A 226,717-nucleotide genomic window follows, 5' to 3' on the forward strand; every position below is an offset into this window, starting at 1 on the left:
CAGCACGCGGGCGATGGCAATGCGTTGACGCTGCCCGCCGGAGAGTTTTACCCCGCGCTCGCCCACGTGTGCGTCCATCCCGGTACGGCCTTCGGCGTCCGACAGCAGCGGAATGAACTCATCGGCGCGCGCCTTGTGCACCGCCGCCCAGAGCTCTTCCTCGGTTGCATCCGGCTTGCCGTACAGCAAGTTGTCGCGGATCGAACGGTGCAGCAGCGAGGTGTCCTGGGTGATCATGCCGATTTGCTCGCGCAGTGTTTCCTGGGCGACCTCTGCAATGTTCTGGCCGTCGATCAGGATGCGCCCGCCTTGCAGGTCATAGAGACGCAGCAGCAGGTTGACCAGGGTCGACTTGCCCGCACCGGACGGGCCGATCAGGCCGATTTTTTCACCGGCCTTGATCTCAAGGTTGAGGCCGCCAATGATCCCGCTCTTCTTGCCGTAGTGGAAATCCACCTGCTCAAAGCGCACTTCGCCATGGGGGACGCTCAGGCGCGGGGCGTTGTCGCGGTCGATCACGGCCAGCGGCTGGGCGATGGTTTTCAGACCGTCCTGCACGATGCCGATGTTTTCGAAAATGCCGTTGACCACCCACATGATCCAACCGGACATGTTGACGATGCGAATCACCAACCCTGTGGCCAGGGCGATGGCGCCCACGGTAATCAGCGACTGGGTCCACAGCCACAACGCAAGGCCGGTGGTGGTGACGATCAGCAGGCCGTTCAGGACCGTGATCACCGCATCCATGCTGGTGAGCACGCGTGCGGCCAATTGGGTCTTTTCGGTCTGCTCGATGATCGCTTCCTTGGCGTACTCCTGCTCATTCTGCGTATGGGCGAACAGTTTCAAGGTGGTGATGTTGGTGTAGCCGTCGACGATACGCCCCATGAGTTTGGAGCGTGCTTCGGAGGAGATCACCGAACGTTCCTTGACCCGCGGCACGAAGTAACGCAAGGCCAGGCAGTAACCAACGATCCACGTGATCAACGGAATCATCAGCCGCCAGTCGGCTTCTGCAAACAACACCAGGGAGGTGATCGCGTAGATCGACACGTGCCAGATGGCTTCCGCCGTCGCTACCGCCGAGTCACGCAACGAGTTACCGGTTTGCATGATGCGTTGGGCAATACGTCCGGCGAAATCGTTCTGGAAGAAGTTCAGGCTCTGCTTGAGCACGTAGCTGTGGTTCTGCCAGCGGATCAGGCTGGTCATGCCAGGGTTGATGGTCTGGTGCACCAGCAAGTCATGCAGGCCGTTGAAAATCGGACGCAGTAGCAGGGCGACCACGGCCATCCAGATCAGCTCAGTGCTGTGGATCTGGAAGAAGTTCGCCGGTGGCGTGCCCTGGGCCAGGTCGATGATGCGGCTGAGGTAGCTGAACAGCGCCACTTCGATCAGGGCGCCGACCAGGCCCACCACCAGCAACGCGGCGAAGCACGGCCACACTTGGCGCAGGTAGAAGAGATAGAAGGGCAGGACTTTATCGGGAGGAGCGGCGCCAGGGGCATCGCGGAAAATATCGATCAGTTGTTCAAAACGACGATAGAGCATTAGGGTTGACGCCCGCCGCGCGGGCTCTCCTGTTCAAATGCGCGCGCGGCCTTGTGGGCTGCGCGCGGAACTACCTGCTATCTCAGTCGATGCGCTTGGCCGACTTGATGTACACAGGATCGATTGGCACGTTCTGCATGCCCTGCTTGGTGGTGGTCTGCGAGTTGACGATCACATCAACGACGTCCATGCCCTTGACCACTTTGGCGAATACCGCGTAACCGCGATCACGGCCTGGGTCGAGGAAGGCATTGTCGGCCACGTTGATGAAGAACTGGCTGGTGGCCGAATCCGGGTCACTGGTACGCGCCATGGACAGGGTGCCACGTACGTTATGCAGGCCGTTGTTGGCTTCGTTCTTGATCGGTGCATCAGTGGGTTTTTGTGTCATTGCCTGGGTGAAACCGCCGCCCTGGACCATGAAGCCTGGGATCACGCGGTGGAAAATCGTGTTGGTGTAGAAGCCTTTATCGACATAGGCCAGGAAGTTCTTGGTGCTGATCGGCGCCTTGACCGGGTCCAGTTCGATCTCGATGTCACCGTTGGTGGTAGTGATCAATACGTGGGGCGCCTTGGCCGGCTGGGCCGCCATCAGGTTAGCAGCGAACAAAACAGAACCGGCAAAGAAGGCGATTTTTTTCAGCATGGGTCAGTGATCCTGGGTAGTGGTTTCGACTGTCTTTAGAAAATCGAGCAGGGTTGCGTTAAAGACTTCGGGTTGATCCAAGGGCGTGGCATGGCGGGAATCTTCGATCACCACCAGTCGCGCATCGGGCAGCAGTTTTACATAGTTTTCTTTCTGCGCCACGGGGGTGTAGTCGTGGTCGGCGCTGATGACCAGGGTTGGACAGGTTATCCTCGAAAGTCGTTCCTGCACGCCCCAGCCCACAATCGCATCGAAGCTGGCGAGATAAGCACGTTTGTCGTTTTTTGCCCAGCGCTCGGCCATCTTGCGGCGCAGGTCGGCCTGGTGCGGTTTGGGGAATAGCCGTTCACCCAGCGCATTGCCGATGGTGGCCAGGCTGAGCACCCGCGCGAGGGTCCAGCGCTTGGCCCACTGCCAATAGTCGTCGGCACTGCGCACCTTGACCTCGGGCGCGCTATTGACGATGCACAGGCTTCTAACGAGCGCAGGCTCGTCCACGGCCAATTGGAAGGCGATCATGCCGCCCATCGACAGGCCCACCACATGCGCCGGCGGCAGGTGCAGGTGCTCGATAAGGGCGAGCACGTCGTGGGTGAACCCTTGGATGCTGTAGCGTTCGCGCGGTTTATCCGAGCGCCCGTGGCCACGCACATCCACCACGATCAGGCGGTAATGCCTGGCCAGTACCGGAACCTGCAACTCCCAATCCTGGCTGCTGGAACCCAGGCCGTGGATCAGGATCAGCGGCGTGCCGTGGCCGTATTCCTCGTAGTGCAGGCTGCAGCCTTCGTGGTCGAACCAGGCCATCGGTGAACTCCGTTTCAGGCCTGCCGGGGCGCGGCGAAAGGCGCGTCCAGCGGGGCGGTGTCAAAGGTGCGCAGCAGTTCCACGAGGATCTGCGTCGCCGGCCCCAAGGGTTTGTCCTTGTTGGAATACAGGTAGAACGTGGGGTGGCGGCTGCCGCCCTGTTCCAAGGGTAGCTGCTTGAGCACCCCCTCGGCGAGTTCGCGTTCGATCATGTGCCGAGGCAACCAGGCGAAGCCCAGGCCGCTGCCCACAAAGGCGGCGGCGGTGGCCAGGCTGCCGACTGTCCAGCGCTGTTCGGCACCGAGCCAGCCGACGTCGCGCGGTTGCTGGCGGCCGGAGTCGCGGATCACCACCTGCATCTGGCTTTCCAGGTCCTGGAAGCTCAGTTCGCGGTGCATGCGGTGCAAGGCATGTTCGGGATGGGCCACGGCGACAAACTCTACGTCGCTCATTTCCGTGCCCAGGTAACCGGGGATGCTGAAGCCGCAGATCGCCAGGTCGGCGACGCCCTCAATCAACAACTCCTCAACGCCCGACAACACCTCTTCACGCAGGCGCACCCGGCAACCACGGCTTTGCGGCATGAACGCGGTGAGCGCGCGCACCAGGCGTGCGTTCGGATACGCCGCGTCCACCACCAAGCGTACTTCGGCTTCCCAGCCCTGCTCCATATGGTGGGCGAGGTCTTCCAGTTGGCTGGCGTTTTTTACCAATTGCCGGGAGCGGCGCAGCAGCACTTCACCGGCGTCGGTGAGGACCGCCTTGCGCCCATCGATGCGCAGCAGCGGCACGCCGAGCTGGTCTTGCATGCGGGCCACGGTGTAGCTCACCGAGGATTGCGAACGGTGCAGCGCTTCGGCCGCCTGGGCGAAGCCGCCATGGTCGACCACGGCTTGCAGCGTGCGCCATTGATCGAGGGTAACGCGGGGCGCTTTCAAGATGGGTTCCTCTTGTCCTAAGCTGGCGGTCCTTATTGGAGACTGCCGAATGAGAAAATTCTGTTGTGTGTTGCTGGCGCTGCTGCCGATGAGCGCGTTTGCCTACCCGATCGACGTGACTAAAAAGATCGACGGCGTGAGCATCGATTACACCGCCTCCGATGTGGACGGCGATATCAGTTCGATCCAACTCAATAACTACGGCACCCAGGACGCCGTCTGCTCGGTAATCTTCACCAACGGCCCGGAAGCGCCGCGTCGTAGAACGGTCACGGTGCCGGCAGGCAAAAGCACCAACACCACGGTCAAGTTCAACCGCGCCATTATCAAGATGCGCATTGCACTGACCTGCGCACCCAAGTAACGCTGCAGCGGAGCATGCCCACGGCGCACTCCGCCTATAAACAAATTTATAGATGGGTTATAGCAGTTTTTTGCGCTTTTTAATCGAATTGGCTCTGTTTAATCTTCACTCCATCGACTTACAGCAATTACAGATGGAGCCTACAACGCCATGTCCAATGTTCTGATCATCGAAAGCAGTGCCCGCCAGCAGGATTCGATCTCTCGCCAACTGACCCAGCAGTTCATCAGCCAATGGCAGGCCGCCCACCCGGCGGATCAGATCACCGTGCGTGACGTGGCCCTCAACCCGGTGCCGCACTTGGACGCCAACCTGCTCGGCGGCTGGATGAAGTCGGCGGATCAGCGCAATGGCCACGAACAGGCGTCCCTGGATCGCTCCAACGAATTGACCGACGAACTGTTGGCCGCCGACGTGCTGGTAATGGCCGCGCCGATGTACAACTTCGCCATCCCCAGCACCCTCAAGGCCTGGCTGGACCATGTGTTGCGAGCCGGCGTGACCTTCAAGTACACCGCCACCGGCCCTCAGGGTCTGCTCACCGGCAAGCGTGCCGTCGTGCTCACCGCTCGCGGCGGCATCCATACCGGTGCCAGCTCTGATCACCAGGAACCCTACCTGCGTCAGGTCATGGCGTTTATCGGGATTCACGATGTCACGTTCATTCACGCCGAAGGGGTGAATTTGAGCGGGGACTTCCAGGAGAAGGGCATCAACCACGCCAAGGCGCTGCTGGCACAGGTCGCTTGATCCTTTAATCGCCACATAATCGCGCAGTGTTTATATCGCTCCACGCAAACCCTTCAAGTACGCGTAACGAACCTCCCTTTGCACTTTTGCTCCTGAGTGCTACCGCCCGACTGACGCTTTAGCGAGGTCGGGTTTTTTTTACCCCGAGTTTCTTCACTCGCCGAAAACCTTTAATGTCCCGCCCATTCGAAATGAGGCGCGCATGGGCTACTTACTGGTTGTCACCCTGATTCAGGCATTTTCCTTCAGCTTGATCGGCGAATACCTCGCCGGTCACGTCGACAGTTACTTCGCGGTGCTGGTGCGTGTGTTGCTGGCCGGTCTGGTGTTTATCCCACTGACCCGCTGGCGCTCGGTAGAACCGGCGTTCATGCGGGGCATGCTGGTGATCGGCGCGCTGCAGTTTGGCGTGACCTACGTGTGCCTGTACCTGAGCTTTCGCGTGCTCACGGTGCCGGAGGTGTTGCTGTTCACCATCCTCACGCCGTTGCACGTGACCCTGATCGAAGACGCCCTGAACCGGCGCTTCAACCCTTGGGCGCTGATCGCCGCGCTGGTCGCGGTGGCGGGCGCGGCGGTGATCCGTTTCGACCAGATCACCCCGCACTTCCTCGGAGGCTTCCTGCTGTTGCAACTGGCCAACTTCACCTATGCCGCCGGGCAAGTGATGTACAAACATTTGGTGGCGCGTTACCCGAGCGACCTGCCGCACTACCGACGCTTCGGTTATTTCTACCTGGGCGCGTTGCTGGTGGTATTGCCGGCATTCCTGCTGTTCGGCAAAGCCAACTTCCTGCCTGAAGCGCCGCTGCAATGGGGTGTGTTGGTGTTCCTCGGGTTGGTCAGCACTGCGCTGGGCATGTACTGGTGGAACAAGGGGGCTTGCCTGGTGCAGGGCGGCACCCTGGCGGTGATGAACAACCTGCATGTGCCGGTGGGGTTGCTGCTGAACCTGCTGATCTGGAACCAGCACGAGCCGTTGGGGCGACTGGCATTGGGTGGGTTGGTGATTCTGGCGGCGGTGTGGATCAGTCGGTTGGGCGTGAAGGCGCCCAACCGCTCCGTGGTTTAGCCAGCGCGACTTTCAGGGGCCGGCAAATGACTGGCCCCCAACACCGCCGGCAACACCCCCGCGCGCAAGTCATTCCCACTCGGCTGCTGATACAAACTCAAGCCAAATTCCGGCAACACCGCGAGCAGGTAATCAAAAATGTCCCCCTGGATCCGCTCGTAATCCGCCCACGCCGTGGTGCGGGTAAAGCAGTAGATCTCCAGCGGCACGCCCTGGGCGGTGGTCTGCATCTGGCGCACCATGCAGGTCATGTTCGGCTGGATGTCCGGATGGCTTTTCAGGTAGGCCAGGGCATAGGCGCGAAAGGTGCCGAGGTTGGTCATGCGGCGGCGGTTGGCCGACAGCTGTGCGCTGTGGCCCTGGGCTTCGTTCCAGGCCTTGAGCTCAGCCTGCTTGCGCCCGATGTAGTCGGTGAGCAGGTGCACCTGGGTCATGCGCAGTTCTTCGTCGTCGCGCAGGAAGCGCACGCCGCTGGCGTCGATAAACAGGCTGCGCTTGATGCGCCGTCCGCCGGAGGCCTGCATGCCGCGCCAGTTCTTGAACGACTCGGACATCAGGCGCCAGGTAGGGATGGAGACGATGGTCTTGTCGAAGATCGACACCCGTGAGAGGGCCTTAAAATGGACATTCGAAAATATTTAAAAACAATCACTTACAGACAATCGCATCTGTCCATCTTTTTCCAGAAAAATGGACAGGGCAGGCAAGATCTCAACATTGATAGGGGAGAGCTGTGGTGTCTGGAAAACCACGTCTCTGGAGTAAATCCTGACCTTGCTTGCCCTTTCAGATCTACCTCGCTCCTGCCGCCTGAAAGCGTGAATTTTGGCACCAGCCTGGTGGGGCTGCTGATTCCCAATGCAAGATTCTCAGTTAGCTAATTGCCCAGTTGATGCATACGCCGCACCAGCCTTAATCTTTAAGCGTCTGATGCCACAACCGACGCAACGTAGATTCAGGCACCCCTAGATGTTTCGCTGCCTCACTCTGACTGAGCCCTTTCGCCTTCAGCTCTTGCACGGCCAACCATTTTCTCTTGGCTTCCAACACTCTAGACGGATCCATAACTTGTGGTTCGGTTGGCAGAAGAGTGTCCGCTAGCCCTAGGGATTCAGCCTCAGCCAGCGCAGCCAGGAGAGCTTCCCGCACTGTGCACTTCTCATGGGAGGCAGCAGCGAGTGCCAGCAAAGTAATTGGCTCTACTTTCAGCGCTGAGGCAAGTCGGGCACTCATTTCGATGGTCGCTGAGCTTCTACCGAGCTCTAGCTCGCTCACGTGGGCTTGTGTTAACGAGCCCGCGAGTTTTGCTTGAGACAAGCCTTTCCGAGTGCGAAGCAGTTGAACTACTGCTGCATAAGATTTCCGCAGCGACATTTCACTATCCCAATAAAAAGAGACGGTATGTCGTATTTGCCTACCGCCACACAAACAGATATATTTGTCGTCGTGGCGGTATTACGCCTCAGCCGCTAATTATTGAATATTGACAGAGAGGGGTTGGGCCGTGGATGGGATCATCGAAGACGGTCTGTTGGGCGATCCCGGTGTCAGCCTGATGGGTTCTGAGCACGGTCTTGAGGCAGCGATGCATGCAGCCAGAAAGCGCTACAAATGGATGCCACTCTGCGCCGTTGAGGAATGGATCATCCTGGACGCCGTCGTCACCGACGCGGAGCGAGCGAAAGTTACCGCTGCAGGCTGCCAGCCAATGTTTATGTTTGCCCACAAAGTTGTGGACGACGAGCAGAGGCGTTTCGAGCCAGGCCATTGGGTGCGCTCAAGCATGGGCACAGCTTTCAAGGAAGGCTATCTATTCGAAACACGCAACACGGTCTACGTCTTGCTCGGGCCAGGCCATCGTAAGTCTGCTTCTATCGAAGCGATTTTTTCCCTTTTCTGATAACCACCGGTTCTGCTGGGCAACTGACGGGCGCCAGCAGCTTGAGGCGACACATGTTCAGAACATTAGACAACGACCTGATAGGCGTCCCAGGAATGTTCGGGGAAGGCGTGTCTCATTGGCGTGGAGTCTCAAGGCTGCTCCGAACGCCTTGGTATCACTTAACCGTGAGCGTCGAAAACGAGGGGCGGCTCAGTGAGTGCGCGGTGATGATTGACGACACCCACCAGCTGCAAAAAATGTTGGTAAGCCAAGCTGCGGATTTAGCTATCACCGAGATTATGGCTGTGACGCCATCTTGGATGAATAAGTCCGGAGGCTGGCAGATGGAGCGGTTAATCAGAGTAACTGTAGGTGAGGACAGGTCTGGTTCTGAAATTTGCTTGCTGGAAGTGGCTAAGGGAGCGGTGTACCACACCTCACACCAGCGAGACTTCCAGATTGAAGCGCTGGAAAACCTGAGGCCTGTTTTTCTCTCGAGCATGATTCAGGGGCATTGAGATTACCGAAAATCCTGCAGGGTACCAACGCGTCTGGTTCCGTGCGGAACTCCTGATAACCCTTTGCGGAATAGCACCGGAGCGCAGTGATGCTCGACACGATAGACGTAAATTTCCACGGAAAACGCCACACGGATTTCGATCTCAAGCGAATCATTAAAGCCCAGGAGCAAGGCTTTGATGTGCCAGTGACCGCTTACCTCTGCGGTGTTTCCATCAGGTCACGAGCAGGTATCGGTGTGGTGTTTGGCCACAAACGTAAAGACCAGTATGGGCGGTTTGGTGATGGCCACCTAATCAGGACTTCTGACGTGTTGAAAGTCGAACGCGAGGGGAGGTTTTGGGTGATGACGACGGAGAACTCGCGGTACGTACTAGCGACGTTTCAGAGGGGTAATGGGCGTGCCAGTCTTCGTGACTTCCTGCGTCTCTCACAAGGGCAGCATCACATAACCCCGCGAGTGCTGCAGTGATTTTAGAGTGGAGGGAAAGCGCTAATTGCGGAGTTTAGAGCGTAGATGGCTTCGCCGGACGTTCACCGACATGTTTCCGAGGTATGCGTTGGGATGAGCTACTGAGCCTGCAGCATCGGGATACTTGCTATTGGGGACACTGCCAGAATTGATGTTTTCTGGTTGGTATTTTGAGAGGCAGACTTCGTTTGCTGACTCAAGCTCACCCCATCGGGTTCTCGAGGGGTTACCTTGGCCCCTTTGCCCGCCAGAATCATCGCAAGAATTAGAACGGTAAAGCCCACTAAAATTGGAAATGAGCCCAGCCAAAATTGGAAACGTCGGCGGCGCTGGTATGCGTCCATCTTTACTAGACCCTTTCAGCGATGGTGAGTATGTCTCGCTTCCTTGTACTTCCGTAGCCCAATGTAAATTCTACAGTCAATGATATCTAGCCCTTAAAAAGGGAGTGAGGCAGCAGTTCACATTGCTTCTGCTTTGGGCTTGACCCCTCCGGGGTACGGCTGGCGTGAACCAAACCCTGACTGCGCCAGGTTTTGGCCCTCCGGGCTTACATCCTCAAGCCTTTGGCCCGTCTGGCCGGAGCGCTCTGCTCGCACCTTTGGCCACAACGTGCGGCGTTATCTCGATGATTGTAGAAGCAAGCCTCACCTGCGTATTACTGCGCTAGAGGCTTTGTATTTTGACGCCGCATCAATCGGGGGCAGAGTACCGTGTTTTATATTAGGCCCGAGGAGACTTCACGCAGAACGCTTCTGGATGAGATCCAGCAGCAACTTGCCATCGGGCATGGGGGACATGGTGCGCAAGAATACGACGTTTTTCTGCACCGTTTTCTTGATCTCAGCGGCTGAAATTGGCTTGTCCAGGATGGTGAAATCCATCAGTCGTTGAAAGTGGCACTCTTCGAGATAGCCGTGATGCTCACGCTTTTCAGTTTCACCAGTGCCTTGGCCGAATGCGACGATTCCTTTGCCATTCTCGTACAAGAAGACCACATCACCTTTCTGTATACGGTCAATGTTGTGCTTCCAGGGGCTATAAAAGGCTGCTGCGCTACCCTCGCTGAGCATGCGGTCATGGTCTTCCAATGAGTGACGCTTGTTCGTATTTAGAAGGTGGAAGCTCGATGGTTCGAGTGACTCGATGTCTACCGCCGCTTGCTCTTCGTCATCAAGCTTAAGAGCAACCTTAGCGGCTTCAACCCCCTTCTCAAGCAGTTTAAGCATTGTCTCCTGGCGACTCAGATCAAGCTGATCAGCTAAACCTTCGATGAAGGAGTAAAGCTCCTTGGGCATGCGGATAGATGCGGACGCTAGGTCGTTCTTCGTCTTCGCGGCGTTTTCGATGAGCGAAATAATGTCGTTCATGGGATGGATCTCCTGGCAGATGCGGTAGAGCATCCCATGGTATAAAAATAAAATCAAATGATGCTTTTTTAAAAAAGCAAAAAAAAGAAGCGAAAAAAAGTAAGCCAGGCGCTCCGATTTCATGCCCGCTTGAACACGCTGACCAGAGATCCTTCCATCGGACAGGTGATCCTGGATGGGGCATACGGAAGCCAATCGCTCCTTATAGGTGTATATTCATACAGTGATCATGTTATGCCCAGCGGAGGGCGCTGGCATAACGCTGGAAAGGTGCTTAGATCAATGCTTAATGTCATGTCGCCACCAGCAAGGAAGAGGATTTAACTTGGCCACTCTTACCGATAAAGAAATAGAAGCCCTGAAAATCGAGAACTTCATTTTTCACGTGGTGCATCATCGAGCTGATGATCCGATACTTTTTGACGATACTCCCTTGAGCACCTTCGAGCCGTTCTTCATTGACCGCATCAAAGAAACCCTCAAGGGCAATAAATTTTCTTTCGCTGAAATATCTCAAGTAAAGGCCAAATTGAATAGCTGGGAGAAGGGTGAGTCGAATTTTGTCGATATCTCCAAGAGCTTGGCGCGACAATTTCATCGCCTTGGCGATAAACGGATGAAGTCAGGCGTGTTGATTGTAATTGGCTTGGTTACAGGCGCTAAAAAGTTTTATTCTTTAATCAAGTATGACTCTGAAAAAGTTGTCACATTTGAAACCAAGGGCGCCCAGGCAATTCTTCAGGCAGTTACTAACAACTTTACTGAATCACCAAAAGCGTTGCAGAAATCAGCCCTTATTGATTTGGATTCCAAAGACTCAGAAGTAGTGATCATTGATAAAATGAGCCGCTCAGGAATCAGTGACTTCTTCAAGAAATTCCTGGGTGTAGAGCGTCTCCGGAACTCAAAGGAAATGACGGTAGATTTGGTTAAGGCAATCAAAAAAACTGTAAGGACACACCTGGGTGATCTACCGCCTGCTATCACATCAAAAGTCGCTGAGAAAGTCGTTGAGATTGCGAAAAAGCGTAAAGACTTTGAAGTCGACGAATTCTTCACAGATTTTTTTGGCATCAATGGCCAAGATGAAATTCGGGCGACCTTCGACAAAGAATTGGAAAGCCTAAATTTGACTGGTGAGGTGTTCTCCTATGATGAGGAAGAGTTACCTACCAATGAGGCAAAGAAATACGTAACAAGCGAAGGCATCACCATCAATATGCCTGCACGGGCAAAGGGAAGCTTAACTATCGAAAACGGAAAGGATGAAACTGTCATTACTATTCGTACAAGTCGCTTGCGTGAATCATGAAACAGCTAGCGCTGGAACTTCGCAGCTTCTTTGAGCGACTTGCGGCGTCGGGCGGTTCTGCGCAGATTGAGACTGCGCATATTGTTCGAATTGATGAAATAAGCATTATATCTTCTGAGTTTGTTCGAGAGTTGAAAGATCTTGCCCAGCGTGTTTGTTCTGATGGCATCGGAACGATAGAGCTTTTTGGAGAGGTTTCCGACAGCATCGAGATCAAGGATTTAGATTTGGAGGATGTAGAAAATGACAGACTAACACTAATCTTGGAGAAGCCAGCGGATGATGGTTGGTGTTATTTCCTCACTTTAAGAGGTTTCGAAAACTGGCTGAGAACAAATCAATTCTCAGCACAGACCTCACAGAAAAAAATGTGTGTATGGGTTGCAGGTGAAACCTTTGAGTTTTCCACTCATCAGTTTCTAGTTAAAGAAATGGGTGGAGATAAAAGTTTACCTGCCGCCACTCAACATCCTGAAAAGCCTTGGAAAATGGTACGGGATCTTACCCACTCCCTTACCCCACCGTCGCTTGAGCCATGGCTGCTAACCGCTGAGCCAATTACTGAAAGCGAACCTTTTACAGCCTGGAAACGCGTGGCGGTGGAAAAGCTTTCCTTTTGCTTGCCAGCCGAGATTCGCAAGGAAGATGATGAGACTCATGTAATATTTCGAGGCGGGCGCTCACTCCCTATAGCTATAGACCAGCCTATTAACTGGGCTGATATCAATTTTAAAACAATTCACGACACCTGCCAGTGGATTTACTCCACCCCTAGGGAGTCTGAAACGAAATTCCAACTTTTCAATAACCACATTGCTATCAACTGGAACATTGGGACGACGTGGCCCTCTGGCTCAATGCCACTCTTGAAAAATAGCCTCTCGGGGGCCAAGGAAGCGTTCGCCTTTCATCTCCAGGATCAGAGCAAGGAGGCTGTCAAAAGCCTGGGGGATCTGCGCAAGGGTTTGCAGGACGAGGTTAATAAGACACAAACCGCGACAAGGGATTTAATATCAGCTCTATGGCGTGATTTCGCGGTGGCGGGTGTTGTCTTAGCTCTCAAGACTCAGATAGCGACTACAGGCGTAGCGGATACAGCTACCACGATTCTGTATCTAGGCGTTTCTGTACTTCTCATATTGAGCATGGTTATCAACACTCTATCAACCTTGCGTTTTAACAGTCTTGCTGACAGCAGTAGAGAAGGATGGCGGAAGAAGATCTACAACTTTATGTCTGCCGACGACTGGAAGCGCTTGGTTGAAAAACCTATATCGTCCGGACGCACTGTTTACTGGCTTGCTTGGGCTGTGTGCTTCTGTCTATACGCAGCCATTGTCCACTACTTCCTATCGCTTGCGGCGCCTAGCTTTGTAGCGAATCACATCGATTATTATTTTTTCTACGCGTGGAACTACATCACTGCCTTTTTTTAATAAAACTATAAATACAACTACGATTAACTCTTTGTGGCAGCAGTGTTGCTGCACAGATATTTAGAAGCTATGCCAGGAACCGTCAGGGGCTTGCTTACGCATCAGAAGATAGTCTGGCTGAGGCAGAGGCTATAGCCATCACTGTCCGCATTCCGTTGCTCGCCCGTAATGTGCCCAAATAGGGTCATTAAGCCTAAAAATGATGGTTAATGTGACTGATTTGGGACATTAAATATGTATCCCAGAGCAACGTACCACTGGCGTTCGATTCTAGGAGGGTAGTTGTCTCTCGGATTCGCTCGCCTCCTGGCGAGCCCAGCGCAACACCGCTATCGACATGAATTGCCTAATCGCCAGCGCTCCCCGTTCATTTCTGGCTTTCGAGCCAGGCAAGGTCAGTGCTAGCTCTACCTTGGCACGACTCGCTTCGTACATCGCAAATGCGTTGAACTCAGAATCAAGCAGTACCAAGAGCACAGTATCGAAGGGTTGTCGTAGATCAATTGCACCCATACGGCCCGTAATCTTTTGCGGGTTCAGGATACATCGCCCCTTGATCTGGATTCTCACGACGCCATCTTCCAGCGTCTCTGTAGCGTCGTAACCTGCCTGCCTTGCAAGATGTAGCAACAAGCCGAGTCTATTAGCAGCTTCGTACTCTGCGACCTCGCCTGTCACGCCCAGGGGCTTGCCGGTCAGGCGATAGAATCTACGCGCGAGCACCTTGGCCTCTTTCAAGATCTCTAGGATTTCATCCTGGATCAATGCAGCCTGCTGAGGTTCGTTGCCATGACTGAGTTCAGTCATCTGCAAACGCCTCGAGCGCGGTGAGCAGCTTGGCAAGCTCAGTCAGGTTGGCTGCAGTCACGATGTCATATTCTCCTCGACTACTCAGCCGATACACCTCTCGAGCCTTTTTGACACGCTCCAGCAGAGGGACGACTATGCCTGACGCCCTTTCCAGAAACTCGTTGATGTCAGCCCGTGTCTGAGGAATTTTGTAGCCTTTGGCCGCGCTTGTGATGATCACGTCCGAATCGCGAAGCTTGGCGATGCCGCTGGAGCGGATCCTCTGGTCGTTGATATCCCCGAAGCCGCTATCTTTTAGGTGGCCGACTATTTCTGCGGTTGGCACGTAGTCTTTGGTGACGAATTCGCTTTGGAATCTCAAGAACCGCAAGATGCTCAGCTGCAGGCGCTCATCCTCATTAGGATGCTCACCAGCCCGTTCGCTAAAAAGGTCAGCCTGACGGAGAGCTTCTTGGTGTACCTGGTAGTCAGCGTACCCAAATTCATCCGTCGGCGGCGGCAGAAGAGACTGGTACTTGGATGGCCACTCAAGCATTCCAAGGGTCAGGCTTCGTAGAATCTTTTTGTAGGCAAGAACTGCTGCTTCCGAAGCTTTCTCTTCGTAGATCTGAGCGACTGAGCCAGCGAAGAAATCTGCAACCTGAACCAAAACGTTGTCCTTACTGGCCATCGTCTGGAAGGCATCCTTATCGCCAAATAGGTCGTCCACGAATCGTTCTGCAACGTAGCTTTTGAGGCTCTCCTGAAATTCCTGGCCACCATGCTCGTCAACGATCAATTGGAGGTCAGGGTATGCGCGGAACAAGCGTTCATAGAGCAACCCGTTCACGTATTTTATGAACGAGGTCTTGATACGGAGGCCGCCGTCTTTGTGAATTCGGGACTTATCAACGACGGAGAAATAGAGCTTGAATGGCAGCTCGGCTAGCTCGTTTAGGATCCGGGCGCGACGATCTGAGTCCTTGGGCTTCAGATTACTGGATTTGATCTCGCCCGTTTGAAAATGGCGCATGCGGAGTGCTTCAGCTTGTGCATAAGCAGCTTCCAAGTCTTTCTCTGCCACCAGAATGGAGCACACGATGAAGAAGCCCGAGCTTCCTCCCTTTGACGTATCAAGGTCGGGATTCCCGGACTCATCCACGAAGGCATATGTTCTGTCCATGAGCTTGCTCCATCAACAACGTACTGAGCGCGGTGGGTCGCCCAATGGCAAGGTGGCGAACTCAGTTCGTCGCAGTGGTAGTGCCTGGAGCGGGGCCTTCGCTGAACGTGTAGTTGATGACCACGTCATTGCGGATCAGGACATCAAGCGTTTTCTGTGTGCCAGTAGTCGTCACCTTCATGGTGACCACGTAGCTTTGGGCATGGGCTGAGCCATTGGTGTAGGTGTAGATCCACTTCTCGTCAGTTTCGCTGACGGCGCTCTTGGCGTAGGGCTCGCCAAATAGCGACTTCAGTTCTGAAGTGGTGGTTTTGCCTTTGGTGATGCTCGCTACACTGGCTGACGGAAAGTCTCGTCCAGCGGTGTAGTGGGACGTAGCGCAACCGCCAAGTATCAAACACACTCCCAACATCGCAATTAGCTTTTTCATTTCTGTCCTTGATTGTAAAGAGATCCAAATCTAGCTGGCATCGAGGCCAAAAGCCATCAGCATGTTGATCACCTGCCCTTGTGCTCGCCGGCAGGTCATAGCACACCTTGGAACCCAAAGTGACCTGAAAAAAGATTCAGGCTTTCCAAGCCTACATTGCGGGACTAAATCAGCTTTCAAGCAAGTGGAAGTCTTTGCCACTCGTGGACGGCCGAGCGAACACCAGCCCATTAGCTACTCTGTTCACAAATTACGGTTCTGACAGCGATGCAAGGGAATAAAAATGCGCTTTAAGGATGATCTTCTCTATTCGGTAGTGCTAGCCGCTCTCGTACTCGTTTACGCATCCACTGTCGGCAATACACTTCATTTAGGCTATTGGTATCTGGTAGGTGTGCCAGCGCTGATGTTGCTTCCGGGCATGACGCTACGTGCTCAGGCTATGTTTTTATCCGGAACCACAGCCGCCGTTTCCGTCACTCTTCTGGCCTACATGTCGGTCGTATCTAGCTTAGGGCGTGATGGAGGCCTCATGGGGCTAGGGCATTTGTTTTCCGTTCCGGGCATGTTCATAGGCACAAGTATTTCGGCTTGGTTGTTGAGATTTCGTTTGAATGCGAGCCTTGTGTGGATCATTGCAGGCGTAGCGTTTGTCGGCGCCGGGCTCGGTTTCATGATTGCTCAAGTTATCGTATGCAACACCGTCTTGTTCTGTGACGAATTGTCGTATCGGTTTTACAGATAGCGGGCGTAATCTTGGGGTTCATGGGCAAATCAGTTCGGCTGGAGCTAGGGAAGAGGTATAGGCGCTTCGCGAAGGAGCGATGTGCTTCGCCGATGCTGAGGCTCTAAGTCTAGGTTCAGCCCAATTGGTTGCATTCGGCGAAAGAACGAATGGTCGTACCTCAGCGAGGTAAGATCGAATTGGAAAGAAAGAGCAGATCGCTGGACTATCATCTAAACCTCTAAACAGTTCGTGTCCCGTTGAAACACTCACCCAATTTGGCCATTCCTTCCAATAAACGCCTTGCGGTGTCGGAGTTGCAGCACCCCAGCGCCAGGAGGCACCAAGATAAAAATGGATTTCATCATTGATATCTTGCTCAATACTTTGGCTTATCGAATTGGCGTCTTCGTGCTACGACTGCTGAGCGGCGGTCGTTTCAAAGGCGATAGCGGTTTTGCTTGGGGCTGGGCGCTCGCCGTAGGTTCCTTGGTGATGTTCGCACCGTTCGCGGCTTTCATTGCCTTGCTCTTCCTCACCAGTGGATGGTGAGGTGCTGATCACTTTGGGTTCCGCCAGGGAAACTGAGATTGATCCCTTCTGGTCGTGGGTAGTCGTTGATGACGCACCGCTCGCGATAGATTCAGCGAGTCCCACCGCCCGGCTACCTAGCCTTTACCGTCCACAACTGATCTACCTTCGTCGTGTAGCTCTGACTCATCAACTCCCGGCGCATCGCCCATCCAGGCGCCGCAGGCACACTAGCCAACCGGACGACTCCCTTTCCCCAGCGGCCATTGATCTCATCCAGGACGGTCATCACCTTGTCCGCCGTAACAGGCTGGGAATGTGCAAACAGGTCATCAGTGAATTCACCGGGCTGTCGCAAATCCATCAGCAGAACTTCCGCTTTGCTGTATTTGAAGCCTGGTCGAAAGAGGCGATTGACGGCTTCGGTCGCAGCCTTGGTCATGAGTCGAACGTCGTTTGTGGGATAGGGGAGTTCGACGAGTGCGCCGTTCGCATACTTCGCTTCTTCGGGATTGAACATGCCTGTCCTAATGCTCACGCGGATCTTTTTGCACAGCGAGTTTTGCGCTCTGAGCTTTTCCGCCGCGCGTTGGGTGTAGGTGGCGACGGCCTCCTTGATCGGCTCGATCTGCGTCAGCCTGGTGCCGAACATCCTGCTACAGCAAATCTCCTGCTTGGGTGGGTCAGCTTCACCTAGTTCCAGACATGAGGTGCCTGCAAGCTCGCGAGCAGTCTTCTCGATCACCACACTGAATTTCTGGCGAAGCATCGTCGGATCAGCTTTCGCTAACTCCATGGCGGTCTTGATCCCCATCGCTTCCAAATGCGCCTTCATCCGCCTGCCGATGCCCCATACCTCGCCGACATCGGTGTTACGCAGCGTCCAGTCGCGTTTGAACGGATCGCACAGATCCACCACGCCACCGGTAATATCTAGCAGACGTTTGGCTGTGTGGTTAGCGAGCTTGGCGAGTGTCTTCGTGCGCGCGATCCCCACTCCGACAGGAATGCCTGTGCGCTTGAGAAGCGTGGAGCGCATGTGCCTGCCAAACGCGGACAGATCTCCAGGCATGCCAGTCAAATCGGCGAATGCCTCATCAATGCTGTAGACCTCAAGTGCCGGCACCATCGACTCGATGATCGTCATGACGCGTTCGCTCATGTCGCCATACAGAGCGTAATTACTGCTGAAGGCCACGACTCCATGCCGGCGTAGATGGTCTTTGATCTGGAAGTACGGCTGGCCCATTTTCACGAAAGGCTTGGCGTCGTAGCTGCGCGCAATCACACAGCCGTCGTTGTTGGACAGCACCACGATAGGGGTCTTTGCCAGGTCGGGCCTGAACACTCGCTCGCAGCTCGCATAGAAGCTGTTGCAGTCAATCAGGGCAAAAACTGGCTCAAGTGTTTTCATGATTGCGCACGCTGTATTTCACCACACCCCAGATCACGAGCTCATCGCCCTCCATGACATGTCTCGCCGGATATTTCGGATTCTCCGACAGGAGGAGTACGGCGTTCTCACGCAGAAGCAGGCGCTTGCAGAAAGGCTCCGAGTTCAGCGCGGCGATGACGATATCGCCACTGACCGCATCGATGCTTCGATCAACGACCACCAGATCACCCGAATAGATTCCGGCGCCCTGCATGCTGTCTCCATCAATCCTCACCAGGTACACGTGCGGCGCGCGGATATCGAACAGCTCATCGAGGGAAATGTGCTTTTCGATGTGATCAGCCGCAGGGGAGGGGAAGCCCGCCGGCACCCTGGATGAATATAAGGGCAGCCTCCTGCCGCCAGACGCGAGAGGGCCGAGGATGGTGATGCTCATGATGCAAGCCTTTTTGAGGTTAACTGTACATGCATACAGTTAACGATTTGGTTCGCTTGCGGTCAATCTCATAGGTACGACAATTCGACGGGTGACACCATGTGCGGACGCTACTCGATCTACGAATCGATGGATCACTACCTCAAGGAGCTTGCGCCAAAGCAACTGGTGATCAATGGCTACGACCTTTGGCCCATCGAGCGGTACAACGTTGCGCCGTCGACGCGAGTGGAAATCTTCCGGCCAGCGGGAGAGGGCTTGAGTGTCGATAAGGTTAAATGGGGATGGGCGCCGTTCTGGGCGAAGGGAAAGCGGCCTGACCCGATAAACGCGAGAGTCGAGACCGTCATGACCGGGAAATTTTTCAATCAGCTCTGGCCAAATTGTCGCGTGCTCGCGCCGGCGAACGGCTGGTTCGAATGGGTCAAAGACGAAGATGATCCAAAGAAAAAGCAGCCCTATTTCATCACGTTGAAGGAGCAGATTCCAATGTTCTTTGCGGGTTTGGCTGAGGTGCACGAAGGCCTCGAGCCGGATGATCGAGACGGCTTTGTGATCATCACCGCCGCGAGTGATCAAGGTATGGTCGATATCCATGACCGCAAGCCCTTGGTCTTGGCACCTGAGCATGCTCGCGAATGGATAGATCCCGACACCTCACCGGGCCGAGCTCGAGAAATAGCAATGGAGCACTGCCGGCCTGTTACGGATTTTCACTGGTACAAGGTTGGCAAGGATGTAGGTAACGTTCGTAACCAAGGCACGCATTTAATTCAGCCCTTCTCACCTGTCGAAGACGTCGATGACTGATTTCAGCCGCAGTCTGAGAGCCGGCGTATCGGCAGCTGCACGCCAGCGAACTGAAGTATTGGCATGAGGAGGGGAGTAAGGTTTTTCCATGCGCGACCATCTGATGTAAAAGAAGCCGTATTAGTCATGGAATTCCCACCGTCTATTCGTACTTTCCGGCTTCAATCGTTGATTGTCTGACCTCAATCCGGAACGTATTTCGCCACCACCTAGCTGGGTAACCTGCCGGAAGTTGGAACGACGCCCTGTGCCGGGAAGTCTACCTGTTACTGCTTACTGGTAAGGTACAGAGCAATGGATAAGACAATCACCGTCGATCAACTGGCTACCACCGACCTAAGATCAATCAACGAGATATGGCTCGGTGAAACTCATACCCAGCTATGCCTTTGGCGTAGCGATCAAGTCTTCACCCACGAGATGATGAGCGAGGGCACCCACGATCAGAATGTCCGACGGTTGTGCTTGCAATTGGTTAGCCCTGAAGACCAAGCCGCAGTTGCCAGCGTTGAGTTGATCGTGCGCGAGCAGCTAAAAAGGATGGGGAAGGAGGGGGAGTTTTATCCTGCCGAGGAGACGGATACTCATCAATAAGAAAAGGAGTATCGGCCATTCACAAGGAATTAGGCCAAGACCTACTGTCGCTTGGAAACAAATATTAATAGCGGCTGGCCGGGTATAAGGCCTCAGACGCCACTCCTTGTAAGTGCGCTCCGTGATTTATGGTGTAACCTCTAGGTACTACTCACATCGAGAATTTCCATGTCCAAACTTGCCGAATTCCGCCAGCTTGAAAAACACCTCGCCGAACAGCTCCAGGCTCTCGAAGCCCTCAAGGGCGATGCTGGCCTCAAGAAAGAAATCGAGTTCGAAACGAAGCTGCGTGATTTGCTCGCAAAATATAGCTACAGCCTTAAGGACGTGATTAACCTTCTTGATCCGCAAGCCGGTCGTCGCGCTCCAGCCGCCGAGTCCAAAACCGGTAGTCGCAAGCCTCGCCAGTTGAAGGTTTATAAAAATCCTCACACTGGTGAAGTCGTCGAAACCAAGGGCGGCAACCACAAGACGTTGAAAGATTGGAAAGCTGAACACGGCTCTGCGACCGTCGAGTCCTGGCTGGCCAAGTGATTTTGGTGTGAACAAAAGGGCCTAATAGGGCCCTTTTTTGTTATCGTTTTTGATCCACTTGAGGTGACTCTATAACTCTATTCAGGTTATACGAGCGGCGAGTTCTTCCCGACTCTTTGCCAAGATATGTGAACTTTAGACACCTGCAAATTTCCATTGCTTGAAAGTAAAGCCACCTAGCTACTAGCCGGGAATGCGCTGTTGAACCCTCAAGCCAGGAAGTTGAACGTGAAGACCTCGCCGCCAAAGACCTCGTTGCGCCGCGCCGTTACCGGCCCGATGCTTTTTCTATTTATTCTCGGCGATGTCCTCGGTGCGGGCGTTTATGCGCTCGCCGGGACAATTGCGGGGGAGGTAGGTGGCGCAATATGGGTGCCTCTGCTCATCGCTCTGTTTTTTGCGATGCTTACTGCAGGTTCCTACGCAGAGTTGGTGACAAAATATCCTCACGCGGGCGCCGCATCGGTTTTCGCAGAGAAGGCGTTCCGGTCTCCGCTCATTTCGTTTCTCGTGGGCTTTTGCATGCTATCGGCAGCTGTTACGAGCGCGGCGGGTTTATCGCTGGCGTTTGCGGGTGATTACCTAGCGGCGTTCATCAGTGTACCGCCTCACATCGCAGCCTTACTTTTCCTTCTCGTTATCGCGCTACTAAATGCGAGGGGAATTAAAGAGTCTTTGGGAGCCAACCTGGTAATGACAGTCATTGAGCTGACAGGTCTTCTTTTGGTCGTTGTTGCCGCTGCTTGGTATTTCCGTACAGGCGAAGCAGATTTGGGTCGCAGCCTCGAGTTCAAGCCGGGGGTCAGCCCGGTGTTAGCCGTTTTGGGTGCGGCATTGATCGCGTTCTATTCCTTTGTAGGATTCGAAACATCCGCCAATCTCGCGGAAGAAATTCGAGACGTTCGAAAAGTTTACCCCCGCGCATTATTTGCCGCATTGCTAACCGCCGGAATCGTCTACATGGCTGTCGGCGTCGCGGCATCTTCCGTACTGCCCATGGAAAAACTTGTGGCAACCTCCGCCCCTCTTCTTGAAGTGGTTCGGGCGTCAGGTTTAAACATTCCGCCTCGCGTCTTCGCCTTCATTGCACTGATCGCGGTAGCCAACGGCGCACTATTAACCATGATAATGGCGAGTCGCCTTACCTATGGCATGGCCTGCCTTGGGCTTTTGCCGGTCGCCTTGAGCAAGGTGCTTCCTAGGCGACGCACCCCCTGGATCGCGGTCATCGCCACCACCCTCGTAGCAATCGCACTCACGCTGACGGGAACGCTAGCTACATTGGCCGAAACCGTCGTCCTGCTCCTGCTGTTTGTATTTCTCAGCACTAATTTGTCCGTGTTAATCCTGCGCCGTGACGAGGTTGCGGAAAATCACTTTCGGGTGCCGACGTGGGTTCCGGTACTTGCTATCGTCTCGTGCCTGGTGCTGCTCAGTCAGCAAAGTCTGGAGACATGGATGCGGGGAGGGGTCTTGATCCTGATCGGCATGCTGCTTTTCGTCTGTTCAAGAGTGGCAATGCCGGCGCCGGTGGAGCCTAGCTAGTCTTGTAAGCGCTTTCGCTGTCTTTCGCAGCGTGAAACTTGTCGCAGTTAAAGGAGTGCCGGCTGGGCGCAGTTGTATCGGGTGAATGCAATGCCTCGGATCGTCGATTCTAAGGACACTGGAACACCACCCGATCAATCGTCTGGCATGGCTGCATGCGTGAACGTCGCCGCCGACAGGGGGAAGCATACTAATTCAAGGCGCGTGCCTATCGATGGCTCACGGACGGGAAGCTATCTCGTCAAGGTGCTTCAGCAGTGCAAGAGGATCCTCATAGACTCGGAGTGCACCTGCACGTTCAAGCTCTCCTGTGTCGTAACCACCAGAAAGCAGCCCTATACCGGTGGCCTTGCAGCGTCGTGCGGCAAGCATGTCCCAGATGGCGTCGCCAATCACTAGGCAATCTTCGACGGGTACATCGAGTTTGCTTGCAGCGGCAAGGAAAAGGTCTGGATCGGGCTTGCCATACTTCACGTCATCACGAGTGATGAGATTGACTTCCGCGATATCCAGTCCTAATGCCTTCAGGTTTATCGCCGCAGTGTCCATGCCACCGCTGGTCGCAATGCACCACTTGAGCTGATCGCGGTTTAGAGTATCGAGAAGCTCTACGGCGCCAGGGAGAGCGGTAATCTGGCCCTGCAGATCTTTGTAGGCTTTATCATGTTTATCGCTCAACCTTTTTGCCTGGTCGGGTTTGATTTCCAGGCCGGTCTCACGGGCTAACATCTTGAGCATCAGCCCACCGCTCATACCTATCTTTCTGTGAATTCGCCACATGGCTAACGGTATGTCTTCTGAATCGAGCGCAGTTTTCCACGCGAAAACATTCTGGTAAACGCTATCAGTCAACGTGCCATCTAGATCAAAAATGAATGAGGTTTGCGGGCGCATACATGACACCTCCATTAAGCAAATTTCAGGTAGTAGATGTCGCGTATTGGAAATATTGGTCGCATCGAATACCAAGGGAGCTGAAGTTAATCCTTAAGTCTTTCCAAGTCGGCTGGGCCGGGTTCCGCACGTGGTTCGTCGCCAAGAAACTCATCTTCCCTAACGACGCGTTCGTCATCTGTTAAGCCTGTTTCTGACACCTCTGAGACGAGAGCAGAATCCTCCAGTGCTTTGCTTTTTTTTGATGAATCGGAGCTTTTTTCAGTCATGAGATTTCTCCTCGACCCTCTAAATTTGAAGCGCTCAATTTTTCGAAAGCACATGGTCTGAGTCGTTCCGTCTTTCGCAAATTTCGAAACGCAGCAGCCGCAGAGCATGAATGGCACTGAGGTTCCTTTGCCTTGCTTCCGCTTTTCCGACGAGGTTTTAGCGCGAGCAGATTTTGGTTTAAGTACAAAAAGGGCACTTGAACGTCTTTTTATTACCCGGCAGAGCTTAGTGAATATTCACCTGGCGCCGAAGGTTAATCGGACTCATGGAGCGAGCTGAACCATTCAGCATAAGGGGAGTTAGTGACCCGGAATCTATTGAAATCAGGACTGCCATCAGCCCACCAAACAGGGCCCCGCTCACCAAGCGCTACTTTGGCCACTTGTACCTTTTCCCGAGCGCGCTTCATCTGCGATTCGTCTTCCGAATCCTTTGCTCTCTTCACCTCGCGTCGAGCTGCCATGAGCTCATCGACAAGACGCTGGCGCACGTTCTCTTCCAATGACGGGTTTGAACAGCGCCACAGCTGCCCTTTGACAACGAAGTAACGACCGTCAGGGGTCACAGGATGCATTTTCTCACCGCCGATCTTTCCAAGGGCGCTTCTCTAGGGAATTCACGGAGGACGACTACCTCAGCTTTCGAATAGGAAGGCGTTTGGCTTGTTTGACCCCAAACAGTATTCCCAGTAATAGCGCAGCGCCCGCCGCTAGGAGTATTGGATAGGGATGTTTACCTGACATCCGGACGCCCTCAACTACGAGTTGATCGCTTGTTGAAGTAGGGCGATGTCCCGATGACGATGGATTACGACTGATCGGAATGTCAGAGGGTTCGATCTCTGCTTCGTAAGGCATTTCGTTTAAAGGTAAACGCGCACCGTCTGCGAGAATGAGGGTGAGGTCTTCGACCGTGCCGGCAAGTCGATTGGGAAAAACCGGCTCACCCGTGGGGTCAAGCTCATCGTAATAAAACTGCTGACCTTCCAGCCAACCTATGGCCGTCATCAATTCGGGGCCAAGATAATATTTCCCGTCAAGGAAGAAGCCTGGGAAATGTCGTGTGCGTTCAAGACTTTCTACGATGTAGCGCTCGCCCGCCTTCATACCGGTTGCTGGGTCTATCATGATGAAGCCCTCAGATTCGCTGGTGTTGCGATAGAGGATGCGACTTGGCGCAATGTTCCATCGAGATGACTGAATGGCAGGATGTCGATAACTGGTAAGCCGATAAATCGAACACTCGATTCAAATCCTCAAGCGGACGTAGAGCGACGTAGAGCATGGACTGAAGCGCCGCGAAATCCCCGTCACGATAAGTGCCGGCGTCTCTCGCGAACTACGGACTTCCTAACGAGCGTCAAACGGAAGGCCTACCGCAAGGCCTCCTTTCGTTTTGATCAGTTTTGTAAAACACTTCTTTCTGAAAATTTTTGAACCTAAATCGAGATCGGTTGCTCAACCGGGAAAGCATCGGGGGTGAGTGAAATGAATGCTTTCAAGAACCAACTGACGCCTGAGCAGGATTTGAGATTACAAGCCTTGGATGGTTGGCATTGTGCGTTGGAAAATAGAGAACTTCGCATGGACTGCCCAGACGCTTATCACGACGAGCTATTGCGCCTCTCTGATGAGATGGATCGCTTGGGTATGTTAACTCTGGCCGAATGGCGCGATTTACGAAGGGCTGCGGACGTGGCGTATCTGCGTGCGGTCGCTGGTGAGGACTATCACTGAGGTCATTCAGATTATGTCTATCGCCGCCGACACTGTTCAATACCTTCGCGACAATGATTTGGTGCTGACCACGGCGGAGTCGTGTACCGCCGGTAAAATTGTGACGCTGTTATCCGAGGTCGAAGGCAGCGGTAATTTCATCGAGTGTGGGTACGTGGTGTATTCGCCTCAGGCGAAACAGCGCCTATTACATGTCAACCCGCAGACCATTGAAACATTCAACCTAACCAGCGTGGAGGTTGCTCGGGAAATGGCGACAGGGGCATTGCGAGACAGCACCGCCCATGCAGCTATTGCTACGACCGGGATTCTGGGCCCGGACGACGTAGACGGTATCCCTGCTGGCACAATCTGCTTTGCCTGGGCCTTTCAAACGACTGATGAGTGTCACGTGTTCAGTCACCAGCACCGATTTTCAGGCGGACGCTGTGAAGTGCAGAAACAGGCCACCGAGTATGCTTTGCAGTGGTTGGCGCATTTCCATGAGCGTGTCCTGCAGGGTGAGAAAGGTGAACTCTGATGAGCGATGATCTCGACCATCCGGAATTGCGCAACCGGAGTTATCCCGTAAGCGAAGACATGGCCTATCAGTTGAAGGTTTGGCGATTCGAGCGAGTTGGCTGGTACGTGTTGGTGTTAGTCGTGGTGCTTGGACTGATGGGGGTGTTCTCCAGAGGGTTGATCAGTTCAAGAGATGTGCGCAGTGACGATGGCAAGATCGAGGTGGAATATGAAATGTTCCATCGCAATGGATCTACCAACCCCATGAAAATCAGTGTGAACGCAACGCCCAACACGGCAGTGGAACTGGAGTTGGCAGGTCAGTTGCTGGAGGCATTCAGTATCGAGACCCTGCAACCTGAACCTCTGCGTTCAAGAAGCTCTTCACAGGGCATTAAGCTCTGGCTTCAGACCGACCTCGATGGTCAAGCGACGCTGTACATCACCTTGCGCGGGGATGGCCTTGGCTTCTTTCGAAGTCGAATTGCTTCACCGGGCACCAACGGCGTAAACCTTGAACAGTTCATTTTCCCTTAGGTGATTTATGGATTCGGTACTACGTGCGAGTGCCATGTATCTGGCGCTCATGGTGCTCTTCAAAATCGCTGGCCGGCGCTCATTGGCAGAGTTGACCACATTCGATTTCGTACTGTTGTTGATGATCGGTGAGGCAACTCAACAAGCCCTGCTGGGCGATGATTTTTCGCTCACCAATTCATTGATTGTCATCGTCAGCCTAGTCGCCATCGATGTTGGCTTATCTCTGCTCAAGCAGCGCTCGAGGTGGCTCTCACGGCTGATTGATGGCGAGCCGACAATCATCGTTGAGAACGGAAAACTTCTACACGAGCGTCTTCGCCGTGCGCGATTGTTAGAAGCGGATGTAATGGAGGCTGCGCGTTCCAGTCAAGGCATCGAGAAGCTGGAGGAGATCAAGTTCGCTATCCTTGAGCGCAACGGCAAAATCTCCGTTATTGCTCAGGAAGACTGACGCGCTGGATTCGATATGTGTTGGCGAAATTTACTTGAACATCCCTAAATGCGAGGGGCCTAAGCATTATCAGTCTGAGGAGGACGTAGTCATGTCGGAAGCTACCAGCTATTTCGCGATTGCCGTCGCGGTGATGATTTTGCTCGTTGATCTCTGGGCAATTGTCAGCGTGTTTCGCAGCGACAAAACGGTGGGAGTCAAAGCAGGTTGGGCTATCGGCCTCATAGTCTTCCCCGTGATTGGGTTGATCGTGTGGGGTGTTGCAGGGCCTCGTGGGATCAAAGAAGGGCCTTCGTCGCCTGAACACAGTAAAGGGTAACCAGCGTCCGTTGGTCGATAGCGCGAAAGTTTTTTGAAATTATCTTCAGCGCATTTACTTCAGATAAATGTGGGTCATTCGGTCTCTCACCGAGTGGACTGTAGATCTGATTTGTCTGAGGAGAATGTCATGTTCCTACATAACAAACGACTTCAATACACCGTGCGCGTTGCTCAGCCCAATCCTGGGTTGGCCAATCTTCTACTGGAGCAATTCGGGGGAGCCCAAGGGGAACTTGCGGCAGCGTCACGCTACTTCACGCAAGCATTGGCAGAAGATGATCCTGGCAGGAAGGATCTCCTGATGGATATCGCCACCGAGGAGCTCAGTCACCTTGAGATCGTCGGCTCGATCATCGTGATGTTGAATAAGGGAGCCAAGGGACGTATGGCTGAAGGTGTCGAGGAAGAAGGTGAGCTGTATCGCGCCATTAATGGCGCTGGCAACGATTCCCATATCACAAGTCTGTTGTACGGCGCCGGCGCTCCCTTGACTAACTCCGCAGGCGTTCCCTGGTCGGCGGCTTACGTCGATACCATCGGCGAACCCACTGCAGACATGCGCTCCAATATTGCCGCCGAGGCCAGAGCAAAGATCGTCTACGAACGTTTGATGAATGTCACTGACGATCCGGGTGTGAAGGAGGCCCTGGGATTTCTGATGACGCGTGAAATCGCCCACCAATTATCTTTCGAAAAAGCATTGCACGCCATCCAGCCAAATTTCCCCCAGGGCAAACTGCCGGGTATGCCGGAGTTCACCAACGTCTACTTCAATATGTCACAGGGCGAAGGCAGCACTCGCGGCCCTTGGAACGAAGGGGACGATTGGGACTTCGTGGAAGAGCCGGCACCCGCTGTGGATGGTGGGGACGGCACCGCTTCTGTGCAATTGAGCGCTGAGGACGAGAAACTGCTCATGGATATGAAAGCCAGGACGATGTCTGACCCAGACAGCAACCCAATCACGGGTGCGGATTTGGGGGCTGGGGTACAAGGTGAACCACAACCTTGAGTAGTGACCGCACGCCATCTGGCGTGCGGTTTTTAATCTGATTCAAGGGGACTTAAACCATGGTTATCAAAAAATCGGCGCATCAAGATCTAACTCTTCCTGAGATGTTCTACTTCACCAGCGTCGCTTTTGAACGTGACGCCCAGCGTGTATCCAGGCAGTTCTTACGGTCGCTATCCGGATTCGCTGAGAAGACGAAGTCAAGAAAATAGGAGGTTGCCATGCCCGAGCCATTGACCTCATCAGGCGCGCCACTTCGCTCCTTATTTGCCCGGTTCTCGGACTCCGGGTGGGGTGGGCGAGCCTTTTGGTCAATTCTGATTGGCGTTACAGTCTTTCTGTTGATAAGCGGCTATGGCGCATTCGTCGGCACCAACAAGGCAAATCTCAACTTTGCTTTTTTGGGTGGCCTTTCGGGCTTTGCCGCCACAGCTTTTGGAGCTGTCGCGGCAATCGCGTTACGGAATATCACCGCTCGTACACTAGACATCATGCTTGGCTTCGCCGCCGGCATGATGCTGGCCGCCAGTTCCTTCTCACTCATTCTTCCTGGTATCGAAGCAGCTCAGGCGCTTTGCGGCAACCAGTTACTTGCAGCATGCGTAGTTGTTGCGGGATTGGGATTGGGCGTAGCGCTGATGGTCGGTCTTGATCGTTTCGTCCCACACGAACATGAGAAAAGCGGACGCAGGGGGCCGGACGCGCAGCGCATCAATCGTGTTTGGTTATTCGTCCTGGCAATCACACTGCATAACTTGCCGGAAGGCATGGCCATTGGTGTGAGCTTCGCAAACGGCGACATGAAGGTTGGGCTCCCGCTAACTACAGCTATCGCTATTCAAGATATTCCCGAAGGCTTAGCTGTCGCACTGGCGTTACGTGTGACAGGCATCTCAGCGCTTCGTGCAGCGCTTATCGCGGTGGGTTCAGGATTGATGGAACCCATTGGCGCCGTTGTTGGATTAGGCATTTCAAGCAGCTTTGCATTGGGCTATCCCATTGCGCTCGGCTTGGCAGCAGGAGCCATGATTTTCGTGGTGTCTCATGAGGTCATTCCGGAGACTCATCGCAACGGTCATGAGACCCCGGCGACTTTAGGACTGATGCTCGGTTTTGGGGTGATGATGTTCCTGGATACCGCTTTGGGTTAGCGATGAGCCTTTTATCCGTCACCCTGAAAATTTTCGGAACACCTTTTAAATCAGGCTGGTCATTCTTCATGTACGGCAAATTTTGCATGCATGTCGATCCCATGCGGACGCTCACCAGGCGACGCCAATACTGACCAGAAGGAAGTTTAGAAATGGCTAGAAAAACTGTCGAAGACTTGTTTATCCATGAACTCTCTGATGTTTACAGTGCGGAAAAACAAATCACCAAAGCGTTGCCGCGCTTGGCGAAAGCAGCGACCAATCCACTGTTGGCAGAAGCGTTTACGGCGCACCTAGAGGAGACGCATGGGCAGATTGAGCGCATTGATCAACTGGTCGAGCTGACCGGTATCAAACTGAAGCGCATGAAGTGCGTGGCCATGGAAGGACTTGTCGAAGAATCGAAAGAGCTGCTGGAAGAGATCGATAAGGGAGCTGTCCTCGACGCAGCATTGATTGGTGCGGCGCAAAAGGTGGAGCACTACGAAATTGCTGCCTACGGCACCCTGATAGCAATGGCCAAGCATCTAAAGCTCGACGACCCGGCAGCCTTATTAGCAGCAACGCTTGCTGAAGAAAAAGGTGCGGACGAGAAACTGACCAAGATTGCGGAGCAAGGTGGTAATCAAGCATCGACCATGGATTCTAAATAAACGGTATCAGCAAAAGTGCTGGTCGACAAAGGCGAGATTTCGTCGACCAGCCTCGATAGAAATCATGATCAATTCAAGCTCGATTCAGTTCTGGCGAGCTTGATGCGCTGATCCATGGTGCCGAATTTTCCTAACTAGCTCCAGGATAGCCAAGCAGGAGAAAACGATGATTGATGAATCGGTAATTCGCGAAAGAGCGTATGCACTCTGGGTAAAGGATGCTTGCCCAGGGGACGCTGACCTTTTTTATTGGTTTCTTGCTCGAGAGCAGCTTGAAACAGCGCTCAAGCGAACTTCCGTCGAGAGTGACGTGTGCGATGGAAACGATAATTTTTTTAATAAAATCGGCAAGAAAAAAAATGAAGTGAATTTACGTTCCAGGAAGCGAGAATCGGCGTGAGAACGATTTTCCCTACTTTTTGACCGCCAATTAGTCAGGAAGAGTCAACGGGCAATATTTTCGGACAAGTGCTACGCCTGTATCGACGCATCCATTTGGCTCTTCGCGCAGCTAAGCTACGAGCTTGCATTGCGAAAATTTCCGCAAATGCAGGCCAATCATTAGAGGGCTGTATGGATGCGATTGATTCGGCGCTTATGGCAGCGCGTGCCCAGTTCGCGATTGCCATAAGCTTTCACATCGTGCTGGCGGCTTTCACCATTGGTTTGGCGAATTTTCTCATGGTGCTGGAGGCACTGTGGCTGTGGCGCAGGCGAAGGATCTACTTGGATGTTTACCTTTACTGGCTAAAGGTATTTGCGCTCAACGTTGCGGTAGGCACAGCGTCGGGTCTGATTTTGGAGTACCAATTCGGATTGAATTGGGCACGCCTCTCGACCCAGGCGGGAGACATTCTTGGGCCGTTGATGTTCTACGAGGTACTGGCGGCATTTTTCTTGGAAGCGGGTTTTCTCGGCATCATGTTGTTCGGGTTGAAGAAGGTGGGCCCTAGGCTGCATTTCTTCGCCACCTGCGCTGTCGCACTTGGATCTTTGATCAGCGCGTTTTGGATCCTGTCAGCCAACTCCTGGATGCAAACACCAGCCGGCTATTCAATTGGAGCCGGTGGACGTTTTATTGCCGAAAACTGGTGGGCGATCATCTTCAATCCTTCGTTCCCTTACCGGCTTGTGCATATGACATTGGCCGCGATTATAGGCAGCGCCTCGCTGGTAGCCGGTGTTAGCGCTTGGCAGTTGTTGCGTGTGCCACAGAACCCGCGAGCCCGGCTTGCCTATTCCATGGCGTTGTGGGTGTTTGCGTTGCTGACGCCTGTGCAACTACTGGTGGGCGATCTGCATGGTGAGCACAGCCTTAAAGTTCAGCCGCAAAAGGTTGCCGCCATCGAAGCTTCCTGGGCACGACCGGCGGAAGAAGAGGGTGAACCATTACGTTTATTCGCCATTCCAGATATGGCTGAGCGACGCAACCATTGGGAAGTAGCGATTCCGCGCGTAGCGTCGTTGTACTTGCGGCACGACCTGCGCGGCACTATTAAAGCGCTTGATGAATTCCCGCCTGAGGACATACCACCTGTGCCACCCGTGTTCTTCGCTTTCCGTGTCATGGTCGGATTGGGGCTGTTGATGCTGGGGCAGGGGTTAACCAGTCTGGTATTACGCTGGCGGCATCGCTTGTACTCTGCGCGTTGGATGCTCCGAGGGAGTGTGCTGATGGCGCCTGCTGGATTTCTGGCAATGCTAAGTGGTTGGGTTGTGACAGAGGTTGGCCGTCAGCCCTTTACTGTCTATGGATTGATGCGAACTGCTGACAGTCTGTCTTCGGTGTCTCGTCAGCAGGTGGTAGGAGCAACGTGGACAATTTTGGTGTTTTATCTGGTGATCTTCGGCGTGGGTTTCTGGGTACTGCTGCGACTTTTGCGGGAGCCACCTCACGAAGACGAGCCTGGGCCTCAACCCTCTTTGGCCGACGAGACGGGTGATCCTGAGGGCGAACATCGATGATGGACAATGACTGGATAACACTACTGTCAGCTGCGGCGCTGGGGTTTTCGGTATTGAACTACGTGCTGTTGGATGGCACTGATCTTGGTGTGGGGGTGCTGCTGGGCCTTACTCGTTGCAGCAAGCACCGACGTGCCATGGCGGTGACTATCCTTCCGATTTGGGACGCTAACGAAACGTGGCTAGTGCTCGGTGGTGGCGGTCTGCTGGCGTTGTTTCCGCTGGCTTATGCCGTCCTGCTGCCGGCGCTTTATTGGCCGTTTATCACTATGTTTCTGGCGTTGATTCTTCGCGCGGTCGCGCTGGAATTTCGCGATTACTCGAAAAGCTATCGTATGAAGCGCATGGTCGATGGGTTGCTGCTGATCGGTTCACTGCTAGCTGGGGCAACTCAGGGAATTGTGTTGGGAACGCTAGTTCAAGGCGTACCTAATCAAGACGGGCAGTACAGCGGTAACGGCTGGGAATGGTTGGGCTTGTTTCCGTTGTATTGTGGCGCGGTGCTTGTCGTGGGCTATATATGGTTAGGCGCGTGCTGGCTGTATTGGCGCACTGTGGAGGATCTGCAATATCGGTCAGGTCGGCAGGCAAAGGCGTTGGCCATCGTGACCATGATACTTTTGGCCGTGTTGGTGATCTGGACAGCGACGCTGGATGCTCAATATGTGCATCGGTTTTCAAATAGGCTTGTCTGGTCGCCAGCGGCAATATTGCTCGCTGCATTGCTGATCAGCTTCACCTTGAGCTTTCGAAGCCGCCGGCAATATCTGCCGCTATTCGCCGCGCTGGGGATTTTCATCTTTGCATTCGCATTGATGATCGCAGCACTCTTTCCATTGATTGTCCCGCCTAACCTGACCTTGCAAGAAGCAGCCTCAAGTCCCACCAGTCAGTTTTTTATGCTGGTCGGGTTCGCCGTGCTGATCCCGGTGACGCTCCTCTACAACACCTACGGCTTCAGAGTGTTCAGCGGAAAGGTTCGCGCCATTCGTGATTGACTGGAATATCTCAACCTTGGCCAGCCCAATACCGGTGTAGGGCGCCTTGCGAGCCTTGCACTGGATCCTGGTCGGGAAACAACAGCGTGTCGATGTTCGCCAGTTGTGCCTTAGTAGGGGGTTCGCGGCAGATATCTGCACGCTGGCCCGGCGGATAGGCACCGACGACTAGAAAATCTTCACTTGAATCTAAATTGCAATGGCCGGTGCCGGCAGGCAGTAGCAACACATCGCCTGCTGTGACTTCAAGTACATGACCACCCGGGCCGCCCAGCATCAGTCGAGCTCGACCGCTGGCGATGCCAAGCACTTCATGACCTTCGGTATGGTAGTGGTGGTAGCTGTAAATCCCATATCGCCATTGTGATGGCCAGCCATTGGCGATGAAGGTTTGCTCGAACAGCGCAGCCGGGTCATCGCCCTGAATTGCAATCGCGTTGGGGTAAATGAGTACCGGCAGGCGCGGGTTGTTGGGAACCCATTGGTTGCGTTCAAACATCAGGGTTTGCACGGTAGCTGTCTCAGCTCGCAGTTTGTTCATTCAAGGATCTCCGAAACCCTGATGTGGCAATGGAATTTCATACATCGATCTGCAACTCCAAATCAGCATTATCCAATGTGCGGGCGTGGGCCACCGTACCGTTCAAGCGTTCTCCCGAAGAGAGAGTCATGGTCAAGGAGTGAGCCTTGTGTAGATCATCAGGTACTGGGGATAGCACCTGCACCTGGAAGGCACCTGGCGTGATGGGAGTGATGAGTACGTCGCAATCAATAGTTTTGGCGATGGGGCCGAAAAGGGTGTCGTTTAAGTAATTCAAACGTGCGCGCTTGGTCATGGATATGTCCTCTGACGCCAAGTATTTCAAGCATCATTTTTGTGCTTCATTTGTGTGCTAGACGACACCCACGACAGATGAGTTCAACGCCATGGAGTGATGGTTCCTTGCTTGATGCCGTCTCTAAGGATGCGATTGCTGTCACGCAGGGGCCATTGAACCAGCGGAGTAGGGTTCAATCGATGGCGTTAGATTGGTAGAAATTCGTCAGGCGTCATGAAACAACATGAGACGGACTGATCGCGTGGAGGCGATGACTTTCACTTTAAACTAACCACAAACGCCAAGACGAGACCCCCGATAAAGTCCCGGAGAGTCTCATCCTTGATGCTCTATGAGCTCTAGTTAGTCATGGCGGTCGTGCTTGCATCGATCTCCGGTTCAACTACATGATTTGTTCCGGGAGTCAGAATCACCTTTCGGCAATCCTCCTCTTTTTTATCGAAAATCTTATATCCCTCGGCGGCCTGTTCCAGTGACATGCGATGGCTGATGATGACTTCCGGTGAGAGACGACCTGTCTCGATGTGATCGAGGAGCTCAGGTAGGAAGCGATGCACATGGGTTTGACCCATTTTGAAGGTCAGCCCCTTGTCGAAAGCGTCACCGAAAAGGAAGCCATGAATGAACCCAGAATAGACGCCTGGTACGCTTACAACGCCCCCGCGTCTGACTGCAGCGATACACTGGCGTAAAGCTTTACCGCTACTTCCCTCAAGCTTGAGTGTCGCGAGAACGGTTTCCGTCGTACTACCTTTTGCTTCAAACCCAACCGCATCCACTACGCCATCAACTCCCCGCATTCCTTTGGTTTGCCGAATGATCGTATCTGCAGGATCGTCGTCCTCATCGAAGTTGATCGGAATTACACCATATGTTTTCTGCGCGTAAGCCAAGCGGTAAGGATGGTGATCGACCATAAAAATTTGGTCGGCACCGAGCATCCTTGCACACGCCGCGCTCAACAATCCGACGGGGCCTGCACCGTAGATGGCGATGCTTGAACCGTTACCAATCCCTGCGTTCGTTACAGCCTGATAAGCAGTTGGAAGGATGTCTGAAAGGAAAAGAACCTTTTCATCCGACAGCGTCCCCGGCACTTTGAACGGCCCGGTGTTGGCTTTCGGTACGCGCACGTATTCGGCTTGCCCGCCAGGCACACCGCCGTACATATGACTGAAGCCGAACAGCGCGGCTCCTGGTGGTATCGCCTTTTTATTTATGATCGCTCCGCGCCCCGTATTTGTTGTTTCGCAGGCCGCAAACAGATCCATCGCGCAGAAGAAACAGCTGCCGCAGGCGATTACAAATGGAATTACCACGCGGTCGCCTGGTTGTACGGCGGTGACCGCAGATCCCGCCTCTTCGACGATCCCCATGAACTCATGCCCGAAGATATCGCCATGCTCGACAGTTGGAATCTTTCCTCGATAGAGATGGAGGTCGGATCCGCATATCGCCGTCGCGGTAACTCGAAGAATAATGTCATCACTTTCTTCGATAACCGGATCGGGAACCGTGTCGACTTTGACGCTGTGCGCGCCGTGATAGGTGAGTGCTCTCATAACGTCTTACCTACTTCAGCTGGATGGTAAGTGGGAGAGGAGGATCGAAGAAAGTAAGTTCAGAGTGAAATCGACGAAAATGACTAGCGGTCGCTTGTGTAGGCGAGCTCGTAATTTTTTAAACCTAATGGAGCGCAAGTAGGTCGACTGCAGGAGCCAGTAACTCAGGTAGTCGGAGGTGACGTTAATGATCGGTGTTGTAATACCTGCCCACAATGAAGAGCACCACATCACTGCGTGCCTAACATCTGTTCTGTTCGCCGCTGAGCATCCTGCATTGACGGGCCAGCCAGTCTCCGTAGTCGTCGTTTTAGATGATTGCTCTGATCAGACCGAACAGATCGTTTCAGCACACAGTGTAGGACGGATCACGGTTTCTTTTCAGAACGTGGGTAAGGCGAGAGCAACCGGTGCAGAGCATCTCTTGGCCGCAGGCGCGAAGTGGCTTGCCTTCACCGATGCAGACACTGTCGTGCCCTACGATTGGTTGGCACGGCAGGTTGAGTTCAAGGCTGATGCAGTTTGTGGGACAGTCGAGGTGGATAGCTGGAGTAACCATGGGGATCTGGTTCGCTCAAAGTACATGGAGTGTTACCAGTTCATCGAGAATCACCGGCACATTCACGGCGCCAATCTTGGCCTGAGTGCCGAGGCCTACCGGAACGCTGGTGGGTTCCAGCATCTCACTGCGCATGAAGACGTCCATTTGGTTGCTGATCTGAAGAGGGTGGGTGCTCATATCGTTTGGACAGCAACGAATCCGGTCATCACCAGCGCCCGCAAGGATTACAAATGTCGTGGAGGATTTGGGGAGTATCTGGCGAGTCTGGGTGCGTCATTGGGATTGCCTGCGCTCGATCCACAGGCAAGCGCCGGCCTGTCTCTTTAAAAAGCGCTGTGGGCAGGAGGTAGCCAGTTGGAGTACATCGATTACCTACAATGGCCAGCCATGGTGGTGACGGTAGCCTCAGCCTGGTTCATCGGTTCGCAACGAGCGTATAGGCGCATGATCGCCTTTTGGGGATTTATCACCAGTAATGCGCTTTGGGTGATTTGGGGGCTTCACGCTGATGCCTACGCTCTGATCCTCCTTGAGTGCATCCTTTTGGGGATGAATGCGCGTGGCTTCAAGAAGAATTTCGATGGTCAACGTCAGTCCTGAGAATGCTCGTTTTCTTTACCCTTCGAATTTTTCTTGAGCCCTCGAAGGTTCATCAGGAAAAGACAAACCTGTAATACGATCAATGCATACGCGCCTGCGTAGAATCCCCAAATCACCCACAACACGTTGCTCACACTGAAGCATATAAACCCGATCATCCGCCGTCCTGGCCGCTGCGATCCGATTAGCCATGCGGCGAGGACGGTAACAACCATCGCTGGCCATTGAATCCAATCCAGATAATCCAAATTATCCCCCCGGTACAGTTTGCGAAGTGAATCGCAAGGTCGATGCCACCCTAGTCATTCAGGCTTCTGATGGTTGGATGAGGTTTTCGATTTGCCGAGAATGTAGCAAGGATGAAGCTGACCATTTGGGTGAGTTGTGACGACCACAGATATCAATGACCAGCCTTCGCGAAGCTTTAGGTTTGCATCGTGGGCTGATAGCGATTCCATGACTTGAACTGTCTCGGATATGTGCATTTCGTCTATCTCAAATCCTAGGGGTCAAACATTAGGCGTCGCACAAGAGGAAGGGTTCCTTTATTGGTGCCTCGCCCAGTTGGATCATTCGCGCTAGCGCCGGGTCTACATTGAGAAATTGCTTGAAGGGTGATCAAGTGAGCAAAATCATCAGCGCACATGACTTACAAATTGACCTTCAAAGTGCGAACGAACCCGGTTTGTTCAAATGGCTGATCGCCAGTTTCCTGATGGGCAAAAGAATCCAGGGGCCGATTGCCGCCAAGGCGTACCAGGTGATCGTCGTGAAACACCATCGGGATACGCCGCACAAATTGGCGAATTGCACTCACCGCCAGTTGGTCATGATGCTTGGTGAGGCTCACTACGTCCGTTACGACGAGACCACCGCGTCGCGGTTATTGGCATTGGCTAACAAGATGAATGCTGAATATCACGGCAAGGTCAGCAACATCGTCGCGGCAAGCGCAGATCGTAACGCCTTCGAAAAGCGGCTATCGGAATTTGAAGGGATTGGGCCGAAAACCATTGAGATTTTTATGAGGGAAGCAGCTGCATTACTCTTCAGACCCTCCTGCTAACTCTCACCTACAATGACTCCCGGTTGCGTGCAGCATGGAGAAATCATGACAAACCACAGGCTAACCACGCTGGGCTTGCAGTTGAACGTTTCGATCTGCGGTCAAGGCTCGCCGCTGCTTTTGCTCAATGGTCTGGGTGGCTTGATTCGTACCTTCGATCCGCTGCGCGATGAACTGGACGACTTCATGACCATCACGCTGGACGTGCCTGGGGTCGGCAAGTCGCAAATGCCCCGTTGGCCCATTCGCCTGCCACGCCATGCCGACGTGATTGCAGAGATGCTCCAGCAATTGGGAATCGACCAGGTCGATGTGTTCGGGGTGAGTTGGGGAGGTGCATTGGCTCAAGAATTCGCTCTTCGTTACCCGAGCATGGTACGCAGGCTGATCCTCGCGGCAACCTCTCCCGGCCCAGTGCTGTTGATGAAGCCTGCCGACGTTATGGATTTTTTCCGTACGAGTAAAAACGCCAAAATGCGCGATCAAGATAGCTCCCGCAATTCAATTCACACGCTGCTGCGGTTCGGTGTGATGAAAGGCATGCTCTCTGTTAATCCGCGAACCTACTATTTCCAGCTCGCAGCCTTGATCGGATGGACAAGCCTGCTTCGGTTGTCCCAGCTGCCTCAACGCACGCTGGTTCTAACCGGCGACCGCGATCCGTTAATACAGGCATACAACGCCCATATCCTGCGCCGCACAATTCGACGTTCAGAACTTCGCATTCTGAAGGGCGAGGGGCACTTCTTTGTGGTGACCAGCGCTAGACGAACTGCCGTCTTGATCCGCGAATTTCTTTGCCGCCATTACGACGATGAAGAGAAGGCACCAAGGATCGCAAACCGAAACGCTAAGGCTAGCCTGGAGCGCACCTAGGTCAGCTAATCCGCTCGTTGGCGTCCTTGTGGAGGAGGGCCGCACACGCAGTCGAGGGCAGTATTAGTTTCTTCGCCAATCCTTTCAAACTCTCCAGATCGACAATGGTCAACCTTCTAGCTGTTGTTGATTAATCATGTCGAGGTGATCCATGGATAACTACCACATCACAAAAAAAGAAAACACCTGGGAGCTTGTCAAAGAGGGCGCACAACGTGCTTCCAAAACGGCCTCTACGAAAGCGGAAATCACTGAAATAGCCAGCGAATTTCTGCAAGGCAAAACAGCCTCTCTGAAAATCCACAAAGAGGATGGGACGATTCAAGAGGAACGTACCTTTCCTCGTGCCGCCGACCCTAGGAAAACAAAAGGCTGAGTCGAATCCAAAATAATGGGCGGCTGCGAAGAAGACTTTCGATCCTTATCAAGGAAGTCAGTTTTATCAGGAGTTCGCTTTCCGCTCCCGCCTGCGCATGTCTAACCACAGGAAATCTTCAATGGTAATTGCATGTCTAGGATGGGGATCCCTGATTTGGAAACCTGGAACATTATCGCTTACCAGCAAATGGTTTTCGGATGGGCCCAGTTTGCCCATCGAATTTGCGCGAGTCGGTGATGGTGGAGAGCTCGCGACGGCGATCTGCGCGAATGCGCATCCATGCCCCGTTCTCTGGGCAGTGTTGAATGTAAAAAACCTTGAAGAGGCATGCGAGGCCTTACGTGTCCGAGAGCAAATACCGGAGGACAGGGAGGATGGAATCGGTGTATTTACCACCAGCAGCTCCCCCGTGGGAGTAATCGCCGAATGGGCACTCCTTCACCAATTGGACGCAGTCATCTGGACTGCACTGCCGCCCAGATTCGAAGGCATTGAAGGTTTGATCCCAACAGTTGATGACGCTGTTTCATATCTAGCTGGATTGAGTGCAGATGCGCAGGAGCACGCGCGGGACTACGTCAGGCAGGTGCCCGCTCAAATCGATACGTCGTATCGAAGAGAGATCAGTTCAAGGCTTGGGTGGCATCAATGAGTGCGCAGAGCCAAGCTCAAATTGGCGCCATCTTTGATCAGCTGCTGTCTCTGCGAGAGAGCGTTAACCGTCTCCAGCAGATGGAGGATGAAAGGGTAGGTACGCTTCGTGGCCACCAGACCGTGGATGTGGACGGCGCTTTCCTATTGGTTTTCCAGAAGCTTCAGGACAACATCGCCAACATGGAGGAGGCTTTGGCCACCATTGCGGAAGCGACAGGCGATGCACCAAAGTTCTAGCGGATCGTCATTGAAGCAAAATTACATGCCATAACGATCTTCCCTGACCAACCTAGCTTCATAAACCTATTGCGAGCTTAGCCAAATCTCCATTTTCTGCGGCCTACCTAACCCTGGAATGTTGGGTCTCCCAGATTAAGGATCGCGAGCAATCTCTATCTTTGTTCCAAGGGTGGCAACCACTCAGCTAGCTATAAATCCCGTAAGCGCGTGGCAGTGGTCGCCATGGCCATCTCGTTGAACGTACACGGACGCAGTGCCAGAGCTGCCCCATCTATCACCCTAGACGGAACCTGTGACTGGTTTTTCCGGCAGTGCTGACTCGCGAAAAGTCCAAAGGCTAGCCAGTCAGCTTGATGATTCAGTGCAGATGCTCATTGCCAGTCGGATCTTCGATTTGAAAGCCCTTTCCATTGCGCCAAGCATCAGCACCTGGATCTATAGGTGGGATAGGGATGGCGGCACGGGCGTTCTTTTTCCGAGAGCTATCGACGCCAAATCTTTTGTCCCGGTCGGTTACCAGTTGCTGGTTGATCTGGCCATCAGCTGTGAATCCCATCATCAGTTGCGGTACGCCTAGCGGTAACTCTTTGTTGAGGTCGGTGTGCCACGTATGCCAAGTCTTGCCATAGGTATGGATGAGCTTTTCCATAAGCGCATGTTCTGCAACGTCCGGAATGCCAGGAGCAATCAGTTGGCCCGACTTCACTTCATGAACATGGCTGTGCCAAAGCGCTTTTTCAGCGTTCGGCAATTTAGCAAATAGCTGCTCATCGATGATGTATTCCACCCCCATGAGCTTCGCATCCTTGCGATTTCCATCATAGATCACGCACTGGATCACCTGCTCATTGAGAATGGAGCAATAGTGATGAGCCTCCATTTGAGCCTCGGGATGGCCACTGTAAAAATGGAAACCATCCAGGTAGGCATTGAGTTCATCGATGGGCGGGCGCGATTGAAGTAGAGCGGCACCGGTATCCAGTGCGCGCGTAGTGGCTGTCTTTTCCTCACCCGGTGCAACGACATAGGACGGCGTAGTGTTAACGGCGCACGCAGTCAGCAAGCCGAGGCCGGTCAGAATCAAGGATGGTCTGAGGGCGGTGAAAAATTTTCGCTGGTTATTACCTCTAATCATTGCGCAGATCTTCCGTCCCTTTAGCTTCCAGGCGTCGATAACAAACGACCATTGCCTTGGTTACCGATGCCCATGTACCTAGATAGAAAGCGCTTAAGGGCTGGCGTTCAAATCAATTGTCACTGCGGCCTCTTTTGGCGTGAGCCTCGCCCTGCCTGATCCTAAAGAGAAGGGGTTGGTGTAGGTCTAGCTTCGACACCATGAGTCCTCAAGGGAAGCAATATGGAGAGATCGACTACCGCACGTCGTGTAAGGGGAAACCCTCAATGCGTACGGGCATCCATTGTTCATATCACTGTGGAGATTTGATCATGAACGACGACCCGAAGGTGGAGGCCTTTTCCACTTGGCATGAGTTGCTTGTGAATCCGGAAGCCCGAATGGGTGCGCAGGATCAATACGACGAATTACTGCGCTTAGCTGACAATTTTCGAGAGAAGGGAATCATCGGTACGGAAGAGAGGAAAATTTTAATACAGGTGGCCACGTTGGCTTATACGCGCTCTGTGGAAGATCTGAGTCGTGGAAATTTGTCGCCGGCTTCGAGACAACCTTCGAAACGAATTTAGATTTATAAGTTTTATCCTCATCTCAAATCGCTATGAGCGTAAGGATTAATGTAGAGGGATTTCACATGCTTTCACACTTAGAACTAAGACACATTATTGAGACAGCATTCCTGCCTGCCAAATGCATTTGCTCCATATTCGCGGACAATCGCATGACTGTTCAGTTACTCGACGCCAGTACGGAAAGGGAACAGCTTACGGTCGTCGGTTTAGATTCGACCAAGCTGGTCAACAGCCATGCAATCGCAACCTTGGTGGCCGAGTTGAAAGAAGAGGCCAGAATCAGGCGCACGGCCCACTGCAAAACGTACACGCGAGTCTAATTCAGGTTGTAAAGTAGCAGCGGTGTGTCGCGCAGGATTCAACTCGCAGCGCTGATCTGCGCGTTCACGGCATCCTATGATTCCGCAGTTATGCACTGGCGCGATGGTGTACCGCCCTTGGAGGCTACTGAATGACGTTCAAGGCTCGCATTTACGGCGCTTTCTTTGCTCAAAATATCCAGCGGTTGGACTCCACTGAAGAGTCCGTGATGGCGGATGTAGATCCGTTTGCCCATCGCTTCGATCAACGGTTTCGTTGTCCCCAGTACCAATGGAATTCACGTATCAGAAAATATTTCTCCTCTCATCTAGGGTCTGAAAGTGAGATGGCTCCCACGTGAAAATGGAGTTAGCATTCACGTATTCGGCTTCAACAGCCTGTTTCAGATCAGGGTCGCAATGTGGAAACGCTAAATCGCCTTCAAAGCGGAATCGAAGGACTGGATGCTCTGCTCAAGGGAGGTCTGGTCTCAGGCTCTTCCTATATTATTCAGGGTCGTCCGGGGTCTGGTAAAACCATCTTGGCCAATCAATTGGGGTTCCATCATGCCCGAAATGGTGGCCGAGTTTTGGTCGCTACATTGCTTGCCGAGTCCCATGATCGCCTTTTCCAATTTCTTTCGACATTGAGCTTTTTCGATGCGTCCATGGTGGGGGCTGAAATCCAGTTTGTCAGCGCCTTTGACACCCTGGAGAATGAGGGGCTCGATGAAGTTGTAAAGTTGCTGCGACGCGAGATCAGCCGCCAGAAAGCTACTGTGATGGTGGTGGATGGATTGCTCAATGCGCGCTCCAAAGCCGACTCCCCCATCGACACCAAGAAATTTATCTCCGAGCTTCAAGGCCATGCCGCTTTCGCCGGCTGTACTGTGTTGTTCCTGACCAGTTCCCGGCTAGATGACGGCAGCCCTGAGCACACAATGGTCGACGGCGTCATTGAAATGGGCGAAGAGCTGTATGGCACTCGCTCCGTGCGCCGCATCCAACTTCGCAAGACTCGCGGTAGCGGGGCCCTGACCGGGCTTCATGAGTGTGAGATCAACGACCACGGCTTGGTGGTCTATCCACGCTTGGAGACCCTTTACAGTCGCCCTTCGTCAAATGACAGCGCCGATATGACGCGCATCGCCAGTGGTGTTGCCTCATTGGACATCATTCTCGGCGGCGGATTGTACAGTTCCAGCGTTACGCTACTCATGGGGCCCTCCGGAATCGGTAAAACAACCTTGGGCCTTAAGTTTCTAAGCGAGTCGACCGTTGATGCCCCTGGACTTCATTTTGGCTTCTATGAAAGCCCAGAGCGTTTGCGCCTAAAGGGTCAATCGCTTGGGATCGACATCAAAGGAATGGAACGAAGCGGTGCGCTGAGTATTGCTTGGCAACCCACCACCGAAGGCCTGCTGGATGGCTTGGGCGCACGGCTGTTAAGTTTGGTTGAGGAAAAAGGCATCAAGCGTTTGTTCATCGATAGCCTAAGCGGGATGACGCGGGTTTCGACGAACCCTGCGCGAATCACCGACTTCTACAGTGCTTTGATGAACGAGTTGCGATCCAGGGGGGTAACTGTGTTGGCTTCATGGGAGATGCGAGATTTATTCGGCTCCGAGGTCAGCGCTCCGAACTCCGATCTGTCCAGCATCGTTGACAACCTCATACTCATGCGCTTCTTCGAGAATTACTCTGAACTAAGCAGAACAATTTCAATTCTTAAAGTACGAGATAGCTCTTATGACCCCTCGCGATTCGAGGTCGTCATCCGTGACCAAGACGTTGACCTGAAAAAGGCTTCAAGAAATGAACCGCCAGTTTCTAATCACTCAGCGCTGCCTGGTTCTACGTCCTAAGTCTTGGATTCGGGTTGAATTGACATGACCACCATCTTGGTCGTCGACGACGAGTATTTGATCGCAGATATTCTTGGCTATGCGCTGGAGGACGAGGGCTTCATGGTCGTGAAAGCCAGCAATGGGCAGAAAGGGCTTGAGGTACTGGAGCGCGAGCGACCATCACTGATCATTACGGACTTCATGATGCCCGTCATGGATGGTCTCGAGTTCGCCACAGCCGTGCGTGCCTTACCTTCCGTAAGTCACTTGCCGATTATCTTGATGAGCGGCGCACAAGCACATATCGGCATGCAGAGGTCTGACTTGTTCAATGCCGTACTGGCCAAGCCATTCAAGATTGATTTGATGATCGCTGAAGTCAGGAGCCTTTTGGCCCCTGCTTAATTATCAACTCTTAACGGTGTTGATAATCCGGGTTTTGACCAAAGCTATCGATAGACAGCAAAGCAAATAATATAGATTTCTCGTCGGGCATAATTCTGAGCGTTGGTCATCAGCCAACGGGCAATACGACGCGGAAAAGCGTTCCTTTCTCCAACGTCGATTCGACCTCGATGGTTCCTCCATGGCCTTCTACAATCTGAGCCGCGATGAACAGCCCCAAGCCGAGCCCTGAAGATACTCCTTTATCATTATTGGAATGTCGGGAATAGCGACCCTCCGGATCGAAAAGAGTGGATAGCACACTGGAGGGAATCGGTTCACCATAATTTTGCACGCTAAAAAACGTACTGGTGCTTTCAACGCCCAATGAGACATTGATAGGCTGCTGAGAATCGCCATGGCGCACGGCGTTACCAATGAGATTTGAGAAGGCTTGAGCAATGCGCTGGGGGTCGTAATGGCCCTTTAGTGGGCCTGGCTTGTTGAAAAGGATTTTCGCGTTGGGATGGGCAATTGAGAGTTCATCGACGACAGATTTACAAATGGACGCGAGATCAGCGTTTTCCGGTCGTACCGGGATGCCGGTGCCAAGGTTGCAGCGTGCTAGGTCGAGCAGGTCGTTCACCATCTGGTTGGCGTTTTGGGCACTGAGGGAAATCTGGGAAATTAATCTTTTCCCATGGCTACCCAATTCTTCACTCTGCCTCAGCAGATCGGCGCCCAGAGTCACAGCGCCTAATGGAGTGCGCAGGTCGTGGCCCAATACACCTAGAACTGTCTTTCGCGTTTTCTCTGCCGCTATACCATAAGCGGTGACTGCCTCTACAAGCGCTTGATCTACAGCCTCGTTGAATTGAATCATGTCCTCAACTTGATGGTCTTCACCCGCGTACCCTTGAGCCAGCCAAAGTCTAAGTACACTCGAACGGAGGGCGCGATATTCGGAGACCATCTGATCAAGCGTGAAACCCGCCATAAGGCGAGTCTGCGCGTGAACTTGGGCTGCGGTGACATCTTCTGGAGTGGCCTCCAGCTTTTGGGGTTCGACACCCTGTGGCAGCGGAGAATGCGTCCTCCGCATATCACTCGCTACATTCCTCAAAATGTACTCTGCATGATCCCTCAATCCACGCGAGTCCATCGGCGGCATCGGTGTATCTACGGATCTGGCAAATTGCTCCCAGGCTTGCAGAATAAGCTCAAGATTTTTGAGGATAAAATCTGAAAGTCGCATAGTCATCCTATGAGCAGCTTTTGTAATCCAAGGTAGCAGCTCGATAATATTGGCACACTGAATCAGATCAGCGGGTCTTCTTAGACGCGACTACGCCGATTAGGGGAGCAGCTCTTTCCTAGCTTGTAAGCTGGACGGCACTAACCAGCTCTCCTCGTCATTCCATTTAGGAAGAATACCCAGCGGGAATGCAGGGGGAAATAATGGCAAAAAGCCGTAACGGCTTTGCTACGTTGTTTATAACGAATGACTTGCCATTTGAGTGTACAGGGTTGAGCGTCTCGTAATGGTTTCTCAGGTAATACCAATCCCGCCAGGAATTTTTTTGTTCAGCTTTTGCTGCGCCGGCAGCGCTCCGAGCAGTAACGAACCTCTTCCCAGCAGCGTGCCCATTTCTTTCTCCACGTAAAGGGAAGGCCGCAGGTAAGGCAGATTTTCACGGGAAGTTCACTCTTTTTCACAGCAGCCCCAAGCTGATCTGCCCCGCTGGGTTAGCCGATACGTTGCCTGGCCGAGAAGTAACCGGCGGTACGTAATTGAAGGCTGTATACCCATGTGTGCCGTCATAGACATGGAATCAAACGCCGTAGCGTTTGTTTCCTCCAGAAGTGATGCAGTACCTACCCCCCCTCGGCCCAATACAGACGTTTCCAGAAGAGCAAGGGCAAGATGATCCATAACTTGAAGCCGGCCTAGGGATCTGCTGAGGAGTCGGTCGCGCTGTACGGACTGGTTCCGGCTTGGAAGTTGCGTAGCAGCTCGCTCCGTCACAAAGGCTTTTGGACGATAGCCATTTGGCTGGCTGGCCGTCCATGCTGATGCGAACCCAGTCATTTTTCTTTTCGAATACTTGTACCCTGTCGCCGCGCTTCAGGGTCGAGATAACCTTCCCTCCCGGCTGGTTCCGCAGGTTCAGCTTCTCCGCGTTTACGAACTGATCGACTGGAGGGATTTGTGCTGGCGGGGCCGCTGGTAATGGAGCAGAAGCTAACGTGTTCGGCGTGGTCTGTTGGCTAAGCGGTGCTGTAGCCGGGGGCGTATCTTTATTCCCCATGGCCCAGAGGGCTGCGAACAGAATGAGGAGCGGGATAAACCATGACTGAGATTTTTTACGCATATCCGTTGCCCTCGTTCAGCTCGCCCCAGGGCGTCTGTTTTCCATAGTGCGGTAGTGTCTCTACTGCGAGCTTAGCCAAACCTTCAATTTGTGCAGCCTGCCAACCTTGAAGAGCTTGGGCTTTGCCGCGTCCAGTATCTCGAGTAGTCGTAGTTTCTCTGATGTGGATGGGAACCACTCATTAATCACAACATTGCAGTGCTCGAATTCGCTCAGTGTCCACTTCGCGATCATGTCGGCGGTGGCTCGATAGTGATCCGCCATGTAAAGCTGCCGGCCTTCTACAGACCAGCCAAGCCTCGCCATATGCTCAGTGACGTCAACGATGCCTTCGTCGCTGAAAAAACTGGTGGTGTCAGGATAGTGGATGCCCGCCAGCGACACCTTGGCAACCCCAGCCTCTCGATCAAAGTACGACAGGAAATGCCACCCACCTGTAGTGCTTCTAGCGTGCGGAAAGTTGATCGCAGCCTTGCCAGTGATGTAGTGCGTGCGGGAAACGCGTTTGAGATCAAAATCAAAGAGCGGCGGAGTCATGGGAGCTTTTTGAGGCGGGCCAAGCCCTGTTTTATGTGGCCCGCGTTCTCGCCGATTGTGTAAAGCGCGCCACGAACGTTGTCACCGACATCCGCATGTCCCTGGGCTTCGATCTGGAGGGTCAGCTCCATGAGTGCAGCTTCGAGAGCGAGCTGATTTTGGTACATTCTTTCCAGAACGTCTGATAACGAATATTCGCTTGCCATTTTCCCTCTCCTCTCCTTGGAATCATCTGAGCATATCCGTTGTGGCACGACCTAGGGTATCAAGCGCATCTCGCGTAGTTTGTCGAACACATCGAAAAATGCTTGATCGCTCGCTTGGTAGGCAGTGAAGCCCATGGCACGGCTTTTCGACATATCCGTTACTACTTCGATCGGTCGACCGAGGTCTGCATCGGTATGCCATGGGGATATCAGGCGACCAATATCGGGTTCTTTCAAGCCGTTCTCCGCGACTATTTGCGTCCATACGGCTTGATCGTCAGCCATCTGCTTCTCAAGAGGGGAGAGTGAAGCGGGATAATCGGCGGCAGGCAAGTCGAAGTAGTCGGCAATTCGGCTCCACATCCATTTCCAACGAAATACATCGCCATTAGTGACGTTGAATGCTTGATTGGCCGCAGCCGGTGTGGTGGCCGCCCACAGTTGTTGTTTCGCCAACTGCCGGGCGTCCGTCATATCGGTGAGGCTGTCCCACTGCACCCTTGATCCGGGAAACACAAAAGGGCGATTGGTCTGTTTGCAAATCGAGGCATAGACGGCGAGGGTAGTTGCCATGTTCATAGCATTACCTACAGCAACCCCGGTGACGGTATGCGGGCGATGAACGCTCCATGTGAAGCCGTCCTTTTCAGCAGCAACGAAGAGTTCGTCTTCTTGGGCGTAATAGAAATTTTCGACGTCCAAACGACCCAGCTCTTCGCGGAACGGTGTCTGCGGAAGGCTGCCTTTACCATAGGCTTCGAAAGGGCCGAGGTAGTGTTTCAGGCCAGTAACCAGTGCTACGTGCTCAACACTCTTGGCTGGTCGAACGGCGGCAAGCACATTGCGAACCATGGCTGCATTAACACGAATGTTCTCGGCCTCCGTGGCTTGCCGTGACCACGTGGTAATGAAGACATGAGTAGGTTTCAGATCCGCAAGCGCATGTTCCAGCGAAGCTGGATCTTGGAGGTCTGCCGCGACGGGGATCACGCCTTGCGATTGCGACGGTTGCCTCGATAGCGCGGCAACCTGCCACTTGTTTTCGATGAGTAACTGAGTGATGGCGCTGCCGACGATGCCGCTGGCGCCTACAACCAAAGCTGTCTGGGTCATACGTTTCTCCTGGATTTAGATTTGGGAGTCCACCTAAGTAACAGAGGTTCAACCTAAACCGGATCCGTATTGGGGGGCCGTCGTAAGAGGATGTCGAACACACCTACCGAACTCCAGTATTTGGAGCGATGGTGTCTCCCGTTTTTAAGCGGACTCTAATGGAGCCCACCTCGCCATCAATATCTCGCCCAAGCAGGGCTTTTGTGGCTACAGTCTTGAGTGTCGCTCACTGCAAGGAATACAAATGAACGCGTTGCCTTCAACCTCTGTGCCAAAGCACGTAAGCATGCTGGGTTATGGCGGTCTGTTGCCGTTTATTTTTCTGGCGCTGCTGATCCCGTTCTCTCTCGACTATCGGCCATTGTTTGAAATTGCGCTTGTTAACTATGGCGCAGTCATCCTGAGCTTCGTCGGAGCCTTGCACTGGGGCTTCGCCATGAGCGTGCAAGACATAAGCGCCGAGCAGCGCACCGACCGGTTTATCTGGAGTGTCATTCCTGCGCTTATTGCTTGGATTGCCACGTTATTGCCAATGCCATTGGGTTGCTTGCTGTTGGTCATCGGCTTTGTTGTCCACCTCCGGCAGGACAGGCAGCTGTTGCGGGTTATGAGCTTGCCCGCCTGGTACCTGCCGATGCGATTACGGCTTACCTTCGTGGCGAGCGTCTGCTTGCTGCTTGCCGCGCTCGTTGAGGCGCTTCATTCGTGAAGTCTCGTGTGCCCGACTCATTTCCATCCAAGCACCGCGTCTGAATTAAGACGAGGCTGTTGGGCCTCTTGGCTCGTGGAAAGGTGAGATGGGGTCAGTAGCAAGCGGAGCGCGCAGGCGGGAGGATGGAAGCCCACAGGGCCAAGACTCGGCAACGGCGAGGCTTGGTTCACGACAGCCGTCCTCGCAGAGGCCCGCTCGACATTGGCTCCCTAGAGCGCCTTCAGGAGACGCTCAAGCGTCTGATGTTCCCATGTGCTGAGCAACGCAATGGGATCTGTTCCAAATCTACCCCCCGCGTCAAACGACCATTGCCGTCCATCCGGACTGACGCATTCTTCGCAGTAGTCGAGCGTGTCACAGTCGTTGTAGATCGATATCCGCCAACCCTCGACGCTCACCACGAAATGGCCCGCATAAATCTCATCCCAAGACGTTTTGCCTACCCTGGTCATCGACCGTCGCTCGAAGATGACCTCTCGCAATAATTGGCATACCTCTCTCGCTGAGATCTCCGCCGTAGTGTTTCCGCTAACGCTACCTACCTGGGATGACCGAGCTGCCGTTCTGGCCTCTTTCAGCCTTTGCTCAGCGTACATAGCCGGATCATCAACTGGCAGCGGATAGCCTGCAGCTGAGAGAGCTTCGGCGCGCTCTTCAATGAGCAAACGCTCGGGATCGCGAACTGCTTGGTAGGCTCTGCCTAACACGCGCTGAGTTACGTCAATTAGCGGCTCCCCAGGACTCACTTTCCAGCCAGCGTCGTCTGGGTATTTGGTTAGCTTGTAGGCACAGCAGTTAGGCACGTGGTTGGTGATCTCATACTCGCGCCACTCGGTCATTGCCTGGCCATCGATTGTCAGCGGGTTGCGCTCGATCAGCCACGCTACGGCATTGATAAGTTGCCCATGCGAAAACACTACGATGTCATGAGCAGGATGCTCTGCAAGTCGATCCAAGAAAGACTGAGCCCGAGATATAAAGTCCAGGAAAGACTCGGCACCTTCACCATCCGTGAATTCGGGGTCTGCTTTGGCCCAATATGCTTCCACCCAATCTCGCCTCTGAGCAACGGTCGTGTTGGTACACCGTGCGGGCTCAAGGTAGGTTAACTCTTGGATAGGCCATATTTCAAACGGCACTGAAGGGAAAGCAGCCACTGTCTGCATCGCAGTTGCTTGAGCTCTGGAAAATGGAGACGCAACAATCAGATCTGGGGCCTGGGCGAATGACCCTGCCACTAGGCTCGCTTGTCCCACGCCCTTTGGCGTAAGAGGGATGGTCGCGTGATCCAGGCTTGCTTCGCCGGCGTTAGCCGCACTTTCCCCGTGTCGGATTAACCTGACATGCTTCATCGAATTCTCTCACGGCCTGGTACGCATAGCGTTCTATCCATTGCTGATCTTCAGGACTGAAATAGAGCCAAGGATTATTGCTGCAACGATATCAGAACGCTCTGATCAGTAATGCTGCACGGGTAAATCAGGATGGGGTGATGCGCAAAGCCGCTGCGGATCTTACTCCGCTTTAGTGAGGAAATTATTCTTTGTGCCAGTACCTTTGCACGGTGGAAGCAGGTAAACCGAGCTTCACGACTGTCTCACGCTGAGTCATGCCCGCAACCTTGCACTCTCGTACAGCAGCCAATTTTTCCTGGGAAACCTGAGCTCCCGAGGGTCTGCGCACCAGCTCGCCATTTTCTATTTGGCTTTCGAAATCGGCCAAAAATCGTGGCGAAGAAAACTCGCGTACTTCCGTTTTTACTTCGGCCAGTAACTCATAAGGCGATATTTTTTCGCGAAGACTTGTTGCGAGCACCAGCAACGAGATGGTTCGGAGGTCAAGGATCTTTGCTACGGACTCTAGCGTTTCAAGCGATACGCTGACTTTACCGTTTTCAAGGTTGTTCACGTGAGTGGGGTCGATGCCAGTCGAAAAATCCTCTGCTTTCAGATCACGTGCACGTCTGAGGACGCGTAGGACAGCGGCAAGTGAATCCCTAGCAAGCATTGGAATCTCCAAATGCGAGGATAAGGCCACATTGCTAAAACCCATTCCATCTAATATATTCAGCTTCGGGCATGGCTGGTTGATATCACCTGCGTATCGCCTACCAGCAGGGAAACGCCAGAGCTCCTCGCAGCAGGGGCTTACGCGCGCACCTCCCTGCTACCGGAACATGGTTACATTTGGGGAAGCTGTAGATTTCAACTGCTCCAGAACTCTATTACGTGAATAAAAGGTAAATGTTGTAATGAAGTTTGATTGCGTAAAAGTTTCCGGAACGCTCGACTATGTCCGATCTGTGATGCCCATGAATGGTGGGTATAAAGCCAAGATCAGTATTGATGGATTCATCATTCCTAATTTAACATTGACCAATAAAATTTACGAAGAATTAGAAGTTGGCCAAAGTGTGACACTTTATGGGATGTTCAAGAATAGTAGTAAAAAAGAAAAAAATATTGGTGTGATTTATGGTGTTCAAAAAGAAAGTGGCGAGAAAATATTCGCTACTTCCTTTAGACTCATGGTGCCAATGATTTTGGCGGGCGCCGCCGCTCTCGCATTCTGCATGGTATTTCTCATCGGCTGGTTTCCTTCTTTATTCGCATTGATCTTCTTATTCGGACAAGATCAAAGCTATATGTATAACGCTACAGTGGTTACGATAGTTGAAGCAGGGTTGGTTGCGCTGTTTTTCCTTTGGCGTGCCTGGGTAATTTTCAGTGCCACCTCGAGGCCGGAATCGTGGGAAATTATCGCCCCTTCCACGCTGTCGAGTCGCTTCAGCAAGTTTCATAAGGAGTAATGTTCGCGGCTGGCGGTTAAAGCGAAATGTTTGGCCCACAAGTTCGCTAGGAACTGAACTCAGGCAAATCCAGGCGCGCTACGCATTATGCAAGCGGAGCGCGCAGGCGTGCTGGATGAAAGCCCGGAGGGCCGAGACGTGGCTTGCCACGGCTCGGTTCACGCCAGCCACCCGCCGAAGGCGGCACGCCATAACCACCGCCGAGCTTTGTGAAAAGGAGGCTGAAATGACCTGCGATTTACTCCGCGAGCGTGAGAGAACTAGGCGAAAGGTTCTGTGGGCGCTTGCAAGCCGCCGTCCTGGTGATCCCAATGCATCCGACCTCCTTGCCATCCTCGATGATCTCGATGACCAAGAGCGAAACGACACCCCCTGTAGCGATAAGCCACTCGAACTCATTGAAGTTCGTAATTCTGTCTCGGTGAGGCGTCATCACTCCGGTATGGATATCATTTTGGAGCGCGATATCCCGCAGCCCTGGAGAGAGCGTTTCCACCAAGCAAGCGTCGGGTCAACCAGGTTGGTCGATGGGCCATACGCCTCAGGCTGGGATAAATTCCTGGCGAGTTGGGAAGCAGAGATGCGACACCTGGAGCAGCATCGGGCCGCAAGAAATAAATCTAAAAAAGACTGAGCGGGTGAGGGCATGGGACAAGACGATGACACGGTGTACTGCGATATCCAGATGCCGCTAGCCCAGGGCCGAGAGCTTTTGGAGTTGGTAAATACACTGCGAAACTCGAAAGCTCATCCGCGTCTCGACAAAGTCTTCGAGCACATGCAGGACGAGCTCAGTACGTCCATCGATATCGTGGACAACCCGCCAACGTGGGGGCCTTGGTGCGAGTAAGGCTCCGCATGGCGGTAAGATTTCCGTTTCTCATCAATCCCTGCTCGGTACTCCCGGCACATCCATGTTGATCTTGCGCCAAAAAGCTTCTGAGAAACTGTAAACCGAGAAAGAAATCAGCCCTAAAGCCATGACCATCAAAAGCAACCATCCAGCAGGTAGATTTTGGAGAGCATCCAGTGATTCCTTCATACCAGGTGGATCCATGGCTTGATAAGTGGAACCACTGATTGCGAGCAGCAACGCAATCTCTATAAAAACAACCCCTCGGGCTATTAGGCCGAACCGCGACACCGGACGGACATACCGCATGACGTCTTCGTCAGCTTCAAAATATTTCTCGAACGACGCCTTCCATCCCTTGATGATGTGAGCAACACCCACACCAAGGGGAACGAGAGCGATCAGGTACACCAACAAATTCGAGTGATCCCAGGATAGGAAATTCGCTAGCCAGTCTTTGGTTTGCCCTCCGGAATCGCCCGAGCTTTTAATACCGCTAATGAGTAGGCCCAACGCAAAAAACGCTAGAGCGCCGTTGACCATACCTCCCGCGAACAGGCCTGCGCGAATTACCAAACCTTTGAATTTTTTGCCATGATGATCGACATCACGCGTTGCCTGAAGCACGCGCCACGCCGCAAACGCGAGCAGACCCGCCACCACAAGCCCAACCAAAAAATAGCCGAATGGTTGGCTCAGCAATGCTTCCAGGCTCTTGTGACTGTCCTTCGGTTTTGTCGAGTCTTGTGCTGCGAGCAACGCGAAAATACCGATGATCAAATACAGCAATCCTCGAGAGGCGTAGCCTCCACGAGCGAGTATTACTAGGCTGTGTTGCGCGGACATTCGATGTATTCCCGAGATCTGATACAAGAGCAGACCCCTCTCGCTGGGCAGGGTTCTATATCAAGCCGGTGACTGCGGCGAATTCGTTACCCAAGACGGCTGCCGACATAAAACATGAGTGCGATACGTCCATCGATTTCATGGAGAACCCACTAACGTGGAGGTTTATAGGTACCTAGGCTGTAGAGTTAGGTTTAGTCACCAAACATCTCGTTGAGCTCTGTATCAGCACGCCCCAAGGATTTTATCGTGATGTTGCCGGCGTCATTTTCACCGACGTGCCAAAGCGCAAATTTCGGAAGGTTGAGCCAAGTCGGTGGCTTCGCCGCAACCGGATACGCCGAGCGAGTTTCGTAGGTAGCTACACCGTCGATTATCGAGACCAGGGCTATACCATGTGCCGTAGCGTACTTTATCGCTCCAGATTGAAACCCTGTTGTGGTGAACAGCATTCCTTTATGAGCGCCCACAGATCTCACCTTGTCGTGCAGTACCTGAACCAGCTCCCGCTCGACTGCGTTACGGTATTTTTTGCACTCAATCAGCACGATGAATTCGGCACCTGCGACGGCCTGGAATTTAGCCAGCACGTCGATCTGGTAGGTTGAGTCGTAGGCCTCGACTTTTGCGTCGTGCGTAACCTCCAGCGATGTCAGTTCACCTCCCTGTTTGAGGATCCAGTCCCTGACTAACCGCTCGAATTCGGTGGCTGTGATTTCAAGATCCGGGTTCGCCATCGGTGGGAACATTTGCTGTCCTTAAACTAAGAGATTGCCCGTCCAGCTTTGGGCGGGTGGGCGGTTATCCTGCACAAACTACTGCGGCGAAGCGCAACTAATCTCTGGAGGCAGCTCATAACACGAATAAAGAGGACTGGCTCTAAATCTGCAGAGCCAGGCCAATCCCCCATTACGCGACGGCGTGATCCATCGGTTTCGAGCGAGCCGACGATATCTAGCTGTAATTTGCGAGTTGTCGGGCCGCTCGCATTGTTGCTGTCCCAAGGAACGACGACCAACAGGTAGCGTTATCTCAGCCATTCATTGGTGATTTGGTCGAAGCTCAGATCCTTCCACTCTTCTTTCCACAGCTCCCAGTACGGGATGTCGGCGGACGAGGGAGCCGGATCGCATACGTCGATTTTCACAAGCGACGGCATCACCAGTGAGTCGCCGATTAAGAGTGCCTCACCAGCGCCCAGATTTGGCATCTTCTCAATCAGCTTACCCAGCGTATCTGGGAGCAACCTGCGTACATAATTTTGATCGCTAGGGTTGGTAAGTCGCATCGCAACGAAGTTGTTGCATTGAGAGAAAATGGTTTCGGAAATTTCTGATGGGCGTTGGCTGGAGAGAAGCAAGGTGACGCCGTATTTTCGACCTTCCTTAGCTATCCGCTCAATCGACTGTTTGGCCGCCCGATATTTTGCGAGTTCACTTGTAGGTACATATTTGTGAGCCTCTTCGTAGACAAGCAAAATAGGGGCATCATTATTGATCGACTCACCTTGCTTGGTTCTAAGCACTTTATAGTGGTAACCATGCTCAAATATTAGGCGAGAAATTAGAGATACAGTGATGCTCAAAACCTCGAACGGAATGCCGCTAAGATCAAGGACTGTAACGTTGGAACCCTCGTTTGGTAGATAGCCTATGAGATTTCGGAGAGTGTTCTCAAGGGAACTTTCTTTGGCGCGGGAGCCGAAGAGAAAGCCCAATCTCTCCTGAGAGACCTTAGACTCGAATCGGGTATAAAACTTATCTAAAGAACCATCGCCATACCCGCCGTTGGTGATGCTTTCACGCTTTGTGGGATGAAATTCCAGCTTTTGTTCAAAGTATTTTATTACTCGCTCTTGGTCGTTTAGTAATAATCCAGTAGTAGGGTCTGTTTTACCCTCTTTTAATAGCTCGTAGGTTCCGTCGTTAATCATGTAGACATTTGAGTTTTTTGAATTTACTGTTTCGTTTTTTATGTTGTAGAGGGCGTTCAGTACCTCGTGGATGTCGAAGAAGACTGGGCTGTCGTAAAATATTTTGGTGTAAGCTTTGTTATGTTTCTTTTTGTTTTCCGTGACTAGGTACCGAAAGACTGAAGACTGGTTGTAGTTGTCGCGCTCTCCAGTATCCAATAACACTTCTTCTAGTTCATCACTGTTTAGTAGCCAGTAGGGGAGGTTCAAGGTGTTGATATCGATATGGTTGGCTTCAGGGAAGGCCGCTCTGTATTCAGAGTGAATATCGAAAATTATAGCGTGCGAGTTGTTTTGAGTTCCCGAAAGAGTTTTAGTTGTAGAGGTCTGAATGATTCTGGCTACTGTGTTGGATTTGCCCGCTCCTGTTGATCCGACTACTGCAATGTGCTTGTTGAAGAATTTGTTTCCGTCGACTGGAACTCTAATTTCTGGATCGGCTAGTAATGATGAGAATTCAAATTTCTTTTTTTCAGGTACGGAGTCCTCGAAGATCTTTTTAATGTCTTGGAGGGTAGCAGGTTCAACGCCAGTGGGAGGAATGGTTAACGCATCACCTCCTCGAATAAATTTCCCATCTTTAATGACACCGAGCGGGAGCGCCTCGATCACATGTCGGCGATTTTTTCTATCGTCAACTTCGATCAAAAAGCTTTCAATGATCGCAATAAGAACGCAATCTTCATGGTCTGTTACCCTGAGGTAGGAGCCGACACGCAATAAAGGATGACCCTCTGTGAAGCTGCCTAGGTCATCTACGCAGATCCGAACTTTGTTTGGGTATACTGCTATGACCTCTGCTTGCGGTTTATCGGTCATTTAATCATCTCCTTGATGTCTTCTAGAGTATCAACCTTGATTGCAGCGTAAGTTGCAGCCGTCGGAATATTTAAGCCGGTGGTGGGCGTATCGTAATAGAACTCGAATACCTGAATAGGGCGGCGATGCGAAGAATTTAAAGTGCTGTCCAAGTCACATAATTCGTCGATCAGCTTCAATCGCGTCTCCATATATGAGGTTGGGCCTTTAAGGATGGAGTCGATATGAAAACCAGATCCTTTAAAATCATTCCCATCTATAAAGGGAATCGTGGCAGCCCGTAGAGAAAATTTTAGGTTTCTGAGTGCGAGTTCATCCGCGTTAATTAAATGAATGTAGGGGCAGAATCGTTCAGTATCTGAAATTCTCGAACTTGGGCGGTTTGAGAATTTTTTGCTAAATTTTAACACCAGGTCAAGTACATTTGCCGTATCTAAATGGCCGGCGGGAAGATTTATAATGAAAAACCTGGCTTTGTTCTCTATAGACGTAGCAGTGCTTTGCTTAAAGTATTTTTCGCGCACCAAATTGGCATATTTTTTGGCCCCTTGATAGTGCCTGAGCCAGCTGTTGAATAGCTGACTCTTGTTGTTTATTTCATGGATGAAGCGGTTTTTTGTGGTCTGACGATCAATCAAGTTTTTCTCGATTGCGAGAGTTCTTATATTATTTATTGATGCCGGATAGAAAAGGTTTTCGACGTCCTCCCTTGTGGCGCCTGGTATGGTTGATAGCAATAGTTTTGCGATGCTTTCAAATTGCTCTTCATAACTTGCAGCATACACGTCTATTTCCAATAGTGTTACGAACTGGAGTATTTCCGCGTCGGTGATGTTGTACTTGCTGTGGATCAGTTCGGAGGGGGCATCTTTCTTCTGGGTTGTTAGAAAATGCGTTTTAATAAAGTCTACTGTTATTTTGCTTTTTTCAGGGAGTTTTTCTTGGCCTTCGTTATAGTGGCCATAAAGTTTGTACTTTGGTAGTGGGGTTTTATTAGAGCCCACTTCTTTGAAATGAATAATCATCGCTGCGATGGCAGGTTTGATTACGGAGTGGTTGTAATCCGTGGCCGCGTAGTATTTGCACTGAATATATTGTTCATTAGAAACATCATCAATGTCGACGTCCTCAATACCCTCAACTGTTACAATAGCATGCTCATTGGCTGCTAATAATAACTGAAGTATTGCAAAGTCGAACTGGTAAAAATAACCTTTGATTGTGGCGTTGGCTGCTCGGTTGACCATTAATATTCCCTATTAAGAATGGTATCGAGATAGGTGTCGCAAATCTGTTTCACCTATCAGATCAGACGTCACAAGAGCTTCGCGACCCTTTGGCATCGTCCTTCTTATAGCTCGTTCCGAGAGATGAGTATCTATCACTAAAGTGGCATGGTGATAGCTCATTTGGCGTGCGTGTCTTGTTTTGAATCAAATTTTCAAAACGTTGGTCGCCAATTCGCAACGTCGTCCTCTCTTAATCGAGGATATGGGGGCGACAGAAGAATAACGACACAGTGTATTGCGACATTCAGATGGTCTCGGCCAAGGGAAGGGGGTGCCGCAGTTGTTGAGCACAATCAGGGAGTCAAATCTCCCTCCGACTCTCAACAGGATCTTTGAGTGCATTCACTATGAGCTCAGCACATAAATCGATATCATTGGGAACCCACCGACATGGAGCCCGTGGTGCCAATAAGTCGAACTCCTGTGGACACCTTCGTTTTTTAGTGCTGAAACCATGCTAAAGGGCTGTGGCTGCAAACAGGTTGCTTGCTCACTAGCGCTATTTTTGAACCAAGTCTTTGTACAACTCTCGGGCCTCAAGGATCTGATCCCTGAGCTCCTCTGGATCAATGCGCATGCCACCGCGAGGCGTGACGTGAAGCGTCTTTAAGCAGTTTGCAGCTTTAATGAATTCCCGTTCTTCCGCCTGAATCCACGCGGGGCGCTTGTCTTTCCAAAATAGCCAACCCATTTGCCCAGCCTCATCTTTGATCGGATGCTCAGCAGTATGTGGGAGCGGTAGCCAATGTCCAAGCAAGAAGGTGAGTCGGATCACTCTGCAAGCGGAGCGCGCAGACCAGGAGGGTCGAAGAGCATGAGGATGGAAGCCCGAAGGGCCAAGACCAGTCCACGACTGGGCTTGGTTAACGACAGCCGTCCCTGAAAGGGCATGCCACGACAACCGCAGCGTCGATGACTACTGAAAGGTGCGCTGATCAAATGATCGGGACACAACTCCCTGTGCGCAAAGATCATACATTTTGCGCAACGCTACTTCTTCGCCAGAAGACACCCTCGCATGAGCGAAAATAGTCGACAAAAAACGCCTCCGCTCGCCATTGCCGAGCTCAGACCAGATCCTCGGCTGCCCTTGTGCATCAGGGATCGCCAGCCGGTCGAGGAGATACTCTTCCAGGCTGTGAAGCCGTTGCTGGCCATCTACCAGAATCTCGCTGTTTTCGGCCAATGCCCTGCTACCGATCAATGGCTCGTACCAGTCATTCGTGAGGTAGCTCCCCAGGTCTGCCCCTGACCAAACAGCGGAAATAAAACGAGCCTTCTGCCCTAGGTTCCACTCCAGCCCGCGCGCCCACGATGGAACGGGCATACCCATAACGAATCGCGCCGCCCACGGAAACTGCTCACGAACGGAGGAGGGATCTACCAGATACTTTTCCCAATGGCCGACTAAGACCTCGAGGGGACAATGACTGACGGTCGTGGGCATAGGACGCTGCGGCATATGGATGTGCCGGTCTGATGTTCCGCCGTCGGCGTAGCGCTTAAAAAAGGAAGTCATAGTTTTCCTGGGTAGCTCAGGTTGGTCGAAGCATTCGGGTAAGTACGGGCGCATCGCCAGGCGTCGACCGTTTCGATGATCAACAGATCTCGTGCGATGGAAATCTCGATCTGGCCGCTATCGGCCAATGCATGTGCATAGCCCTCGGCATAGGCTGCCGCTCTGTTGAATTCGGATGCGCAGGTTGAGGATTCGATGTAGCTGATCAGCCGCTCCCATGTGCGCCGTTGGCGGTTGCCGAGAATCGTGGAGGGGAACGATAAGGCGCCGCTCAGGCGCTGTGCGAAGTCATGTGTAGAGAGGGGCAAAACCATCGCTCAAAAAAAGGTACTTATCCATCACAAACGGTTGGTTTCGGAAAACCTTGAGCCTGAAGCGATTTTTTTTGAAGAGATATAGGTTTGCTCAAGCGCAGCTGCTGGGACTGATTTGTTGGAGGACTGTTACCTAGCTACAGTGTTTGAAAACCGATTTTTTACCCGGTGTATCTGGCTTGAAGTGCTTCGGCGATTTCTTTAAAACCGGCGCTTGCTGGGCCGTTGTCCCAGAACCACTGCTTCCTATCCTGATAGATCTGAAGGTGGACACTGTCGAACCCGCCGCGATGTTCACCGATGTCGAAAGTGTACCTACAAGGATCGAGCTGACAGAGGACGAACTCTTGCAACCGATTGGCTGTTCCATACATCCCGTTGAGAAGGATTTCGCGATGAATTACGTATGGTGATTGGTGCATCACAGCGTTCTCCCTTAGCAGGTCTCCCAGTTTGGAGAGAACTCTTGTTTTTCCGGCCTGCGGCTACGGCTTATCTTTGAGGCAAGCTTGAGGATGGAAGCCCGGCCGGGGCAGGACAGCGGCAAATACCGCCGTGCCTGTTTCACGACAGCCGGCTCGTCAGCGCTCGGCCTAAATAAAACGCGCCCCCTGTGAAATCATCACTTCTGAGAGCTTGATTTCGGAATGCGCGCATACTTCATCGTTATCCCGGTACCGCGATGCCCGATTTGCTCTGCTACCCACTCGAGAATAAGTTTTACAGAAACGTTGTGCATGGATTGGCGAATAGAGGATGCACGTCGCTGAGATGGACTAGCTATGGCCTCTCTTAGATAGCCTTCAATAGTCCGATGCATCTGTTCGAGGGACATTGGGACGTTGGAGTCCTTCTGAGAAGGGAAGAGGTAACCCATTGGAGGAATCTTCGCTTGGCGCACGTACTCGTCAATGAGGGTACCGAAGACGAGCGGCATGAAGAGCTGATCACTACGACTGCGCGCTTTAAAATTCTTGATTCGTAAGAGAGAGTGCTCGTCAGTAGCGTAAACGTCGTGAGCTTTCACGTTTAACAGTTCAAGCGGGCGAATACCTTGCAGCAAACCAAGGCACAAACATTGGTCATGGAGACTACCCTTGCGCTCTACAACCTTCCAAAAGCTTTTCAGTTCTTCTTGGCTGATGGGATCTGCTGGTGGCTCCAGAAGCTCTACACTCAGGCCGTCGCGTAAGTGTGCGGGACGCTTCGACAGCCCCTGATTGGCAGCCCCAGCCAGGTCATTGGCTGGCCCTGTGATTAACTCAAAGACGGACTGAGAAGCGAGATTACCTGCCTGTTGTGAACGTGAAGTCTGGAACACGGTAAGCTCGTGTAAGGGCAGCAACCTTACTAACTGGTTGACGTCGCGCTCACCAATGTCAGTAACTTTTTTGGACTGACAGAAAGCGGTAATGGCGTTACTGATCCCGACCCTGACTTCATCTTGAGTAGGCCCGGCGACGTTCTTGGCGTGCTCGCTAGCCGATTTTTGCAGATCATGAAGATCCTGATAGCCAAGACCTTTCGAGATGATTTCTTGCGAAGAGGCGAGGGATAGAGAAAAAACGCTCAGCCAATTGCGCTGGAGCTTTTTGACGATACGGTTGAAGCCGTACTTGATACGTAGGTCGGCGAGATAGATTGGTACGCGCATAGCATCCTCCAATTCGCCAGCGGTGTCGGCTGCCCTCTGACTGTTGTCGGAATGCATATGAAGCGAAAGAGATGAAGCACCCTGTGGCTATACCGCCTTGGCGAACCGACCGCCCGATCTCGACTAGGGATCCGAGCGGTCAAGTTAGCATATCGAGTGATTGACATTCTAGTCGCCATCCCGATTAGCGCTCCTGCAGGGCGTCCATCGAGTAATCCTTCTGAATACGCGCTGCGCCACATGGCCGCTTCGATTAGTACCATAGATGTGCTTTACCAAGTGATCAATGGCTCCAAGCCTAGCGGCGAAAATTAGTGCAATCGCTTCGTCTCATCAGCCCGTTCGATGGGCATCCATCATCATGAGGTATCAACATCAGCCTCGCCTGTTTATGTACTCTTCAGTATTGTTCTGTTATCAGACTGATATCAAAAAGCAACGCAACAAAAAATAATCAATCCGGCAAAAAGCATATCAGGCTGTCAATATGTGCAAATAAGATTAAGTGTATATTGACAGCTCGCGACTTGTTGTGCTTGCCAGATTGTTTTTTTTGATTATGATTGCCAAAAGCAACTGATCTAAGAGCATTCCCTACCGTGAACTACACAGTCTATCCGCCGCAAGAAGTTGACAGCGTGCTTAGTGCTAGAGCTGCAATTACACACCTGGGTGAACATTTCCAAGCATTCCTGAACGCGAACAATATTTCAGGTTGGGCGCCACTGGACGATTACACTCTTAGAGAGGATAGAGTGGCGGATGTGCTAGTATATCTTGGCACCTCGAAGGGGATGACTGTTGCTCAGATTAAATATCGAGCGCGGAAGCTTATGAGAATTGTGAGTTCCTCCGGGGGTACGATGAAGCTGAGTTTTGCCTACAACGTAGTTGCGAACTGCCTAGGGTATGCGGAATATAGGTTTGCTTATATGTGCCGTTCAGTTGACCATTATGTTGAAAACCTATGGCCGCTGGGGATGGTAAATAATGGCTGTTTGTTTGAAGATATGGAGCGGGCAAGCTGGCCATCTTCAGCAGTTTCGTTAAGGATGCGCGAAAATCTTCAGTTCAATAGGAATCGCGATGGGGTTTTCAAAGAAATAAAGCGAAAGAAAAAAAAGGAACGTAGCCAAAAAGAAAATGAGTTTTTGATGATTAGGAATAATGCCTTGACGCGAAGGGCGACTGTGCCAATCGAGACGCGAGATTAGTTGCTTGATACCCTGTTTAAGTTTGCAGCCGGTGACGTGTTCCAAAAGGTGCTGGTTCTGAATTAGGGCTGTTCAAATAGTCTACGAATAGCTTTCGTCGCGGTGTGAGTTACGGGCTCAGAGCGAATGGCAGGCCATTGCACTGGCTACTACAGAAAGCCGATAGGCATCATTGTCTGACCAAGAATTTCAGCCGTTCCCGACCAGCGATACTCTGATCCCGGAGTTCTTCGGGATCATTCCGCATTCCTCCGTCAAGCGCAACCTGCAACGTAGTAAGAGGACTATGTTGGAGCCGCGAGTAACGTTCAAACCCAGAAGTGATCTAGGTACGAATGGTCGCCTCAGTAGTGTCATAAGCCGGAGCCACTTCCTCGCCAATCATTACTTCTCGGTTTAATTCTCCAATTCGTTGAAAGCGGCTCTGGAAAGGCATTCCGGCACCTCTCCAGTGACTCCATTAATCCGCTACGCAAAATTGAGAGTCTTGTTCCGGGTGCTCATTTCTTGGCAGCCTTGCTGTTTTTTTCCTTATGAGTGGCGATGTTGGTAACGTTACTCAATGCAGAGAGGTCTTTATTCAACTCATCGATCTGCGAGATAAGCATCAGCTCTCTGGCCAAGCTCTCGTGATAGAGGTCTTTGAAATGCTTCTCAGCCCCCTTGTTGGGTTTCGCACTATTTTCTTTTTTTTGTTTGGCTGCGGCTGCCTTGGTCTTTTCGCGAAGCTCATCAAAGCACTCGCGATCTTTTCTGATGGAGCCTTTACCGCGCCCAGCTTCCAAGGCCACGTTGTTGATGGTGATCTTGCTGCCCAGCGGCAGGATGTTTGGCCTGTTTTCAACCAGTCGTTGAAGTGCTGTTTCATATTGAAGAATGACATCGGAAGTCATGAGTTCGCATCATCCTTAACAATCTCAACACGTTGTGCTTTATTCTTTGGAGCGCGTACTTTGGGGCGAGGATGTTTACCGCTAGGCGAGCACTTTTGCAGTGATGCTTTAGCCACGGTATCGCGGCTGATTTTCACTCCTGATGAAGCAGATTGATTGTTGATCAGTCGTTGAGGAGCAGCTTCGTATTGCTGGATAACATCTGAGGTCATGCGATCACCTGTGAGATTTTGTCTTTGAAAAATTGCAGCATGCTAAGCTTGGTTTGTTCTGTGTTGTAGGCAAATGTTCCTTCGGGAATGCTTTCGATGATTTTTGATTGAATTAGGATTGTTTGGTCTAGCTTTTTTTCCTTGATGCAGGCGCTGCTGCAGTCTACGCAGCTCACGTAATTAAGGTGCGCTCGCTCCTTGCACTCCCCAATCTTGAAGCAGCCACCAAGGATCGTCTCTTTATATGAAAGAAATCCCTGTTTCATTTTGCCCAAGGTTTCCTTGAAGTTTGTAACAATGTTGGTGACGTATTCCCTTTTAACGTTGCGCTCATACCAGGTTCCAGCAGCGCCGTGCAGATTCGCTTTTTCCATAATTACATCCTTGAGAAAGAGGCTAGCTTCAGCATTCACTGCCTGCGCTTTGAAGAACTCCGCCATATCAGGATTCTGCTCGGAGAAAAGAAACTTGGCAGATGCAAATCCCCGGGTGTAATAGATGGACATCTGTAGCAGTGTGTGATGAAGCATTCTTTTCAAAGAGGGTAGGGACACCAAGCCGCTCTGAGCTGCATAAACGGCCATTGACCGCCGGAATTGGTGCGTGGTTAGATTCCAGTTTTGACCTACTTGAAACTTTGGATTGGCGGCCCAGTTACGAAGTGGGTCAAGCATCACCAGTTCCTGGTAGTCCTCATCTGTAATTGTTGTTTGCGGAAAAGTCTCTTCCCAGCGGGTTGGGTGTAGGGCACTCTGGTACAGTTCGGTATCTTTTTGTTTTTTTTCGTATTCGTTGGCTACCGGAAGGTATGATACTGAAAGAAAAAGGCGATTTTCAGTATCTATGCAAGCTGGCATATATGTTTTGATCAGTCGAGTGATGCTGCAAGCACAATCGTAAGGAAGTAGAATTGACTCGGAGGTGACCCACTTGGCTGGTCGAGGCTGTTTGGTGAGCTTTACCGTAAGTCCTTCCACAATGTATGTCTTAGGCCCTGTTTTTTTAACGCAACCATCCTTTAAAAGGTAGGCTTCCCGATCCCGCATGGCGGTAAAGACGTGAATAAGCATTTTTGCAGCGTAGTTACATCTGCTGATAAAGTTGCCAATATTCGAGAGTTGCCTCATCTTATATTTGTCACGAATTGCTGAGAGACCACATTCTTCCATGGCGACGTCGAACTCAACGTTGGGTTTGTGCGGATCCTTGGACTTTCTTTTGAATCGGCCATAGAATCGATTCGACGCTACTCGTCGGTTCAATTCAGAAAGCTTTTCTTCGTTTTCTTGATATTCCTGGAGTAGGGACGTGTAATGAGAAATCTTTTCGAACAAAATTCGCCCTGGAATAACGGGGTGCTGCTCTGACTCATCCTCTGATTCTCGAATTGCCCGGTCGAGTATCTTGGTGATAGTTTTAGACACAGGAAGTATGTGCTCTTCAATCACCTTGTTGATAATCATCTGTAGAGTTCTGAGGGTCGTATACGACTTTATTTTGTCGACGTGCGTCTTAAAATGGACAGGATGTTCGAGAAGTTCCGCCAATGTGATGCCCTTATTCGTGGCTTGATTGGCGAGTCTGCGGAGATCAGTTAAGAAGGATCGTACTGTGTCAATACTCGGGTAGGAGCCAGTTCTCTGTGAGGGCCGATAAATCCAGACTGCAACAATTTTTTGTGTTTGTTCAAGGTTCTTAATCTCAAGTTCGGTACTTGTCCTGAACTTGCTGAAACTGATGTAAGCCTTTCTGTTTTGGTGGTTTCTCAATAATGGCGTCTGCCATTCAATATCTCTCACAACGCTTAGAATATTACCGTGTATGTCCCTGCTAATTACGGTCGCAGGAGTGACCAGGTAGGCGGGGATGCCCATGTAGGCATCGATACCATGCTGGAGCGATACAGTGGATGATGATTTCATTTAATTGCCCCAACGTGAACTAATTGGTTAAGTAGGGCTGCCCAGTATCCAGAAAGTTCTTCATGGTCAAATACAGAGGCCCGGATGGTCGAAACTCTTTCGGCGAGCTCCGGTGAGATTTTGCTAATACTTATTAAGATTGATTCAATTCGTCCCACTGTTGGGCCGTTCAACTTATTGAATTCTTCAGTCGAAGTAGACTGGTGGCGAATTTCGTTGAGAAAATACTTTAGGCTGAAAAGCTTTTTGATGTCATTATCTGTAGCATGCACAACAAAATTTGTGCAAAACAAGCATGTGATAAAGTTCTCACAAGCTGGTTGGCTAACTTCCGGCTCGATCTCCATCACAGCTATAGCATTTCCGGGTTCAATGCAGTGTCCGGCAGGTATGTTCTGCTGGCGCTTTTGGGCTGAGGCTTTAATAGCATCTGATAGCAGATTGTAAAATGCGCTGATTTCTTTAGTGGCTACATCATCTTCAGCTGATGAATAGGCCTTGGCTATAGTGCCGATCCTACTTTGTAGAAGCTGGCTTGCTACGACAAGTCCGTACTCTTTGAGCAGGTAGTTTGACTTATATAGGCGCAGTTGACGGTAGCCCACCTTGGGGAAATCCTTGTCTACTAATGAGCGCATCGCAGATATAAGTTTTAATAAGCAGCCTTTTTGTAGAGGTCTAACCCTATCTTCTGGCATAACAGGTACATGCAGAAAAAGATACTTCGAAGCATAGTTGCTGGTGATAAGTTTTCTTAATTCAAGATACTCTTCAAATCTTTTGACGAATTTCGCAGCTATGGTAAAGCTCTGACGCTTGTTACCTGCTCGCCACTTCACAGTACGGAAACCTTGGTGAGCCGGCACTACGTCGTAGGTACCAGTGTGCCACTCTAGGACAGAGATCTGTTTTTCGTTAATTGCAGTGTTTGCCGCGAATAAAAGAAGAAAGCAGTCATGCGCCCATTTGGCGAGCCGATGCCTATGTTGAGTTAAAATAGCGGGATTGGCATTTTCGCTCTCGAGCGACAGGAGGCCGTTCCTATACCGCTTCCTGCGATTTCTGGGTTGGTTGGCAATCAACGAACCCGTGTTGTAGTCCCAGACCTCACTTGCACCTTGGAGAGGAACAAAATTTCTTGGATGGCAGAAATATTCATGAGGAACGATCCACTGCATCTTGCCGAATAAGAAAATTTGAAATGGATACTTGTCGAGGTTAATTAGCGATTTTGTTAGTCCGCTGAAAATGTCGGACGAGATCGCGAGAGCATGCGACAACTCATCTTCCTTGGGAACTTTTGTCTCGTTTTTAGGCGGAGCCTTAGTGTTAACATGTACTCTCGGTAAAGCCTGTTTGAAGTGTGTTTCTGAATCGGGAAATAGAGACTTGATAATACTGAATGCATAGGTTTGTTTTCCGGAAGCCGTTGAGTCTGCGTTTTTTCCGGCTACCCACTGATTGTAAACAGCGTTAGAGTATGATGAATAGCACTCATAATAATTCTGATCGCTTTTCAAGAGGTCGGAATAACCATTCTTATAGGCCCACTCGAACTGCTGATTCAATAACCGGCATCGCCCCATGAATGTTGTAGGCCTAATTTCGCCGGTTTTAAGGTTGTCGATAAGCGCTCTGGCCCATCCATCAATTGCCTTGGCTTTATCGCGACAGTAATCGTACTGGTTGAACTTGTAAAGAGAACTCCCTGATATCCGGCGCCTCTGAGTAAAGCAGTGTGACCCGACATGAAAAAGGTCTTCGTCAACTACCAGGAAGGCAAGATTTTGAATCCCATTGTTATCAATTATTTTATGAATTTCGATCATGGAGGTCTTGTCGACGTCAATGACTGTAATGCCTGGATTGTTACGCAGTATTGAGCGAACTTTAGGCGTAAACATAGTTTTCCACCAAGGTCTGAAGGTGAAGTTCGAAGTCACTCTGAGCCTGCAGGCCGATATTTCTCGTTTCCCGGAAACGGGAGTATCGCTGCGTTGTTGAAATGTCGCTGTGGCCCATTCTTCGCTGCGCTTCAGTTAGCACGGCATAAATACGATTCTCATCCGAGCTAGGTATGCCTTTCAATTTTTGATCAATTAGATTCATGCAGAAGCAAGCCCTAAGATTATGAAATCTAAATTTGAACGGTGTGTCAGACTGGTTTAATAGAGGTTGGAGTTTTTTAGAGGCGAACTGACGAACTGAGTAGCCTTCTTGAATCGGTTTGTCTTGACCCCTTTCAATATCATTTTTTGATATGTAGTAGGGGTTGCCGTGTTGAGTTAGAAATACATATTGCTCCCCGCCGTTTTTTGCTGAGGCCTTGGTGACTCGCTTAGTATGACGATCTGAATTTATGTAAGCGTAAAGCAAGGCATTTAACCAAGCAGGAATGTATATGAGCATGGATTTGTTAAATTTATTATCGATCAGTGTCCCGCGACCTATTTTCACTGCTATTTCGTTTGTTTTAACGAGTTCTGGATTTACAATGTTGCACTCGCGGATGGTAAAAGTTGTGCTGATCCTTGATCCTGTAAATATGGACAGAAGGAAAGCCAAAAACATTTCGGTATTGCCGCTTGCAACCAAAGTTTGCACTAGAACGGTCTGTTCCTCTTGGCTGTACGGATAGAGCTTGCCTTCATCGATAATGTAATCGTCTGTAAAGTCTTCACCTGTTGCCACGATTCTTAGGTTGGTCGTTATTACTGTTTTGTTTCGATAGAAGCCTCTCCTGTCATGAAATGGAATTCTGCAAACTTTTTCTGTCCATAGGGCTTCGGTGGGATGATAGTCGTAACGACCCTGCATCCAGCGATAAAAGTTCACGACTGCCGAAATTCGCCCGTTTGCAGTGCTAGGTGCAATTTCATTCAGATTAACCCTTAGGCTTAACTCGGCCTTATAATGAAATGTCGGGCGTGCGCCTTCTCGTTTGGGTGTTGCCAGGTAATCAACGCCGTCTTGTGCTAGCGTATTCATGTAGTCCACAAGACCCTTGGCGAATCCTTTCAATGTCTGATCTGACGGCGCGTCAAAATCCATGGCTCTCGCTAGGATGTAAAGCGAACCATGCCTCCATATGGAACCATCTGGCCTAAGGATTACCGGTACGTTACGGACTTCCTTATTTCCGCCATTGCTATCGAACGGTCTGATGGAATAGTTAGCCGCCAAAGTAGCTTCTTGATCAAAGCCATCCTCGTCATCAGTGTGAGTCGACTTTCTAAATAAAGACACAAGCGGCAACGTCACGTACCGGTATTTTCTAACAGGTACTTTTCGAGGCGTTTTATTTGCGAGTGCTGGCATGCTCGAAGGCGCGATTAGGGATTAGGGGTAACGATTGAAGTTCCCCTTCAGTGGTTCTGTCAAGAGCCATTTAGAGTATGCAGAGAGTAGACTCTTATTTGCGCATTATTTATATTTCGTTATTTATTAATGAATTGTCAGGTTTGGTTGTTTGACAAATTTTGGCTCTACTAATGTTGCGCTATTCGCAGCGCCTTGAGCTCCGTGGCTCACGGACGCAAGGTCAGTATTGATGGAAAAAATAGTAGTGCAAAGTTTCGATATCTAGGGACTATTAAGCCAACGTTATTTATTGTTTATTCGCGCCAAATATTTACCGACACCAATTGACCAACGGTCGCTGTGTCACCTAGCTGTGGACGTTAGTACCTTTGGTACCCGGAGGTTTTTCAGAACGGCTCAACGCCTGCTTCAAGGTACTGTTCGACTTGTGACTGAAGCTGCTAGCCGGCTAATTGCGGCTCCCTCTGTGTGTACGGCTCTTTAGGACAGCATCGCTACACGTCTGGCTGATTGGAGGTTTTCCTTCGCTTGCTACAGCTGCGTTTACGAGTGCGGGTCTCCTCCCTGCAGAAGAGTCGTGTATCCGGTTGGCGAGCTCGGCGTTTCACCAGTCAGCACGCATCATGCTGCCTGAATTGAATGATGCAGCGTCAATAGATGTTGCTCACTTCCACCTCCGGGAGCAGGAGCTATTTTTCCAAGCGCGGTACGGCAGCGCACCTATTCCTGAGGAAGACAGCCCCATCTAATCAGATGCTGGAGAGATGGTTAGGGTTGGCGATGGATGATTTGGAGAGACGTACACATGGAATACGAGTCCTCTCCAGCACTATTGCTCCTGCCCAATCCAAATTACCACTAGGTGATTGACTGATGCCATCAAGACGCTGGAGCTGCTTCGCTACCGTCTCTTTGGCTAACCGATTCACCTATTCGGGTTACCTCCTAAATGCCGAAGGAAGTGCTGAGTAGGCGTTAGCCACACCGAAGCCGTTGCTGACAGTCTGGGTGGAGGGATGAGAGCTTGGTACGGGGAGGAGGAAATCAGGATGAAATGGGGTTGTCCATTTTTGAGATTATCTACGGGTCAGAGTCAGTTTTTCATAACTCACGGGTGATTCTGCACCTTGACCGTGTGCAGGGTGATGTCCACGACATCGCCGTCGGCGCCGACCTGGGGCATCTCGATCCAATCGCCGACCCGCAGCATGTCGTTGCTGGTCAACTGCACGCTGGCGACGAACGACAGCAGCGTGTCCTTGTACACCAACAGGATCACCGCTGACATGGCGCCAAGACCCGACAGCAGCAACAGCGGCGAACGGTCGATCAGGGTGGCGACGATGATGATTGCGCCAAACACGAACAGCACCATCTTCGCCAACTGCACATAGCCCTTGATCGAGCGGGTGCGGGCGTGTTCGGTGCGGGCGTAGATGTCCAGCAGGGCGCTGAGCAGGGCGCTCATGGCCAGTACCAGGAACAGGATGGTCAGCGCCAGGGCCACGTTGCCGATAAACAGGATGGCGGTCTTGCTCAGGTCCGGCACCAGGTAAAGGCCGAATTGGATCACCAGCGAGGGCGTCATCTGTGCCAGGCGATGGAAGACTTTGTTGTGCCGCAGGTCATTGAGCCAATGCAGGGCCGGTTGCCGGCCGAGCAGTTTGACGGCGTGGAGGATGAGGTAACGTGCCACCCGTCCAAGCAATAGAGCCACCACCAACAACACCACAAAACCGAGGCTGGCATGCAGCAGCGGGTGTTCATCGAGGGCGCCCCAGAGATCTTGGACGTTGAGCCAGAGCTGTTTGATATCCATGGGTGAAACCGATTCTTCTATGGGACAAGACGGGGCGATTAGAGCATTTAAGTGCAACAAAGTTGATGTCATGGACAAATGCCCTGACAAAAAAGCGCCTGAATGACGCCGTTCGCGTAAAGAAACTCGGTTTGGACGGCCGAAACCGGTACCCTATGCAGCTGATTTTTTGTATTTCTTCGAGGTAGCACCCGTGTTTTCCCAATTCGCCCTGCACGAACGCCTGCTCAAAGCCGTGGCCGAGCTTAAATTTGTCGAGCCTACGCCGGTGCAAGCAGCGGCCATCCCGCTCGCGCTCGAAGGGCGTGACCTGCGGGTGACGGCTCAAACCGGGAGTGGCAAGACCGCCGCTTTCGTCCTGCCGATTTTGAATCGCCTGATCGGCCCGGCCAAAGTCCGCGTCAGCATCAAGACCCTGATCCTGCTGCCGACCCGCGAGCTGGCCCAGCAGACCTTGAAGGAAGTGGAGCGCTTCTCGCAGTTCACCTTCATCAAGTCCGGCCTGATCACCGGCGGTGAAGACTTCAAGGTGCAGGCCGCCATGCTGCGCAAGGTGCCGGACATCCTGATCGGCACCCCAGGCCGCATGATCGAGCAGCTCAACGCCGGCAACCTCGACCTCAAGGAAGTCGAAGTGCTGGTGCTCGACGAAGCCGACCGCATGCTCGACATGGGGTTTGCCGATGACGTGCAGCGCCTGGTGGCCGAGTGCATCAATCGCCAGCAGACCATGCTGTTCTCCGCCACCACCGGCGGTTCCACCCTGCGCGAGATGGTCGCCAAGGTGCTGAACAACCCTGAGCACCTGCAGGTCAACAACGTCAGCGACCTCAACGCGACCACGCGCCAGCAGATCGTCACGGCTGACCACAATGTGCACAAAGAGCAGATCCTCAACTGGCTGTTGGCCAACGAGACCTATCAGAAAGCCATCGTGTTCACCAATACCCGCGCTGCCGCCGACCGTATCTACGGCCGCCTGGTTGCCCAGGAATACAAGGCGTTCGTGCTGCACGGCGAGAAAGACCAGAAGGACCGCAAGCTGGCCATCGACCGCCTCAAGGCCGGCGGTGTGAAGATCCTCGTGGCCACCGACGTTGCCGCGCGCGGCCTGGACGTGGACGGCCTGGACCTGGTGATCAACTTCGATATGCCACGCAGTGGCGACGAATATGTGCACCGCATCGGCCGTACCGGGCGTGCCGGCAATGATGGCCTGGCGATCTCGCTGATCTGCCATGGCGACTGGAACCTGATGTCGAGCATCGAGCGCTACCTCAAGCAGTCGTTCGAGCGTCGCACCATCAAGGAAGTCAAAGGCACCTACACCGGGCCGAAGAAGGTCAAGGCATCGGGCAAGGCCGTTGGCGTGAAGAAGAAAAAGACCGACGCCAAGGGCGACAAGAAAAAGGCCGGCGCCAAGTCGCCGACCAAACGCAAGATTGCCAACCGGCCGAAGACCGACAACCTGTCGCTCGTCAGCAAGGACGGCATGGCGCCACTCAAACGCCGCAAGCCGGAAGCGCCGGCTGCTGAATAAGGCTTGAGTGACATGAAAAAACCGGACCTTTGTCCGGTTTTTTTATGCCATCAGCTTTTGGCTTTGGCCGCTGCTTCCCTGAGCTCCTTGAGACGGGCGTCGATCAACTGGCATTTATCGGGGAACTCAGCGCTTTCGGTATCCAGGTCCATCTTCTGCAGCTCGTCGTTCATCTCCTTGGCCTTGGTCGGGTTCTGTTCGGTCAGTTTGGCCACTTCCTGGGCCAGTTGCTCGCGCTTGGCCGTGGCCTCATCGGGCGTGCAGGCCCAAGCGGGCAGGGCGGCAGTTAGCGTGGCGACGATGGCCAGGTTCATCAGGGTTTTCATGGGCAGACCTCCTTGGCGGTTATGAGCTGTTGAGGCCGCGAACGTCTGGAAAGTTCAGAGAAATGACGTCCGTCTATTCGGCTGAACGGCCAGTGACCCGGCCTGTCACAACCTTGACGGGCTACTTTCCACCAGCCTGCAGGAGGAATCAGGATGACGACTTACAACTGGGATCTGATCGAACGTCTGCTGCATGAAGTGCAGAACGGCGAGGGCAGCTTCGCCCCGCGCAAATACGCCGAGCAGGAAGCGGCCGAAAAGGCCACGGCGGGCGAGTCCACCGGCAACCTGGATGCGCTCAAGAAGACGGCGGCCGATTATGAAGCGCTGCTGTTCAAACGTGGCTTTATTGAGTCGCGCCCTGAGGAAGAGGGCGGAAATGGCGAGAATTTCATCCTCACTCCACTGGGCGCACAACTGTTGGCGCTGATCGACAGTTCGATTCCCGGCAATGATCACCCGCGTCAGGTGCTGGATGAGCAGGCGGACGCGCTGGATCCGGCGACCTTTGCCGAGGTGGCTTCCAAGGCTCAGATTGCCTGATCGGCCACTGCGCTCATCTAATGTGGGCGGGGGCCAGCCCCTCTCACATTAGCTTGCGCTGCCTTTGAGGCATTTCAGTGCCTTGAAGTCGCTGCGTACGCCGTCGATTTTTTGCGTCAGTTTCAGGCGCTGTTGCACGCTGCTTTGCGCCATCAGGTCGACGATCAGGCTGCGTGCCGCCGCTTCCGTCTCGGCGTAGGCGACGCGGTACTCCGGCGTCCACAGGCTTTCCCGGTCCACCAGCAGTTGCTGCATTTTCTGCGGGAAGTCGGCGCTCTGGCGTTGCTTCACGGCGTCGATAAATTGCGCCTGCCAGTGCGCGCGGTTACCGATCCATTGCTGGTTTTGCTCACCCAGGCTGATAGACCAGGCCGTGACGCGGTTTTTCTGGCTATCGCTCAGCGGCCCCATCCACGCATCCAGGCGTTTATTCATGCGCTCGGCGCGTTCTTGGATCTGCTTGGCCAGCGGTGGCTTGAGGTACTCGTCCTGGCGCTTGCGCAGGTCTTTGGCCAACGCGTCGTTCATCTCTTTGACCTGTTGATCGTCCAGCCCCTGCAACAACTCGATGGCCGACGGTGTGACCTCGCGGGCGACCTCGGCGATGGCCTGCTTGGCCTCTACGGTGCGCGTCTGCAAGGCCGCGTCGGTAACCTGGTTGTCGTCGACCATCTGCTGCAGGCGGTCCAGCCAGTCCAGGTAGCCCGGCAGTTGTGTGGTGCAATGCCAGGCCAGGTGCTCCTTGAGCTTGTCGTTGAACCAGCTCTTCTGCCCGGCGTTCATGTCCAGGTAGTCGTTGAGGGTCCAGGGAATGATCACGTCCAGGTTGCGATAGGCCAGGCCTACGCGATTGCAGCCGGCGAGCACCAGGCTCAGGGTCAGCAGTACGACGAGTAATTTGAGCCGACGCAGCATGGGCGGGTCCTTCGCAATGTGGGTTATCACATGTGAGCCTGCGCGGGGGGCGACAGTTCAGCCGATTAATAAAACGACCGCGCCGCCTTCAGCGTCAACAGACCATCGCATTGCGAATTGTGTCCGGAATAGGCCGAGCAGTCCCCGCCGCTGAGGCTGGAGTCGCTGTAGATGAGGTTCAGGTCAACGCCCATCCATTCTCGGGAGAATTGCACCGACCAGTCGCTGAAGCTGCGAATGGAGCCGCCGTCCACTGAGACCGGCGTGCCCAACTGATGCGTGGTGTATTTCATGCTGACGCCAATACCGAAAGGCTGGGTGCCACCCAGGTCGGCGAACAGTGTGCTGTCCTGGCGATCCGGATCGTTGCTGAAGGAGGCACCGAAGCGATTACCCAGCAGGTTCAGGCCGCCGTAGAACTCCTGGCTGTCGAGCGGGCTGAGCTTGGGGTAGCTGTAGTGGATCAAGCCGACTTCATAGCCCAGGGTCTGGTCGAAAGGGTGTTTGAAGCCCATGTAGGAATCGACTTCAAGGGTGCTGGCCGAGGACAGGCCCATGTTTGGTGAGAACTGGCCGAAATACAGGCCGCTGTCATGACTCAGGTCCAGCCCGCCGTGGAACGAGTCGCTGCCGGGAGACGTCGGCTTGACCAGGCCCTGAGCCATGCTGCGGCTGGGGGTGGTGCCCAATTTCAGGTCGAAGTCGCCCAGTTCACGCTGGAATATTTGCGCTTGGGCAAGGGGGCACGCGACAAGGGCGCTGACCAGAAAAATGCACGGTTTGAGCATGCTTCACTCCATGAAAAGCGAGGAGCAGTGACGAAGGAATCGGGCAGATGCCCGTGCTAGACGTGTGCAAGGATACCGGCGAATGTCGGGAGGTGAGGCCCGTTCGTCGATTAGCGCTAATGGAAAATAGGCAGCGAGGGTATTTCGGGCTCTAGTCCTAGCGCCTTGAAGGCAAGACGCTTAGGGACCAGTGGTGTTGCGCGGTATTACTTTTTACCCAGGCTGATCTGCTTGGATGGGCCGAAAGTCTGGCCGCTGACGCCCTTGGCAATTTGCTGGATTTCGCCGCCGGACTTGAGGAAAGCAGCAATCTGGCTGTTGATCGATTCGCTGGTTTCAACGGCGGGAGCTGGCTTTGCTTTGCTGTTGGATGCTTTTACACGCATGGCGGCCACTAACCTGTAGAAAATTAACTTGGCCAGGCATCGTACAGGAAATACTTGACAATTGCTTGGTAAATATCCTCGAAGAATAAGTGCGTCGGCTGAAAACAGCCAAGTTTCATCTTTGAAATGAACCCCTAACTTACTGTTTTAATTCGAAACCCTGGTGCTGGCTGCGGTGGGTTGCCTGAGAAAAATCAGCCGGATTGATCGGACGAGCGGGGCGATGCCATCGCAAGGCCACGCCAGGCCGTGATTTTTCAGGCGCGCGCGCGTGACGAGCGCAACTCGGGTAGAATGCCGCCCACGCAATGAGGGTATTTGGAAATGGCTTTAGTCGGGCGCTACAACAGCTTGCAAGTGGTTAAACACACTAACTTTGGTTTGTACCTGGACGGTGCGCAAGATGGCGAAATCCTCTTGCCTAATCGGTATATCCCCAAAGATATTCCCAGTGAAGATGAAGACTGGCTAAACGTTTTCATTTATCTGGACAGCGATGACAAACTTATCGCCACTACCGAAAAGCCCAAAGTCCAAGTGGGCGAATTCGCCAGTTTGAAAGTGGTGGAAGTCAACAGCATCGGCGTGTTTCTCGACTGGGGCTTGCCCAAGGATCTGTTGCTGCCGTATTCGGAAGAAAAGCGTCAGATGACCGCTGGCGAATACTGCGTGGTGCACGTTTATCTCGACAAACACACCAAGCGCATCACGGCCACCGCACGCCTGGACCGCTACCTGGACAAGACGCCTGCCAATTACCAGGTGGGCCAGGAAGTCGACCTGCTGGTGGCCGAAGCCACCGACATGGGCTTCAAGGCGATCATCAACAACAAGCATTGGGGCCTGATCCACAAGAATGAAGTGTTCAAGTTCCTGCGCCCGGGCAAGGAAGAAAAAGGCTTTATCAAGGAGATCCGTGCGGATGGCAATATCAGCCTGAGCCTGCAACCGGTTGGCCAGGAAGCAGCCTCGAGCCTGAACTCGAAGATCCTTGCCAAGTTGCGTGAAAACAACGGCACCTTGCCGGTCAGCGACAAGAGCGACCCGGCGGTGATCAGCAACTTGTTCGGCGTGAGCAAGGGTAACTTCAAGAAAGCCATTGGTGCGCTGTATAAGCAGGGCCAGATTGTGATTCACGCGGATCGCATTGAACTAAGCTGAGTACGCTTTGCTCTTCTGTAGGCGCCCGTTGGCGCTTACAGAGGTGCATCAATGACCAAGAAAACATCTTTCGCCTACCTCGGCACGTTGCTGGCTTTCCTGGTCCTCGACGGCCTTTGGCTCGGCGTGCTCATGGGGCCAACCTACAAGTCCCTGCTGGGCCCGCTGATGCTGGACCAGCCCCGCCTATTGCCGGCTCTGCTCTTCTACCTCCTCTATGTGTTCGGTTGCGTGGTATTCGTGGTTCTGCCCAGTGCCAGTTGGCAGCGCGCTGCGCGCAGGGGGGCGTTGCTTGGGCTGGTCGCTTATGGCACCTACGACCTGAGCAACTGGGCCACGCTGCAGGGCTGGTCAGCCCAGTTAGCGATCATGGACATGGCCTGGGGCACCTTCCTGACTGCCGCGTGCTGCACGGTGGGTCATTGGTGTGCACATCGAGTGCACCGCTGATTGTGTACAGGATTTCGGTGCACCGTTGCTGAGCATCGTCCCATGTCTATACCCATATCAATCCCTTTGGAGCGCCGTGCCAGAGGGATTGCGTTCAATTGGCACGTATTCTGCTGACTATCTCGTATACAAACCATGCCGCCTTCCGTATGCACGCCGCGACGCACGTGCAGGCTGGTATTTCGAGGAGCCCAGCGATGACCGAACAATTGCCCAAAGGCTACAGCCCGCGCCTGTATAACCAGGACCTTGGGCCACTGCCGCAAAAGTGGAACTGGTACAACATCTTCGCCTTCTGGATGAGTGACGTGCACAGCGTCGGCGGTTATGTGTTTGCCGCCAGCCTGTTTGCCTTGGGGCTGGCCAGTTGGCAGGTGTTGATCGCCTTGCTCGCCGGTATCTGCATTGTGCAATTGATCGCTAATCTAGTGGCCAAGCCGAGCCAGCAAGCCGCAGTGCCTTACCCCGTCATTTGTCGGTTGGCGTTTGGGGTGTTCGGCGCGAATATTCCTGCGGTGATTCGCGGCTTGATCGCGGTGGCCTGGTACGGAATTCAGACGTATTTGGCGTCGAGTGCCTTGATCATCGTGGTGCTGCGTTTCTTCCCACAGATGGCCGTGTACGCAGAGCCGCATTTCGCTGGGCTTTCCTACCTCGGTTGGTTTGGTTTCCTCAGCCTGTGGCTGTTGCAAGCGGCGGTGTTCTGGGCGGGCATGGAGTCCATCCGCCGTTTTATCGATTGGGCGGGGCCGGTGGTGTATGCGGTGATGTTTGCCTTGGCCGGCTGGATCGTGTGGAAGGCCGGTTGGTCGAACATCAGCTTTACCTTGGCGGAGAAGTCGCTGTCGGGATGGCAGGCGTTTGGCCAGGTGATCGTGGCGACGGCGCTGGTGGTGTCGTATTTCTCCGGGCCGACCCTGAACTTCGGTGACTTCAGCCGCTACTGCCGCAGTATGAACGACGTACGACGCGGCAATTTCTGGGGGCTGCCGGTGAATTTCCTGGCGTTTTCCCTGGTCACCGTCGTGATCGTCTCGGGCACGTTGCCGGTGTTTGGTGAAATGCTCCACGACCCGATCGCCACGGTTTCGCGCATCGATAACAACGTGGCGGTATTGCTCGGCGCCTTTGCGTTTGTCACTGCGACCATTGGCATCAATATCGTTGCCAACTTCGTCTCCCCGGCGTTTGACTTCGCCAACGTCGCCCCCAGCAAAATCAGCTGGCGCGCAGGCGGGATGATCGCTGCCGTGGCATCGATCTTCATTACACCGTGGAACCTGTTCAATAACCCGCTGATGATCCACTACACCCTGGATATCCTCGCAGCCTTTATCGGACCGCTGTTCGGGATCCTGTTGGTGGATTTCTACCTGATCAAAAAGCAGAAGATCGATGTGGATGCGCTGTTTGATGACAGCCCCAGCGGGCGCTATTACTTCGACGGTGGCGTGAACTGGACGGCGGTCAAGGCGTTGGTGCCCGCGACGCTGGCGGGCGTTGCAATCACCTTCACCCCTGCGTTGCAGGGCATGGCCAACTTCGCCTGGTTTACCGGATGCTTCCTGGGTGGGCTGTTTTTCCTGGTGCTGGCACGGCGTGAACAGGTGCGCGCACCTGCGCCTTTGGTTGCCGGCTGACCAACACCGAACCCGCCACCAGCAAGCCTGCACCGGCGACTACCAGCGCCGGTTGCAGGCCGCCGCTCAGGTGGCTGCTCACCGATGCCAACAAAGGGCCGCTCAATTGGCCGATGGCAAAGCTTGCGGTCAGCAGCCCGGTGCTGCGCTGGTAGCCGTGGGGCGCGACGTCCCGCAAACGTGCCATCACGAGTTGCATGCACGCCAGGAATGGCCCGCCGCACAGCAACACCCCCAATGCCAGGCCCCAGCCATTGCCCAGCAAGCAGGCAAACACGCCGGCCGCTTGCAGCCATAGGGTGGTCATCAGCCAGCGGCGAGTCGTGTGTGGATCCTTGCGGCGCAGGGTCGCCACGCCGACGCCCATCGCGGCTGCCAGGCCAAAGCACGGCCAGAACAGATCGGCCTGCCAGGCGCCCTTGAACTGCGCACTGGCCATCTGCGACAGGAACGTCGCCGGGATGATGTAGCCAAGGCCGAACAACACATAGATCCAGCACAAATGCGCAATGCTGCCGTTGCTGCCCGCGTCCGTAGGGCTGGCAACCGCGGCACTGGCGGCAGGAGGCTTGGGCAGGAACGGCAGAATCGCCAACAACATCACCAGTGCCACCGTGCCGTACACCCACCACAAGGTTGCCGAGCTTTGCCCCAGCAAGTTGGAGCCCAACGCCAGCAACCCGGTCAGCAGGATCCCCAGTCCGGGCCCGGCGAATACCAATGCGCCCAGGCGCGGACGCCCGGCGGCAATCGCCAGTGGCTGGCTCAGGCTGGTGATCATCACCAATGCCCAGGCACTCGCGACACCGGTACCAAAGCGCAGCAACAGATGCGGCCAGAAGCCATGAGCCCAGTACGACGTCAGGGTCAGCAGCACACACAGCCACAACCCGCCGTACAAGCGCCCACGCACATGCTGATGGCTGCGCGCAAAGATCGAATCCACCGCCCCGACGAAGTAGCCCAAGTAGTTGGCGGCGGCGATCAGGCCAGCGCCGGTCAGGTCGATCTGCCCCTCGCTGAGAAGATGCGGCATTTGTGGGGTGAGGGCGAAACGGCCGATGCCCATCGCCATCATCAAGGCGACACCACTGGCAAGTAAGCGAATCAAGGGGGACATGGTCAGGTTTCCTGCGGATAAGCGAATACCCTCAGGCTAAAGCGCATTGACTTTCTGTAAAATTGAATAATAGTGAGCAACTTGTTCAGTTTTGGAGAAAGGTATGGAGTTCAGTCAATTGCGCATTTTCCAGGCGGTGGCGGAAGAGGGCTCCATTACCCGTGCCGCCGAGCGCCTGCATCGCGTGCCGTCAAACCTGTCGACCCGGCTCAAGCAGATGGAGGAACAGCTCGGTGTGGAGCTGTTCGTGCGCGAGCGCCAACGCCTGCAGCTTTCTCCGGCGGGCAAAGTGTTGCTGGACTACAGCGCCCGTCTGCTGGCCCTGCACGACGAAGCTCACGGCGCCGTGCAGGGTGGGCAACCGGCTGGCGACTTTGTATTAGGCAGCATGTACAGCACGGGCGCCGTTCATTTACCGAAGCTGCTGGCGCGTTACCACAAGGCTTACCCGACGGTGAACCTACAGGTGCAATCGGCGCCGAGCGGCGAGCTGCTCGAAGGCTTGATTACCGGTCGCCTCGATGCTGCCTTTGTGGACGGTCCTATCACCATCGCGTCCCTGGACGGTGTTCCCCTGTGCGAGGAGCGTCTGGTGCTGATCTGCGAAGCCGATCACCCGCCGGTACGCGGGCCGCAGGATGTGGCGGGCCGGTCGGTGTTCACCTTCCGCCGCAGTTGCGCCTACCGCGCGCGGCTGGAAACCTGGTTTTCCCACGAGCACGTGGCCATGGGGCGGGCGATTGAGATCGAGTCCTATCAAGGCATGCTCGCCTGTGTGATCGCCGGGTCCGGGGTGGCGTTGATGTCCGAGTCCATGCTCAACAGCCTGCCAGGCAAGGACAGTGTGTCCGTTCATCCGTTGACAGGGCCTTTTGCCACTGCGACCACCTGGCTGATGTGGCGAAAGGGTATGCTCGGCGCTAACCTCAACGCATGGATCGACCTGCAGCAAGCTGACAGGGCCGAGGCGCTGCACGACGCACGTGCGATTGCTTGAGCGATCCGTCAGGATTTGGATCAATTCAGTAATAGTTCGTTGTGTTTTCGTTCAAGCAATACGTAGGACTTAGGGCTACTATCAGTGTAGGAAAAGGCGAAAGAACTTGCGCCTACCAGCATTACCCTCAAAGGGGGCAACCATGAAAGAGAAAATTCAAAACTGGCTCCATGATCTGGGTGTTGCACTGGGCTTGATCGAGCCGCCGTTGCAACCCGTGCCGATTCGCACCGATGATGAGCAGCGTCGCCCACGTCGCAGGTAAGCCCTGAAGCGCTCACGCGGCCGAATCGTGCGGGCGCTGTACTATCGGGCGTTTTTCATGGCGTGATGAGGCGCCTGTAATCCGCGCGCAGCCGTGATTTGATGCGTACCCTGTGTGAAGAGGTGCGCTTCATCGTCGGACCCTTCTGCTTAATCCGTCATCCTCACTTTTTCCCTGTTCGTGCTTCTATATTTTTGCCTTCTCATGGACGAAGAGGCATTGAAATGTCGAGCATTGATAGCGAAGGTATGCTGATTTCCGACCGAGTCGAACTCCGTCGGTTTCAAACGATCGAGCATGGTGATCTGCTGGGTGTGCGCGCTTTGGTGATCCACCAGACCGACGCACCGACGGCCCGGCACACTTTTAACGGTTACCTCTCCAAAGGTAATGGTGCGCACTTTTTGATTGAAAAAGACGGCGCCATCTACCAGACAGCCAGCGTCAAGAAGCGTTGTTATCACGTTGGGCGCTACCTGCGTTCCAAGTGCCTGGCGCTGGATAAAGCCACCTGCGATAGCCGTCAGGTCCAAAGCATTCAGGCGCTCACGTGGACATTACAGATTCGGGCGCTGGACCGGTATGAGCGCACCAAGGACTATCCTGAGCGATACCCGATGAATGCGGACTCCCTGGGCATCGAATTGGTCGGCAAACATCTGGATGCTGCACGTTATGAGGAGGTGACTGCTATGCAGAAGCAGTCTCTGCGGTGGTTGGTGTCTGAGCTGCATGGCCATTTCCGCCTGACGCCGAAAGATGTCTACACGCATCCGCAAATCTCATACAAACACCCAGGTGAAGCCAGTACTGCGGAGTGGCAATGAGTCTACGGTCAGCGTTGTTTGGCGTGTGCGCATTACTCGCCGGATGCTCATCCTCCCAGCTGGATCTCGACGACATTCGCATCTCTCGCTTTCACTCCGAAGAGCCCGAACGCTGCCGACCCAGTGACGTTGCGCTGGATGAGCGGCAGATAGCGTCCTTTTTCAAACGCGCCGCGCTTATTGATGGTCGCACGCTGCACGATGAGTTTGACTGGGCCCCTTGTTACCTTGAAGGCACGCTGAAATATCAGCAAACGGCCTGCGTCTGGCGGGTGAGGGCGGGGGCAACCGGGGAAATTGAGTGCCCGGCGACCGAGCTGTATTTTGGCTGCAAGGATTGCGGTGATTTGTTTGAAGGCGCGGCGCAATAGCGACGGATAAAAAAACGGGTGCGACATCCGACGTCGCACCCGCTGAAGAAACCGCTTTAACGCTTGTTTCTGATCAAACCGCGCGGGTCGCCACACCCTCTGGCCGGCGTGACAACACGCTCACCAGCACAAAACTCACCAGCCCAATGGCCAGGCTGTAGTAGATCGGCGTGTTCGCGTCCAGCCCATCCTTGAGCATAAACACCAGCGCGGTCACGAATCCCAGGGTCATGGAGGTGATCGCCCCCGACGTGGTCGCGCGTTTCCAGAAGATCGCGCCAATCAGTGGGATCAACATACCGCCCACCAGCAGGTTGTAGGCCAGTGTCAGTGCGCTGATCACATCGCTCACCACCAGCGCAATGCCCAGCACGGCAATGCCGGTCAGCATCGTAAACAGGCGGTTGACGGCCAGGCTCGACTGTTTGCCGCCACGCAAACGCGGCAACAGGTCTTCAGTCAGCACGGTGGAGGCGGCGAGCAGGCCGGCACTGGCGGTGGACATCATCGCTGCGAGGGCGGCGGCAATCACCAGGCCACGAATCCCGTCTGGCAGCGAGGCTTTCACGATAGCGGCAAACGCGTTGTTGACGTTATCCAGGTCTGGGATCAGCACGTGTGCCGCCATGCCGATCAACGCACAGGCCAGGCCGTAGAGGATGCAGTAGAAACCGGCGAAAGTGCCTGCGTACTTGGCGACCTTTTCGTCACGGGCGGTGAACACGCGCTGCCAGATATCCTGGCCGATCAGAATGCCGAAGAAGTAGATCATGAAGTAGGTGATGATCGTGTCCCAGCCGATCGCGGTGAAGCTGAAGCTCGACGCGGGCAGCTTGGCCACCAGCTCATCCCAGCCGCCGACGCGGTACAGGCAGATTGGCAGCAGGATAAACATCAGGCCGACGGTCTTGATCACAAACTGCACGATATCGGTGAGGGTCAGCGACCACATGCCGCCGATGGTCGAGTACACCACCACCACACCACCGCCGAGCAGCACCGAGATCCAGAAGGGCAGGCCGAACAGCACTTGCAGCACGGTGCCGATGGCCAGGATCGAGGTCACGCCGATCATCAGCGCGTAGGCCAGCATGATCACCGCACTGGCCTGGCGGGCCATGGGGTTGTAGCGTTTTTCGAGGACCTGGGTCACGGTGAAGATCTTCAGCTTCAACAGCGGCTTGGCCAGGAACAGGTTGAGCGCAATGATGCCCATGCCCAGCGCGGCACACAGCCAGAAGCCGGAGATGCCATGCACATAGCCCAGGCGCACGGTGCCGACGGTAGAGGCACCGCCCAATACCGTGGCGGCCATGGTGCCCATGTACAGCGACGGGCCCAGGTTACGTCCGGCCACCAGGTAATCTTCGTGGGTCTTGGCGCGGCGCATGCCGTAATAGCCGAGCACGAGCATGCCGGCGGCGTAGATGAGTACGACGAATAAATCCAAAGCCATGACGGCGGTTCTCCAATTATTTTTTATTGTGGTGAGCGTGCTTGCTGTGGTGAAGGCGCGTGTTGTGGCGAGGGAGCTTGCTCCCGCTGGGCTGCGAAGCGGCCCCAAAAAAGCCGGCTCCAGCTTCGCGGTCGAACGGGAGCAAGCTCCCTCGCCACAACGGTCGGCCCGTAGACAGCCGCCGGTTCCGGAAACACCCGCAGCAAGGTCAGGTACACCACCGACGCCAACCCCAGCGTCACCGGCAAGCTGATATCAATGCCATCGGCCAAATTGCCCAGCGGTCCCACAAACTGCCCCGGCAAATTGACGAAACACAGGCCCACCAATGCACTCGGAATCCACGCCCCCAACCCGCGCCAGTTCCAGCCATGGCTGAACCAGTAGCGCCCGCCGGTCTCACCGCGGGTAAACACCTGCAGGTCATCCGGGCAGTAGAAGCCGCGACGCACGATCAGGCCGATGATCATCATCACCATCCACGGCGTGGTGCAGGTGATGATCAGTACCGCGAACGTCGACACGCTTTGCACCAGGTTGGCGGCGAAACGTCCGATAAAGATGAAGGCAATCGACATCACCCCGATCAGCAGCGTGGCTTTCACCCGTGACAACAGGCGCGGGAACACGCTGGACATGTCCAGTCCGGTGCCATACAGCGACGTGGTGCCGGTGGACATGCCGCCGATCACCGCGATCAGGCACACCGGCAGGAAGAACCAGGTCGGCGCTACCGCCAGTAACCCGCCGACATAGTTATTCGCCGCGATGTAGTCCGGCGCCTTGATCGCGACGATGGTCGCGGTGGCCAGGCCAAACAGGAAAGGGATTAACGTCGCGATTTGCGCCAGCACCACTGCCAGCATGATGCGCATTTTCGGCGTCTCACGCGGGATGTAGCGCGACCAGTCACCCAGGAACGCACCGAAGGAAATCGGGTTGCTCATGGCCACCAGCGCGGCGCCGATGAAGGCGGCCCAGAAGCCCGTCTGGCCCATGGCTACAGTGCCCGCGAAGTGGCTGTCGAACGCCGGCGCGAAGGCAAAGATGCCCAACAGGAACAACAGGCTCGCCGCCCACACCGCAATGCGGTTGACCCACAGCATGAAGCGAAAGCCGTAGATGCACACCGTCAGTACGAGAATGGCGAACACGCCGTAGGCCAGGCCCAGGGTCAAGTCGGTTTCCGGCAGGCCGATCAGACGTTTCGCACCCCCCACCAACGCATCGCCCGAACTCCACACCGACAGTGAGAAGAAAGCAATCGCCGTCAGCAGTGAGAGAAACGAGCCGACAATCCGCCCGTGCACACCAAAGTGCGCACCGGAAGACACCGCGTTGTTGGTGCCGTTGATCGGCCCGAACAGGCCCATGGGCGCCAGGATCAGCGCACCCACCAGCACGCCCAGCACAATCGCCCAGACGCCGGCCTGGAACGACAAGCCGAACAACACCGGGAAGGAGCCCAGCACGGCGGTGGCAAAGGTGTTGGCACCGCCGAAGATCAGTCGGAACAGATCCTTGGGGCCGGCGGTACGTTCGTGGTCCGGGATCTGCTCGACCCCGTTGGTTTCTATCTTTCGAATACTTTTATCGTTGTTTTTATTATTCATGATCAGCTCCGATCACATTGGCTAAGGGGGCGGCAGCCCTTCCGGCATAGCGGACAAATGTTCGTGACAGGCCAGCCACAGGCCTTGTTTTTGTTGTGTGCCAGACCCTTGCCGTGTGAAGACAATGGTCTCGCGTTCCTGGCTAAAAAATTGCTCCCCGTTCATGCGCAGCTCGGTGGCCACGTCATGCATGAAAATCGCCACGTCACCCTGCAGGCTGACCACGGCGTTGCTTGAGGTGCAGGACAGCACCTCGAACCCCTCGTCCCGGCGCCAGCTGTCCCACAACGCCTGGTAGGCATCGCGACTCAGCAGTGGCTGGGGGAGGGTGTAGAACACAAAGCTCGCATCGGCGGTGAACGCGCCGAAGTAGGCGGCGCGGTCATTGCGCGCAAAGGCCGCGACCAGGTCGGCGGCGGCTTGCAGCACTTCGTGGGTGCTCATCAGCGATGGGCCACGCCAGGCAGTACGCAGAGCATTTCGTACAGCAGGTTGGCGCCCAGCAGCGAAGTGTTGCCGGTGGTGTCGTAGGGCGGCGAAACTTCGACCAGGTCGCAACCAATCAGGTCGAGGCCCTGGCAGCCGCGGATGATCTCAATCGCTTGGATGGTGGTCAGCCCGCCGATTTCCGGCGTACCGGTGCCCGGCGCCCAAGCCGGGTCGATGCCGTCGATATCAAAGCTCAGGTACACCGGGCCGCCGCCGACCTTCTCACGCACTTCGGCCATCAACGGCGCGAGGGAGTGGTGCCAGCATTCTTCGGCCTGGACCACACGGAAGCCCTGCTTGCGGCTCCAGTTGAAGTCTTCGGCGGTGTAGCCCTGGGCGCGCAGGCCGATCTGCACCACACGGTCGCAGTCCAGCAAGCCCTCTTCAACCGCGCGGCGGAAGGTGGTGCCGTGGGCGATTTTCTCGCCGAACATATGGTCGTTCACGTCGGCGTGGGCATCGATGTGCACCAGCCCGACCTTGCCGTGTTTCTTGTGGATCGCCCGCAGGATCGGCAGGGTGATGGTGTGGTCGCCGCCCAATGTCATCGGGACTACGTTGTGCTCGAGGATCTCGTCGTAGGCCTCTTCGATGATGCGCACGGCGTCCAGCAGGTTGAAGGTGTTGATCGCCACGTCACCAATGTCCGCGACCGACAGCGAGTCGAACGGTGCGGCGCCGGTGGCCATGTTGTAGGGGCGGATCATGACGGATTCGGCGCGGATTTCACGCGGCCCGAAACGGGTACCGGCGCGCAGCGAGGTGCCGATGTCCAGCGGCACGCCGATAAAGGCGGCATCCAGGCCCTTGGCCGTTTGCAGGTGGGGAAGACGCATCATGGTGGCGATGCCGGCAAAGCGCGGCATTTCGTTGCCGCCCAGTGGTTGGTGGAAAATCTTGTCCACGGGAGTGCCTCATCGTTGTTTTGTTTATTAGGGGCCGATTCTGCGAAATACACCGATACGAAAGAATCGGCAGGGGCAAATACTTAGTTCAGATTTTTCTAAACTAATACCAGCGGTTAAACTACGACAGCTGGACTGTAGTGAGCGGGCTTGCCCCGCGCTGGGGGGCGAAGCCGCCCTAAACCCAGGCACCTCGGTCTCTCTTAAACACTGCGGCGTCCTCATTAGGGCGGCTTCGCCCCCCAGCGCGGGACAAGCCCGCTCACTACAAGTAGCCCGATCATCTTGGAGATCCCATGGCCAACGCCTTGCCCGACCTGAAACTCCTGCGGATCTTCGCCAGCGTCGTGCGGCATCAGGGATTCGCCAATGCCCAGCACGAACTCAACCTGTCCACGTCGGCCATCAGCACTTACATGAGCCAACTGGAATCGGCGTTGGGCCTGGTGCTGTGCCATCGCGGCCGGGGCGGTTTCAGCCTGACCAGCAAAGGCGAGCTGTTCCATCAGGAAACTCTGCGGTTACTGGGCGAACTGGAAGGTTTCGAGCAATACGCCGCAGCCTTGAAAGGCGAGTTGCGCGGCACCCTCAAGCTCGGGGTGCTCGACTCTACCGTCAGCGACAAGGCGCTGCCGTTCGCCGAAGTCATCGGCGCCTACAGCCAGGAGCACCCGGCGGTGCACCTGCATTTGTCGGTGATGAGCCCCTACGAACTGCAACTCGGTGTGCAGGACAATCGCCTCGACCTGGCCATCGGCGCTTTCTCCAACCGCATGAGCGGGCTGATCTACATGCCGTTGTACCGCGAGCAGCACTGGTTGTATTGCAGCACCCGGCACCCGCTGTTCAACGAGCGCCGCATCCCGGAGCAAGTGATCACCCAGCAACGCATGGTCGGTCGCGGCTACTGGAGCCAGGCCGAACTGGCGCGCCATGGTTTCAAACACAGCGCGGCGACCGTGGAAAGTATGGAGGCTCAGTTGATCCTGGTGCTGTCCGGCGCCTATATCGGCTACCTGCCCGAACACTACGCCCAGGCCTGGGCCGACAAGGGGGATTTGCGCGTATTGCTGCCGGCCACCTTCGGTTACCAGGCGCCGTTTTCGATGATCATGCGCCGCGGGCGCAGCCGTGAACCGTTGATCCAGACCTTTCGCGATCTGCTCAAAGCCCAGCTCAACCAGGCCCGATAATCCATGTCCAGACCCCAATGCCCGCGCTGCCTGCGACCCGCCACCCATTGCCTGTGCGCGCTGATCCCGAGCCTCGACAGCCGCACCCGCGTGTTGCTGTTGCAGCACCCGAGCGAGGTCAACCATGCGCTCAATACCGCGCGGTTGGCGGCGTTGGGGTTGAACAATGCGCAGTTGATAGTGGGTGAGGTCTTTGATGATCTGCCGGCCTTATTGAACCCGCCTGGCTATCAGGTGCGGCTGTTGTTTCCGGCTGACGACGCCCAGCCGCTGCAAGCCTATGTGCCTGGGGATCAACCGCTGTTGCTAGTGGTTCCCGACGGCACCTGGCGCAAGGCGCGCAAATTGCTGCACCTCAATCCGTTGCTGGCAGCGCTGCCACGGGTCACGCTGGCCGAGGGCGCTGTGTCGCGTTATCGGCTGCGCAAAGCGCCCGGGCCGGGAGCCCTGTCAACGGTTGAGGCCATTGTGCAGGCGTTGCAGGTGCTGGAGGCACCGGCATCGTTCGAGCTGCTGCTCAAACCCTTTGAGGCGCTGATCGACGGGCAGATTGCGGCGATGGGGGAGGAGGTTTTTCAGAAAAACCATGGCGATCGACATTTGGGCTAGGCGGGTTGTCGAGGTGCGGCCATCGGGGGGCAAGCCCCCTCTCACAGTTGACCGAATTCCAGCATGAGAATGCGCGCGAATGTGGGAGGGGGCTTGCTCCCGATAGCGTCTGCCCAGCCACCACCTCGCTCGCTTATTCCTATAAGCCATAAGCACCGCACTTTGCGTGATATGGCCCGCCGGCCTTTCCCGGTATGATGTTCGCCCCCGCAGTCTGGATTGCGAATACGCCATGACCTTGCAGTACCCTACAATCGCCGATTGCGTCGGCAACACCCCCCTGGTCCGCTTGCAACGCATGGCGGGTGAAACCAGCAATACCCTATTGCTCAAGCTTGAAGGGAACAACCCGGCCGGTTCGGTAAAAGACCGCCCGGCGCTGTCGATGATCACCCGTGCCGAGTTGCGCGGGCAGATCAAGCCCGGCGACACCCTGATCGAAGCCACCTCCGGTAACACCGGGATCGCGCTGGCCATGGCCGCGGCGATCAAGGGTTACAAGATGGTGCTGATCATGCCCGACAACGGCAGCGCCGAGCGCAAGGCGGCGATGACCGCCTATGGCGCCGAACTGGTGCTGGTGACCCAGGAAGAGGGCATGGAAGGTGCCCGCGACCTCGCCGAGCGCATGGCCGCCGAAGGCCGTGGCCAGGTGCTGGACCAGTTCGCCAACGGTGACAACCCCGAGGCGCACTACACCACCACCGGTCCGGAAATCTGGCGCCAGACCCAGGGCACCATCACCCATTTCGTCAGTTCCATGGGCACCACCGGTACCATCATGGGCAACTCGCGCTACCTCAAGGAGCAGAACCCGGCGATCCAGATCGTTGGGCTGCAACCGATGGAAGGCGCGGCCATCCCGGGCATCCGCCGCTGGCCCGAAGAGTATCTGCCGAAGATCTACAACGCGACCCGCGTGGACCGCATCATCGACATGGCCCAGCGTGAAGCCGAAGACACCACGCGCCGCCTGGCCCGTGAAGAAGGCATCTTCTGCGGTGTGTCCTCCGGTGGTGCCGTGGCCGGCATGTTGCGCTTGTCCAAAGAGGTGGAAAACGCGGTGATCGTCGCGATCATCTGTGACCGAGGCGACCGATACTTGTCGACCGGCATTTTCGACGAACCCAACTGATGGCCAAGCACGAGAGAGGCCTGCGCTTCCAGCCGACGGGCGGCAGCCGGGCCCCGCAGATTCCGGTAGGCAAGAAACAGCGCTTGACCATCGAGCGCCTGGCCAATGACGGCCGCGGCATCGTGTTCTTTGAAGGCCGCACCTGGTTTGTGAACGGCGCGCTGGCCGGCGAAGACGTGGAAGCGCGGGTGCTGGGCACCCACGGCAAAATCGTTGAGGCGCGCACCGAGCGGGTGTTCAAGGCCAGCGAACTGCGGCGTCCGGCGCCGTGTGCGCACTTCGGTCGCTGCGGCGGTTGCAGCGTGCAGCACTTGCCCCACGCCGAACAACTTGCCCTGAAACAGCGCATGCTCGCCGAGCAACTGTCCCGTGTGGCCGGTGTCGAACCGCAAGAGTGGGCCGCACCGTTGAGTGGGCCGGAATTCGGCTACCGTCGCCGCGCACGTGTGGCCGTGCGTTGGGACGCCAAGGCGAAACATCTGGCAGTCGGTTTCCGCGCCGTGGCCAGCCAGGACATCGTCGCCATTGACGATTGCCCGGTACTGGTACAGGCCTTGCAACCGATCATGCAGCGTCTGCCCAACATGCTCCGCCGCCTGAGCAAACCTCAGGCGCTGGGGCATGTGGAAGTGTTCAGTGGGACCTCCATCGCCGTGTTGCTGCGGCATATGGCGCCGCTGTCCGAAGCGGACCTGCACATTTTGAAAGAATTCTGCACCTTCCATGATGCCCAGCTGTGGCTGCATGGCGAGGGTCAGCCGGAACCGGTCGACGCCGATGCGGTTCTGGGGTTTCGATTGGACCAGTGGGATCTGGAGCTGGCTTACCGGCCTGGAGACTTCGTCCAAGTCAACGCCGGGGTCAACGCGGCGATGGTCGCCCAGGCCCTGGAATGGCTGGCGCCCCAACCCGATGAGCGGGTGTTGGACCTGTTTTGCGGCCTGGGCAATTTCGCCCTGCCGCTCGCTCGCCAAGTGCGGGAAGTGGTGGCGGTGGAAGGCGTACAGACCATGGTGGACCGGGCGGCCGTCAACGCCGTCAGCAACAATTTGCATAATGCGCAGTTTTTTCAGGCCGATTTGTCTCAGCCTTTGACCGACGCGGAATGGGCCAAACAGGGCTTTTCTGCGGTACTCTTGGACCCACCTCGTGACGGTGCCCTGGAGGTTGTGCGCAAGCTCGCGACCCTCAAGGCCAAGCGTCTGGTGTATGTGTCCTGCAACCCGGCCACGCTGGCGCGGGACACGGTTGAGTTGGTCAAGCAAGGCTACCGGCTAAAACGTGCCGGGATCCTCGACATGTTTCCGCAAACCGCGCATGTCGAGGCCATGGCGTTATTTGAAGCGGGCTAGGATGCCCGTTTAATCCGACTGGCCTGCATTCTCCAAGGCCGCGACCTGCCAGGGAGTGTGTGTAAGCTTTATCAAGGTAAAGCAGGTCAGCGATGATTTTTGACGCATCCAAGGTGCGTCGTAGGGAAGGTAAGCAAGATGGTACAGGTGAGAGCACACCAGCCGATCAACACCGACGGCAGTATCAATCTCGAGGCATGGCTGGATCATGCCGTCAGTGTCGACCCGGCACTGGACCGTGAAGCCTTGAAAGCAGCCTGCGAGTTCGCTCGTGAGTCTGAGCAGCAAGACAATGCGGCCAAGAACCTGTGGGCCGAAGGCACTTCAAGTTTTCGCACCGGCTTGGAGATCGCCGAGATCCTCGCCGATCTTAAACTGGACCAGGACTCGCTGATCGCCGCCGTACTCTATCGCGGCGTACGCGAAGGGCACATCGCGTTGCCCATCGTCAGCCAGCGTTTCGGCACCGTGGTGGCCAAGCTGATCGACGGCGTGCTGCGCATGGCCGCGATCAGCGCCAGCCTCAGCCCGCGTCAATCCATGGTGCTGGGCACCCAGGGCCAGGTCGAGAACCTGCGCAAGATGCTGGTGGCGATGGTCGATGACGTTCGTGTGGCCCTGATCAAGCTGGCCGAACGCACCTGCGCCATCCGGGCGGTGAAGACGGCCGACGACGAAAAGCGCAACCGCGTTGCCCGCGAAGTCTTCGACATCTATGCACCCCTGGCGCACCGCCTGGGTATCGGCCATATCAAATGGGAGTTGGAGGACCTGTCCTTCCGCTACCTCGAACCCGATCAATACAAACAGATTGCCACCTTGCTGCACGAGCGGCGGCTCGACCGTGAGCGCTTTATCGCCGACGTGATGAACCAGTTGCGCTCCGAGTTGCAGGCCACCGGCGTCGAGGCCGACATCAGCGGTCGCGCCAAACACATCTATTCCATCTGGCGCAAAATGCAGCGCAAGGGCCTGGCCTTCAGCCAGATCTACGACGTGCGTGCCGTGCGTGTGCTGGTGCCGGAAATGCGTGACTGCTACACCGCGCTCGGTATCGTCCATACCCTGTGGCGGCACATTCCCAAGGAGTTTGACGACTACATCGCCAACCCCAAGGAAAACGGCTATCGCTCCTTGCACACGGCGGTGATCGGCCCCGAGGGCAAGGTGCTGGAAGTGCAGATCCGCACGCACGCCATGCACGAAGAGGCCGAGCTGGGTGTCTGTGCGCACTGGCGCTACAAGGGCACCGACGTCAAGGCCGGGTCCAACCAGTACGAAGAGAAGATCTCCTGGCTGCGCCAAGTGCTGGAATGGCACGAAGAACTCGGCGACATCGGCGGCCTGGCCGAACAGTTGCGTGTGGATATCGAACCGGACCGGGTCTATATCTTCACGCCCGACGGACACGCCATCGACCTGCCCAAGGGCGCCACGCCGCTGGATTTTGCCTACCGCGTACACACTGAAATCGGTCACAACTGCCGGGGCGCCAAGATCAACGGGCGCATCGTGCCGCTCAACTACAGCCTGCAGACCGGTGAGCAGGTCGAGATCATCACCAGCAAGCACGGCACGCCGAGCCGTGACTGGCTGAACCCCAACCTCGGCTACATCACCACGTCGCGGGCGCGGGCGAAGATCGTCCATTGGTTCAAGTTGCAGGCGCGTGACCAGAACGTCGCGGCGGGTAAAACCTTGCTTGAACGCGAACTGGCACGCCTGGGCCTGCCTCAGGTGGACTTCGACAAGTTGGCCGAAAAAGCCAACATGAAGATCGCCGAAGACATGTTTGCCGCGCTGGGTGCCGGCGACTTGCGCCTGGCGCAACTGGTCAACCTGGCCCAGCAGCTGGTCGAGCCGGAGCGCGGCAGCGAACAGCTGGAACTGATCCCACGCAAGGCCACCGGCTACAAGCCCGGCAAGCGCGGCGATATCCAGATCCAGGGCGTGGGCAACCTGATGACGCAAATAGCCGGCTGCTGCCAGCCGTTGCCGGGCGATGCCATCGTCGGTTACATCACCCAGGGCCGTGGCGTGAGTATTCACCGCCAGGACTGCGCCTCGGTGCTGCAACTGGGTGGGCGTGAGCCGGAGCGGATCATCCAGGTCAGCTGGGGGCCGGTACCGGTGCTCACCTACCCGGTGGACATCATCATCCGCGCCTACGACCGTTCCGGCTTGCTGCGTGACGTGTCGCAAGTGCTGCTCAACGAGCGCATCAACGTGCTGGCGGTCAACACCCGCTCGAATAAAGAGGACAACACCGCGTTGATGTCCCTGACCATCGAGATTCCGGGGTTGGACGCATTGGGGCGGTTGCTGGGGCGGATTTCCCAGTTGCCGAACATCATTGAAACCCGGCGCAACCGCACCCCTTGATGCGGTCATAAATGTGGGAGAGGGCTTGCCCCCTCCCACATTTGATCTTCAGCGGAAAGAGACCGATGTATTCACTCGAAGACCTGCTGCACCTGATGAACCGCCTGCGCGACCCGCAATACGGGTGCCCATGGGACATCAAGCAAACCTACGCGACTATCGTCCCGCACACGTTGGAAGAAGCCTATGAAGTCGCCGACGCCATCGAGCGCGGTGACTTCGATCACCTGCAAGGCGAGCTGGGCGACCTGTTGTTCCAGGTGGTGTATTACAGCCAGCTGGCACGGGAGGAAGGGCGCTTCGAATTTGCCGGAGTGGTCGACAGCATTACGCGCAAGCTCATCCGTCGCCATCCCCATGTGTTCCCCACCGGCGATCTGTATGCGCCGCTGGATATCCCGCACCTGAGCGAAGAGCAGGTCAAGGCGCGTTGGGAGCAGATCAAGGCCGAGGAGCGCGCGGAAAAGTCCGACGCACCGGAGCAACTATCCCTGCTGGACGATGTGCCTACCGCGTTGCCGTCCTTGTCCCGTGCCGCCAAATTGCAAAAGCGCGCCAGCCAGGTCGGTTTCGACTGGCCGTCTGCCTTGCCGGTGGTGGATAACGTGCGCGAAGAGTTGGATGAAGTGCTCGAGGCCATGGCCGATAACGATCCGTTGGCCATTGCCGATGAGGTCGGTGACCTGCTGTTTGCCGCGGTCAACCTGGCCCGTCACCTCAAGGTCGACCCGGAAACCGCTTTGCGTGGGGCCAATGCCAAGTTCGAACGACGTTTCCGATTTATCGAACAGGCATTGCGCGACACGCACCAACCCATAGAAGATTGCACCCTCGAAACGTTGGATGCCCTCTGGGGCGAAGCCAAACGTCAGGAAAAGAACGTGTCCAGCTGCGGTTGAGCAGTTGCCTAAGTGAGTAAGCACCATGAGCCTTTCCCTTCGCGACCAGTTGCTCAAAGCAGGTCTGGTCAACCAAAAGCAGGCCAAGCAGGTCGGCAAAGAGAAACAGAAACAGCAACGCCTGGTTCACAAAGGCCAGGCCGAGGTCGATGACACCCAGGCCCGCCTGGCAGCCGAGGCACATGCCGAGAAGGTCAAGCGCGACCAGGAACTGAACCGCCAGCAGCAGGAAAAAGCCGAGGCCAAGGCCCGCACGGCGCAGGTCAAGCAACTGATCGAGACCTCGCGCCTGCCCAAGCTGACAACCGAGGACTACTACAACTTCGTGGATGACAAGAAGGTCAAGCGCCTGTCGGTCAACACGCTGATGCGCAACAAGCTGAGCAATGGCTCCCTGGCGATCGTGCATCACGGTGGCAGCTATGAGGTGATCCCGCGCGAAGCGGCGCTGAAGATCCAGGAGCGCGCACCTGAGCGTATCGTGCAGCTCAACATCCTCACCGAAAGCCAGGTGCCGGACGAGGATGATCCGTACGCCGCCTACCAGATCCCGGATGATCTGATGTGGTAAGGCGGTAGCAACCCATTGTGCTGAGCGGGCTTGTCCTTTGGTGAGCGCGCTTGCCTGGGGTGAGCAGGCTTGCCCTGCGTTGGGCTGCGAAGCGGCCCCGAAAACGCAAACGCCGCATTCTCCCTGAAAGAATGCGGCGTTTTTTGTGGGGCGGCTTCGCCACCCAGCGCGGGGCAAGCCCGCTCACTACACGGTAACTTCAGGAGCTTTGTGCCTGGCGTTTCATCTCAAGCGATTCAAGCTCGTTTTTATAATTATGAGCGTCGCTCTCATTGTGAAACATGCCGACCAGCAGGTCTTGCTGGTGTACATCCCAGATGTGAATCCCATGGCCCAGTGCTTCGTGGGACATATGTTCGTCGTCGCGTTCAGTTACTTTTACAGTCATCTGCTTGCTCCAATCTCTGGTGGATCTGCGGCAAGTCGTCGCAGGCCTTTGTTATATGTTTTGTTAGCTTGCTAAGTAAACCGACTTTTCGCGCAACAATTCATTGCAGCAAATGCAACAGTCCTGCAGGCCGCGTAAACCGCGACATTGCGCCGCAGGGTGCTGAGTTTTATGACAAAAGTTTCATGTTCGCGTCAGGGGCAGCTCAATCGACAGGCGAAAAAAAGCCCCGCATTCGCGAGGCTCCTTGTTCCAGCTACCGATCAGCTACCTTTGACAGCCTTACCGTCAACGGTGCCGTCCTGCAGCATGATGTTGTATTCCTTGCCGTCGGTTTCCACCTGGCGCAGAGCAACCAGGATGCCGCCCTGGTCCTTGGCAAACCACATCTGGGTGATGCGCTTGCTTTGTGTCGGGTCACGCACGCGCTCGACCTTGATGGCGTCGATGGAGCCGACCTTGGTCTGGACCTTTTCCGGGCCGATCACGCGGAAGTCGTAGGTGTCGACGTCGGTGCCTTCGACCACGTTGTAGCTCATGCTCTTCTTGCCGGCAGCCACATCGCGCTGCAGGGCCAACTGGTAGGTCGACTTGTCGAGCATGCCGCTTTGCAGGGCGACGTTGACCGGGTCTTTGTTTTCAAAACCGGTGACTTTCTTGGCGGTCTGGTCGAAGTCCAGGTTGATCTTCTTCGCCTTGCCCAGGCCACCGCGTTCGAAGGTGTAGCTCTTCGGTTGCAGGGTGTCCTTGTCAAACTGGATCACGCTGGTTTCGGTCAGGCTGGCGATCATCATGGACGCCTTGAAGTTCAAGGTCCAAGTGCCATCGCCATTCTTGGCCAGGCTGCGTTCGGCCGAACCACTCATGGGCAACTGTTTCCAGTCGGCTGTGTAGCTCACGGAGAAAGGGTGTAGGTCTGCTGCTTGCACGGCAGGCAAGGCGAACAGCGCAAAAGCGAAGAGCAGGGCGCGACGCATAAAATCTCCTAGGTTCGAATCAAGTGGCCGCTGGCCGCAAGTAACTGACCGTCCAATAATGCACCCTGGTCACCGAGAATCAACCGCCCCTCGGCAAACCAGCGAACGGCCAGCGGGTAAATCCTGTGTTCCTGGGTGTGAACCCGTTGCGCAAGGCTCTGCGCCGAGTCGTCAGACTCTACCGGAACCACTGCCTGTACGACCAGAGGCCCGCCATCGAGTTCCTCGGTGACGAAGTGCACGCTGCAGCCATGCTCGCTGTCGCCGGCGTCGAGCGCACGCTGGTGCGTGTGCATGCCTTTGTACTTGGGCAGCAGGGAAGGGTGAATATTGAGCAGGCGCCCTTCGTAATGCCGCACGAAATCAGCGCTGAGGATGCGCATGAAACCGGCGAGTACCACGAGTTTGGGGTTGAAGGCGTCGATGAGTTCGATCAAGGCACTGTCGAAGGCCTCGCGGCCATCGAACGTCTTGTGATCCAGAGAGCGGGTTTCGATACCCGCGTCCCTGGCACGTTGCAGGCCGTAGGCGTCGCTGCGGTTGGAGATCACCGCAGCAATGCGCACCGGGCTGTCGCCGGTGCGCGTGCTGTCGATCAAGGCCTGCAAGTTACTGCCGGTGCCGGAAAGCAGCACCACGACATCACAGGTCTGAGGCATCAGTGAGCCTTGAGGTTCTTCAGTTCGACCTGAGCTGCGCCTTCCGGGGCAGTGGCGATCTGGCCGATGACCCATGGCTGCTCGCCGGCTTCACGCAATACGTTCAGCGCGGTTTCAACGTGTTCTTGCGCCACGCAGATGACCATGCCGACGCCGCAGTTCAGCACGCGGTGCATTTCGGTTTCGTCAACGTTGCCTTTCTCTTGCAGCCAGTCGAATACCGCAGGACGCTGCCAGCTGGCCACGTCGACGATCGCCTGTGCGCCTTTTGGCAGTACGCGTGGGATGTTGTCCAGCAGACCGCCGCCAGTGATGTGGGCCATGGCTTTGACTGCGCCAGTGTCCTTGATCAGCTTGAGCAGTGGCTTGACGTAGATGCGGGTCGGGGCCATCAGCAGGTCGGTCAGCGGCTTGCCGTCGAGCTGGGTGTTCTCGATGTTGGCGCCGGACACTTCGATGATCTTGCGGATCAGCGAGTAACCGTTGGAGTGTGGGCCGGAAGAGGGCAGGGCCAGCAGGGCGTCACCGGCAGCGACTTTGGAGCCGTCGATGATTTCGGCTTTTTCCACCACGCCGACGCAGAAGCCGGCCAGGTCGTAGTCTTCGCCTTCGTACATGCCTGGCATTTCAGCGGTTTCGCCGCCGACCAGGGAGCAACCCGACAGCTCGCAACCCGCGCCGATGCCGGTGACCACTTGGGCAGCGGTGTCCACGTTCAGCTTGCCGGTGGCGTAGTAGTCCAGGAAGAACAACGGCTCGGCGCCGCACACCACCAGGTCGTTGACGCACATGGCAACCAGGTCGATGCCGATGGTGTCGTGCTTGTTCAGGTTCAGTGCCAGGCGCAGCTTGGTGCCCACGCCGTCGGTGCCGGACACCAGGACAGGCTGCTTGTAGCCGGCCGGGATTTCGCAGAGGGCGCCAAAACCGCCCAGGCCGCCCATGACTTCGGGGCGCGCAGTGCGCTTGGCGACGCTCTTGATGCGTTCGACCAATGCTTCACCGGCGTCGATGTCTACACCGGCGTCCTTGTAGCTCAGGGAGGGTTGCTTGCTCATGATCCAGGCCTTTAGGGGGGATTCAGGGGTAACGACCGAGCGGGCAGGCGCTTTTGGTAAAAGGCCCAGCCGTTGACGGTCTGCGAAGGCGCGCGATTTTATCAGGCTTGAGGGGCAGCGGCCATCCTCGGGCCGACGGGCAGGGCCATATAGGTTAAAAAGCCGGTTAAAAAAATGCTGATGGGGTCTGCTTCGGCGCGTATTAAGGTATAGCCTTTAACCCGCTATCGTTATGACAGTACGAAAACTTACCAAGACCCTGTGAATGTTTTACCGGTGGCTGTGGTCACAGCCTTGCCAAACCGAGTTCACGCGGTCTGTTCCAGCCGCTAAATTTGTCGTTCGGGAATCTTCCATGCGTCTGTGTAAATTCTTCTTTGTAGGCTGCTTGTCGTTGGTCAGCCTGGCGAGTCATGCCGAAACCCTCAATGGCCTTTATCAAGTACTCGAACCCGTCAGCAGCCAATCGCCGCAAGAGCGCGACCAAGCCACCCAGCGTGCCGTGCAGACCCTGGTGATCCGCCTGACCGGCGACGCCAAGGCCGCCGATGGCCCGGGCCTGGCGGCGGTTCGCAAGGACCCGCAACAAATCATCAGCCAATACGGCTACGACGCCGGCCCGCCGGAAAGCCTGCAAGTGGATTTCGACCCGGTGAGCACTGATCGCGTCCTGCGTGAAGCGGGCCTGTCGATCTGGGGCAGCAATCGGCCATCGATCCTCGGCTGGTGGCTGAACGACTCCACCGAAGGCAGCAGCCTGGTGGGCGATGGCCAGACCGTGGCCCAGGCGCTGCGTCGTGCGGCACAACACCGTGGCCTGCCGCTGCGCCTGCCGCTGGGTGACTTGGATGAGCAGGTGGTCGCCACCGCACCGAATCTGGAAAGTGCTGACGCCACACCTTTGCGTGCCGCTTCCGAGCGTTACGGCGCCGACGCCTTGCTGGCTGTGCATGCTCGCCAGGAAGGGAGTCAATGGCAAGCCAAATGGCGTTTGTGGTTGGGCGACAAGAGCGAGCAGGGCACCGCCCAAGGGGCCGACACCGGCGCCGTGGCGGATGCGGTGATGCTGGCGGTCAGCCAGAAGCTGGCGCCACGTTTTGCGGTCAAGCCGGGTGTGAGCACGGAACAACTGCTCGAAGTGCAAGGCATGACCCTGGAGCGCTATGCAGCGCTGGGCCATCTGCTGGAGCCTTTTGGCGGCCAACCACAGTTAGTGGATGGCAATCGCATTGTGTATCGCGTCAACGGCAGTGCCGATCAGTTGCGCACCCAGTTGAGCTTGGCCAAGTTGCAGGAGATTCCCGCAGGCGAGGCGCCGGCCCAGCAACCCGTGACAGATGGCACGCAGCCTGCGGTAGCACCTGAGCCTCAGGCGCAGCTGCGTTTTCGTTGGTAGAAGTTTTCTTCTTTATATAGGTGGAGTGGTATATGGCGGATACGCGTCGTTGGGTGTGGCTTGGCGGGGTCGTCCTGCTGTGCGTTTTTGTCTTCTTGCTGCATTCGATCCTGACGCCGTTCCTGGTCGCGTTGCTGCTGGCCTACCTGTTCGATCCGGTGGTGGATCGCTTGGAGAAGGCCGGGCTGTCGCGGACCTGGGGGGTGGTGGCGGTGTTCGCGCTGTTTACCTTGATTATCACGGCGTTGGTGTTGGTGCTGGTGCCGATGTTGGCCAAGCAACTGTTCCGCTTGTATGAATTGGCGCCGCAGATGCTCGATTGGCTGCAGCACACGGCCATGCCGTGGGCCCAGGCTAAGTTAGGCCTGGCGGATGGCTTCTGGAAGTTCGACAAGGTCAAGGCGGCCATCAGCGAGCACATGGGGCAGACCACCGATATCGTCGGTGTCATTCTCAGTCAGGCAACCGCATCCAGCCTGGCGCTGATTGGCTGGTTGACCAACCTGGTGCTGATCCCGGTGGTCGCGTTCTACCTGCTGCGCGACTGGGACATCATGATGGCCAAGATCCGCAGCCTGCTGCCGCGCAACCGTGAGGAGCGAATCGTCTCGCTCGCCGAGGAATGCCATGAGGTGCTCGGTGCATTCGTGCGTGGGCAGTTGCTGGTGATGCTGGCCCTGGGGATCATCTACGCGGCCGGCTTGATGGCCATCGGCCTGGAACTGGGCCTGTTGATCGGTCTGATCGCCGGCCTCGCCGCGATCGTGCCGTACATGGGCTTTGTGATCGGTATCGGTGCGGCACTGGTGGCCGGGCTGTTCCAGTTTGGCGGTGACCTTTATCCGATGCTGGGCATTGTGGCGGTGTTCATGGTCGGCCAGGCCCTGGAAGGCATGGTGCTGACGCCGTTGCTGGTAGGCGATCGGATTGGCCTGCACCCGGTGGCGGTGATCTTTGCGATCCTGGCGGGCGGGGAGCTGTTCGGCTTTACCGGCATCCTGCTGGCGCTGCCGGTGGCGGCGGTGATCATGGTGCTGGTGCGCCATGTGCATGATCTGTACAAGGATTCGGAGGTGTATACAGGGGTCGAAGACCCCGAACTGTAACCGCTTCTTTGCAAACCCGGCCCAGGCCGGGTTTGTTGTTTCTGGAGCGGCGGCGTCAAACAATCTGCGTAAATCCAACAAGTTAACGCAAACCTTTGATTTTGCTTGGGGTCTGTTGCATTGTGCGCCCGGCGTCACGGGTATAAACTTTGCAAACTTTACACAGAGGCCACTAACGGTTCGTTTGGAGCCGTTCAGTCAGCATGAAACCGATTCAGCTGCCCTTGGGTGTGCGTCTGCGTGATGACGCCACCTTTATCAACTACTACCCAGGCGCCAATGCCGCTGCACTCGGCTATGTCGAGCGGCTTTGCGAAGCCGACGCCGGGTGGACCGAAAGCCTGATCTATCTGTGGGGCAAGCACGGCGTAGGGCGTACCCACCTGTTGCAGGCCGCTTGCCTGCGTTTCGAGCAGATGGGTGAGCCGGCGGTTTACTTGCCTCTGGCTGAGTTGATGGACCGTGGCATCGGCATCTTCGACCACCTCGAGCAATACGAGCTGGTATGCCTGGACGATCTGCAAGCGATCGCCGGCAAGGCCGATTGGGAAGAAGCGCTGTTTCACTTATTCAACCGCTTGCGGGACAGCGGTCGGCGCCTGCTGATTGCGGCGTCCAGCTCGCCACGTGAGCTGCCGATCAAGCTGGCCGACCTCAAGTCACGGCTGACCTTGGCACTGATCTTCCAAATGCGCCCGCTGTCCGACGAAGATAAGTTGCGTGCCTTGCAACTGCGCGCCTCCCGTCGCGGCCTGCACCTCACCGACGAGGTCGGGCATTTTATCCTCACCCGTGGCACGCGCAGCATGAGCGCGTTGTTCGACTTGCTCGAACAGCTCGACCAGGCTTCTTTGCAAGCTCAACGAAAATTGACGATCCCTTTTCTCAAGGAAACGTTGGGCTGGTAACTCGTTGAATTTACGGGTTTCGCCAGTTTTCAGGCGCCAGGAAACCTGCGTTTGAGCCGCGTTGGCTACGCATTTGAACCGATAAATGGAATTACGGCTTAGATGTCATAGTCCAATCGCGAAGTCACATAGATCACGATTGAATTTGCAAATCGATGTGATAGTGGGCATAGTCTCGACTTCTTTACATATCAGCCACGGTCGTGCCCATGCTAAATCGCTTCGCACCCCTCGTGCCTCTCGCACTCGTTACCCTGTTGTTTGGTTGCGCCTCCCACCCTCAGCAGGTGGCGGAACAGCAAAAACCACAGGTTCAAAATCAGGCAAAGTTCGTTGCTGCACAGTCTGCTTCTGTTTACGAAGAAGAAATGGCAACCGAAAAAGAGCTGGCCAACTTCGCCGGCAGCAAGCCTTATCAGCTTCCTGTGCTGGCCGACAGCATCCTCGAACGCGGCATGTCCCTGATCGGTACCCGTTACCGTTTCGGTGGTACCTCTGAAGCCGGTTTCGACTGCAGCGGCTTCATCGGTTACCTGTTTCGCGAAGAAGCTGGCATGAACCTGCCGCGTTCTACCCGCGAAATGATCAACGTGAATGCACCGTTGGTCGCACGCAACAACCTCAAGCCCGGTGATCTGCTTTTCTTCAGTACAGCTGGCCGTGGTCGAGTGAGCCATGCCGGTATCTACCTGGGCGATAACCAGTTTATCCACTCCAGCAGCCGTCGCAGTGGCGGTGTTCGAGTCGACAACCTGGGTGACAGCTACTGGAGCAAAACCTTCATCGAAGCCAAGCGCGCACTCGCCATGGCCCCGACTACGGTTACCGCTAGCAAGTAAACTTAAAGTGATACTTGAAGTTTGACGTGTAAGCGCTAGAATCCCTGGACATTGTTGTAATCCGTTCGCGCGAGCTTTGCTTGCGCGTTCTGGTTTTCAGCGTTCGGCAGCGAAAGCCGCATCCAGACCAGGATTGTTCTGCACATGTCGACCTCGGCCCGCCTGATTCTTATTGTTTGCGCCGCGCTGCTCAGCGCCTGCGCAAGCCGTCCACCGCCGCCCGCGCCTGTCGCGGTGAAACCTAAGCCGGTGTTCAACTACTCCACCCAGAATTTCTCGCCTGCGGCCGAAGACGTGCTTTTCCGTGCGCTTGGCCTGGTCGGCACGCCGTACCGTTGGGGGGGGAATACCCCGGACTCGGGGTTTGATTGCAGCGGCCTGATTGGGTTTGTCTTCCGTGATGCTGCCGGGATCTCCTTGCCGCGTACCACCCGTGAACTGATTGTGATGCGCGCCCAGGATGTCAGCGAGCAAAACCTGCAGACCGGCGACCTCTTGTTCTTCGCCACCGGTGGCGGTTCCCAGGTCAGCCATGCCGGGATCTACGTGGGGGAGGGCCGCTTTGTGCACGCGCCGCAAACCGGCGGTACGGTGAAGCTGGATACCCTGTCCAAGGCGTATTGGCAGAATGCCTACCTGAGCGCCAAACGCGTGTTGCCGGCGAATCTGGCGCGTAATCCCTGAATTAAACCCAGGCCCAAAGGTGGGCTTGCTGTGGTGAGCAGGCTTGCCCTGCGCTGGGCTGCGAAGCGGCCCCACCGGATCCTCAGTGAACCCGGCGGGGGACTAGTCGAATCTTCGCGCCTCCCCTAATCACAGCAAACCCCCTCCCACATTGGCTTTGCGGTGTTTATTTAGCCGCCGACACGCGCCACACCTTATTTCCCACGTCATCGGCCACCAGCAAATCCCCCTGCTGATCAATCACCACACCTACCGGCCGGCCCATGGCTTTCTCATCCTTGTCGAGGAACCCGGTCAGCACGTCCACCGGCTGTCCTTTGGGCTGCCCACCTTCGAACGGCACGAAGATCACCTTGTAGCCACTGTGCGGCTTGCGGTTCCACGAACCATGCTGGCCGATGAACGCGCCGTGGCTGAATTGCGCTGGAAGCTTGCTGCCCTCTGCGAATGTCAGGCCTAACGACGCCGTATGGGGGCCTACCGCGTAATCCGGTGCAATCGCTTTGGCCACCAGGTCGAGATTCTGTGGGTTGACGCGCACGTCTACATGCTGGCCGTAGTAGCTGAACGGCCAGCCATAGAAGGCGCCATCCTTGACCGAGGTGATGTAGTCCGGCACCAGGTCGCTGCCGATCTCATCGCGCTCGTTGACCGCTGTCCACAGCTTGCCGGTCTGCGGTTCCCAGGCCATGCCGTTGGGGTTGCGCAGGCCGGAGGCGAAAATGCGGTGCTGGCCGCTGGCGCGGTCCACTTCCCAGATCGCCGCACGGCCCTGTTCCGCTTCAAGGCCGTTTTCCCCCACGTTGCTGTTGGAACCGACACTCACGTACAGCTTGCTGCCATCCTTGCTGGCCACCACGTTTTTCGTCCAGTGGTGGTTCAACGGCCCGCCTGGCAGGTCGACCACCTTAGTACCGGCTTGCTTGATCGCGGTTTCGCCCGGTTGATAGGCAAAGTGCAACAGCTTGTCCGAGTCCGCCACGTACAGGTCGTTGCCGACCAGTGTCATGCCAAAGGGCGAATTAAGATTTTCCAGGAATACCGTGCGGGTTTCCGCGACGCCGTCGTGGTCGGCATCACGCAGCAGTGTGATGCGATTCGGGCTCGGTACCCCGGCGCCGGCGCGGCCCATGACCTTTTCCATGACCCAGCCACGAATGCCTTTGGAATCATCCGGCTTGGGCGGCGCGTTGGTTTCCGCCACCAGCACGTCGCCGTTGGGCAGTACATACAGCCAGCGCGGGTGGTCGAGGCCCTCGGCGAACGCCGCCACCTGAGTGCCGGCAGCGGCGGTTGGCTTCACGCCTTCGGGCCAGCCGATGGCGGGCGCGATATTCACCGTGGGGATCAGGGTTTTGTTCGGTTCCGGCAATTTGGGCGAAGGCCCGGTGCCGTCGGAGACCTGGAGGGTGGAGCTTTCACCGCAGGCGGCGAGGGTGCCGGCGACCATGATGAGTAGGGCAAGTCTGGTTTTATGCATGGTGTTCTCCTTAATACCTGTAAGGGTAGAGGAGGTAGCCGAGGCGTTGGTTCAAGTCCAAGGCCAGCTTTAATTGACGCTCCACCCCCAACCCACTAACCTTCGCGGCTTGTTCCAGGTGCTCCGTGACCCATGGGTCGACGGAGTGAAACAGGGAAGCCGGTGAGTGAGCGCACTTGTACACAGTGCTGCCGCGATTCCGGCGCTGCCCCCGCAACGGTAAATGAGTCAAGACGGTGCCTTTTGCCACTGTATCGCCAGCGATATGGGAAGGCGCACCGTCGGCCTGCCTGCTTGATTAACGCAAGCGCCACTCATGAGCCCGGAGACCGGCCTGAAACATCCAACAGCATCACGGTGGGCGATGCTTGGCTGTCTGTGTTCCTTTTTCCTGCCCGCCGTTTTTGTCCAGCCCCAACGGAGAGCTGCCATGACCGATTCCCCCGAACGCGACGAACGCCATCTGGCGCGCATGCTGCGCAAAAAAGCCGTGATCGACGAACGCATCGCCAATTCCCCCAACGAATGCGGTTTGCTGCTGGTATTGACCGGCAACGGCAAAGGCAAGAGCAGCTCCGCGTTCGGCATGCTGGCGCGGGCCATGGGCCACGGCATGCAGTGCGGCGTGGTGCAGTTCATCAAGGGGCGCAACAGCACCGGCGAAGAATTGTTCTTCCGCCGCTTCCCCGAGCAAGTGCGCTTCCATGTGATGGGCGAAGGCTTCACCTGGGAAACCCAGGACCGTCAGCGCGACATCGCCGCCGCCGAAGCCGCCTGGGCGGTTTCCCGTGAATTGCTGCAAGACCCGACCATCGGCCTGGTGGTGCTGGACGAATTGAACATCGCCCTCAAGCACGGCTACCTCGACCTGGACCAGGTCCTCAGCGACCTGCAAGCCCGCCCGCCGATGCAACACGTGGTGGTCACCGGCCGTGGCGCCAAGCCTGAGCTGATCGAAATGGGCGACACCGTCACCGAAATGGGCATGCTCAAACACGCGTTCCAGGCCGGTATCAAGGCACAGAAGGGCGTCGAACTTTGAATCAGCCCCGTCATTGCCCGGCCGTATTGATCGCCGCACCGGCGTCCGGCCAGGGCAAAACCACCGTCACCGCCGCACTGGCCCGTTTGCACCGCAACCTGGGGCGCAAGGTGCGCGTGTTCAAATGCGGCCCGGACTTCCTCGACCCGATGATCCACGAACGTGCCAGCGGTGCGCCGGTGTATCAATTGGACATGTGGATGGTCGGCGAGCAGGAAAGTCGCCGTTTGCTGTGGGAAGCGGCAGGGGAGGCGGACCTGATCCTCATCGAAGGTGTGATGGGCCTGTTCGACGGTACACCCTCGAGCGCCGACCTGGCGCGGCACTTCGGCGTGCCGGTGCTGGGTGTGATCGACGGCACCGCGATGGCGCAGACGTTCGGCGCGCTGGCGTTGGGCTTGGCGCGTTATCAGCCGGACCTGCCGTTCGCGGGCGTGCTGGCCAACCGCGTCGGCACCCTGCGGCATGCGCAATTGCTTGAAGGCAGCCTCACCGAAGGCTTGCGCTGGTACGGCGCATTGTCCCGCGAGACCGGTATCGAATTACCCAGCCGGCACCTCGGCCTGGTGCAGGCCAGTGAACTGAATGACCTCGATGTGCGCCTGGACGCCGCTGCGCAAGCGCTGGGCAGCAGTTGCGAAGTGGCCTTGCCGCCACCCGTGACCTTTGCCGCGCCGCAAGTGATCCACGCTGAGCCGTTGCTCAATGGCGTGCGCATCGCTGTGGCCCGCGACGAAGCCTTTGCCTTTACCTACGGCGCCAGCCTCGACCTGCTACGTGCGATGGGGGCCGAGTTGAGCTTCTTCTCGCCGATCCACGATCGCGAATTGCCTGACGCCGACAGTCTCTATCTGCCGGGTGGTTACCCGGAGTTGCATCATCAGGCGCTGTCGGAAAATACCTCGATGCTCGACGCCATCCGTGCCCATCACGTGGCCGGCAAACCCTTGCTTGCCGAGTGCGGCGGCATGCTCTACCTGCTCGACTCGCTGACTGACGTCGAAGGCACCCGTGCCAAACTGCTCGGCCTGCTGCAGGGCGATGCCGTGATGCAAAAGAAACTGGCGGCCCTGGCGCTGCAAAGTGTCGAATTGCCGGAAGGCACCCTGCGCGGCCATACCTATCATCACTCCCTGACCAGCACCGAGTGGCAACCGATTGCCCGTGGCCTGAGCCCCAACGGTGGGCGCGGGGCCGAGGCGGTGTATCGGCAGGGACGGATGACGGCTTCCTACGTGCATTTTTATTTCCCGTCGAATCCGGCCGCGGTGGCCGCCTTGTTTGCGCCGGACCTTGAGACCGCCATCGCAGGCAAGCCAGCTCCCACCGCGACAGTGTTCACAGATCAACCTGTGGGAGGGGCGGTGCGAGGATTCGACTTGCCCGCGAAGAGGCCATGACCGACAACGCCTTCCCCGAGGCCGACCGCCAGGCCGTCTACCGTGCCATCGCCGAACGCCGCGACATGCGCCACTTCAGCGGCGGCACTGTCGCCCCCGAATTGCTCCACCGCCTGCTGCAGGCTGCACACCAGGCCCCCAGCGTTGGCCTGATGCAGCCCTGGCGCTTTATTCGCGTCAGCGACCGCGTGTTACGTAGCCAGATTCAACAGTTGGTGGAGGAAGAGCGCGTGCGCACTGCCGAGGCCTTGGGCGAACGTTCCGACGCGTTCATGAAGCTCAAGGTCGAAGGTATTCACGATTGCGCCGAAGTCTTGGTGGCGGCGTTGATGGACGATCGCGAGCGGCACATCTTCGGCCGGCGTACCTTGCCGGAAATGGACATGGCGTCGTTGTCCTGTGCAATCCAGAACCTGTGGCTGGCGGCCCGCGTCGAAGGCCTGGGCATGGGCTGGGTGTCGCTGTTCGAGCCTCAGGCCTTGGCCGATCTGCTGGGTTTGCCGCCCGGCGCGAAACCCTTGGCCGTGCTGTGCCTGGGGCCAGTGGACGCGTTCTACCCGGCACCGATGTTGCAGCTCGAAGGCTGGACCGAACCTCGGCCATTGAGTGACATGTTGTATGAGAATGTGTGGGGAGTGAGTCAATGAGTGTGGCCTTGCTGTGTGTCGCTGCCGTGGCGCTGGACGCGCTGCTGGGTGAACCGAGGCGCTGGCATCCGCTGGTGGCGTTCGGCAATTTCGCCGGGCGCATCGAGCAACGTTTCAACAGCGGCGGTCGCGGCTGGCGCAGCCATGGCGTGACCGCGTGGGTGATCGCCGTGGTGCCGTTGACGCTGCTGGCCACCGCCTTGTCGTGGGCGCCGTATATCGGTTGGGTCCTGGAGATCCTGGCGTTGTACTGCGCACTCGGCATGCGCAGCCTCGGCGAACATGTTATGCCCGTGGCCCAGGCCCTGCGCAGCGATGACCTGGAGGAAGCGCGCAAGCGTGTGAGCTACCTGGTCAGTCGCCAGACCAGTGAGCTGGACCGCACCGAAGTCGCCCGCGCCGCCACCGAGTCGGTGCTGGAAAACGGCAGCGATGCGGTATTCGCCGCGATTTTCTGGTTTGTGGTCGCTGGCGTGCCGGGCGTAGTGCTTTACCGCCTGAGCAACACCCTGGATGCCATGTGGGGCTATCGCAACGAGCGCTTTGAACGTTTCGGCTGGGCGGCGGCAAAAATCGACGATGTGTTGAACTACATTCCCGCGCGCCTGGTGGCGTTGACCTACGCCGTACTCGGCAAAACCCGACTGGCGCTTCAATGCTGGCGCACTCAAGGCCCGACGTGGGACAGCCCCAACGCCGGTCCGGTGATGGCTGCCGGTGCCGGCGCCCTGGGCGTGGAGCTGGGCGGCGCGGCGATCTATCACGGTGAAGTGCACCAGCGCCCGCCATTGGGCGAAGGCCCGGCGGCGGATGCCGATTCCATCGACCGGGGCTGGCAACTGGTGCAGCGCGGCGTATGGTTGTGGCTGCTGATCCTATGTGCGGGGGCGCAATTCTATGCTTGAACACGGTGGCCGGCTGCGCAAGGCAGCGATTCAGTACGGGATAGCCGAAGCCAATTGGCTTGACCTGTCCAGCGGCCTCGCGCCCTGGCCCTGGCCGATTCCCGAGATCCCCTTGCGCGCCTGGGCGCGCCTGCCGGAAACCGACGACGGCCTGGAGCAGGCTGCCGGCGAGTATTACGGCGCTGCGCACTTATTGCCGGTGCCGGGCTCCCAGGCGGCCATCCAGTTGCTGCCACGCCTGCGCCGTGCCGGCAAGGTCGGGGTGTTGTCGCCGTGCTATGCCGAACACGCCGAAGCCTGGCGCCGTGCCGGTTACGTGGTGCGCGAAGTGCAGGAGCAGGAGGTCGACTTCTTTCTCGATAGCCTCGACGTGCTGGTGGTGGTCAATCCCAACAATCCCACTGGCCTGAGCCTCACCCCGCAACGCTTGCTGGACTGGCATTCGCGGCTGGCCCGGCGCGGCGGCTGGCTGGTGGTGGACGAAGCCTTCATGGACGTCACCCCGCAACTGAGCCTGGCGGGCCAGGCGCATCAAGTCGGCCTGATTGTGCTGCGCTCGTTCGGTAAATTCTTCGGCCTGGCCGGCGTGCGACTGGGCTTTGTATTGGCCGAACGCAAGCTGCTCAAGCTGCTCGCCGAACAGGTCGGGCCTTGGGCCGTCAGCGGCCCGACGCGGGTGCTGGGCCAAGTGTGCCTGCGCGACACCGCCGGGCAGGCGCGGCAACGCGTGCGTTGCATCGAGGCGGGACAGCGCTTGTTCGCCTTGCTTGAGCGCCACGGCTTTCAACCCCAGGGCGGCTGCGCCTTATTCCAATGGCTGATCACGCCCCACGCCGAACGCCTGTACGAATTCATGGCCCAGCGCGGCATCCTGCTGCGCCTGTTTGTTCACGACAGTAGCCTGCGTTTTGGCTTGCCCGGCACTGAGGTCGACTGGCTGCGCCTCGACGAGGCCCTGGCCGCCTATAAGGAAACTGCATGAGTACGCTGATGGTGCAAGGCACCACCTCCGACGCCGGCAAAAGTACCTTGGTGACGGCGCTGTGCCGCTGGCTGATACGCCAGGGCGTGGCGGTCGCGCCGTTCAAACCGCAGAACATGGCGCTCAACAGCGCGGTGACGGCCGAAGGCGGCGAGATCGGTCGCGCCCAGGCGGTGCAGGCCCAGGCCGCCAACCTGGCGCCGCACACCGATATGAACCCGGTGCTGCTCAAGCCCAACAGCGACACCGGCTCCCAAGTGATCATCCATGGCCGCGCCGTGACCAGCATGAACGCGGTGGCCTATCACGACTACAAAGCCATTGCGATGCAAGCGGTGCTGGCCTCCCACGCACGGTTGAGCGAGGCCTACCCGGTGGTGATGGTAGAAGGCGCAGGCTCTCCGGCGGAGATCAACCTGCGCGCCAATGACATCGCCAACATGGGCTTCGCCGAGGCGGTGGATTGCCCGGTGCTGCTGATCGCCGACATCAATCGCGGCGGTGTTTTTGCCCACCTGGTCGGCACCCTGGAATTGCTGTCGCCCACGGAACAGGCGCGGGTCAAAGGGTTCATCATCAACCGTTTTCGCGGCGACATTGCATTGCTGCAACCGGGATTGGATTGGCTGGAAGCACGCACCGGCAAACCGGTGGTGGGCGTATTGCCTTACGTGATGGACCTGCACCTGGAAGCCGAAGACGGCATCGACCGGCGTCAGATCGACAAGGCGGCGCAGGTGCTCAAGGTGGTGGTGCCGGTGTTGCCGCGTATCAGCAACCACACGGATTTCGATCCGCTGCGCCTGCATCCCCAAGTGGATCTGCAGTTCGTCGGCCCAGGCCAGCCGATTCCTGCCGCCGACCTGATCATCCTGCCAGGCTCAAAAAGCGTGCGCAGTGACCTGGCCTATCTGCGCGCCAACGGCTGGGAAACCGCCGTGGCACGGCACTTGCGCTATGGCGGCAAGGTGCTCGGTATTTGCGGCGGTTTGCAGATGCTCGGCGAGCAGGTGCATGACCCGCTGGGCCTCGAAGGGCCCGCCGGTTCCAGCGATGGCCTGGGGTTGCTGGCGTTCAGCACCACGCTGGAAGAAGAGAAGCAGCTGCGCAACGTGCGCGGGCGTTTGTTGCTCGAGGATGCGCAGGTCAGCGGGTATGAGATCCATGCGGGCGTGACGACCGGCGATGGCCTGTCGAATGCTGCGGTGTTGTTGGATGACGGGCGCAGCGATGGCGCCCAGAGTGCGGATGGGCAGATCCTTGGCACTTACCTGCACGGTTTGTTCGAAACGGCGGCGGCGTGCAGTGCTTTGCTGCGTTGGGCGGGGTTGGAGGATGTGCAGGCAGTGGACTATCACGCCTTGCGCGAGCGTGATATTGAGCGTCTGGCTGACTTGGTGGAAAACCATTTGGATACTGAACTGTTACGTGAGCTATGTGGGATTTGACGGTGTGCACGCGATTCCAGTGTGGGAGCGGGCTTGCCTGCGATAGCGGCGTGATAGCCGACCCCTATTTAACTGATGCCCCACGTTCCAAATGTGGGAGTGGGCTTGCCCGCGAAGGCGTTGGGTCGGTGTACATATCCATTCCTGTGGTAACGGCTGCTGGTGGTTCCGCTCTTACAGCGGGTCACTTTTGGAAGGACCCAAAAGTAACCAAAAGGTCCTCGCCCCACCACTCGGCACCTCGCCTAGGCTCGGCATGCCCTCACTCCGGCTTTGGAGCGTGGGCCGCCGCGATGGGCCATCCTTGGCCCAGCGCGGCTAACCCGGCGTCCTGCCGGGTTACCCACGCTCCAAAGCCTGCGTTCGGCCAGCGTGGTTTTACGGGGCGCCTGAGATCAAAATCAAAAGCCAGATCAAACGCGGATCTGCTTTTCTGTGGGAGCGGGCTTGCCCGCGAAGGCGGCCTGACAGCCGACCACCCTTTACCTGATGCCCCCCACTCCAAATGTGGGAGTGGGCTTGCCCGCGAAGGCGGCCTGACAGCCGACCCCTATTTACCTGATGCCCCCCACTCCAAATGTGGGAGTGGGCTTGCCCGCGATGGCGGCCCGACGGCCGACCCCTATTTACTTGATGCCCCACACTCCAAATGTGGGAGCGGGCTTGCCCGCAAAGGCGGCCTGAGAGCCGACCCCTATTTACCTGATGCCCCACACTCCAAATGTGGGAGTGGGCTTGCCCGCAAAGGCGGCCCGACGGCCGACCCCTATTTACCTGATGCCCCCCACTCCAAATGTGGGAGTGGGCTTGCCCGCGATGGCGGCCTGACAGCCGACCCCTATTTACCTGATGCCCCCCACTCCAAATGTGGGAGTGGGCTTGCCCGCGATGGCGGCCCGACGGCCGACCACCCTTTACCTGATGCCCCACGCCCCAAATGTGGGAGCGGGCTTGCCCGCGATGGCGGCCTGACAGCCGACCCACTTCAGCCAACCCAAGGTGCCATCCCATGCTTCAACTGATCCTCGGTGGCGCTCGCTCCGGCAAAAGCCGTCTCGCCGAAAGGCTCGCCAGCGACAGTGCCTTGCCCGTCATTTACATTGCCACCAGCCAACCGCTGGATGGCGAGATGAACGCGCGCGTCGCGCTGCATCGCCAACGTCGCCCGGACGATTGGGGCTTGATCGAGGAGCCTGTTGAGCTGGCGCGGGTGCTTCGGGAGAACGCTGCCGTGGGGCAGTGTCTGCTGGTGGACTGCCTGACGCTGTGGCTGACCAATCTGCTGATGATCGAGGACGTCGAACGCTTGGCGCTCGAACGCGAACAACTGCTGGAAACCCTGGCCTCGCTGCCGGGTGAAATCATTTTTGTCAGCAACGAGACCGGTCTGGGTGTCGTGCCGCTGGGCGAATTGACTCGCCGCTATGTGGATGAAGCCGGTTGGCTGCATCAAGCCTTGGCCGAGCGGTGTCAGCGTGTTGTCCTGACCGTTGCCGGCCTGCCCCTGACTTTGAAAGGTACTGCGTTATGACTGACACCTGGTGGCTCAACCCTTGTAAGGCGATCGATGCTCAAGCGTACGAACAAGCCCTGGCGCGCCAGCAACAATTGACCAAGCCGGCTGGTTCCCTCGGTCAGTTGGAGGCGCTGGCAGTGCAATTGGCCGGCCTGCAGGGCCAGGTCAAGCCGTCGGTGGATTCTCTGTGGATCGCCATTTTCGCCGGTGACCATGGCGTGGTTGCGGAAGGCGTGTCGGCGTTTCCCCAGGAAGTCACCGGGCAGATGCTGCAGAACTTTGTCACCGGTGGCGCGGCCATCAGCGTATTGGCGCGGCAGTTGGGTGCGCAGTTGGAAGTGGTCGACCTGGGGACGGTGACGCCGTCGCTGGATCTGCCGGGTGTACGGCACTTGAATATCGGCGCGGGCACGGCCAACTTCGTCAACGGCCCGGCGATGACCGAGGCTCAGGGGCAGCTCGCCCTGCAAGCCGGTCGCGACAGTGCGTGGCGTGCGTTGGCAAACGGGGCGCAACTGTTTATCGGCGGCGAGATGGGCATCGGCAACACCACCGCCGCCAGTGCGCTGGCGTGTGCCTTGCTCGATTGCCCGGTCAGCGACCTCACCGGGCCGGGCACCGGGTTGAATGCCCAGGGTGTCAGCCACAAAGTGGCCGTGATCGAACGCGCGCTGGCGTTGCATGCCGGCCAGCGCGGTAATGCGTTGCAGACCCTGTTCAATCTTGGTGGCTTTGAAATTGCCGCACTGGTGGGTGCGTATCTGGCCTGCGCCCAGGAAGGCATCGTGGTGCTGGTGGATGGGTTCATCTGCACGGTCGCGGCGCTGGTGGCGACACGCGTGAACCCGGCGTGCCGTGAATGGCTGGTGTTTGGCCATCGCGGTGCCGAGCCTGGCCATCGTCATGTGCTGCAGCGTCTGGACGCGCAGCCATTGCTGGAACTGGGTCTGCGCCTGGGTGAGGGCAGCGGTGCTGCGCTGGCGGTGCCGTTGTTGCGCCTGGCCTGCGCGCTGCACGGGCAGATGGCGACCTTCGCCGAAGCCGCCGTGGCAGACCGTCCGGCATGACCTTGCGCCTCGACCTGCTGCGCCACGGCGAAACCGAGATGGGCGGCGGCCTGCGCGGCAGCCTGGATGACGCACTCACCACCAAGGGCTGGGCGCAGATGCGTGCTGCTGTTGTGGCGCAAGGGCCGTGGGACCGCTTGGTCAGTTCGCCACTGCAACGTTGTGCGCGGTTCGCCGAGGCATTGGGCGCTCAACTCAACCTGCCGGTCACGCTGGAAAAGGATCTGCAAGAGCTGCACTTCGGTGCCTGGGAGGGGCAAAGTGCCGCCGCCTTGATGGAGACCGACGCCGAGGGGCTGGGCTTGTTCTGGGCTGATCCCTACAGTTTTACGCCGCCGGAGGGGGAGCCTGTCAGCGACTTTTCCGGTCGGGTTCTGGGCGCTGTCGCACGTTTGCATCAGGCTTACGCCGGTGAGCGTGTGTTGTTGATCAGCCATGGCGGCGTGATGCGCCTGTTACTGGCGCAAGCGCGTGGCTTGCCTCGGGAGCAATTGCTAAACGTGGAGGTTGGCCACGGTGGGCTATTCAGTCTGCAGGTCGCCAACGATGGCGCGCTGAAGGAAGTGGGGTAACCATGCTGCCATTCTGGATCGCCCTGCAATTTCTCAGCAGCCTGCCGATTCGCCTGCCGGGCATGCCGCAGCCTCAGGAGCTGGGCCGCTCGTTGCTGTTTTATCCCGTCGTCGGTGTGTTGTTCGGTGTGCTGTTGTGGGCCCTGAACACTGCATTGATGGGCGCGCCACTGTTGCTGCATGCCGCACTGTTGCTGACGGCCTGGGTGCTGCTCAGTGGCGGCCTGCACCTGGACGGTCTGGCGGACAGCGCCGATGCCTGGCTGGGCGGCTTCGGCGATCGCGAGCGAACGCTCGCGATCATGAAGGACCCGCGCAGCGGGCCGATTGCCGTCGTCACGCTCGGGCTGGTGCTGCTGCTCAAATTCACCGCCTTGGTCGCCTTGATCGAACAGCAGAACGGCGCCGCACTGATCCTGGCCCCGTTGATCGGCCGCACATCGATGCTGGCGCTGTTTCTCACCACGCGCTATGTGCGTGCTGGCGGATTAGGCCAGGCATTGTCGGATCATTTACCGAGGATCGTCGGCCAACAGGTGCTGATCCTCAGTGGGCTGGCGTGCATCCTGATCGGCGGCTTCAGCGGTGGTGTTGCGGTATTGCTCGCGGCGATCTGTTTTATCGGGCTGCGCCAACTGATGGTCAATCGCCTGGGCGGCACCACGGGCGACACCGCGGGCGCCTTGCTGGAGCTGCTGGAAGTCGCGGTATTGGTCGGCTTGGCGCTGTAACACTTTCTTGCATTTCCTTAATCGCGGGTATATACACGTTCCATGCTTGCCTCCCAATGTTTATGTACCAACCTGCGACGTGCCGCCCGTGGCGTCAGCAGGCATTACGACGGCGCCCTTGATGGCTTCGGGATCAACGTCGCCCAGTATTCCTTGCTGTGCAACCTGCAGCGACTCGATCAGCCGAGCATTTCCAACCTGGCCGACGCCATGGGCCTGGATCGCAGCACCTTGGGCCGTAACCTGCGAGTGTTGGAAGGCGAGGGCCTGGTGCAGTTGGTTGAGGGGGATGACTTGCGTAACCGCCTGGTGAAGTTGACCGACGACGGTGAGGCACGACTCGCCGCCGCATTACCTGCCTGGGAGGCGGCGCAGCAGAAATTGATCGATCAACTCGGCGCGGAAAAACGCGAAACCTTGTTGGCCTTGCTGGACGAACTCGCCTGATCGCGGGTTTGTTCGACTATAAGCGGGTATATACCCGCAAGCGGAGAATAAGAAATGACCTCGATGTGGCGCACCAGTGGCTGGATTCTTGTGGGGAGTGCGCTGATCCTGGCGTTGTCGTTGGGCGTGCGACACGGGTTCGGCCTGTTTCTGGCGCCGATGAGCAGCGAGTTCGGCTGGGGCCGTGAAACCTTTGCCTTTGCCATCGCCTTGCAGAACCTTATCTGGGGGCTGGCACAGCCGTTTACCGGCGCCCTGGCCGATCGGTTTGGCGCCACCAAAGCGGTGTTTGTCGGCGGCGTTCTTTACGCGGTGGGCCTGGTGCTGATGGGCATGTCCGATTCGGCGTGGTCGCTGTCCCTCAGTGCCGGCCTGCTGATTGGTATCGGCCTGTCCGGCACCTCGTTCTCGGTGATTCTCGGTGTGGTCGGCCGCGCCGTGGCCCCGGAAAAACGCAGCATGGCCATGGGCATCGCGAGCGCTGCCGGTTCGTTCGGCCAGTTTGCGATGGTGCCGGGCACCTTGGGCTTGATCAGTTGGTTGGGGTGGTCTGCAGCACTGCTGGCGCTGGGCCTCATGGTGGCGCTGATTCTGCCGCTGGTCGCGATGCTCAAGGACCGGCCGTTGCCGGTGATGGCCGGTCAGCAAACCTTGCGTGAAGCGTTGAAGGAAGCCTGTTCCCATTCCGGCTTCTGGCTGTTGGCCTTCGGCTTTTTTGTCTGCGGTTTCCAGGTGGTGTTCATCGGTGTGCATTTGCCGGCCTACCTGGTGGACCAGCACCTGCCAGCCACCGTCGGCACCACGGTGTTGGCGCTGATTGGCCTGTTCAATATCTTCGGCACCTACACCGCCGGCTGGCTCGGTGGGCGCATGTCCAAGCCGCGCTTGCTGACCGGTTTGTACCTGTTGCGTGCGGTGGTGATTGTGCTGTTTCTGTGGGCGCCGGTTACCGAAGTCACGGCCTACCTGTTTGGCATGGCCATGGGCTTCTTGTGGCTGTCCACCGTACCGCTGACCAACGGCACCGTCGCGACACTGTTTGGTGTGCGAAACCTCTCGATGCTCGGTGGGATCGTGTTCCTGTTCCACCAGCTTGGTTCATTCCTGGGCGGCTGGTTGGGCGGGGTGGTCTATGATCGTACCGGTAACTACGATTTGATCTGGCAGGTGGCAATTCTGTTGAGCCTGCTCGCCGCGGCGCTTAACTGGCCGGTGCGCGAGCGGCCGGTGGCACGATTGCAGGCGCAGATGGAGGCAGCATGAGCCTAGCGGTACGCGGTGTGATACTTATCGCAGGGTTGCTCCTGGTGATACTGGCCTGGTGGGGCTGGCAACACGGCGGGCTGGCGTTGATGCAACTGGGTATGTCGATCTGTTAAGTTCGTAGCCTGAATATTTTGAAGGACACCCGACATGCAGATGCGCTGGCTCGCTGTACCCGTCCTGATGGCAATCGGCAGTGTCGCCTTGGCTGCCAGTTGCCCGCCGCTGCTGGAAGGCCAATTGCCCAAGCTGCGCGCCAAGGAATCCATCGACCTGTGCCAACGTTTTGCCGGCAAACCCTTGGTCATCGTCAATACCGCGAGCTTCTGCGGGTTCGCCCCACAGTTCAAAGGGCTCGAAGCGTTGTATCAACGCTACAAGGGCGAAGGGCTGGAAGTGATCGGCGTGCCGTCCGATGACTTCAAGCAGGAAGCCAAGACCGGTGAAGAGACCGCCAAGGTGTGTTACGTGAATTATGGCGTGACCTTTACCATGACCGAGCCACAAAGGGTCAAGGGGCCGGACGCGGTGCATTTGTTCAAGGTATTGGCGCAGCAGACCGACACGCCGCCGAAGTGGAATTTCTACAAGTATGTGGTGGATCGGCAGGGCAAGGTGATTGCCAATTTCTCCAGCCTGACCAAGCCTGACAGCCCGGAGCTGATCAAGGCGGTGGAGGAGGCGATCGCCTCCAAACCGTGATCGGCGTGCATTAAAAAGCCCCGCCTCCTTTGCAGGAGAGCGGGGCTTTTTAATGCGGCGTCGGGTTAGAACTTGTAGGTCAAGCCCAGGCCGAAACCGTTAGCGCTGTTTTCGTACTTGGCGTTGTACGTCTGACGCAGGGCATTGGTGCGCTGCACTTTGACGTCTTCTTCCTTGAGGTACGAGTAAGCCAGGTCGACGGTCATGTTATCCATGACCGCGTAGCCCAGGCCCACACTGAAGATTGTACGGTCGCCAGTAGGGATGCGCGGTGAACGATCGGTATTGTTGGTAGGCGACTGGTCGAAGGTCAGGCCGGTACGCAGTACAACTTGTTTGGTCAGTTGGTACGAAGTACCCACCGCGTATGCCCAAGTGTCATGCCAGTTCTGATCTTCTTTGATGGTACCGACCAGCGCCGGAGCAACGCCGCCGCCGTTGGCAGCGGTGACGCCTTCGTTGTTGACGGTGATGTCTTTCAGGCGGCTCCAACGGGTCCAGGTCGCACCTGCATAGAGTTTCCATGCATCGTTCATGTCCTGAGTGACCGACAGATCCCAGGATTCAGGGGTGTCGATTTTCAGCGAGGCATCGTAACGATTTCCGCGCAGGGCAATGCCTGGAACGCCCGTGCCCGGGGTCACTTCAGTATGGCCTTCGAGCTTGTACTTCACTTTCGAGTGATAAGTCAGGCCCACGCGCGTGGTATCGGTGGCTTGAACCAGAACGCCGAAGTTAAAGCCCAGGGCAGTATCGTCGCCCTTGATCTTGATGTTATTCGGGCCGCTGCCTGGAACCTGAGGCAACGAAACATCCGACTCCAGCACGCCGGAGATCCGGTTGATGGTTGGGCCAAAGCCGATGGAAACCCTGTCGTTAAAGGCATAGCTGACAGTCGGCTGGAAGGTCATGACCTTCACTTCGCTCTTGCTGCCAAAGCCACGGCCCTGGAAGCCATTTTCGTAGTCGGTCACCAAACCGAACGGAGCATAGACGCCGAAACCGATGGCCCACTGTTCATTGAGCTTGTTTGTGTAGAAGCCGAATGGAACGGCGGTGAAGGGCACCATGTCACCTTTGTTGCTACCGGTGGTGTTGGTGTTGCCACTGACGTGGCTGATATCGGTTGAAGCATCAATCGCTGCAACACCGCCCGTGATTTGCTGGCCTTCCAGCCGAGCCATACCGGCAGGGTTACCGTAAACAGTGCTTGCATCATCGGCAGAAGAAGAGCGACCTGCGAAACCCGTACCCATCCCGCTGACGCTCTGTTCGTTCAGTGCGAAACCGCTTGCAAACAGTTGGGAGGATGCCATGGCAACGGCGAGGCTAAGTGTGGTCTTGAGCATTACTTTTTTCATTATTAGAACTCCGTGGTGATCACCGCTGCGGAAAGTAACAATAAATTTAAGATCGCGCTATAGGCTGTAATACTGGAGATAGAGCGGTTTTGTAGGACAATCCGACCAGAATTCGGGGTTTTTGGCGAATCTTGCAAATTGCCCGGTCAGCAAGCCACGTGATTCATGGGTGAAACACAGGTTTGCCAGGCTTGAGTGAAATCGCGCAGCCTTCCTTGTGGGTGAAATATTTCTTTCCAGATACGCGCCATTGCCAAGGCATCACCGGGCGGTGGCAGGGTGCAGGTGTGTTGTTCAACCAAAAGCCAGGCGATTGCCGTGGCGTAGCGCAGGTTTACCGTCAACTCCAATTGCGGCGCGCTGAGGAAGGCATGTTGGCTGGCCAGTCCACGCACCAGGCTGGCCCGTTCAGGGTCCAGCGCCAGGTACTTGTCCCATAAATCGCGATGGCGGGGCTCGGTGATGCTGTACAGGCCATGCCCGCGTCGGTCGTGCAAAGCGGAACCGAGTTCCGACTGGCTGGCGGCAATGCCCAGCAGCAGGGACTCAGCCGTCGGGTTATGGCGGCCGAGGTACAGTAACGTCGGCCGGATCACATAACGACACAATTCGCTGGCGGCGATACCCATACGAGCCTCAATCCGTGAAAGTGGTCGGCGAGGCCTGAGGAGGGGGCTTGGCAGCAGTGGATCGGATCTCAGGCTCGCCGGAGGCGGATCATGCCGCCTGAGTTGAAGTGTAGTGTCATATTTGTGATGTAAAGGACTGTTTTTAAAACATCTTATTCATTTAGTTATAACGTTTATATCTATTTGAACTTAATGTCATCACCTGTGCATAAAAACCAGGCAATAAAAAACCCTGTTTTTTAAACAGGGTTTTTTTATGTTTCAGCGACTCAGGTCGATCAGGCAACCAGTGCCTGACGAGTACGTTCGATCACAGCCTGCAGCGGTTCTGCGCTGGAGTATTGATCGGGGTACAGGCGTTCGCTGTGACGAGCGATGCCGTGTTCATTGACCAGGGTGAAGCTGAAGCAGCCTTTACGAGCGGCCATGATCAGGCAGTTCATTGGGGCAAAAGCATTGGTGAGGGTGCGAATGGCATCCTGAGTATGGATAGTGGACATATTATTGGTGTTCCTACAAATGACACGGTTAAGAACCGTGCAACGTTAAAACGTTCCAGTGACGTTGATCACCATTGATCGAACGAAGAACCCGACTGGAACAAAGCAGCCAGTTTGAAGCGCTAATAAGTTAGGCGCGCTTGGGCTGGCAGGTAGGTACTTAGGAGGGCAGGCAACACAACAGGGGCAAAGGTTCTGGGCCCAGGGTGGAGATCCTGATCAATTTGCAGGCTGGTTCGGTCAGAGTATTGAAACTTCGCGACACCCTTTGTTTGTTCAAAGGCCGTGTCGTCGCAAGTGATACCTGGAAACCATCGAGGTGGTCGATCCCGTGTTGTTCAGGGGAGTTGTTCGACCAGAATTGACTTTCAGCTTGGTACTAACGCCGCGGATAGTAACGGAATGAATCTGGTAATGGAAGGGCTCTGACCAAAAAACTTCAATCAGCCGCCCAGCAGGCCCCGATAGACCAGCACCGTGGTTGCCGCTGCCAACGAGCAGCCCAGCCCGTAAGCGGCGAGGGTCAAGCGCAGGGACTGGCCGGTCTCCACCACTTTCATCACATCGGCCATGTCGTTGATCCGGCCTTCGCCCAGTTCAATGCACAGGCTTACGGCGGTAAACGCCGCCGACAGCAAGATAGCGATGGCAAACAGTGCGCCGTCCGGGGATGGCAGCGCCGCATTGATCCCCAAGGAAATGGCGCAGATGGCCAGTAGCAACACAGCGAATAACAGAATTCCTTTCATCGACCCTTCCAACGTTGCGCTGTAGGTCGGGGAGTGTGGCGAGCCGGGAAAGATTTGAAAAGTCCCTGGTTTGCCCCGGCGGTAACATTTTTGCAGCAAGTTGCTTCAAAAAAAGCCGGCGATATAACCATCGGATGGGTACTTGTGCACATTGGTTGCGCGGGGTGTAACCGCGCTGTCAACTGCACTGCAGCGCCGCCATTTGCCTGCAATGGAAATTTAAGTCAATGAAAAATCTGGCTTTTTTTTATTGGTGAAAAAATCGTCAGTTTGACTGCGGCCCCCATTCCATGGGGGTTTGCGCGGGTTAAAGGGGGGTTGTCCACTGAGTTATCCACAGCTTCTGTGGATTGTCCCGAGCGCTTGCTCTAGAACGGGCGTGCAGAGTTTTTTCAGCTTTACCTGTACGAAAAAAAGAGTAGAGTGGCGCGCCTTCCGTTCTGTCCCACAGTGCTTTATGAAGTTTCGCTCAGTATCACCTTCTGTTACCGACGCCCCTCACACTGTTACCGCCCCCAAGCGCTTTTCCTTGAAAGTGGCTTTGTGGTTGCTCGACAGCCCGCGCCTGGGTCACAACGTCAACGTCAAACACTTCGCCGGGCGCTTGCTCAAGCAGCCGGCCCGTGAAGGCGTGGTCGCTGCCCAAAGTCGCCTGGGCCAACTGATGTGCCGTGAGTGCGGGAATGCCCGTGACCGCCGCATCGGCCACGACCTGCTGCGCCTCGCGGCCCGTGCCGGTGACCGCCGCGCCCAACGTGAACTGGGCCAGGTCGAAGACTGAGCTGTCCTCAGGCCCTGTGCTCCGCTAACCTTGCTTTTTTTCGGTGATGGCAGACATGTCTATGGCGTTTGACTGGACCAGTATTGCCCTTGGCCTCGCTGGCGCTGCTGTGCCGTTATTGGCCCTGTGCTGGCAGCTTCAGCGACGGCTGACCGCGCGCATGACCGGCTGGGAACTGCTCGAAGAGCGTCTGGCCACTGCGCAACTGGCCCAGGAAGGCCTCGCCGCGCAGTTGGATGCCAGTCGCGATGAAATCAGCGACCTGAGCCAGGCCAATGCTGCCAAACAGGCTGACTTGGCGGCTGTGCGCCGCGAGGTCGAACTGCTGCAGATCGACCGCGACAATGCCCGCGACGCCGCGCATGCGTGGAACTTGGACCGCAGCGCCAAGGAGGCCGAGCTACGTCGCCTGGATGCATTGTCGTCCGCCCTGCGCGCCGAACTGCGTGAGCAGCAGGACAGCCATCAACAACGCCTTAACGACCTGCAAGGCTCACGGGATGAGTTGCGCGCGCAGTTCGCCGAACTGGCGGGCAAGATCTTCGACGAGCGTGAACAGCGCTTCGCCGAAACCAGCCAGGAACGCCTGGGCCAGTTGCTTGATCCGTTGAAGGAACGCATCCAGTCCTTCGAAAAACGCGTAGAAGAAAGCTACCAGAACGAAGCACGCGAGCGTTTTTCCCTGGCTAAGGAGCTTGAACGCCTACAGCAACTGAACCTGCGTCTGTCAGACGAGGCCACCAACCTGACCCGCGCCCTCAAGGGCCAGAAAACCCAAGGCAACTGGGGCGAGCTGATCCTTGAGCGGGTGTTGGAGCATGCGGGCCTGGAGAAGGGCCGCGAGTATCAGACTCAGGTCAGCCTCAAGGGCCCGGACGGCGAGCGTTTCCAGCCGGACGTGCTGATCATGTTGCCCGGCGACAAGCAGGTGGTGGTGGATTCCAAGGTCAGCCTCACCGCTTATCAACAGTACGTGGCAGCGGAGGATGATGTGATCGGCCAAGCAGCGTTGAAGCAGCACGTGCTGTCGCTGCGCAATCACGTCAAAGGCTTGGCTGGCAAGGATTACAAACGCCTGGAAGGCCTGCACAGCCTGGATTTCGTGTTGCTGTTCGTACCGATTGAGGCGGCTTTTTCGGCCGCGTTGCAGGCCGAACCGAACTTATTCCAGGAGGCCTTCGATCGCCATATCGTCATCGTCAGCCCCACCACGTTGCTGGCTACCCTGCGGGTGATCGATAGCCTGTGGAAGCAGGAACGCCAGAGCCAGAACGCCCGGGAAATCGCCGAGCGTGCGGGCTGGCTTTACGACAAATTCGTGCTGTTTATCCAGGACCTGGACGAAGTGGGTAATCGTCTACAACAGTTGGATAAGGCTTACAGCGCCGCGCGTAACAAGCTGACAGATGGACGCGGGAATCTGGTCAGCCGGACCGAGCAATTGAGGTTGCTCGGCGCGCGAGCGAGTAAAAGCTTGCCGGCCGATCTGCTGGAGCGGGCGATGACCGATTCCGACGGCGTTGCCCATCTGCCCGAATAGGTACAAACCAAAATGTGGCACTGACCTAAAGGGGCAGATGCCGACTCAGCAACGCTCGCAACGCCGCCGGCTTCACCGGCTTGGCCAGGTAATCCAGCCCCGCCGCATGCACCTCGGCCACCATTTCCGGGCGGCCGTCGGCACTGATGACCACGCCGGGAATCGGCTCTGCCAATTGCGCGCGCAGCCAGCCCATCAACTCAGTACCGGTCTCGCCATGATCCAGGTGGTAATCCACCAGTGCCAGCTGCGGGCGCACGCCCTCGGCCAGCAGCGCCGCGCATTGCGCCTGGTCGGTGGCGGTCCACACTTCGCAACCCCAGCGCGTCAACAGGCTGCGCATGCCAATCAGGATGCTCTCTTCGTTATCCACGCACAGCACCTGCGCACCGCTCAACGGCAGCCCGGTTTCCTGCGGCGTCTTGACCAGCGGGGTGGCCTGGTTGCGTGCCAGCGGCACGCGCACACTGAACACGCTGCCCTTGCCTGGCCATGAGCGCACGCTCAAGCGGTGGTCCAGCACGCGGCACAGGCCGTCGGCGATCGCCAAGCCAAGTCCCAGGCCTTTCTCCGCGCGGGTCTGGTGGCTGTCCAGGCGCTTGAATTCTTCGAAGATCACCTTCTGTTTATCCTGCGGGATACCCGGGCCACGGTCCCACACCTCCAGGCACAGCTCGCCTTTACGTCGGCGTACGCCCAGCAGCACCGGGCCGTCGGCATAACGGAAGGCGTTGGTGAGAAAATTCTGCAGAATCCGTCGTAACAACTTTATGTCGCTGTCGACGCGCAAACGGCTGCCGCGCAGGCGAAAGCGCAGACCTTGCTCCTGGGCGAGCGCCTTGAATTCCGCGCCGAGGGTGTCGAACAGCTCATTGAGCACAAAGGGCTGGCGCTGTGGGTTGATCTTGCCGTTTTCCAGGCGCGAAATATCCAGTAGATCGCTGATCAGGTCTTCGGCAGAGCGCAGCGAACTGTCCAGGTGCTGCACCAATTGCCGGGCTTCGCTGGACAGGCCGTCGTTCTGGTGGGAGAGGGCGGCGGAGAACAGGCGCGCAGCATTCAACGGCTGCATCAGGTCATGGCTGACGGCCGCCAGGAAGCGCGTCTTCGACTGGCTGGCAGACTCGGCCACGCCCTTGGCGTCAGTGAGCGCCACGTTGAGCTGGGACAGCTCGTGGGTGCGCTCGGTCACCCGTTGCTCCAGGCCTTCGTTGGCTTCGGTGAGTGCCTGTTCGGCTTCGCGGAACGCGGTAATGTCAGTGAAGCTCATGACGAAACCGCCGCCGGGCATTGGGTTGCCGATCAGTTCGATCACGCGGCCATTGGGGAATAAACGCTCGGACGTGTGCGCGCGGCCCTGGCGCATCCAGTGCAGGCGTCGCGCCACGTGCACTTCGGCCTCGCCCGGCCCGCACAGCCCGCGTTCGGCGTTGTAGCGGATGATGTCGGCAATTGGCCGGCCCACGCTGATCAGTCCGTCGGGGTAATTGAACAGCTCCAGGTAGCGCCGGTTCCAGGCCACCAGCTTGAGGGACTGGTCGACCACGCTGATGCCTTGGGTGATGTTTTCGATGGCGCCTTGCAGCAACGCGCGGTTGAACTGCAGCACTTCCGACGCTTCGTCGGCGATGCGTACGACGTCCTCCAACTGCATTTCCCGCCCTTCGATGGCAGCTTTTACCACTGCACGGGTCGAGGATGCACCGAGTACACCGGCCAGCAAGCGTTCCGTGTGGGCGATCCAATCGTTGTCGGCATTCTGGTTGGGGTTGAAGCCTTTGCCTTGGCGATAGGCGAAACGGATAAAGCTTTGCTGGGCCCGTTCTTCACCCACAAAGCGCGCAGCCAGGCTCAGCAGATCGCTGATCTGCACCGACAGCATCGAGCGGGCACTGGCGCGCTGGCTGATTTCCTGGCCGATAAAGCGCCCGGCTTGCCAGTGCTCGGACACCCGCGTGCGCGAGAGCATCGACACCCACACAAACAGCGTGAAGTTACCCGCCAGTGAGAACACGGTGCCCAGGGTCAGCGAAGTGACGGAGAGGCCCAGCGGGTGCGAATGCATCCACGTCAGCCCTGGGAAAAGGCTGAGGGACCAACCCAGGCTTTTCGCCGTCACCGGTAGGACCAAGGTGTAGAACCACAGGAAGGTGCCCGCTGCCAGGCCCGCGAATACACCGCGTCGGTTCGCCTGTTTCCAGTACAGCGCGCCGAGCATCGCCGGCGCCAATTGGGTCACGGCGGCAAAGGCGATCTGGCCGATGGTCGCCAGGCTGGCGGTCGAACCCAGCAGGCGGTAACTGACGTAGGCCAGCAACAGGATGATCACGATGCTCACCCGGCGGACCGAGAGCATCCAGTGGCGGAACACTTCGAACGGCCGCTCGGCGCTGGAGCGACGCAGCAACCACGGCAGCAGCATGTCGTTGGATACCATGGTCGACAGCGCGATGCTCGCCACGATCACCATGCCGGTGGCCGCTGAAGCGCCGCCAATAAATGCCAGTACCGCGAGGGCGGGGTGGGCTTCGGCCATCGGCAGGCTGATGACATAGGAGTCCGGAAGCACCGAGCTAGGCAGCATCATCTTGCCGCCCAAGGCGATCGGTACTACAAACAGCGCGGCAAGAATCAAATACGCGGGAAACACCCACTTGGCCAGGCGCAGGTCCTGCGGGTCGATGTTCTCGACCACCGTGACATGAAATTGCCGAGGCAAGCAGATGATCGCCATCATGGCCACGCCGGTCTGCACCACCATCGAAGGCCAGTTGACGGTCTCCTTCCAGTATTCCTCCAGCCGTGGCGCCAGCATGGCTTGGCTGAACAGGTCGCCGAAACCGTCGTACAGGCCGTAGGTCACAAACGCGCCGACTGCCAGAAACGCGAACAGCTTGACCAGGGATTCAAACGCAATCGCCAGCACCATGCCACGGTGGTGTTCCGTGGCGTCGAGGTTGCGGGTACCGAAGACGATAGTGAACAGCGCCAATACCAGCGACACGATCAGTGCGGTGTCCTGCGCGCGCGTGCCGGTGGTGTCGGCACCCGCGCCGATCAGCAGGTTGACTCCCAGCACGATGCCTTTGAGTTGCAGCGCAATATAGGGCAGTACGCCGACCAGGCAGATCAGTGCGACCACCACGGCCAGGGATTGGGATTTGCCGTAGCGCGCCGCAATAAAGTCGGCGATGGAGGTGATGTTTTCCTGCTTGCTGATCAGAATCATCTTCTGCAGCACCCAAGGTGCCAACACCAGCAATAGAACCGGTCCGAGGTAGATCGGTAAAAATGCCCACAGTTGTTCGGCAGCCTGGCCTACGGCGCCGAAGAAGGTCCAGCTGGTGCAGTAAACGGCGAGCGACAGGCTATACACCCAGGCACGTACACGTGGCGGCAAGGGCGCGCGGCGACGATCACCGTAGAAGGCGATGGCAAACATAATGGCCATATAGGCCAGGGCAACGGCGGCGATCAGCCCGCTGGACAGCGTCATGGTAACTCCGAGCATAGGAACACCCAGGCATTCCAGGCCCGGTTGGACAGTCTCGCATGATGGCTGGGGTTAGTCAGTGTCGACCAAGGTCGTGTGGGATCGAATGTCGCAGGGGCGTTCAGCGAGGTGGCAGGGTTTTCTGGCGCAGGATGTAGAGTGTCACCAGCACGGCGCTGGTCAGCATGAAGCCACGCGCCCAGGGCAGGGGCACCAGGTAGCAGGAAACACCGATGCTCAGCCACATCAAGCCAATGGCGTAGACCTTGCCTTTGAGGGGGATGCCGTTGCCGTCCAGGTAATCACGGATCCACGGGCCCAGGCGCGGGTGTTGCACCAGCCAGTGGTAGAAGCGCGGGGAGCTTCGAGCGAAGCAGGCGGCGGCGAGCAACAGAAAGGGCGTTGTCGGCAATACCGGTAGGAAAATGCCGATCACCCCCAGCGCTACGCTCAACCAGCCGATGGCCAGCAGCACGTAGCGCAGGAGCAGAGAACGATTGCCCATGGGTGTCACGGGCAAGCGACTCAGTGGTGACGTGGCTTGAGGATCGCCGGTTTTTCGTCAGGGGCATTGCACAGCAGGTACAGCGCGGTCAGGGCTTCCGGGATCTGTACGATCATGTCGTCCATCAGGTTGGCGTCGGCGGCGATGTCGGAGAACTCCGGCTGGTCGTCGAACAGGCCCGAACCGACCATGATCGGCAGCAGCATTTCGCTGACTTCTTCCTCGGCGGTTTCGAACCAGGCAGCTTCGCGCAGGAACACGCCTTCCATGAAGCCGATGCACCAGCCGCGCAGGTCGGAATCATCCGGCTCTTCGCCCAGGTCCAGCTCGCATGGCAATTCGAATTCCTCGTCGGAGGCCAGTTGGCGACCGATGTGGGCCTTGAGGGCCAGCAAGGTGGATTCGATTTCTTCGCGCTGGGCGGCGTCGGCGTAGTGCGGCTCTTCGGCGAACAGTGCGTCGATCCATTCGCGGTCGGGCACGACCTCGGAGCAGATCGACAGGGCGGTCAGGTAGCCGTGGGCGGCCACGTAGTCCAGCGCCTCGTCATGCAGCTCATCGGCGTCGAGGAAGGCTTGCAGGCGGGTTAGTTGCTCAGCGAAGGACATTGAAGGACTACCTTGGGAATAAACGATGCTGAATTCTAGGCCTTCTTGAGCGCCCAGGCCAGCCACACTGCATATTTGCCAGGTTTTAGATAGCGCTCGCTGTTCGTCAGTGGCGCCCTTTGCCGGGTATCGCTCGGGTATACTGCCGCGTTTTGTGATGCCCTTGCAGGCCAAGCGCCAGTCCGAGAAAACTTCGCTTACGGATTATTTCCCGTGAGAACGTGTTTTCTCGGCCAGCCTGTACAGAGGGATTTCGGCACTATTTTGGAGTTATACATGCTCGAGCAGGCTCAACGCGTCCTCAAGGACATCTTCGGCTACGACAGTTTTCGTGGCCGCCAGGGTGCGATCATTGAGCGCGTGGCCAGTGGCGGTGACGCCCTGGTCTTGATGCCTACCGGTGGTGGCAAGTCACTGTGCTTCCAGGTGCCGGCGCTGTTGCGCAATGGCTTGGCCGTGGTGGTGTCGCCGCTGATCGCGTTGATGGACGATCAGGTGGCGACCCTGGAAGAGCTGGGTGTCGCCGCCGCGTCCTTGAACTCCACCCTCAGCGCCGAGCAGCAGCGCGACCTGGCTGCACGCATCAAGCGCGGTGAGGTGAAGATGCTCTACCTCGCTCCCGAGCGCCTGGTGCAGCCACGCATGCTGGCCTTTTTGCAAAGCCTGGAAATCGCCCTCTTCGCGATCGACGAGGCGCACTGCGTGTCGCAATGGGGCCACGATTTCCGTCGCGAATACCTGCAGCTCGGCCAGTTGGCGGAACTGTTTCCCGATGTGCCGCGCATTGCCCTGACCGCCACCGCCGACAAGCGCACCCGCGAAGAAATCGTCGAGCGCCTGCACCTGCAGAACGCCGAGCGCTTCCTGTCGAGCTTCGACCGGCCGAATATCTTCTACCGCATCGTGCCCAAGGAGCAGCCGCGCAAGCAGTTGCTGGCCTTCCTGTCCGAGCGGCGCAGCGATGCCGGCATCGTCTATTGCCTGTCGCGCAAGAAGGTCGATGAAGTCGCCGCGTTCCTCTGCGAACAAGGTTACCCGGCGCTGCCTTACCACGCGGGCCTGCCTAACGAAACGCGCTCCGCCCACCAGAAGCGCTTCCTCAACGAGGAAGGCCTGATCATGGTGGCCACCATCGCGTTCGGCATGGGCATCGACAAATCCAACGTGCGCTTCGTGGCGCATATGGACCTGCCCAAATCCCTTGAGGCGTACTACCAGGAAACCGGGCGTGCCGGCCGTGATGGCCTGCCGGCGGATGCCTGGATGGTCTACGGCCTCCAAGACGTGGTGATGCTCAAGCAGATGTTGCAAAACTCCGAGGGTGACGAGCGTCACAAGCGCCTGGAGCAGCACAAGCTCGACGCGATGCTCTCGCTGTGTGAAGAGACCCGTTGCCGTCGCCAGACCTTGCTCGCGTATTTCGACGAAGACATGCCCCAGCCCTGCGGCCATTGCGACAACTGCGTCGACGGCGTGCAGACCTGGGACGCCACCGAACCGGCGCGCCAGGGTTTGTCCGCTATTTACCGCACCGGCCAGCGTTATGGCGTGGGTCATCTGGTGGATGTATTGCTGGGCAAGGATAACGAGAAGGTCCGCAGCTTCGGCCACGAAAAACTGTCGGTCTATGGCGTGGGCAAGGCCCGCGCTGAGGGCGAATGGCGTTCGCTGTTCCGGCAGATGGTCGCGCGTGGCTTGGTGGATATCGACATCGAAGGGTATGGCGGTTTGCGCCTGAATGACAGTTGCCGGCCATTGCTCAAGGGCGAAGTCAGCCTTGAGCTGCGCCGCGACCTCAAGCCGCAGACCACCGCCAAGAGCAGCACCAGCCAGGCCAGCCAACTGGTGCGTGGCGAAGAGCGCGAACAGTGGGAAGCCTTGCGCACCCTGCGGCGCAAACTGGCGCAGGAACACAGCGTGCCGCCGTACGTTATCTTCCCCGACTCCACCTTGCTGGAGATGTTGCGCGAGCAGCCCACCAGCATGGCCGAAATGGCGCGGGTCAGCGGCGTGGGTGCGCGCAAACTCGAGCGCTACGGCCAGGCCTTCCTCGAAGTGCTGGGTGGCCAGGCCGAAGCGCCGAAGGAAATCGCCGATATTCGCCATGAATTGATCAGCCTGGCCCGCGCCGGCATGACCCCGATCCAGATCGCCGGTCAGCTGCAATGCTCGGAAAAAAACGTCTACACCTTGTTGGCTGAATCCATCGGCAAGCAGCAGCTGTCGTTGGAGCAGGCGCTTGATTTGCCGGAAGATTTGCTCGGCGAGATCCAGGACGCGTTCTTGGACGGAGAGGGCGAATTGCCACCTGTCGCGGAGATCGCACCGCTGTTTACAGGGCGTGTTCCTGAGGGTGTCTTGTACTGCGTAAGGGCCGCTTTGCAGTCTGAATTCGAAATTTAGTGCGCCAATTACGACAATGTAACGAATCAGTACATAGCAACTCTTGCCTACGGGCAGAGCGCATGCTTAGCTGACTAATAATTAGCCACACTTTATTTTCAGTCTAAAACATGAGTTTTTTATGCCGTTAACCGATCAACACCGATTTGGCATGCAGCTGGCGCAAATGTCCCGTGGTTGGCGCGCCGAGCTCGACCGCCGCTTGGCGGGGCTGGGCTTGTCCCAGGCGCGCTGGCTGGTGCTGTTGCACTTGGCCCGTTTCGAGGATGCACCCACCCAGCGCGAATTGGCGCAAAGCGTCGGCGTCGAAGGGCCGACACTGGCTCGCCTGTTGGACAGCCTGGAAGGCCAAGGCCTGGTGCAACGCCAGGCGGTGGTGGAAGACCGTCGTGCCAAGCGCATTCTGCTGTGTGATACCGCCCGGCCGTTGATTGAGCAGATCGAGACGATTGCTACCGCTTTGCGTCATGAGTTGTTTGTGGGGGTGGATGAAGCCGATTTGCGAGTGTGTATGCGGGTGCATGGGCACATTCTGGCGAATCTGGAAAAGTCCTGAGGCAAACAAACGCTGATTGACACTGGGCGGGCCTGCTGTGGTGAGCGGGCTGCTGTGGTGAGCGGGCTTGCCCCGCGCTGGGCTGCGAAGCAGCCCCATTGCAGTCACCGCGCTTCTTCAGTCAGAAATCAGTCGCCTGGTTTCGGGGCCGCTTCGCAGTCCAGCGCGGGGCAAGCCCGCTCACTACAATCCCCTCGTGTGTCAGAACGTCTGCCCCAGGTTCAGATACACCGCCTTCTGATTATCATCGTTGAACCCATAACTGAAATTCAGCGGCCCCAACGGTGTATCAAACCCCAGGAAGATACTCGCCGCGTTGATGTAGCCGCTGTCGAATTCATTGTCGTTGTTCCACGCCCGGCCGCGTTCCAATGACGCACCGAGGTACAGCGGGAAATCCAGCGGCAGGTACGAACGTGGCGTCAGTCGACGGTAATACACCGCTCGCATCAGGCTGATGTTCTGGCCTGAGATGGCGTCCTGGCGGAAGCCCGACAGCTGCCGCGCACCGCCCAGCAGGAAGCTGGAAATCACCACGTCCGAATCATCCAGCGTGCGCCCGTAGCGTCCCCCCAGCACCAGGGTGTCCGGGCCGTGGCTCATGGCCTTGTCCAACTTGAATTCCCATTGGCGGTAGCGCTGGTCCGAGCCCAGCCCCGGTTCGAATTCGCGGTAGGCCAGGCCGATGTCTTCGCCGGTATGGGGGAAGTACACATTGTCCAGGGAGTCGAAGGAGTACTTCAGTTCATAGAAGCCTTCGCTGAAGCTCACACTGGGCAGGTCCCGGTCGCCGATGCGCACATCCGCCTTGCCCCAGGCCTCGCCGACGCCGAAGCGGATCTCGCCGCTGTTGCCAATCTGCCTGCCGACGTTCAAGCCGAAGCCATAGCGTTCCAGGCGGTATTCGGAGATGGGATCGTTGTCCAGGATCAGCTCGACGTTCTGTGCCTGGGCGCTGAGATAAGGCGCGACAAAGTAACGCGAGCCGGTGTCCATCGGCTGGTAGAACTCGCTGTACAGCTCTTGCCGATCACCGATCTGCACCCGCGTCAGCCACTCGGCGCCGAGGCGGTTGATACCGTTCATGCGGTAGCTGGCGCCGAGGTTGAAGGCGCTGTCGCCGCGCATGTCATCCGAGAGGTTCAGGCCGAGGCGCAGGTAATCGGTGCCGCTGCGTTTGCCGCGCGCGCTGATCACCAGGGTGTTGTCCTGGCCTTTCTTGACCACGCGGTATTGCACCTGCTCGAAGTAATCCAGGCCGTACAAGGTGCCCATGTCCGACTGCAGGCGGCCCAGGTTCAACGGCTCGCCCAGGGGTTGGCGAATGTAGTAGCGGATCACGTCGTCGCTGACTTTCGAATCGTTTTCCACGGTGATCGCGGTGATCACCGGGGTGCGCTCGCCGGGGGTACGCGCGGCCACCAGTTGCGGGTCGATCGGTTCGGCAGGACGCAGGTGGGCCAGGCGCACGTCGAGGGCGCGAGTCGCGCGGTAGCCGGCGTCGATCATGTCCTTGGCGCGGCCGAAGTCGGTCACGCCATAGGCGGCGAGCGGTGGCTGGATCAGCACATCCTTGGGGTGCAAGTCCTTGAGTTGTTCTTCGGAGTTGCGCCTTGTCATCAGCGTGATGGACTGGTTGAGCACGTCCACCACCGTCGCCAGTTGCTTGCGCGAGCGCAGTGGGGTGCCGATGTCGACGACGATGGCGATATCCACGCCCATCTCCCGCGCCACGTCCAGCGGGATGTTATCGGTCATGCCGCCGTCCACCAGCAGCCGACCGTCCAGCTCCACCGGGGCGAATACCGCCGGGATCGACATGCTGGCACGGATCACCTGGGGCAGGTGGCCCTTGCGGAACACCACCTTCTCGCCGGTGGTGATATCGGTCGCTACCGCGCGGAAGGGAATCGGCAGCTTGTCGAAATTTCGCGTGTTGCTGCTGTGGGCGAACATGCTTTCCAGCAGCAGCGCCAGGTTCTGGCCTTGGATCACGCCCAGTGGCAGGCCCAGGCTACCGTCGTCACGAAAGCTGAGTTTCTGTTTGACCAGGAAATCCCGGTCATCCTGCTTGCGCCGGAACGGTACGTCCTCGCGGGGCGGTGCGTCGGACAGGGCCTGTTGCCAGTCGATGCTCAGCGCGAGCTTTTCCAGCTCGTCGATTTTGTAGCCGGAGGCGTACAGCCCACCGATCACCGCACCCATGCTGGTGCCGGCAATCGCATCGATCTGGATGCCTTGCTCTTCCAGCGCCTTGAGCACGCCGATATGCGCCAGCCCACGGGCGGCGCCACCGGACAGCACCAGGCCGATTTTTGGGCGTGGCGGTTCAAGGGCGTCGGCAACAAGAGGGAGTAGGCACAGGAACAGGCAGGACAGCAGGCGGCGCATCATGAATCTCGAGGCTGGGCGATAAAGGCCGCTATTATAGCCACTCGATCCGCCGAGCCCGTTACGCCAGGAGCCTCTCAAATTATGTCCTCGATCAAACCCGAGATCGTTATCACCTATTGCACCCAGTGCCAGTGGTTGCTGCGCGCGGCGTGGCTGGCGCAGGAATTGTTGAGCACGTTCGCCGATGACTTGGGCCAGGTGTCGCTGGCGCCGGCAACCGGTGGCGCTTTTCGCATCACGTGCGATGGCGTGCAGATCTGGGAGCGTAAGGCCGACGGTGGTTTCCCTGAAGCCAAGGTGCTCAAGCAGCGCGTGCGCGACCAGATCGACCCGCAGCGTGACCTGGGGCACAACGATCGTACGCAGTAAAAGTCACCGCCGTCGGCGGGCGGTGACCGTGCAGGGGGGATTATTTGGCGGCCATTTTTTGCTTGATGAAGCCAATCACCCAGGTCAGCACCAGCCCGCCGACGCCACCGCCGACAATGTTGCTGCCAACGGTCGCCACATCCAGCGCTTCGCCACCGGAGGCGCCCGTCAGTACCGCGACGATCTGGCCCAGCAGCGCCCCGCCGACACCCCCGATCACGGTGTTAAGCCCTGTCCCAAGACTCTGCCTGGTCATCCCGGCGATGTTGCCGCCGATGGTCCCGCTGATTATCTGCACCAACAAACTGATGAGCATTTCCATGGTAAAGCTCCCGCATCGCGTTGAGGTTGTGACCACTCGCGTGCAGCAACTTCAGAAAATACCCAGGCTGTCGTCGAGGTGTCGGTTATCCGTTGAACGACGACAAACTGTTGCGGATGTTTAAAGTGTAGATCACGCCGTCGCCGCAGGCTGTTTGGCCTGGCTGGCACTGCCCATCAGTCCGGAAAGCACGATAGCGACGATGATCAGCACGCCACCCAGCAGCATCCGCAGCGTCGGGGTTTCGGCAAACAGCAGCCAAGCCGCGGTGATGCCGTAGACCGGCTCCATGGCAAACACCACCGAGGCCGTGCGCGCCTTGATCACCGCGAGGCTGGCGACAAACAGACTGTGGGCCAGGCCGGTGCAGAACACGCCGAGCAGGCCGATCCACAGCCAGTCAATCGCCCTCACCTCGGTCAGCCCCGGTGCCGCCACGGGCAACAGGCACACCGCGACCACCACGTTCTGGCACAACGCGGCCTGCACCGCCGGAATGCGGCCGGAACTGGCGCGATTGTTCAGCGACAGCAGGGAAAACAGCAGCCCCGAGGCGATCCCCCAGAGCAAGCCGCCGGTGGCTTCGCTGGCGAGGTTGAAGTCCGGGGTGACCAGCACCAGGCCGACGCTGACCAGTACCACCAGCACTATTTCATTGGCGCGGATACGCTCGCGGAAAATCAGCCCTTCAAGAATCACGGTAAAGGCCGGAAACGCAGTGAAACCCAGGGTCGCCACCGCAACGCCGGCGACCTTTACCGCAATAAAGAAGGTCACCCAATGCGCCGCCAGCAACACGCCGCTCACCAGCAGCCGACGCCAGTCGCGCCGCTCGAGTGTTTTCCAGGCGGTGTTGCTGGCGAACCGTGCGAATACCGCCAGGGCCACTACGGCAAACACGGCGCGTCCGAAGACGATGATGGCCGGTGAAGCGGCCGCCAGTTTGCCGAATACGCCGGTAAGGCCAAACATCAATGCACCGATATGCAGGGCGCCGAGGGCTGAGCGGGGAGTCATTGCAGTCCTTGAATCAAGCGGGTGACAGAAGCGCAGTTTAGTGGCTCGGCCGTGCAGGCGTCTGTCGTGCGGCTCGCGATTGTTATCGCAAGGCTATTCCTAGGCGTTGCGTCGCAATGCGCCCGGCGAGGCGCCAAACTCGCGCAGCATCGCGGCCGCAAAGGCACTTTGCGAGGTATAGCCGACGCGATCGGCGATTTCACCAACCGGCAAAGGCGTTTGGCGCAGCAGGTCCAAGGCCATATGCAGGCGGCGACTGCGGATATAGTCCATGGGCGTTTGCCCGCATTCCGCCATGAAGCGTGCGTGCAAGCGCGCTACCGAGAGGTCGGCGATGCGTGCCAGGTCAGCCACCTGCAGCGGGTGCGCTACGTGGCGCTCGATGTGCGCGTTGAACGCCGCATACGGCAGGCGCCGGCCCGGCAGCGGTTGGGCAGACGGATGGTTGAGGCTGGCCAGCAACAGCACTGCGCCTTGCTGGGCGATCAGCGGGTCATCCACCGGGCTCTGCGCCAGCCATTGCACCAACTGGTGTTGCCGCGAATCCAGGGCCAGCCGTGCCGGTTGGTCGAGCAGGCGGCGACTGGCATCGGCATGCGTGCCCAAGGATTGCAGCACCCAGTGCTCGGTGGGCACGTCCAGCACCAGGCAGCGGCTGCCGTCGCGACTGCCGCAGGCGTGGTGGGCGGAGAAGGGCAGCACCATCACGCTGCTTTCGCGCACTTGGCTGCCACGCCCGTCGACTTCCAGATCCAGGTGCCCGGACAGGCCGAACACCAACTGCGCATGGTCATGGCTGTGGGCGATGGGCGCTTCGAGGTAGTGGCGTAGCGTGAGAGTGGGGCTCATCGCGGTCTCCTGGGCGGCAAGTCGGCAGTCTACAACGCTTCGCGGTCGGTGGGCGCTGTCATCAGACTGACGCACAGTTGTCATGGGCTATTAATCGCACTGGCGCAAGCTCGCGAAAACACCGTCGAGGGATGCCCATGACCAGTGCCGAGTTGACCAAGCCCAGCCGCAAGCAACGGGTGCGTACCCTGTGGATTTCCGACGTGCACCTGGGCACACGGGATTGCCAGGCCGAACATTTGTCGCAGTTCCTCAAGGGCTACCACGCCGATAAGGTCTACCTGGTAGGGGATATCATCGACGGTTGGAAACTGCGTGGCGGCATGTATTGGCCCCAGGCCCACACCAACGTGATCCGCCGCCTGTTGACCATGGCCAAGCGCGGCACCGAGGTGATCTACGTTACCGGCAACCACGACGAATTCCTGCGCCGCTACTCCAAGCTGATCCTGGGCAATATCCAACTGGTGGACGAGGCCGTGCACGTGACTGCCGATGGCCGGCACCTGCTGGTGATCCACGGCGACCAGTTCGACGTGATCACTCGCTATCACCGCTGGCTGGCATTTCTCGGCGACTCGGCCTATGAGTTCACCCTCACACTGAACCGCTGGCTGAACCATTGGCGTGCGCGCTACGGCTATGGCTATTGGTCGCTGTCGGCGTACCTCAAGCACAAGGTCAAGACAGCGGTGAACTTCATCAGCGATTTCGAAGAAGCCATCGCCCACGAAGTCACCAAGCGCGAGTTGCACGGCGTGGTCTGCGGGCATATCCACCACGCGGAGATTCGCAAGGTGGGCGAGGTGGATTACCTCAACTGCGGGGATTGGGTGGAGTCGTGCACGGCGTTGATCGAGCACTGGGATGGGAGTATCGAGTTGTATCGGTTGGCGGATGCGCAGGCGAAGGAGGCGCAGCTTAAGGCCGAGATGGTCACAGGCTAAAGGGCTACTCAGGTCACAAATGTGGGAGGGGGCTTGCCCCCGATTGCAGAGTGTCAGTCGCTGTAAGCTTGACTGATATACCGCCATCAGGGGCAAGCCCCCTCCCACAGTTTTAATGCTGTTTCTTCAGTTGGACACGTCGGCGATGGCTTTGGCCAGCAGCGTCAACCGCGTGGCATCAATCCCTGCCACATTCGCCCGGCCAGAACTCACCATGTACACACTGTGTTTCTCCCGCAGTTGTTTAACCTGCTCGGCACTCAGGCCGGTATAGGAAAACATGCCGCGCTGCGCGCCGATGTGCGCATACCGCTCCGACAGGCCATGGGGCGCCAACGCCTCCACCAGTCCGGAACGCAGGTGTGCGATGCGCGAACGCATGGCTTCTACTTCGTCGCTCCAGCGTTTTTTCAGCTCGGCATCGCCCAGGATGGTCGCCACCACCGCTGCACCATGGTCCGGTGGCGTCGACCACAGGTTACGCGCCGTGTTCGCCAACTGGCTGCGCACATCCGTCAGCTTCTCCGCATCCGCCGCGCACACGATCAACGCGCCGACACGGTCGCTGTACAGGCCGAAGTTCTTCGAACAGGAACTAGTAACCAGCACTTCCGGCAGCTCGGCTGCAAACAGCCGCACCGCCCAGGCGTCCTGCTCCAGGCCGTCGCCAAAGCCCTGGTAGGCGAAGTCGATCAGCGGCAGCAACTGGCGCTCGCGCACGATCTGCAGCACCTGGCGCCAGTCGTCCTGGGACAGGTCGAAACCGGTCGGGTTGTGGCAGCAGGCGTGCAGTAGCACGACATCGCCCTGGGGCACGCTGGACAGGGTGGCGAGCATCGCGGCCACATCCAGGCGATTGTCGGCGCCCACGTACGGATAATGGCTGACCGGGATCCCGGCCTTGGCAAAGATGGATTCGTGGATCGGCCAGGTCGGGTTGCTCAGCCAGACGCCACGGCCCGGCAGGTTTTGAGCGATAAAGTCGGCGCTCAGGCGCAGGGCGCCGGTGCCGCCTGGGGTCTGGGTGGCGCCAGCACGGCGTTCGCGGATCAGCGTAGAGTCCGCGCCGAGCACCAGCTCGCTGATCAGCTTGCCGAACGCAGCGTTACCGTGACCGCCGATGTAGGTCTTGGTGGCCTGGGTGTCCACCAGGCGCTGCTCGGCCAGTTTCACCGAGTGCAGGATCGGCGTCAGGCCCTGGTCGTCCTTATAAACGCCGACGCCCAGGTCGAACTTGTTCGGGTTGGCGTCCTGGGCGTACAGGTCCATCAGCCCGAGGATCGGGTCGCCGGGCACGCGGCCAATGGCATCGAAATGCATTACTTGCGGCCCTCGGCGTCCTTGGCCACTTCGTCGGTGCGCGCGGCCATGATGAAGTCGTTGCGGTGCAGGCCTTTGATGGAGTGGCTCCACCAAGTCACGGTGACCTTGCCCCACTCGGTGAGCAGGCCGGGGTGATGGCCTTCGGCTTCGGAGATTTCACCCATGGCGTTGGTGAAAGCCAGGGCGAATTTGAAGTTCTTGAACAGGAAAACCTTTTCCAACTGCATCACGCCGTCGCGCACTTCGATGTTCCAGTCGGGGATCTGCTTGAGCAGCACCGGCAACTCTTCATCGCTGACTTGCGGGGCATCGGCGCGGCAGGCTTCGCAGTGGGCTTGGTTCAAGGTGGTCATGGGGGGTGTCCTGAATTCGAAAGTTGAAGGTCAGTAGCGTCACCCTAAAGCAACGCGCGGCCAGGGAACAGACTCACCTGGCCTCAAGATGTAAGGTTCACGCGGCTTTGGGTTTGGGCGCAAACTTTGGAGCATGAAGACCCAGCTGCATGCCGCGCTCAACCATGCCCATGATGTCCTCCTGCGCCACTTCGAACAGGCGCTTGAGGTTGGGCAGCACGAAGTACAGCGGTTGCAGGATGTCGATGCGATAGGGCGTGCGCATCGCTTCCAGCGGGTCGAACAGCTGGTGCTCAGGCTCAGAGGACAGGCTGTACACCGTTTCCTTGGGCGACGACAGAATGCCGCCACCGTAGATACGCCGGCCTTCGGGGGTGTCCACCAGGCCGAACTCGATGGTCATCCAGTACAGGCGCGCCAGGTAAACCCGTTGCTCCTTAGTGGCCGCCAGACCGAGCTTGCCGTAGGTGTGGGTGAATTCGGCAAACCAGGGGTTGGTCAGCAGCGGGCAGTGGCCAAAGATCTCGTGGAAAATATCCGGCTCTTGCAGGTAGTCCAGTTCTTCGCGGGTACGGATAAACGTCGCCACCGGAAACTGTTTGTTGGCGAGCAATTCGAAGAAGGTCTGGAAGGGGATCAGCGCCGGTACGCGGGCGACTTGCCAGCCGGTTGTCTCGGCCAACACCTGGTTGATTTCGCCCAGTTGCGGAATCCGGTCATGGGGCAGGCCGAGCTTGTCGATGCCGTCCAGGTATTCCTGGCAGGCGCGACCCTTGATCACGTTCAATTGGCGAGTGATCAGGGTGTTCCACACCGCATGTTCTTCCGGCGAGTAGTGGATAAAACCTTGCGCGTCGGGCTCGCGGGCCACGTACTGCGTCTGCTTCATACGGCTCTCCTGCTAGGCATTCGTTCTTGTTATGTCCTGCGATGAGCCTATTGATAACCCGTGCGTGACCGGATTCCATCTGTTTAAAACGCCCTCGTGTAGGAAAATTTACTGATTTACGTAAAGTATTCGTTACGCTTGTGCGCCCGGCCGTTGCGCTGGGCTGGGAAAACCCTTCTGGCTGTCACATAATCTTGACGACTATCTGCGTCCTGCGACAAAAACACGCGGCGCCTACCTACATTTCGGGCCTCTTCATGCGTATCAAAGTGCACTGCCAGAACCGCATCGGCATCCTGCGGGACATTCTCAACCTGCTGGTGGAGTACGGCGTCAACGTCGCCAAGGGCGAAGTGGGCGGTGAGCATGGCAATGCCATTTACCTGTACTGCCCGAACCTGGTGAACATGCAGTTCCAGGCGCTGCGCCCGCAGTTCGAGGCGATTACCGGGGTGTTCGGGGTGAAAAGGGTAGGGCTGATGCCCAGCGAGCGGCGCCACATGGAGCTGAATGCGCTGCTCGGCGCCCTGGAGTTTCCGGTGCTGTCGATCGACATGGGCGGCTCCATCGTCGCTGCCAACCGTGCAGCGGCGCAGTTGCTCGGGGTGCGGGTGGACGAGGTGCCGGGGATTCCGTTGTCGCGGTATGCCGAAGACTTTGATTTGCCGGAGCTGGTGCGTGCGAGCAAATCGCGGATCAATGGTCTGCGGGTCAAGGTCAAGGGTGACGTGTTCCTGGCGGACATCGCGCCGCTGCAATCGTCCGAACATGACGACAGCGAAGCCATGGCCGGCGCGGTGTTGACCCTGCACCGCGCGGACCGCGTGGGTGAGCGCATCTACAACGTGCGCAAGCAGGAGTTGCGCGGCTTTGACAGTATTTTCCAGAGCTCCAAAGTCATGGCTGCGGTGGTGCGCGAAGCCCGGCGCATGGCGCCGCTGGATGCGCCTCTATTAATAGAAGGCGAAACCGGCACCGGCAAGGAGTTGCTGGCCCGCGCCTGTCACTTGGCCAGCCCGCGTGGGCAATCGCCGTTGATGGCGCTCAACTGCGCCGGCCTGCCCGAGTCGATGGCGGAGACCGAGTTGTTCGGCTACGGCCCCGGCGCGTTCGAAGGTGCACGTGCAGAAGGCAAGTTGGGGCTGCTGGAGCTGACGGCGGGCGGTACGTTGTTTCTTGACGGTGTGGGGGAGATGAGCGCGCGCTTGCAGGTGAAATTGCTGCGCTTCCTGCAGGACGGTTGCTTTCGCCGCGTAGGCAGTGATGAAGAGGTTTACCTGGATGTGCGGGTGATCTGCGCCACCCAGGTGGATTTGTCCGAGCTGTGCGCCCGTGGCGAATTCCGCCAGGACCTCTACCACCGCCTCAACGTGCTGTCCCTGCATATCCCACCCCTGCGCGAATGCCTCGACGGCCTGGCGCCGTTGGTGGAGCACTTTCTCGACCAGGCCAGCCGTCAGATCGGCTGCCCGTTGCCCAGGCTGGCGCCCGCCGCGATGGATCGCCTGAGTCATTACCATTGGCCAGGCAATGTGCGGCAGTTGGAAAACGTACTGTTCCAGGCGGTATCGTTGTGTGACGGCGGGACGGTCAAGGCCGAACATATTCGGCTGCCGGACTATGGGGTGCGTCAGCCGCTTGGCGATTTTTCGCTGGAGGGTGGCCTGGAAGCGATTATCGGGCGGTTCGAGAAAGCGGTGCTCGAAGCCTTATATGCCGAGCATCCCAGCAGCCGGCAGATGGGCAAGCGTCTGGGGGTGTCCCACACCACCATCGCTAACAAGCTGCGCGACTACGAAATTCTCAAGGCTAATAAATAAATCCTTTGGGAAGGGGCTTGCTGTGGTGAGTGGGGCTTGTGCCCCCATTCAAGGGGGCTGCTTCGCAGCCCGGCGCAGGGCAAGCCTGCTCACCACGGGGCAAGCCTGCTCACCACAGGGTAAGCCTGCTCACCACAGTAAACCCCTCCCACATTCGATCTTTGTCGCTTTCAAGGACGGGGCTTGCCGCAGGCGGCAGTAGTCCGCCGTTTTTTCGACTCTCACTCAATCCTGAAATCTTCATACCTCGCCGCAAACCCCCGCCCCGCCTGCACTTCATGCTCTTTTTAAAAGTTGGTTCGCAAATTGCTTAAGCCTCATCAGTACAGCGGTGGGCGGCAAGCGTCCGTCAGAAAGAGGAAAGAGCGTGGACAAGTACCTTTATGTGGCAATGACCGGCGCCAGCCAGAATGCTCTGGCGCAGAAGGCCCATGCCAACAACCTGGCGAACATTTCCACCAATGGTTTCCAACGTGACCTGGAGCAGGCGCGTTCGATGCCGGTGTTCGGTGACAGCTTTCCGGCGCGCGCGTTTGCCTTGACCGAACGCCCGGGCACTGACTTCTCTCCTGGTGCGATGATCGAGACCGGCCGTGACCTGGACGTGGCCGTCAGCGGCAATGGCTGGATGGCCGTGCAGACCCCGGACGGCAGCGAAGCCTACGTGCGCAGCGCGAGCATGAACGTCGACGCATTGGGCGTTCTGCGGGCCGGCAACGGCATGCCGATCATGGGCAACGGTGGGCCGATTGCCGTGCCGCCGCAGCAGAAAATCGAAGTGGGTGCCGACGGCACCATCAGCATCCGCGCCATGGGTGAAGGCCCGCGCGTGATGGCGGAAGTGGACCGCATCAAGCTGGTCCAGCCGGACCTGAAGAACATGAATAAAGGCTTGGACGGCACCATCCACACCAAGGATGGCCAGCCGGCCCAGGCTGACGCGACGGTCACGCTGACCTCGGGTTTCCTGCAGGCGAGCAACGTCAATGCGGTGGAAGAAATGACCGCAGTGCTGGCGCTTTCCAAGCAGTTTGAGCTGCACATCAAGATGATGAACAGCGCTAAAGAAGACGACCAGGCCATGACGCGCGTCATGCAGATGAGCTGATTGCAGCCCATTAACTAATTTGTGATGTCGCGCCAACAAACAGGCGCACAGAGGAGAACAGCATGCTTCCGGCTCTATGGGTTGCCAAAACAGGCCTGTCCGCCCAGGACACCAACCTGACCACCATTTCCAACAACTTGGCCAACGTATCGACCACGGGTTTCAAACGTGACCGTGCCGAGTTCCAGGACTTGCTCTATCAGATCAAGAAGCAGCCGGGCGCTCAGTCGACCCAGGACAGCGAGCTGCCGTCGGGCCTGCAACTGGGTACCGGTGTGCAGATCGTCGGCACCCAGAAGAACTTCAGCGCCGGTAACCTGCAACAGACCGGCCAGCCGCTGGACATGGCCATCAACGGCCGTGGCTTCTTCCAGATCCTGCAACCGGACGGCACTACTTCCTACACCCGTGACGGTACTTTCCACCTGGACTCCAACGGCCAGATCGTGACCGCCAACGGTTTTGCCCTGGAGCCGGCCGTGGTCGTTCCAGCAGATGCCAAAACCTTTACCGTGGGTAACGACGGCACCGTGTCGATCACCGTCGCCGGCAACCCGGCGTCGCAAGTGATCGGCAACCTGCAGACCGCCGACTTCATCAACCCGGCCGGCCTGCAAGCCATGGGTAACAACTTGTTCCTGGAAACCGCCTCCAGCGGCGCGCCGCAAATCGGCACCCCTGGGCTGAACGGCTTCGGCACCACGCTGCAAAGCACCCTGGAAACCTCCAACGTCAGCACCGTTGAGGAGATGGTCAACATGATCACTACCCAGCGTGCCTACGAGATGAACTCCAAGGTGATCTCCACCGCCGACCAGATGCTTTCGTTCGTAACGCAGAATCTGTAATCAAGTCTGGGGCGCTCTTGAGGGCGCCTGCAACACCGTGAGGTAAGGGTCATGAATCGCTATGTTTCTGTTTTGGCATTGAGTGGGATTGCCGTGCTCGCGGGCTGTGTCGCCCCGACGCCAAAGCCCAATGACCCGTACTACGCGCCGGTGTTGCCACGCACGCCGTTGCCGGCGGCTGCCAACAATGGCTCGATCTACCAGGCCGGTTTCGAACAGAACCTGTACAGCGACCGCAAGGCGTTCCGGGTCGGTGACATCATCACCATCACCTTGAACGAGAAGACCCAGGCCAGCAAGAACGCCAACTCGCAGGTGGGCAAGACCAGCAAGACGGGGATCGGCCTGACCTCGTTGTTTGGTGCCGTGCCGAACACCAACAACCCCCTGGGCGATGGCGACTTGAGCTTGAGCGCCGGCTACAGCGGTGACCGCGCCACCAACGGCAAGAGTTCCGCAGGGCAGGGCAACAGCTTGACCGGTTCGATCACCGTGACTGTCGCCGATGTATTACCCAACGGCATCATTGCCGTACGCGGTGAGAAGTGGATGACGCTTAACACCGGCGACGAATTGGTGCGCATTGCCGGTATGGTCCGCGCCGATGACATCTCCACCGACAATACCGTGCCGTCGACGCGGATTGCCGATGCGCGCATTACCTACTCGGGTACAGGTTCGTTTGCTGATGCGAGTCAGCCGGGCTGGTTCGACCGTTTCTTCCTTAGCCCGCTGTTCCCTTTCTAGGTGGCCACTTTGAACTTCAAACAGCTGTTGGCGGCCGCACTCCTGCTTTCCTTGAGCGCTGTCGCCCAGGCCGAGCGCCTGAAAGACATCGCCAGCATTTCCGGCGTGCGTTCCAACCAGTTGATCGGCTACGGCCTGGTGGTGGGGCTCAGCGGTACGGGTGACCAGACCACCCAGACGCCGTTCACCCTGCAGACCTTCAACAACATGCTCTCGCAGTTCGGCATCAAGGTACCGGCGGGCTCGGGCAACGTGCAGTTGAAAAACGTCGCGGCCGTGTCCATCAGTGCTGACTTGCCGGCGTTCTCCAAGCCGGGCCAGGTGGTGGACATTACGGTGTCGTCCATCGGTAACTCGAAAAGCCTGCGCGGCGGCACCTTGCTGATGACGCCTTTGAAAGGTATCGATGGCAACGTCTACGCCATCGCCCAGGGCAACCTGGTGGTGGGCGGGTTCGATGCCGAAGGCCGTGACGGTTCGAAGATCACCGTCAACGTGCCGTCGGCCGGTCGTATTCCGGGCGGCGCCACGGTTGAACGCACCGTGCCGAGCGGTTTCAACCAGGGCAACAGCCTGACCCTGAACCTCAACCGCTCCGACTTCACCACCGCCAAGCGCGTGGTCGACAAGATCAACGACATGCTCGGCCCTGGCGTCGCCCAGGCCATCGACGGCGGCTCGATCCGCGTCACCGCGCCGCTGGACCCAAGCCAACGCGTGGATTACCTGTCGATCCTGGAAAACCTTGAAGTGGACCCAGGGCAGGCGGTGGCCAAAGTCATCATCAACTCGCGGACCGGTACCATCGTGATCGGCCAGAACGTCAAGGTGTCGCCCGCTGCGGTGACCCACGGCAGCCTGACCGTGACCATCACCGAAGACCCTATCGTCAGCCAGCCTGGGCCTTTGTCCAACGGCCAGACGGCGGTGGTGCCACGCTCGCGCGTCAACGCCCAGCAAGAAGCCAAGCCGATGTTCAAGTTCGGCCCCGGCACCACCCTGGATGAGATTGTCCGTGCGGTGAACCAGGTGGGCGCGGCGCCCGGTGACTTGATGGCGATCCTTGAAGCATTGAAACAGGCCGGCGCCTTGCAAGCCGACCTGATCGTGATCTGAGGCCATGGCCATGGATATGCGAAAGAGCGGTATAAGCAGCACGGCGGACTCGGGGTCTTACTCCGACTTGAACCGGCTTAACCAGCTCAAGGTCGGCGACGACAAGAACAGCGAAGGCAACATGCGCAAGGTGGCGCAGGAGTTCGAATCGCTGTTTTTGAGCGAGATGCTCAAGTCCATGCGTTCGGCTACCGAGGCGTTGGGTAAAGACAACCCGCTGAACACGCCGGCGGCCAAGCAGTACCAGGAAATGTACGACCAGCAGTTGGCCGTCTCGATGTCCCGTGAAGGCGGTGGTATCGGCCTGGCCGACGTGCTGATGCGCCAGATGCAGAAGAACAAACCGGTGGAGGCCCAGGCCGCCACGCTGCAAGGCCCGGCGGCGGCCGAGTCGGCGAAAAAAGTCGCGGTGCCGACGGAAATTGCCGCAGGCACCCAGGCAGAGGGTCCGTTGGGCCGCTCCAATGGCCAGCGCCCGTTGTGGGCGTATCGCGTGGCTGAGCCCCAGGCTGGCGCCGCAGCGTCCCACAGCAACGACATGGAGCTGATGAACCAGCGCCGTATCGCCTTGCCAAGCAAACTGACCGATCGCTTGCTCGCCGGCATCGTGCCGAATGCTCCGGTCGCGATCGATGCCAAAAGCGCACCGCTGCGTAACAGTGCTGCCGACGACAACGTGGTCAACAGCACCGCGCGCACCTTTGCCGTGCCGAGCGGGCGCATGCAGGTCTACGGTCGCGCCGTGGCCCAGCCACCGCTGGCGCCGGCGAAAAAAGCCTTCAGTTCGCAGGATGAATTTGTCGCCACCATGTTGCCGATGGCCAAGGCGGCTGCCGCGCGCATTGGTATCGATCCGAAGTACTTGGTGGCCCAGGCCGCACTGGAAACCGGTTGGGGTAAATCGGTGATGCGCGCCGAAGACGGCAGCAGCAGCCATAACCTGTTCGGCATCAAGGCCGGCCAGAGTTGGCAGGGCGGCCAGGCACGTGCAATCACCAGCGAGTTCCGCGACGGGGCGATGGTCAAGGAGACGGCGCAGTTCCGTTCCTACAACTCGTACCAAGACAGCTTCCACGACCTGGTGACCTTGCTGCAAAGCAATGATCGCTATAAAGAAGTTGTGAAGTCGGCCGACAACCCGGAACAGTTTGTACGCGAGTTGCAAAAAGCCGGGTACGCAACCGACCCGGCCTACGCCAGCAAGATTTCGCAGATCGCTAAAACGATGAACAGTTACCAGAACTACGCTGCCGCTGGCGCAACCACTCATTTATAAGGTCTGAACCATGAGTTTGCTCAATATCGGGATGTCGGGGCTTAACGCCGCTCAAGGATCGTTGTCGGTCTTGAGTAACAACATCGCCAACGCCAATACCGCAGGCTATTCGCGTCAGCAGACCACCCAGAGCGCCAATGCGTCGAACCAGTATGGCGGCGTGTTCATCGGCAGCGGCACCACCCTGGCCGACGTGCGCCGGGTGTACAACGAATACCTGGACACGGCGTACCAGAACAGCACCTCGCTCAATAGCGATGCCAAGGCTTACCTGGACCAAGTGAGCGCCGTGGACAAGACGTTGTCGGACAAGACGACGGGCATGTCGTCCGTACTCAGCTCGTTCTTTGCCGCTGTTCAGACCGCCTCGGCCAATCCGAGCGATACCTCGGCTCGCCAGATACTGCTGACCAGCGCCCAGACATTGAGCAACCGCTTCAACTCGATCTCCAGCCAGTTGAGCCAGCAGAAAGAAACCATTAACAGCCAGCTGACCTCCTTGACTGATCAGGTCAACCAGCTGACCTCGTCGATTGCTTCGCTCAACAAGCAGATCACCCAGGTGCAGGGGTCTTCGAACACCACCCCGGCCAACCTGCTGGACGCGCGCGCCGAAGCCGTACGTTCGCTCAATGAGTTGATCGGCGTGAACGCCAGCGAGAAGAACGGTGTGTTCAGCGTCAGCACCGGTACCGGCCAGTCCCTGGTGCTGGGCGATCGGTCCAACACCCTTTCCGCCGTACCGAGCAAGAGCGACACCAGCCAGTACACGATTCAGATGAATGCGTCTGGCGGGACGGCGATGGACCTGGGCAATGTGATCAGTGGTGGCAGCATCGGCGGCTTGCTGCGCTATCGCAGCGATGTGTTGATGCCGGCCATCAATGACCTGGGTCGCATTGCTATCGTCACTGCCGATACGATCAACAGCCAGCTGGGCCAGGGCATCGACTTGAACGGCGAATTCGGCTCGTCGATGTTCAAGGACATCAACAGCGCTGCGTCTGTCGCGCTGCGTAGCCTTTCCGCTCAAGGCAATCAGGGCGTTGGTAGCCTGGGTGTTACGATCAAGGACACCAGCAAGCTGACCAACTTCGATTACAAGGTCACCTTCAGCGACCCTGCCGATCTCAACAAAGTCACCGTCGAGCGCTCTGATGGCAAAGCCATGGGCGCGTTTGATATCTCGGCTACACCGCCCTCGGTGATCGATGGTTTTACCCTGGAACTCACGAACGGACCGATGCAGGCGGGTGACAGCTTTAAAGTCAGCCCGACCGCCAGTGGCGCCCAGGATATCGGTACTGTCCTCAACGACCCGAGCAAGATTGCGTTTGCCGCGCCGCTGAAAGGGGAGGCCAGCAAAACCAACCAGGGTACCGGTAGCTTCACACCGCCGACCCTGACCCTGCCCTTGGATATCCAGGGTGGCGCCACTACCGCGCAGCTTCGCGTTGGCATTGAAAATTCGATGCCGGTGAAGATGGTGTTCGGCAAGCCGGCGGCTGATGGCACTCAGAGCTATACCCTTAACGACGCCAAGGGCGATCCTATCGGCTCGGGGACCATCATTCCGGGGCAGGCCAATAAAATCACCGTCAACGTGCCGATGCGTGATGCCAGCGGTGCCCTGGTGGTGCCGGCCAAGAGTTTTGGCTTTGACACCACGGTTGCGGGCTCGCCGACCGATGGGGACAGCACCACCTTTTCGTTTAACGCCACGGGCGTATCCGACAACCGCAATGCCCAGCAACTGCTGAATCTGCAAACCAAGGCCACCGTGGGCGTGGCGACAGATGGTACCGGCGGCACCAGCCTGGTCGGGGCCAACAGCAAGTTGGTGTCCACCGTTGGCGCCAAGGCCGCTGCGGCCACCACTGACACCACGGCCACCAATGCGTTGCTGACGGCTAACAAAAATGCGCGCAACTCCGTGTCCCAGGTCAACCTGGACGAAGAGGCGGGCGACATGATCAAGTTCCAGCAGTACTACACAGCGTCGTCGCAGATCATCAAGGCTGCGCAAGAAACCTTCAGCACGCTGATTAATAGTCTTTAAGGGAGTCTGGGACGATGCGCATTTCTACACAGCAGTATTTCGACACCAGTGCCGCCAAGTACCAGAACAACTATTCCGGCGTAGTACAGGCTCAAGAGCAGGCGAGTTCCGGCGTGCGTGTACAGACCGCTGGAGATGATCCGGTGGCCGCGCAGCGTTTGCTGATGTTGCAGCAGCAGAAAGATATGCTGGCGCAGTTCAGCGGCAATATTTCCAACATCCAGAGTTCGCTGACTAACGAAGAAAGTGTGCTGACGGCGATCAGTGCGACGATCCAGGCCGCCAGCCAGTTGGCGTTGAAGGCCGGTGGCGTCACCAGTGATGCCGACCGCAAATCCATCTCGGTCGAGGTGGGTGCCCTTGAGGACCAACTGCTGGGCTTGCTCAACAGCAAGGATGCGGCGGGCAACTACCTGTTCTCCGGTTCCAAGACCGAGACGCCACCGTACTCACGTAACATTGACGGCACCTACAACTATCAGGGTGACGAGAATGAGCTCAGTCTGCAGGTTTCCGAGACGTTGACCGTTCGCGCAGGCGACACCGGCAAGACCATTCTGGAAGGGGCGGCCAACAACAGCCGCACCCAGACCAAATACACCACGCCTGCTCCTGTGCCACCTGCGACAACACCGTCGCAAGTGGATGACAACAAAGTCGCCATCTCGGCCGGTTTGGTGACATCGGGTGTCGACTACAACAAGTCCTTCGCCGACGGCCAGCCGTACAAGCTGACCTTTACCAGCAGCACCCAGTACGTGGTAACGGACAAAAACAACAACGACATTACCTCGCAGCTCCCAGGTAATGGGACATTCGACTCTACCAAGGAGGGCAGCGCCAGCGTCAACCTGCGTGGGGTCAAATTTGATATCACCGTTGATCTCACCGACAAGGCTACTGGGCCTGACGCTGATGCGATGGTCAAAGGCCGCGAGTTCAGCCTTTCCGCCAAGCCGGACGTGTTCAACGTGTCGCGCACCGCGAGTAATACCTCAGCGACGCAACTGACAAATGCCACCGTCAGCAGCCCTGCCAAATATGCCAGCACCTTTCCGGCCAACAGCGGCGTGGTGATCAAGTTCAGCGACACCGACCCGACGGCTTTCCAGGTGTTTACGCAGCCGTACAGCGCCAACAGCAAGGCGATTGATTCGGGCGTCATCGACACCACCACCACGCCGAATTCGATCACGGCAGCGGGTGTTACCTTTGGCCTGAGCGGTACGCCCAATGTCGGTGATCAGTTTTCGGTCGGCGCAAGCACCCAGAAAACCCAGAGTGCCCTCGACACCTTGAGTCAGTTGCGCAAGGCTCTGGAGCAACCGGCTGATGGTATCCCGGGGGCACGCATTAAGCTGCAGGATGCCCTGAACTCCGCTGTAAGTAACCTGACCAGTTCTTCCGATCAGGTGGACAATGTGCGCGGCTCCATTGGCGCGCGGCAGAACGCCCTAACGGTGCAGTCCAGCGAAAACGAAAGCGTCGGCCTAGCCAATAAAACCACAATGAGCGCGCTGGCGAACATCGACATGGGCGAGGCCGCGATCAACCTGACACTTCAGCAAACCATGCTGGAAGCCTCGCAATTGGCCTTCGTGAAAATCTCGCAGTTGAGCCTGTTCAACAAGATGTAAGCGGCATTACGTCAAGCGGCCCGCTCTGGAAACAGGGCGGGCCATTGTCGTTTATGGGGTTTAATTGTTTGAAGGTTTTGCACAAAGCACACAAAATTGAGTGACCTGTGAGTCATAAAGCGCATCTTCACTGTATCGTGTGAAAAGGATAAGTCGTCACAGGGTCCTTGCGAGGCGGCTTTCAGCGAGATTTTTATGGGGTTATCCCCTTTATTGTCAGCACTCCGGGCCCAGGCCCTGGGGTGTTCTCCAGCTATTTAGTATTGGGAAGCCACAATGATTGGCATAAAAAGCATCGCCAGTTACGTGCCGGCAGACGGGATCGATAACTACGCTCAGGGTGCCAAATTCGCCAAGGATGAAGAGTTCATCATTGGCAAGATCGGTTCGGCGTTTTTGCCGCGCAAGGATGCCGCGCAGGAAACGTCTGACCTGTGTGTCGAAGCGGTCAACGCTTTGTTTGCCAACAACCCGGATTTGAAGCGCGAGTCCATCGACGCACTGATCGTCGTGACCCAGAACGGTGATGAAGAGGGCTTGCCCCACACCGCCGCCATCGTCCAGGACAAACTCGGCCTGCCGACTCACGTCGCCGCGTTCGATATTTCCCTGGGCTGCTCGGGCTACGTGTATGGCATCTATGCGATGAAAGGCTTCATGGAGGCCACGGGCTTGAAAAACGGCCTGTTGATCACCGCCGACCCGTACTCGAAGATCGTCGACCCGGAAGACCGCAACACCACCATGCTGTTCGGCGATGCTGCCACCGCCACCTGGATGGGCGAAGACGCGCCGTGGTTGCTCGGCAAGTCCAAGTTCGGCACCGACGGTTCCGGCGCACCGCACCTTAAGGTCAGCGACGGCGTGTTCTTTATGAATGGCCGCCAGGTGTTCAACTTCGCGCTGCTTAAAGTACCGGCGCATTTGCACGAGCTGCTCAACGAGTCGGACCTCAAGGCTGACGAGATTGATGCCTTCTGCATTCACCAGGGTAGTGCGGCCATTGTCGACGCCGTGGCGCGTCGGTTTGAAGACGCTCCGGTGGACAAGTTCATCAAGGACATGGTCGAGACCGGCAACACCGTTTCATCGAGCATTCCGTTGCTGCTGGAAAAACACGTGATGGACGCCACCTGGAAGCGCGTGGCCATCAGTGGTTTTGGTGTGGGCCTGTCGTGGGGTTCGGCGATTCTTTATCGCCCTTGATGCTTTAATCGCTTCAATAAAAAAACGCCGATGATCGAAAGATCATCGGCGTTTTTTATTTGGCGCCAGAAAACCCAATGAAATCGGGGTTTCGAGCCTGCGTAAACCCTTGAATTACAAGGGGTGGCACGACGCCAGTAAATATTTTCAAAAAAATCCTCAAGCAACCGGCTACCACGACGATAACTATTACGTAGGTTCTCAGGCCACACCCGGCGGTTGCCAGGGCCGGAAGCCGCAGTATCCATCCAACGAGGATTTCGTCATGGCTTTAACAGTAAACACCAACATTGCTTCGATCACTACTCAGAGCAACCTGAACAAAGCTGGCGGCGCCCTGGCCACTTCTATGCAGCGCCTGTCTTCCGGCCTGCGTATCAACAGCGCTAAAGACGACGCTGCCGGCCTGCAGATCGCTAACCGCCTGACCAGCCAAATCAACGGCCTGGGCCAAGCAGTCAAAAACGTGAACGACGGTATCTCGATCGCTCAGACCGCTGAAGGCGCGATGCAGGCTTCGACCGACATCCTGCAAAAAATGCGTACCCTGGCTCTGTCTTCCGCTACTGGCTCGCTCAGCCCTGACGACCGTAAGTCGAACAACGACGAATACCAGGCTCTGACTTCGGAACTGACCCGTATCTCGCAAACCACTACTTTCGGTGGCCAGAAGCTGCTGGACGGTTCGTACGGTACCAAAGCAATCCAGGTTGGCGCCAACGCTAACGAAACCATCAACCTGAGCCTGGAAAACGTTGCAGCCAACAATATTGGTTCGCAGCAAATCAAGAGCGTAGCGGTTACCCCTAGCGCTACTGGCCTGGCTGCTGGCTCCATCGCCATCACCGGTAACGGTCAGTCTTCGACAGTTGCAGTTAACGCCGGCGACTCGGCCAAGACCATCGCTGCAAGCCTGAATGGCGCCGTCGGTGGCCTGAGCGCTACTGCCAGCACCGAAGTTGAATTCTCGGTAGACGAGACCAAGACCAAGGGTGCTACCGGTGTTCCGGCTAACTTCAGCATCGGCGTCGGTTCCGCCACCGTTAAGTTCGTTGGTGTAACCAGCACTGCTGACCTGGCTGACCAGTTGAAGTCTAACGCTGCCAAACTGGGCATCAGCGTTAACTACGACGAAGCTAAAGGCACTCTGCAAGTCAAATCCGACTCCGGCGAAAACCTGAGCTTCACCAGCGACGCTGTTGGCGCTGACGCCGTTGGTATCAAGGTCAAAGACGGTTCCGGCGCATACGCTGCTGCTGCTACTCCTCTTGCCGCTGCTGCTGCAGGCGTGATTGTTGCAACTGGCCAGATCTCGCTGGATTCGGCTAAAGGCTACTCCTTGGCCAACGGCGCTACCGGTACTTCGGTAACCGACCTGTTTGGCGCAGCTCAGATCTCTTCCAAGAAGACGTCTGTTGCCCAAACCGACGTAACTGACGCCAACAACGCGCAAAACGCCATTGCTGTACTCGACAAAGCCATCGGCACCATCGACGGCGTTCGTTCGGGCCTGGGTGCTACCCAGAACCGTCTGACTACCACTGCAGACAACCTGCAGAACATTCAGAAGAACTCCACCGCTGCACGTTCCACCGTTCAGGACGTCGACTTCGCTTCCGAAACCGCCGAGCTGACCAAGCAACAAACCCTGCAATCGGCTTCCACCGCGATCCTGTCGCAGGCTAACCAGCTGCCATCCGCTGTACTGAAGCTGCTTCAGTAACTCCAGCGCTTGGTCACTAACGGAAGGGCGCGCTGAGTGCCCTTCCGTTTTTTCGGTTTAGAGGAGATTGGACATGGACATGAGTGTAAAGCTGAACCAGTCTTATCCGCCGGTTGCCCCTCAAGGCGCACCTGTGCAGGTGTCCGCCGATAAGAGCGTCACTAAAGTCCAGGAAACCCCGGCTACAGGCAAAGAGCCTGAGCGTGCGGACCTGGAAAAAGCAGTCACCGATATTCGCGAATTTGTACAAGCGTCCGAGCGTAAGCTGGACTTTTCCATTGATGACTCCACCCATCGCGTGGTGGTCAAGGTTATCGCCACCGACAGCGGTGAAGTGATTCGCCAGATTCCGTCGGAAACGGCACTGAAGCTGGCACAGAACCTTTCCAGCGCAAGCCACCTGTTGTTTGACGACAAGGTCTGAGCTGGCATGAAAATTGTTGCTGTCATGTCTTGAGGCTTCGTCAGTCAAGATAACGGCAGCCACCGAACAGGAGAAACGAAGATGGCGGGTTCAACGGTAAGTGGTATCGGTTCGAATATCGATACGCAAGCGATCGTGAAGTCCTTGGTGGACGCCGAGAAGGTGCCCAAGCAGACGCAGATCAATACCGCGTCCCAGAAGGCGACCACCACGCTGTCTTCGATAGGTAAGATTCAGGCGGCACTGGATGCTTTTCGCGGCGCCCTGGACAATATGACTGCCAGCTCCAGCTTCACGGGCTTGACCGGCTCATCCTCGGATGAAAAGGTCGCCACCATGACGGCCAGTAACACCGCGTCGAACGGTAGCTTCCGCTTGATTGTCAGCCAATTGGCCCAAGCGTCCAAGCTGTCGACTAAGAACTTCGCCGGCGGCACGTCTACTGTGGTAAACGCCACGGACAAGCCGACGACCTTGACAATCAGTCAGTCGGGCAAGAACTACGACGTCAATATTCCGGCCGGCGCGACCTTGCAGCAAGTGCGCGATTCGATCAATACCCAGTTCGGCACCTCTGGTTTGAGTGCCAACATCCAGACCGACTCCAATGGTTCGCGGTTGATCCTGACCTCCACCACCATGGGCACGGGCTCGGACCTGACGCTGTCGGGTAATTCCGGGCTGGACGTAGGCTCGACAGTGGTCGATCATCCTAAGGACGCGCAGTACAGCATCGATGGCGTTGCGTCCGTTTCCAAGACCAACAATATCGAAGGCGCACTCAGTGGCGTGAATATCAAGTTGCTGTCGGTTTCAGCGACCAAAACGGTTGGCGATACGAGCGATACAGCTGAGCGAACTGCGACCCTCATCACTGTAAGTACCAATAACACCGCCTTGAAGTCCGGGGTCAAAGGCTTCATCGATAGTTACAACGCCTTGATCACGGCCATGAACGCTGAAACCAAGATCACCAAGAACCTGGACGGTAGCACCACTGCGGCAGCGCTCACGGGCGATTCGACCATGCGGTCGCTGCAGGCTTCAATCCGGAATGAGTTCAATACCATTTCCGGAACCGGCACCTTCAAGTCGTTGGCTCAGTTTGGCGTGAGCACCAGTTCCACGACTGGGCTGCTGACAATGGATGACAAAAAGTGGGATGCGGCGGCTAAAACCAATGCGGCTGACATCAATAGTATGTTCACCGGTAAAAACGGCATGCTGGCGCGCATGAAAAGCGCCACGGACGACTTTGCCAAGGCGTCCACGGGCGTTCTAGCCACGCGTTCAACCTCACTGTCCGACAGTCTGAAAGACCTGTCTAAACAGCAGGATACCTTGAACGAACGCATGGACCTGCTGACCAAGAGCCTCTCCGACAAATACAACGCCATGGACACCCTGGTCGCTCAATTGCGTCAGCAAAGCACCAGTGTCATGACCACGCTCAATGCCTTGAACAACCCTAAAACCAATACTTGATTGCGGCCACGAAAAAAGGCCAGACGGTTGTCTGGCCTTTTTTTTCATCTGGAGACGACTCGCGCTAAAGCTTTTTGCGAGCCAGTCGACATATTGGTTACTGAAATCCTTTTCGCTGTCGCCTGTCACGAGGTAGAAACATGAATCCCATGAGAGCCCTTCGCCAATACCAGAAGGTCAATTCCCATGCTCAGATCTCCGAAGCCAGCCCACATCGCTTGGTGCAGATGCTGATGGAAGGCGGCCTTGATCGCATGGCCCAAGCCAAGGGTGCGCTGGCGCGTGGCGACATCGCGGCCAAGGGCCTGATGCTCGGCAAGGCGATTGATATCGTGATCGGCCTGCGTGACGGCTTGGATGCAGCAAAGAGTGATAACCCGGCTTACGTCCAGCAGTTGGAAAGTTTGTATGCATATATGACCAACCGACTGATGGAAGCGAACGTGCATAACGACGCCGAAATGATCGACGAAGTGGCGCGTTTGCTGATCACCGTAAAAGAAGGCTGGGACGCTATCGCGGCGCCACAGGCTGTAACCGAGTAAGGCGCAGCAGAGAAAGGCCTGAGGGCCTTGAGGAACACATCATGAGCCAAGCACTGCAACGCATTGATGAAACCCGCGAGGCGCTGATGGGCGCGCTGGCGGACCGCAACTGGGACGCCATCGGCGAACTGGACCTGGGCTGCCGTCACGTGATCGACGAAGTACTCAGCGAAGCACCGGTAGATGAGGATGCGTTGCGGGAGAAGCTTGAAAGCTTGCTGGCGGTATACCAGCAACTACTTGAGGTGACGACTGGCGAGCGCCAGGCGATTTTCGAAGAGATGTCGCAGATCAACCAAGCGAAAAACGCGTCAAAGGTTTACCATCTGTTCGGCTGAACAGTCGCAGTTAATCCTACCGGTGCGTCATAAATTTGACCGTGCCAGCTTTTTTGACTTAACTAGTGCTGTTTTCAGATTTCAGACGTCTAGTAAGGTAAGAAGTCTTACAGGCGCCTCGATTGCCCTCAATCTCGGGGCAGGAAGTTTTACTAGGGAAGTTGCTATTGCATGTGGCGTGAAACCAAAATTCTGCTGATCGATGACGATAGCGTCCGCCGCCGCGACTTGGCGGTGATTTTAAATTTTCTCGGTGAAGAAAATTTGCCCTGCGGCAGCCATGATTGGCAGCAGGTGGTCAGCTCATTGTCGTCGAGCCGTGAAGTCATATGCGTGCTGATCGGGACGGTAAACGCTCCTGGCGCTGTTTTGGGCTTGTTAAAGACACTGTCTACCTGGGATGAGTTCCTTCCCGTGTTGCTAATGGGCGATATTTCTTCTGTCGAGCTGCCGGAAGACCAGCGCCGCCGCGTGCTTTCCACCCTGGAAATGCCCCCCAGCTACAGCAAATTGCTCGACTCCCTGCACCGCGCCCAGGTCTATCGCGAGATGTACGACCAGGCCCGCGAGCGCGGTCGTCATCGCGAACCCAACCTGTTCCGCAGCCTGGTCGGCACCAGCCGCGCCATCCAGCACGTACGCCAGATGATGCAGCAAGTGGCCGACACCGACGCCAGCGTGCTGATCCTCGGCGAGTCCGGCACGGGCAAGGAAGTGGTCGCACGCAACCTGCACTATCACTCCAAGCGCCGCGACGGGCCTTTCGTGCCGGTCAACTGCGGGGCGATCCCGGCAGAGCTGCTCGAAAGCGAATTGTTCGGCCATGAGAAGGGCGCCTTTACCGGGGCGATCACCAGCCGTGCCGGGCGTTTCGAGCTGGCCAACGGCGGCACCCTGTTCCTTGACGAAATCGGCGACATGCCACTGCCGATGCAAGTCAAACTGCTGCGCGTGTTGCAGGAGCGCACCTTCGAACGCGTGGGCAGCAACAAGACCCAGAGCGTCGATGTACGCATCATCGCGGCGACCCACAAGAACCTCGAAAGCATGATCGAGGTCGGCAGCTTCCGCGAAGACCTGTACTACCGCCTCAACGTATTCCCTATCGAGATGGCCCCGTTGCGTGAGCGCGTGGAAGACATCCCGCTGCTGATGAACGAACTGATCTCGCGCATGGAACACGAAAAGCGCGGCTCGATCCGCTTCAACTCCGCCGCGATCATGTCCCTGTGCCGTCACGGCTGGCCAGGTAACGTGCGCGAGTTGGCGAACCTGGTGGAGCGCATGGCGATCATGCACCCCTACGGTGTGATCGGCGTGGTCGAGTTGCCGAAGAAATTCCGCTACGTCGACGACGAAGACGAGCAACTGGTCGACAGCCTGCGCAGCGACATGGAAGAGCGGGTGGCGATCAACGGTCATACCCCGGATTTCGGCTCCACTGCCATGCTGCCGCCCGAAGGCCTGGACCTGAAGGACTACCTCGGCAACCTGGAACAAGGCCTGATCCAACAGGCCCTGGACGACGCCAACGGCATCGTCGCCCGCGCCGCCGAGCGCCTGCGTATCCGTCGAACCACGCTGGTGGAGAAGATGCGCAAGTACGGTATGAGCCGCAAAGAAGGTGATGAACAGGCGGATGATTGACGCCTGTTTTTCAAGCCGCTGATTTTGGGTGTCCGGCCTCGCCAATACTGTTCCGTTTTTGACGGCGTCTGTTGCCGTCATACTGCGTTGCAGCTCCTCCCCATAGCCAGCTATGAGTCGTCGCTGCGCCTTGTCTGACGGCAACAGCCACTCGTCAAAACGAAACTGTATTGGCGAGGCCGGGCACCTTGGTTTTTTTTCGGCACAAGTATTGCTACAGCCCTCGCAACGTTCCGTTTAACTGACGGTCAGCCAAGCGAGAGAGCATGATGCCCCACGCCGCCCAACTATCTACGGCCCCTGCCATCCAGGGGCTGGTCCCGCCTGTAGAGCCGCCGACCCGGCAGGGTCTTGAACAGGCGTTCTCGCAGTTCAACCAGATGTCGAGCCAACTGACCGATTCCTACAGCCTGCTCGAAGCCCGGGTTTCCGAGCTCAAGGGCGAGTTGGCGGTGGTCAGTGCCCAGCGCATGGAAGAGCTGGCCGAGAAAGAGCGCTTGGCCAACCGTCTGCAAAACCTGCTGTCGCTGTTGCCCGGTGGCGTGATCGTCATCGACGAGGAAGGCCGCGTACGCGAAGCCAACCCGGCCGCCTGCGACATGCTCGGGCTGCCGCTCGAAGGTGAGCTGTGGCGCCACGTCATCACCCGCTGCTTTGCGCCGCGTGAAGACGACGGCCACGAAATCTCCCTCAAGGACGGGCGCCGCCTGTCCATCGCCACGCGTTCCCTGGACGCGGAGCCGGGCCAATTGGTGCTGCTCAACGACCTGACTGAAACCCGGCACCTGCAAGACCAACTGGCGCGCCACGAGCGGTTGTCGTCGTTGGGACGCATGGTCGCTTCTCTGGCGCATCAGATCCGCACACCGCTGTCGGCCGCGTTGATCTACGCCAGTCATTTGACTGATGAACAATTGCCCGTCGCCACCCACCAACGTTTTGCCGGTCGCCTCAAGGAGCGCCTGCATGAGTTGGAGCACCAAGTGCGCGACATGCTGGTGTTTGCCCGCGGCGAATTGCCGCTGACCGACCGCATCACGCCGGCCGAGTTGATGCAGGCCCTGCAAGCGGCGGCCGCTACCCACATCCAGGACGTGCACGTGCGTTGGCAGTGCGACAGCCACCTCGGCGAGCTACTGTGCAACCGCGACACGCTGGTCGGTTCGCTGCTCAACCTCATCGAGAACGCCACCCAGGCCAGCGGCCCCGGCGCGCGGCTCAAGGTGCACCTGTACAACCGCGAGCAAAACCTGCGCCTGTGCATCAGCGACAGCGGCAGCGGTATCGAGCCCGCCGTGCTGCAGCGTTTGGGCGAACCTTTTTTCACCACCAAGACCAACGGTACCGGCCTCGGCCTGACCGTGGTCAAGGCCGTGGCACGTGCGCATCAGGGAGAATTGCAGCTGCATTCCCGGGTTGGGCGTGGCACTTGTGCATTGATGACCTTGCCGCTGTTTTCATGCGCGGCAAGCGCGGAGTAAAAAGGTTATGGCTATCAAGGTTCTATTGGTGGAAGACGATCGCGCCCTGCGTGAAGCATTGGCTGACACGCTGCTGTTGGCGGGCCACGATTACCGGGCGGTCGGTTCTGCCGAGGACGCCTTGGAGGCGGTGGAGCAGGAGTCCTTCAGCCTGGTGGTCAGCGATGTAAACATGCCCGGCATGGACGGCCATCAACTGCTCAACCTGCTGCGCGCGCGTCAACCGCAGCTGCCGGTGTTGCTGATGACCGCCCACGGCGCTGTCGAGCGCGCGGTGGATGCAATGCGTCAGGGCGCGGCGGATTACCTGGTCAAGCCATTCGAACCTAAAGCGTTGATTGAGCTGGTCGCACGGCATGCCTTGGGCGTGATCCCGGCCAGTGACGGCGAAGGTCCGATTGCCTTCGAACCCGCCAGTGCACAATTGCTGGAACTGGCGGCCCGCGTGGCGCGCAGTGATTCCACTGTGTTGATTTCCGGCGAGTCCGGCACCGGCAAGGAAGTGCTGGCGCGTTACATCCATCAGCAGTCGACCCGCGCCAAGCAGCCGTTTATCGCCATCAACTGCGCGGCGATCCCCGACAACATGCTCGAAGCCACGCTGTTCGGCCACGAAAAAGGCTCGTTCACCGGCGCCATCGCGGCCCAGGCGGGCAAGTTTGAACAGGCGGACGGTGGCACCATTCTGCTCGATGAAATCTCGGAAATGCCCCTGGGCCTGCAAGCCAAGTTGCTGCGGGTGCTGCAGGAGCGTGAAGTGGAGCGCGTCGGCGCGCGCAAGCCGATCCAGTTGGATATCCGCGTGGTTGCCACCACCAACCGCGACCTGGCGGGTGAAGTGGCGGCGGGGCGCTTCCGTGAGGATTTGTTCTACCGCCTGTCGGTGTTCCCCCTGGCCTGGCGGCCGTTGCGCGAGCGCCCGGCGGATATCATTCCGCTGGCCGAGCGCCTGCTGAACAACCACGTCAAAAAAATGAAGCATGCCCAGGCACGCCTGTCGGCTGAGGCCCAGGCTTGCCTGATCAGTTATCCGTGGCCGGGCAACGTGCGGGAGTTGGACAACGCCATCCAGCGCGCGCTGATCCTGCAACAGGGCGGCCTGATCCAGCCCCAGGATTTCTGCCTGGCCATGGGCAGCGGCGCCGCGCCGCTGCCCACCCTGGCGCCCGCGCCAATCGTCGCGGAAACCGAAACCGCGGGGGCGCTGGGTGACGACCTGCGTCGGCGCGAATTCCAGATGATCATCGACACCCTGCGATCCGAGCGCGGTCGCCGCAAAGAGGCCGCCGAGCGCCTGGGCATCAGCCCACGGACTTTGCGCTACAAGCTGGCACAGATGCGCGACGCCGGAATGGATGTGGAAGCGTATCTTTTCGCCACATAACTGGTAACAAGGTCGACAACCTTTGTCGCCTTTTCTTACGAGTTGATCCAGAGCTGGCACCCTTGTTGCTACCTCCCTAGTAATTGCGGCGTAGCGTCAAAAAACATGCGGGTTGTCGGAGAGAGAAGTTCATGAGCCAGGGTATTGAGTTCAATCGGTTGATGTTGGATATGCGCTCCATGCAAATGGATGCCATGGCTCAACCGAAATCTGTCGCGCCAGCGCCAGAATTGGGCCAAAGCAGCTTCGCCGACATGCTCGGCCAGGCCATCAACAAAGTCAGTGACACCCAGCAAGCCTCCAGCCAGTTGGCCAACGCCTTCGAGATCGGCAAAAGCGGCGTGGACCTTACCGATGTGATGGTTGCCTCGCAAAAGGCCAGTGTTTCGTTCCAGGCGTTGACCCAGGTGCGTAACAAGCTGGTTCAGGCCTATCAAGACATCATGCAGATGCCGGTTTAAGGACGAGATTTAAGTCATGGCAGAAGCAGTCGTGGACAACGCACCCGCCAAGGCAGACGGCAAGCCGCCGCTGTTTGGCCTGTCGTTCCTGGAAAACCTCTCCGAAATGACCATGTTGCGTCAGGTGGGCCTGATGGTCGGCCTGGCTGCCAGCGTGGCGATTGGTTTTGCCGTGGTGTTGTGGTCGCAGCAACCCGATTACCGGCCGCTGTATGGCAGCCTGGCGGGCATGGATTCCAAGCAGATCATGGAAACCCTGGCCGCCGCCGATATCGCCTACACCGTGGAGCCCAACTCCGGGGCCCTGCTGGTCAAGGCCGACGATGTAGCCCGTGCACGCATGAAGCTTGCGGCAGCCGGCGTGACCCCGTCCGACAGCAACATCGGGTTTGAAATCCTCGACAAGGACCAGGGCCTGGGGACCAGCCAGTTCATGGAAGCCACTCGCTACCGTCGTGGCCTGGAAGGCGAACTGGCGCGCACCATCTCCAGCCTGAACAACGTCAAGGGTGCCCGGGTGCACCTGGCCATTCCGAAAAGCTCAGTGTTTGTGCGCGATGAGCGCAAGCCGAGCGCCTCGGTATTGGTCGAACTGTTCGCCGGCCGCTCCCTGGAGCCGGGCCAGGTACTGGCGATCATCAACCTGGTGGCCACCAGCGTTCCTGAGTTGAGCAAGTCGCAGATCACCGTCGTCGACCAAAAGGGCAACCTGCTGTCCGACCAGGGCGAAAACTCCGCGCTGACCCAGGCCGGTAAGCAGTTCGACTACAGTCGCCGTGTAGAAAGCATGCTCACCCAGCGTGTGCATAACATCCTGCAACCGGTGCTGGGCAACGACCGCTACAAGGCTGAAGTGTCCGCCGACGTGGACTTCAGCGCCGTCGAGTCGACCTCCGAGCAATTCAACCCGGACCAGCCGGCGCTGCGCAGCGAGCAATCCACCAGCGAACAACGCACCGCCGCCAACGGCCCGCCGCAAGGCGTACCGGGTGCCCTGAGCAACCAGCCACCAGCGCCGGCCTCGGCCCCGCAAACCACCGGTGGCGCTGCCGCTACCGCTGGCGCGATCCAGCCAGGCCAACCGCTGTTGGACGCCAACGGCCAGCAGATCATGGACCCGGCCACTGGCCAGCCGATGCTCGCACCGTACCCGGCGGACAAACGTAACCAGTCCACCAAAAACTTTGAGCTGGACCGCTCCATCAGCCACACCAAGCAGCAACAAGGCCGCGTCAATCGCCTGTCGGTGTCGGTGGTGGTCGATGACCAAGTCAAGGTCAATGCGGCAGATGGCGCCGTTACCCGTGCCCCGTGGAGCGCCGATGAATTGGCGCGCTTCACTCGATTGGTGCAGGACGCCGTCGGTTTCGATGCCAGCCGTGGCGACAGTGTCAGCGTGATCAACATGCCGTTCTCCGCCGAGCGTGGCGAAGTGATCGCTGAGCCGGCGTTCTACTCGCAGCCGTGGTTCTGGGACATCGTCAAGCAAGTGTTGGGTGTGTTGTTCATCCTGGTTCTGGTGTTCGGCGTGCTGCGCCCAGTGCTCAACAACATCACCGGCAACGGCAAGAAACAACTGGCGGCCTTCGGTGGCAGCGATGTCGAGTTGGGTGGCATGGGCGGCCTGGATGGCGAACTGGCCAACGACCGCGTCAGCCTCGGCGGTCCGCAAAGCATCCTGTTGCCGAGCCCGAGCGAAGGCTACGACGCTCAGTTGAACGCAATCAAAAGTCTGGTGGCAGAAGACCCGGGTCGTGTGGCCCAGGTCGTGAAAGAGTGGATTAACGCAGATGAGTGATCGAGCCGCTGTTGCCAAACTTACCAAGGTCGACAAAGCCGCAGTCCTGCTGCTGTCCCTCGGTGAAACCGACGCCGCCCAAGTGCTGCGCCACATGGGCCCCAAAGAAGTTCAGCGGGTGGGCGTGGCCATGGCGCAAATGCGCAATGTGCACCGTGAGCAAGTCGAACAGGTGATGAGCGAGTTCGTCGAGATCGTCGGCGACCAGACCAGCCTGGGCGTCGGCTCCGACAGCTACATCCGCAAGATGCTCACCTCGGCCCTGGGCGAAGACAAAGCCAACGGCCTGATCGACCGCATCCTGCTCGGTGGCAACACCAGCGGCCTCGACAGCCTGAAATGGATGGAGCCGCGCGCCGTTGCCGACGTGATCCGCTACGAGCACCCGCAGATCCAGGCGATCGTGGTGGCCTACCTCGACCCGGACCAGGCCGGTGAAGTGCTGGGCCACTTCGACCATAAAGTGCGCCTGGACATCATCCTGCGCGTGTCGTCGCTGAACACTGTGCAGCCGGCGGCCCTCAAAGAACTCAACACGATTCTGGAGAAGCAGTTCTCCGGCAACTCGAATGCCTCGCGTACCACCTTGGGTGGCATCAAGCGCGCGGCCGATATCATGAACTTCCTCGACAGCTCGGTCGAAGGCCAGCTGATGGACTCGATCCGCGAGATCGACGACACCCTGTCCGGCCAGATCGAAGACCTCATGTTCGTGTTCAACAACCTCTCCGATGTCGACGACCGTGGCATCCAGGCGTTGCTGCGCGAAGTGTCCTCCGACGTGCTGGTGCTGGCCCTCAAGGGCTCCGACGAAGGCGTCAAGGAAAAGATCTTCAAGAACATGTCCAAGCGTGCCTCGGAACTGTTGCGTGACGACCTGGAAGCCAAAGGGCCGGTGCGCGTCAGCGACGTCGAAACCGCGCAGAAAGAGATCCTCACCATTGCCCGCCGTATGGCCGAAGCCGGAGAAATCGTTCTCGGCGGGAAGGGCGGCGAAGAAATGATTTAAGGCGCTTTCCATGTCGAACAAAGATGAGGCTCCCAGCGATCTGATTCGCGCGCGGGATGTCGGCGGGTTCGACATCTGGTCGTTGCCCAGCTTCGATCCGCATGTGCCCGAGCCCGAGCCGGAACCGGTTGAAGAGCCGCCGGTGGAAATGGAAGAAGTGCCGCTGGATGAAGTCCAGCCGCTGACCCTGGAAGAGTTGGAAAGCATTCGCCAGGAGGCCTACAACGAAGGCTTCGCCGCCGGTGAAAAAGATGGTTTTCGCAGTACCACCCTCAAAGTGCGCCAGGAAGCCGAGGCGGCGCTGAACGTCAAGCTGGCCAACCTGGAGCGCTTGATGGGGGTGCTGTTCGACCCCATTGCCGAGCAGGATTCGCAGATCGAAAAAGCCATGGTCGGCCTGGTCGAGCACATCGCTCGCCAAGTGATCCAGCGCGAGCTGGTGCTGGACTCCAGCCATATCGAAAGCGTGATGCGCGAAGCCCTCAAGCTGCTGCCCCTGGGCGTCGGCAATGTGCGGTTGTACATCAACCCGCAGGATTTCGAACAGGTCAAAGCCCTGCGCGAGCGCCACGAAGAAACCTGGCGCATCGTCGAAGACGCCGCGTTGCAGCCCGGCGGTTGCCGCGTCGAGACCGAACACAGTCGCATCGATGCGACGGTGGAAACCCGCATCAGCCAGATCATGGCCAAGCTGCTGGACCAGGTGCATGAGCAGGTTCTGAACCCCGCCGAGCCTGACCTGAGCGTGGACCTGGACGCCCCCGATGCGCCTTGATCGCACCAGCTTCGCCAAGCGCTTGAGCGGTTACGCCGAAGCCACAGCGTTGCCCGGCCAGCCTATCCTCGAAGGGCGCCTGTTGCGCATGGTGGGCCTGACCCTCGAAGCCGAAGGCCTGCGCGCCGCCATGGGCAGCCGCTGCATGGTCATCAACGACGACAGCTACCACCCGGTGCAAGTCGAAGCCGAAGTGATGGGTTTTTCCGGCAACAAGATTTTCCTGATGCCCGTCGGCAGCCTGGCGGGCATTGCCCCTGGCGCCCGCGTGGTGCCATTGGCCGACACCGGCCGCCTGCCGATGGGCATGAGCATGCTCGGCCGCGTACTGGACGGCGCCGGTCGCGCGCTGGATGGCAAGGGCGGCATGAAGGCTGAAGATTGGGTGCCGATGGACGGCCCCACCATCAACCCGCTCAACCGTAACCCCATCAGCGTGCCGCTGGACGTGGGCATTCGCAGCATCAACGGATTATTGACGGTCGGTCGCGGCCAGCGTCTTGGCCTGTTCGCCGGTACCGGCGTGGGTAAGTCGGTGTTGCTGGGCATGATGACGCGCTTTACCGAGGCCGACATCATTGTGGTGGGCCTGATCGGTGAGCGGGGCCGTGAGGTGAAGGAATTCATCGAGCACAGCCTCGGCGAAGAAGGCCTCAAGCGCTCCGTCGTGGTCGCCTCGCCGGCGGACGATGCGCCGCTGATGCGTTTGCGCGCCGCGATGTACTGCACGCGCATCGCTGAGTATTTTCGCGACAAGGGCAAGAACGTCCTGTTGCTGATGGACTCGCTCACGCGTTTTGCCCAGGCCCAGCGGGAAATCGCCCTGGCCATTGGCGAACCGCCTGCGACCAAGGGTTACCCGCCGTCGGTGTTCGCCAAGTTGCCCAAACTGGTGGAACGCGCCGGTAATGCCGAGGCGGGCGGTGGCTCGATCACCGCGTTCTATACGGTGCTGTCCGAAGGCGATGACCAGCAGGACCCGATTGCCGACTCGGCGCGGGGCGTGCTCGACGGCCACATTGTGCTGTCGCGGCGTCTGGCCGAAGAAGGGCACTACCCGGCCATCGATATCGAAGCGTCCATCAGCCGGGTGATGCCGGCGGTGGTCACCCCGGAACACATGGCCCGCGCGCAACACTTCAAGCAACTGTGGTCGCGCTACCAACAAAGCCGCGACTTGATCAGTGTCGGCGCCTATGTGGCCGGCGGTGATCGCGACACCGACCTGGCCATCGCCCTGCAACCGCAACTGGTGACCTACTTGCGCCAAGGCCTCAACGACAAGATCAGCATGGGCGAAAGCGAAGCGCACCTGCAGTCGATCTTCGCCCCCGCGCCGGGCGGCTAAGCCATGGCCAACAGCCGCGCCGCACGCCTGGCTCCGGTGGTGGACATGGCCGAAAAGGCCGAGAAAACCGCCGTTCAGCGCCTGGGTTATTTCCAGGGCCAGGTGCGCCTGGCGGAAAGTAAACTCGGCGACCTGGAGCGTTTTCGCGGTGAATACCAGCAACAATGGATCGAACGCGGCGCCAAAGGCGTGTCGGGCCAGTGGTTGATGGGTTACCAGGGCTTTCTCAACCAGTTGGAAACGGCCGTCGGCCAGCAGCGCCAAAGCCTGGCGTGGCACCAGAACAACCTCGATAAAGCGCGTGAGAGCTGGCAAGCGGCGTTTGCCCGGGTCGAAGGCCTGCGCAAGCTGGTGCAGCGCTATATCGATGAAGCGCGGGCACTTGAAGACAAACGCGAGCAAAAGCTGCTCGACGAACTGTCACAGCGCCTTCCACGCCAAGAACAGTATTAAGGCGCGGGCTTACCTGCGATGACACACGCGTGTAGTGAGCGGGCTTGCCCCGCGCTGGGCTGCGAAGCGGCCCTAAAACCTGACACCGCGTTTTACCTGAATAACCCGATGGCCTTTTTGGGGGAGGCTTCGCCCCCCAGCGCGGGGCAAGCCCGCTCACTACAAATAGTGCATAGCCATACACATTTGATGTGGTGTGTTGCCCATAGCCGGTTCACCTGCTAAACCTTGTGTCATTACCAATGACAAGGAAGCAGTCACATGTCAGTCGAGTCAGATGTATCCCTGGATGGGAAGAAGTTGACGATTTCAGTCAAAGGGCGGTTCGATTTCGGTAGCCATCAAGCCTTTCGTGACGCCTACGAGCGGTTTTACAAGGTGCCCGAGATCTACGTGGTGGACTTGAAGGAGACCACGTATATGGACAGCTCTGCGCTGGGCATGCTCCTGCTGTTACGTGACCATGCCGGCGGCGATGAGGCCGAGGTTCAGGTCGTCAACAGCAACTCCGACGTGCGCAAGATCCTCGCCATTTCCAACTTCGACAAATTGTTCGACCTCACTTGAGCGTCCTGGCCCCGGTTGCGCAAGCGCTGAGTGTATTGATCGCTGAAGACAGCGCCGCCGATTTGCTGTTGCTGTCGACCATTATCCGGCGCCAGGGCCACCAGGTGCTCACCGCCACCAACGGTGCGCAAGCGGTCGAGGTGTTCATCCGCGAACGGCCACAACTGGTGTTGATGGATGCGCTGATGCCGGTGATGGACGGCTTTGAAGCTGCGCGGCAGATCAAGCAGTTGGCGGGGGAGGCGCTGGTGCCGATTATTTTCCTCACGTCACTGCGCCAGAGCGAGGCGCTGGCGCAGTGCCTGGATGCGGGGGGTGATGACTTCCTGCCCAAGCCTTACAACCCGCTGATCCTGGCAGCGAAGATCAACGCCATGGACCGTTTGCGCCGCCTGCAGGCCACGGTCTTGCAGCAGCGCGACCTGATCGCCAAGCATCACGACTACCTGCTGCATGAGCAGCGGGTGGCCAAGGCGGTGTTCGATAAGGTCGCACATTCCGGCTGTATCAATGCCGCACCGAATATCCGCTACCTGCAGTCGCCCTACGCGCTGTTCAACGGCGACCTGCTGCTGGCCGCCTACACGCCGTCCGGCGATATGCACGTGCTGCTCGGCGACTTCACCGGCCATGGCTTGCCGGCGGCGGTGGGCGCCATGCCCCTGGCGGAGGTGTTCTATGGCATGACCGCCAAGGGCTACGGCTTGGCGCAGACCCTGCGCGAGATGAACGCCAAGCTCAAGCGCATCCTGCCGGTGGACATGTTCTGCTGCGCCACCCTGTTGTGCCTGAGCACGCAGCGGCGGGTGGTGGAGGTGTGGAACGGCGGCATGCCTGACGGGTATGTGCATGAAGTCGCGACCGGCAAGCGTACGCCGCTGGCGTCGCGGCATCTGCCGTTGGGGGTGCTGTCGGCCGAAACCTTTGATGACCGCACCGAAGTCTGGCCCATGGCCCTGGGCGACCGGGTGTTCCTGTTGTCCGATGGGGTACTGGATACCGCCGACGCCAATGACCAACTGTTCGGCGCCGAACGCTTGCAGCAGGTGTTCGCCGCCAATCGCGAGCCTGATCGTTTATTTGAAGCGATCGAACAGGCCCTGGCGGCGTTTCGAGGTGAGGCGCGGGATGACGTGAGCATGGTGGAAATCACCCTGCAAGCCGGGCCGCCACTGCGTGCCAGCGGGCCGTTGTATGCCGACAGCGGGCAGTCGTGCCCGCTGGATTGGTCGGTGAGTTTTGAATTCCGCGCCGAGACCTTAAAGCGTTACAACCCATTACCGTACCTGCTGCAACTGCTGCTGGAGATCCACGGCCTGCGCGAGCAGAGCGGGGCGCTCTACAGCGTGATGGCCGAGTTGTACTCCAATGCCCTGGAGCATGGGGTACTGGGCCTGGATTCGCGGCTCAAGCGCGATGCCGACGGGTTTGCCGAGTATTACCGCCAGCGCAATGACCGCCTGGCGCAGCTTGATAGCGGCCATATACGCGTGCATGTGCAGGTGGTGCCGACCGAGACGGGCGGCACGATGACCCTGCGTGTCGAAGACAGCGGGCTTGGTTTCGACGTGGAACAGGTGCTGGCGCGGCCGCTGAATATCGACCGTCTGTCTGGCCGGGGCTTGAGCCTGGTGCGTCAGTTGAGCAGCGCTGTACGCTGGTCCGATGGCGGGCGCAGTGTCTGCGTGGAGTTTTCCTGGGAGGCTCTGGCATAATCCGTCGATTCTTGATCAAGGAGCGAGCAAGTGGTTGATCTACATCTGGACCCTGATGTGTTGTCGGGTTTGCAGGAAGTCATGGAGGGTGAGTATCCCAAGTTGCTCGATACCTTTCTTGATGACTCCCAGAAACGCGTCGAAGCGTTGCGTAAGGCCAGGGATGATGCCAAGGCGTTGGGGCGGATTGCGCATAGTTTCAAGGGGAGCAGTGGGAACCTTGGCGCGGTGCGGTTGGCGCAGTTGTGCCAGCGGCTGGAGGTTGAGTCGGTTGGGGCTGGGGCTGGTGATTTGGGGGAGTTGGTGGACCAGATTGATCGGGAGTTTGCGTTAGTGAAGCCGTTGTATGAGACGGAGCGGCAGCGCTTTCAGATTTGAGTTGAGGTTGTGTACATATCCGTTGCTGCGGTAACGGCTACTTAGGGGGCCGCGCTTACAGCGGCTAACCCGTCGTCCTGCCGGGTTCTTACTGTCGATCTCGGTTAAATGTGGGAGGGGGCTTGCTCCCGATAGCAGTGGGGCAGTTGCAGGTGTATTAGCTGACACACTGCAATCGGGGGCAAGCCCCCTCCCACCGTTTGATCTCCATCCATCAGGTAGATATCAGCCTGCTTTTGATCGTGATCTGGGGCACACCGAGCCCAGGCGAGGTGCCGAGTGTTGGGGCGGCCCCCTTTCATCCGTTACCCACACAACGGATAGGTACACCGTAAAATCAAAACCTGGCCCAACTCTTGCTCTACCTCTAGATACTGCATCCCCGATCCCCATGCAGTGGAGACCTTTACCTATGCCAGTCGCCCCGAATTCCCTCCTGCAGGCTGCCCCCGCGGCCAAGCCTCAAGCGCCCGCCGCCAATCAACCGGCGGTGGCTGCGGACCCACGGGACAAGGGCCCTGGCTTCGCTCAAGTGTTCGCCAGCCAAGGCGCCAAACCCGCAGCCAAAGCCGACGACAACTCGCCCAAACCCACGCGGGACAAGCCTTCCGACGCCAGCGCCAAGCCGGCATCAGGCAATGACAAGCCTGCCGCCAGCACACCAGCGGTTGCCGATAGCGGCAATACCTTGCCTGCCAGCCCGCCGGCCAAGACCGACGACAGCGCCAGCAAAGATGACGACGCGCCGGCCGATCCGACCTTGGTGCAGCAGCCTCCGGTTGACCCGGTGGTCGACCCGGCATTGATTGCCACCGTCACCCCGGTGGCCGTGCCGGTGCCGGTTGAGACCCCGGCGCCCGTCACCACAGCCAAGGATGACAACACTCAGCCGGTGGTTGCAGCGCCGGTCGCCGCGACCGAGGCGGCCAAGCCGGCCTTCGATCCGGAGGCCGACCCCTTGGATGCCATGCCGGCCGTGCGCCTGGCGATGGAGCAGGGCGGGCATGTGTCGGCCAGCAGCCAGGCCTCGGCGAAGGCCGCACCGGCACCGACCCAGGATCAGCCGACCGCCGCGCAGAACTTTGCCGCTGGCCTGGCCAATATGGTCGACCAGCAAGCCACCAAGGACAGCACCGACCAGGGCGGCGACAAGGCGTTCAGCGGGTTGATCGAAGACGGCCTTAAAGACTTGAAGAACGCCAGCAGCGACACCCGTGTCGATGACTTCGCCAACCGTCTGGCGGCGTTGACGCAAGCGGCCACGCCGAAAACGGCGAACGCTTTGCCGCCGGTGACCAATGCGCCGTTGGCCATGCACCAGAGCGGTTGGACCGATGAAATCGTCAACCGTGTGATGTACCTGTCCAGCGCCAACCTCAAGTCGGCGGAGATCCAGTTGCAACCCGCTGAGCTTGGTCGCCTGGATATCAAAGTCAACATGACCGCCGACCAGCAGGCCCAAGTCAATTTCATGAGCGCCCACCCGGTGGTGCGTGAAGCGCTGGAAAGCCAGTCCGGCCGTCTGCGGGAGATGTTTGCCCAGCAGGGCATGGGGCAGGTGGACGTCAACGTCTCCGACCAGTCCCGTGGCCAGGAGCAGCAACAACAACAGGCCCAGACCCGTGGCGTGAGCAGCAGCGGCGGTCGGGGTGGCGATAACGGCGACAGCGGTAGCCCTGCTGATGTGGCTGAAGCGGTAGCGCCGGTAACGTCGACGGTGATCGGCTCCAGCGCCGTCGACTACTACGCCTGATCTGATTTTTGCGCTGGATGAAATGTGGGAGGGGGCTTGCTCCCGATGAGGGGTTGTCAGCTGAAACACGGGTGACTGATACACCGCTATCGGGGGCAAGCCCCCTCCCACAATTTGACTTGCCGCGTCCGTACGTCCCCCACTTCAGACAACTCTGGCATAACACTTGCTCTTGCCTTTCCGTAGATCTATGAATCCCCGAATAGTGACGGATTATTGGCATGGCGAAGAGCGACGACGCAGCAAAAGCACCCGCAGGCAAAGGTAAGCTCAAGCTTATCCTGTTGATAGTCCTGGGCCTGCTCCTGGCCATCGGCGCTTCGGTGGGTGGCACCTGGTACATCATGCACAGCAGCGCCAGCAAACCGGCCCCCGCTGCCGAAACCGCCAGCAACGTCAAGCAACCGGCAATCTTCGAGCCGATGCTCCCGGCCTTTGTCGCCAACTTCAATCAGAACGGTCGTCAACGCTACCTGCAGGTGAGCATCACCTTGCTGGCGCGCAACCAGTCGGACCTGGATGCCCTCAAGGTGCATATGCCGGTGATCCGCAACAACCTGGTGATGCTGTTCTCCGGCCAAAGCTTCGACACACTCGCCACCCCGGTGGGCCAGGAAATGCTGCGCCAGAAGGTCACTGCCAGCGTGCAGGAAGTGGCCCAGAAAGAGCTCGGCAAAGTCGTGATCGAGCAGGCGCTCTTCACTAACTTCGTATTGCAGTAGGATCACGACATGGCCGTGCAGGACCTGCTGTCCCAGGATGAAATCGACGCACTGTTGCATGGCGTCGACGATGGTCTGGTACAGACCGAAATGGCTGCCGAACCCGGCAGTGTCAAAAGTTATGACCTGACCAGCCAGGATCGCATCGTCCGTGGACGCATGCCGACCCTGGAAATGATCAACGAGCGTTTTGCCCGCTACACCCGTATCAGCATGTTCAACATGCTGCGCCGTTCAGCGGACGTGGCGGTGGGTGGCGTGCAGGTGATGAAATTCGGTGAATACGTGCACTCGCTGTACGTGCCTACCAGTCTCAACCTGGTCAAGATCAAGCCGCTGCGCGGTACCGCGCTGTTCATCCTCGACGCCAAGCTGGTGTTCAAGCTGGTGGACAACTTCTTCGGCGGTGACGGCCGTCACGCCAAGATCGAAGGCCGTGAATTCACCCCCACCGAGTTGCGGGTAGTGCGCATGGTGCTGGAGCAAGCCTTCATCGATTTGAAGGAAGCCTGGCAGGCAATCATGGAAGTCAATTTCGAGTACATCAACTCGGAAGTGAACCCGGCCATGGCCAACATCGTCGGCCCCAGCGAAGCCATTGTGGTGTCCACCTTCCACATCGAACTCGATGGCGGTGGCGGCGACCTGCACGTGACCATGCCGTACTCGATGATCGAGCCGGTGCGCGAGATGCTCGATGCCGGTTTCCAGTCAGACCTCGACGACCAGGACGAACGCTGGGTCAAGGCCCTGCGCGAAGACCTGTTGGACGTCGACGTGCCGCTGAGCGCCACGGTGGCACGTCGCCAGTTGCGCTTGCGCGATATTTTGCACATGCAGCCGGGGGACATCATCCCGGTCGAATTGCCGGAAGAAATGATCATGCGCGCCAATGGCGTGCCGTCGTTCAAGGTCAAGCTGGGTTCCCACAAGGGCAACCTGGCACTGCAGGTGGTGGAGTCGATCACCCGTCGCTGAGCCACCGCTGTTGATGCACCCCTATTTATGAATGTTTGCTCCGCCGAGGACATGTAATGGCTACCGAACAAGAAATCACTTCCGCCGAAGACCAGGCCCTGGCTGACGAATGGGCAGCGGCATTGGAAGAAACCGGCGATGTTGGCCAGGACGATATCGATGCACTGCTGGCCGCTGATGCCGCCACTGCACCGGCCGGCAAGCGCCTGCCGATGGAAGAATTCGGCAGCGTGCCGAAGAACAATGACCCAGTGACCCTTGATGGCCCGAACCTGGATGTGATTCTCGACATCCCGGTGTCGATCTCCATGGAAGTGGGCAGCACTGACATCAACATCCGCAACCTGCTGCAACTCAACCAGGGGTCGGTGATCGAGCTTGACCGCCTGGCCGGCGAGCCGCTGGATGTGCTGGTCAACGGCACCCTGATCGCCCATGGCGAAGTGGTGGTGGTCAACGAAAAGTTCGGCATCCGCCTGACGGACGTGATCAGCCCGAGCGAACGCATCAAGAAGCTGCGCTGATATGAAACGGCTGATGGTGGGTCTGTTAGTCGCGCTGCCATTGGACGCCTGGGCGGCCGAACCGGTGGCTCAGGCCGCGGCCGCTGCGCCGGTGGGCACTGGCCTGGGCGGGCAATTGACCCAACTGGTGCTGGGGCTGTTGCTGGTGGTCGGCTTGATCTTCGTGCTGGCCTGGTTGCTGCGTCGAGTGCAGAGCGTCGGCCCCGGCAACGCTCAGGTCATCGAGCTGATCGGCTCGCGCGCCCTCGGCCCGCGTGATCGGCTGGTGCTGGTGCAAGTGGGTGAGGAACAGATCCTGCTGGGCATCACCCCCGGCCGCATCACCCCATTGCACGTGCTCAAGACTCCGGTGAACGTGGACTCGTCCAAGCCCGCCACGCCAGAATTCGCCCAGCGCCTGATGGAGTTGCTGGGCAAGGATCAGAAGGATAAGAAGTAATGCGCGTTTTATTGACGCTCATGCTGTTGCTGGCGACGCCATTGGCGTTCGGCGCCGACCCGTTGTCGATCCCGGCCATTACGCTGGGGACCAACGCGGCGGGTGCGCAGGAGTATTCGGTCAGCCTGCAGATCCTGCTGATCATGACCGCGCTGAGCTTTATCCCGGCGTTTGTCATGCTGATGACCAGCTTCACGCGGATCATCATCGTGTTCTCGATCCTGCGCCAGGCCCTGGGCCTGCAGCAGACGCCGTCGAACCAGATTCTCACCGGCATGGCCTTGTTCTTGACGCTGTTCATCATGGCGCCGGTGTTCGACAAGGTGAACCAGCAAGCCCTGCAACCCTACCTGGCGGAAAAAATGACCGCCCAGGACGCCATCGACAAGGCCCAGGGCCCGATCAAGGATTTCATGCTGTCGCAGACCCGCTCCAGCGACCTTGAGCTGTTCATGCGCCTGTCCAAGCGGACCGACATCGCCACCCCGGACCAGGCGCCGTTGACCATCCTGGTGCCTGCGTTCGTCACCTCTGAATTGAAGACGGCGTTCCAAATCGGCTTCATGATCTTTATCCCGTTCCTGATCATCGACCTGGTGGTGGCGAGCGTGCTGATGGCCATGGGTATGATGATGCTGTCGCCGCTGATCATCTCGTTGCCGTTCAAGATCATGCTGTTTGTGCTGGTGGACGGCTGGGCGCTGATTATCGGCACCCTGGCCAGTAGTTTCGGCGGGGTATAGCGCAATGACTCCCGAAGTCGCCGTCGACCTGTTCCGTGAAGCGCTGTGGCTAACCACCGTGATGGTCGCCGTGCTGGTGGTGCCGAGCCTGTTGGTGGGCCTGCTGGTGGCGATGTTCCAGGCCGCGACCCAGATCAACGAACAGACCTTGAGCTTTCTGCCGCGCCTGCTGGTGATGCTGGTCACCCTGATCGTCGCCGGCCCGTGGCTGGTGCAGACCTTCATGGAATACATCCTGCAGCTGTACGGCAGTATTCCGCAGTTGATCGGCTGACCCGATGCAATCCTTGCTGGCATTGACCGACACCCAGATCAGCACTTGGGTGGCGTCCTTCATTTTGCCGCTGTTCCGGATAACGGCCATGTTGATGGCCATGCCGGTGTTCGGCACGACCCTCGTGCCACGGCGGATCCGCTTGTATTTCGCCGTGGCTATTACGGTGGTGCTCGTGCCTGGCCTGCCGCCGATGCCGCCGGTCAATGCGCTGGACCTCAGTGCTCTGATGCTCATCGCCGAGCAGGTCCTGATCGGTACGCTGCTGGGCTTCTCGCTGCAGCTGTTTTTCCAGGCGTTTGTGATTGCCGGGCAAATCATCTCGATCCAGATGGGCATGGGCTTCGCGTCCATGGTCGACCCCACCAACGGCGTGTCGGCGGCGGTGATCGGGCAGTTCCTGACCATGCTGGTGACCCTGCTGTTCCTGGCGATGAACGGCCACCTGGTGGCGTTCGAGGTGCTGACCGAAAGCTTCACCACCTTGCCGGTGGGCTCGGGGCTGGTGGTCAACCATTTCTGGGAAGTGGTGGGGCGGCTTGGCTGGGTGTTGGGTGCCTCGCTGTTGCTGGTGCTGCCGGCCATTACTGCGTTGCTGGTGGTCAATATTGCGTTTGGCGTAATGACCCGTGCGGCGCCGCAACTGAACATCTTTTCGATCGGTTTCCCGTTGACCCTGGTATTGGGCATGGGGATTTTCTGGGTCGGCCTGGCTGACATTCTCAATCAGTATCAACCGCTGGCGACCGACGCCTTGCAGTTCTTACGTGACCTGGCACGGGCGCGCTGAGCCATGGCCGAGAGCGAGAGTGGTCAGGACAAAACAGAAGACCCCACGGAGAAACGCAAAAAGGACTCCAGGGAAAAGGGCGAGATTGCGCGCTCCAAAGAGCTCAATACCGTCGCCACCATGATGGCCGGCTCCGGTGCCTTGCTGATCTACGGCGGTGGCCTGGCGCTGGACTTGATGGAGCTGATGAAGCACAACTTCGCCTTGCCTCGTGAAGTGCTGCTCAACCCCGACGCCATGGGCCAGTACCTGCTGCACTCCGGCAAGATCGCGCTCCTGGCGGTGCAGCCGATCCTGATCACCTTGCTGCTGGCCGCGCTGATCGGCCCGGTCGCCCTCGGCGGCTGGCTGTTCGCTGCCGGCAGCATGGCGCCCAAATTCAGCCGCATGAACCCCGGTGCCGGGCTCAAACGCATGTTTTCCGCCAAGGCCTTGGTGGAGCTGCTCAAGGCCTTGGCCAAGTTCATCCTGATCCTGTTTGTGGCGTTGATGGTGTTGTCGTCCGACATCGACGACCTGCTGCGCATTGCCCATGAACCGCTGGAATCGGCGATCATCCACAGCGTGCAGGTGGTGGGCTGGAGCGCGCTGTGGATGGCGGCGGGGCTGATCATCATCGCGGCGGTGGATGCGCCGATTCAGCTGTGGGAAAGCCACAAGAAACTGCTGATGACCAAGCAGGAAGTGCGCGATGAGCACAAGGACCAGGAAGGCCGCCCCGAGGTCAAGCAGCGCATTCGCCAGCTGCAGCGGGAAATGTCCCAGCGCAAGATGATGGCCTCGGTGCCCGACGCCGACGTGATCATCACCAACCCGACCCACTACGCCGTGGCCCTCAAGTACGACCCGGAGAAGGGCGGCGCGCCGATGCTGCTGGCCAAGGGCAGCGATTTTACCGCGTTGAAAATCCGTGAAATTGCGGTGGCCCACGACATCCTCCTGCTGGAGTCGCCGGAGCTGGCGCGGTCGATCTTCTACTCCACCGACCTCGACCAGGAAATCCCTGCCGGGTTGTACCTGGCCGTGGCGCAGGTATTGGCCTATGTCTATCAGATTCGCCAGTACCGCGCGGGCAAGGGCAAACGCCCGGATCCGCTCAAAGACCTGCCAATCCCGCCGGAATTGCGCCGCGATTCCTGATTTCTGTCGGCTACCACTCGTCGTGAATGCCTGTCTACCTGTCAACTTTGACAGTAGCCGGCGTGTGCTTCTCGCGGTTCTATTACAGTCAGCACTGCGCACAGGCTGTAAACGAGATGCAGGGAGAGGGTTTTGAAGGTGTTTAGAGGCACGGTCAAATCTTATGACCGCAATACCGGGAAGGGTTGGATTGCCCTGGAAGGTGAGGACGACGTGCAGGTGGATCTCTTCAGTTCACGATGGATTTGGCTTGCCGTGGGCCAGCAAGTGGAATTTCACATGATCCACCGACCCCGTGGCGTTTTTGCGAGAGACGTCAAAGTTATCCCGCGAGTCCTTGAATGAGATGTGAGGAGAACGGTAATGGCAACAGGCACAGTGAAATGGTTTAACGCGGAGAAGGGGTTTGGGTTTATCACTCAAGATGGTGGGGGCGATGTATTTGTCCACTTCTCGGCCATCAAGGGCGACGGATTCAAGACGCTTGAGGAACATCAAAAAGTGGAGTTCGAGGTTACCCAGGGCCCCAAAGGTGCTCAGGCTGAAAGCGTCCGCATCCTATGAGCTTCATGATCGTTCCCGCAGGGTGGTGCAGGAACGATCGGTCATCAGGCCGTTAAGCGTTCGCTACTCTCCAGCACTCTGTCGGCCAGCAGCTTCGCGAGGCCAATCAACTGCGTAACGCCCAGCGCACCTTCGCGTTTTGCCCCGTCCAATTCAAAGGCAAAGTCACTCATCAGCGCCTCGGCCGAGGCGAGGGTTTCGGTGAGGTTGACCAGCAGGTCTTCGGTTTTCAGGTGGTCTGCGACGGTGAACAGGCTGATGGGGGGATTTGGGGTGGGTTTGATCATTGTGAAACTCCATTGGTAAGTGGAGCCGCCACTGATCGCCGCGATGCGATGGAGGGTGGCAGCTGTGCGCAGGTTCGCGGACCGGTTACCAATGGACCCGGCATACCCGAGGGTATCCCGCGCACAGCCACCATAAGGCCGCACAGTAGACGATAAAAAGGCGTCAACTGAAAGCGGACAATGGCGCTTCTGCGCATTGGTAAGCCGGGCCGCGACGCCCGACCACTGCGTTTGCAGCGGTGTACGGAGACTAGAGAGCGGCTTTCCTAGGGGCAACCGCAAAACCTTGTCAGAAATTTCCTCATCTCTACCCGCGAACCCCTGTGGTGAGGGAGCTTGCTCCCGCTGGGGCGCGTAGCGCCCCCAAATCCTATGTATGCGATCGGTCAGGTAAATCGCATCGGCTGGTTTTGGGGCTGCTACGCAGCCCAGCGGGAGCAAGCTCCCTCGCCACAGGTGCGACATGATCTGCGGCATGGGGCAAAAGTTGGAAGGCTTCTTGCAATACCGCCTGCAGGACGCCTCCCGGCGTCAAAAGTTTGCTTCAAGGAAACGAGGAATACCGGTGGTGGATCGCTCTCAAATGTTCGGCACGGCCCGTACCACCCTGACTGACCTCTCGCGGGGCAATCTGGGTGTGCCGTTGTTGTTGCTGGTCATGCTGGCAATGATGATGTTGCCGATGCCGCCGTTCCTGTTGGACGTGTTCTTCACCTTCAACATCGCCCTGTCGGTGGTGGTGCTGCTGGTGTGCGTCTACGCCTTGCGGCCGCTGGATTTCGCGGTATTCCCCACCATTTTGCTGGTCGCGACCCTGTTGCGCCTGGCGCTGAACGTGGCGTCGACCCGTGTGGTCATGCTCCACGGCCAGGACGGCCACGCCGCCGCCGGTAAGGTGATCCAGGCCTTCGGTGAGGTGGTGATCGGCGGTAACTACGTGGTCGGTATCGTGGTGTTTGCGATCCTGATGATCATCAACTTCGTGGTGGTGACCAAGGGCGCCGGGCGGATTTCCGAGGTGAGCGCGCGCTTTACCCTCGACGCCATGCCCGGCAAACAGATGGCCATCGACGCCGACCTCAACGCCGGCCTGATCGACCAGAACCAAGCCAAATCCCGCCGTTTGGAAGTCGCCCAGGAAGCCGAGTTCTACGGCTCCATGGACGGTGCCAGTAAATTCGTGCGCGGTGACGCCATTGCGGGCCTGCTGATTCTGTTCATCAACCTCATCGGCGGCATGGCAGTCGGCATCTTCCAACACGGCATGACTTTCGGCGATGCGGGCAAGGTGTACGCCTTGCTGACCATCGGTGACGGTTTAGTGGCGCAATTGCCATCACTGTTGTTATCCACAGCAGCGGCGATCATGGTGACCCGTGCTTCGGGCTCCGAAGACATGGGCAAGCAGATCAGCCGCCAGATGTTCGCCTCGCCCAAGGCGCTGGCCGTGGCGGCGGGCATTATGGCGATCATGGGCATCGTGCCGGGCATGCCGCACGTGTCGTTCCTCAGCATGGCTGCGCTGGCCGGTGGCGGTGCGTACCTGTTCTGGAAAAAGCAGAACGCCGTCAAGGTTCAAGCCTTGCAGGAAGTCGCGCGCCAGCAGGAGCTGCTGCCATCCCCGGCCCGCGCCCAGGAAACCAAGGAGCTTGGCTGGGATGACGTGACCCCGATCGACATGATCGGCCTGGAAGTCGGCTATCGCCTGATTCCGCTGGTGGACCGCAACCAGGGCGGGCAATTGCTCGCGCGGATCAAGGGTGTGCGCAAGAAGCTGTCCCAGGACCTGGGCTTTTTGATGCCCACTGTGCATATCCGCGACAACCTCGACCTGGCGCCCAGTGCCTACCGCTTGACGCTGATGGGCGTGATCCTGGCCGAAGCCGAGATCTACCCGGACCGCGAGCTGGCGATCAACCCTGGGCAGGTGTTCGGCAGCCTCAATGGCATCACCGCCAAAGATCCGGCTTTTGGCCTGGAAGCGGTATGGATCGAAATCAGCCAGCGCAGCCAGGCCCAGTCGCTCGGCTATACCGTGGTGGACGCCAGCACCGTGGTTGCCACTCACCTTAACCAGATTCTGTACAAGCACTCCCATGAGCTGATCGGCCACGAGGAAGTCCAGCAATTGATGGGTTTGCTCGGCAAAGCCTCACCAAAACTCGCCGAAGAGCTGGTGCCGGGCGTGCTGTCGTTGTCGCAATTGCTCAAAGTGCTGCAGGCGCTGCTGGCCGAACAAGTGCCGGTACGCGACATTCGCAGCATCGCCGAGGCCATCGCCAACAACGCCGCCAAGAGTCAAGATACTGCCGCCTTGGTGGCTGCGGTGCGCGTCGGATTGTCGCGTGCAATCGTGCAAAGCATTGTAGGGCTTGACTCCGAGCTGCCTGTGATCACCTTGGAACCAAGGTTGGAACAAATATTGCTCAATAGTATTCAGAAGGCAGGACAAGGCCAGGAAGAGGGCGTTCTGCTGGAGCCAAGCATGGCTGAGAAGCTGCAGCGTTCGTTGATCGACGCCGCACAGCGCCAGGAAATGCAGGGCCAACCGGTGATCCTGCTGGTGGCAGGCCCCGTCCGGGCGATGTTGTCGCGGTTTGGACGCCTGGCAGTACCGAATTTGCACGTTTTGGCTTATCAGGAAATTCCTGACAACAAGCAAGTGACTATCGTCGCGACAGTAGGGCCCAACGGCTGAGGGTAGTGGGTTATGCAAGTTAAGCGTTTTTTCGCCGCCGATATGCGTCAGGCCATGAAACTGGTTCGTGATGAGCTGGGCGCCGACGCCGCGATTATCGGAAACCGTCGTATTGCCGGCGGTGTCGAGCTGACGGCTGCCCTGGATTACACCCCCCAGGCCCTGGCGCCACGCGTGCCGAACATGGAGCTTGAAGACGAGCTGCGCAAGACCGCTTCGCGCATTGTCTCGGCCCAGGCTGAGCTGAGCATGCGGGGCGACAGCGATGCCACTACCAATCGCCAGTTGTTCGCCGGCTTGCCGTTGACCGCTGCCGAGCCGCTGGTCGAGCCCACCTTCAAAGAGCCGCCACGTCCGGCCGCGCCTGCCCCGGCTGCGTCTGTCGACCAGCGCGTGTTCGACTCGATGCGCTTTGAACTCAACGGCCTGCGCGAACTGCTCGAAGTGCAGCTTGGCTCGCTGGCCTGGACCCAATTGCAAGGCAGCAAGCCGCAACAGGCCAACCTGTGGCGCCGCCTGCAACGCATCGGCTTGTCCGGCCCGTTGTCCCGCGACCTGCTGGCGCTGACCACCGAAATCGAAGAACCCCGCCAGGCCTGGCGCATGTTGCTGGCCCACTTGGCGCGCATGATTGCCACCCCAGAAATCGAACCCCTGGAAGAGGGCGGTGTGATTGCCATGGTCGGCCCAGCCGGCATGGGCAAGACCACCACCCTGGCCAAGCTGGCCGCACGCTATGTGCTCAAGTACGGCGCGCAGAATATCGCGCTGGTGAGCATGGACAGCTACCGCATTGGCGCCCAGGAACAGCTCAAGACCCTGGGCCGGATCCTCAATGTATCGGTGACCCATGTCGACCCGGGCCAGTCCCTGGCCAACGCCCTCGACCCGCTGCTGCGCAAGCGCGTGGTGCTGATCGATACCGCCGGCCTGCAAGCCAGCGACCCGGCGTTGCGCATGCAACTGGAAAGCCTGGCCGGTCGCGGCATCAAGTCGAAAAATTACCTGGTGCTTGCAACCACCAGCCAGAAACAGGTTCTTACCGCTGCGTACCACAGTTACAAGCGTTGTGGCCTGGCCGGTTGCATCCTCACCAAGCTCGACGAAACTGCGAGCCTGGGCGAGGTGCTGAGCCTGGCCATCAGTCATGAATTGCCGGTCGCCTACCTGACCGACGGACCGCGGATCCCGGATGATCTGCATCTGCCGCGCCGTCATCAGTTGGTCAGCCGCGCAGTCAGCGTGCAAATGCAAGAAGAGCCTAGCGAGGAAGCGATGGCCGATATGTTCGCCGACCTTTACCACAGCCCGGCAAAACGGGTGGGTTGAGTCAGGATGAACACCGTGAAATGTACCTACATCGATGGTCTGCAAGCGATTCACGCGGCCAAGCCATGTAGCCTGCGTCTAAGCAAGACAAGGTAAAGAAATAAAATGGGCAGCATGCATCCCGTACAGGTGATCGCGGTGACCGGCGGCAAAGGTGGCGTCGGGAAAACTAACGTGTCAGTGAATTTGTCCCTGGCCCTGGCAGAGCTTGGCCGTCGCGTCATGCTGCTGGATGCTGACCTGGGGCTGGCGAACGTCGACGTTCTGCTGGGGCTGACGCCCAAACACACCCTTGCCGATGTGATCGAGGGCCGCTGTGAGCTGCGCGATGTGCTGCTGCAGGGCCCTGGCGGCATCCGCATCGTGCCTGCCGCCTCCGGCACCCAGAGCATGGTGCACCTGAGCCCGGCACAGCATGCCGGGCTGATCCAGGCCTTCAGTGATATCGGCGACAACCTCGACGTGCTGGTGATCGACACCGCGGCCGGGATCGGCGAGTCCGTGGTCAGCTTCGTGCGCGCCGCGCAGGAAGTATTGCTGGTGGTCTGCGACGAACCCACCTCGATCACCGACGCCTACGCCCTGATCAAACTGCTTAACCGTGACTACGGCATGAACCGCTTCCGCGTCCTGGCCAACATGGCCCAGAGCCCGCAGGAAGGGCGCAACCTGTTCGCCAAGTTGACCAAGGTCACGGATCGCTTCCTCGATGTCGCCTTACAATACGTCGGCGCAGTTCCCTATGACGAGTGTGTGCGCAAGGCTGTGCAAAAGCAGCGTGCAGTCTACGAAGCGTTCCCTCGTTCCAAATGCGCATTGGCGTTCAAGGCTATTGCCCAGAAGGTCGATACCTGGCCGTTGCCCGCCAACCCTCGGGGGCATCTGGAGTTTTTCGTCGAGCGATTGGTGCATCAGACGAGCGCAGGACCCGTGCTATGACAGCGAACGGCTATAACGCTTACAAAAAGTCGGCCCGTGACAGCCAGGGTGAGTTGATCGAGCGCTACGCGCCACTGGTCAAGCGCATCGCCTATCACTTGCTGGCACGCCTGCCCGCCAGCGTCCAGGTCGAAGACCTGATCCAGGCGGGCATGATCGGTTTGCTCGAAGTGTCGACCAAATACGACGCGAGCAAGGGGGCGAGCTTCGAGACGTATGCGGGGATTCGTATCCGTGGCGCGATGCTCGACGAGGTGCGTAAAGGTGACTGGGCACCGCGCTCGGTGCATCGCAATACGCGCATGGTCAGTGACGCAATTCGCGCAATTGAAGCAAAAACCGGTCGCGACGCTAAAGATCACGAAGTTGCGGCCGAACTCCAATTGAGTCTCGACGATTATTACGGGATTTTGAACGATACCTTGGGCAGCCGCCTGTTCAGTTTCGACGACCTCTTGCAGGACGGCGAGCACGAAGGGCTGCACGAGGATGGCGCGAGTGCTCATATGGAGCCGTCGCGTGACCTGGAGGATGAACGCTTCCAGGGTGCGCTGGCGGACGCGATTGCCAATTTGCCGGAACGTGAGCGGTTGGTGTTGGCGCTGTACTACGACGAAGAGCTGAACCTCAAGGAAATCGGTGAGGTCCTGGGGGTCAGCGAATCGCGGGTCAGCCAGTTGCACAGCCAGTGCGCAGCCCGCTTGCGGGGGCGTTTGGGAGAGTGGCGAGCGCGCTGACAGGCAGTGTGGGGACACTGCAGACGATACCGCGAGGGCAGCAAGCCTTCGCGGTTTCGACCCGTGGTGCCCGAGGCGTCCTTTTTGTGTAATGCCTGTTGATTGAAATGGCGCGTCCAGGTGCTGGGCGCGTTTAAGACTGCTTGGAGGTCGAATTGGACAAGAACATGAAAATCCTCATCGTTGATGACTTTTCAACGATGCGGCGGATCATAAAAAACCTGTTGCGTGACCTTGGGTTCACTAACACGGTCGAGGCGGATGACGGCATTACGGCGATTCCGATCCTCAACAGCGGGAGCATCGACTTTCTGGTAACGGACTGGAACATGCCGGGCATGACCGGTATCGACTTGCTGCGCCACGTGCGCGCTGACGAAAAACTACGCAGCCTTCCCGTGCTGATGGTGACCGCCGAAGCCAAGCGTGAACAGATCATCGAAGCCGCCCAAGCCGGGGTTAACGGTTACGTGGTCAAGCCATTCACTGCATTGGCCTTGAAAGAGAAGATCGAAAAAATCTTCGAACGCATCCACGGCTAATGCCATCGCGGGGGAGCTATGGAGCATAAAGAAACGTCACAGGGAGACTTTGAGTCGACCCTGAAAAAGCATGCTCACCAGTTGGTCGACAGCCTTGAAAAAGGCCAGTTCGGCGATGCGGTGCAGTTAATCCATGAGCTCAATCAGACCCGTGACCGCGGCCTGTATCAGGAAGTGGGCAAGCTCACGCGCGAGCTGCACAGTGCGATCGTCAATTTCCAGATTGACCCGCATATGCCCCAGGCCGAAGAGATCTCGCAGATCACCGATGCCACCGAACGCCTGTCCTATGTGGTCAGGCTGACTGAGGCGGCGGCCAACCGCACCATGGACCTGGTGGAAAACGCCACGCCCCTGGTCAACGGCATGGCCACCGAGGCCCAGGCCTTGAGCCACGACTGGGGCCGTTTCATGCGCCGCGAAGTCGGGGCTGAAGAGTTTCGTGAGTTGGCGCGTCGGGTCGACGGGTTCTTGTCACGCAGCGAGCAGGAAAACCGCACGGTTTCCAGCAACCTCAACGACATTCTGCTGGCCCAGGATTACCAGGACCTCACCGGTCAGGTGATCAAGCGTGTGACCCAATTGGTCACCGAAGTGGAAAGCAACTTGCTCAAATTGGTGCTTATGGCAGGCCAAGTTGATCGTTTCGCCGGCATTGAACATGACCGCGAAGCGATCCTCTCGGAAAAAGATCCACAAAAACATCTCGCCAAGGGTGAAGGTCCGCAGATTCATGCCGATAAACGTGAAGACGTTATGTCAGGTCAGGATGACGTAGATGACCTGTTATCCAGTTTAGGCTTCTAAGGAGCACACCCATGAGCTTCGGCGCCGATGAAGAGATCCTTCAGGATTTCCTTGTAGAGGCCGGCGAAATTTTAGAGCAACTGTCCGAGCAACTGGTCGAGCTGGAAAGCCGCCCGGATGATGCGAACCTGCTCAATGCAATTTTTCGCGGTTTTCATACTGTAAAAGGGGGCGCCGGCTTCCTCCAGCTCCATGAGCTGGTGGAGTGCTGCCACATCGCCGAGAACGTGTTCGACATCCTGCGCAAGGGTGAGCGTCACGTTGATTCGGAGTTGATGGACGTGATTCTCGAAGCACTCGATGCGGTCAACGGCATGTTCAGCGAAGTGCGCGAACGTGCCCCGATCACCGCAGCCACTCCGGAGCTGCTGGCCGCCCTGGCGCGCTATGCCGAGCCTGCCGACCTGTCGGCTGCGCCGGTGGCTGAAGCGGCGCCGGAACCTGTGGCAGAGCCCGAAGCGGATGTGACCGACAGCGAGTTTGAACAGCTGCTCAACTCCCTCAGTGCCGTCAAGGCCGAGGCAGAAGCACCGGCTGCCGTTGCTCCGGCAGCGGTGCCGACCAGCGAAGACATTACCGACGCTGAGTTCGAATCCCTGCTCGACCAGTTGCACGGCAAAGGCCAGTTCGCGGCCGACGCCGTGCCACCGGCTGCTGCTGCCGCGGCACCTGCCGCGCCCGTCAGCACTGACATCACCGACGACGAATTTGAAGCGTTGCTCGACCAACTGCATGGCAAGGGCACTTTCGCGGCCGATGCCTTGCCGGCCGTCGCCGCCACGCCTGCAGCGGCTGCCAGCACTGCAGCGCCTGCCGCTGCTGCACCGGCAGGCGATGGGTTGATTTCCGATCACGAATTCGAATCCCTGCTGGACGAGTTGCACGGCAAGGGCAAGTTCAGCGAAGTTGCTCCGGCCGCTGCGGTGGCCACGGCTGCACCGGTTGCCGCCAAAGCCGCCGCCCCTGCACCGGCCGCCAAGCCTGCGCCCGCACCGGCCGCCGCTCCGGCGCCTGCACGTGCTGCAGCGGCACCGGTTGCCGAGAAGCCCGCCAGTGAAGCCGAAACCACCGTGCGGGTTGATACCGCGCGCCTGGACGACATCATGAACATGGTCGGCGAACTGGTGCTGGTGCGTAACCGCCTGGTCCGCCTGGGCCTGAGCAGCGGCGATGAAGCCATGCAGAAGGCCGTGTCGAACCTCGACGTGGTGACCGCCGACCTGCAGACCGCCGTGATGAAAACGCGGATGCAGCCGATCAAGAAAGTCTTCGGCCGCTTCCCACGGCTGGTTCGTGACCTGGCTCGCCAGCTCAAGAAAGAGATCAACCTGGAACTGGTGGGTGAAGAAACCGACCTCGACAAAAACCTTGTCGAGGCCCTGGCCGACCCGCTGGTCCACTTGGTGCGCAACGCCGTCGACCATGGCGTGGAAACCCCGGAAGAACGCGAAGCCTCGGGCAAGTCCCGTGGCGGCAAGGTGATCCTGGCGGCGGAGCAAGAAGGCGACCATATCCTGCTGTCGATCACCGATGACGGCAAGGGCATGGACCCGAACATCTTGCGCAGCATCGCAGTCAAGCGTGGCGTGATGGACAAGGACGCCGCCGACCGCCTGACCGACACCGAGTGCTACAACCTGATCTTTGCCCCGGGCTTCTCGACCAAGACCGAGATCTCCGACGTGTCCGGCCGTGGCGTCGGCATGGACGTGGTGAAGACCAAGATCAGTCAGCTCAACGGCTCGATCAACATCTACTCGACCAAGGGCCAGGGCTCGAAGATCGTCATCAAGGTGCCGTTGACCCTGGCGATCATGCCGACCTTGATGGTGATGCTGGGCAACCAGGCGTTCGCCTTCCCGCTGGTCAACGTCAACGAAATCTTCCACCTCGACCTGTCGCGCACCAACGTGGTGGACGGCCAGGAAGTGGTGATCGTGCGCGACAAGGCGTTGCCGCTGTTTTACCTCAAGCGTTGGCTGGTGGCATCGGCTGCCCATGAAGAGCAGCGCGAAGGCCATGTGGTGATCCTCTCCGTGGGCACCCAGCGGATCGGCTTTGTCGTCGATCAGTTGGTGGGCCAGGAAGAAGTGGTCATCAAGCCTTTGGGCAAAATGCTGCAGGGAACCCCGGGCATGTCGGGTGCGACCATCACCGGTGACGGTCGGATCGCGCTGATTCTCGATGTTCCGAGCATGCTCAAGCGTTACGCCGCTCGGCGTATTTGATTCTGGTGGGGCAGGGCGGTAATGCCCGCCCCGCCTAACGGAGTGTTTATGGCAGTCAAGGTCCTGGTGGTGGACGATTCGGGTTTCTTCCGCCGTCGCGTCTCGGAAATTCTTTCCGCCGATCCAACGATCCAGGTGGTCGGCACGGCCACCAACGGCAAAGAAGCGATTGATCAAGCCATTGCGTTGAAGCCGGACGTGATCACCATGGACTACGAGATGCCGATGATGGATGGCATCACGGCAGTTCGCCATATCATGCAACGCTGCCCGACCCCGGTGTTGATGTTCTCCTCGCTGACCCACGAAGGCGCCCGAGTGACCCTCGACGCGTTGGACGCTGGCGCGGTGGATTTCCTGCCGAAGAATTTCGAAGACATCTCGCGCAACCCCGAGAAGGTCAAGCAGATGCTGTGCGAGAAGGTGCACAGCATTTCGCGCAGTAACCGACGCAGCCTGTTCAGCGCGCCGACGCCGACGCCGACGCCTGCACCGGCCGCGGCCCCGTCTGCGCCTGCGCCTTCGTTTGGTCGACCTGCTCCTGCGCCTGCGCCGGTTGCTCGGCCTGCCGTGGCGCCTGCCCGTGCATCGGCCTCCAGCGCTCACTCCCCGGCGCCCAAGCGCAAGGCCTACAAGCTGGTCGCCATCGGTACATCCACCGGCGGCCCGGTCGCCCTGCAGCGCGTGTTGACTCAACTGCCGGCCAACTTTCCGGCGCCGATTGTGCTGATCCAGCACATGCCCGCCGCCTTCACCAAAGCCTTCGCCGAACGCCTGGACAAGCTGTGCCGCATCACCGTCAAGGAAGCGGAGGATGGTGACATCCTGCGCCCTGGCCTGGCGTTGCTGGCCCCAGGTGGCAAGCAAATGATGGTGGACGGGCGTGGCGCGATCAAAATCCTGCCGGGCGATGAGCGCCTGAACTACAAGCCGTGCGTGGATATCACCTTCGGTTCGGCAGCCAAGTCCTACGGCGACAAAGTTCTGGCGGTGGTGCTCACCGGCATGGGCGCCGACGGCCGTGAAGGCGCGCGCCTGCTCAAGCAGGGCGGCAGCGCCATCTGGGCGCAGGACGAAGCCAGCTGCGTGATCTATGGCATGCCCATGGCCATCGTCAAAGCGGACCTGGCCGACGCGGTCTACAGCCTGGACGATATCGGCAAGCATCTGGTGGAGGCTTGCCTCTGATGGATGTATTGAGCCTGATCGGCATCATCATGGCGTTTGTCGCGATCATCGGCGGCAACTACCTCGAAGGCGGCCATCTCGGCGCCTTGGCCAACGGTCCGGCAGCGTTGATCGTGATCGGCGGCACGGTGGGCGCGGCATTGCTGCAGTCGCCCATGAGTTCGTTCAAGCGTGCCATGCAGATCCTGATCTGGATTATTTTCCCGCCGCGTGTCGACTTGCCGGGCGGCATCGACCGAGTGGTCAACTGGAGCCTCACCGCCCGCAAGGAAGGCCTGCTGGGCCTGGAAGGCGTGGCCGATGCCGAGCCCGACAGCTACGCGCGCAAAGGCCTGCAATTGCTGGTGGACGGTGCCGAGCCGGAAGCGATCCGCAGCATCCTGGAGGTGGATTTCTACACCCAGGAAAGCCGCGACATCAATGCCGCTAAAGTCTTTGAAAGCATGGGCGGCTACGCGCCGACCATCGGTATCATTGGTGCGGTCATGGGCCTGATCCACGTGATGGGCAACCTGGCCGACCCTTCGCAACTGGGCAGCGGGATTGCCGTGGCGTTTGTCGCCACCATCTACGGCGTGGCGAGTGCCAACCTGGTGCTGTTGCCGGTGGCGAGCAAGCTCAAGTCGATCGCCATGCGCCAGTCGCGTTATCGCGAAATGCTCCTCGAAGGCATCCTGTCGATCGCCGAGGGCGAGAACCCGCGTTCGATCGAATTGAAGCTCCAGGGCTTCATGGATTGATGACCATGAACATCGACACGACCTTACTGTGGCGAGCGAGCTTGCTCGCGCTGGGCTGCGAAGCAGCCCCAAGACGTGCAACCCGGTTTCCGCGAGAGAGCGGTGGTGGATTTATCAGGGCCGCTTCGCGCCCCAACGCGAGCAAGCTCGCTCGCCACAATGAACCGGTTGGCAGTGAGTCTTGTGTTCAGGGAGGTAGTTGCCTGTGAGCCGTCGCCGTCGCGAGCCTGAAGAACACGTCAACCACGAACGCTGGCTGGTGTCCTACGCGGACTTCATCACCTTGCTGTTCGCGTTTTTTGTGGTGATGTACTCCATCTCGTCGGTCAATGAAGGCAAGTACAAAGTCATTTCCCAGGCGCTGATCGGCGTGTTCAACGACGCCGACCGTGCCCTCAAGCCGATTCCTATCGGTGAAGAACGGCCCAAGACCGTGACCCCGGCCAAGCCGCTGGTCAACGACAGTGACGAAACCGCCGCCGGCGTGGGCGGCACCAGCGATCCGCTGAAAAGCATCGCCGACGACATCAGTGCCGCGTTTGGCGACCTGATCAGCTCCAACCAGATGACCGTGCGTGGTAATGAGTTGTGGGTGGAGATCGAGCTCAATTCCAGCCTGCTGTTCGCCAGCGCCGATGCGATGCCCAGCGACCAGGCGTTTACCATCATCGACAAAGTGGCGTCGATCCTGCGGCCGTTTGAAAACCCGATCCACGTGGAAGGCTTTACCGACAACTTTCCGATCAACACGGCGCAGTACCCGACCAACTGGGAACTGTCTTCGGCGCGTGCCGCCAGCATCGTTCGCATGCTCGCGATGCAGGGTGTGAACCCCGGACGGCTGGCCTCGGTGGGGTACGGCGAGTTCCAGCCGGTGGCCAATAACGCTACGGTGGAAGGCCGCGCGCGCAACCGTCGCGTGGTGCTGGTGGTGTCCCGCAACCTGGATGTACGCCGCAGCCTGACCGGCACGGGCACCGCCAATGCAACACCGGATGCGGCCTTGAAGCGGGCTGGCACACAAACTGCACCGGCCCCTGCAAAGCCGCCGGTTCGTCAGAGTGCCGTCAATTCTCCGTCGCCGGCTCAATAACCTATGCAATGTCTCGGTCGCGCCAATGCCTGCCGGGAGGAACCAACCGAATGAGAGTCTGGGCAGTTGCCAATCAAAAAGGTGGAGTCGGCAAGACCACCACCTCCATCGCTTTAGCCGGCTTGCTGGCGGAGGCGGGCAAGCGTGTGGTCGTGGTGGACCTGGATCCCCATGGCTCGATGACCAGCTATTTCGGCTACGACCCGGATGCGCTGGAGCACAGCAACTACGACCTGTTCCTGCACAAAGGCAGCGTGCCTGCCGACTTGCCGGGGCAACTGCTGCTGCCGACCAGCAATGAAAGCATTTCCTTGCTGCCGTCCAGCACCGCGCTGGCAACCCTTGAGCGCCAGTCGCCGGGGCAAAGTGGCCTGGGCCTGGTGATCGCCAAGACCCTGGCGCAACTGTGGCAGGACTTCGACTACGCGATTATCGACAGCCCGCCGTTGCTGGGCGTGCTGATGGTCAACGCCTTGGCGGCCAGCCAGCAACTGGTGATCCCGGTGCAGACCGAACACCTGGCGGTCAAAGGCCTGGAGCGTATGGTCAGCACCCTCGCGATGATCAACCGCTCGCGTAAGCAGGCGTTGCCCTACAGCATCGTGCCGACCCTGTTCGACCGTCGCACCCAGGCGTCCCTCGGCACGTTGCGCGTATTGCGCGATGCCTACCCGGACACCATCTGGAATGGCTACATACCGGTGGACACGCGCCTGCGTGACGCCAGCCGCGCCGGCCTGACGCCGTCGCAGTTCGACGGCAAGAGCCGTGGCGTGCTGGCGTACCGCGCGTTGCTCAAGCACCTGCTGTCCCAGCAACTTGTGGCGCAGGTGGCGTGATGAACCGTCCCGTCGAACTCAAGACCAAGACCCGGCCGCAACTGGCGCTGGAATCCTATCTGGATGCCTTGCTGCAGGAGGCCACGGCGCAAGAACTGCCCGAACCGATCCTGGTGCTGGAGCCCGCCGTCGAACCCGAAGCCGCACTGGATGAATTCCAGTTGGCGGTGCTGGAAGAACAAGCGCGTGATGCGCAGATTGTGGTGCCGATCACGCCCACGGTGGTGGCGCCTGTCGTGGCTGCGCCTGTGGTGGTTGCACCCGTGGTGGTCGAGCCGGTGGTCGAAGTGCACCTGCCGCCGAGCATCACACCGCCACCGGTCACCGGTGATGGCCGCCCGGCGTGGGCCGCCGAGCCGTTCGAGTGCCTGCTGTTCGACGTCGCCGGGCTGACCCTGGCGGTGCCACTGGTCTGCCTGGGCTCGATCTATTCCCTGGAAGGCCAGGAGCTGACGCCGCTGTTCGGGCAACCGGAGTGGTTCCTCGGCATCCTGCCCAGCCAGGCCGGCAACCTTAAGGTGCTGGACACCGCGCGTTGGGTCATGCCCGACCGCTACCGCGATGATTTTCGCCAGGGCTTGCAGTATGTGATTTCGGTGCAAGGCTATGAGTGGGGGCTGGCGGTGCATCAAGTCAGCCGCTCGTTGCGCCTGGACCCGAACGAAATCAAATGGCGCAGCCACCGGGGCCAACGGCCTTGGCTGGCGGGTACCGTGATCGAACACATGTGCGCGTTGCTCGACGTCGCCGAACTGGCCGAGTTGATTGCCAGTGGCGCGGTCAAGGCGATGCCACAGAACAAACGCAGTTGATTGAACAATAAGGTCCGCATGCGAGTGCGGTCAGCGAAGCACACACGCCGTATACATCGGCATTTGAGGGGTCAGGGGTATGAATAAGTCAGCGTCCGCACAAGGTTTAGATGATCCGATCCTGCAATGGGTTACCTTCAAACTGGACAACGAAACCTACGGCATTAACGTGATGCGCGTGCAGGAAGTGCTGCGCTACACCGAGATCGCTCCGGTACCGGGTGCGCCAAGCTACGTGCTGGGCATCATCAACCTGCGCGGCAACGTGGTCACGGTCATCGACACGCGTCAGCGTTTCGGCCTGGATACCGTTGAAGTCAGCGACAACACGCGCATCGTGATCATTGAAGCCGACAAGCAAGTGGTCGGTATCATGGTCGACAGCGTGGCCGAAGTGGTTTACCTGCGCCAATCGGAAGTGGAAACCGCGCCGAACGTCGGTAACGAAGAATCCGCCAAATTCATCCAGGGCGTGTGCAACAAGAACAACGAACTGCTGATTCTGGTTGAGCTGGACAAGATGATGAGCGAAGAAGAATGGTCGGAACTGGAGAGCATCTGATTGTTCTTTGAGGCCGTGGTAATTGTCCTGGCCCTGTTGTGGGCCGGGACGTTGGCATTCTTGCTGCGTTATGTGCGCCAGCAGCGTGAGTTGGGCCTGCAACAGGCCGAGCGTGATGCGGTGCGTGACCGGCGCATTCTGGAGTTGGTCAAGCGGGTTGATCATTACCAGCAGAGTGCGGTGAAGGTGGGGGATGAGGTGCATGAACTGCGCGCCATACTTGCGCCGTTGCCCGATAAACTTGCGCAGATTGAGCAGCGGGATCCTTCCAGTCTTTCGTTTGCACAGGCGGCGAAGTTGGTGGGGATGGGGGCTACGGTGGATGAGCTTACTCAATCGTGTGGGTTGACCCAGGCTGAGGCGCAGTTGATGAGTAAGCTTCATAAGAGCTGACTGGGTACCTATCCATTGCTGCGGTAAAGGCTAACCCGGCAGCCTTCCGGGTTACCCACGCTCCAAAGCCTGCGTTCGGCCAGCGCGTTTGAAGGGGCGCCCTAGATCAAAAGCAAGAGCACGGCGGCCTGGAGCCGGCCGGGTTCTGACTGTCGATCTCGGTTAAATGTGGGAGGGAGCTTGCTCCCGATAGCCGTCGGGCAATTGCAGATGTATTGGCTGACACACTGCAATCGGGGGCAAGCCCCCTCCCACCGTTTGATCTCCATACGTCAGGTAGCCCCCGAGCCTAGGCGAGGTGCCGGGGGACAGGCCCACCATTACCAAAAAAATGGATAGGCACTCAGTAAACCAAACCCCCTCCCCAAAGGTCCCATCCTCCAAGCACCTTTGAATCAGGAGATTCCCCCAATGACCACCCCCAAAGCACTGTTGATCCTCCACGGCAAGCAAGCCCTCAACGAGGACGTGCGCGCCGCCGTGCAGGCCCGGCGCGAGCAGGGCGGGGAATTGGCGGTGCGGGTCACCTGGGAAGGCGGCGACGCCCAGCGCCTGGTCAACGAAGCCTTGGCTGACGGCTACACCCACATCATCGCCGGTGGCGGCGACGGTACCCTGCGCGATGTGGCCGAAGCCATGGCCCAGGCCAAGACCGACGCCAGCCTGGTGCTGATGCCGCTGGGCACCGCCAACGATTTCGCCAAGGCCGCCGGCGTGCCGTTGGAGCCCGCCCAGGCGCTGGCGCTGCTGGACGTGCCGCCCAAAGCCATCGACCTCGGCCAGGTCGGTGGGCAAATCTTCCTCAACATGGCGACCGGCGGTTTCGGCAGCCAGGTCACCGCCAACACTTCCGAAGACCTGAAAAAAGTCCTCGGCGGTGCGGCCTACCTGTTCACCGGCTTGACGCGTTTCAGCGAGTTGAAGGCTGCCTATGCCGAGCTGGATGGTCCCGATTTCCACTGGAAAGGCGAACTGCTCGCCTTGGGGATCGGCAACGGTCGCCAGGCAGGCGGTGGGCATGAGCTATGCCCAGGCGCGATGGCCGACGACGGCCTGCTGGATGTCAGCATCCTGCCGGCGCCCCAGGAAGTGGTCGGTACGTTGCGTGAGCTCATGAACAATGGCTGGGGCCTGGACACCATGTTCGTGCGGGCGCGGCTGCCGTGGGTGAATATCAAGGTTGCACAGGGCCTGTACATCAACCTGGATGGCGAGCCGCTGGAGGGTGATGACCTGCACTTCGAGGCTTTGCCCAAGGCCTTGCGGGTGCACTTGCCGGTGGGTTCGCCGTTAGTCGTCCAGGCTGATGATCTGCTCGCGCACCGCGAATAGCACCAGGCCGGCCACGTCGAATATTTGCAGGCGCTTCATGATCTGCGAGCGGTGCGCCTCGACGGTCTTGATGCTCAGGCCCAGGCCGTGAGCGATCTCCCGGGTGGACTTGCCGCGCACGATCAAGCGCAGGATCTCCAACTGCCGCGCCGTGAGGTTGTGGCTGTGGCCGGCGGGGGTGATCGGCCCCTGGCTGCGCACCAGCGCCTGGTTGATCACCGTGTGGGCAATCGCCGGGCTCAGGTAGCGTTCGTTGTTGCGCAACGCCAGCAGCGCGTGTTCCAGCTCGTTGGCTGTTGTGTCTTTGAGCAGGTAACCATGGGCCCCGGACTCCAGCGCGCACATGATCAGCTCCGGGTCGGTGTGCATCGACAGGATCAGCACCTTGCTCTTGGGGTAGGCACGCTTGAGTTGCTGTAAGGCATCCAGGCCGCCGGTGTGCTTCATCGACAGGTCCAGCAGCACTATATCCGGCAGCAGGGCACTGAACTGCTCCAGTAACTGCGCGCCATCGTTGGCTTCGCCGATCACCGTGTAGCCGGGAATGTCTTGGACCAGCGCGCGGACGCCGGCCCGGATCAGTGCATGGTCATCTACCAGGAGTAATTTGCAGGTCACTCGAGAACCTTAGGGGAACTGGCCCGTTCGAGGGCGCGGGGCGCCCAGGGGAAAAGCGCTTCGATCCGTGTTCCTTTGCCTGGCTGGCTGCTGACGGATAATGAACCGCCAAGCTGATCAATCCGCTCGGACATGCCGGCCATGCCCCGTTGGCCTTCCAGGCCTGGGTTGATGGCCGGCGAAAAGCCCTGGCCGTCATCACTGATAAATAGCGAGAGGCCCTCGGGCAGGCGTTGCAGGCGAACCAGCAGATTGCGCGCCTGGGCGTGGCGCAGCATGTTGGTCACCGCTTCCTGGGTGATCCGAAAGGCGGCCACGGCCGTTTCTTCCGGGATGCCGGTCAGCCGTTGCTGGCATTCCAGGCTCCAGTGGATCGGGGTGTTTTCCAGGGTCTTGAGCAGGTGCGCACGCAGGCTGGCTTCCAGCCCCAGGCTGGCTAACTGGCGAGGATTGAGGATGGCGGAGACGTCGCGCACCTTGGCCAGGGTTTCATTCAGGGTGTTGCACAGCACCGTGCACTGGCTTTGCAGGTCGTCGGGCAGGCGGCGCTTGAGCCATTCGCTTTGCAGCTTGGCGGCGGTGAGCAGTTGGCCGATATCGTCGTGCAATTCGCGGCTGAGTCGGTGGCGTTCGTTCTCCTGCACTTGCAGCAGGCGGTCGGCCAGTTCCTGGGGCTGGAACTTGATCGACTTGCGTGACCGCCACTGTTGCAGGCCAACCACCACCAGGGTGGCCAGGTTGAGCACAATCACCAGCAATGGAAGCGGCGCGGAGCGGGTATAGGCCCACAGGCTCAACAGCAGCGAGCCAAGGCACAGGGCGAGGATCAAACGGCGTGCATTACTGCGGGACGCGGACCATGCGAAGAGTGTCTTGAGACTGGCGTACATAGCGGATGGAGCCAATGAGGGTTCGCTGCGGGAAGTCCGGTCACGGCGGCTGACAGGGCTCTGTTTAGAATGCGTTATCGAATCGTATTTATGCATGATGAAGTTGAGTCACTTCGAGTGGGGCATAGTACCACCACTATTACCGTTGGTCGCCTGGTGCCGTGCCTGGCGGGGTTTTTAACCGCACAAATGCTCCGGGCGGTATTCCCAGAGTTTATGGCGTGGGGGAGTTATATTATTTGCGTTTGATTGTATCGTTATGACCGTTAGTGGCTAATTGATATCTTTGCCTGCGCGATTCAACCCTATGTATTAATAGGTATGTCGTTTTCAGATAACTTCAGGCTTAAATACGACCTGATATTCGATCAAGACGCGTGATGTATCCGTTGTTGCGGTTTAGAACCGAAATCTTTTTGCGGAATATGCAGCGTTACAGTGGCAATCAACGTCGTTTGCTCTGCTTCATCCAATCCCAGTTTGCCGGTCTTTGCATCAATCAACTCCAACTGCCAGGCCAGCAATGTCAGGCATTGTTCCAGCGCGTCCAGGGCTTGATCATGCAGATGCAAAGGGTTTTCGGCATTGGCGATCAGGTACTGGATATGCCGCGAGAATTCGCTGATCGCCCGAAGGGCCAGGCAGTCGGCCTTTTCGGCGAGCTTGATCAGGCTGACCTTCATGCAGTCGATGGCGTCGCTGTCGTTGCGGATCATGTGCAGGTGGCTCAGGCACTCTTCCGATTTGGCCAGCAGCTTTTCAGCCTCGTGCAGGAATTCGGGCAATGCAAGTTGCCACTCGTTACCGTCGTTCATCATGCAAGTCTCCACAACAGAAGGTCGGGTGATGAGATGTCGCTCCGGGTGAATGGCTTCAAACTAGCGCTGAAATATGACTGAAATCTGTAGGTCGCTTCTGAGATTTCAGTAGGACGTTTATTAGAATGACGGCGACGGCTGTGCGCGGCGAGCATGAGCGGAGTCCATTGCACGCCTTCAATTGCCGACATCTGAATGTCCGAAAGACCCGTGGGCCGAGGGCTTGGGATGGCAAACAAAAGCCTGACTCCATTCATGCATTGAGAATGGCGTCACATTAATGGCTATTAGATATTGCGAATATCAGGTTGGGCCTGATTGTGCATAGGGGAATCCCTTACGCGGCGGAACCTTGCGTCGAAATGAATGTCGCGCAACGTCGCTACACCCCTGTCTGGAGAGGCCAGTGCAGTAAACCATGATGTCAGTGTGACATCAATGAATTTACGTGGCATTTTACCGGGGTCAAGGTCTGGCGTTCGCCGCCGATAACCCACTGTATGTGAACTGCACAATCCCTTAGCGCATCAGGAGCTTTTAATGGCCGGCATTCTCGACACGGTAGATCAACGCACGCAACTGGTGGGTGAGAATCGCCTGGAGATCCTCATGTTCCGCCTGGCCGGGCGTCAGTTGTTCGCGATCAACGTGTTCAAGGTGCAGGAAGTCCTGCAGCTGCCCAAGCTGACGTTGATGCCGCAACGCCATCCGTTCGTGTGCGGCGTGGTCAACCTGCGTGGGCAGACCCTGCCGGTGATCGACCTGTCCCAGGCCATCGGCATGCGCCCGTTGGTGCCGGGTCCCAACAGCACCATTATCGTCACCGAGTATAACCGCTCGGTGCAGGCGTTCCTGGTGGGCGGCGTGGACCGCATCGTCAACATGAACTGGGAAGCCATCCTGCCGCCGCCGACCAGTGCCGGACGCCAGCATTACCTCACCGCCATCAGCAAGGTCGACGACCAGTTGGTGGAAATCATCGACGTGGAAAAAGTCCTGGCCGAAATCGTGCCCTACAACGCCAAGGTCTCGCGTGAAAAACTCGAGGACCCGGTCCTAGAACGCGCCCGTGGCCGTGAAGTGCTGCTGGTGGATGACTCCAACGTGGCCCTCTCGCAACTGCGCGACACGCTTGGCCAGCTGGGCGTGAAGATGCATATCGCCAGCGACGGTCTCAAAGCGTTGAATATGCTCAAGGCTTGGGCCGACGCCGGCCATGTGATGACCGACAAACTGTTGATGATCTTCACCGACGCCGAAATGCCCGAGATGGACGGTTACCGCCTCACCACCGAGATCCGCAACGACCCACGCCTGCGCAAACTTTACGTGGTGCTGCACACCTCGCTGTCGGGCAGTTTCAACGACTCGATGGTGAAGAAGGTCGGCTGCGACAACTTCCTGTCCAAATTCCAGCCCGACAAGCTGGTGGATGTAGTGCGTCAACGTCTGATGCTCGACGAAGTGCCCGCCTGATTGTAGTGAGCGGTTATAGTGTCGGCTTTACTCCTTCAGGAATGCAGGCCCATGCTTCGTCTCAGCGCGTTGTACCGTTACCCCTTGAAGTCCGGCAAGGCCGAAATACTGCAACAGGTCGGCCTGGATAAACTCGGGGTGGACGGCGATCGACGCTGGATGCTGGTGGACGAAGCCAGCGGGCGTTTTCTCACGCAACGCGCCGTGGCCAAGATGAGCCAGCTGTCGGCGCTGTGGAACAGCAGCGGCGGGCTCACCCTGAGTTCGCCTGGCTACACGCCGCTGGACGTGACCCTGCCCGACAACGAGGCCGAACTGCGTGGCGTGACCATCTGGCGTGACACCTTGCGCGTGCCGGATGCGGGCGACGCGGCTGCCGCGTGGGTCAGCGACTTCATCGGCAAGCCGACACGGCTGGTGCAAATCCCTCTCGAACGTGCCCGCACCACCCAGGCCGGTTATGGCAAGGACGATGACCAGGTCGCCTTCGCCGACGGTTATCCGTTGTTGGTGATCGGCCAGGCCTCGCTGGACGACCTCTCGCAACGCATCGGCCGCCCCATGGAAATGCTGCGTTTTCGTCCCAACCTCGTGATCGAAGGCAGCGAAGCCTTCGCTGAAGACGGCTGGAAACGCCTGCGCATCGGCGATGTGGAGTTCCGTGCGGTCAAGCCGTGCTCGCGCTGCATCCTTACCACCATCGACCCGCAGACCGGCGAACGCAGCGCCGATCGCGAACCCTTCGCCACGCTGGAAACCTATCGTAAGACCGAGGATGGCGCGATTTTCGGCCAGAACCTGGTCAACGACGGCGTGGGTCGCCTGGAAGTCGGGATGCCGGTGACGATTCTCGAGTAATGTGCCGTGGCCATAAAAAATGCCCGTCTCCTGCGAGACGGGCATTTTTTTGCCTGCTGGTCACCCTCAGCCGCGGTATTCGCACAGGTAGGCGGTGTCCACGGCGACCTTCAGCTGGAACTTGCTGTTGGCCGGCACGTTGAACTGGCTGCCGGCGGCGAAGGTTTCCCACGTGCTGGCGTCAGGCAGCTTAACGGTCAGGGCGCCGGACACCACGTGCATGATTTCACGCTGGGCGGTGCCGAATTCGTATTCGCCGGGGGCCATTACGCCGATGGTCGCCGGACCTTCTGCGGTGCCGAAAGCGATCGACTTGACGGTGCCGTCGAAGTACTCGTTGACTTTAAACATGGGCGATTCCTCGGAAAAGGGTCTGGAAAGGTCGGCCAGTATGCCCAAGGGCAGGGGAACTGCCTAGACCGGCAAAATCAGCGGCAACAGGCGCGCGGTGTTGCGGGCGTCCTCCAGCGCGCGATGTTGCTGGCCATGGAACTGCATCCCCGCCAGTTGCAGGGCGCCATTGAGGCCCAGGGGCTTGTCCAGGCGCCGGGCCTTGGCGAAACGCTGCTTGAGGTTCACATGGGGCGTGTGGGCGAGTGCGCTGGCCAGGCCATGGCGTTGCCACTCCAGTTCAAGCTGCGCGCGGTCGTAGTCACCCCAACTGGCCCAGCCCTCCAGGCGTGCGTGGTGCTGGCCCAGCCAACGCTCGAACAGCGGCCACACCTCGGTGATCGGCGCCGCGCCGTCCATGTTCGCCTGGGTGATGTGGGTCAGCTGGCGGCAGAAGGGCGTCAGCAATGGCCGCCGCAGCGGCCGCACAAAGCGCTGGAAGTGGTCCAGTTCGCGGCCCTGGCGGTTGACCAGGCTCGCGCCGATCTCGATGACTTCCATCTCCGTCACGGGCCAGCCGCCTTCATCCGTTGTGGCTTCAAGGTCAATAATCAGCCAATGAGGCATCGCGCAGGTTCCCGTACTCTTCCCTTTCTGTTGGGGGTAGAGCGTAGCCCGGCCCTGTAGTTCCGCCTAGGGCTAGACGATCTCGAGTAACACCTGACGATTGCGCACTTGATCACCCGCAATGACCTGCACACCCTTGATCACGCCGTCGATACCGGCCGTCAGTGGGTGCTCCATTTTCATCGCTTCGAGTACCAACAGCAGTTGGCCTTTGGTGACGCTGTCACCGGCGCTGACCCGCACATCGACAATTGCACCGTCCATCGGCGCCTTGACCGTCCCGCTGCTGGCGTCGGCCTGGCGGCTGGCGACCTGCTGGGTGCGGTCGATCACCGTCAGGCCGGGTAGCCACAGTCGGTTGCCGTCGAGGTGATAGGCCATGCGACGGCGAATGCCGTTGAACACCCCTATGGCGTAGCCACCTTCGGTAGTGAGTGGCAGGGGCTCAGCGCTGACGTCGTGGATGTCGCCGTTGACCTCCAGGCGGTAGGTGCAGAGTGTGCTGGCGGTGTTGCGCCAGCCTGCCAGTGCTGGGGGATGCGGGTGCGCGCTGTGTGCGTAAAACAACGCGGCGGCCAGGCTAAGGTGTTCTTTTGATAGGGGCTGGGGCGGGATCTCGCTGAAGTGTTGCGCGATAAACCCGGTGCTGAAATCACCCGCGATAAACTCCGGGTGCTTGAGCAGATCGGCCAATAACCGTTGATTGGTCGCCACCCCCAACAGCAACGTGTCTTCCACCGCCCGCAACAACTTGCGCCGCGCCTCTTCGCGGGTGGCGCCATGGGCGATGATCTTGCCCAGCATCGGGTCATAGAACGGGCTGATGCGTTGGCCTTCTACGACACCGTGGTCAATGCGTACGCCCGCCGCCGGTTCCCAGCGCAGCACATCGCCGGTTTGCGGCAGGAAGCCCTGGGCCGGGTCTTCGGCGTACAGGCGCACTTCCATGGCGTGGCCGCTCAGGGTGACCTCCGCTTGTGTCAGCGGCAGCGGTTGGCCGGCGGCGATCTGCAGTTGCCAGTCCACCAGGTCGAGGCCGGTGATCAGCTCGGTCACCGGGTGCTCCACTTGCAGGCGGGTGTTCATTTCCAGGAAGTAGAACTGGCCGTGGCGGTCGAGCAGGAACTCCACGGTGCCGGCGCCGACGTAGTTCACCGCGCGCCCGGCCTTCAGGGCGGCTTCGCCCATGGCCAGGCGCAGCTCGGGTGTCATGATGGGGCAGGGGGCTTCTTCGATGACTTTCTGATGGCGGCGCTGGATGGAACAGTCGCGTTCGCCGAGGTAGATCAAGTGGCCGTGGCTGTCGCCGAACAGCTGGATTTCGACGTGACGGGGGTCGATCAGGGCGTGTTCGAGGATCAGTTCGTCGCTGCCGAAGGCGTTCTTGGCTTCCGAACGGGCGGTCTGCAGGTTGTTCAACAGGTCTTTTGCGTGGTGCACCAGGCGCATGCCGCGACCGCCACCGCCGGCGCTGGCTTTGATCATCAGTGGGTAGCCGATGCGCTCGGCTTCTTGTTGCAGGGTGACGTCGTCCTGGGCGCTGCCTTGGTAGCCGGCGATGCAGGGCACGCCGGCGTCGAGCATGGCGAGTTTGGACAGGCGTTTGCTGCCCATCAGTTCGATGGCGGCGACGCTGGGACCGATGAAGGTGAGGTTGGCGTGTTGGCAGGCGCGGGCGAAGTCGGGGTTTTCAGAGAGGAAGCCGTAGCCGGGGTGGATGGCGTCGGCGCCGGTGAGTGTGGCGGCGTTGAGGATGGCTTCGATGTTGAGGTAGGACTGTTGGACGGGGGCGGGGCCGATGTAGACGGCTTCGTCGGCCATCTGGACGTGCAGGGCCTTGGCGTCGGCTTCGCTGTAGACGGCGACGGTGCGGTAGCCCAGGGCTTGGGCGGTGTGTTGGATGCGGCAGGCGATTTCGCCGCGGTTAGCGATCAGGATTTTCGTTAGCTGCGGCATTGTTGCGGTCCTCGAGTACACATCCATTTCTGCGGTAACGGCCGCGGATTCAAGCCTGCGTTCGGCCAGCGTGTTTGACGGGGCACTCCCAGATAGAGCCGACCGGTGTGGTTGTGGCGTACTCAGTACAAATGTGGGAGGGGGCTTGCCCCCGATGGCGTCATTTGCACCACCGAGGCTTTCTTTTCTGCACAAACGCCTGCGTCCCCTCAATCCCTTCCTCACTCCTCACCGCTTCGGCAAACCACTGCGCCCCACGGTCCAGCACAGCCTCAAGCGGTTCATCCACACTGGCCAGCAACAGGGATTTGGTCCGTCCATTCGCGCCCGGTGCGCAGCGCAGCACCTGTCCCAACACGTCATCCAGCCGTTCCGCCAATGCCTGCGGGTCGCGTTCGGTAAAGTGCACGACGCCCAGTCGCTCGGCTTCCAGGCCGTCAAAGCGCGCCGCGGTCAGCGCTAGGCGGCGGGCTTGGGTCAGGCCGATACGCTTGACCACAAACGGCGCGATTTGCGCCGGCAGTAAGCCCAGGCTGGTTTCCGGCAGGCCGAATTGCGCCTGGTGATCGGCGATGGCGATATCACTCACGCACGCCAGCCCAAAGCCGCCGCCCAGCACCGCGCCTTGCAGCACCACGATCACGACTTGCGGTACCGCTTCGACTTCCTGCAGCAAGGTGCCGAACGCGCGGTTCAGCGCCTGGAGTTGATTGCCCGCAGTGACCAGGTCCTTCACATCGGCGCCGGCGCAGAAGTGCCCGCCGGCCCCGCTGATCACCAGTGCGCGGACCTGGCTGTCCAATTGCGCCAGCACCGTGCGCAGTTCGTTGACCATCTCCAGGCTCATCGCATTGCGGTTTTCCGGGCGGTTGAGGGTGATGTGCAGCACGCCGTTATGGGGTTCGAGCAATAAGGTGTTCATGGCTTTTTCCCAGGCAAGGTGCCCATCAGTTTGCAGAGGATGCCCAGCATGATTTCGTCGGCGCCGCCGCCGATCGAGACCAGGCGCACATCGCGATAGGCGCGGGCGACGGGGTTGTCCCACATGAAGCCCATGCCGCCCCAGTATTGCAGGCAGCTGTCGCTGACTTCTCGGCCCAGGCGCCCGGCCTTGAGCTTGGCCATGGAGGCCAGGCGAGTCACGTCCTGGCCTTTGATGTATTGCTCGGTGGCCTGGTAGACCAGCGCGCGCAGGCATTCGATTTCGGTGGAGAGTTCGGCCAGGCGAAAGTGGATGACCTGGTTGTCGATCAGCGCCTTGCCGAAGGTCTGGCGCTCCTTGCAGTATTCGATGGTGGTGTCGATGCAATGCTCCAGGCCCTTGATCATGTTGGCCGCGCCGAACAGGCGTTCTTCCTGGAACTGCAGCATCTGCATCATGAACCCCGCGCCTTCGTGGCCGATGCGGTTGCGCTGCGGCACGCGCACGCCGTCGAAGAACACCTGGGCGGTCTCGGAGCTGTGCATGCCGAGTTTTTCCAGGGGCGGGCTGACGCTGATGCCGGGGGTGTTCATCGGCACCATGATCAGCGATTTGTTGATGTGCGGCTTGTCGTCGGAGGTGTTGGCCAGCAGGCAGATGAAGTCGGCGCTGGGTGAGTTGGTGATCCACATTTTGCTGCCGTTGATCACATAGTCGTCGCCGTCCTTGCGCGCATGGGTTTTCAGCCCGGCCACGTCGGAACCGGCACCGGTTTCCGAGACACCGATGCAGCCGACCTGCTCGCCGCTGATGGCCGGACGCAGGAATTCATCCCGCAACTCATCGGAGCCGAAGCGGGCGAGGGCGGGGGTGCACATGTCGGTCTGCACGCCGATGGACATGGGAATGCCGCCGCAGTGAACGGTGCCGAATTCCTCGGCGGCGACGATGGAATAGCTGTAGTCCAGGCCCATGCCGCCGAATTTTTCCGGCTTGGAGATGCCCAGCAGGCCGAGGTCGCCGGCCTTGCGGAAAATATCGTGGATGGGAAAGCGCCCGGCCTTTTCCCATTCGTCGACGTGGGGGTTGATCTCGCGATCAACGAAGGCGCGGACGGTGCGGCGTAGTTCCTGGTGTTCTTGGGTAAAGATCATTTTTTATTGTTCTCCTTATCGTGACGCGCAGCGTCTCGGGCGAAATTTAGAGACGCGCTACACCGAAGGTATTGGCTTGCAACTCACGCACCTCGGCCTCGTGGCAGATATCCAGCACAAAGCCCAGCAACGTCCGCGTATCCCGTGGATCAATCAGCCCGTCGTCCCACAGATTCGCGCTGCCATACAGCGCAGTGGACTGGCTGTCGAGCTTCTGCGCGGTGACCTGTTCCAGCATGTCCAGCACCTTGGGATCCGGCACCAGGCCGTCCTTCAACTGCTTGGCTTCGGTGACGATACGCAGCACCTTGCCCGCCTGGGCGCCGCCCATCACCGCCGTGCGGCTATTGGGCCAGGCGAAGATGAAGCGTGGGTCCAGGCCACGGCCGCACATCGCATAATTGCCGGCGCCGTAGGAGCCGCCGACCACAATCGTGAGTTTAGGCACTCGTGCATTGGCCACCGCCTGGATCATCTTCGCGCCGTGCTTGATCACCCCTTGTTGCTCCGACTCGGTGCCCACCATGAAACCGGTGGTGTTGTGCAGGAACAGCAGCGGCGTGCGGCTCTGGTCGCACAGTTGGATAAACTGCGCGGCCTTGCTCGCACCCTTGGGTGTGATGGGGCCGTTGTTGCCGATCACCCCGACGGCACGCCCCTGGATATGCAGGTGGCCGCACACGGTGTGGGCGTCGAACTCGCCCTTGAATTCGAGGAAGTGCGAGCCGTCGGCCAGGCGGGCGAGGATTTCACGCACGTCGTAGGGTTTTTTCGGGTCATCCGGGATCAGGCCCAGCAGCTCTTCGATGGGGTGCAGCGGCTCGGCGTAAGCGCGTCGGGGCGCCTGCGGCAGGCGATCATTCCAGGGCAACAGGCTGACAATCTCACGGGCGATGCGCACGCCGTCGGCGTCATTTTCCGCCAGGTATTCGGCGGTGCCGGCGGTTTGGGCGTGCATTTCGGCGCCACCCAGTTCTTCGTCGGTGGCCACTTCGCCGGTCGCGGCTTTGAGCAGCGGCGGGCCCGCGAGGAACAGCTTGGCGCGGCCGCGCACCACCACCACGTAATCCGACAGCCCCGGCTGATAGGCGCCGCCCGCCGTGGCCGAGCCATGCACCACGGTGATTTGCGGCAAGCCCAGGGCCGACAGGCGCGCCTGGTTGGCGAAGCTGCGCGCACCCTCGACGAAAATTTCGGCGGCGTAGTTGAGGTTGGCACCGCCGCTTTCGGCGAGGGTCACCACCGGCAGTTTGTTCTCCATGGCGATCTGTTGCAGGCGCAGGGATTTTTTCAAGCCGGAAGGGGAAATAGTCCCGCCCTTGATCGCGCTGTTATTGGCCACCACCAGCATGCGCACGCCACTGACGTAGCCGATGCCGGCGATCAACCCACCGCCGGCGGCGCTGCCGTCTTTGTCGTCGTGCAGCTTGTAGCCGGCCAGGCTGGCCAGTTCCAGGAACGGCGCGCCGGGGTCCAGCAGCAGGTTGAGGCGCTCGCGGGGCAGCAGTTGGCCGCGCTTGTCGAACTTGGGCTTGGCTTCCTGGGCCTTGGCGAGCAGGTTGTGTTCCAGTTGGTGCAGCTGGGCGATGGCCGCCAGCATGGCCTCGCGGTTTTGCGCGAACTGGGCGCTGTGGGCGTCGATCAAGGATTCAATCACCGGCATGGTTTATTGCTCCGCCTTGAGCACATCCGGCAGGTAGGCGCGGTGGAAGCCATTGAAGGGCTCACTCGGCGCCTGCGCCTTGTGCAACGGCCAGGCGCGGCTGCCCAGGCTGGCGGCACCGTCGATGCGCAGGGTGCTGCCGCTGATAAAGGCGGCGGCGGGGCTGAGCAGGAACACGATGGCCGCGCTGACTTCCGACTCCGTGCCGATACGCTTGAGCGGCACGTGTTCGCGCAAGGTCGGGATCACCGCCTTGAACGCGCCTTCATAGGTGTCCATGCCGCTGGAGGCGATCCAGCCCGGCGCCACGGCGTTGACCCGCACGCCGGCATACCCCCATTCGAAGGCGGCGGTCTTGGTGAAGTTGTCCATGCCGGCGCGCGCCGCACCCGAGTGGCCCATGCCGGGCATACCGCCCCACATGTCGGCGAGCATGTTGACAATGGCGCCGCCGTGCTTGCTCATGGATTGGTTGAACACTTCCCGCGCCACCAGGAAACCGCCGACGAGGTTGGTGCGCAGTACGGTTTCGAAGCCTTTCTGGTTGATTGAAGCCAGTGGCGAGGGGTACTGGCCGCCGGCGTTATTCACCAAACCATGGAGTTGACCGTGGTCATTCAGGACTTGGCTAACCAGTGCCTTCACTGCTTCTTCATCACGAATGTCGCAGGCGTGCCAATGGGCGATGCCACCGTCTTCAGCGATTTCCGCCGCGACCGCTTGCAGCTTTTCCGGCTTGCGTCCCACCAGAATCACCTGTGCACCCAGCGCCGCCAATTCATGCGCAGTGCAACGGCCGATGCCACTGCCTCCGCCGGTGACCATCACGGTTTGCCCCTGGAACAGGTCGGCTTTGAAGATTGAGTCGAAGGCCACGGCAACGCTCCTGTCAGTTGAGAAAATCGGCGATGTGTTGCGGCACGGCAATGGGGATGTCCAGCAGTTGCTGGGCGAAGGCTTTGCCTTGCGGGTCGATGCGCAGGCTGGCGATGCCGCCACCGCCCAAGGCGTTTTCCAGCAGGAAATTGAGGCTGTGGCTGCCGGGTAAATACCAGCGCTCGACGCGGCCGTGCACGGGGTCCAGCACGTGGCCCATCCAATCGACGATGACTTCCGGGGTCAGCGCCTCGGCGATCCACGGCAGGTAGTCGGGATCGCGCGCGATCACGCCGATGTTGCTGTGGTTACCCTTGTCGCCTGAACGCGCCACGGCCAGTTTCACCAGCGGCACGCTGGCGTCGGCGCGCCCTTGGGGCTTGGGTGGGGCTATCGGCGCGTCGGGCAGGGTGGGCGCATCGGCCATCGGCAATGCGCAGGCGTGGCGTTCGCCCTGGAAGTCGATCAGCACGTCACAGGACGCCTTATCGATCAGGAACGAAAACAGCCTTATCAACGGGTACACCGTCGGTCGCCCGCCGACGATGCCGGTCAGGCCCGGGGCCATGCCGGTGGCGGCCTGGGCAATCTCGCGGGCGAACAGCACCAATGCCTGTTTGCTCGGGTGACGCACCGCCAGTTTCACCACCACTTCGCGGCAGTCCTGGCGCATTGCGTGGGCGCCGTAGGTGGCTTCGCTGCCGAGCAGTTCGATGTTCACTTCGGTGTAAGGCGCCCAGCCGCGTTGGCTGAACAGTTCCGAGGTCTTGTTGATGATCGCCTGGCTGACCCGTTCGGCCTTGGCCACCGCATCGATGCCGGCGATCAGGCAACTGGCGGTGCAACGGAAACCGTCCGGGTACGTGGCGCTGACTTTGTACTGCTCGGTCGGCGGCGAGCCCTTGGCGCCGTGCAGGCGTACGCAGTGTTTGCCTTGCTGCTGCAACTTGACCTGGCTGAAGTCGCAGATCACATCCGGCAGCAGGTACGCGCGGGGGTCGCCGATTTCATACAGCAACTGTTCGGCCGCGCTGAGTTCGCTGATCAACCCGCCGGTGCCGTCGACCTTGTTGACGGTGAACTGGCCGTCGGCGCTGACCTCGACGATGGGAAAACCGATGTGCTCGTAGTCCGGCACGTCGCGCCAATCGGTGAAGTTGCCACCGGTGCACTGCGCGCCACATTCGATGATATGCCCGGCCAATGCAGCCTGGGCGAGGCGGTCGTAGTCCTGCCATGACCAGTTGAATTCATGCACCAGCGCGGCGCTGACCACCGCGCTGTCCACCACCCGGCCGGTGATGACGATATCCGCCCCCAACTGCAGCGCCTGGGTAATGCCCGGTGCGCCCAGGTAGGCGTTGGCGGACACGCACATCGGCGGCAGCGGCGTGCCGTTGAACATGTCGGTGATGCCGTGCAATTGCTTGAGTTGGGGCTGCAGGTCATCGCCCAGCAGCACGGCGATTTTCAGTGCAACGCCTGCCTTGTCGCAGGCTGCTTGCAAGGCCGCGGCGCAGGCTTGGGGGTGGATGCCGCCGGCGTTGCTGATCACGCGAATGCCTTGGCGCTGGATTTCCGCCAGCAAGGGCGTAAGCACGTCGACGAAGTCCGTGGCATAGCCGGCCTGGGGATCTTTCATGCGCGCGCCGGCGAGGATCGACATCGTGACTTCGGCCAGGTAGTCGAAGACCAGGTAATCCAGCGCGCCGCCCTGTACCAATTGGGCGGCGGCGGTGCAGGTGTCGCCCCAGAAGGCGCTGGCGCAGCCGATACGAACCGTCTTGCTCATGAGAAATCCTTCCTCGAATGGCTGGTAGCGAGACTACCAAGCAAGCGCTTGGTTTGTAAACTCCGCGCACAAGTTTTAGCCAAGCGCTTGCTTGGGTGGCTGCCACGGCCTAAATTGCCGCCCAAGACGTCCGTGGAAGTAGAGGAGAGAGGCATGGATGAGCAAAAAGCCCTGCGGGTGATGCGCACCATGGTCGATGGCGGCCAGTTGACCGACCCCGACAGTGCCCGTGGCAAGCTGCTGCAAACCGCGGCCCACCTGTTTCGCAACAAGGGCTTCGAGCGCACCACCGTGCGCGACCTGGCCAGTGCGGTGGGCATTCAGTCCGGGAGCATCTTTCATCACTTCAAGAGCAAGGACGAGATCCTGCGCGCGGTGATGGAAGAAACCATCCACTACAACACGGCGATGATGCGCGCTTCGCTGGAAGAGGCGACCACTGTGCGCGAACGGGTGCTGGCGCTGATCCGTTGCGAATTGCAGTCGATCATGGGCGGCAGCGGCGAGGCCATGGCGGTGCTGGTGTACGAGTGGCGCTCGCTGTCGGCTGAAGGCCAGGCCCAGGTGCTGGCCCTGCGCGATGTGTATGAGGCGCTCTGGCTGCAAGTATTGGGCGAGGCCAAGGACGCCGGCTATATCCGCGGCGATGTGTTTATCGCCCGGCGGTTCCTCACCGGCGCCTTGTCCTGGACCACCACCTGGTTTCGCGCCGAGGGCAGCCTGACGCTTGAGCAGCTGGCCGAAGAAGCCCTGTTGATGGTTCTGAAAGCCGATTGAGACGCAAGCTATTAATTTGCCGATGGAAAGTTGTCTCGCCAGACAAAAACGCCTAGCTTATCGGCATTAGCGTTTTTGAACGGTGTGTGCCTTGATGTTTTCGCCATGGCGGCTGGCTGCAGGACTTACCTTTTGGGCACTGGGCACCGCGTGGTGGATGCCGGCTTCGGCTGCGCAATTAGTGCGCATCGGCGCGGCACATTTCCCTCCCTACACCGTGCGCCCCGAGCAGGGCGCCGACACCGGTTTGCTGCCGCAACTGGTCGAGGCCCTGAACGCCTCGCAAACCGACTACCAATTTGTCTTGGTGCCCACCTCCATTCCGCGACGCTTTCGCGATTTCGAGCAGGGCCGGGTCGATATGGCTATCTTCGAAAACCCTGACTGGGGCTGGCAGAAGATTCCCCACACCACCGTCGACATGGGCCTGGAAGACGCGGAAATCTTTGTCGCCCAGCGTGAGTCCGGTCGCGACCAAGGCTATTTCGCTGACCTCAACGGCAAACGCCTGGCGGTGTTCAGCGGTTATCACTACGCCTTCGCCAACTTCAACCCCGACCCCAAGTACATGGCCGAGCACTTCAATGCCACGTTGACCTACTCCCATGACAGCAACCTGCTGATGGTCGCGCGCGGGCGTGCCGACATCGCCTTGGTGACCCGTTCGTACCTGAGTGACTTTATGGTGCGCAACGCGGAGATGGCCGGGCAGTTCCTGGTGTCGGAACGCATCGACCAGGTGTATCACCACTACGCGCTGCTGCGCCCGAAAGCGCCGATCACGGGGGAGGCGTTTGCCGCGTTGCTCAAGCGCTTGCGTGACGATGGCGAGATGTTGAAGATTTTCGAGCCGTATCGCATTGATGTGATGCCCACGCCCTGACAGGCACAACACCGATCAAAAGTGTGGCGCGAGCTTGTGTGGGAGCTGGCTTGCCTGCGATAGCATCAACTCGGTGCAACTGAAAAACCGAGGTGCCTGCATCGCAGGCAAGCCAGCTCCCACATAAGGCGCACATTTCATCTGCTGGGGATCAGACCCTGCGCGCAAACGTATCGCTATGGCTGCCCGACACCTTGCGGCAGTGCACCAGCGCATCACGGATCATGAAGTTCACCAGGGTCGGCGAGACGCCCAGCTCCTTGGCGATGTCCTTTTGCGGCACGCCGTGCAGGCGGTACATCTCGAACGCGTAGCGGGTGCGCTGGGGCAGTTCGGTCAGCGCGTCGGCGATGTTTTCCAGGGTATTGAAATTAATGTGCGAGGTTTCCGGTGAAGCGCCGTGAATAACCACATTCAAGCCTTCCTCTTCCGTTCCGGAGTATTTGAGCTCCAGGGCCTGCTTGCGGTAGTGATCGATCGCCAGGTTGCGCACGATCTGGAACAGATAGCTCAATTGAGCCTTGAACGATGACGTGATCGTCGGCGCCGATTGCAGCCGGAAGTAGGCATCCTGTACTACGTCTTCGGCCCGCGAGCGGCACCCGGTAATGCGTGCCGCGATCTTCACCAGAATCAGCCGATTATCGACGAATGCCTGGAGAAGCGGTGAGTCGCACCTGCCTGTGGATACTTGTTCCGTCATGGAAATCACCTTGTCGCAAAAGAGGTTAGGGGAGGGCGTCCTTGCTGAGGCCTCCTACACATCGGGCAACAAATTATGCTTAATGATAATGATTGTCAAATGAGAAGGCGAACTAATCTTATGCTTTCTTGTTCGGTGTGAACCACGTCTCGCGCGTACCCGGCGACTAATTATTTGCCGGTGCCGTCCGTTCTTCTGGGTGACAGGTCCGTTAGCAAACGGCCAAGGATCCGCACCCGCAGGAGGACGAAATGGGTTTTTATCGTGCATACAGCGTGTTTCAGTTTGGAGTCGTGACTCGATGAGTACGCCGACTCGACTGCGCCTGTTCTGCCTGCCCTATTCGGGCGCCAGCGCCATGGTCTATGCGCGTTGGCGCCGTGCCCTGCCTGAGTGGTTGCAGGTGTGTCCGCTGGAATTACCCGGCCGCGGCATGCGCATGGACGAGCCGCTGCAGCGCGATATCAAGGCCTTGGCCGCGCAGCTCGCCGACGAAATCAGCCGCGGCTTGAATGGTCCCTACGCGTTGTTCGGCCACAGCCTCGGCGGCCTGCTCGCCTTTGAACTGGCGCACGCCTTGAGCACTCGCGGCGTGCCCGCGCCGCTGGCGCTGTTTGCGTCCGGTACGGCCGGGCCGGCGCGTCGTGACGTCAGCGAATACGCCGTCGAAAAGACCGACGAACAACTCATCGCCCGTCTGCGCGAACTGCAGGGCACCGCCGAAGAAGCCCTGGCCAACCCCGAGTTGATGCAGTTGATGCTGCCGATCCTGCGCGCCGATTTCCTGCTGTGCGGCAGCTTCACCTACGGCGAGCGCGCACCGCTGGAGATGCCGATCCACGTGTTCGGCGGCAAACAGGACAGCGTGCGCGCCGACCAGTTGCTCGACTGGCAACTCGACGCCGCCAGTGGCTTTTCCCTGGACATGTTCGACGGTCACCACTTCTTCCTCATGCAGCACGAAAGTGCCGTGCTGCGCTGCCTGCGGCGCTACGCCGATGAACACCTGGCCCGCTGGCGCACTGGCGCGGCGCGGCAACTGGCCGCTGGCTAGACGCTACCTATTCCCCGAATTTCCCGTAAGCCGCTTTCAGGCAGGAACCCCATGATGGACGCCTTCGAACTCCCCCAAACGCTGGTCCACTCCCTTCAACGTCGCGCCGCGCAGACTCCGGACCAGGTCGCCCTGCGCTTCCTCGCCGAATCCGCCGAGCATAGCGTTGTACTCAGTTACCGCGACTTGGACCAGCGCGCCCGCACCATTGCCGCCGCCCTGCAAGCCAATGCGGACCTGGGCGACCGTGCGGTGCTGTTGTTCCCCAGCGGCCCGGATTACGTCGCGGCGTTCTTTGGTTGCCTGTACGCCGGGGTCATTGCGGTGCCGGCCTATCCGCCGGAATCCACCCGTCGCCATCATCAGGAGCGCTTGCTGTCGATCATCAGCGATGCCGAACCGCGCCTGTTGCTGACCATCGCCAGCCTCGCCGACGGCCTGGCGCAGATTGAAAACGCGCCGCCAGTATTGAGCGTCGATAGCCTTGAGAGTGCCGGCGACTGGATCGCTCCCGACCTGCAGCCGGACGACATCGCCTTCCTGCAATACACCTCCGGTTCCACCGCGCTGCCCAAGGGCGTGCAAGTCAGCCACGGCAACCTGGTGGCCAACGAAGTGTTGATCCGTCGCGGTTTCGGCATCGACCTCAACCCGGATGACGTGATCGTCAGCTGGCTGCCGCTGTACCACGACATGGGCCTGATCGGCGGCCTGCTGCAACCGATCTTCAGTGGCGTGCCGTGCGTGCTGATGTCGCCGGCCTACTTCCTCGGCCGGCCGTTGCGCTGGCTCGAAGCGATCAGCGAATACGGTGGCACCATCAGCGGTGGCCCGGATTTCGCCTATCGCCTGTGCAGCGAGCGGGTCAGCGACTCGGCGCTGGAACGCCTGGACCTGAGCCAGTGGCGCGTGGCCTATTCCGGTTCCGAACCGATCCGCCTCGACACCCTGGAACGCTTCGCCGAGAAGTTCGCCACCTGCGGTTTTACCCCGAACAATTTCTTTGCCTCCTACGGCCTGGCCGAGGCGACCCTGTTTGTCGCCGGTGGCACGCGGGGCCATGGCATCCCCGCGCTGCGGGTCGACGAGCAGGCCCTGGCCGCCAATCGCGCCGAACCGGGGCAGGGCAGTGCAATCATGAGCTGTGGCACCCACCAGCCCGAGCATGCGGTCCTGATTGCCGACCCGCAGACCCTCACCGAACTGCCCGACAACCGCGTCGGCGAACTCTGGGCCAGCGGCCCAAGCATCGCCCACGGCTACTGGCGCAACCCCGAAGCCACCGCCAAGACCTTCGTGCAGCATGCCGGCCGTACCTGGCTGCGCACCGGCGACCTGGGTTTTATCCGTGACGGCGAGGTGTACATCACCGGTCGCCTCAAAGACCTGCTGATCGTGCGCGGCCACAACCTGTACCCGCAGGACATCGAGCAGACCATCGAGCGCGAAGTGGAAGTCGTGCGCAAAGGCCGGGTCGCGGCATTTGCAGTGAATGACCAAGGCCTGGAAGGTATTGGCATTGCCGCCGAAATCAGCCGCAGCGTGCAGAAAATCCTGCCGCCCGAAGCACTGATCAAGGCGATCCGCCAAACCGTTGCCGAGGCGTACCAGGAGGCGCCGAGCGTGGTGGTGCTGCTCAACCCTGGCGCCCTGCCGAAGACCTCCAGCGGCAAGGTGCAACGTGCGGCGTGCGCGCTGCGGCATGCCGATGGCAGCCTCGACAGCTATGCGCAGTTCCCTGATCTGCACGTGCAGGTCAGCGATGCAGCGTTGGGCTGCGAACTGCAAAACCAGATCGCCGCGATCTGGTGCGAGCAACTGCACGTCGCGACGGTCGCGGCCGATGACCATTTCTTCCTGCTCGGCGGCAACTCCATCACCGCCACCCAGGTGGTCGCGCGCCTGCGTGAAACACTCGGCCTGGAGCTGAACCTGCGCATGCTGTTCGAAGCGCCAACCCTGGAAGGCTTTGCCGCCAACGTTGCGCAGTTGCAACAGGATGGCGGTGTTGCCCAAGGCGCGATCCAACCCCTGTCACGCCAGGAAGACCTGCCCCAATCCCTTGCACAAAACCGCCTGTGGATCACTTGGCAACTGGACCCCCACAGCAGCGCCTACACCATCCCCGGCGCCCTGCGCCTGCGCGGCGAGCTGGATGAAGACGCCGTGCGCTTGAGCTTTCAACACCTGGTCCAGCGCCACGAAGCCCTGCGCACCCGCTTCTACGAAAGAGACGGCCAGGCCTTCCAGCGTGTCGAGGCCAAGGCGGATTTCGAGCTGCAAGTCATCGACCTCAGCGACCTGCCCACTGACGAACGCGAAGCCCGTGCACAGCAGATCCGCGAAGACGAAGCCCGTACCCAGTTCGACCTGGAAAAGGGCCCGCTGCTGTGGGTAACCCTGGTGCGCCTGGACGATGAGGATCACCAACTGTTGGTGACGCTGCACCACATCATCGCTGACGGCTGGTCGCTCAACATCCTCATCGACGAATTCTCGCGCCTCTACGCCGCCGCCGCCCAGGGCCAAACCCTGGAGCTGCCACCGCTGGCCCTGCAATACGCCGACTACGGCAGTTGGCAGCGCCAATGGCTGGCCGAAGGCGAAGGCCAGCGCCAACTGGCGTACTGGAAAGCGCAGTTGGGTGAAGAGCATCCCACCCTGAGCCTGGCCACCGACCACCCGCGCTCGGCACACCACCGTCACACAGCTTCACGCCACACGGTACGTCTTGGTGTGAGCCTCAGCGAAGCGATTCGCCAGACCGCCCAGGCCCACGAATCCACACCCTTCATGCTGTTGCTGGCAGCCTTCCAGAGCCTGCTCTACCGCTACAGTGGCCAGCGCAATATCCGCATCGGCGTGCCCAACGCCAACCGTCCGCGCCAGGAAACCCAAGGCCTGGTCGGCTTCTTCATCAACACGCAGGTCATGCGGGCCGAGCTGGACGGGCGCCTGCCGTTCAGCGAGCTGTTGGCCGCGACACGCCAGACGGCATTGGGCGCCCAGGCCCATCAGGACCTGCCCTTCGAACAGTTGCTGGAAGCTTTCCCGCAAGCTCGCGAACAGGGCCTGTTTCAGGTCATGTTCAACCACCAGCAACGCGACCTCAGCGCCTTGCGCCGTCTACCGGGCATGCTCGCCGACGAACTGCCATGGCACAGCCGTGACGCCAAGTTCGACCTGCAATTGCACAGCGAAGAAGACCGCAACGGGCGCCTGAGCCTGTCGTTCGACTACGCCGACGAGCTGTTCGACAGCGCGACCGTCCAGCGCTTGGCCGAGCACTTCATCAACCTGTTGCAAGCCGCGTGTGACCAGCCGCAGCAAGCCATCGGCGATCTAAAGCTGATGCAGGAAGACGAGCAGCAGCCGTGGAGCGAAGCACCTTGCACACCTGCCCAGCAATGGCTGCCGGAGCTGCTCAATAGGCACACCTCGGACAACATCGCGCTGGTCTGGCAGGGCGGCAGCCTGACCTTCGCCCAACTGCACACCCAGGCCAACCGCCTGGCCCACTACCTGCGCGACAAAGGTGTCGGCCCGGACGTGTGCGTGGCCATCGCCGCCGAGCGCTCGCCGCACCTCCTGATCGGCCTGCTGGCGATCATCAAGGCCGGTGGCGCCTACGTGCCGCTGGACCCGGATTACCCCGCCGAGCGCCTGGCCTACATGCTTAAAGACAGTGGCGTCCACCTGCTGCTGACCCAGACCGCATTGCTGGAACAGGTGCCGAGCGCCGACGGCGTGTGCGTGATTGCGATGGACAGCCTGCACCTCGACAGCTGGCCCACCCAGCCACCCGGCTTGCACCTGCACGGCGATAACCTCGCCTACGTGATCTACACCTCCGGCTCCACCGGCCAGCCCAAAGGCGTGGGCAACACGCATGCGGCATTGGCCGAGCGCTTGCAGTGGATGCAGGCCACCTATCCACTCAACGACACCGATGTGCTGCTGCAAAAGGCGCCGATCAGTTTCGACGTGTCGGTGTGGGAATGCTTCTGGCCGCTGATCACCGGCTGCCGACTGGTACTCGCCGGCCCTGGTGAACATCGCGACCCGCATCGCATTGCGCAGTTGGTGCAGGCACACGGCGTGACCACGCTGCACTTTGTGCCGCCGCTGTTGCAGTTGTTTATCGACGAACCGCAGGTGGCCGAATGCACCAGCCTGCGCCGCCTGTTCTCCGGCGGCGAAGCCTTGCCCGCCGAACTGCGCAACCGCGTCCTGGCGCAGTTGCCGGCAGTGCAATTGCACAACCGTTATGGTCCGACCGAAACCGCGATCAACGTGACCCACTGGCACTGCCGCGCGGAAGACGGCGAGCGCTCGCCGATTGGGCGTCCGTTGGGCAATGTGATCTGCCGCGTGCTGGACGAGCAACTCAACCCCGTGCCACTGGGTGTGCCGGGTGAATTGTGCATCGGCGGCATTGGCCTGGCCCGGGGTTACCTCGGCCGCGCCGGGTTGACGGCTGAACGCTTCGTTGCCGACCCCTATGGTGAGGCGGGCGCGCGCCTTTACCGCACCGGTGACCGCGCCCGTTTCAACGCCGAGGGTGTGATCGAGTACCTTGGGCGCCTCGACCAGCAGGTCAAGCTGCGTGGCTTCCGTGTGGAGCCGGAAGAAATCGAAGCGCGCATGCTCGCCCTGGAGGGCATCGCCCAAGCTGTGGTGCTGGTGCGTGATGCACAGCTGATCGGCTACTACACCGCCCCTGCCGAGCTGGACGAACACCACGTCAAGAGCGCCCTGGCCGCCGAGCTGCCGGAGTACATGGTGCCCGCGCTATTGATGCGCCTGGACGCCATGCCCCTGAGCCCCAGCGGCAAGCTGGACCGTCGCGCGCTGCCGGAGCCGGTGTGGCACGTGCGTGAACATGTCGAGCCCGAGACCCCGCTGCAACAGCAGATCGCCGCCATCTGGCGCGAAGTCCTCGGCTTGCCCAGCATCGGCCTGCGCGATGACTTTTTCGCCCTTGGCGGCCACTCGTTGCTGGCCACGCAAATCATCTCCCGCACCCGCCAGGCGTGTGACGTCGAGCTGCCGTTACGGACCTTGTTCGAAGCCAGCGAGTTGGGCGCTTTTGCCGAGCAGGTCCGCCTGATCCAGGCGTCGGGCCAACGCAACCAACAGACCGCCATCGCCAAGGTCGACCGCAGCCAACCGGTGCCGCTGTCCTATTCCCAGCAGCGCATGTGGTTCCTGTGGCAGATGGAGCCGGACAGCCCTGCCTACAACGTCGGCGGTATGGCGCGCCTGCGTGGCGTGCTGGATGTGGGGCGTTTCGAGGCGGCGCTGCAGGCCTTGATCATGCGTCACGAAACCCTGCGCACCACTTTCCCGAGTGTCGACGGCGTGGCCTGTCAGAAGGTCTCGGCCCAGACCGGCCTGCGCATGGACTGGCAGGACTTCTCCGCGCTGGACGAAGCCGAACGCCAGTCACGGTTGCAGCAATTGGCGGATCACGAGGCGCATACGCCGTTCAACCTGGAAACCGGACCGTTGCTGCGAGCCTGCCTGGTCAAGGCCGCTGAGCGCGAACACTACCTGGTGCTGACCCTGCACCACATCGTCACCGAAGGCTGGGCCATGGACATCTTTGCCCGTGAACTCAGCGCGTTGTATGAAGCCTTTATCGACGAGCGCCTGTCACCGCTGGCGCCGCTGCCGGTGCAGTACCTCGATTACAGCGTGTGGCAACGCCAGTGGATGGAAGCGGGTGAGCGTCAGCGTCAGTTGGACTATTGGACCCAGCAGCTGGGTACGGAACATCCGTTGCTGGAACTGCCCGGCGACCGCCCACGCCCGCCGGTACAAAGCCATCGGGGCGAGCTGTACCGCTTCGACCTGAGCGATGACCTGGCGGCCCGCGTGCGGGCCTTCAACGCCGAACGTGGCCTGACCCTGTTCATGACCATGACCGCCACCCTGGCCGTGTTGCTCTACCGCTACAGCGGCCAGACCGACCTGCGCATCGGTGCCCCCGTGGCCAACCGTATTCGCCCGGAAAGCGAAGGGCTGATCGGCGCTTTCCTCAATACCCAGGTGCTGCGTTGCCAGCTCAGTGGGCAGATGAACGTCGCTGAGTTGTTCGAACAGGTGCGCCACACCGTCATCGAAGGCCAGTCCCACCAGGACCTGCCGTTCGATCACTTGGTGGAAGCCCTGCAGCCGCCGCGCAGTGCGGCGTACAACCCGCTGTTCCAAGTGATGTGCAATGTGCAGCGCTGGGAGTTCCAGCAGAGCCGCCAACTGGCCGGCATGACCGTCGAGTACCTGGCCAACGATGCGCGCGCGACCAAGTTCGACCTCAACCTGGAGGTCACCGACCTCGATCATCGCCTGGGCTGCTGCCTGACCTACAGCACCGACCTGTTCGACGAGCCGCGCATTGCGCGCATGGCCGAACGTTGGCGCAACCTGTTGGAAGCCTTGATCGCCAACCCGCAACAACGGCTCAGCGAACTGCCGTTGCTGACCGCCGCCGAGCAACGCGCGTTGCAGGACAGCCTGGGCATCGAGGCGGGCGAGCACCGTCTCGACCAGTGCATTCATCAACTGTTCAGCCAGCAAGCGGCAGCCCGTGGCGATGCGCCGGCGCTGACCTTTGCCGGTGAAACCCTGAGCTACCGCGAACTCGACGCCCGCGCCAACCGCCTGGCCTGGATGCTGCGCGAGCGTGGCGTCGGACCGCAGGTGCGCGTGGGCCTGGCGCTGCCGCGCTCGCTGGAAATGGTGATCGGCCTGCTGGCGATCCTCAAGGCCGGCGGCGCCTATGTGCCGCTGGACCCGGAATACCCGCTGGACCGTCTGCACTACATGATCGAAGACAGTGGCGTCGGCCTGCTGCTCAGCGATGCGGCGATGTTCGAAGCCCTCGGCGAATTGCCCGCGAGCGTGGCGTGCTGGTGCCTGGAAGATGACCTGCCGGTGCTCGCCAACTACCCGGCCGATGAGCCGCCCTTTATCAGCCTGCCGCAGCACCAGGCGTACTTGATCTACACCTCCGGCTCCACCGGCAAGCCGAAAGGCGTGGTGGTGTCCCACGGTGAAATCGCCATGCATTGCGCGGCGGTGATCGAGCGGTTTGGCATGCGTCCAGACGACTGCGAATTGCACTTCTATTCGATCAACTTCGACGCCGCCACCGAACGCTTGCTGGTGCCGCTGCTCAGCGGCGCGCAGGTGGTATTGCGTGCCCAGGGCCAGTGGGATGCAGAAGAAATCTGCGCGCTGATCCGCACCCATCGCATCAACATCCTAGGCTTCACGCCGAGCTATGGCAGCCAGTTGGCGCAATGGCTGGCGACCCAGCAGCAGACCTTGCCGGTGCGCATGTGCATCACCGGTGGCGAAGCGCTCACTGGCGAACACCTGCAGCGCATCCGCGCCGCGTTCCAGCCGCAGGTGTTTTTCAACGCCTACGGCCCGACGGAAACGGTGGTAATGCCGCTGGCCAGCCTCGCGCCCGAGCAGTTGGAGGAGGGCGTTGCGAGCGTGCCGATCGGCAGCATTATTGGTGACCGCGTGGCCTATATTCTCGACGCCGACCTGGCGTTGGTGCCGCAAGGCGCGACCGGTGAGTTGTACGTCGGTGGGGCGGGTCTCGCCCAGGGTTATCACCAACGTCCGGGCATGACCGCCGAGCGGTTTGTCGCCGACCCGTTTGCCCACAATGGCGGGCGCCTGTACCGCACCGGCGACCTGGTGCGCCAACGCGGCGATGGCCTGGTGGAGTACCTGGGACGTATCGACCATCAGGTGAAGATTCGCGGTTTCCGTATTGAACTGGGCGAGATCGAAACCCGCCTGTTGGAACACGCGGCCGTGCGCGAAGCCGTGGTGCTGGCGCTGGATGCGCCGAGTGGCAAGCAGCTGGTGGCGTACCTGGTCAGCGATGCCGAGCACGGCGCATTACGCGATGCGCTCAAGGCTCACCTCAAGGCGCAACTGCCGGACTACATGGTGCCCGCGCACCTGATTGTGCTCGACAGCATGCCGCTGACCGCCAACGGCAAACTCGACCGTCGCGCCTTGCCGCAGCCGGACCCGGAAGCCAACCGCCAACAATACGTGGCCCCGCGCAACGAACTTGAAAGCACGTTGGTCGCCATCTGGTGCGCTGTGTTGAATGTGCAGCAAGTCGGTCTCGACGATAACTTCTTTGAGCTGGGCGGCGACTCGATCCTGTCGATCCAGGTGGTCAGCCGTGCGCGGCAGGCCGGGATTCACTTCAGCCCCCGCGACCTATTCCAGCACCAGACCGTGCAAACCCTGGCGGCGGTCGCCACGCGCTCCGAGCAGGTCACGGCCGAACAGGGTGTGTTGACCGGCACCTCCGGGCTGACGCCGATCCAGCACTGGTTCTTCGACACTGAGATCCCACAGCGCCAACACTGGAACCAGGCGCTGGTCCTCAAGCCGTTGCAACTGCTGGTGCCGCATCGCCTGGAGCAAGCCTTGCTGGCGGTGCTGGAACACCACGACGCCCTGCGCCTGAGCTTCTCCCAGCGTGACGCGCACTGGCACGCCGAGCACCTGGCCGTGCCGCAAGGCGGCGTACTGATGCAGGCGCAAGTGCGCGATATGGCACAATGCACCGCACTGTTCACCGACACCCAACGCAGCCTCGACCTGCAACACGGCCCGCTGCTGCGCGCCTTGCTGGTGGACGGGCCCGAGGGGCAGCAACGCCTGCTGATCGCGATCCATCACCTGGTGGTGGACGGCGTGTCGTGGCGGGTCTTGCTGGAAGATTTGCAAACGGTCTATCGCCAGTTGAGCGACGGCCAGTCCGTCAGCCTGCCGGCCAAGACCAGTGCCCTGCGTGAGTGGGCCGCGCGTTTGCAGGCCTACGCCGGCAGCGAATCCCTGCGTGAAGAATTGAGCGTCTGGCAGGCGCAGTTGGAGGGCCCTGATGTGGCGTTGCCGGTGGCCCGCCCGCAGGGTTCGCTGCGCAACCGCGATGCCGACACCGTCAGCGTGCGCCTGGATGCCGAGCATACGCGTCAGTTGTTGCAACAGGCTCCGAGCGCCTACCGCACCCAGGTCAACGATCTGCTGCTGACGGCCTTGGCCCGTGTGCTGTGCCGCTGGAGCGGCCACGCGTCGGCGCTGATCCAGTTGGAAGGCCACGGCCGCGAAAGCCTGTTCGATGACATCGACCTGACCCGCAGCGTCGGCTGGTTCACCAGCGCCTACCCGCTGCGCCTCACTCCGCACGCTGCTCAGGGCGACTCGATCAAGGCGATCAAGGAACAACTGCGCTCTGTGCCGCATAAAGGCTTGGGCTACGGCGTGCTGCGCTACCTGGCCGATGATCTGTGCCAACAGAGCATGGCCGTCTTGCCGAGCGCGCAGATCACCTTCAACTACCTCGGCCAGTTCGACCAGAGCTTCGGCGCCGATGCGCTGTTCCACCCATTGGATGAATCCGCAGGCCTGGCCCATGACCCGGACGCGCCGCTGCCTAACGAGTTGAGCGTCGACAGCCAGGTCTACGGCGGCGAGTTGGTGCTGCGCTGGACCTTCAGCCGTGAACGCTTCGATCACGCTACCGTGCGCGAATTGGCCGAGGCGTATCTGGCCGAACTGCACAGCCTGACCCAGCACTGCCTGCAGGACGATGCCGGTGGTCTTACGCCGTCCGACTTCCCGCTGGCCCACCTGAGCCAGGTGCAACTCGACAGCTTGCCGGTACCGGCCACCGTTATCGAAGACGTCTACCCGCTGACCCCGATGCAGGAAGGCCTGCTGCTGCATACCCTGCTGGAGCCGGGCACCGGCCTCTACTACATGCAGGACCGCTACCGCATCAACAGCGGCCTGGACCCCGAGCGTTTCGCCCAGGCCTGGCAGGCGGTGATCGCTCGTCACGAAGCCCTGCGTGCCTCGTTCTGCTGGAACGTCGGCGAAGACATGCTGCAAGTGATCCACAAACCGGGCAGCACGCCGATCGAGTATCTGGACTGGAGTGCTGACCCGGAAAGCGAACAGGAACCGCGTCTGCAAGCGCTGCTCAAGCAAGAGCGCGAGGCCGGTTTTGATCTGCTCAACCAGGCACCGTTCCACCTGCGCCTGATCCGTGTTGGCGCCGAACGCTACTGGTTCATGATGAGCAACCACCACATCCTCATCGATGCTTGGTGCCGTTCGTTGTTGATGAATGACTTCTTCGAGATCTACATGGCCCTCGGTGAAGGCCGCGAAGCGCAACTGGCCACACCGCCGCGTTATCGCGACTACATCGCCTGGCTGCAACGCCAGAACCTCAACGAGGCTCGCCAGTGGTGGCAGCAGAACCTGCAAGGGTTCGAGCGCACCACGCCGATCCCGAGCGACCGGCCGTTCCTGCGTGAGCACGCGGGTCACAGCGGCGGCATGGTGGTGGGCGATTGCTACACCCGTCTCGACGCCTGCGATGGAGCACAACTGCGCGAACTGGCCCAGGCCCATCAGCTGACCGTCAATACCTTCGCCCAGGCGGCGTGGGCGCTGGTGCTGCGACGCCTGAGCGGTGATCGCGACGTGCTGTTCGGCGTCACCGTGGCCGGGCGCCCGGTGGAGATGCCCGAGATGCAACGCACCGTCGGCCTGTTCATCAACAGCATCGCGCTGCGGGTAAAACTGCCCGAGGACGACCAGCCTTGCAGCGTGCGCCAGTGGTTGAACAGCCTGCTCGACAGCAATATGCAACTGCGCGAGTACGAATACCTGCCGCTGGTGACGATCCAGGAACACAGCGAACTGCCCAAGGGCCAGCCGCTGTTCGACAGCCTGTTCGTGTTCGAAAATGCCCCGGTGGAAGTCTCGGTGCTGGACCGCGCACACAGCCTGAATGCCACCTCGGACTCCGGCCGCACCCACACCAACTTCCCGCTGACCGCCGTGTGTTATCCAGGCGATGACCTCGGTTTGCACCTGTCCTACGACCAACGCTACTTCGACGAAACCACCGTGCAAGGCATGCTTGGCGAGTTCAAGCGCCTGCTGCTGGCGCTGGTGCAGGGCTTCCACGGCGACATGGCCGACCTGCCGCTGATTGGCGAGCAGGAGCGCGAGTTCCTGGTGGACGGTTGTAACCAGAGCGAACATCAGTATCCGCTGCAGCGCAGCTACATCGAGCTGTTCGAAGAGCAGGTGGCCGCGCATCCGCAGCGCGTCGCCGCCAGTTGCCTCGACCAGCAATGGACCTATGACGAACTGAACCGTCGCAGCAACGGCCTGGGCCACGCGCTCATCGCAGCGGGGGTCGGCCTCGATCAACCGGTGGCGCTGCTCGCCGAACGCAACCTCGACCTGCTGGGCATGATCATCGGCAGCTTCAAGGCCGGTGCCGGCTACCTGCCGCTCGACCCGGGCCTGCCGAGCCAGCGTTTGCGCAGCATCATCGACTTGAGCCGCACGCCGTTGCTGGTGTGCACCGAGGCGTGCCGCGAGCAGGCCATCGAGTTGCTGGACGGTTTCGATTGCCAGCTGCTGGTGTGGGAAGAAATACCGGCGCGTGGCGAAAACCCCGGCCTCTACAGCGGCCCGGACAACCTCGCCTATGTGATCTATACCTCGGGCTCCACCGGCCTGCCCAAGGGTGTGATGGTGGAACAGCGCGGCATGCTCAATAACCAGTTGAGCAAGGTGCCGTACCTGGCCTTGAGCGACGCGGATGTGATTGCGCAAACCGCTTCGCAGAGCTTCGATATTTCCGTGTGGCAATTCCTCGCCGCGCCGCTGTTCGGCGCACGGGTGGATATTGTGCCGAACACCCTCGCCCACGATCCACAGGGCCTGCTGGAACATGTGCAGGCCCAGGGCATCACCGTGCTGGAAAGCGTACCGTCGCTGATCCAGGGTATGTTGGCCCAGGACCGTATCAGCCTGGACGGCCTGCGCTGGATGCTGCCGACCGGTGAAGCCATGCCGCCGGAACTGGCGCACCAATGGCTGCTGCGCTACCCGCAGATAGGTTTGGTGAACGCGTATGGCCCGGCGGAATGCTCGGACGATGTGGCGTTTTACCGCGTCGACCTGGCCTCGACCCGTGGCACTTACCTGCCGATCGGCACGCCGACCGACAACAACCGTTTGTACCTGCTCGATGGTGCATTGGAGCTGGTGCCGCAAGGTGCTGTCGGCGAGTTGTGTGTCGCCGGGACCGGCGTCGGTCGCGGTTACGTCAGCGACCCGCTGCGCACCGCGCCGGTGTTTGTGCCGAACCCGTTCGGTGCACCCGGCGAACGCCTCTACCGCACCGGTGACCTGGCGCGCCGCCGCAGTGACGGTGTGCTGGAGTATGTTGGTCGCGTCGACCACCAGGTGAAGATTCGCGGCTACCGCATCGAACTGGGTGAAATCGAAGCGCGCCTGCACGAACAACCGGAAGTGCGCGATGCGGCGGTGGGCGTGCAGGAAGGCGTCAACGGCAAGCATCTGGTCGGCTATCTGGTGGCCGCGGATGCAGCACTGAACCCAGGCGAGCGCCTGGACCGCATCAAGCAACGCCTGCGGGCCGAACTGCCGGAATACATGGTGCCGCTGCACTGGCTATGGCTCGACCGCCTGCCGCTCAACGCCAACGGCAAACTCGACCGCAAGGCCCTGCCGGCGCTGGAGATCGGCCAGTTGCACAGCCAGGACTACCTGGCGCCGCGCAACGAACTGGAAACCACCCTGGCCGCTATCTGGGCCGAGGTGCTGAAAGTCGATAGGGTAGGGGTGCAGGACAACTTCTTTGAACTGGGCGGGCATTCGTTGCTGGCCACGCAGATTGCCTCGCGGGTGCAGAAAACCCTGCAACGGGATGTGCCGCTGCGGGCGATGTTCGAGTGCAGCACGGTGGCGGAGTTGGCTGAGTATATCGAGGGGTTGGCGGCGAATGAGATCAGTGCCGAGAAGGTGGATCGGTTGAGTGATTTGATGGCGGAGTTGGAGGGGTTTTGAGGCGGCCGTTGGTCGGCTACGGCGTGGGATTTCGTCAGAACTGTTAACTCTGACAGTAGGCGAAGGCGTAGCAAAAGCGCTCACTAGGAGAAAGCCCTTGGCCTGAGGCAGGTCAAGGTTAATAGCCTATGGAACATGGAGTTCTCACCATGCCGCAAAAAAAACCTACGTCTAATACTTCTTCAAATACAGACAATGCACGAACCCCTAAGGCAGTCGAGGTTGGCGCTCCGGTCATCTACAAAGGCGAGGGAGGAACGCTCTATCCGCTGGATGTGAAAGAGGGGCCGTATCTGACCACGGATTCGAACATGGACGATTCGGATATTACCGTCACCGTATCAGTTAAGTTTCAGCATGGGGGCGAAACGGTATTTGAAGACATTGTGGATAAAAGTGGAACCAGCGGCGTCCGGCGCATCCTCTTTCCTCTGAGTTACATAACATCTGGCATGGGGCACACACTCTTTTTCTCCTATAAAGGGAGGGTGGGCGGGCAGGTCGCAGAGTCCCGGGTCGCCGAGGTGGGCGTTCGGTTTTATGATGAAAAAGATCTTGAAGGTTATGTACCCAAGTTTGTCCATTCCGAGCTCGTTGACAATACGCCCACGTTGGATATGCACAAATTTACCGGGAACGAAACGATCCTCGCGTTTGCCCACCCTCTCGTTAAAGCAGGCGATCAACTATTCATAAACGTGGCGGGTGATCAGGACAAGACGCCTTTCGCTTTCAACATCGTGGCTGCTTCTCGCGTTGTCACTCCGGAGGAGGCGGTGCCGGGTCATGTGTTCAGGTTTTCTCTGCCACGCGGTTGGATGGGGCGTCGGCGGCCTTGGGGATCGCTGACTATTCATTGGGGCTGGATCTGCGATGGTCGCCCCCCACTGCCTCCGGCTGAAGTCGTTCCTACCCTTGAGACGCGTCTCCCAAAGAACGCTCTTGAAGGCCGTCCTCGTCCTTCCAGTAGATTGATTGAGGATCCTCGCCTTGAAAACCCGCCGCCTCCCCATCTACGGCAGTCAGTGCTGTACAAGGATGAGTGGTACCTGAACCCTGAACTCACCAAGGACGGTGGGGATGTAGATGCCCCCGGCCTGGATACCTATGTCGGTGACCATGTCTGTTTCCATGTGAGTGGACCCGGTTATGCGAAGAGGCCGCTGGGCTGTGTGACGATTGAAAACGATGAGGACCTGGCGTCCGTCAAATTGCCGGCTTGTGTCGTTGCGTGTTTCTTCAAAAAAGAAATGACGCTGAGCTACACCGTTGCGTTCAATGACAATGAACAATCATCACCCGCACGGGTGATCAGCGTTTTGACGCCTCAGTTCCATCATCCGGAGATTGAAGAGGCCACCCACGGTACGGTAGACCTCAGGACATTCCTGGAAGGTGCGACTGCGTTTGTGCCTGTCTGGAACTATGCCGAGTGTTCGAATCTTTGTTGGATGTGGATCACGGGCGAACGTGAAAACGGCAGCGCGTACCGGTTCGACATTTTGTCTGATGCACCTGTCAACGAGGACTGGAAGGTGCATGGCGTGGATGCGCGGATCCCAAGGGAAGTATTGCTACAGTTGGCCGATTGCAGTGAATTCAAACTGCACTTCGCGGCGAGCTTCTGTGAAGCCACCGCCCTGGCGGACGCCCATGAGTTTCCTGCGCAGGCATTCAACATCGAGCAGGAACCTCTGGTGCTGGCGGCGCCCAAAGTGACGGAAGCGGTCGGCACCGACTTGACTGCCTGGAATGGGCGCGAGGGCGTCCATGTCGAAGTGAGTTACACCGGCAAACACCCCAAGCACAGTATCAGCCTGTGTTGGGAGAGACCGGAGGGTACCTGCTGGCCGTTGGCCTCCAAGCCCGGCAGTGCTGTGGGTGCAGTCATTTTCTCACTACCGCGGGAAGCGGTTATCGAGAGCATGGGCAAAACAGTGGCGATCACCTACACCGTGACCACGGCGTGCAAGGTGCAGACATCACTGCCGTTGAATGTGAAGATCAGCAAACCTGTGCGTCTGCCGACGCCGGTTGTCCCACAGGCCACGCCACCGGTCGTGCAAGGTGGCATTCTGGATCTGGCCACCTTTTCAGGCGATGCGTCCATCACCGTGGAAAAATGGTGGTTTGCCCTGGCGGGGCAAAAAGTCTGGTTGCGCTGCATAGGTACTAAACAGGACGGAAAGCCTTACACCATTACGGTGTCGTCGAGCAAAGCGCTGACGGACGCAGAAGCGGGCGAGGGGCTGGTAGATTTATTACCACGGAACGAAATTGAGTTATTAAAAGATGAAAGTGACCTGACAGTTTTGTGCAAGGTCACCGTAGATGGCAATGTGGTTGAAAGTGAAGCCATCGTGTTTCCGACACTGACGCTGAAGGTTAGGACCAAAAAACAAATTCACTATGAAAACTTCGACAATCACCCCGATAGATTAATTGAGGCAGGGGGTAGTATTGATGAGCCAGGGTTGAGGATGAAAATCACGCTGTTGCCGGGATCGCCAGGCGTGTCTGGGATACATAAATACATATATGCCCCAGCAGGACCCGCGATAGTTGTAGCCTTTAATGAGCCGGATTTAAATCCACAGCAGAAGGTACAACTGGATTTCAGATCGTTGTATGCGCGTATTCAGTTTTCCGTGTTTTATCTCCACCTCCATGCCCGAGTGATCTTTTTCGATGAGCAAGACGAGGAAATAGGTGTGCATGCATTGGTCGGTGGGTCTGTAGGCGGCTCGACCAATCAGACTGTAGACTTTTCTGCTCCTGCAGGAACAAAAATAAAGCGGATGATCATGGAAGTGGGTGATTACGCCTATCTTGATTCTTTTGTTCTTTGGGAGTGACGAAAGGTTATCTGGGGGCAACTGAGGCCTGTTTGGCCACCGACCCTGCAACGTCGGTATTTTTCGGCGTTGCAGAGCCGGGTTGGGCACCCGCCGTGGTGCGGACATTCATTTTATAAGGAGGGCAAGCAGGGCGCTCCGTCAGAACTGTCAATTCTGACAGTAGGCAGGGTTTCTGTTTCAGCCGTTAGATAACCGGAGTTTCTGGTCGACCGGGCTAAGCCCGATCGATGGTTATCTACTGCTGAACAGGAGTCTTACCGTGGCTAAAAAACCGATCCCTACAACGCCGCCCTCCGCGCAATCGAAGCACATTGCATCCTCCCCTTCGAGTAAAACACTGCTTAAACCCGTAATAATTAAGCATGCTCCTGACAACAGCAGTGTGCTTTACCCCATTGATGCCATCGCCGGTACCACAGCAACGCTCACGTTGAATGCGGGCAGTACCGAGGTGCAGCTTTATTGGGACATAAAGCCTCATCCGAATTTCCCGACACCCCCGACGTTTCTGCCGCTCACGGTGGAAAGCGGCAATACTGTCGATATTCCCTGGGAATGGGTGAGTACCAGTATCGGCCATACCGTGCTGATCAGTTATACGGCTGTGGTGGATGGCGAACTTCAGTCTTCACAGGTACGGGACTTGGAAATCCAGCAGGTTCGCGAAGCAGACCTGATTGTCTCCCGGCCGGAGTTTGTGCACGCTGAGTATGAGTGGAGCACGTGGTGGCTGTGGATGAGTGATTTCGAGGGCGATGAGACGATCACGATCGACGCCTGGCCGATGATCCAGCCCGGGCAGCGCTTGTTTGTTACCGTGGCCGGCGATCAGCATCAGGCGCCTTACCCCTTTATCTGGGTAGTCTATGACCATGTGGTGACGGAGGCCGAAGCGCATGCCGAGCATGTGTTTGAACTTGAACTGTCGCGCCGCTGGATGTCACAGCGCCAGGACTACTCGGCCCTGACGATCCACTTTGGGGTGATCTGGGACGGCACGGAGCCCGTGATGCCGGAGAGGGACGATCCTCTTCGGGAAAACCCGTTGCCCATCAATGCGCAGGATATTCACCTGCGTACCACCACGTTGTTGCGCGTTGACCCTGGGTTGGATTTACCGCCGCCGCATTTGCGTGAATCAACGGAGTGCACGCCAGGTCACTGGGTGCTCAACCCGGTCAACAGTGCTTCCGGTGGGCATGCGGACGTTACCTACGACTGGATAGCACCGGGAGACCACGTTTGCGCCTACGCATCCGGCCCGGGGCTGGAGACACAGCCGCTCGGCTGCAAGGACGTGAAAAAGGGCGAAACCTCGCTGGCATTTGAGGTCGTGCCGTGGATTATCGCTGCGCTGTTCAACCAGACGTTAACGTTGACCTATACCGTGAGTTCCAACGGGAGCGATCCGCAGCACTCCCCCGAACGTGTCATCAAGGTCCTTGAGCCTTTGCTGACCGTGCCGGAGATCGCAGAGGCGACAGCGGGCATTGTGGACCTCAATACCTTCAATGGTAACGCAACAGGCGTGGTGCCCATTTGGGAGTACGCGGCGCGGGGAGAATGCTGCTGGATGTGGATCACCGGCACGCTTGAGGGCGGTGGTGCCTATCGGTTTGACGTGTTTGAGGATGAGCCGCTTACGTCCGAGTGGCTGCATGATGGGGTGAACACGCCGATCTCTAGAGCTGATCTGCAAACGTTGGCGGACTGCAGCGATTTCGTACTGCATTTCGCGGCGAGCTTTGATGGGCAGTGTGAACGCGCGACGGCTATTGAGTTCCCGTCGAGAACCTTCACCATGGTGCAGGAAGACCTGGTCTTGGTCGCACCGACCGTACGCGAAGCCGTGGGTAACCAACTGACGATTTACAACGGCAGAGAGGGCGTGACGGTGCGGGTGAAATATCCGAGCATCAGTGATCACCAGCAAATCCGCGTGTGCTGGAAACGGACAGACGGAACCTGCCTGCCCCTGGCCTCC

221 protein-coding genes, 4 pseudogenes and 1 riboswitch (2 of these 226 running past the window's edge) are annotated in these 226,717 nt (G+C 58.4%); of the genes and pseudogenes, 141 read left to right on the forward strand and 84 right to left on the reverse strand.

Annotation, left to right across the window (positions count from 1 at the left end):
• The 4 genes from BM403_RS15180 to BM403_RS15195 form a co-directional block, all read right to left on the reverse strand.
• Positions 1–1,554, reverse strand: partial view of an ABC transporter ATP-binding protein gene (locus BM403_RS15180; protein WP_046035995.1) — the 5' portion only. It extends 279 nt beyond the left edge of the window; the window shows 1,554 of its 1,833 coding nt (coding positions 1–1,554); its start codon is at positions 1,552–1,554; the stop codon falls past the left edge of the window.
• A gap of 82 nt (positions 1,555–1,636) precedes the next feature.
• Complete coding sequence (locus tag BM403_RS15185) at positions 1,637–2,200, reverse strand: peptidylprolyl isomerase A (RefSeq protein WP_015885279.1); 564 nt, start codon at positions 2,198–2,200, stop codon at positions 1,637–1,639.
• A gap of 3 nt (positions 2,201–2,203) precedes the next feature.
• Complete coding sequence (locus BM403_RS15190) at positions 2,204–3,007, reverse strand: alpha/beta fold hydrolase (protein ID WP_015885278.1); 804 nt, start codon at positions 3,005–3,007, stop codon at positions 2,204–2,206.
• Positions 3,008–3,021: 14 nt separating this feature from the next.
• Positions 3,022–3,945 (reverse strand): PA3225 family LysR-type transcriptional regulator, encoded by a 924-nt coding sequence (locus tag BM403_RS15195; protein WP_015885277.1) that lies wholly within the window; start codon positions 3,943–3,945, stop codon positions 3,022–3,024.
• 49 nt (positions 3,946–3,994) lie between these two features.
• Between BM403_RS15195 and BM403_RS15200 the strand changes: the two genes are divergently transcribed.
• The 3 genes from BM403_RS15200 to BM403_RS15210 all read left to right on the forward strand — a co-directional run bounded on the left by BM403_RS15200 (position 3,995) and on the right by BM403_RS15210 (position 6,131).
• A complete protein-coding gene (locus BM403_RS15200; RefSeq protein WP_043205731.1) occupies positions 3,995–4,309 on the forward strand; it encodes a 3-phosphoglycerate kinase in 315 nt (104 codons plus the stop codon).
• Between the two features lie 150 nt (positions 4,310–4,459).
• Positions 4,460–5,059, forward strand: coding sequence for an FMN-dependent NADH-azoreductase (locus BM403_RS15205; protein ID WP_046035996.1), 600 nt, complete (start codon positions 4,460–4,462; stop codon positions 5,057–5,059).
• Between the two features lie 202 nt (positions 5,060–5,261).
• Entirely contained in the window at positions 5,262–6,131 is an 870-nt protein-coding gene (locus BM403_RS15210) for a carboxylate/amino acid/amine transporter (RefSeq protein ID WP_015885274.1), read from the forward strand.
• Here the strand turns inward: BM403_RS15210 and BM403_RS15215 are convergent.
• Positions 6,128–6,736, reverse strand: a pseudogene (locus BM403_RS15215) (mechanosensitive ion channel family protein); the annotation flags it as partial. The gene BM403_RS15210 and the pseudogene BM403_RS15215 sit on opposite strands and share 4 nt — an antisense overlap.
• Positions 6,737–6,751: 15 nt before the next feature.
• Between BM403_RS15215 and BM403_RS31505 the strand changes: the two are divergent.
• The gene (locus BM403_RS31505) at positions 6,752–7,012 is read left to right on the forward strand and encodes a hypothetical protein (protein WP_139237974.1); all 261 of its coding nucleotides are present in this window, start codon (positions 6,752–6,754) and stop codon (positions 7,010–7,012) included.
• A 31-nt stretch (positions 7,013–7,043) separates the two neighbouring features.
• Here BM403_RS31505 and BM403_RS15220 read toward each other — a convergent pair whose 3' ends face one another.
• Positions 7,044–7,505, reverse strand: a complete 462-nt coding sequence (locus BM403_RS15220; RefSeq protein ID WP_092204637.1) for a helix-turn-helix domain-containing protein — start codon at positions 7,503–7,505, stop codon at positions 7,044–7,046.
• 130 nt (positions 7,506–7,635) lie between these two features.
• On the opposite strand from BM403_RS15220, the gene BM403_RS15225 reads away from it, so the two are divergent.
• The 3 genes from BM403_RS15225 (at position 7,636) to BM403_RS15235 (ending at position 9,004) form a co-directional block, all read left to right on the forward strand.
• Positions 7,636–8,031: a DUF6957 family protein gene (locus BM403_RS15225; protein WP_093543503.1), complete on the forward strand. Its 396-nt coding sequence runs from the start codon at positions 7,636–7,638 to the stop codon at positions 8,029–8,031.
• Between the two features lie 209 nt (positions 8,032–8,240).
• Positions 8,241–8,531, forward strand: coding sequence for a hypothetical protein (locus tag BM403_RS15230; protein WP_256577168.1), 291 nt, complete (start codon positions 8,241–8,243; stop codon positions 8,529–8,531).
• Between the two features lie 89 nt (positions 8,532–8,620).
• Positions 8,621–9,004 (forward strand): hypothetical protein, encoded by a 384-nt coding sequence (locus BM403_RS15235; RefSeq protein WP_093543508.1) that lies wholly within the window; start codon positions 8,621–8,623, stop codon positions 9,002–9,004.
• Between the two features lie 740 nt (positions 9,005–9,744).
• Here the strand turns inward: BM403_RS15235 and BM403_RS15240 are convergent.
• Positions 9,745–10,374 (reverse strand): hypothetical protein, encoded by a 630-nt coding sequence (locus BM403_RS15240; protein WP_093543793.1) that lies wholly within the window; start codon positions 10,372–10,374, stop codon positions 9,745–9,747.
• Positions 10,375–10,699: 325 nt separating this feature from the next.
• On the opposite strand from BM403_RS15240, the gene BM403_RS15245 reads away from it, so the two are divergent.
• The gene (locus tag BM403_RS15245; RefSeq protein WP_175538077.1) at positions 10,700–11,686 is read left to right on the forward strand and encodes a nucleoid-associated protein; all 987 of its coding nucleotides are present in this window, start codon (positions 10,700–10,702) and stop codon (positions 11,684–11,686) included.
• Complete coding sequence (locus BM403_RS15250; RefSeq protein ID WP_093543514.1) at positions 11,683–13,122, forward strand: hypothetical protein; 1,440 nt, start codon at positions 11,683–11,685, stop codon at positions 13,120–13,122. Before BM403_RS15245 ends, BM403_RS15250 begins: the two co-directional genes overlap by 4 nt.
• A gap of 270 nt (positions 13,123–13,392) precedes the next feature.
• On the opposite strand, the gene BM403_RS15255 is transcribed toward BM403_RS15250, so the two are convergent.
• The 3 genes from BM403_RS15255 to BM403_RS15265 form a co-directional block, all read right to left on the reverse strand.
• Positions 13,393–13,929: a hypothetical protein gene (locus tag BM403_RS15255; protein ID WP_093543517.1), complete on the reverse strand. Its 537-nt coding sequence runs from the start codon at positions 13,927–13,929 to the stop codon at positions 13,393–13,395.
• Positions 13,922–15,094, reverse strand: coding sequence for a DUF3800 domain-containing protein (locus BM403_RS15260; RefSeq protein ID WP_093543520.1), 1,173 nt, complete (start codon positions 15,092–15,094; stop codon positions 13,922–13,924). The genes BM403_RS15255 and BM403_RS15260 overlap by 8 nt, the downstream gene beginning before the upstream one ends.
• 61 nt (positions 15,095–15,155) lie before the next feature.
• Positions 15,156–15,524, reverse strand: a complete 369-nt coding sequence (locus BM403_RS15265) for a hypothetical protein (protein WP_093543522.1) — start codon at positions 15,522–15,524, stop codon at positions 15,156–15,158.
• A 283-nt stretch (positions 15,525–15,807) separates the two neighbouring features.
• Here BM403_RS15265 and BM403_RS15270 point away from each other — a divergent pair, with 283 nt between their 5' ends.
• Both BM403_RS15270 and BM403_RS15275 read left to right on the forward strand, forming a co-directional pair.
• Positions 15,808–16,269 carry a hypothetical protein gene (locus BM403_RS15270; RefSeq protein WP_093543525.1) on the forward strand — a complete coding sequence of 154 codons (462 nt, stop codon included), beginning with the start codon at positions 15,808–15,810 and terminating at the stop codon, positions 16,267–16,269.
• A 333-nt stretch (positions 16,270–16,602) separates the two neighbouring features.
• Positions 16,603–16,800 carry a hypothetical protein gene (locus tag BM403_RS15275; RefSeq protein WP_093543527.1) on the forward strand — a complete coding sequence of 66 codons (198 nt, stop codon included), beginning with the start codon at positions 16,603–16,605 and terminating at the stop codon, positions 16,798–16,800.
• Positions 16,801–16,912: 112 nt separating this feature from the next.
• On the opposite strand, the gene umuC is transcribed toward BM403_RS15275, so the two are convergent.
• Together umuC and BM403_RS15285 are read right to left on the reverse strand one after the other, a co-directional pair.
• A complete protein-coding gene (gene umuC / locus BM403_RS15280) occupies positions 16,913–18,193 on the reverse strand; it encodes a translesion error-prone DNA polymerase V subunit UmuC (RefSeq protein ID WP_093543529.1) in 1,281 nt (426 codons plus the stop codon).
• Entirely contained in the window at positions 18,180–18,611 is a 432-nt protein-coding gene (locus BM403_RS15285; RefSeq protein WP_093543531.1) for a LexA family protein, read from the reverse strand. Before BM403_RS15285 ends, umuC begins: the two co-directional genes overlap by 14 nt.
• Before the next feature lie 99 nt (positions 18,612–18,710).
• Between BM403_RS15285 and BM403_RS15290 the strand changes: the two genes are divergently transcribed.
• From BM403_RS15290 to BM403_RS15305, 4 genes are all read left to right on the forward strand, one after another.
• Positions 18,711–19,421 carry an SOS response-associated peptidase family protein gene (locus BM403_RS15290; protein WP_093543533.1) on the forward strand — a complete coding sequence of 237 codons (711 nt, stop codon included), beginning with the start codon at positions 18,711–18,713 and terminating at the stop codon, positions 19,419–19,421.
• A gap of 294 nt (positions 19,422–19,715) precedes the next feature.
• On the forward strand, positions 19,716–20,015 hold the full coding sequence (locus tag BM403_RS15295) for a hypothetical protein (RefSeq protein ID WP_093543535.1): 300 nt from the start codon (positions 19,716–19,718) through the stop codon (positions 20,013–20,015).
• A gap of 168 nt (positions 20,016–20,183) precedes the next feature.
• Positions 20,184–20,549, forward strand: coding sequence for a histone-like nucleoid-structuring protein, MvaT/MvaU family (locus BM403_RS15300; RefSeq protein ID WP_093543536.1), 366 nt, complete (start codon positions 20,184–20,186; stop codon positions 20,547–20,549).
• A 279-nt stretch (positions 20,550–20,828) separates the two neighbouring features.
• Positions 20,829–22,094 (forward strand): APC family permease, encoded by a 1,266-nt coding sequence (locus BM403_RS15305; protein WP_093543795.1) that lies wholly within the window; start codon positions 20,829–20,831, stop codon positions 22,092–22,094.
• Between the two features lie 219 nt (positions 22,095–22,313).
• On the opposite strand, the gene BM403_RS15310 is transcribed toward BM403_RS15305, so the two are convergent.
• The 4 genes and pseudogenes from BM403_RS15310 to BM403_RS32180 form a co-directional block, all read right to left on the reverse strand.
• A complete protein-coding gene (locus BM403_RS15310; protein ID WP_093543538.1) occupies positions 22,314–22,988 on the reverse strand; it encodes an HAD family hydrolase in 675 nt (224 codons plus the stop codon).
• Between the two features lie 86 nt (positions 22,989–23,074).
• The gene (locus BM403_RS15315; RefSeq protein WP_093543540.1) at positions 23,075–23,257 is read right to left on the reverse strand and encodes a hypothetical protein; all 183 of its coding nucleotides are present in this window, start codon (positions 23,255–23,257) and stop codon (positions 23,075–23,077) included.
• Positions 23,258–23,511: 254 nt separating this feature from the next.
• Entirely contained in the window at positions 23,512–23,832 is a 321-nt protein-coding gene (locus BM403_RS32175; protein ID WP_093543543.1) for a hypothetical protein, read from the reverse strand.
• Positions 23,833–24,126: 294 nt separating this feature from the next.
• Positions 24,127–24,385 (reverse strand): annotated as a pseudogene (locus BM403_RS32180) (short chain dehydrogenase); the annotation flags it as partial.
• A gap of 360 nt (positions 24,386–24,745) precedes the next feature.
• Between BM403_RS32180 and BM403_RS15330 the strand changes: the two are divergent.
• From BM403_RS15330 to cydB, 11 genes are all read left to right on the forward strand, one after another.
• Complete coding sequence (locus tag BM403_RS15330; protein WP_093543547.1) at positions 24,746–24,994, forward strand: hypothetical protein; 249 nt, start codon at positions 24,746–24,748, stop codon at positions 24,992–24,994.
• Between the two features lie 13 nt (positions 24,995–25,007).
• A complete protein-coding gene (locus BM403_RS15335) occupies positions 25,008–25,514 on the forward strand; it encodes a CinA family protein (protein WP_093543550.1) in 507 nt (168 codons plus the stop codon).
• Positions 25,514–26,032 (forward strand): hypothetical protein, encoded by a 519-nt coding sequence (locus tag BM403_RS15340; RefSeq protein ID WP_093543553.1) that lies wholly within the window; start codon positions 25,514–25,516, stop codon positions 26,030–26,032. Before BM403_RS15335 ends, BM403_RS15340 begins: the two co-directional genes overlap by 1 nt.
• A gap of 7 nt (positions 26,033–26,039) precedes the next feature.
• Positions 26,040–26,486: a DUF421 domain-containing protein gene (locus BM403_RS15345; RefSeq protein WP_093543555.1), complete on the forward strand. Its 447-nt coding sequence runs from the start codon at positions 26,040–26,042 to the stop codon at positions 26,484–26,486.
• Positions 26,487–26,577: 91 nt separating this feature from the next.
• A complete protein-coding gene (locus BM403_RS15350) occupies positions 26,578–26,805 on the forward strand; it encodes a PLD nuclease N-terminal domain-containing protein (RefSeq protein ID WP_093543558.1) in 228 nt (75 codons plus the stop codon).
• A gap of 129 nt (positions 26,806–26,934) precedes the next feature.
• Complete coding sequence (locus BM403_RS15355) at positions 26,935–27,819, forward strand: manganese catalase family protein (protein ID WP_093543560.1); 885 nt, start codon at positions 26,935–26,937, stop codon at positions 27,817–27,819.
• A 221-nt stretch (positions 27,820–28,040) separates the two neighbouring features.
• Positions 28,041–28,970 (forward strand): ZIP family metal transporter, encoded by a 930-nt coding sequence (locus tag BM403_RS15360; protein WP_093543562.1) that lies wholly within the window; start codon positions 28,041–28,043, stop codon positions 28,968–28,970.
• Between the two features lie 152 nt (positions 28,971–29,122).
• On the forward strand, positions 29,123–29,623 hold the full coding sequence (locus BM403_RS15365) for a YciE/YciF ferroxidase family protein (protein WP_093543565.1): 501 nt from the start codon (positions 29,123–29,125) through the stop codon (positions 29,621–29,623).
• A gap of 166 nt (positions 29,624–29,789) precedes the next feature.
• Positions 29,790–30,023, forward strand: a complete 234-nt coding sequence (locus BM403_RS15370; protein ID WP_093543567.1) for a DUF2934 domain-containing protein — start codon at positions 29,790–29,792, stop codon at positions 30,021–30,023.
• Positions 30,024–30,196: 173 nt separating this feature from the next.
• Positions 30,197–31,588, forward strand: a complete 1,392-nt coding sequence (locus BM403_RS15375) for a cytochrome ubiquinol oxidase subunit I (protein WP_093543569.1) — start codon at positions 30,197–30,199, stop codon at positions 31,586–31,588.
• Entirely contained in the window at positions 31,585–32,586 is a 1,002-nt protein-coding gene (cydB, locus tag BM403_RS15380; protein WP_093543572.1) for a cytochrome d ubiquinol oxidase subunit II, read from the forward strand. Before BM403_RS15375 ends, cydB begins: the two co-directional genes overlap by 4 nt.
• A 10-nt stretch (positions 32,587–32,596) precedes the next feature.
• Here cydB and BM403_RS15385 read toward each other — a convergent pair whose 3' ends face one another.
• The 3 genes from BM403_RS15385 to BM403_RS15395 form a co-directional block, all read right to left on the reverse strand.
• A complete protein-coding gene (locus tag BM403_RS15385; RefSeq protein ID WP_093543574.1) occupies positions 32,597–33,127 on the reverse strand; it encodes a cupin in 531 nt (176 codons plus the stop codon).
• A gap of 37 nt (positions 33,128–33,164) precedes the next feature.
• Positions 33,165–33,422, reverse strand: coding sequence for a hypothetical protein (locus BM403_RS15390; RefSeq protein ID WP_093543576.1), 258 nt, complete (start codon positions 33,420–33,422; stop codon positions 33,165–33,167).
• A gap of 341 nt (positions 33,423–33,763) precedes the next feature.
• Positions 33,764–34,987, reverse strand: a complete 1,224-nt coding sequence (locus BM403_RS15395; RefSeq protein ID WP_093543579.1) for a zinc-dependent alcohol dehydrogenase — start codon at positions 34,985–34,987, stop codon at positions 33,764–33,766.
• 187 nt (positions 34,988–35,174) lie between these two features.
• Between BM403_RS15395 and BM403_RS15400 the strand changes: the two genes are divergently transcribed.
• Together BM403_RS15400 and BM403_RS15405 are read left to right on the forward strand one after the other, a co-directional pair.
• The gene (locus BM403_RS15400; protein ID WP_093543581.1) at positions 35,175–35,876 is read left to right on the forward strand and encodes a glycosyltransferase family 2 protein; all 702 of its coding nucleotides are present in this window, start codon (positions 35,175–35,177) and stop codon (positions 35,874–35,876) included.
• Positions 35,877–35,936: 60 nt separating this feature from the next.
• Complete coding sequence (locus tag BM403_RS15405; protein WP_371914025.1) at positions 35,937–36,149, forward strand: hypothetical protein; 213 nt, start codon at positions 35,937–35,939, stop codon at positions 36,147–36,149.
• Here BM403_RS15405 and BM403_RS15410 read toward each other — a convergent pair.
• Positions 36,140–36,397: a YgjV family protein gene (locus BM403_RS15410; RefSeq protein ID WP_093543587.1), complete on the reverse strand. Its 258-nt coding sequence runs from the start codon at positions 36,395–36,397 to the stop codon at positions 36,140–36,142. The genes BM403_RS15405 and BM403_RS15410 overlap by 10 nt on opposite strands.
• 374 nt (positions 36,398–36,771) lie before the next feature.
• Here BM403_RS15410 and BM403_RS15415 point away from each other — a divergent pair, with 374 nt between their 5' ends.
• The 4 genes from BM403_RS15415 to BM403_RS15435 all read left to right on the forward strand — a co-directional run bounded on the left by BM403_RS15415 (position 36,772) and on the right by BM403_RS15435 (position 39,361).
• Positions 36,772–37,215 (forward strand): DNA methylase, encoded by a 444-nt coding sequence (locus BM403_RS15415; RefSeq protein WP_093543797.1) that lies wholly within the window; start codon positions 36,772–36,774, stop codon positions 37,213–37,215.
• A gap of 45 nt (positions 37,216–37,260) precedes the next feature.
• Complete coding sequence (locus tag BM403_RS15420) at positions 37,261–38,091, forward strand: alpha/beta fold hydrolase (RefSeq protein ID WP_093543590.1); 831 nt, start codon at positions 37,261–37,263, stop codon at positions 38,089–38,091.
• A 151-nt stretch (positions 38,092–38,242) separates the two neighbouring features.
• On the forward strand, positions 38,243–38,467 hold the full coding sequence (locus BM403_RS15425) for a DUF2188 domain-containing protein (protein WP_093543593.1): 225 nt from the start codon (positions 38,243–38,245) through the stop codon (positions 38,465–38,467).
• A gap of 651 nt (positions 38,468–39,118) precedes the next feature.
• Positions 39,119–39,361 (forward strand): hypothetical protein, encoded by a 243-nt coding sequence (locus tag BM403_RS15435; protein ID WP_093543598.1) that lies wholly within the window; start codon positions 39,119–39,121, stop codon positions 39,359–39,361.
• 361 nt (positions 39,362–39,722) lie between these two features.
• On the opposite strand, the gene BM403_RS15440 is transcribed toward BM403_RS15435, so the two are convergent.
• The gene (locus BM403_RS15440; protein ID WP_093543601.1) at positions 39,723–40,499 is read right to left on the reverse strand and encodes an OBAP family protein; all 777 of its coding nucleotides are present in this window, start codon (positions 40,497–40,499) and stop codon (positions 39,723–39,725) included.
• A gap of 311 nt (positions 40,500–40,810) precedes the next feature.
• Here BM403_RS15440 and BM403_RS15445 point away from each other — a divergent pair, with 311 nt between their 5' ends.
• The 4 genes from BM403_RS15445 (at position 40,811) to BM403_RS15460 (ending at position 43,622) form a co-directional block, all read left to right on the forward strand.
• Positions 40,811–41,068, forward strand: coding sequence for a hypothetical protein (locus tag BM403_RS15445; protein ID WP_093543604.1), 258 nt, complete (start codon positions 40,811–40,813; stop codon positions 41,066–41,068).
• A gap of 65 nt (positions 41,069–41,133) precedes the next feature.
• Positions 41,134–41,391, forward strand: a complete 258-nt coding sequence (locus BM403_RS15450; RefSeq protein ID WP_093543606.1) for a DUF1652 domain-containing protein — start codon at positions 41,134–41,136, stop codon at positions 41,389–41,391.
• A 401-nt stretch (positions 41,392–41,792) separates the two neighbouring features.
• A complete protein-coding gene (locus BM403_RS15455) occupies positions 41,793–43,235 on the forward strand; it encodes an ATPase domain-containing protein (protein ID WP_093543609.1) in 1,443 nt (480 codons plus the stop codon).
• A 24-nt stretch (positions 43,236–43,259) separates the two neighbouring features.
• Positions 43,260–43,622: a response regulator gene (locus tag BM403_RS15460; RefSeq protein WP_093543612.1), complete on the forward strand. Its 363-nt coding sequence runs from the start codon at positions 43,260–43,262 to the stop codon at positions 43,620–43,622.
• Positions 43,623–43,731: 109 nt separating this feature from the next.
• Here BM403_RS15460 and BM403_RS15465 read toward each other — a convergent pair whose 3' ends face one another.
• The 6 genes from BM403_RS15465 to BM403_RS15490 form a co-directional block, all read right to left on the reverse strand.
• A complete protein-coding gene (locus tag BM403_RS15465) occupies positions 43,732–44,856 on the reverse strand; it encodes a sensor histidine kinase (protein ID WP_093543615.1) in 1,125 nt (374 codons plus the stop codon).
• A 329-nt stretch (positions 44,857–45,185) separates the two neighbouring features.
• On the reverse strand, positions 45,186–45,317 hold the full coding sequence (locus BM403_RS15470) for a DUF2256 domain-containing protein (RefSeq protein WP_093543617.1): 132 nt from the start codon (positions 45,315–45,317) through the stop codon (positions 45,186–45,188).
• 116 nt (positions 45,318–45,433) lie between these two features.
• Positions 45,434–45,973 (reverse strand): SH3 domain-containing protein, encoded by a 540-nt coding sequence (locus BM403_RS15475; RefSeq protein WP_093543619.1) that lies wholly within the window; start codon positions 45,971–45,973, stop codon positions 45,434–45,436.
• Positions 45,974–46,033: 60 nt separating this feature from the next.
• Positions 46,034–46,510 (reverse strand): hypothetical protein, encoded by a 477-nt coding sequence (locus tag BM403_RS15480; RefSeq protein WP_093543621.1) that lies wholly within the window; start codon positions 46,508–46,510, stop codon positions 46,034–46,036.
• The gene (locus tag BM403_RS15485; RefSeq protein WP_093543623.1) at positions 46,507–46,716 is read right to left on the reverse strand and encodes a hypothetical protein; all 210 of its coding nucleotides are present in this window, start codon (positions 46,714–46,716) and stop codon (positions 46,507–46,509) included. Before BM403_RS15485 ends, BM403_RS15480 begins: the two co-directional genes overlap by 4 nt.
• Positions 46,717–46,767: 51 nt before the next feature.
• Positions 46,768–47,829 (reverse strand): SDR family oxidoreductase, encoded by a 1,062-nt coding sequence (locus tag BM403_RS15490; RefSeq protein WP_093543624.1) that lies wholly within the window; start codon positions 47,827–47,829, stop codon positions 46,768–46,770.
• A gap of 244 nt (positions 47,830–48,073) precedes the next feature.
• Here BM403_RS15490 and BM403_RS15495 point away from each other — a divergent pair, with 244 nt between their 5' ends.
• A complete protein-coding gene (locus BM403_RS15495) occupies positions 48,074–48,538 on the forward strand; it encodes a DUF3429 domain-containing protein (RefSeq protein WP_093543626.1) in 465 nt (154 codons plus the stop codon).
• Between the two features lie 746 nt (positions 48,539–49,284).
• Here BM403_RS15495 and BM403_RS32190 read toward each other — a convergent pair.
• Positions 49,285–49,893 (reverse strand): annotated as a pseudogene (locus BM403_RS32190) (histidine phosphatase family protein); the annotation flags it as partial.
• A 184-nt stretch (positions 49,894–50,077) separates the two neighbouring features.
• Entirely contained in the window at positions 50,078–50,593 is a 516-nt protein-coding gene (locus tag BM403_RS15505) for a helix-turn-helix domain-containing protein (protein WP_139237976.1), read from the reverse strand.
• Positions 50,594–50,792: 199 nt separating this feature from the next.
• On the opposite strand from BM403_RS15505, the gene BM403_RS15510 reads away from it, so the two are divergent.
• From BM403_RS15510 to BM403_RS32195, 3 genes are all read left to right on the forward strand, one after another.
• Complete coding sequence (locus BM403_RS15510) at positions 50,793–51,350, forward strand: hypothetical protein (protein ID WP_093543632.1); 558 nt, start codon at positions 50,793–50,795, stop codon at positions 51,348–51,350.
• Between the two features lie 226 nt (positions 51,351–51,576).
• Positions 51,577–51,984 (forward strand): hypothetical protein, encoded by a 408-nt coding sequence (locus BM403_RS15515; protein WP_093543799.1) that lies wholly within the window; start codon positions 51,577–51,579, stop codon positions 51,982–51,984.
• 12 nt (positions 51,985–51,996) lie between these two features.
• The gene (locus tag BM403_RS32195; protein WP_093543634.1) at positions 51,997–52,200 is read left to right on the forward strand and encodes a hypothetical protein; all 204 of its coding nucleotides are present in this window, start codon (positions 51,997–51,999) and stop codon (positions 52,198–52,200) included.
• A 33-nt stretch (positions 52,201–52,233) separates the two neighbouring features.
• Here the strand turns inward: BM403_RS32195 and BM403_RS15525 are convergent, their stop codons facing one another.
• The 8 genes from BM403_RS15525 to BM403_RS15565 all read right to left on the reverse strand — a co-directional run bounded on the left by BM403_RS15525 (position 52,234) and on the right by BM403_RS15565 (position 60,616).
• Complete coding sequence (locus tag BM403_RS15525) at positions 52,234–53,049, reverse strand: DUF1206 domain-containing protein (RefSeq protein ID WP_093543636.1); 816 nt, start codon at positions 53,047–53,049, stop codon at positions 52,234–52,236.
• 194 nt (positions 53,050–53,243) lie between these two features.
• On the reverse strand, positions 53,244–53,798 hold the full coding sequence (locus BM403_RS15530; RefSeq protein ID WP_093543638.1) for a restriction endonuclease: 555 nt from the start codon (positions 53,796–53,798) through the stop codon (positions 53,244–53,246).
• A gap of 278 nt (positions 53,799–54,076) precedes the next feature.
• Complete coding sequence (herA, locus tag BM403_RS15535) at positions 54,077–55,840, reverse strand: anti-phage-associated helicase HerA (protein ID WP_093543640.1); 1,764 nt, start codon at positions 55,838–55,840, stop codon at positions 54,077–54,079.
• Positions 55,837–57,087 (reverse strand): DUF4297 family anti-phage-associated protein, encoded by a 1,251-nt coding sequence (locus tag BM403_RS15540; RefSeq protein WP_093543642.1) that lies wholly within the window; start codon positions 57,085–57,087, stop codon positions 55,837–55,839. Before BM403_RS15540 ends, herA begins: the two co-directional genes overlap by 4 nt.
• A 958-nt stretch (positions 57,088–58,045) precedes the next feature.
• The gene (locus BM403_RS15550) at positions 58,046–58,648 is read right to left on the reverse strand and encodes a hypothetical protein (protein WP_093543646.1); all 603 of its coding nucleotides are present in this window, start codon (positions 58,646–58,648) and stop codon (positions 58,046–58,048) included.
• The gene (locus BM403_RS15555) at positions 58,645–58,956 is read right to left on the reverse strand and encodes a hypothetical protein (protein ID WP_093543801.1); all 312 of its coding nucleotides are present in this window, start codon (positions 58,954–58,956) and stop codon (positions 58,645–58,647) included. Before BM403_RS15555 ends, BM403_RS15550 begins: the two co-directional genes overlap by 4 nt.
• 167 nt (positions 58,957–59,123) lie before the next feature.
• On the reverse strand, positions 59,124–59,384 hold the full coding sequence (locus BM403_RS15560) for a hypothetical protein (protein WP_175538078.1): 261 nt from the start codon (positions 59,382–59,384) through the stop codon (positions 59,124–59,126).
• Between the two features lie 200 nt (positions 59,385–59,584).
• Positions 59,585–60,616, reverse strand: coding sequence for a site-specific integrase (locus BM403_RS15565; RefSeq protein ID WP_093543650.1), 1,032 nt, complete (start codon positions 60,614–60,616; stop codon positions 59,585–59,587).
• Positions 60,617–61,215: 599 nt separating this feature from the next.
• On the opposite strand from BM403_RS15565, the gene BM403_RS15570 reads away from it, so the two are divergent.
• The gene (locus tag BM403_RS15570; RefSeq protein ID WP_093543652.1) at positions 61,216–61,830 is read left to right on the forward strand and encodes a hypothetical protein; all 615 of its coding nucleotides are present in this window, start codon (positions 61,216–61,218) and stop codon (positions 61,828–61,830) included.
• 500 nt (positions 61,831–62,330) lie between these two features.
• On the opposite strand, the gene BM403_RS15575 is transcribed toward BM403_RS15570, so the two are convergent.
• From BM403_RS15575 to BM403_RS15595, 6 genes and pseudogenes are all read right to left on the reverse strand, one after another.
• A complete protein-coding gene (locus tag BM403_RS15575) occupies positions 62,331–62,723 on the reverse strand; it encodes a hypothetical protein (RefSeq protein ID WP_256577170.1) in 393 nt (130 codons plus the stop codon).
• Complete coding sequence (locus BM403_RS31515) at positions 62,720–62,935, reverse strand: hypothetical protein (RefSeq protein ID WP_139237977.1); 216 nt, start codon at positions 62,933–62,935, stop codon at positions 62,720–62,722. Before BM403_RS31515 ends, BM403_RS15575 begins: the two co-directional genes overlap by 4 nt.
• On the reverse strand, positions 62,932–64,857 hold the full coding sequence (locus BM403_RS15580; RefSeq protein ID WP_093543654.1) for an integrase: 1,926 nt from the start codon (positions 64,855–64,857) through the stop codon (positions 62,932–62,934). Before BM403_RS15580 ends, BM403_RS31515 begins: the two co-directional genes overlap by 4 nt.
• Positions 64,854–66,761, reverse strand: coding sequence for an integrase (locus BM403_RS15585; protein ID WP_093543657.1), 1,908 nt, complete (start codon positions 66,759–66,761; stop codon positions 64,854–64,856). The genes BM403_RS15580 and BM403_RS15585 overlap by 4 nt, the downstream gene beginning before the upstream one ends.
• Positions 66,748–68,175 carry a site-specific integrase gene (locus tag BM403_RS15590; RefSeq protein WP_256577171.1) on the reverse strand — a complete coding sequence of 476 codons (1,428 nt, stop codon included), beginning with the start codon at positions 68,173–68,175 and terminating at the stop codon, positions 66,748–66,750. The genes BM403_RS15585 and BM403_RS15590 overlap by 14 nt, the downstream gene beginning before the upstream one ends.
• A gap of 1,120 nt (positions 68,176–69,295) precedes the next feature.
• Positions 69,296–69,997 (reverse strand): annotated as a pseudogene (locus BM403_RS15595) (mechanosensitive ion channel domain-containing protein); the annotation flags it as partial.
• 193 nt (positions 69,998–70,190) lie between these two features.
• On the opposite strand from BM403_RS15595, the gene BM403_RS15600 reads away from it, so the two are divergent.
• Entirely contained in the window at positions 70,191–71,537 is a 1,347-nt protein-coding gene (locus BM403_RS15600; protein WP_043205730.1) for a DEAD/DEAH box helicase, read from the forward strand.
• Positions 71,538–71,587: 50 nt separating this feature from the next.
• Here the strand turns inward: BM403_RS15600 and BM403_RS15605 are convergent, their stop codons facing one another.
• Positions 71,588–71,863 carry a hypothetical protein gene (locus BM403_RS15605; protein ID WP_015885271.1) on the reverse strand — a complete coding sequence of 92 codons (276 nt, stop codon included), beginning with the start codon at positions 71,861–71,863 and terminating at the stop codon, positions 71,588–71,590.
• Positions 71,864–72,016: 153 nt separating this feature from the next.
• Here BM403_RS15605 and BM403_RS15610 point away from each other — a divergent pair, with 153 nt between their 5' ends.
• A complete protein-coding gene (locus tag BM403_RS15610; RefSeq protein WP_015885270.1) occupies positions 72,017–72,406 on the forward strand; it encodes a hypothetical protein in 390 nt (129 codons plus the stop codon).
• A 48-nt stretch (positions 72,407–72,454) separates the two neighbouring features.
• Here the strand turns inward: BM403_RS15610 and BM403_RS15615 are convergent, their stop codons facing one another.
• The 3 genes from BM403_RS15615 to BM403_RS15625 all read right to left on the reverse strand — a co-directional run bounded on the left by BM403_RS15615 (position 72,455) and on the right by BM403_RS15625 (position 74,495).
• A complete protein-coding gene (locus tag BM403_RS15615; RefSeq protein WP_043205729.1) occupies positions 72,455–73,321 on the reverse strand; it encodes a DUF6279 family lipoprotein in 867 nt (288 codons plus the stop codon).
• A gap of 65 nt (positions 73,322–73,386) precedes the next feature.
• Positions 73,387–74,109 carry a TorF family putative porin gene (locus tag BM403_RS15620; protein ID WP_015885268.1) on the reverse strand — a complete coding sequence of 241 codons (723 nt, stop codon included), beginning with the start codon at positions 74,107–74,109 and terminating at the stop codon, positions 73,387–73,389.
• A gap of 206 nt (positions 74,110–74,315) precedes the next feature.
• A complete protein-coding gene (locus BM403_RS15625) occupies positions 74,316–74,495 on the reverse strand; it encodes a hypothetical protein (RefSeq protein ID WP_003193095.1) in 180 nt (59 codons plus the stop codon).
• 324 nt (positions 74,496–74,819) lie between these two features.
• Here BM403_RS15625 and BM403_RS15630 point away from each other — a divergent pair, with 324 nt between their 5' ends.
• From BM403_RS15630 to BM403_RS15640, 3 genes are all read left to right on the forward strand, one after another.
• Positions 74,820–75,656, forward strand: a complete 837-nt coding sequence (locus BM403_RS15630) for a CvfB family protein (RefSeq protein ID WP_015885267.1) — start codon at positions 74,820–74,822, stop codon at positions 75,654–75,656.
• Between the two features lie 51 nt (positions 75,657–75,707).
• A complete protein-coding gene (locus BM403_RS15635) occupies positions 75,708–76,106 on the forward strand; it encodes a DUF2177 family protein (protein ID WP_093543663.1) in 399 nt (132 codons plus the stop codon).
• A gap of 197 nt (positions 76,107–76,303) precedes the next feature.
• Complete coding sequence (locus tag BM403_RS15640; RefSeq protein WP_015885265.1) at positions 76,304–77,746, forward strand: NCS1 family nucleobase:cation symporter-1; 1,443 nt, start codon at positions 76,304–76,306, stop codon at positions 77,744–77,746.
• Here the strand turns inward: BM403_RS15640 and BM403_RS15645 are convergent.
• Complete coding sequence (locus tag BM403_RS15645) at positions 77,658–78,866, reverse strand: YbfB/YjiJ family MFS transporter (protein ID WP_046036000.1); 1,209 nt, start codon at positions 78,864–78,866, stop codon at positions 77,658–77,660. The genes BM403_RS15640 and BM403_RS15645 overlap by 89 nt on opposite strands.
• A gap of 103 nt (positions 78,867–78,969) precedes the next feature.
• On the opposite strand from BM403_RS15645, the gene BM403_RS15650 reads away from it, so the two are divergent.
• The 4 genes from BM403_RS15650 (at position 78,970) to BM403_RS15660 (ending at position 81,326) form a co-directional block, all read left to right on the forward strand.
• On the forward strand, positions 78,970–79,863 hold the full coding sequence (locus tag BM403_RS15650; RefSeq protein WP_015885263.1) for a putrescine utilization regulator PtrR: 894 nt from the start codon (positions 78,970–78,972) through the stop codon (positions 79,861–79,863).
• Positions 79,864–80,005: 142 nt separating this feature from the next.
• Positions 80,006–80,128: a PA1414 family protein gene (locus BM403_RS32200; RefSeq protein ID WP_003193089.1), complete on the forward strand. Its 123-nt coding sequence runs from the start codon at positions 80,006–80,008 to the stop codon at positions 80,126–80,128.
• 224 nt (positions 80,129–80,352) lie between these two features.
• Positions 80,353–80,955: a peptidoglycan recognition protein family protein gene (locus BM403_RS15655; protein ID WP_046036001.1), complete on the forward strand. Its 603-nt coding sequence runs from the start codon at positions 80,353–80,355 to the stop codon at positions 80,953–80,955.
• The gene (locus BM403_RS15660) at positions 80,952–81,326 is read left to right on the forward strand and encodes a hypothetical protein (protein ID WP_046036002.1); all 375 of its coding nucleotides are present in this window, start codon (positions 80,952–80,954) and stop codon (positions 81,324–81,326) included. The genes BM403_RS15655 and BM403_RS15660 overlap by 4 nt, the downstream gene beginning before the upstream one ends.
• A gap of 73 nt (positions 81,327–81,399) precedes the next feature.
• On the opposite strand, the gene BM403_RS15665 is transcribed toward BM403_RS15660, so the two are convergent.
• Genes BM403_RS15665 through speB form a run of 4 tightly spaced genes read right to left on the reverse strand, consistent with a single transcriptional unit; the run spans position 81,400 to position 85,789 of the window.
• The gene (locus tag BM403_RS15665; RefSeq protein WP_046036003.1) at positions 81,400–82,782 is read right to left on the reverse strand and encodes a sodium:solute symporter family protein; all 1,383 of its coding nucleotides are present in this window, start codon (positions 82,780–82,782) and stop codon (positions 81,400–81,402) included.
• A gap of 23 nt (positions 82,783–82,805) precedes the next feature.
• Complete coding sequence (locus tag BM403_RS15670) at positions 82,806–84,395, reverse strand: purine-cytosine permease family protein (RefSeq protein WP_015885259.1); 1,590 nt, start codon at positions 84,393–84,395, stop codon at positions 82,806–82,808.
• A 21-nt stretch (positions 84,396–84,416) separates the two neighbouring features.
• Positions 84,417–84,839 (reverse strand): YybH family protein, encoded by a 423-nt coding sequence (locus BM403_RS15675; RefSeq protein ID WP_046036004.1) that lies wholly within the window; start codon positions 84,837–84,839, stop codon positions 84,417–84,419.
• Positions 84,839–85,789 carry an agmatinase gene (speB, locus tag BM403_RS15680; protein ID WP_015885257.1) on the reverse strand — a complete coding sequence of 317 codons (951 nt, stop codon included), beginning with the start codon at positions 85,787–85,789 and terminating at the stop codon, positions 84,839–84,841. The genes BM403_RS15675 and speB overlap by 1 nt, the downstream gene beginning before the upstream one ends.
• A 296-nt stretch (positions 85,790–86,085) precedes the next feature.
• Between speB and BM403_RS15685 the strand changes: the two genes are divergently transcribed.
• From BM403_RS15685 to BM403_RS15715, 7 genes are all read left to right on the forward strand, one after another.
• Entirely contained in the window at positions 86,086–86,982 is an 897-nt protein-coding gene (locus BM403_RS15685; protein ID WP_046036005.1) for a LysR family transcriptional regulator, read from the forward strand.
• A 3-nt stretch (positions 86,983–86,985) separates the two neighbouring features.
• The gene (locus tag BM403_RS15690) at positions 86,986–87,591 is read left to right on the forward strand and encodes a tRNA-uridine aminocarboxypropyltransferase (RefSeq protein WP_015885255.1); all 606 of its coding nucleotides are present in this window, start codon (positions 86,986–86,988) and stop codon (positions 87,589–87,591) included.
• Positions 87,592–87,823: 232 nt separating this feature from the next.
• Positions 87,824–88,726, forward strand: a complete 903-nt coding sequence (gene cysM, locus BM403_RS15695; RefSeq protein WP_015885254.1) for a cysteine synthase CysM — start codon at positions 87,824–87,826, stop codon at positions 88,724–88,726.
• Positions 88,726–90,078 (forward strand): 23S rRNA (uracil(1939)-C(5))-methyltransferase RlmD, encoded by a 1,353-nt coding sequence (gene rlmD / locus BM403_RS15700; RefSeq protein WP_046036006.1) that lies wholly within the window; start codon positions 88,726–88,728, stop codon positions 90,076–90,078. Before cysM ends, rlmD begins: the two co-directional genes overlap by 1 nt.
• A gap of 138 nt (positions 90,079–90,216) precedes the next feature.
• Entirely contained in the window at positions 90,217–92,460 is a 2,244-nt protein-coding gene (gene relA, locus BM403_RS15705) for a GTP diphosphokinase (protein ID WP_015885252.1), read from the forward strand.
• Positions 92,461–92,525: 65 nt separating this feature from the next.
• On the forward strand, positions 92,526–93,359 hold the full coding sequence (gene mazG, locus BM403_RS15710; RefSeq protein WP_093543666.1) for a nucleoside triphosphate pyrophosphohydrolase: 834 nt from the start codon (positions 92,526–92,528) through the stop codon (positions 93,357–93,359).
• A 25-nt stretch (positions 93,360–93,384) separates the two neighbouring features.
• A complete protein-coding gene (locus BM403_RS15715; protein WP_003230516.1) occupies positions 93,385–93,930 on the forward strand; it encodes a DUF2058 domain-containing protein in 546 nt (181 codons plus the stop codon).
• Positions 93,931–94,129: 199 nt separating this feature from the next.
• Here the strand turns inward: BM403_RS15715 and BM403_RS15720 are convergent, their stop codons facing one another.
• The 4 genes from BM403_RS15720 to purM form a co-directional block, all read right to left on the reverse strand.
• A complete protein-coding gene (locus BM403_RS15720; RefSeq protein ID WP_003175379.1) occupies positions 94,130–94,318 on the reverse strand; it encodes a hypothetical protein in 189 nt (62 codons plus the stop codon).
• Between the two features lie 263 nt (positions 94,319–94,581).
• On the reverse strand, positions 94,582–95,295 hold the full coding sequence (locus tag BM403_RS15725) for a DUF3108 domain-containing protein (protein WP_015885250.1): 714 nt from the start codon (positions 95,293–95,295) through the stop codon (positions 94,582–94,584).
• An 8-nt stretch (positions 95,296–95,303) separates the two neighbouring features.
• Positions 95,304–95,954, reverse strand: coding sequence for a phosphoribosylglycinamide formyltransferase (gene purN / locus BM403_RS15730; RefSeq protein ID WP_015885249.1), 651 nt, complete (start codon positions 95,952–95,954; stop codon positions 95,304–95,306).
• Complete coding sequence (gene purM, locus BM403_RS15735; RefSeq protein ID WP_093543669.1) at positions 95,954–97,012, reverse strand: phosphoribosylformylglycinamidine cyclo-ligase; 1,059 nt, start codon at positions 97,010–97,012, stop codon at positions 95,954–95,956. The genes purN and purM overlap by 1 nt, the downstream gene beginning before the upstream one ends.
• Before the next feature lie 355 nt (positions 97,013–97,367).
• On the opposite strand from purM, the gene BM403_RS15740 reads away from it, so the two are divergent.
• The 5 genes from BM403_RS15740 to BM403_RS15760 all read left to right on the forward strand — a co-directional run bounded on the left by BM403_RS15740 (position 97,368) and on the right by BM403_RS15760 (position 101,945).
• The gene (locus BM403_RS15740) at positions 97,368–98,408 is read left to right on the forward strand and encodes a DUF2066 domain-containing protein (protein ID WP_046036010.1); all 1,041 of its coding nucleotides are present in this window, start codon (positions 97,368–97,370) and stop codon (positions 98,406–98,408) included.
• 32 nt (positions 98,409–98,440) lie between these two features.
• Positions 98,441–99,514 carry an AI-2E family transporter gene (locus BM403_RS15745; RefSeq protein ID WP_093543672.1) on the forward strand — a complete coding sequence of 358 codons (1,074 nt, stop codon included), beginning with the start codon at positions 98,441–98,443 and terminating at the stop codon, positions 99,512–99,514.
• Positions 99,515–99,717: 203 nt separating this feature from the next.
• Complete coding sequence (gene hda / locus BM403_RS15750; RefSeq protein WP_015885245.1) at positions 99,718–100,422, forward strand: DnaA regulatory inactivator Hda; 705 nt, start codon at positions 99,718–99,720, stop codon at positions 100,420–100,422.
• 209 nt (positions 100,423–100,631) lie between these two features.
• The gene (locus BM403_RS15755) at positions 100,632–101,261 is read left to right on the forward strand and encodes a C40 family peptidase (protein ID WP_043205719.1); all 630 of its coding nucleotides are present in this window, start codon (positions 100,632–100,634) and stop codon (positions 101,259–101,261) included.
• Positions 101,262–101,405: 144 nt separating this feature from the next.
• Positions 101,406–101,945 carry a C40 family peptidase gene (locus BM403_RS15760; protein ID WP_046036011.1) on the forward strand — a complete coding sequence of 180 codons (540 nt, stop codon included), beginning with the start codon at positions 101,406–101,408 and terminating at the stop codon, positions 101,943–101,945.
• A 166-nt stretch (positions 101,946–102,111) separates the two neighbouring features.
• On the opposite strand, the gene BM403_RS15765 is transcribed toward BM403_RS15760, so the two are convergent.
• Positions 102,112–103,425, reverse strand: a complete 1,314-nt coding sequence (locus BM403_RS15765; RefSeq protein ID WP_093543675.1) for a PQQ-dependent sugar dehydrogenase — start codon at positions 103,423–103,425, stop codon at positions 102,112–102,114.
• 99 nt (positions 103,426–103,524) lie between these two features.
• Positions 103,525–103,778, forward strand: a riboswitch (cobalamin riboswitch).
• A gap of 77 nt (positions 103,779–103,855) precedes the next feature.
• On the opposite strand from BM403_RS15765, the gene cobO reads away from it, so the two are divergent.
• The 13 genes from cobO to BM403_RS15835 all read left to right on the forward strand — a co-directional run bounded on the left by cobO (position 103,856) and on the right by BM403_RS15835 (position 116,147).
• Positions 103,856–104,467 (forward strand): cob(I)yrinic acid a,c-diamide adenosyltransferase, encoded by a 612-nt coding sequence (gene cobO / locus BM403_RS15770; RefSeq protein WP_015885241.1) that lies wholly within the window; start codon positions 103,856–103,858, stop codon positions 104,465–104,467.
• Entirely contained in the window at positions 104,464–105,867 is a 1,404-nt protein-coding gene (locus BM403_RS15775) for a cobyrinic acid a,c-diamide synthase CobB (protein WP_093543678.1), read from the forward strand. The genes cobO and BM403_RS15775 overlap by 4 nt, the downstream gene beginning before the upstream one ends.
• The gene (gene bluB / locus BM403_RS15780; RefSeq protein WP_093543681.1) at positions 105,864–106,514 is read left to right on the forward strand and encodes a 5,6-dimethylbenzimidazole synthase; all 651 of its coding nucleotides are present in this window, start codon (positions 105,864–105,866) and stop codon (positions 106,512–106,514) included. Before BM403_RS15775 ends, bluB begins: the two co-directional genes overlap by 4 nt.
• Positions 106,511–107,419, forward strand: a complete 909-nt coding sequence (cbiB, locus tag BM403_RS15785; RefSeq protein WP_046036015.1) for an adenosylcobinamide-phosphate synthase CbiB — start codon at positions 106,511–106,513, stop codon at positions 107,417–107,419. Before bluB ends, cbiB begins: the two co-directional genes overlap by 4 nt.
• Complete coding sequence (cobD, locus tag BM403_RS15790) at positions 107,412–108,401, forward strand: threonine-phosphate decarboxylase CobD (protein ID WP_015885237.1); 990 nt, start codon at positions 107,412–107,414, stop codon at positions 108,399–108,401. Before cbiB ends, cobD begins: the two co-directional genes overlap by 8 nt.
• Complete coding sequence (locus tag BM403_RS15795) at positions 108,398–109,849, forward strand: cobyric acid synthase (RefSeq protein ID WP_015885236.1); 1,452 nt, start codon at positions 108,398–108,400, stop codon at positions 109,847–109,849. The genes cobD and BM403_RS15795 overlap by 4 nt, the downstream gene beginning before the upstream one ends.
• Before the next feature lie 1,009 nt (positions 109,850–110,858).
• On the forward strand, positions 110,859–111,380 hold the full coding sequence (gene cobU / locus BM403_RS15805; RefSeq protein ID WP_093543685.1) for a bifunctional adenosylcobinamide kinase/adenosylcobinamide-phosphate guanylyltransferase: 522 nt from the start codon (positions 110,859–110,861) through the stop codon (positions 111,378–111,380).
• Positions 111,377–112,432 (forward strand): nicotinate-nucleotide--dimethylbenzimidazole phosphoribosyltransferase, encoded by a 1,056-nt coding sequence (cobT, locus tag BM403_RS15810; RefSeq protein ID WP_093543686.1) that lies wholly within the window; start codon positions 111,377–111,379, stop codon positions 112,430–112,432. The genes cobU and cobT overlap by 4 nt, the downstream gene beginning before the upstream one ends.
• Entirely contained in the window at positions 112,429–113,004 is a 576-nt protein-coding gene (gene cobC / locus BM403_RS15815; RefSeq protein WP_015885233.1) for an alpha-ribazole phosphatase family protein, read from the forward strand. The genes cobT and cobC overlap by 4 nt, the downstream gene beginning before the upstream one ends.
• Before the next feature lie 2 nt (positions 113,005–113,006).
• Complete coding sequence (locus BM403_RS15820) at positions 113,007–113,735, forward strand: adenosylcobinamide-GDP ribazoletransferase (RefSeq protein ID WP_093543688.1); 729 nt, start codon at positions 113,007–113,009, stop codon at positions 113,733–113,735.
• A 42-nt stretch (positions 113,736–113,777) separates the two neighbouring features.
• Positions 113,778–114,182, forward strand: a complete 405-nt coding sequence (locus BM403_RS15825; RefSeq protein ID WP_015885231.1) for a MarR family winged helix-turn-helix transcriptional regulator — start codon at positions 113,778–113,780, stop codon at positions 114,180–114,182.
• Between the two features lie 63 nt (positions 114,183–114,245).
• Entirely contained in the window at positions 114,246–115,445 is a 1,200-nt protein-coding gene (locus BM403_RS15830; protein ID WP_175538079.1) for an MFS transporter, read from the forward strand.
• Between the two features lie 150 nt (positions 115,446–115,595).
• The gene (locus tag BM403_RS15835) at positions 115,596–116,147 is read left to right on the forward strand and encodes a glutathione peroxidase (RefSeq protein ID WP_064052713.1); all 552 of its coding nucleotides are present in this window, start codon (positions 115,596–115,598) and stop codon (positions 116,145–116,147) included.
• Positions 116,148–116,212: 65 nt separating this feature from the next.
• Here the strand turns inward: BM403_RS15835 and BM403_RS15840 are convergent, their stop codons facing one another.
• The 4 genes from BM403_RS15840 to BM403_RS15860 form a co-directional block, all read right to left on the reverse strand.
• A complete protein-coding gene (locus BM403_RS15840) occupies positions 116,213–117,508 on the reverse strand; it encodes an OmpP1/FadL family transporter (RefSeq protein ID WP_015885228.1) in 1,296 nt (431 codons plus the stop codon).
• A 146-nt stretch (positions 117,509–117,654) separates the two neighbouring features.
• On the reverse strand, positions 117,655–118,137 hold the full coding sequence (locus BM403_RS15845) for a hypothetical protein (protein WP_093543694.1): 483 nt from the start codon (positions 118,135–118,137) through the stop codon (positions 117,655–117,657).
• Between the two features lie 278 nt (positions 118,138–118,415).
• Positions 118,416–118,637, reverse strand: a complete 222-nt coding sequence (locus tag BM403_RS15850) for a hypothetical protein (protein WP_024076751.1) — start codon at positions 118,635–118,637, stop codon at positions 118,416–118,418.
• 443 nt (positions 118,638–119,080) lie between these two features.
• Positions 119,081–119,386 carry a hypothetical protein gene (locus tag BM403_RS15860; protein ID WP_015885226.1) on the reverse strand — a complete coding sequence of 102 codons (306 nt, stop codon included), beginning with the start codon at positions 119,384–119,386 and terminating at the stop codon, positions 119,081–119,083.
• A gap of 457 nt (positions 119,387–119,843) precedes the next feature.
• Here BM403_RS15860 and BM403_RS15865 point away from each other — a divergent pair, with 457 nt between their 5' ends.
• Complete coding sequence (locus BM403_RS15865; protein WP_015885225.1) at positions 119,844–120,167, forward strand: SEL1-like repeat protein; 324 nt, start codon at positions 119,844–119,846, stop codon at positions 120,165–120,167.
• Positions 120,168–120,342: 175 nt separating this feature from the next.
• On the forward strand, positions 120,343–121,707 hold the full coding sequence (gene rmuC, locus BM403_RS15870) for a DNA recombination protein RmuC (protein WP_175538080.1): 1,365 nt from the start codon (positions 120,343–120,345) through the stop codon (positions 121,705–121,707).
• A gap of 25 nt (positions 121,708–121,732) precedes the next feature.
• Here rmuC and BM403_RS15875 read toward each other — a convergent pair whose 3' ends face one another.
• The 3 genes from BM403_RS15875 to BM403_RS15885 form a co-directional block, all read right to left on the reverse strand.
• Positions 121,733–125,203: a hybrid sensor histidine kinase/response regulator gene (locus BM403_RS15875; RefSeq protein WP_093543697.1), complete on the reverse strand. Its 3,471-nt coding sequence runs from the start codon at positions 125,201–125,203 to the stop codon at positions 121,733–121,735.
• Between the two features lie 118 nt (positions 125,204–125,321).
• Complete coding sequence (locus BM403_RS15880) at positions 125,322–125,705, reverse strand: YbaN family protein (RefSeq protein WP_043205714.1); 384 nt, start codon at positions 125,703–125,705, stop codon at positions 125,322–125,324.
• Between the two features lie 20 nt (positions 125,706–125,725).
• Positions 125,726–126,313, reverse strand: a complete 588-nt coding sequence (locus tag BM403_RS15885; protein WP_015885221.1) for a UPF0149 family protein — start codon at positions 126,311–126,313, stop codon at positions 125,726–125,728.
• Positions 126,314–126,589: 276 nt separating this feature from the next.
• Here BM403_RS15885 and recQ point away from each other — a divergent pair, with 276 nt between their 5' ends.
• Positions 126,590–128,716, forward strand: coding sequence for a DNA helicase RecQ (gene recQ / locus BM403_RS15890; RefSeq protein WP_015885220.1), 2,127 nt, complete (start codon positions 126,590–126,592; stop codon positions 128,714–128,716).
• Between the two features lie 121 nt (positions 128,717–128,837).
• Positions 128,838–129,272 carry a MarR family transcriptional regulator gene (locus BM403_RS15895; protein WP_015885219.1) on the forward strand — a complete coding sequence of 145 codons (435 nt, stop codon included), beginning with the start codon at positions 128,838–128,840 and terminating at the stop codon, positions 129,270–129,272.
• 201 nt (positions 129,273–129,473) lie between these two features.
• Here BM403_RS15895 and BM403_RS15900 read toward each other — a convergent pair whose 3' ends face one another.
• Entirely contained in the window at positions 129,474–131,663 is a 2,190-nt protein-coding gene (locus BM403_RS15900; RefSeq protein ID WP_046036025.1) for a patatin-like phospholipase family protein, read from the reverse strand.
• Positions 131,664–131,747: 84 nt separating this feature from the next.
• On the opposite strand from BM403_RS15900, the gene BM403_RS15905 reads away from it, so the two are divergent.
• A complete protein-coding gene (locus BM403_RS15905) occupies positions 131,748–132,035 on the forward strand; it encodes an Rdx family protein (protein WP_015885217.1) in 288 nt (95 codons plus the stop codon).
• A 40-nt stretch (positions 132,036–132,075) separates the two neighbouring features.
• Here the strand turns inward: BM403_RS15905 and BM403_RS15910 are convergent, their stop codons facing one another.
• The 3 genes from BM403_RS15910 to BM403_RS15920 form a co-directional block, all read right to left on the reverse strand.
• Entirely contained in the window at positions 132,076–132,357 is a 282-nt protein-coding gene (locus BM403_RS15910; protein ID WP_015885216.1) for a hypothetical protein, read from the reverse strand.
• A gap of 132 nt (positions 132,358–132,489) precedes the next feature.
• The gene (locus tag BM403_RS15915) at positions 132,490–133,374 is read right to left on the reverse strand and encodes a DMT family transporter (RefSeq protein WP_015885215.1); all 885 of its coding nucleotides are present in this window, start codon (positions 133,372–133,374) and stop codon (positions 132,490–132,492) included.
• Between the two features lie 99 nt (positions 133,375–133,473).
• Positions 133,474–134,223 (reverse strand): AraC family transcriptional regulator, encoded by a 750-nt coding sequence (locus BM403_RS15920; RefSeq protein WP_046036026.1) that lies wholly within the window; start codon positions 134,221–134,223, stop codon positions 133,474–133,476.
• A gap of 137 nt (positions 134,224–134,360) precedes the next feature.
• Between BM403_RS15920 and BM403_RS15925 the strand changes: the two genes are divergently transcribed.
• Positions 134,361–135,170 carry a UDP-2,3-diacylglucosamine diphosphatase gene (locus tag BM403_RS15925; RefSeq protein ID WP_015885213.1) on the forward strand — a complete coding sequence of 270 codons (810 nt, stop codon included), beginning with the start codon at positions 134,361–134,363 and terminating at the stop codon, positions 135,168–135,170.
• A 126-nt stretch (positions 135,171–135,296) separates the two neighbouring features.
• Here BM403_RS15925 and BM403_RS15930 read toward each other — a convergent pair whose 3' ends face one another.
• From BM403_RS15930 to phhA, 3 genes are all read right to left on the reverse strand, one after another.
• The gene (locus tag BM403_RS15930; RefSeq protein ID WP_093543700.1) at positions 135,297–136,490 is read right to left on the reverse strand and encodes an amino acid aminotransferase; all 1,194 of its coding nucleotides are present in this window, start codon (positions 136,488–136,490) and stop codon (positions 135,297–135,299) included.
• Positions 136,490–136,846 (reverse strand): 4a-hydroxytetrahydrobiopterin dehydratase, encoded by a 357-nt coding sequence (locus BM403_RS15935; protein ID WP_010208721.1) that lies wholly within the window; start codon positions 136,844–136,846, stop codon positions 136,490–136,492. The genes BM403_RS15930 and BM403_RS15935 overlap by 1 nt, the downstream gene beginning before the upstream one ends.
• 97 nt (positions 136,847–136,943) lie before the next feature.
• Positions 136,944–137,735, reverse strand: a complete 792-nt coding sequence (gene phhA / locus BM403_RS15940) for a phenylalanine 4-monooxygenase (protein ID WP_093543703.1) — start codon at positions 137,733–137,735, stop codon at positions 136,944–136,946.
• 257 nt (positions 137,736–137,992) lie between these two features.
• On the opposite strand from phhA, the gene BM403_RS15945 reads away from it, so the two are divergent.
• From BM403_RS15945 to BM403_RS16125, 37 genes are all read left to right on the forward strand, one after another.
• The gene (locus tag BM403_RS15945) at positions 137,993–139,555 is read left to right on the forward strand and encodes a sigma-54-dependent transcriptional regulator (protein ID WP_093543705.1); all 1,563 of its coding nucleotides are present in this window, start codon (positions 137,993–137,995) and stop codon (positions 139,553–139,555) included.
• Between the two features lie 367 nt (positions 139,556–139,922).
• On the forward strand, positions 139,923–140,663 hold the full coding sequence (locus BM403_RS15950; RefSeq protein WP_015885209.1) for a flagellar basal body rod protein FlgF: 741 nt from the start codon (positions 139,923–139,925) through the stop codon (positions 140,661–140,663).
• Positions 140,664–140,725: 62 nt separating this feature from the next.
• On the forward strand, positions 140,726–141,511 hold the full coding sequence (gene flgG, locus BM403_RS15955) for a flagellar basal-body rod protein FlgG (protein WP_005790105.1): 786 nt from the start codon (positions 140,726–140,728) through the stop codon (positions 141,509–141,511).
• A gap of 51 nt (positions 141,512–141,562) precedes the next feature.
• The gene (gene flgH / locus BM403_RS15960) at positions 141,563–142,258 is read left to right on the forward strand and encodes a flagellar basal body L-ring protein FlgH (protein WP_015885208.1); all 696 of its coding nucleotides are present in this window, start codon (positions 141,563–141,565) and stop codon (positions 142,256–142,258) included.
• A 9-nt stretch (positions 142,259–142,267) separates the two neighbouring features.
• The gene (locus BM403_RS15965; RefSeq protein WP_015885207.1) at positions 142,268–143,374 is read left to right on the forward strand and encodes a flagellar basal body P-ring protein FlgI; all 1,107 of its coding nucleotides are present in this window, start codon (positions 142,268–142,270) and stop codon (positions 143,372–143,374) included.
• A gap of 4 nt (positions 143,375–143,378) precedes the next feature.
• A complete protein-coding gene (gene flgJ / locus BM403_RS15970) occupies positions 143,379–144,650 on the forward strand; it encodes a flagellar assembly peptidoglycan hydrolase FlgJ (RefSeq protein WP_043205712.1) in 1,272 nt (423 codons plus the stop codon).
• 10 nt (positions 144,651–144,660) lie between these two features.
• Complete coding sequence (flgK, locus tag BM403_RS15975) at positions 144,661–146,709, forward strand: flagellar hook-associated protein FlgK (RefSeq protein WP_046036028.1); 2,049 nt, start codon at positions 144,661–144,663, stop codon at positions 146,707–146,709.
• Positions 146,710–146,723: 14 nt separating this feature from the next.
• Entirely contained in the window at positions 146,724–148,346 is a 1,623-nt protein-coding gene (locus BM403_RS15980; RefSeq protein WP_015885204.1) for a flagellar hook-associated protein 3, read from the forward strand.
• A 276-nt stretch (positions 148,347–148,622) separates the two neighbouring features.
• Positions 148,623–149,552, forward strand: coding sequence for a ketoacyl-ACP synthase III (locus BM403_RS15985; RefSeq protein WP_015885203.1), 930 nt, complete (start codon positions 148,623–148,625; stop codon positions 149,550–149,552).
• Between the two features lie 265 nt (positions 149,553–149,817).
• Complete coding sequence (locus BM403_RS15990; RefSeq protein WP_015885202.1) at positions 149,818–151,275, forward strand: flagellin N-terminal helical domain-containing protein; 1,458 nt, start codon at positions 149,818–149,820, stop codon at positions 151,273–151,275.
• 73 nt (positions 151,276–151,348) lie between these two features.
• Entirely contained in the window at positions 151,349–151,699 is a 351-nt protein-coding gene (locus tag BM403_RS15995) for a flagellar protein FlaG (protein WP_015885201.1), read from the forward strand.
• 81 nt (positions 151,700–151,780) lie between these two features.
• Positions 151,781–153,184, forward strand: a complete 1,404-nt coding sequence (gene fliD, locus BM403_RS16000; protein ID WP_015885200.1) for a flagellar filament capping protein FliD — start codon at positions 151,781–151,783, stop codon at positions 153,182–153,184.
• A gap of 140 nt (positions 153,185–153,324) precedes the next feature.
• On the forward strand, positions 153,325–153,729 hold the full coding sequence (fliS, locus tag BM403_RS16005; RefSeq protein ID WP_015885199.1) for a flagellar export chaperone FliS: 405 nt from the start codon (positions 153,325–153,327) through the stop codon (positions 153,727–153,729).
• Positions 153,730–153,770: 41 nt separating this feature from the next.
• Positions 153,771–154,067 (forward strand): flagellar protein FliT, encoded by a 297-nt coding sequence (locus tag BM403_RS16010; protein WP_015885198.1) that lies wholly within the window; start codon positions 153,771–153,773, stop codon positions 154,065–154,067.
• Between the two features lie 171 nt (positions 154,068–154,238).
• Positions 154,239–155,714: a sigma-54 dependent transcriptional regulator gene (locus tag BM403_RS16015; RefSeq protein ID WP_015885197.1), complete on the forward strand. Its 1,476-nt coding sequence runs from the start codon at positions 154,239–154,241 to the stop codon at positions 155,712–155,714.
• Between the two features lie 269 nt (positions 155,715–155,983).
• On the forward strand, positions 155,984–157,195 hold the full coding sequence (locus BM403_RS16020) for a sensor histidine kinase (RefSeq protein ID WP_046036084.1): 1,212 nt from the start codon (positions 155,984–155,986) through the stop codon (positions 157,193–157,195).
• A 7-nt stretch (positions 157,196–157,202) separates the two neighbouring features.
• Positions 157,203–158,579: a sigma-54-dependent transcriptional regulator gene (locus BM403_RS16025; RefSeq protein WP_093543708.1), complete on the forward strand. Its 1,377-nt coding sequence runs from the start codon at positions 157,203–157,205 to the stop codon at positions 158,577–158,579.
• A gap of 131 nt (positions 158,580–158,710) precedes the next feature.
• Positions 158,711–159,040, forward strand: coding sequence for a flagellar hook-basal body complex protein FliE (gene fliE, locus BM403_RS16030; RefSeq protein ID WP_015885194.1), 330 nt, complete (start codon positions 158,711–158,713; stop codon positions 159,038–159,040).
• Between the two features lie 16 nt (positions 159,041–159,056).
• The gene (fliF, locus tag BM403_RS16035; protein WP_093543710.1) at positions 159,057–160,838 is read left to right on the forward strand and encodes a flagellar basal-body MS-ring/collar protein FliF; all 1,782 of its coding nucleotides are present in this window, start codon (positions 159,057–159,059) and stop codon (positions 160,836–160,838) included.
• On the forward strand, positions 160,831–161,847 hold the full coding sequence (gene fliG / locus BM403_RS16040) for a flagellar motor switch protein FliG (protein ID WP_015885192.1): 1,017 nt from the start codon (positions 160,831–160,833) through the stop codon (positions 161,845–161,847). The genes fliF and fliG overlap by 8 nt, the downstream gene beginning before the upstream one ends.
• A 10-nt stretch (positions 161,848–161,857) precedes the next feature.
• Positions 161,858–162,622: a flagellar assembly protein FliH gene (fliH, locus tag BM403_RS16045; protein ID WP_093543712.1), complete on the forward strand. Its 765-nt coding sequence runs from the start codon at positions 161,858–161,860 to the stop codon at positions 162,620–162,622.
• Positions 162,612–163,970, forward strand: a complete 1,359-nt coding sequence (fliI, locus tag BM403_RS16050) for a flagellar protein export ATPase FliI (protein ID WP_046036030.1) — start codon at positions 162,612–162,614, stop codon at positions 163,968–163,970. Before fliH ends, fliI begins: the two co-directional genes overlap by 11 nt.
• Positions 163,971–163,973: 3 nt before the next feature.
• Positions 163,974–164,423, forward strand: coding sequence for a flagellar export protein FliJ (gene fliJ, locus BM403_RS16055; RefSeq protein WP_015885189.1), 450 nt, complete (start codon positions 163,974–163,976; stop codon positions 164,421–164,423).
• Positions 164,424–164,684: 261 nt separating this feature from the next.
• Positions 164,685–164,990 (forward strand): STAS domain-containing protein, encoded by a 306-nt coding sequence (locus BM403_RS16060; protein WP_015885188.1) that lies wholly within the window; start codon positions 164,685–164,687, stop codon positions 164,988–164,990.
• On the forward strand, positions 164,987–166,705 hold the full coding sequence (locus BM403_RS16065) for an ATP-binding SpoIIE family protein phosphatase (protein ID WP_093543714.1): 1,719 nt from the start codon (positions 164,987–164,989) through the stop codon (positions 166,703–166,705). Before BM403_RS16060 ends, BM403_RS16065 begins: the two co-directional genes overlap by 4 nt.
• 30 nt (positions 166,706–166,735) lie before the next feature.
• Positions 166,736–167,083 carry an Hpt domain-containing protein gene (locus BM403_RS16070; protein WP_093543716.1) on the forward strand — a complete coding sequence of 116 codons (348 nt, stop codon included), beginning with the start codon at positions 166,736–166,738 and terminating at the stop codon, positions 167,081–167,083.
• A 412-nt stretch (positions 167,084–167,495) separates the two neighbouring features.
• Positions 167,496–168,836: a flagellar hook-length control protein FliK gene (locus BM403_RS16075; protein ID WP_093543718.1), complete on the forward strand. Its 1,341-nt coding sequence runs from the start codon at positions 167,496–167,498 to the stop codon at positions 168,834–168,836.
• A gap of 221 nt (positions 168,837–169,057) precedes the next feature.
• Complete coding sequence (gene fliL, locus BM403_RS16080) at positions 169,058–169,558, forward strand: flagellar basal body-associated protein FliL (protein ID WP_015885184.1); 501 nt, start codon at positions 169,058–169,060, stop codon at positions 169,556–169,558.
• Between the two features lie 9 nt (positions 169,559–169,567).
• Positions 169,568–170,536: a flagellar motor switch protein FliM gene (gene fliM / locus BM403_RS16085; RefSeq protein ID WP_015885183.1), complete on the forward strand. Its 969-nt coding sequence runs from the start codon at positions 169,568–169,570 to the stop codon at positions 170,534–170,536.
• Positions 170,537–170,592: 56 nt separating this feature from the next.
• Positions 170,593–171,060: a flagellar motor switch protein FliN gene (gene fliN / locus BM403_RS16090; RefSeq protein WP_015885182.1), complete on the forward strand. Its 468-nt coding sequence runs from the start codon at positions 170,593–170,595 to the stop codon at positions 171,058–171,060.
• 1 nt (position 171,061) lies between these two features.
• On the forward strand, positions 171,062–171,499 hold the full coding sequence (gene fliO / locus BM403_RS16095; RefSeq protein WP_046036033.1) for a flagellar biosynthetic protein FliO: 438 nt from the start codon (positions 171,062–171,064) through the stop codon (positions 171,497–171,499).
• Positions 171,499–172,242, forward strand: a complete 744-nt coding sequence (fliP, locus tag BM403_RS16100) for a flagellar type III secretion system pore protein FliP (protein WP_015885180.1) — start codon at positions 171,499–171,501, stop codon at positions 172,240–172,242. The genes fliO and fliP overlap by 1 nt, the downstream gene beginning before the upstream one ends.
• A gap of 4 nt (positions 172,243–172,246) precedes the next feature.
• A complete protein-coding gene (gene fliQ / locus BM403_RS16105) occupies positions 172,247–172,516 on the forward strand; it encodes a flagellar biosynthesis protein FliQ (protein ID WP_010208761.1) in 270 nt (89 codons plus the stop codon).
• Positions 172,517–172,520: 4 nt separating this feature from the next.
• Positions 172,521–173,306: a flagellar biosynthetic protein FliR gene (gene fliR / locus BM403_RS16110; RefSeq protein ID WP_043205710.1), complete on the forward strand. Its 786-nt coding sequence runs from the start codon at positions 172,521–172,523 to the stop codon at positions 173,304–173,306.
• Between the two features lie 3 nt (positions 173,307–173,309).
• Positions 173,310–174,446: a flagellar biosynthesis protein FlhB gene (gene flhB / locus BM403_RS16115; RefSeq protein ID WP_093543720.1), complete on the forward strand. Its 1,137-nt coding sequence runs from the start codon at positions 173,310–173,312 to the stop codon at positions 174,444–174,446.
• Positions 174,447–174,584: 138 nt separating this feature from the next.
• Positions 174,585–174,791: a cold-shock protein gene (locus tag BM403_RS16120; RefSeq protein ID WP_224265914.1), complete on the forward strand. Its 207-nt coding sequence runs from the start codon at positions 174,585–174,587 to the stop codon at positions 174,789–174,791.
• An 18-nt stretch (positions 174,792–174,809) separates the two neighbouring features.
• Positions 174,810–175,010, forward strand: a complete 201-nt coding sequence (locus BM403_RS16125; RefSeq protein ID WP_043205708.1) for a cold-shock protein — start codon at positions 174,810–174,812, stop codon at positions 175,008–175,010.
• Positions 175,011–175,054: 44 nt separating this feature from the next.
• Here the strand turns inward: BM403_RS16125 and BM403_RS16130 are convergent, their stop codons facing one another.
• Positions 175,055–175,297 (reverse strand): DUF6124 family protein, encoded by a 243-nt coding sequence (locus BM403_RS16130; RefSeq protein WP_015885177.1) that lies wholly within the window; start codon positions 175,295–175,297, stop codon positions 175,055–175,057.
• 583 nt (positions 175,298–175,880) lie between these two features.
• On the opposite strand from BM403_RS16130, the gene flhA reads away from it, so the two are divergent.
• From flhA to yegS, 15 genes are all read left to right on the forward strand, one after another.
• A complete protein-coding gene (gene flhA, locus BM403_RS16135) occupies positions 175,881–177,995 on the forward strand; it encodes a flagellar biosynthesis protein FlhA (protein WP_370879642.1) in 2,115 nt (704 codons plus the stop codon).
• Between the two features lie 12 nt (positions 177,996–178,007).
• Positions 178,008–179,324: a flagellar biosynthesis GTPase FlhF gene (gene flhF, locus BM403_RS16140; RefSeq protein WP_093543722.1), complete on the forward strand. Its 1,317-nt coding sequence runs from the start codon at positions 178,008–178,010 to the stop codon at positions 179,322–179,324.
• A 105-nt stretch (positions 179,325–179,429) separates the two neighbouring features.
• A complete protein-coding gene (gene fleN / locus BM403_RS16145; RefSeq protein WP_003192912.1) occupies positions 179,430–180,263 on the forward strand; it encodes a flagellar synthesis regulator FleN in 834 nt (277 codons plus the stop codon).
• Positions 180,260–181,000 carry an RNA polymerase sigma factor FliA gene (gene fliA, locus BM403_RS16150; RefSeq protein ID WP_015885174.1) on the forward strand — a complete coding sequence of 247 codons (741 nt, stop codon included), beginning with the start codon at positions 180,260–180,262 and terminating at the stop codon, positions 180,998–181,000. Before fleN ends, fliA begins: the two co-directional genes overlap by 4 nt.
• Positions 181,001–181,167: 167 nt before the next feature.
• Positions 181,168–181,542 carry a chemotaxis response regulator CheY gene (locus tag BM403_RS16155; RefSeq protein ID WP_015885173.1) on the forward strand — a complete coding sequence of 125 codons (375 nt, stop codon included), beginning with the start codon at positions 181,168–181,170 and terminating at the stop codon, positions 181,540–181,542.
• A gap of 18 nt (positions 181,543–181,560) precedes the next feature.
• The gene (locus BM403_RS16160; protein ID WP_015885172.1) at positions 181,561–182,349 is read left to right on the forward strand and encodes a protein phosphatase CheZ; all 789 of its coding nucleotides are present in this window, start codon (positions 181,561–181,563) and stop codon (positions 182,347–182,349) included.
• Positions 182,350–182,360: 11 nt separating this feature from the next.
• Positions 182,361–184,577 carry a chemotaxis protein CheA gene (locus tag BM403_RS16165; protein ID WP_046036037.1) on the forward strand — a complete coding sequence of 739 codons (2,217 nt, stop codon included), beginning with the start codon at positions 182,361–182,363 and terminating at the stop codon, positions 184,575–184,577.
• 48 nt (positions 184,578–184,625) lie between these two features.
• On the forward strand, positions 184,626–185,765 hold the full coding sequence (locus BM403_RS16170) for a protein-glutamate methylesterase/protein-glutamine glutaminase (protein WP_015885170.1): 1,140 nt from the start codon (positions 184,626–184,628) through the stop codon (positions 185,763–185,765).
• Positions 185,765–186,505: a flagellar motor protein gene (locus BM403_RS16175; RefSeq protein WP_010166125.1), complete on the forward strand. Its 741-nt coding sequence runs from the start codon at positions 185,765–185,767 to the stop codon at positions 186,503–186,505. The genes BM403_RS16170 and BM403_RS16175 overlap by 1 nt, the downstream gene beginning before the upstream one ends.
• Positions 186,506–186,710: 205 nt before the next feature.
• Positions 186,711–187,598, forward strand: coding sequence for a flagellar motor protein MotD (gene motD, locus BM403_RS16180; protein WP_043205705.1), 888 nt, complete (start codon positions 186,711–186,713; stop codon positions 187,596–187,598).
• A 50-nt stretch (positions 187,599–187,648) separates the two neighbouring features.
• Positions 187,649–188,437 (forward strand): ParA family protein, encoded by a 789-nt coding sequence (locus BM403_RS16185; protein WP_015885168.1) that lies wholly within the window; start codon positions 187,649–187,651, stop codon positions 188,435–188,437.
• Positions 188,437–189,249: a CheW domain-containing protein gene (locus BM403_RS16190; RefSeq protein WP_015885167.1), complete on the forward strand. Its 813-nt coding sequence runs from the start codon at positions 188,437–188,439 to the stop codon at positions 189,247–189,249. The genes BM403_RS16185 and BM403_RS16190 overlap by 1 nt, the downstream gene beginning before the upstream one ends.
• A gap of 79 nt (positions 189,250–189,328) precedes the next feature.
• Positions 189,329–189,811 (forward strand): chemotaxis protein CheW, encoded by a 483-nt coding sequence (locus BM403_RS16195; protein ID WP_005790025.1) that lies wholly within the window; start codon positions 189,329–189,331, stop codon positions 189,809–189,811.
• Positions 189,812–190,204 carry a DUF2802 domain-containing protein gene (locus tag BM403_RS16200; protein ID WP_015885166.1) on the forward strand — a complete coding sequence of 131 codons (393 nt, stop codon included), beginning with the start codon at positions 189,812–189,814 and terminating at the stop codon, positions 190,202–190,204.
• 411 nt (positions 190,205–190,615) lie between these two features.
• The gene (gene yegS, locus BM403_RS16205; protein ID WP_015885165.1) at positions 190,616–191,536 is read left to right on the forward strand and encodes a lipid kinase YegS; all 921 of its coding nucleotides are present in this window, start codon (positions 190,616–190,618) and stop codon (positions 191,534–191,536) included.
• Here the strand turns inward: yegS and BM403_RS16210 are convergent.
• From BM403_RS16210 to BM403_RS16220, 3 genes are all read right to left on the reverse strand, one after another.
• The gene (locus tag BM403_RS16210) at positions 191,495–192,154 is read right to left on the reverse strand and encodes a response regulator transcription factor (protein ID WP_015885164.1); all 660 of its coding nucleotides are present in this window, start codon (positions 192,152–192,154) and stop codon (positions 191,495–191,497) included. The two genes, yegS and BM403_RS16210, sit on opposite strands and share 42 nt — an antisense overlap.
• Positions 192,151–193,044 carry a sensor histidine kinase gene (locus BM403_RS16215; RefSeq protein ID WP_043205703.1) on the reverse strand — a complete coding sequence of 298 codons (894 nt, stop codon included), beginning with the start codon at positions 193,042–193,044 and terminating at the stop codon, positions 192,151–192,153. The genes BM403_RS16210 and BM403_RS16215 overlap by 4 nt, the downstream gene beginning before the upstream one ends.
• 368 nt (positions 193,045–193,412) lie before the next feature.
• Positions 193,413–193,859, reverse strand: coding sequence for a hypothetical protein (locus BM403_RS16220; RefSeq protein ID WP_043206314.1), 447 nt, complete (start codon positions 193,857–193,859; stop codon positions 193,413–193,415).
• A 543-nt stretch (positions 193,860–194,402) separates the two neighbouring features.
• Here BM403_RS16220 and BM403_RS16225 point away from each other — a divergent pair.
• Complete coding sequence (locus BM403_RS16225; protein ID WP_015885161.1) at positions 194,403–195,338, forward strand: chemotaxis protein CheV; 936 nt, start codon at positions 194,403–194,405, stop codon at positions 195,336–195,338.
• Between the two features lie 51 nt (positions 195,339–195,389).
• On the forward strand, positions 195,390–196,196 hold the full coding sequence (locus BM403_RS16230; RefSeq protein WP_064052739.1) for an MOSC domain-containing protein: 807 nt from the start codon (positions 195,390–195,392) through the stop codon (positions 196,194–196,196).
• A 66-nt stretch (positions 196,197–196,262) separates the two neighbouring features.
• On the opposite strand, the gene BM403_RS16235 is transcribed toward BM403_RS16230, so the two are convergent.
• From BM403_RS16235 to BM403_RS16270, 8 genes are all read right to left on the reverse strand, one after another.
• A complete protein-coding gene (locus BM403_RS16235) occupies positions 196,263–196,547 on the reverse strand; it encodes a pyrimidine/purine nucleoside phosphorylase (RefSeq protein WP_015885159.1) in 285 nt (94 codons plus the stop codon).
• 63 nt (positions 196,548–196,610) lie between these two features.
• The gene (locus BM403_RS16240) at positions 196,611–197,153 is read right to left on the reverse strand and encodes a 3'-5' exonuclease (RefSeq protein WP_015885158.1); all 543 of its coding nucleotides are present in this window, start codon (positions 197,151–197,153) and stop codon (positions 196,611–196,613) included.
• 72 nt (positions 197,154–197,225) lie between these two features.
• A complete protein-coding gene (locus BM403_RS16245; protein WP_015885157.1) occupies positions 197,226–199,109 on the reverse strand; it encodes an acetyl-CoA carboxylase biotin carboxylase subunit in 1,884 nt (627 codons plus the stop codon).
• A gap of 160 nt (positions 199,110–199,269) precedes the next feature.
• The gene (locus tag BM403_RS16250) at positions 199,270–200,031 is read right to left on the reverse strand and encodes an enoyl-CoA hydratase/isomerase family protein (protein WP_015885156.1); all 762 of its coding nucleotides are present in this window, start codon (positions 200,029–200,031) and stop codon (positions 199,270–199,272) included.
• Positions 200,028–201,185, reverse strand: coding sequence for a citronellyl-CoA dehydrogenase (atuD, locus tag BM403_RS16255; protein WP_015885155.1), 1,158 nt, complete (start codon positions 201,183–201,185; stop codon positions 200,028–200,030). The genes BM403_RS16250 and atuD overlap by 4 nt, the downstream gene beginning before the upstream one ends.
• A 46-nt stretch (positions 201,186–201,231) precedes the next feature.
• Positions 201,232–202,848, reverse strand: coding sequence for a geranyl-CoA carboxylase subunit beta (gene atuC, locus BM403_RS16260; RefSeq protein ID WP_093543724.1), 1,617 nt, complete (start codon positions 202,846–202,848; stop codon positions 201,232–201,234).
• A gap of 3 nt (positions 202,849–202,851) precedes the next feature.
• Entirely contained in the window at positions 202,852–203,724 is an 873-nt protein-coding gene (locus BM403_RS16265; RefSeq protein WP_015885153.1) for an SDR family oxidoreductase, read from the reverse strand.
• A 13-nt stretch (positions 203,725–203,737) separates the two neighbouring features.
• On the reverse strand, positions 203,738–205,516 hold the full coding sequence (locus BM403_RS16270; protein ID WP_093543726.1) for an acyclic terpene utilization AtuA family protein: 1,779 nt from the start codon (positions 205,514–205,516) through the stop codon (positions 203,738–203,740).
• A gap of 153 nt (positions 205,517–205,669) precedes the next feature.
• On the opposite strand from BM403_RS16270, the gene BM403_RS16275 reads away from it, so the two are divergent.
• Positions 205,670–206,293, forward strand: coding sequence for a TetR/AcrR family transcriptional regulator (locus BM403_RS16275; protein WP_015885151.1), 624 nt, complete (start codon positions 205,670–205,672; stop codon positions 206,291–206,293).
• A 94-nt stretch (positions 206,294–206,387) separates the two neighbouring features.
• A complete protein-coding gene (locus tag BM403_RS16280; protein ID WP_093543728.1) occupies positions 206,388–207,176 on the forward strand; it encodes a substrate-binding periplasmic protein in 789 nt (262 codons plus the stop codon).
• Between the two features lie 151 nt (positions 207,177–207,327).
• Here BM403_RS16280 and BM403_RS16285 read toward each other — a convergent pair whose 3' ends face one another.
• Positions 207,328–207,879 carry an RNA polymerase factor sigma-70 gene (locus BM403_RS16285; protein ID WP_005789991.1) on the reverse strand — a complete coding sequence of 184 codons (552 nt, stop codon included), beginning with the start codon at positions 207,877–207,879 and terminating at the stop codon, positions 207,328–207,330.
• A gap of 301 nt (positions 207,880–208,180) precedes the next feature.
• Here BM403_RS16285 and BM403_RS16290 point away from each other — a divergent pair, with 301 nt between their 5' ends.
• The 4 genes from BM403_RS16290 to BM403_RS16305 form a co-directional block, all read left to right on the forward strand.
• Entirely contained in the window at positions 208,181–208,933 is a 753-nt protein-coding gene (locus BM403_RS16290; RefSeq protein ID WP_093543730.1) for a thioesterase II family protein, read from the forward strand.
• A 51-nt stretch (positions 208,934–208,984) separates the two neighbouring features.
• Positions 208,985–221,875: a non-ribosomal peptide synthetase gene (locus BM403_RS16295; RefSeq protein ID WP_093543732.1), complete on the forward strand. Its 12,891-nt coding sequence runs from the start codon at positions 208,985–208,987 to the stop codon at positions 221,873–221,875.
• Between the two features lie 149 nt (positions 221,876–222,024).
• Positions 222,025–224,730, forward strand: a complete 2,706-nt coding sequence (locus BM403_RS16300) for a hypothetical protein (protein ID WP_093543734.1) — start codon at positions 222,025–222,027, stop codon at positions 224,728–224,730.
• 262 nt (positions 224,731–224,992) lie between these two features.
• On the forward strand, positions 224,993–226,717 hold the 5' portion of the coding sequence (locus BM403_RS16305; protein ID WP_093543737.1) for a hypothetical protein. Its footprint extends 1,008 nt past the window's final position; 1,725 of the gene's 2,733 nt are visible here — the first part of the coding sequence; it begins with the start codon at positions 224,993–224,995; the stop codon falls past the right edge of the window.

The sequence above is a fragment of the Pseudomonas sp. OV546 genome, assembly GCF_900116845.1.
GTDB lineage: Bacteria > Pseudomonadota > Gammaproteobacteria > Pseudomonadales > Pseudomonadaceae > Aquipseudomonas > Aquipseudomonas petroselini.

Excerpts from the sequence above, each read along its gene's own strand:
- BM403_RS15185 (WP_015885279.1), bottom strand. The coding sequence starts at position 2,200 with ATGCTGAAAAAAATCGCCTTCTTTGCCGGTTCTGTTTTGTTCGCTGCT.
- BM403_RS15190 (WP_015885278.1), bottom strand. The coding sequence starts at position 3,007 with ATGGCCTGGTTCGACCACGAAGGCTGCAGCCTGCACTACGAGGAATAC.
- BM403_RS15200 (WP_043205731.1), top strand. The coding sequence starts at position 3,995 with ATGAGAAAATTCTGTTGTGTGTTGCTGGCGCTGCTGCCGATGAGCGCG.
- BM403_RS15205 (WP_046035996.1), top strand. The coding sequence starts at position 4,460 with ATGTCCAATGTTCTGATCATCGAAAGCAGTGCCCGCCAGCAGGATTCG.
- BM403_RS15210 (WP_015885274.1), top strand. The coding sequence starts at position 5,262 with ATGGGCTACTTACTGGTTGTCACCCTGATTCAGGCATTTTCCTTCAGC.
- BM403_RS31505 (WP_139237974.1), top strand. The coding sequence starts at position 6,752 with ATGGACATTCGAAAATATTTAAAAACAATCACTTACAGACAATCGCAT.
- BM403_RS15220 (WP_092204637.1), bottom strand. The coding sequence starts at position 7,505 with ATGTCGCTGCGGAAATCTTATGCAGCAGTAGTTCAACTGCTTCGCACT.
- BM403_RS15230 (WP_256577168.1), top strand. The coding sequence starts at position 8,241 with ATGATTGACGACACCCACCAGCTGCAAAAAATGTTGGTAAGCCAAGCT.
- BM403_RS15235 (WP_093543508.1), top strand. The coding sequence starts at position 8,621 with ATGCTCGACACGATAGACGTAAATTTCCACGGAAAACGCCACACGGAT.
- BM403_RS15240 (WP_093543793.1), bottom strand. The coding sequence starts at position 10,374 with ATGAACGACATTATTTCGCTCATCGAAAACGCCGCGAAGACGAAGAAC.
- BM403_RS15250 (WP_093543514.1), top strand. The coding sequence starts at position 11,683 with ATGAAACAGCTAGCGCTGGAACTTCGCAGCTTCTTTGAGCGACTTGCG.
- BM403_RS15255 (WP_093543517.1), bottom strand. The coding sequence starts at position 13,929 with ATGACTGAACTCAGTCATGGCAACGAACCTCAGCAGGCTGCATTGATC.
- BM403_RS15260 (WP_093543520.1), bottom strand. The coding sequence starts at position 15,094 with ATGGACAGAACATATGCCTTCGTGGATGAGTCCGGGAATCCCGACCTT.
- BM403_RS15265 (WP_093543522.1), bottom strand. The coding sequence starts at position 15,524 with ATGAAAAAGCTAATTGCGATGTTGGGAGTGTGTTTGATACTTGGCGGT.
- BM403_RS15270 (WP_093543525.1), top strand. The coding sequence starts at position 15,808 with ATGCGCTTTAAGGATGATCTTCTCTATTCGGTAGTGCTAGCCGCTCTC.
- BM403_RS15275 (WP_093543527.1), top strand. The coding sequence starts at position 16,603 with ATGGATTTCATCATTGATATCTTGCTCAATACTTTGGCTTATCGAATT.
- umuC (WP_093543529.1), bottom strand. The coding sequence starts at position 18,193 with ATGAAAACACTTGAGCCAGTTTTTGCCCTGATTGACTGCAACAGCTTC.
- BM403_RS15285 (WP_093543531.1), bottom strand. The coding sequence starts at position 18,611 with ATGAGCATCACCATCCTCGGCCCTCTCGCGTCTGGCGGCAGGAGGCTG.
- BM403_RS15290 (WP_093543533.1), top strand. The coding sequence starts at position 18,711 with ATGTGCGGACGCTACTCGATCTACGAATCGATGGATCACTACCTCAAG.
- BM403_RS15295 (WP_093543535.1), top strand. The coding sequence starts at position 19,716 with ATGGATAAGACAATCACCGTCGATCAACTGGCTACCACCGACCTAAGA.
- BM403_RS15300 (WP_093543536.1), top strand. The coding sequence starts at position 20,184 with ATGTCCAAACTTGCCGAATTCCGCCAGCTTGAAAAACACCTCGCCGAA.
- BM403_RS15305 (WP_093543795.1), top strand. The coding sequence starts at position 20,829 with ATGCTTTTTCTATTTATTCTCGGCGATGTCCTCGGTGCGGGCGTTTAT.
- BM403_RS15310 (WP_093543538.1), bottom strand. The coding sequence starts at position 22,988 with ATGCGCCCGCAAACCTCATTCATTTTTGATCTAGATGGCACGTTGACT.
- BM403_RS15315 (WP_093543540.1), bottom strand. The coding sequence starts at position 23,257 with ATGACTGAAAAAAGCTCCGATTCATCAAAAAAAAGCAAAGCACTGGAG.
- BM403_RS32175 (WP_093543543.1), bottom strand. The coding sequence starts at position 23,832 with ATGCATCCTGTGACCCCTGACGGTCGTTACTTCGTTGTCAAAGGGCAG.
- BM403_RS15330 (WP_093543547.1), top strand. The coding sequence starts at position 24,746 with ATGAATGCTTTCAAGAACCAACTGACGCCTGAGCAGGATTTGAGATTA.
- BM403_RS15335 (WP_093543550.1), top strand. The coding sequence starts at position 25,008 with ATGTCTATCGCCGCCGACACTGTTCAATACCTTCGCGACAATGATTTG.
- BM403_RS15340 (WP_093543553.1), top strand. The coding sequence starts at position 25,514 with ATGAGCGATGATCTCGACCATCCGGAATTGCGCAACCGGAGTTATCCC.
- BM403_RS15345 (WP_093543555.1), top strand. The coding sequence starts at position 26,040 with ATGGATTCGGTACTACGTGCGAGTGCCATGTATCTGGCGCTCATGGTG.
- BM403_RS15350 (WP_093543558.1), top strand. The coding sequence starts at position 26,578 with ATGTCGGAAGCTACCAGCTATTTCGCGATTGCCGTCGCGGTGATGATT.
- BM403_RS15355 (WP_093543560.1), top strand. The coding sequence starts at position 26,935 with ATGTTCCTACATAACAAACGACTTCAATACACCGTGCGCGTTGCTCAG.
- BM403_RS15360 (WP_093543562.1), top strand. The coding sequence starts at position 28,041 with ATGCCCGAGCCATTGACCTCATCAGGCGCGCCACTTCGCTCCTTATTT.
- BM403_RS15365 (WP_093543565.1), top strand. The coding sequence starts at position 29,123 with ATGGCTAGAAAAACTGTCGAAGACTTGTTTATCCATGAACTCTCTGAT.
- BM403_RS15370 (WP_093543567.1), top strand. The coding sequence starts at position 29,790 with ATGATTGATGAATCGGTAATTCGCGAAAGAGCGTATGCACTCTGGGTA.
- BM403_RS15375 (WP_093543569.1), top strand. The coding sequence starts at position 30,197 with ATGGATGCGATTGATTCGGCGCTTATGGCAGCGCGTGCCCAGTTCGCG.
- cydB (WP_093543572.1), top strand. The coding sequence starts at position 31,585 with ATGATGGACAATGACTGGATAACACTACTGTCAGCTGCGGCGCTGGGG.
- BM403_RS15385 (WP_093543574.1), bottom strand. The coding sequence starts at position 33,127 with ATGAACAAACTGCGAGCTGAGACAGCTACCGTGCAAACCCTGATGTTT.
- BM403_RS15390 (WP_093543576.1), bottom strand. The coding sequence starts at position 33,422 with ATGACCAAGCGCGCACGTTTGAATTACTTAAACGACACCCTTTTCGGC.
- BM403_RS15395 (WP_093543579.1), bottom strand. The coding sequence starts at position 34,987 with ATGAGAGCACTCACCTATCACGGCGCGCACAGCGTCAAAGTCGACACG.
- BM403_RS15400 (WP_093543581.1), top strand. The coding sequence starts at position 35,175 with ATGATCGGTGTTGTAATACCTGCCCACAATGAAGAGCACCACATCACT.
- BM403_RS15405 (WP_371914025.1), top strand. The coding sequence starts at position 35,937 with ATGGTGGTGACGGTAGCCTCAGCCTGGTTCATCGGTTCGCAACGAGCG.
- BM403_RS15420 (WP_093543590.1), top strand. The coding sequence starts at position 37,261 with ATGACAAACCACAGGCTAACCACGCTGGGCTTGCAGTTGAACGTTTCG.
- BM403_RS15425 (WP_093543593.1), top strand. The coding sequence starts at position 38,243 with ATGGATAACTACCACATCACAAAAAAAGAAAACACCTGGGAGCTTGTC.
- BM403_RS15435 (WP_093543598.1), top strand. The coding sequence starts at position 39,119 with ATGAGTGCGCAGAGCCAAGCTCAAATTGGCGCCATCTTTGATCAGCTG.
- BM403_RS15440 (WP_093543601.1), bottom strand. The coding sequence starts at position 40,499 with ATGATTAGAGGTAATAACCAGCGAAAATTTTTCACCGCCCTCAGACCA.
- BM403_RS15445 (WP_093543604.1), top strand. The coding sequence starts at position 40,811 with ATGAACGACGACCCGAAGGTGGAGGCCTTTTCCACTTGGCATGAGTTG.
- BM403_RS15450 (WP_093543606.1), top strand. The coding sequence starts at position 41,134 with ATGCTTTCACACTTAGAACTAAGACACATTATTGAGACAGCATTCCTG.
- BM403_RS15460 (WP_093543612.1), top strand. The coding sequence starts at position 43,260 with ATGACCACCATCTTGGTCGTCGACGACGAGTATTTGATCGCAGATATT.
- BM403_RS15465 (WP_093543615.1), bottom strand. The coding sequence starts at position 44,856 with ATGCGACTTTCAGATTTTATCCTCAAAAATCTTGAGCTTATTCTGCAA.
- BM403_RS15475 (WP_093543619.1), bottom strand. The coding sequence starts at position 45,973 with ATGCGTAAAAAATCTCAGTCATGGTTTATCCCGCTCCTCATTCTGTTC.
- BM403_RS15480 (WP_093543621.1), bottom strand. The coding sequence starts at position 46,510 with ATGACTCCGCCGCTCTTTGATTTTGATCTCAAACGCGTTTCCCGCACG.
- BM403_RS15485 (WP_093543623.1), bottom strand. The coding sequence starts at position 46,716 with ATGGCAAGCGAATATTCGTTATCAGACGTTCTGGAAAGAATGTACCAA.
- BM403_RS15490 (WP_093543624.1), bottom strand. The coding sequence starts at position 47,829 with ATGACCCAGACAGCTTTGGTTGTAGGCGCCAGCGGCATCGTCGGCAGC.
- BM403_RS15495 (WP_093543626.1), top strand. The coding sequence starts at position 48,074 with ATGAACGCGTTGCCTTCAACCTCTGTGCCAAAGCACGTAAGCATGCTG.
- BM403_RS15505 (WP_139237976.1), bottom strand. The coding sequence starts at position 50,593 with ATGGGTTTTAGCAATGTGGCCTTATCCTCGCATTTGGAGATTCCAATG.
- BM403_RS15510 (WP_093543632.1), top strand. The coding sequence starts at position 50,793 with ATGAAGTTTGATTGCGTAAAAGTTTCCGGAACGCTCGACTATGTCCGA.
- BM403_RS15515 (WP_093543799.1), top strand. The coding sequence starts at position 51,577 with ATGACCTGCGATTTACTCCGCGAGCGTGAGAGAACTAGGCGAAAGGTT.
- BM403_RS32195 (WP_093543634.1), top strand. The coding sequence starts at position 51,997 with ATGGGACAAGACGATGACACGGTGTACTGCGATATCCAGATGCCGCTA.
- BM403_RS15525 (WP_093543636.1), bottom strand. The coding sequence starts at position 53,049 with ATGTCCGCGCAACACAGCCTAGTAATACTCGCTCGTGGAGGCTACGCC.
- BM403_RS15530 (WP_093543638.1), bottom strand. The coding sequence starts at position 53,798 with ATGTTCCCACCGATGGCGAACCCGGATCTTGAAATCACAGCCACCGAA.
- herA (WP_093543640.1), bottom strand. The coding sequence starts at position 55,840 with ATGACCGATAAACCGCAAGCAGAGGTCATAGCAGTATACCCAAACAAA.
- BM403_RS15540 (WP_093543642.1), bottom strand. The coding sequence starts at position 57,087 with ATGGTCAACCGAGCAGCCAACGCCACAATCAAAGGTTATTTTTACCAG.
- BM403_RS15550 (WP_093543646.1), bottom strand. The coding sequence starts at position 58,648 with ATGACTTCCTTTTTTAAGCGCTACGCCGACGGCGGAACATCAGACCGG.
- BM403_RS15560 (WP_175538078.1), bottom strand. The coding sequence starts at position 59,384 with ATGCACCAATCACCATACGTAATTCATCGCGAAATCCTTCTCAACGGG.
- BM403_RS15565 (WP_093543650.1), bottom strand. The coding sequence starts at position 60,616 with ATGCGCGTACCAATCTATCTCGCCGACCTACGTATCAAGTACGGCTTC.
- BM403_RS15575 (WP_256577170.1), bottom strand. The coding sequence starts at position 62,723 with ATGACTTCCGATGTCATTCTTCAATATGAAACAGCACTTCAACGACTG.
- BM403_RS31515 (WP_139237977.1), bottom strand. The coding sequence starts at position 62,935 with ATGACCTCAGATGTTATCCAGCAATACGAAGCTGCTCCTCAACGACTG.
- BM403_RS15580 (WP_093543654.1), bottom strand. The coding sequence starts at position 64,857 with ATGAAATCATCATCCACTGTATCGCTCCAGCATGGTATCGATGCCTAC.
- BM403_RS15585 (WP_093543657.1), bottom strand. The coding sequence starts at position 66,761 with ATGTTTACGCCTAAAGTTCGCTCAATACTGCGTAACAATCCAGGCATT.
- BM403_RS15590 (WP_256577171.1), bottom strand. The coding sequence starts at position 68,175 with ATGCCAGCACTCGCAAATAAAACGCCTCGAAAAGTACCTGTTAGAAAA.
- BM403_RS15605 (WP_015885271.1), bottom strand. The coding sequence starts at position 71,863 with ATGAAAACCCTGATGAACCTGGCCATCGTCGCCACGCTAACTGCCGCC.
- BM403_RS15610 (WP_015885270.1), top strand. The coding sequence starts at position 72,017 with ATGACGACTTACAACTGGGATCTGATCGAACGTCTGCTGCATGAAGTG.
- BM403_RS15615 (WP_043205729.1), bottom strand. The coding sequence starts at position 73,321 with ATGCTGCGTCGGCTCAAATTACTCGTCGTACTGCTGACCCTGAGCCTG.
- BM403_RS15620 (WP_015885268.1), bottom strand. The coding sequence starts at position 74,109 with ATGCTCAAACCGTGCATTTTTCTGGTCAGCGCCCTTGTCGCGTGCCCC.
- BM403_RS15625 (WP_003193095.1), bottom strand. The coding sequence starts at position 74,495 with ATGCGTGTAAAAGCATCCAACAGCAAAGCAAAGCCAGCTCCCGCCGTT.
- BM403_RS15630 (WP_015885267.1), top strand. The coding sequence starts at position 74,820 with ATGGCTTTAGTCGGGCGCTACAACAGCTTGCAAGTGGTTAAACACACT.
- BM403_RS15635 (WP_093543663.1), top strand. The coding sequence starts at position 75,708 with ATGACCAAGAAAACATCTTTCGCCTACCTCGGCACGTTGCTGGCTTTC.
- BM403_RS15640 (WP_015885265.1), top strand. The coding sequence starts at position 76,304 with ATGACCGAACAATTGCCCAAAGGCTACAGCCCGCGCCTGTATAACCAG.
- BM403_RS15645 (WP_046036000.1), bottom strand. The coding sequence starts at position 78,866 with ATGTCCCCCTTGATTCGCTTACTTGCCAGTGGTGTCGCCTTGATGATG.
- BM403_RS15650 (WP_015885263.1), top strand. The coding sequence starts at position 78,970 with ATGGAGTTCAGTCAATTGCGCATTTTCCAGGCGGTGGCGGAAGAGGGC.
- BM403_RS32200 (WP_003193089.1), top strand. The coding sequence starts at position 80,006 with ATGAAAGAGAAAATTCAAAACTGGCTCCATGATCTGGGTGTTGCACTG.
- BM403_RS15655 (WP_046036001.1), top strand. The coding sequence starts at position 80,353 with ATGTCGAGCATTGATAGCGAAGGTATGCTGATTTCCGACCGAGTCGAA.
- BM403_RS15660 (WP_046036002.1), top strand. The coding sequence starts at position 80,952 with ATGAGTCTACGGTCAGCGTTGTTTGGCGTGTGCGCATTACTCGCCGGA.
- BM403_RS15665 (WP_046036003.1), bottom strand. The coding sequence starts at position 82,782 with ATGGCTTTGGATTTATTCGTCGTACTCATCTACGCCGCCGGCATGCTC.
- BM403_RS15670 (WP_015885259.1), bottom strand. The coding sequence starts at position 84,395 with ATGAATAATAAAAACAACGATAAAAGTATTCGAAAGATAGAAACCAAC.
- BM403_RS15675 (WP_046036004.1), bottom strand. The coding sequence starts at position 84,839 with ATGAGCACCCACGAAGTGCTGCAAGCCGCCGCCGACCTGGTCGCGGCC.
- BM403_RS15685 (WP_046036005.1), top strand. The coding sequence starts at position 86,086 with ATGGCCAACGCCTTGCCCGACCTGAAACTCCTGCGGATCTTCGCCAGC.
- BM403_RS15690 (WP_015885255.1), top strand. The coding sequence starts at position 86,986 with ATGTCCAGACCCCAATGCCCGCGCTGCCTGCGACCCGCCACCCATTGC.
- cysM (WP_015885254.1), top strand. The coding sequence starts at position 87,824 with ATGACCTTGCAGTACCCTACAATCGCCGATTGCGTCGGCAACACCCCC.
- rlmD (WP_046036006.1), top strand. The coding sequence starts at position 88,726 with ATGGCCAAGCACGAGAGAGGCCTGCGCTTCCAGCCGACGGGCGGCAGC.
- relA (WP_015885252.1), top strand. The coding sequence starts at position 90,217 with ATGGTACAGGTGAGAGCACACCAGCCGATCAACACCGACGGCAGTATC.
- mazG (WP_093543666.1), top strand. The coding sequence starts at position 92,526 with ATGTATTCACTCGAAGACCTGCTGCACCTGATGAACCGCCTGCGCGAC.
- BM403_RS15715 (WP_003230516.1), top strand. The coding sequence starts at position 93,385 with ATGAGCCTTTCCCTTCGCGACCAGTTGCTCAAAGCAGGTCTGGTCAAC.
- BM403_RS15720 (WP_003175379.1), bottom strand. The coding sequence starts at position 94,318 with ATGACTGTAAAAGTAACTGAACGCGACGACGAACATATGTCCCACGAA.
- BM403_RS15725 (WP_015885250.1), bottom strand. The coding sequence starts at position 95,295 with ATGCGTCGCGCCCTGCTCTTCGCTTTTGCGCTGTTCGCCTTGCCTGCC.
- purN (WP_015885249.1), bottom strand. The coding sequence starts at position 95,954 with ATGCCTCAGACCTGTGATGTCGTGGTGCTGCTTTCCGGCACCGGCAGT.
- purM (WP_093543669.1), bottom strand. The coding sequence starts at position 97,012 with ATGAGCAAGCAACCCTCCCTGAGCTACAAGGACGCCGGTGTAGACATC.
- BM403_RS15740 (WP_046036010.1), top strand. The coding sequence starts at position 97,368 with ATGCGTCTGTGTAAATTCTTCTTTGTAGGCTGCTTGTCGTTGGTCAGC.
- BM403_RS15745 (WP_093543672.1), top strand. The coding sequence starts at position 98,441 with ATGGCGGATACGCGTCGTTGGGTGTGGCTTGGCGGGGTCGTCCTGCTG.
- hda (WP_015885245.1), top strand. The coding sequence starts at position 99,718 with ATGAAACCGATTCAGCTGCCCTTGGGTGTGCGTCTGCGTGATGACGCC.
- BM403_RS15755 (WP_043205719.1), top strand. The coding sequence starts at position 100,632 with ATGCTAAATCGCTTCGCACCCCTCGTGCCTCTCGCACTCGTTACCCTG.
- BM403_RS15760 (WP_046036011.1), top strand. The coding sequence starts at position 101,406 with ATGTCGACCTCGGCCCGCCTGATTCTTATTGTTTGCGCCGCGCTGCTC.
- BM403_RS15765 (WP_093543675.1), bottom strand. The coding sequence starts at position 103,425 with ATGCATAAAACCAGACTTGCCCTACTCATCATGGTCGCCGGCACCCTC.
- cobO (WP_015885241.1), top strand. The coding sequence starts at position 103,856 with ATGACCGATTCCCCCGAACGCGACGAACGCCATCTGGCGCGCATGCTG.
- bluB (WP_093543681.1), top strand. The coding sequence starts at position 105,864 with ATGACCGACAACGCCTTCCCCGAGGCCGACCGCCAGGCCGTCTACCGT.
- cbiB (WP_046036015.1), top strand. The coding sequence starts at position 106,511 with ATGAGTGTGGCCTTGCTGTGTGTCGCTGCCGTGGCGCTGGACGCGCTG.
- cobD (WP_015885237.1), top strand. The coding sequence starts at position 107,412 with ATGCTTGAACACGGTGGCCGGCTGCGCAAGGCAGCGATTCAGTACGGG.
- BM403_RS15795 (WP_015885236.1), top strand. The coding sequence starts at position 108,398 with ATGAGTACGCTGATGGTGCAAGGCACCACCTCCGACGCCGGCAAAAGT.
- cobU (WP_093543685.1), top strand. The coding sequence starts at position 110,859 with ATGCTTCAACTGATCCTCGGTGGCGCTCGCTCCGGCAAAAGCCGTCTC.
- cobT (WP_093543686.1), top strand. The coding sequence starts at position 111,377 with ATGACTGACACCTGGTGGCTCAACCCTTGTAAGGCGATCGATGCTCAA.
- cobC (WP_015885233.1), top strand. The coding sequence starts at position 112,429 with ATGACCTTGCGCCTCGACCTGCTGCGCCACGGCGAAACCGAGATGGGC.
- BM403_RS15820 (WP_093543688.1), top strand. The coding sequence starts at position 113,007 with ATGCTGCCATTCTGGATCGCCCTGCAATTTCTCAGCAGCCTGCCGATT.
- BM403_RS15825 (WP_015885231.1), top strand. The coding sequence starts at position 113,778 with ATGCTTGCCTCCCAATGTTTATGTACCAACCTGCGACGTGCCGCCCGT.
- BM403_RS15830 (WP_175538079.1), top strand. The coding sequence starts at position 114,246 with ATGTGGCGCACCAGTGGCTGGATTCTTGTGGGGAGTGCGCTGATCCTG.
- BM403_RS15835 (WP_064052713.1), top strand. The coding sequence starts at position 115,596 with ATGCAGATGCGCTGGCTCGCTGTACCCGTCCTGATGGCAATCGGCAGT.
- BM403_RS15840 (WP_015885228.1), bottom strand. The coding sequence starts at position 117,508 with ATGAAAAAAGTAATGCTCAAGACCACACTTAGCCTCGCCGTTGCCATG.
- BM403_RS15845 (WP_093543694.1), bottom strand. The coding sequence starts at position 118,137 with ATGGGTATCGCCGCCAGCGAATTGTGTCGTTATGTGATCCGGCCGACG.
- BM403_RS15850 (WP_024076751.1), bottom strand. The coding sequence starts at position 118,637 with ATGTCCACTATCCATACTCAGGATGCCATTCGCACCCTCACCAATGCT.
- BM403_RS15860 (WP_015885226.1), bottom strand. The coding sequence starts at position 119,386 with ATGAAAGGAATTCTGTTATTCGCTGTGTTGCTACTGGCCATCTGCGCC.
- BM403_RS15865 (WP_015885225.1), top strand. The coding sequence starts at position 119,844 with ATGAAGTTTCGCTCAGTATCACCTTCTGTTACCGACGCCCCTCACACT.
- BM403_RS15875 (WP_093543697.1), bottom strand. The coding sequence starts at position 125,203 with ATGACGCTGTCCAGCGGGCTGATCGCCGCCGTTGCCCTGGCCTATATG.
- BM403_RS15880 (WP_043205714.1), bottom strand. The coding sequence starts at position 125,705 with ATGGGCAATCGTTCTCTGCTCCTGCGCTACGTGCTGCTGGCCATCGGC.
- BM403_RS15885 (WP_015885221.1), bottom strand. The coding sequence starts at position 126,313 with ATGTCCTTCGCTGAGCAACTAACCCGCCTGCAAGCCTTCCTCGACGCC.
- recQ (WP_015885220.1), top strand. The coding sequence starts at position 126,590 with ATGCTCGAGCAGGCTCAACGCGTCCTCAAGGACATCTTCGGCTACGAC.
- BM403_RS15895 (WP_015885219.1), top strand. The coding sequence starts at position 128,838 with ATGCCGTTAACCGATCAACACCGATTTGGCATGCAGCTGGCGCAAATG.
- BM403_RS15900 (WP_046036025.1), bottom strand. The coding sequence starts at position 131,663 with ATGCGCCGCCTGCTGTCCTGCCTGTTCCTGTGCCTACTCCCTCTTGTT.
- BM403_RS15905 (WP_015885217.1), top strand. The coding sequence starts at position 131,748 with ATGTCCTCGATCAAACCCGAGATCGTTATCACCTATTGCACCCAGTGC.
- BM403_RS15910 (WP_015885216.1), bottom strand. The coding sequence starts at position 132,357 with ATGGAAATGCTCATCAGTTTGTTGGTGCAGATAATCAGCGGGACCATC.
- BM403_RS15915 (WP_015885215.1), bottom strand. The coding sequence starts at position 133,374 with ATGACTCCCCGCTCAGCCCTCGGCGCCCTGCATATCGGTGCATTGATG.
- BM403_RS15920 (WP_046036026.1), bottom strand. The coding sequence starts at position 134,223 with ATGAGCCCCACTCTCACGCTACGCCACTACCTCGAAGCGCCCATCGCC.
- BM403_RS15925 (WP_015885213.1), top strand. The coding sequence starts at position 134,361 with ATGACCAGTGCCGAGTTGACCAAGCCCAGCCGCAAGCAACGGGTGCGT.
- BM403_RS15930 (WP_093543700.1), bottom strand. The coding sequence starts at position 136,490 with ATGCATTTCGATGCCATTGGCCGCGTGCCCGGCGACCCGATCCTCGGG.
- BM403_RS15935 (WP_010208721.1), bottom strand. The coding sequence starts at position 136,846 with ATGACCACCTTGAACCAAGCCCACTGCGAAGCCTGCCGCGCCGATGCC.
- phhA (WP_093543703.1), bottom strand. The coding sequence starts at position 137,735 with ATGAAGCAGACGCAGTACGTGGCCCGCGAGCCCGACGCGCAAGGTTTT.
- BM403_RS15945 (WP_093543705.1), top strand. The coding sequence starts at position 137,993 with ATGCGTATCAAAGTGCACTGCCAGAACCGCATCGGCATCCTGCGGGAC.
- flgG (WP_005790105.1), top strand. The coding sequence starts at position 140,726 with ATGCTTCCGGCTCTATGGGTTGCCAAAACAGGCCTGTCCGCCCAGGAC.
- flgH (WP_015885208.1), top strand. The coding sequence starts at position 141,563 with ATGAATCGCTATGTTTCTGTTTTGGCATTGAGTGGGATTGCCGTGCTC.
- flgJ (WP_043205712.1), top strand. The coding sequence starts at position 143,379 with ATGGCCATGGATATGCGAAAGAGCGGTATAAGCAGCACGGCGGACTCG.
- flgK (WP_046036028.1), top strand. The coding sequence starts at position 144,661 with ATGAGTTTGCTCAATATCGGGATGTCGGGGCTTAACGCCGCTCAAGGA.
- BM403_RS15980 (WP_015885204.1), top strand. The coding sequence starts at position 146,724 with ATGCGCATTTCTACACAGCAGTATTTCGACACCAGTGCCGCCAAGTAC.
- BM403_RS15985 (WP_015885203.1), top strand. The coding sequence starts at position 148,623 with ATGATTGGCATAAAAAGCATCGCCAGTTACGTGCCGGCAGACGGGATC.
- BM403_RS15990 (WP_015885202.1), top strand. The coding sequence starts at position 149,818 with ATGGCTTTAACAGTAAACACCAACATTGCTTCGATCACTACTCAGAGC.
- BM403_RS15995 (WP_015885201.1), top strand. The coding sequence starts at position 151,349 with ATGGACATGAGTGTAAAGCTGAACCAGTCTTATCCGCCGGTTGCCCCT.
- fliD (WP_015885200.1), top strand. The coding sequence starts at position 151,781 with ATGGCGGGTTCAACGGTAAGTGGTATCGGTTCGAATATCGATACGCAA.
- fliS (WP_015885199.1), top strand. The coding sequence starts at position 153,325 with ATGAATCCCATGAGAGCCCTTCGCCAATACCAGAAGGTCAATTCCCAT.
- BM403_RS16010 (WP_015885198.1), top strand. The coding sequence starts at position 153,771 with ATGAGCCAAGCACTGCAACGCATTGATGAAACCCGCGAGGCGCTGATG.
- BM403_RS16015 (WP_015885197.1), top strand. The coding sequence starts at position 154,239 with ATGTGGCGTGAAACCAAAATTCTGCTGATCGATGACGATAGCGTCCGC.
- BM403_RS16020 (WP_046036084.1), top strand. The coding sequence starts at position 155,984 with ATGCCCCACGCCGCCCAACTATCTACGGCCCCTGCCATCCAGGGGCTG.
- BM403_RS16025 (WP_093543708.1), top strand. The coding sequence starts at position 157,203 with ATGGCTATCAAGGTTCTATTGGTGGAAGACGATCGCGCCCTGCGTGAA.
- fliE (WP_015885194.1), top strand. The coding sequence starts at position 158,711 with ATGAGCCAGGGTATTGAGTTCAATCGGTTGATGTTGGATATGCGCTCC.
- fliF (WP_093543710.1), top strand. The coding sequence starts at position 159,057 with ATGGCAGAAGCAGTCGTGGACAACGCACCCGCCAAGGCAGACGGCAAG.
- fliG (WP_015885192.1), top strand. The coding sequence starts at position 160,831 with ATGAGTGATCGAGCCGCTGTTGCCAAACTTACCAAGGTCGACAAAGCC.
- fliH (WP_093543712.1), top strand. The coding sequence starts at position 161,858 with ATGTCGAACAAAGATGAGGCTCCCAGCGATCTGATTCGCGCGCGGGAT.
- fliI (WP_046036030.1), top strand. The coding sequence starts at position 162,612 with ATGCGCCTTGATCGCACCAGCTTCGCCAAGCGCTTGAGCGGTTACGCC.
- fliJ (WP_015885189.1), top strand. The coding sequence starts at position 163,974 with ATGGCCAACAGCCGCGCCGCACGCCTGGCTCCGGTGGTGGACATGGCC.
- BM403_RS16060 (WP_015885188.1), top strand. The coding sequence starts at position 164,685 with ATGTCAGTCGAGTCAGATGTATCCCTGGATGGGAAGAAGTTGACGATT.
- BM403_RS16075 (WP_093543718.1), top strand. The coding sequence starts at position 167,496 with ATGCCAGTCGCCCCGAATTCCCTCCTGCAGGCTGCCCCCGCGGCCAAG.
- fliL (WP_015885184.1), top strand. The coding sequence starts at position 169,058 with ATGGCGAAGAGCGACGACGCAGCAAAAGCACCCGCAGGCAAAGGTAAG.
- fliM (WP_015885183.1), top strand. The coding sequence starts at position 169,568 with ATGGCCGTGCAGGACCTGCTGTCCCAGGATGAAATCGACGCACTGTTG.
- fliN (WP_015885182.1), top strand. The coding sequence starts at position 170,593 with ATGGCTACCGAACAAGAAATCACTTCCGCCGAAGACCAGGCCCTGGCT.
- fliO (WP_046036033.1), top strand. The coding sequence starts at position 171,062 with ATGAAACGGCTGATGGTGGGTCTGTTAGTCGCGCTGCCATTGGACGCC.
- fliP (WP_015885180.1), top strand. The coding sequence starts at position 171,499 with ATGCGCGTTTTATTGACGCTCATGCTGTTGCTGGCGACGCCATTGGCG.
- fliQ (WP_010208761.1), top strand. The coding sequence starts at position 172,247 with ATGACTCCCGAAGTCGCCGTCGACCTGTTCCGTGAAGCGCTGTGGCTA.
- fliR (WP_043205710.1), top strand. The coding sequence starts at position 172,521 with ATGCAATCCTTGCTGGCATTGACCGACACCCAGATCAGCACTTGGGTG.
- flhB (WP_093543720.1), top strand. The coding sequence starts at position 173,310 with ATGGCCGAGAGCGAGAGTGGTCAGGACAAAACAGAAGACCCCACGGAG.
- BM403_RS16125 (WP_043205708.1), top strand. The coding sequence starts at position 174,810 with ATGGCAACAGGCACAGTGAAATGGTTTAACGCGGAGAAGGGGTTTGGG.
- BM403_RS16130 (WP_015885177.1), bottom strand. The coding sequence starts at position 175,297 with ATGATCAAACCCACCCCAAATCCCCCCATCAGCCTGTTCACCGTCGCA.
- flhA (WP_370879642.1), top strand. The coding sequence starts at position 175,881 with ATGTTCGGCACGGCCCGTACCACCCTGACTGACCTCTCGCGGGGCAAT.
- flhF (WP_093543722.1), top strand. The coding sequence starts at position 178,008 with ATGCAAGTTAAGCGTTTTTTCGCCGCCGATATGCGTCAGGCCATGAAA.
- fleN (WP_003192912.1), top strand. The coding sequence starts at position 179,430 with ATGGGCAGCATGCATCCCGTACAGGTGATCGCGGTGACCGGCGGCAAA.
- fliA (WP_015885174.1), top strand. The coding sequence starts at position 180,260 with ATGACAGCGAACGGCTATAACGCTTACAAAAAGTCGGCCCGTGACAGC.
- BM403_RS16155 (WP_015885173.1), top strand. The coding sequence starts at position 181,168 with ATGAAAATCCTCATCGTTGATGACTTTTCAACGATGCGGCGGATCATA.
- BM403_RS16160 (WP_015885172.1), top strand. The coding sequence starts at position 181,561 with ATGGAGCATAAAGAAACGTCACAGGGAGACTTTGAGTCGACCCTGAAA.
- BM403_RS16165 (WP_046036037.1), top strand. The coding sequence starts at position 182,361 with ATGAGCTTCGGCGCCGATGAAGAGATCCTTCAGGATTTCCTTGTAGAG.
- BM403_RS16170 (WP_015885170.1), top strand. The coding sequence starts at position 184,626 with ATGGCAGTCAAGGTCCTGGTGGTGGACGATTCGGGTTTCTTCCGCCGT.
- BM403_RS16175 (WP_010166125.1), top strand. The coding sequence starts at position 185,765 with ATGGATGTATTGAGCCTGATCGGCATCATCATGGCGTTTGTCGCGATC.
- BM403_RS16185 (WP_015885168.1), top strand. The coding sequence starts at position 187,649 with ATGAGAGTCTGGGCAGTTGCCAATCAAAAAGGTGGAGTCGGCAAGACC.
- BM403_RS16190 (WP_015885167.1), top strand. The coding sequence starts at position 188,437 with ATGAACCGTCCCGTCGAACTCAAGACCAAGACCCGGCCGCAACTGGCG.
- BM403_RS16195 (WP_005790025.1), top strand. The coding sequence starts at position 189,329 with ATGAATAAGTCAGCGTCCGCACAAGGTTTAGATGATCCGATCCTGCAA.
- yegS (WP_015885165.1), top strand. The coding sequence starts at position 190,616 with ATGACCACCCCCAAAGCACTGTTGATCCTCCACGGCAAGCAAGCCCTC.
- BM403_RS16215 (WP_043205703.1), bottom strand. The coding sequence starts at position 193,044 with ATGTACGCCAGTCTCAAGACACTCTTCGCATGGTCCGCGTCCCGCAGT.
- BM403_RS16220 (WP_043206314.1), bottom strand. The coding sequence starts at position 193,859 with ATGAACGACGGTAACGAGTGGCAACTTGCATTGCCCGAATTCCTGCAC.
- BM403_RS16225 (WP_015885161.1), top strand. The coding sequence starts at position 194,403 with ATGGCCGGCATTCTCGACACGGTAGATCAACGCACGCAACTGGTGGGT.
- BM403_RS16230 (WP_064052739.1), top strand. The coding sequence starts at position 195,390 with ATGCTTCGTCTCAGCGCGTTGTACCGTTACCCCTTGAAGTCCGGCAAG.
- BM403_RS16235 (WP_015885159.1), bottom strand. The coding sequence starts at position 196,547 with ATGTTTAAAGTCAACGAGTACTTCGACGGCACCGTCAAGTCGATCGCT.
- BM403_RS16240 (WP_015885158.1), bottom strand. The coding sequence starts at position 197,153 with ATGCCTCATTGGCTGATTATTGACCTTGAAGCCACAACGGATGAAGGC.
- BM403_RS16245 (WP_015885157.1), bottom strand. The coding sequence starts at position 199,109 with ATGCCGCAGCTAACGAAAATCCTGATCGCTAACCGCGGCGAAATCGCC.
- BM403_RS16250 (WP_015885156.1), bottom strand. The coding sequence starts at position 200,031 with ATGAACACCTTATTGCTCGAACCCCATAACGGCGTGCTGCACATCACC.
- atuD (WP_015885155.1), bottom strand. The coding sequence starts at position 201,185 with ATGATCTTTACCCAAGAACACCAGGAACTACGCCGCACCGTCCGCGCC.
- atuC (WP_093543724.1), bottom strand. The coding sequence starts at position 202,848 with ATGCCGGTGATTGAATCCTTGATCGACGCCCACAGCGCCCAGTTCGCG.
- BM403_RS16270 (WP_093543726.1), bottom strand. The coding sequence starts at position 205,516 with ATGAGCAAGACGGTTCGTATCGGCTGCGCCAGCGCCTTCTGGGGCGAC.
- BM403_RS16275 (WP_015885151.1), top strand. The coding sequence starts at position 205,670 with ATGGATGAGCAAAAAGCCCTGCGGGTGATGCGCACCATGGTCGATGGC.
- BM403_RS16280 (WP_093543728.1), top strand. The coding sequence starts at position 206,388 with ATGTTTTCGCCATGGCGGCTGGCTGCAGGACTTACCTTTTGGGCACTG.
- BM403_RS16285 (WP_005789991.1), bottom strand. The coding sequence starts at position 207,879 with ATGACGGAACAAGTATCCACAGGCAGGTGCGACTCACCGCTTCTCCAG.
- BM403_RS16290 (WP_093543730.1), top strand. The coding sequence starts at position 208,181 with ATGAGTACGCCGACTCGACTGCGCCTGTTCTGCCTGCCCTATTCGGGC.
- BM403_RS16295 (WP_093543732.1), top strand. The coding sequence starts at position 208,985 with ATGATGGACGCCTTCGAACTCCCCCAAACGCTGGTCCACTCCCTTCAA.
- BM403_RS16300 (WP_093543734.1), top strand. The coding sequence starts at position 222,025 with ATGCCGCAAAAAAAACCTACGTCTAATACTTCTTCAAATACAGACAAT.